The 230,686-nt window shown below is 42.6% G+C and carries 137 protein-coding genes and 3 tRNA genes (2 of these 140 only partly in view); 69 read left to right on the top strand and 71 right to left on the bottom strand.

Annotation, left to right across the window (positions count from 1 at the left end):
* Window positions 1-1,028, bottom strand: the 5' portion of a protein-coding gene (locus DDZ16_RS05640) for a lysylphosphatidylglycerol synthase transmembrane domain-containing protein (protein ID WP_109263457.1). 49 nt of this gene lie to the left of the window's left edge; 1,028 of the gene's 1,077 nt are visible here — the first part of the coding sequence; it begins with the start codon at window positions 1,026-1,028; its stop codon lies beyond the left edge, outside the window.
* Between the two features lie 198 nt (window positions 1,029-1,226).
* Window positions 1,227-1,300: transfer RNA gene (locus tag DDZ16_RS05635), tRNA-Ala, on the bottom strand.
* 309 nt (window positions 1,301-1,609) lie between these two features.
* Here DDZ16_RS05635 and DDZ16_RS05630 point away from each other — a divergent pair.
* Both DDZ16_RS05630 and hflX read left to right on the top strand, forming a co-directional pair.
* Window positions 1,610-2,290, top strand: coding sequence for an energy transducer TonB (locus tag DDZ16_RS05630; protein ID WP_109263456.1), 681 nt, complete (start codon window positions 1,610-1,612; stop codon window positions 2,288-2,290).
* A 212-nt stretch (window positions 2,291-2,502) separates the two neighbouring features.
* Window positions 2,503-3,714: a GTPase HflX gene (gene hflX / locus DDZ16_RS05625; RefSeq protein WP_109263455.1), complete on the top strand. Its 1,212-nt coding sequence runs from the start codon at window positions 2,503-2,505 to the stop codon at window positions 3,712-3,714.
* Between the two features lie 41 nt (window positions 3,715-3,755).
* Here hflX and DDZ16_RS05620 read toward each other — a convergent pair whose 3' ends face one another.
* The 3 genes from DDZ16_RS05620 to sppA form a co-directional block, all read right to left on the bottom strand.
* Window positions 3,756-4,568 carry a purine-nucleoside phosphorylase gene (locus DDZ16_RS05620; RefSeq protein WP_109263454.1) on the bottom strand — a complete coding sequence of 271 codons (813 nt, stop codon included), beginning with the start codon at window positions 4,566-4,568 and terminating at the stop codon, window positions 3,756-3,758.
* Window positions 4,552-5,616, bottom strand: coding sequence for a tetraacyldisaccharide 4'-kinase (gene lpxK / locus DDZ16_RS05615; protein ID WP_109263453.1), 1,065 nt, complete (start codon window positions 5,614-5,616; stop codon window positions 4,552-4,554). The genes DDZ16_RS05620 and lpxK overlap by 17 nt, the downstream gene beginning before the upstream one ends.
* Before the next feature lie 73 nt (window positions 5,617-5,689).
* A complete protein-coding gene (gene sppA / locus DDZ16_RS05610; protein ID WP_109263452.1) occupies window positions 5,690-7,462 on the bottom strand; it encodes a signal peptide peptidase SppA in 1,773 nt (590 codons plus the stop codon).
* 373 nt (window positions 7,463-7,835) lie between these two features.
* On the opposite strand from sppA, the gene folK reads away from it, so the two are divergent.
* Entirely contained in the window at window positions 7,836-8,324 is a 489-nt protein-coding gene (gene folK / locus DDZ16_RS05605) for a 2-amino-4-hydroxy-6-hydroxymethyldihydropteridine diphosphokinase (protein WP_109263451.1), read from the top strand.
* 6 nt (window positions 8,325-8,330) lie between these two features.
* On the opposite strand, the gene upp is transcribed toward folK, so the two are convergent.
* The 7 genes from upp to DDZ16_RS05570 form a co-directional block, all read right to left on the bottom strand.
* Complete coding sequence (gene upp / locus DDZ16_RS05600) at window positions 8,331-8,984, bottom strand: uracil phosphoribosyltransferase (protein WP_109263450.1); 654 nt, start codon at window positions 8,982-8,984, stop codon at window positions 8,331-8,333.
* A 307-nt stretch (window positions 8,985-9,291) separates the two neighbouring features.
* Window positions 9,292-10,302 carry a hypothetical protein gene (locus DDZ16_RS05595; RefSeq protein ID WP_109263449.1) on the bottom strand — a complete coding sequence of 337 codons (1,011 nt, stop codon included), beginning with the start codon at window positions 10,300-10,302 and terminating at the stop codon, window positions 9,292-9,294.
* A 2-nt stretch (window positions 10,303-10,304) separates the two neighbouring features.
* Complete coding sequence (locus tag DDZ16_RS05590; protein ID WP_109263448.1) at window positions 10,305-11,153, bottom strand: hypothetical protein; 849 nt, start codon at window positions 11,151-11,153, stop codon at window positions 10,305-10,307.
* 73 nt (window positions 11,154-11,226) lie between these two features.
* Complete coding sequence (gene radC, locus DDZ16_RS05585; protein WP_109263447.1) at window positions 11,227-11,925, bottom strand: RadC family protein; 699 nt, start codon at window positions 11,923-11,925, stop codon at window positions 11,227-11,229.
* Between the two features lie 131 nt (window positions 11,926-12,056).
* Window positions 12,057-12,128: transfer RNA gene (locus DDZ16_RS05580), tRNA-Glu, on the bottom strand.
* A gap of 18 nt (window positions 12,129-12,146) precedes the next feature.
* Window positions 12,147-12,401, bottom strand: a complete 255-nt coding sequence (gene rpsT / locus DDZ16_RS05575; RefSeq protein WP_109263446.1) for a 30S ribosomal protein S20 — start codon at window positions 12,399-12,401, stop codon at window positions 12,147-12,149.
* Window positions 12,402-12,441: 40 nt separating this feature from the next.
* Window positions 12,442-12,513 (bottom strand) — tRNA-Glu (locus tag DDZ16_RS05570).
* Window positions 12,514-12,934: 421 nt separating this feature from the next.
* Here DDZ16_RS05570 and nagB point away from each other — a divergent pair.
* From nagB to DDZ16_RS05555, 3 genes are all read left to right on the top strand, one after another.
* Window positions 12,935-14,845, top strand: coding sequence for a glucosamine-6-phosphate deaminase (gene nagB / locus DDZ16_RS05565; protein WP_109263586.1), 1,911 nt, complete (start codon window positions 12,935-12,937; stop codon window positions 14,843-14,845).
* 40 nt (window positions 14,846-14,885) lie between these two features.
* The gene (gene gluP / locus DDZ16_RS05560) at window positions 14,886-16,106 is read left to right on the top strand and encodes a glucose/galactose MFS transporter (RefSeq protein WP_109263445.1); all 1,221 of its coding nucleotides are present in this window, start codon (window positions 14,886-14,888) and stop codon (window positions 16,104-16,106) included.
* A 107-nt stretch (window positions 16,107-16,213) separates the two neighbouring features.
* Window positions 16,214-17,266, top strand: a complete 1,053-nt coding sequence (locus tag DDZ16_RS05555; RefSeq protein ID WP_109263444.1) for a LacI family DNA-binding transcriptional regulator — start codon at window positions 16,214-16,216, stop codon at window positions 17,264-17,266.
* A gap of 123 nt (window positions 17,267-17,389) precedes the next feature.
* Here DDZ16_RS05555 and DDZ16_RS05550 read toward each other — a convergent pair whose 3' ends face one another.
* The 20 genes from DDZ16_RS05550 to DDZ16_RS05445 all read right to left on the bottom strand — a co-directional run bounded on the left by DDZ16_RS05550 (window position 17,390) and on the right by DDZ16_RS05445 (window position 54,588).
* On the bottom strand, window positions 17,390-19,726 hold the full coding sequence (locus DDZ16_RS05550; RefSeq protein ID WP_109263585.1) for a family 20 glycosylhydrolase: 2,337 nt from the start codon (window positions 19,724-19,726) through the stop codon (window positions 17,390-17,392).
* Window positions 19,727-20,237: 511 nt separating this feature from the next.
* Window positions 20,238-22,532, bottom strand: a complete 2,295-nt coding sequence (locus DDZ16_RS05545) for a glycoside hydrolase family 95 protein (protein WP_109263443.1) — start codon at window positions 22,530-22,532, stop codon at window positions 20,238-20,240.
* Window positions 22,533-22,614: 82 nt separating this feature from the next.
* Window positions 22,615-24,000: an arylsulfatase gene (locus DDZ16_RS05540; protein ID WP_109263442.1), complete on the bottom strand. Its 1,386-nt coding sequence runs from the start codon at window positions 23,998-24,000 to the stop codon at window positions 22,615-22,617.
* A gap of 300 nt (window positions 24,001-24,300) precedes the next feature.
* The gene (locus DDZ16_RS05535; protein ID WP_109263441.1) at window positions 24,301-27,552 is read right to left on the bottom strand and encodes a glycoside hydrolase family 2 TIM barrel-domain containing protein; all 3,252 of its coding nucleotides are present in this window, start codon (window positions 27,550-27,552) and stop codon (window positions 24,301-24,303) included.
* Window positions 27,553-28,271: 719 nt separating this feature from the next.
* The gene (locus tag DDZ16_RS05525) at window positions 28,272-29,657 is read right to left on the bottom strand and encodes a Gfo/Idh/MocA family protein (protein ID WP_109263439.1); all 1,386 of its coding nucleotides are present in this window, start codon (window positions 29,655-29,657) and stop codon (window positions 28,272-28,274) included.
* A 10-nt stretch (window positions 29,658-29,667) separates the two neighbouring features.
* The gene (locus DDZ16_RS05520; protein ID WP_109263438.1) at window positions 29,668-31,209 is read right to left on the bottom strand and encodes a sulfatase-like hydrolase/transferase; all 1,542 of its coding nucleotides are present in this window, start codon (window positions 31,207-31,209) and stop codon (window positions 29,668-29,670) included.
* 20 nt (window positions 31,210-31,229) lie between these two features.
* Window positions 31,230-31,442: a hypothetical protein gene (locus DDZ16_RS05515; RefSeq protein WP_146192198.1), complete on the bottom strand. Its 213-nt coding sequence runs from the start codon at window positions 31,440-31,442 to the stop codon at window positions 31,230-31,232.
* The gene (locus tag DDZ16_RS05510; RefSeq protein ID WP_109263584.1) at window positions 31,396-34,098 is read right to left on the bottom strand and encodes a glycoside hydrolase family 2 protein; all 2,703 of its coding nucleotides are present in this window, start codon (window positions 34,096-34,098) and stop codon (window positions 31,396-31,398) included. Before DDZ16_RS05510 ends, DDZ16_RS05515 begins: the two co-directional genes overlap by 47 nt.
* A gap of 10 nt (window positions 34,099-34,108) precedes the next feature.
* On the bottom strand, window positions 34,109-34,780 hold the full coding sequence (locus tag DDZ16_RS05505; protein WP_109263436.1) for a GDSL-type esterase/lipase family protein: 672 nt from the start codon (window positions 34,778-34,780) through the stop codon (window positions 34,109-34,111).
* Between the two features lie 436 nt (window positions 34,781-35,216).
* Window positions 35,217-36,464, bottom strand: a complete 1,248-nt coding sequence (locus tag DDZ16_RS05495; protein ID WP_109263434.1) for a glycoside hydrolase family 27 protein — start codon at window positions 36,462-36,464, stop codon at window positions 35,217-35,219.
* A 257-nt stretch (window positions 36,465-36,721) separates the two neighbouring features.
* Entirely contained in the window at window positions 36,722-38,314 is a 1,593-nt protein-coding gene (locus DDZ16_RS05490) for a sulfatase family protein (RefSeq protein WP_109263433.1), read from the bottom strand.
* Window positions 38,315-38,345: 31 nt separating this feature from the next.
* Complete coding sequence (locus tag DDZ16_RS05485; RefSeq protein WP_109263432.1) at window positions 38,346-40,499, bottom strand: alpha-L-fucosidase; 2,154 nt, start codon at window positions 40,497-40,499, stop codon at window positions 38,346-38,348.
* 202 nt (window positions 40,500-40,701) lie between these two features.
* Window positions 40,702-42,264 (bottom strand): sulfatase, encoded by a 1,563-nt coding sequence (locus tag DDZ16_RS05480; protein WP_109263431.1) that lies wholly within the window; start codon window positions 42,262-42,264, stop codon window positions 40,702-40,704.
* A 12-nt stretch (window positions 42,265-42,276) separates the two neighbouring features.
* On the bottom strand, window positions 42,277-43,743 hold the full coding sequence (locus DDZ16_RS05475) for a sulfatase (protein WP_198416676.1): 1,467 nt from the start codon (window positions 43,741-43,743) through the stop codon (window positions 42,277-42,279).
* Window positions 43,744-43,918: 175 nt separating this feature from the next.
* Window positions 43,919-47,086, bottom strand: coding sequence for a glycoside hydrolase family 2 TIM barrel-domain containing protein (locus tag DDZ16_RS05470; protein ID WP_109263430.1), 3,168 nt, complete (start codon window positions 47,084-47,086; stop codon window positions 43,919-43,921).
* 460 nt (window positions 47,087-47,546) lie between these two features.
* Window positions 47,547-48,632, bottom strand: a complete 1,086-nt coding sequence (locus DDZ16_RS05465) for a PHP domain-containing protein (protein WP_158275612.1) — start codon at window positions 48,630-48,632, stop codon at window positions 47,547-47,549.
* 34 nt (window positions 48,633-48,666) lie between these two features.
* A complete protein-coding gene (locus tag DDZ16_RS05460; protein ID WP_109263428.1) occupies window positions 48,667-49,896 on the bottom strand; it encodes a glycoside hydrolase family 88 protein in 1,230 nt (409 codons plus the stop codon).
* Window positions 49,897-49,950: 54 nt separating this feature from the next.
* Window positions 49,951-51,456, bottom strand: a complete 1,506-nt coding sequence (locus tag DDZ16_RS05455; RefSeq protein ID WP_109263427.1) for a sulfatase family protein — start codon at window positions 51,454-51,456, stop codon at window positions 49,951-49,953.
* A 10-nt stretch (window positions 51,457-51,466) separates the two neighbouring features.
* Entirely contained in the window at window positions 51,467-52,759 is a 1,293-nt protein-coding gene (locus DDZ16_RS05450) for a BNR-4 repeat-containing protein (RefSeq protein ID WP_109263426.1), read from the bottom strand.
* A gap of 368 nt (window positions 52,760-53,127) precedes the next feature.
* Window positions 53,128-54,588 (bottom strand): sulfatase, encoded by a 1,461-nt coding sequence (locus tag DDZ16_RS05445; protein ID WP_109263425.1) that lies wholly within the window; start codon window positions 54,586-54,588, stop codon window positions 53,128-53,130.
* A gap of 382 nt (window positions 54,589-54,970) precedes the next feature.
* Here DDZ16_RS05445 and DDZ16_RS05440 point away from each other — a divergent pair, with 382 nt between their 5' ends.
* Window positions 54,971-56,830 (top strand): right-handed parallel beta-helix repeat-containing protein, encoded by a 1,860-nt coding sequence (locus DDZ16_RS05440; RefSeq protein ID WP_109263424.1) that lies wholly within the window; start codon window positions 54,971-54,973, stop codon window positions 56,828-56,830.
* 423 nt (window positions 56,831-57,253) lie between these two features.
* Here the strand turns inward: DDZ16_RS05440 and DDZ16_RS05430 are convergent, their stop codons facing one another.
* The 7 genes from DDZ16_RS05430 to DDZ16_RS05395 form a co-directional block, all read right to left on the bottom strand.
* Entirely contained in the window at window positions 57,254-58,414 is a 1,161-nt protein-coding gene (locus DDZ16_RS05430) for an AGE family epimerase/isomerase (RefSeq protein WP_109263422.1), read from the bottom strand.
* Window positions 58,415-58,690: 276 nt separating this feature from the next.
* A complete protein-coding gene (locus DDZ16_RS05425) occupies window positions 58,691-61,324 on the bottom strand; it encodes a sodium:solute symporter family transporter (protein ID WP_109263421.1) in 2,634 nt (877 codons plus the stop codon).
* 563 nt (window positions 61,325-61,887) lie between these two features.
* Window positions 61,888-62,832, bottom strand: a complete 945-nt coding sequence (locus tag DDZ16_RS05415) for a dihydrodipicolinate synthase family protein (protein ID WP_109263420.1) — start codon at window positions 62,830-62,832, stop codon at window positions 61,888-61,890.
* Window positions 62,833-62,976: 144 nt separating this feature from the next.
* On the bottom strand, window positions 62,977-65,037 hold the full coding sequence (locus tag DDZ16_RS05410; RefSeq protein WP_232526560.1) for a family 20 glycosylhydrolase: 2,061 nt from the start codon (window positions 65,035-65,037) through the stop codon (window positions 62,977-62,979).
* A gap of 45 nt (window positions 65,038-65,082) precedes the next feature.
* Window positions 65,083-66,702, bottom strand: a complete 1,620-nt coding sequence (locus DDZ16_RS05405) for a sialidase family protein (protein ID WP_109263419.1) — start codon at window positions 66,700-66,702, stop codon at window positions 65,083-65,085.
* Between the two features lie 102 nt (window positions 66,703-66,804).
* Window positions 66,805-68,301, bottom strand: a complete 1,497-nt coding sequence (locus DDZ16_RS05400; protein WP_109263418.1) for a RagB/SusD family nutrient uptake outer membrane protein — start codon at window positions 68,299-68,301, stop codon at window positions 66,805-66,807.
* An 18-nt stretch (window positions 68,302-68,319) separates the two neighbouring features.
* Complete coding sequence (locus tag DDZ16_RS05395) at window positions 68,320-71,559, bottom strand: SusC/RagA family TonB-linked outer membrane protein (protein WP_109263417.1); 3,240 nt, start codon at window positions 71,557-71,559, stop codon at window positions 68,320-68,322.
* A 120-nt stretch (window positions 71,560-71,679) separates the two neighbouring features.
* Here DDZ16_RS05395 and DDZ16_RS05390 point away from each other — a divergent pair, with 120 nt between their 5' ends.
* The 10 genes from DDZ16_RS05390 to DDZ16_RS05345 all read left to right on the top strand — a co-directional run bounded on the left by DDZ16_RS05390 (window position 71,680) and on the right by DDZ16_RS05345 (window position 93,882).
* On the top strand, window positions 71,680-72,384 hold the full coding sequence (locus DDZ16_RS05390) for a FadR/GntR family transcriptional regulator (RefSeq protein ID WP_109263416.1): 705 nt from the start codon (window positions 71,680-71,682) through the stop codon (window positions 72,382-72,384).
* A 74-nt stretch (window positions 72,385-72,458) separates the two neighbouring features.
* Window positions 72,459-76,418 carry a hybrid sensor histidine kinase/response regulator transcription factor gene (locus tag DDZ16_RS05385; RefSeq protein WP_109263415.1) on the top strand — a complete coding sequence of 1,320 codons (3,960 nt, stop codon included), beginning with the start codon at window positions 72,459-72,461 and terminating at the stop codon, window positions 76,416-76,418.
* Between the two features lie 633 nt (window positions 76,419-77,051).
* Complete coding sequence (locus DDZ16_RS05380; RefSeq protein ID WP_158275611.1) at window positions 77,052-78,167, top strand: T9SS type A sorting domain-containing protein; 1,116 nt, start codon at window positions 77,052-77,054, stop codon at window positions 78,165-78,167.
* Between the two features lie 75 nt (window positions 78,168-78,242).
* Window positions 78,243-80,759, top strand: a complete 2,517-nt coding sequence (locus DDZ16_RS05375; protein WP_109263413.1) for a LamG-like jellyroll fold domain-containing protein — start codon at window positions 78,243-78,245, stop codon at window positions 80,757-80,759.
* An 11-nt stretch (window positions 80,760-80,770) separates the two neighbouring features.
* On the top strand, window positions 80,771-81,379 hold the full coding sequence (locus DDZ16_RS05370; RefSeq protein WP_109263412.1) for a hypothetical protein: 609 nt from the start codon (window positions 80,771-80,773) through the stop codon (window positions 81,377-81,379).
* Between the two features lie 33 nt (window positions 81,380-81,412).
* Complete coding sequence (locus DDZ16_RS05365; protein WP_109263411.1) at window positions 81,413-84,604, top strand: SusC/RagA family TonB-linked outer membrane protein; 3,192 nt, start codon at window positions 81,413-81,415, stop codon at window positions 84,602-84,604.
* 107 nt (window positions 84,605-84,711) lie between these two features.
* Window positions 84,712-86,634 carry a RagB/SusD family nutrient uptake outer membrane protein gene (locus tag DDZ16_RS05360; RefSeq protein WP_109263410.1) on the top strand — a complete coding sequence of 641 codons (1,923 nt, stop codon included), beginning with the start codon at window positions 84,712-84,714 and terminating at the stop codon, window positions 86,632-86,634.
* An 18-nt stretch (window positions 86,635-86,652) separates the two neighbouring features.
* On the top strand, window positions 86,653-88,233 hold the full coding sequence (locus tag DDZ16_RS05355) for a sulfatase family protein (RefSeq protein WP_109263409.1): 1,581 nt from the start codon (window positions 86,653-86,655) through the stop codon (window positions 88,231-88,233).
* Window positions 88,234-88,321: 88 nt separating this feature from the next.
* A complete protein-coding gene (locus DDZ16_RS05350) occupies window positions 88,322-90,634 on the top strand; it encodes a beta-N-acetylhexosaminidase (RefSeq protein ID WP_109263408.1) in 2,313 nt (770 codons plus the stop codon).
* 98 nt (window positions 90,635-90,732) lie between these two features.
* A complete protein-coding gene (locus DDZ16_RS05345) occupies window positions 90,733-93,882 on the top strand; it encodes a glycoside hydrolase family 2 TIM barrel-domain containing protein (RefSeq protein ID WP_198416675.1) in 3,150 nt (1,049 codons plus the stop codon).
* A gap of 138 nt (window positions 93,883-94,020) precedes the next feature.
* On the opposite strand, the gene DDZ16_RS05340 is transcribed toward DDZ16_RS05345, so the two are convergent.
* Entirely contained in the window at window positions 94,021-94,668 is a 648-nt protein-coding gene (locus DDZ16_RS05340; RefSeq protein ID WP_109263407.1) for a carbohydrate-binding family 9-like protein, read from the bottom strand.
* A gap of 31 nt (window positions 94,669-94,699) precedes the next feature.
* Entirely contained in the window at window positions 94,700-95,791 is a 1,092-nt protein-coding gene (locus DDZ16_RS05335) for a phosphotransferase enzyme family protein (RefSeq protein ID WP_109263406.1), read from the bottom strand.
* A gap of 430 nt (window positions 95,792-96,221) precedes the next feature.
* On the opposite strand from DDZ16_RS05335, the gene metK reads away from it, so the two are divergent.
* On the top strand, window positions 96,222-97,472 hold the full coding sequence (metK, locus tag DDZ16_RS05330) for a methionine adenosyltransferase (protein WP_109263405.1): 1,251 nt from the start codon (window positions 96,222-96,224) through the stop codon (window positions 97,470-97,472).
* 111 nt (window positions 97,473-97,583) lie between these two features.
* On the opposite strand, the gene DDZ16_RS05325 is transcribed toward metK, so the two are convergent.
* Genes DDZ16_RS05325 through DDZ16_RS05315 form a run of 3 tightly spaced genes read right to left on the bottom strand, consistent with a single transcriptional unit; the run spans window position 97,584 to window position 99,204 of the window.
* Window positions 97,584-98,120: a hypothetical protein gene (locus DDZ16_RS05325; RefSeq protein ID WP_109263404.1), complete on the bottom strand. Its 537-nt coding sequence runs from the start codon at window positions 98,118-98,120 to the stop codon at window positions 97,584-97,586.
* 10 nt (window positions 98,121-98,130) lie between these two features.
* A complete protein-coding gene (locus tag DDZ16_RS05320; RefSeq protein WP_109263403.1) occupies window positions 98,131-98,466 on the bottom strand; it encodes a hypothetical protein in 336 nt (111 codons plus the stop codon).
* A 6-nt stretch (window positions 98,467-98,472) separates the two neighbouring features.
* On the bottom strand, window positions 98,473-99,204 hold the full coding sequence (locus DDZ16_RS05315) for a TIGR04255 family protein (protein ID WP_109263402.1): 732 nt from the start codon (window positions 99,202-99,204) through the stop codon (window positions 98,473-98,475).
* Window positions 99,205-99,584: 380 nt separating this feature from the next.
* Here DDZ16_RS05315 and DDZ16_RS05310 point away from each other — a divergent pair, with 380 nt between their 5' ends.
* The 6 genes from DDZ16_RS05310 to DDZ16_RS05285 all read left to right on the top strand — a co-directional run bounded on the left by DDZ16_RS05310 (window position 99,585) and on the right by DDZ16_RS05285 (window position 107,172).
* Entirely contained in the window at window positions 99,585-100,862 is a 1,278-nt protein-coding gene (locus tag DDZ16_RS05310; protein WP_109263401.1) for an ATP-binding protein, read from the top strand.
* Between the two features lie 98 nt (window positions 100,863-100,960).
* Window positions 100,961-101,956 carry an NAD-dependent epimerase/dehydratase family protein gene (locus tag DDZ16_RS05305; RefSeq protein WP_109263400.1) on the top strand — a complete coding sequence of 332 codons (996 nt, stop codon included), beginning with the start codon at window positions 100,961-100,963 and terminating at the stop codon, window positions 101,954-101,956.
* Window positions 101,957-101,970: 14 nt separating this feature from the next.
* Window positions 101,971-103,080, top strand: coding sequence for a sugar transferase (locus tag DDZ16_RS05300; protein WP_109263399.1), 1,110 nt, complete (start codon window positions 101,971-101,973; stop codon window positions 103,078-103,080).
* Window positions 103,081-103,430: 350 nt separating this feature from the next.
* Window positions 103,431-104,885: an oligosaccharide flippase family protein gene (locus DDZ16_RS05295; protein ID WP_109263398.1), complete on the top strand. Its 1,455-nt coding sequence runs from the start codon at window positions 103,431-103,433 to the stop codon at window positions 104,883-104,885.
* Window positions 104,882-106,252, top strand: coding sequence for an O-antigen ligase family protein (locus tag DDZ16_RS05290; RefSeq protein ID WP_109263397.1), 1,371 nt, complete (start codon window positions 104,882-104,884; stop codon window positions 106,250-106,252). The genes DDZ16_RS05295 and DDZ16_RS05290 overlap by 4 nt, the downstream gene beginning before the upstream one ends.
* The gene (locus DDZ16_RS05285; protein WP_109263396.1) at window positions 106,249-107,172 is read left to right on the top strand and encodes a glycosyltransferase family 2 protein; all 924 of its coding nucleotides are present in this window, start codon (window positions 106,249-106,251) and stop codon (window positions 107,170-107,172) included. Before DDZ16_RS05290 ends, DDZ16_RS05285 begins: the two co-directional genes overlap by 4 nt.
* A gap of 231 nt (window positions 107,173-107,403) precedes the next feature.
* Here DDZ16_RS05285 and DDZ16_RS05280 read toward each other — a convergent pair whose 3' ends face one another.
* On the bottom strand, window positions 107,404-107,760 hold the full coding sequence (locus DDZ16_RS05280; protein WP_109263395.1) for a hypothetical protein: 357 nt from the start codon (window positions 107,758-107,760) through the stop codon (window positions 107,404-107,406).
* 77 nt (window positions 107,761-107,837) lie between these two features.
* Between DDZ16_RS05280 and DDZ16_RS05275 the strand changes: the two genes are divergently transcribed.
* A complete protein-coding gene (locus DDZ16_RS05275) occupies window positions 107,838-109,052 on the top strand; it encodes a BaiN/RdsA family NAD(P)/FAD-dependent oxidoreductase (protein WP_109263394.1) in 1,215 nt (404 codons plus the stop codon).
* A gap of 54 nt (window positions 109,053-109,106) precedes the next feature.
* On the opposite strand, the gene DDZ16_RS05270 is transcribed toward DDZ16_RS05275, so the two are convergent.
* The 3 genes from DDZ16_RS05270 to DDZ16_RS05260 all read right to left on the bottom strand — a co-directional run bounded on the left by DDZ16_RS05270 (window position 109,107) and on the right by DDZ16_RS05260 (window position 111,129).
* Window positions 109,107-109,307: a hypothetical protein gene (locus DDZ16_RS05270; RefSeq protein ID WP_109263393.1), complete on the bottom strand. Its 201-nt coding sequence runs from the start codon at window positions 109,305-109,307 to the stop codon at window positions 109,107-109,109.
* A gap of 52 nt (window positions 109,308-109,359) precedes the next feature.
* Window positions 109,360-110,445, bottom strand: coding sequence for a 5-aminoimidazole-4-carboxamide ribonucleotide transformylase (locus DDZ16_RS05265; RefSeq protein ID WP_109263392.1), 1,086 nt, complete (start codon window positions 110,443-110,445; stop codon window positions 109,360-109,362).
* 192 nt (window positions 110,446-110,637) lie between these two features.
* A complete protein-coding gene (locus DDZ16_RS05260) occupies window positions 110,638-111,129 on the bottom strand; it encodes a DUF3592 domain-containing protein (RefSeq protein ID WP_109263391.1) in 492 nt (163 codons plus the stop codon).
* A 190-nt stretch (window positions 111,130-111,319) separates the two neighbouring features.
* Here DDZ16_RS05260 and DDZ16_RS05255 point away from each other — a divergent pair, with 190 nt between their 5' ends.
* A complete protein-coding gene (locus tag DDZ16_RS05255) occupies window positions 111,320-111,937 on the top strand; it encodes a C40 family peptidase (RefSeq protein ID WP_232526559.1) in 618 nt (205 codons plus the stop codon).
* Between the two features lie 88 nt (window positions 111,938-112,025).
* Here the strand turns inward: DDZ16_RS05255 and DDZ16_RS05250 are convergent, their stop codons facing one another.
* Together DDZ16_RS05250 and DDZ16_RS05245 are read right to left on the bottom strand one after the other, a co-directional pair.
* On the bottom strand, window positions 112,026-113,165 hold the full coding sequence (locus DDZ16_RS05250) for a PAS domain-containing sensor histidine kinase (protein ID WP_109263389.1): 1,140 nt from the start codon (window positions 113,163-113,165) through the stop codon (window positions 112,026-112,028).
* Between the two features lie 11 nt (window positions 113,166-113,176).
* Window positions 113,177-114,712 (bottom strand): AbgT family transporter, encoded by a 1,536-nt coding sequence (locus DDZ16_RS05245; RefSeq protein ID WP_109263388.1) that lies wholly within the window; start codon window positions 114,710-114,712, stop codon window positions 113,177-113,179.
* 219 nt (window positions 114,713-114,931) lie between these two features.
* Between DDZ16_RS05245 and DDZ16_RS05240 the strand changes: the two genes are divergently transcribed.
* The 16 genes from DDZ16_RS05240 to DDZ16_RS05160 all read left to right on the top strand — a co-directional run bounded on the left by DDZ16_RS05240 (window position 114,932) and on the right by DDZ16_RS05160 (window position 134,469).
* Window positions 114,932-115,882, top strand: coding sequence for a glycosyltransferase (locus tag DDZ16_RS05240; protein ID WP_232526558.1), 951 nt, complete (start codon window positions 114,932-114,934; stop codon window positions 115,880-115,882).
* A 51-nt stretch (window positions 115,883-115,933) separates the two neighbouring features.
* Window positions 115,934-116,974 (top strand): hypothetical protein, encoded by a 1,041-nt coding sequence (locus tag DDZ16_RS05235; protein WP_109263387.1) that lies wholly within the window; start codon window positions 115,934-115,936, stop codon window positions 116,972-116,974.
* 16 nt (window positions 116,975-116,990) lie between these two features.
* Window positions 116,991-118,025 carry a DUF354 domain-containing protein gene (locus tag DDZ16_RS05230; protein ID WP_109263386.1) on the top strand — a complete coding sequence of 345 codons (1,035 nt, stop codon included), beginning with the start codon at window positions 116,991-116,993 and terminating at the stop codon, window positions 118,023-118,025.
* Window positions 118,022-119,128, top strand: coding sequence for a DegT/DnrJ/EryC1/StrS family aminotransferase (locus tag DDZ16_RS05225; protein WP_109263385.1), 1,107 nt, complete (start codon window positions 118,022-118,024; stop codon window positions 119,126-119,128). The genes DDZ16_RS05230 and DDZ16_RS05225 overlap by 4 nt, the downstream gene beginning before the upstream one ends.
* Window positions 119,116-120,984, top strand: a complete 1,869-nt coding sequence (asnB, locus tag DDZ16_RS05220; protein ID WP_109263384.1) for an asparagine synthase (glutamine-hydrolyzing) — start codon at window positions 119,116-119,118, stop codon at window positions 120,982-120,984. The genes DDZ16_RS05225 and asnB overlap by 13 nt, the downstream gene beginning before the upstream one ends.
* 38 nt (window positions 120,985-121,022) lie before the next feature.
* Window positions 121,023-121,715 carry a polysaccharide deacetylase WbmS family protein gene (locus DDZ16_RS05215; protein ID WP_109263383.1) on the top strand — a complete coding sequence of 231 codons (693 nt, stop codon included), beginning with the start codon at window positions 121,023-121,025 and terminating at the stop codon, window positions 121,713-121,715.
* Complete coding sequence (locus DDZ16_RS05210) at window positions 121,693-122,796, top strand: glycosyltransferase (protein ID WP_109263382.1); 1,104 nt, start codon at window positions 121,693-121,695, stop codon at window positions 122,794-122,796. Before DDZ16_RS05215 ends, DDZ16_RS05210 begins: the two co-directional genes overlap by 23 nt.
* A gap of 205 nt (window positions 122,797-123,001) precedes the next feature.
* A complete protein-coding gene (locus tag DDZ16_RS05205) occupies window positions 123,002-124,666 on the top strand; it encodes a capsule assembly Wzi family protein (RefSeq protein WP_109263381.1) in 1,665 nt (554 codons plus the stop codon).
* 107 nt (window positions 124,667-124,773) lie between these two features.
* Complete coding sequence (locus DDZ16_RS05200; RefSeq protein WP_109263380.1) at window positions 124,774-125,904, top strand: DegT/DnrJ/EryC1/StrS family aminotransferase; 1,131 nt, start codon at window positions 124,774-124,776, stop codon at window positions 125,902-125,904.
* Window positions 125,901-126,482 (top strand): acyltransferase, encoded by a 582-nt coding sequence (locus tag DDZ16_RS05195; RefSeq protein ID WP_109263379.1) that lies wholly within the window; start codon window positions 125,901-125,903, stop codon window positions 126,480-126,482. The genes DDZ16_RS05200 and DDZ16_RS05195 overlap by 4 nt, the downstream gene beginning before the upstream one ends.
* A gap of 5 nt (window positions 126,483-126,487) precedes the next feature.
* The gene (locus DDZ16_RS05190; RefSeq protein WP_109263378.1) at window positions 126,488-127,501 is read left to right on the top strand and encodes a Gfo/Idh/MocA family protein; all 1,014 of its coding nucleotides are present in this window, start codon (window positions 126,488-126,490) and stop codon (window positions 127,499-127,501) included.
* Window positions 127,502-127,525: 24 nt separating this feature from the next.
* Complete coding sequence (locus tag DDZ16_RS05185) at window positions 127,526-128,815, top strand: nucleotide sugar dehydrogenase (RefSeq protein ID WP_109263377.1); 1,290 nt, start codon at window positions 127,526-127,528, stop codon at window positions 128,813-128,815.
* A 522-nt stretch (window positions 128,816-129,337) separates the two neighbouring features.
* A complete protein-coding gene (locus tag DDZ16_RS05175) occupies window positions 129,338-130,564 on the top strand; it encodes a glycosyltransferase (RefSeq protein WP_109263375.1) in 1,227 nt (408 codons plus the stop codon).
* Complete coding sequence (locus DDZ16_RS05170) at window positions 130,554-131,774, top strand: glycosyltransferase (RefSeq protein ID WP_109263374.1); 1,221 nt, start codon at window positions 130,554-130,556, stop codon at window positions 131,772-131,774. Before DDZ16_RS05175 ends, DDZ16_RS05170 begins: the two co-directional genes overlap by 11 nt.
* 196 nt (window positions 131,775-131,970) lie before the next feature.
* Entirely contained in the window at window positions 131,971-133,104 is a 1,134-nt protein-coding gene (locus tag DDZ16_RS05165; RefSeq protein ID WP_109263373.1) for an ATP-binding protein, read from the top strand.
* Window positions 133,105-133,119: 15 nt separating this feature from the next.
* Window positions 133,120-134,469, top strand: a complete 1,350-nt coding sequence (locus tag DDZ16_RS05160) for an MATE family efflux transporter (RefSeq protein WP_109263372.1) — start codon at window positions 133,120-133,122, stop codon at window positions 134,467-134,469.
* On the opposite strand, the gene DDZ16_RS05155 is transcribed toward DDZ16_RS05160, so the two are convergent.
* The 3 genes from DDZ16_RS05155 to DDZ16_RS05145 all read right to left on the bottom strand — a co-directional run bounded on the left by DDZ16_RS05155 (window position 134,466) and on the right by DDZ16_RS05145 (window position 137,435).
* Complete coding sequence (locus DDZ16_RS05155) at window positions 134,466-135,095, bottom strand: NAD(P)H-dependent oxidoreductase (RefSeq protein WP_109263371.1); 630 nt, start codon at window positions 135,093-135,095, stop codon at window positions 134,466-134,468. The two genes, DDZ16_RS05160 and DDZ16_RS05155, sit on opposite strands and share 4 nt — an antisense overlap.
* Window positions 135,096-135,249: 154 nt before the next feature.
* Complete coding sequence (locus tag DDZ16_RS05150) at window positions 135,250-135,945, bottom strand: ABC transporter ATP-binding protein (RefSeq protein WP_109263370.1); 696 nt, start codon at window positions 135,943-135,945, stop codon at window positions 135,250-135,252.
* A gap of 11 nt (window positions 135,946-135,956) precedes the next feature.
* On the bottom strand, window positions 135,957-137,435 hold the full coding sequence (locus DDZ16_RS05145) for a DUF5687 family protein (RefSeq protein WP_109263369.1): 1,479 nt from the start codon (window positions 137,433-137,435) through the stop codon (window positions 135,957-135,959).
* A 979-nt stretch (window positions 137,436-138,414) separates the two neighbouring features.
* On the opposite strand from DDZ16_RS05145, the gene DDZ16_RS05135 reads away from it, so the two are divergent.
* The 27 genes from DDZ16_RS05135 (at window position 138,415) to DDZ16_RS05000 (ending at window position 186,376) form a co-directional block, all read left to right on the top strand.
* Complete coding sequence (locus tag DDZ16_RS05135; RefSeq protein ID WP_109263367.1) at window positions 138,415-142,485, top strand: hybrid sensor histidine kinase/response regulator transcription factor; 4,071 nt, start codon at window positions 138,415-138,417, stop codon at window positions 142,483-142,485.
* Window positions 142,486-142,600: 115 nt separating this feature from the next.
* Window positions 142,601-142,783: a helix-turn-helix domain-containing protein gene (locus DDZ16_RS05130; protein WP_109263366.1), complete on the top strand. Its 183-nt coding sequence runs from the start codon at window positions 142,601-142,603 to the stop codon at window positions 142,781-142,783.
* Between the two features lie 724 nt (window positions 142,784-143,507).
* Window positions 143,508-146,564, top strand: a complete 3,057-nt coding sequence (locus DDZ16_RS05125) for a SusC/RagA family TonB-linked outer membrane protein (protein ID WP_158275610.1) — start codon at window positions 143,508-143,510, stop codon at window positions 146,562-146,564.
* 19 nt (window positions 146,565-146,583) lie between these two features.
* The gene (locus DDZ16_RS05120; RefSeq protein ID WP_109263364.1) at window positions 146,584-148,338 is read left to right on the top strand and encodes a RagB/SusD family nutrient uptake outer membrane protein; all 1,755 of its coding nucleotides are present in this window, start codon (window positions 146,584-146,586) and stop codon (window positions 148,336-148,338) included.
* Between the two features lie 36 nt (window positions 148,339-148,374).
* Window positions 148,375-151,371, top strand: a complete 2,997-nt coding sequence (locus DDZ16_RS05115) for a SusC/RagA family TonB-linked outer membrane protein (RefSeq protein WP_109263363.1) — start codon at window positions 148,375-148,377, stop codon at window positions 151,369-151,371.
* A 19-nt stretch (window positions 151,372-151,390) separates the two neighbouring features.
* Window positions 151,391-153,040, top strand: a complete 1,650-nt coding sequence (locus DDZ16_RS05110; protein WP_198416674.1) for a RagB/SusD family nutrient uptake outer membrane protein — start codon at window positions 151,391-151,393, stop codon at window positions 153,038-153,040.
* Between the two features lie 22 nt (window positions 153,041-153,062).
* On the top strand, window positions 153,063-154,418 hold the full coding sequence (locus tag DDZ16_RS05105) for a glycosyl hydrolase (protein WP_109263362.1): 1,356 nt from the start codon (window positions 153,063-153,065) through the stop codon (window positions 154,416-154,418).
* Between the two features lie 65 nt (window positions 154,419-154,483).
* Complete coding sequence (locus tag DDZ16_RS05100; protein WP_109263361.1) at window positions 154,484-155,218, top strand: T9SS type A sorting domain-containing protein; 735 nt, start codon at window positions 154,484-154,486, stop codon at window positions 155,216-155,218.
* A gap of 443 nt (window positions 155,219-155,661) precedes the next feature.
* Window positions 155,662-156,144, top strand: coding sequence for a sulfatase-like hydrolase/transferase (locus DDZ16_RS05095; protein WP_109263360.1), 483 nt, complete (start codon window positions 155,662-155,664; stop codon window positions 156,142-156,144).
* A gap of 123 nt (window positions 156,145-156,267) precedes the next feature.
* A complete protein-coding gene (locus DDZ16_RS05090) occupies window positions 156,268-156,492 on the top strand; it encodes a hypothetical protein (RefSeq protein ID WP_146192197.1) in 225 nt (74 codons plus the stop codon).
* A complete protein-coding gene (locus tag DDZ16_RS05085) occupies window positions 156,480-156,962 on the top strand; it encodes a sulfatase-like hydrolase/transferase (protein ID WP_232526557.1) in 483 nt (160 codons plus the stop codon). Before DDZ16_RS05090 ends, DDZ16_RS05085 begins: the two co-directional genes overlap by 13 nt.
* Window positions 156,959-157,288, top strand: a complete 330-nt coding sequence (locus DDZ16_RS05080; protein ID WP_109263357.1) for a hypothetical protein — start codon at window positions 156,959-156,961, stop codon at window positions 157,286-157,288. The genes DDZ16_RS05085 and DDZ16_RS05080 overlap by 4 nt, the downstream gene beginning before the upstream one ends.
* 42 nt (window positions 157,289-157,330) lie before the next feature.
* A complete protein-coding gene (locus tag DDZ16_RS20695) occupies window positions 157,331-157,471 on the top strand; it encodes a hypothetical protein (RefSeq protein WP_158275609.1) in 141 nt (46 codons plus the stop codon).
* 13 nt (window positions 157,472-157,484) lie between these two features.
* The gene (locus DDZ16_RS05070; RefSeq protein ID WP_109263355.1) at window positions 157,485-159,266 is read left to right on the top strand and encodes an FAD-dependent oxidoreductase; all 1,782 of its coding nucleotides are present in this window, start codon (window positions 157,485-157,487) and stop codon (window positions 159,264-159,266) included.
* A gap of 10 nt (window positions 159,267-159,276) precedes the next feature.
* A complete protein-coding gene (locus DDZ16_RS05065) occupies window positions 159,277-160,122 on the top strand; it encodes a hypothetical protein (protein ID WP_109263354.1) in 846 nt (281 codons plus the stop codon).
* Between the two features lie 133 nt (window positions 160,123-160,255).
* The gene (locus DDZ16_RS05060; protein ID WP_158275608.1) at window positions 160,256-162,013 is read left to right on the top strand and encodes a sulfatase; all 1,758 of its coding nucleotides are present in this window, start codon (window positions 160,256-160,258) and stop codon (window positions 162,011-162,013) included.
* A gap of 613 nt (window positions 162,014-162,626) precedes the next feature.
* Entirely contained in the window at window positions 162,627-166,265 is a 3,639-nt protein-coding gene (locus tag DDZ16_RS05055) for a CBM96 family carbohydrate-binding protein (protein WP_109263352.1), read from the top strand.
* A 518-nt stretch (window positions 166,266-166,783) separates the two neighbouring features.
* Window positions 166,784-169,912, top strand: coding sequence for a glycoside hydrolase family 2 TIM barrel-domain containing protein (locus DDZ16_RS05045; protein WP_109263350.1), 3,129 nt, complete (start codon window positions 166,784-166,786; stop codon window positions 169,910-169,912).
* A gap of 64 nt (window positions 169,913-169,976) precedes the next feature.
* Window positions 169,977-171,449, top strand: a complete 1,473-nt coding sequence (locus tag DDZ16_RS05040; protein ID WP_109263349.1) for a sulfatase family protein — start codon at window positions 169,977-169,979, stop codon at window positions 171,447-171,449.
* A 114-nt stretch (window positions 171,450-171,563) separates the two neighbouring features.
* The gene (locus DDZ16_RS05035; RefSeq protein WP_109263348.1) at window positions 171,564-173,780 is read left to right on the top strand and encodes a sulfatase-like hydrolase/transferase; all 2,217 of its coding nucleotides are present in this window, start codon (window positions 171,564-171,566) and stop codon (window positions 173,778-173,780) included.
* Between the two features lie 9 nt (window positions 173,781-173,789).
* Window positions 173,790-175,310 carry a sulfatase family protein gene (locus DDZ16_RS05030; protein WP_109263347.1) on the top strand — a complete coding sequence of 507 codons (1,521 nt, stop codon included), beginning with the start codon at window positions 173,790-173,792 and terminating at the stop codon, window positions 175,308-175,310.
* Between the two features lies 1 nt (window position 175,311).
* Window positions 175,312-176,727 carry a sulfatase-like hydrolase/transferase gene (locus DDZ16_RS05025; protein WP_109263346.1) on the top strand — a complete coding sequence of 472 codons (1,416 nt, stop codon included), beginning with the start codon at window positions 175,312-175,314 and terminating at the stop codon, window positions 176,725-176,727.
* A gap of 1 nt (window position 176,728) precedes the next feature.
* On the top strand, window positions 176,729-177,457 hold the full coding sequence (locus DDZ16_RS05020) for a sialate O-acetylesterase (RefSeq protein WP_198416673.1): 729 nt from the start codon (window positions 176,729-176,731) through the stop codon (window positions 177,455-177,457).
* 777 nt (window positions 177,458-178,234) lie between these two features.
* Window positions 178,235-181,018: an FAD-dependent oxidoreductase gene (locus DDZ16_RS05015; protein WP_158275607.1), complete on the top strand. Its 2,784-nt coding sequence runs from the start codon at window positions 178,235-178,237 to the stop codon at window positions 181,016-181,018.
* A 3-nt stretch (window positions 181,019-181,021) separates the two neighbouring features.
* Window positions 181,022-182,011 carry a hypothetical protein gene (locus tag DDZ16_RS05010; protein ID WP_146192196.1) on the top strand — a complete coding sequence of 330 codons (990 nt, stop codon included), beginning with the start codon at window positions 181,022-181,024 and terminating at the stop codon, window positions 182,009-182,011.
* Window positions 182,012-182,231: 220 nt separating this feature from the next.
* Window positions 182,232-183,677 (top strand): carbon starvation CstA family protein, encoded by a 1,446-nt coding sequence (locus DDZ16_RS05005; protein ID WP_109263343.1) that lies wholly within the window; start codon window positions 182,232-182,234, stop codon window positions 183,675-183,677.
* Between the two features lie 365 nt (window positions 183,678-184,042).
* Window positions 184,043-186,376: a T9SS type A sorting domain-containing protein gene (locus DDZ16_RS05000; RefSeq protein ID WP_109263342.1), complete on the top strand. Its 2,334-nt coding sequence runs from the start codon at window positions 184,043-184,045 to the stop codon at window positions 186,374-186,376.
* A 175-nt stretch (window positions 186,377-186,551) separates the two neighbouring features.
* Here the strand turns inward: DDZ16_RS05000 and DDZ16_RS04995 are convergent, their stop codons facing one another.
* From DDZ16_RS04995 to DDZ16_RS04910, 18 genes are all read right to left on the bottom strand, one after another.
* On the bottom strand, window positions 186,552-186,842 hold the full coding sequence (locus tag DDZ16_RS04995; RefSeq protein ID WP_109263341.1) for a GNAT family N-acetyltransferase: 291 nt from the start codon (window positions 186,840-186,842) through the stop codon (window positions 186,552-186,554).
* Window positions 186,843-187,195: 353 nt separating this feature from the next.
* Entirely contained in the window at window positions 187,196-188,590 is a 1,395-nt protein-coding gene (locus tag DDZ16_RS04990; protein WP_109263340.1) for an aminopeptidase P family protein, read from the bottom strand.
* Between the two features lie 14 nt (window positions 188,591-188,604).
* A complete protein-coding gene (locus DDZ16_RS04985) occupies window positions 188,605-189,624 on the bottom strand; it encodes a DUF2157 domain-containing protein (protein ID WP_158275606.1) in 1,020 nt (339 codons plus the stop codon).
* A gap of 198 nt (window positions 189,625-189,822) precedes the next feature.
* On the bottom strand, window positions 189,823-191,706 hold the full coding sequence (locus DDZ16_RS04980; protein ID WP_109263338.1) for a sensor histidine kinase: 1,884 nt from the start codon (window positions 191,704-191,706) through the stop codon (window positions 189,823-189,825).
* 59 nt (window positions 191,707-191,765) lie between these two features.
* On the bottom strand, window positions 191,766-196,007 hold the full coding sequence (gene treY, locus DDZ16_RS04975) for a malto-oligosyltrehalose synthase (protein WP_109263337.1): 4,242 nt from the start codon (window positions 196,005-196,007) through the stop codon (window positions 191,766-191,768).
* A 243-nt stretch (window positions 196,008-196,250) separates the two neighbouring features.
* Window positions 196,251-198,074, bottom strand: coding sequence for a malto-oligosyltrehalose trehalohydrolase (gene treZ / locus DDZ16_RS04970; RefSeq protein ID WP_109263336.1), 1,824 nt, complete (start codon window positions 198,072-198,074; stop codon window positions 196,251-196,253).
* Complete coding sequence (gene glgX, locus DDZ16_RS04965) at window positions 198,071-200,203, bottom strand: glycogen debranching protein GlgX (RefSeq protein ID WP_109263577.1); 2,133 nt, start codon at window positions 200,201-200,203, stop codon at window positions 198,071-198,073. Before glgX ends, treZ begins: the two co-directional genes overlap by 4 nt.
* A gap of 383 nt (window positions 200,204-200,586) precedes the next feature.
* On the bottom strand, window positions 200,587-201,573 hold the full coding sequence (locus DDZ16_RS04960; protein WP_109263335.1) for a PorP/SprF family type IX secretion system membrane protein: 987 nt from the start codon (window positions 201,571-201,573) through the stop codon (window positions 200,587-200,589).
* 24 nt (window positions 201,574-201,597) lie between these two features.
* A complete protein-coding gene (locus DDZ16_RS04955; protein WP_109263334.1) occupies window positions 201,598-202,554 on the bottom strand; it encodes an Ig-like domain-containing protein in 957 nt (318 codons plus the stop codon).
* 89 nt (window positions 202,555-202,643) lie between these two features.
* On the bottom strand, window positions 202,644-203,684 hold the full coding sequence (locus DDZ16_RS04950; protein ID WP_109263333.1) for a PorP/SprF family type IX secretion system membrane protein: 1,041 nt from the start codon (window positions 203,682-203,684) through the stop codon (window positions 202,644-202,646).
* Window positions 203,685-203,761: 77 nt separating this feature from the next.
* Window positions 203,762-209,833 (bottom strand): T9SS type B sorting domain-containing protein, encoded by a 6,072-nt coding sequence (locus DDZ16_RS04945; protein ID WP_158275605.1) that lies wholly within the window; start codon window positions 209,831-209,833, stop codon window positions 203,762-203,764.
* 465 nt (window positions 209,834-210,298) lie between these two features.
* Window positions 210,299-212,215, bottom strand: coding sequence for a DUF3857 domain-containing protein (locus DDZ16_RS04940; protein WP_109263332.1), 1,917 nt, complete (start codon window positions 212,213-212,215; stop codon window positions 210,299-210,301).
* A 23-nt stretch (window positions 212,216-212,238) separates the two neighbouring features.
* Window positions 212,239-214,119 carry a hypothetical protein gene (locus tag DDZ16_RS04935; RefSeq protein ID WP_109263331.1) on the bottom strand — a complete coding sequence of 627 codons (1,881 nt, stop codon included), beginning with the start codon at window positions 214,117-214,119 and terminating at the stop codon, window positions 212,239-212,241.
* 241 nt (window positions 214,120-214,360) lie between these two features.
* Window positions 214,361-215,293 (bottom strand): mechanosensitive ion channel family protein, encoded by a 933-nt coding sequence (locus DDZ16_RS04930; RefSeq protein WP_109263330.1) that lies wholly within the window; start codon window positions 215,291-215,293, stop codon window positions 214,361-214,363.
* 622 nt (window positions 215,294-215,915) lie between these two features.
* On the bottom strand, window positions 215,916-218,135 hold the full coding sequence (locus DDZ16_RS04925) for an OmpA family protein (protein ID WP_109263329.1): 2,220 nt from the start codon (window positions 218,133-218,135) through the stop codon (window positions 215,916-215,918).
* Between the two features lie 32 nt (window positions 218,136-218,167).
* Window positions 218,168-219,121 carry a PorP/SprF family type IX secretion system membrane protein gene (locus DDZ16_RS04920; RefSeq protein ID WP_232526556.1) on the bottom strand — a complete coding sequence of 318 codons (954 nt, stop codon included), beginning with the start codon at window positions 219,119-219,121 and terminating at the stop codon, window positions 218,168-218,170.
* Window positions 219,122-219,165: 44 nt separating this feature from the next.
* On the bottom strand, window positions 219,166-229,077 hold the full coding sequence (locus DDZ16_RS04915) for a Calx-beta domain-containing protein (protein WP_109263327.1): 9,912 nt from the start codon (window positions 229,075-229,077) through the stop codon (window positions 219,166-219,168).
* 227 nt (window positions 229,078-229,304) lie between these two features.
* Window positions 229,305-230,686, bottom strand: partial view of a MutS-related protein gene (locus DDZ16_RS04910; protein ID WP_109263326.1) — the 3' portion only. It continues 436 nt past the right edge of the window; 1,382 of the gene's 1,818 nt are visible here — the last part of the coding sequence; its start codon lies beyond the right edge, outside the window — the gene reads right to left on this strand; the stop codon is at window positions 229,305-229,307.

Genomic DNA, 230,686 nt, shown 5'->3' with positions numbered 1-230,686 from the left:
ATAAAGGTACCAAACAAGAGGTAAGGATAATAGCTTACCATTCGCCAGAAGAAAGCCATGGCAACACCGGTACCAACGGGGATAAAGGCAGCAAGAAACTCTTTGAATACATATTCAGCAAAACCGCTGCCTCCGGGAGTGGGACTGATCAACATCATGATCCACATTACAAGCTGCTTTGCAAATACATGGATATGGTCTTCCCATCCCAGCCATTTAATACCAAGGAAAGTAATGATTAGGGTGTTGACAACCCAGTAGCGGGCTGTCCAGCTGAAGAATGTGGCGCCAAAGGCTTTTAGCCACTTGGAAAAGGGCCAGCCGCTAAATTCTTTTGATGTTTGTATTAGGTCGGTTCCGGACTCATTGGCCTGGGGGCGCCACTTACGTATAATAGGAAGTTTGAAAACCATGAGCAACAGCCACTTTAATCCACGGGGATTTATGAAAAGGCCGTAGCTAAGCACAAGTGTATATAGCAATTTTACAATATAGCCTCCCATTGCCAACAGGAAGAATTCATTCTGGTACCAGGGAACTGAAGCTTCTGCTGCATCCAGAACAAATACATCAGAGCGTCCAAGGAGAAAAAGGATGATCGGAAAAGTAAGAATAAAATATAACTCATCCAGAAATGAGGTAACCATCACTACAGCGGTACTCCGGCCCACCCGCACACCTTCCTTATTTATAAAAAATATGGCAACGCTGGTCCCTCCAATTGCAGAGGGAGTAATTGCTGAGGTAAACTCCCAAAGCATAATGACGTTAAATGCCTTTCGCCAGGTAAGTTCGTTGTTGGTGAGTATTCTGATTCGGAGCATATATCCGAAATCCCGGACACCCATAAGAATAAATGATATGATCAACCAGACAAAAGACCAGGCAGTAAAGGATACAAATTTGAAGCTATCAGGTTCAAATTCCTTATAAAGAAGGTATCCCGTAACAGACAAGCCGATTAATACAGGCAAAATGATTTTGCTGGGACTTATGCTTTTTATGATTTTTCCGGAATTGTCTGTCATTCTTTATTGTAGGTGTTTATCAGGCCTGATTGTTATAAGGCGCTGATGGATTGATTTTTTGAAATGGTTTTATGGGACAAATTTACGTTATAGAATCAATAACTGAAAGAGGGGGTGTTAAACTTTATGAAAATGATATTAATAAAAATGAAAAAACCGGACGTTTGGTCCGGTTTTTCGTATATTAGATTAAACACGTGGAGATGAGGGGAGTCGAACCCCTGACCTCATGACTGCCAGTCATGCGCTCTAGCCAACTGAGCTACACCCCCGATTTTCGAGTTGCAAATATAAAAGAAAATTGGGAATTTGGCCAAAGGAATTCCGAAAAAAAGTGCAGTTTGGTTTGGTTCTTGTTGTAATTAAAGAGTTAATCGTTTGATTTTTAATCAGGGAAAGGGGTGTTTACGCTGTTGTTCTTATTTTGAATTAATAAAAAGAACCTTTAACAATGCTTAGATTTGATTATAAAATCCTATTTTTAGCCTCTCAAATAAAAACGGGCCTTATGTTCGTTTTGAGACGTATTGAAAAAGCGGTTAAAAGTCATTAATTTTAGGCACCAAAATTCGATTTTTATTATGGAAGTAAAAAAGTCGCCAAAAGCAGATTTGGAAAACAAGAAGACGGTCTTTATGCAGATCGGACTTGTTGTGGTGCTTTCTCTGGTTTTTATAGCCTTTGAGTGGACATCCACTGAAACTGATGTTAACCAAGGTTTGAAAATTGACGAAGAGGAAGTAGAAGAGGAGATCATTCCGATCACTCGCCAGGAAGAAGTGAAACCACCACCGCCACCTCCACCACCAAAAGTAACTGATGTATTGAATATCGTAGAAGACGATGTGGAGTTGGATGAAGAGCTGATTATTGAGGATACTGAGGCTACTGAAGATACTGAAGTTGACTTCTCAGATATTCAAACCGACGAAGAAGTTGAAGAGAGCCCTGTTTTCTTTATTGTAGAAGACATGCCGGAATTCCCCGGAGGAGATGCTGCCCTTCATAAGTATCTTGCCACTTCCGTAGATTATCCTGTAATTGCACAGGAAAACGGAATTCAGGGGCGTGTTTATGTAAAATTTGTGATCAACACCGACGGGTCGGTTACTGATGTGCAAATTGCACGCGGGGTAGATCCCAGTCTGGATAAGGAAGCTTTGAGGGTGGTACGTGATATGCCTAAGTGGAAACCCGGTAAACAGAGAGGTAAAGCTGTTCGCGTTTCTTACACGGTACCCATTAACTTTGTGCTTCAATAATAGCACGGTTCCAGAAAATATCGAAGGCCCGGTTTCATCAACCGGGCTTTTGTTTTTTTATCGTTCTTCTTTGATAGAAATCAATTACTTTTGTGCCTGAGAAGAATCCGTCAGTAAAAAGATTACTCTGTTATTAGGAAAGGACTGATTTAAATTGTCACCAACGGTTATTTTAATTAACTGAGGTTGATTATTTTTTTGAAAGGAGATAAATGAACGATTTAATATCTACAAAAAAAGAACTGGAAAAAGTTGTATTAGTAGCTGTTCGCACACCTGAGGTGTCGGAGCAGGAAGTGAATGAATACCTGGATGAGTTGGCCTTTTTGGCTGAAACCGCAGGTGCAGAACCAGTGAAACGTTTTGTTCAATCGCTTCCTTTACCCGATAAGCGATATTTTGTTGGGAGTGGAAAACTAGAGGAGATTATTGAATATGTGAAAGTTCATGAAGATGTTAATGCCATTATTTTTGATGATGAATTAACGCCCTCTCAGTTGCGAAACCTTGAACATGCTTTTAAGCGACGCATCTTAGATCGAACCAACCTTATTCTTGATATTTTTGCCCGCAGAGCCCGTACAGCTCATGCCAAAACACAGGTTGAACTTGCACAGTATCAATATCTCCTGCCGCGGTTGACCCGCATGTGGACACACCTGGAGAGGCAACGTGGAGGCATTGGAATGCGTGGGCCCGGAGAAAAAGAGATTGAAACGGACCGCAGGATTATCCGCGATAAGATTTCCAAGCTCAAGAGTGACCTGAAAAAAATAGACCGGCAAATGGCCACTCAAAGAAAGAATCGGGGAAAATTGGTTCGAGTGGCTTTAGTGGGGTACACCAATGTAGGGAAAAGTACTTTGATGAATACCCTTAGCAAGAGTGAAGTGTTCGCTGAAAACAAGTTGTTTGCGACGCTTGATACCACGGTCCGAAAGGTGGTTGTTGGTAATTTGCCCTTTCTCCTTGCCGATACCGTTGGATTTATACGAAAGTTGCCTCACCATTTGGTGGAGTCTTTTAAGTCGACACTTGACGAGGTGAGGGAGGCAGATATTCTTCTGCATGTGGTAGATATATCACATCCCGGCTTTGAGAAGCAAATAGAAATTGTAAATCAAACTCTTCACGAAATTGATGACCGTGAAAAGCCAATGGTTATGGTGTTTAACAAGGTTGATGCTTTTTCTTATACCGAAAAAGAAGAAGATGATTTAAGTCCTGTAAAACAGGAGAATTATTCGTTGGAAGATTTGAAGAAAAGTTGGATGGCCAAGGATACAAAGAGTATCTTCATTTCTGCCAGGGAAAAGACCAATTTCGAAGAATTTAGAGAATTACTTTATCGGGAAGTGGTGAAGATTCATGTTACCAGGTTTCCTTTTAATGATTTTCTCTATCCGGATATTGAAGTGGAATAAAAAAAGGGCGGGATGAAATTTATTTTTCATCCCGGTTTTTATTATACAGATCCTACTAATTCAGCAATTACCTTAGTCATCTTAGGTTCGGCTTTAGCTGCAACCTCCTGAACTTCTTCATGGGATATTTCTACGATTTGGCCGGGAACGCCGGAATCTGTAATGATGCTGATGCCAAAAACGGTCATGCCTGAATGTCGTGCCACAATAACTTCGGGAACGGTTGACATGCCAACGGTATCACCACCAATAACTCTGAAAAACTTGTATTCAGCCGGAGTTTCGAATGTTGGTCCTGCGGTTCCTACATATACGCCTTTTTGCAGTTTAATATCGTGTTTGGCGGCTATTTCAAATGCTTTTTCTGTCAGCCCTTTGTCATAAGGAGCACTCATGTCGGGGAAACGGGGCCCAAGTTCATTAATATTTTTACCAATGAGAGGGTTATCACCAAACATGTTGATGTGGTCAGTAATCACCATAATATCTCCAACAACGAAGTCGGGGTTAAGGCCTCCGCTTGCGTTGGATACAAAAAGATGGTCAATGCCCAGAGCTTTCATTACCCTAACTGGGAAGGTGACGTCTTTCATGTCATACCCTTCGTAGTAGTGAAACCGTCCCTGCATGGCAACGATTTCTGTTCCCCGGATGTTCCCAAAGATGAGCCGCCCCTCATGACCTTCAACGGTTGAGACGGGGAAGTTGGGGATTTCTCCGTAAGAAATGGTTTTTTCTATTTTTATTTCATTAACCAGACCACCAAGCCCGGTGCCAAGTATGATGCCTACACGTGCCCCGATGTTGTGGTTTTGCTTCAAAAAATCAGCAGTTTCTTTAATTTTTTTTAACATAGTGTTCTACGGTTTTTATAAATGTGTCCTGTTCATTAAATAATATTTCCAACTCAATGGGAATGTACCATGTTTTACCAGATAATTCCAATGGGAGATCTTTATCTTTTAATCTTACTGCATCCTTCTCGGTTGTTAGAACAATGGTCTGAGATCCCATGTTTTTCAGAGTGTGAGCCATTTTTTGGATGTCCCCGGAAGTGAAATCATGATGGTCTCGAAACGAAAGCGTTTCAAGCTGTGAGGCATACTTCCGGGCTTCTTTGAAAAAAGGCACCGGATTTCCAATTCCTGCCACTGCAAGGATTGGTCTTTTTGAAAATTTCCCGGCAGAAAGCGAAGTATCGGGTTCGGTTGTTTTGAAAAGCTTTTTGGGAGGTTGATAATCAATACAACTAAAGAATATTTGTTGATGTGCCAAAGGGCATAGTTTCCGGGTAATTATCTCACTCTCCCTCTTCGTCAAGTCCGCTGGACATTTATTTACAATCATTATATTGGCCCTTTTTCTGCCCGAAAGAGGCTCCCTTAAATTTCCAGCAGGGAGGCAAAAGTCTTTATGCATGGGTCGGAAATAATCAACGACTAGTATTGAAAAACCTGGATTAACGGCGCGATGCTGATAGGCATCATCCATCAGAATGACTTGCGGAGGATCAGTCAGCTTAAGTAATTTACTTATCCCTAAAACACGCTTCTCTGCAACCATTACTTTCAGGGTTGGATATTTTAATTGCATTTGTCGGGGTTCATCCCCAATGCTCAGCGGGGTTGAGCTTTCTGTGGCTAAAACCGGGCCTTTGGTTTTTCTGCCATAGCCTCTGCTTAGCAGTGCACATCGAAACTCAGGAGAAAACGTTCTGATTAATAGTTCTGTAAGCGGAGTTTTTCCTGTGCCTCCAACTGTGATGTTCCCAACGGATATAATGGGGAGGTCGTATGATTTGGATTTAAAAACACCCCTGTTGTATAAGAAGTTTCTGGTTCTTGTTATGAAACAGAACAACCATGAAAATGGAAGAAGTAATAGGCGGGGTGTGAATTCCATTGATTTTATATTAGAACAAAAGGGCGCATAAAGTCATTATTGCTTTATGCGCCCCGGGTAAAGAATAGTTATTTTAGTTAACGCTTATCTCGTAGGGGACACGTGCCTGAATGGGGTACGACTCTTTCAGACTTTCCACAGTATTCAGTATTTCCAAATATTCTGATTGTCCCCAAATTATGTTTTTCATGAAGGCGGAAGCGTTTCCGGTGAGGTCTTTCATCAGCTGTTCAAAAGGAGATAATAGTTTCGGTAGTTCTACCACTCGATAATCGTCTTTAATATCTGCTTTTTCAGCCGCAATTTCCAAAGCTGTGTCAATTCCGCCCAGTACGTCGACAAGATTGATGTCAATGGCATTCTCGCCACTCCAAACACGGCCCTGACCTATTTCATCGATGGCTGCTTTTGTCGTACTGCGGCCTTCTGCACATCTTTGAAGGAAAACATCATAGAAATTCTCAATATATGCCTGCATCAACTCTTTTTCTTCGGGGCGGAAAGGGCGGTCAATGCTTGGAAGATCCGAAAATTTGTTGGTTTTTACCCCATCAGTTGTAATGCCAACCTTGTTGAGGAGTCCTTTTACATTTGGAATCAACCCGAAAACACCAATTGAACCCGTCAGGGTATTGGGATGAGCAACGATGGCATCAGCAGGGGCAGCAATGTAATAACCACCGGAAGCCGCCAGATCACCCATTGAGACAATCAAAGGCTTGGTTTCGGTGGTAAGTTTTACTTCCCTCCAGATGATTTCTGATCCCATTCCTGATCCTCCCGGGGAGTTGATTCTGAGAACAACGGCGTCGATGGATGAGTCCCTTCGTGCTTGTCGAATGGTTCTTGAAAGGTCTTCTGAATTAATGCCTTCTTGCCCACTGTCAATGGCTCCCTGGGCATAAATAACAGCTATTTTGTTTTTGGAGATGCCTCTTTTGTCATCAGGTACGTATGCCTTAGCGTATTTGCTTATATCAATGCTGTTGAGGTCTTTGCTATAATCTATGCTTACCGAGTCTTTGAGTTCTTTTAGCACCTGATCCTTATATTTAAGTTCATCCAGCAGGCCGGCTTCTACCAGGAATTCGTCTGGCTGAAGCCAGGGGGCTTTGTTTGCTGTGGTGTTCAGAGCTTCTGTTGACAGGTTCCGCTCTTTGGCAACTTTTGCCGCGATATGATCCCACATGGATTGAACGTAAGTTTGGGTTTGCAATCGGGCGGCCTCACTCATCTCGGTGCGTGTGAAAGGCTCTACAGCTGATTTGAATTGACCATGTCTGAAAACCTGCATTTCCACGCCAAGCTTTTCAAGGGTTCCTTTGAAAAACGTGCGTTGCGAACTAAGCCCCTGGAATTGAAGCATACCTGCGGGAGGCAGGTAAATTTTATCAGCAGCAGTTGCCAAATAGTAAGATTTTTGGGAATATACCGGGGCAAAACTGATAACGAACTTCCCGCTTTTTTCTTTAAATTCAAGCAGAGCATTTCGAATTTCTTCGATGGTTGCATGGCCTGCCATAATAACTCCGGATTCGAGATATATACCTTTTATTCTCTTATCGCGTGATGCCTTCTTGATGCTCGCAAGTATTTTATTCAGTCCGATAGGTGCCGCTTCACCTGTGAATTCTGACATGATTTGGGCAAAGGGGTCATCCGGGGTTCTTTCAACGATGGGGCCATCCAGCTTGAGGACCAGTAAAGAATTATCTTTAACTGTGACTTCCTCCTGGCCGGCAGCTGCAAATATGCCAACCATAATTATAAAACCAATCATGAGGATGCCTACTGAGACGAGTGAGCCGACAATTACGGCCAGGGTGTACTTTAAAAATTTCTTCATATTAAAATTATTTCAGGGTGTTTGTTGTGGTTCGGGTGTTAAGTATTTATGGTTTCTTGTCTAATTCCTACAAATTTGCGAAAAAAATCTTTAAAAGAAGCTTTAATTTTTAATTGATAACCATAATAGCTTTTTGTTTTATGCAATACCGCTATTTTTGATAAAAAGTAGCTAATTAGTGCCTGTAAGAAAACCCTCTTTTTTTCGAAGGCTTTGATAAGAAAACTTTGAGAACAAGGCTTGCGAGTCTTAATTGTCAGGAGTTTACTTCTGTAAATGACTGGCAAGTAAGATGAGCGTAACGCAGTTATCGGAGTTTTCTTGCAAAGACTAATTATCGTTCGAAGAATCTTAATTTTTAAATTAATATGTGATGCCGAAAGTTGTATTGTTATTGGGAGGCAACCAGGAGAAAACCAGAGAGGTATTTGACATGTCCATTGAAGTCATCAGAAAGGAGGTTGGATCGGTGATCGAACTGTCCGGGGTATACAAAAGCCCACCTTGGGGGTTTGATGATCCCAATTGGTTTTTCAACCAGGTGTTGATTGTTGAAACAACAAGCTCTCCTTTTGAGGTTTTGAGGAAAACTCAACAGATTGAAAAGCAAATGGGACGCAAAAAAAAGACGACCCTCCATTATGAGGGGCGCCTTATTGATATAGATATTTTATTTTTTGGCGATGAAGTAGTTGCAACTTCCGACCTTCAGATTCCACATCCCCGCCTGCATCTGAGGCGCTTTACATTAGAGCCTCTAAATGAATTAATGCCGGACTACTTGCATCCAGTTTTTAAAACCCGGGTGGATGTTCTTTTGGAGCAATGTCCTGACAATAGCAAAGTTTTTGTTGAATCCTGAGGGAGATTATAATTTCGGCCCGTAGGCTAAATCTCCGGCATCTCCCAAACCGGGAACGATGTAGGATTTGGCATTGAGTTCATCATCCACTACGGCTACCCAAAGAGTAACAGGTTCGTCGTTCAGCATATTTTTGATGTATTCAACTCCGGCCTGACTGGCGACAATACTCACTAAATGCACATGTTCAGGATTTCCGTTGGCTTTTATGGCTTTGTAGGCCAATTCGAGAGAAGAACCGGTTGCCAGCATCGGGTCAGCCATGATCACGGTCTTTTTATTTAAGTCCGGGGCTGAAATGTATTCAATGTGAATATCGAATTCTCCATCTTCAGTATATTTTCTGAAAGCAGAGACAAAACCATTCTCCGAACGGTCGAAGTAATTTAGAAGACCGTTGTGCAGTGGCACTCCTGCTCTTAAGATAGAAGTTACTACAATTTTTTCCTCAGGCAGCCATTCGTTGGCAGTGCCCAGGGGTGTGGTTATGTCATGCGATTTGTAGGTGAGGGTTTTGCTGATTTCGTACGCAAATATTTCTCCAATACGTTCAAGATTACGACGAAACCTTAAAGGGTCATGTTGAATGTTTACATCGCGAAGTTCAGCCACAAAAGTGTTCAGGATGCTGTGAGGCTGATTGATAAGTTTAATCTCCATTTGCCGGTTTTTAATGCAAAAATAATGTTTCAGTTCGAAATAAAGACATCAAAATTGGATTTCATGTGATTTTATGCATTAAGGGAAGAGTTACTTTTTCAATACTCTGTTGGACTTTTACAATATATATGTAATCAGTTATCTAAAAACATGTGCCTGCCTGGTGCAATGCGCATAAATTCAGAGTTATACGATTGGTTTTACATCTGGCCTGACTGCCGTCAGTCAGATATTTAATAATCTAACGATCTATTGTTTTAATTGTATATCAGTTTGTTTTAAGTCATTTGAACCGTTTCTTAATATTTTATTTGAATATCAATTTAAAGCGATAGAGCAGGTTTTTTTGTTTGATTATGTTTATTGGCCAGGGCAACCTGTTAATGGTTGTATTAAGGTAGATCTTCTCCATTGCACCAAACCCCTTATTAAATTCTGAAATGCTTGGGATACTGGATCCTGCAAAATCCAGTATTTTTTCTTCTCCGGCATGCTTCCCGATAAAATTGTCTATCAGCCCAAAGGTAGTCTTGAGTTTTCTGCCTGTTTCGTTGGATATGTGAAAAATCACAACTCTTTTATTGCCTTTGAGAAAAAAGCATGATCCAATAATTTCACCTTGGTTTTGAATTTCAAAATTTTCTCCTGAGCCATTTTTCAGAGCTGTTTTTATCATATCTGAAAAACCTCGATTATGGGCTGGTGGAGTATAGAGGGCAGGCTTTTCTTTCGCTTTTTCCTGTTGCAGGAGCTTATAGGTATTTGGATGATTTACAGACTGGATCTCCAGATTGTTTCTTTTAAACCTCCTGATGTTTTTTTTGTGTGATTTGGAGTAGGCGTTTTTTAAAGAATTGTAATCTTTATTTAGATCCAGTTCATAAGTTTTGCGGTAACTTATTGATGGATTTAATTTATGATTGACAGGGAGCTCTGTACCCATAAATCTGTAGTTGATGTACCTGAACTTTTTAAAAACCTGATGGTGGAAGATTACAGGGGAAAGCAGGGTAATAGTATTGTTTGAAGAAAAAATACCCAGGTTTAAAACATCGAATGGCATTTGAATAATTGGCGGTACCCCCTTTCCGGAAAGCGGTAAGGGCATTACACCTTTATAATTGTTGATAACAAGCCCTTTCCAGGCAGGGCATAAGTGATCCAGCACCCAGGTGTATGCCATCGGTGTTTCATTAATGGAATTTGCCACACATTGATCCCAAAGTTTTGTGTCAATTTTGTTTCGAGGCAGAATGTTGATAGCATATGGTTTGAGGGTTTCATTGGCCTCAGCGATTGCCCGTTTTGATGCGTCCATTTTCAGAGTATGCCTTTTTTGTATTTTTGGCAATGGTGATGGTCAAAATTAATCATTTGTTCCAGAGCCTTACATTCAAACGGCAATTCCAATGTTAAATTGCTTTCACTATTGGTTTCAATCAAATGATTAATGGCTCTGAATATGGCGTGTCTTTTATGACCTTCGGGATTTTCAACGCAGTCGAATAGAAAAACCCGATTGTTGGATTTTATCAGGAAAGCTGCACCGATCAGTTCATTTCTGGGGGAATAAACACTGTAGATGCCTGCACTCTTATACCTGATGGCATAATTCATGATTCTTGTCAGCTGCATGTTAAGGATGGTTGAACCTTTTTTCTGACTTCTTTTAAAGAACATGTATTCGTCCGTTCGAACGGATCTCATGACAAAAGTGCCATCATTCTGAGGCAGAATTTCCCTGGCTTTTTCCGAATATTTTGCGATGGTTTTTTCGTAAGGGGGAATAAGGTCCAGTACAGCCACTTTTCGAATGCCTTTAATCCGGAGATTTTGAAGACGGTTTAGGTGGTTGAGGGTGAGATTTACATGTTTGTAAGGAATGGCTTTTATAAATGAAGTCACCTTTTCGGATGGCAGGTGCTTAGAGGAAAAGACACCTAATAGCGGGATTCTTGAAGGTTGCTTTACTGTATTAATGCCCATTGTCTTTTTTAACGGAAGCGGGCACACCGTTTCGTAATCGCCTTCAATTAAAAGATCCCATTCATCACATGCCAGGTCTAAATACCAGGAGTAGGCGAAGACATTGGCATTAAATGATCGTTTTAATGTATTGTCGTAGCGCAACCGGTTTATTTCTTCATTTTTAATGTATTTTATTTCCATAAGGTTTAAGTCTCAAAAATTATGAAGTCCTCCTGGGATCAAAAACGTTAACCTCAGGTTTGAAAAACCTCAGTTACATCATTCCTTCATCCGCAAAGCTAAAATAGTGGTTTTCGGCTACAATGAGATGATCAAGCACCTGAATGTCGAGTATTTTTCCTGCCTCAGTTAATTTTTTTGTGATAGATATGTCTGCCTGACTGGGTTTACGATTTCCTGAAGGATGGTTGTGGCAGAGTATTAGAGAGGAAGCATGTTGATAGAGGGCTTTCTCCATAATTAGCCTGACATCAATAACGGTTCCTGCAATTCCTCCTTTACTTGTGTTGAAGCGGTTGATGACTTTATTGGCCTGATTAAGGATTAAAATCCAAAACTCTTCGTGTGGAAGGTCGGCCAGTGTCGGGTGCATTAGTGCAAAAACATCTTCGCTTTTTCTGATTTGCGGGCGCTCTACGGGTGAACTAAGCTGACGCCTGCGTCCCAGTTCAAGGGCGGCAACAATTGTGATGGCTTTGGCTTCTCCTACACCATGATAGCCTTTTTGAAGGGATTCAATAGTGGCTTTGCCTAATTCATTAAGATTGTTGTGGGCATCATGCAGGATTTTTCTTGACAGGTCAACTGCCGATTCTTTTTGGCTTCCTGATCCGATTAGAATAGCCAGAAGTTCTGCATTGGAAAGCGAGCCAATGCCTTTTTGAATGAGTTTCTCGCGCGGGCGGTCTTCAATGGCCCATTGGCGGATGCTCCTTTTCTGATAATCTTCCATCCTTTAATTTTTGAACCATTCCCGTTGGGCAATCCGAATTGGACTTTTGGGAAGGTTAGGTTACCGGAACGTGAAGATACAAAAAAACAGGAGCAAAAAAAGGTCTTCCCTTAATACAGGAAAGACCTTAGCAGTCCCTAGGAGAATCGAACTCCTGTTTCCAGGATGAAAACCTGGCGTCCTAACCACTAGACGAAGGGACCAAAAAACAGGCTTAATGCTTAAGCCAGCTTACTGATGTGATTTGCCAAACTGGATTTCAGATTGGACGCATTATTTTTGTGAATAATGTTCTTCTTGGCAAGTTTGTCGATCATAGAAGTTACTTGAGGATACATCGATTCTGCTTCCGATTTTTCGGTGGTGGTCCTCAACTTCTTGATAGCATTACGGGCAGTTTTTGCGTAATACTTATTGTGAAGCTTGCGCTTCTCAATTTGACGAACTCTCTTTTTTGCCGACTGATGATTTGCCATCTCTAATCCTTGCTAATTGTTACAAATTTCTCTCTACTTGCAGTCCCTAGGAGAATCGAACTCCTGTTTCCAGGATGAAAACCTGGCGTCCTAACCACTAGACGAAGGGACCAAAATGTGTCACATTTGATGTGTTGTTTTTCAAATGCGGATGCAAAGATAAGTCAAATTTCACTTCTTGCAAATTTCAAGGATGAAAAAAATAAAAAATGTGGGCATTTTATGATTTTTTTTGTGAGACTAAATACCGGGTTGCTTTGCGTGTATTGTAATACAGGGAGTTAAAGGTGGCAGGGGTAAATTACTATCTGGGTTTCTCATTACGGTAGAATGAATTTCATCTTTCATAAACAAGGAAGCTTATTGATCAGCGTGTGTGAAAACGATGTGTGTTAATACACATGTTTGTGTTGAAAGCTTGCTTTTTTTGTGATGTTTAAAGTCTTTCAATTTAAAATAAAGAAACAGGTGTGGGCGTGCACACAAAAATGTGTATATTTGCCCGGGAATATCCAACTTTAAAGCAAATAATTATGACCGAGTCAGTATTGAGGAATCATTTGGAAAAGGTTTCAACACGGGTTTTTGAAGACCGTGATGAAGGGTCAAAGTTTGTTGCCACCGAAATTGCGGCCTTGATTAAAGAGAAAAACAAGCTTGACAAATACACAGTATTGGGACTGGCGACCGGGAGTTCGCCTTTGTTACTCTATAAGGAGCTGATCAGAATCCATAAGGAAGAAGGTTTGAGCTTTAAGAATGTTATTACATTCAATCTGGATGAATACTATCCAATGAATCCGGTTGATGCTCAAAGCTACAACAAGTTTATGCATGAGAATCTGTTTTCTCATATAGATATAAAACCTGAAAATGTAAACATCCCCGACGGAACCATTCCGATGGGCGAAATGGACGCATATTGCCGATCTTACGATAATAAGATAAACTCTTTAGGGGGGCTGGATATTCAGGTTCTGGGAATTGGTCGTACCGGCCATATTGGTTTTAATGAGCCGGGCTCACAGATCTCTGATGGGACACGCATGGTTTATCTGAATGATATTACACGCGAAGATGCGGCCAAAGATTTTGGCGGAAAAGAGAATGTGCCCCGCACTGCTATTACTATGGGCGTGAAAACCATCATGAAAGCCAACAAGGTTTTCCTGATGGGCTGGGGTGAAAACAAGGCCCCTATCGTTAAAGAAGCTACCGAAGGTCTTGTTACCGGGGAGGTGCCTGCCTCATTTCTTCAAAATCATGACGATGTATTATTTGTATTGGACAAAGGTGCAGCGTCACGATTGAGTCGGATAGACACTCCCTGGTTAACGGGTGATTGTGAATGGACCGAACATCTTCAGAAAAAAGCGCTTATCTGGTTGTCTAACCAAACCGGAAAACCCATTTTGAAATTGACCGAAGTTGATTATAAGGAATGGGGTCTGAGATCTTTGTTAGAAACCGCTGGCACGGCCTATGACCTCAATATCGAAATCCATAATCGCTTGCAACGAACCATTACGGGATGGCCCGGAGGTAAGCCTTCTTCAGATGATAAAACCAGACCGGAAAGATCAAATCCGTTTCCTAAAAAGTCAATTATTTTTAGTCCTCATCCCGATGATGATGTGATATCAATGGGAGGAACTTTCTTGAGGTTAGTTGACCAGGGACATGATGTTCATGTGGCTTATCAAACTTCGGGAAACATTGCTGTGTTTGATGACGATGCCTATCGGTTTATGGATTTTCTGAGTGGATTCTCAAAGAAGTTTGATGTTTGCCAGCCTGAAATTAAAAAGATACATGATGAAATCTCCGGTTATTTGAAATCTCATCCGAACAATGGCAATGGTAGTTCTTCCGTATTGAGTGTTAAGGGATTGATCAGGCAAGGTGAGGCAGCTGCCGCCTGTCGCTTCAGCGGTGTAAAAGAAGAAAATGTGCATTTTCTAGATTTGCCGTTTTACGAAACCGGTAGTGTGGAAAAACAACCAGTTTCTTCCAAAGATGTAGATATTATTGTAAACTTGCTAAGGGAAGTAAAGCCTCACCAAATTTATGCTGCAGGTGATTTGCAAGACCCACACGGGACACATGCGGTTTGTCTTCAGGCTATTTTCAGGGCTCTTGAGGAAGTAAAAAATGAGGATTGGACCCAAGACTGTTACGTGTGGTTGTATCGTGGAGCCTGGCAGGAATGGGATGTTGAAGATGTGGAAATGGCAGTGCCCATTAGTCCTGATGAATTGAAAAAGAAAAGAATGGCTATATTTAAGCATCAATCTCAGAAAGATGTGCCGGTATTTCCGGGAACCGACTCCAGAGAGTTTTGGGAACGTGCTGAAGATCGTAACCGGGAAACAGCTAAGTTATACGATCAGTTGGGATTGACCGAATACGAGGCCATTGAAGCTTTTAAAAGATATCATTTTTGATTTAAATCAACCCTTTTTTTAACATAATTAAACAGGAATTATGAGTACTCAGCCGACAACAGGTACCAAGACGAACAGTCAATTTTTGGCTCTGGTCATTTTGGGAACCATGTTTTTTGCCATTGGATTTGCTTTGGGCATAAACAGTTATCTTATTCCATTGCTCAATAAAGCATTGGGCATTTCATCAGGGGAGTCTTATCTGGTATTAGCCGCCACTTTCTCTGCATTCTTAATTTTCGGGTATCCGGCGTCATTTGTAATTAAGCGTATTGGATATAAGCGGACAATGGCTCTGTCGTTTTTATTGTTTTCCATAGGGTTCTATCTTTACATTCCATCTGCCCGTTTGGAGAGTTTGCCTTTGTTCTTGACCGCATCGTTTCTGAGTGGGATGGGTAATACATTTTTGCAGGCTACGGTGAATCCCTATGTTACCATTCTGGGCCCCATGGAAAGTGCCGCACAGCGAATGAGTATCATGGGTATCATGAATAAACTGGCCTGGCCGGTTGCACCGCTTTTTCTGGCTTTGGTAATTGGTAAGAGTGTGGATCACGTGAAATTGTCTGATACAACTTTACCATTTATCATCATCATCGGAGTATTTATCCTTTTAGGTATTATCTCTTTGTTTTCACCACTTCCTGAAGTTAAGGCTGTGGGAGAAGATGAAGAATCGGCAGCGGATTGTCCGTATGCAGCTAATAAAACGTCTATCTGGCAATTTCCTCACCTTTTGCTGGGTGTTTTGGCATTGTTCTTTTATGTAGGAGTGGAAACCATCTCGCTGGGAACACTCGTGGATTATGCCGAAAGTCTGGATCTTCCCAACCCTGAATTGTATGCCTGGATTGCTCCCGTAGGTTTGGTAGTGGGATACATTGCCGGAATTGTATTAATTCCTAAATACCTCAGTCAGTCAAAAGCATTACTAATCAGTTCATGGGTAGCCATAATTGGTTCATTCCTGGTGGTTTTAACACCACCCGAAATATCCATTTTCTTTATCGTTTTCATAGCCCTTGGTTGTGCTTTGATGTGGCCTGCTCTATGGCCGCTGGCGATGACCGATCTTGGTCGTTTCACCAAAGCCGGTAGCTCATTAATGGTGGTGGCCATTGTCGGGGGAGCTTTGATACCTACTATTTACGGATTTTTGAAGGACTTCTTCGGAGCTCAGAATGCATACTGGCTGGCGTTGCCATTGTTTTTGTACATCCTGTTTTATGCTTTAAAAGGGCATAAGATAAGGACGTGAGGTTTAGATAACAGTTTATAGATGGTAGTACAATAGTCATCTGACGTACCGCCTATAGATTGCTTAAGTCTCCGAAATAGGAATTCAAGAACCAATAGAAGATCAATTTGAAGAAGATAGCACGCATAAAAGACATTGCAGAGAGGGCTAATGTGTCGGCCGGAACTGTTGACCGGGTAATTCATAACCGGGGCCGGGTTTCTGAAAATGCGAAAAAAAGAATTCTTAAAGCTATGGAAGAACTAAAGTACGAGCCCAATATGATGGCTCGTGCTCTGGTCTCTTCGGGAGAATTTCGTATTGCAGCTCTGATTCCCGACCCTACCCATGATGAATATTGGGAAGCCCCGTTTCGGGGGGTCGACGAAGCTGAAGCCCAGATGCGTCAATATGGGGTGATCGTGGATAAATTTCTGTTCGAACAGAATGATGTTGAATCTTTTAAGCATGAAGCCCAGCGCCTTTCCGAAATGTCGTACAAAGGCATTTTGGTGGCACCCATATTCTATCGCGAATCTTTGGCATTTTTAAGTAAGTGGAGTCAGGAAGGTATTCCTTTCAATTTGTTTAATACACACATTCCCGATTATGAACCCGTCACTTATGTGGGGCAGGATTCGTATCAAAGTGGTTTGCTGGCCGGTAAATTGCTTCATTACGGAAGCAAAGAACCGGGCACTTTCATTGTGGCCCAACTGGATAAAGAGGTTCTTAATTCGACGCACCTTGTAAAAAAGGAACAGGGTTTTATGGATTATTTTGAAGAAAGCAAAGAAAACGGTTTCAAAATTGTCCGGGCAGAAATCAATAACTGGGATGATGAGAGGAGCTGTCACAAACAGCTGGATGAGCTAGTTAGGAGAAATTCTGATCTGCGGGGCTTTTTCGTCACCAATTCCAGGTCTTTTGTTATTGGAGATTATCTTAAGAAGAATGGATTGGAATATCTGCAATTAGTCGGCTATGATTTGCTGACAAAAAACATTGGTCTTTTAAACGAAGGTGTTGTCGATTTTCTGATCAACCAAAATCCCCGGGGGCAAGGCTATTGGGGAGTCAGACTACTGGTGGATCATCTGGTCTTCAGAAAAGAAGTGGATCAAATCAAGTATCTGCCTCTGGATGTGGTTACAAAAGAAAATCTGCAATATTATATCTGAAGCAATACAGGTTTAGTTTTATAGTTTAATAAGCAAGTTTTGGTTAGTAAAAGAGCAGGACTCCCGCGGGAATCCTGCTCTTTTTGATTATGAAAATTAAGAAAAAAGTATTAACTCTTCAGTTTATTCACCTATCACAAAGTCGGCAGGTGTTAGTTTTCTTTCGGTACCATCCGGAAATCTGGCTTTCAACTCAAGGTTGTAACCGCCACCTCCTTCAGTAAAATAAAGCTTCATTTTGTAGTAACCTTTCTTAAGGGCTGTCGCTTCACTCACCATTTTATTCGAATGAAGGCCATCATTATCAATGAATTTTTCATTATTAAGGAACAACATGCTGCCATCATCAGAAGAGAGATAGAATTGATACAATCCTTCTTTTTCCACCTTAAACAGACCGGTAAAAATAAATCCAAAAGATCCTGCATTGGCAACATCACCGGGAATCATATCTTCCTTCAGCACACCTTCTTTATTTGGCGATTCTTCGTTCATCTCTTTCACGCTTCTGAAAAATCCTTCATAATAGCTGTATGAAAGGCCTTGTTCACCGGCCTTGACGCCCTCGGCTGGAGAGGTGTAACCTACTTTCTCAACCGGTATTTCAAGTACTGAACTGGTTTCACCTGAGCTTTTCTTTACGGTGATGGCTTTCACGGTCCCTGTTTCTGTAACGGTTATAGGTCCCGCATAAAGCTCAGAGTCTTTGGTGGGCTCACTGCCGTCGGTGGTGTACCGGATTTCGCTATTGGGCAGGGGAGTGCTTAAGGTTATTTCTGCCGACTCAAGAAATCCCGCTTTGTCAGTGTTGGATGATGGCTTGGGAAGTGCATAAAAGTAGTTTACATCCAACATGTCGAGACGCTCGTAATGTCTTTCAAGACGGCTCAGAAAGTCTTCATAATTCTTCTTTTCAATAGGAGTCCATACGACTTCAGAAAGAGCCACAGCTCTGGGATAGGCCATGTATTCCACATGGTCGGGGGTTTTCATGTATTCGGTCCATAAATTGCCCTGGGCACCAAGTACATGTTTGGCTTTTTCGTCGCCCAGCTCTTCGGGAACCGGATGATACGAATAAACCTTTTCAAGAGGAAGGAATCCGCCAATCGCTAAAGGCTCTTCTTTGGGATCATTTTGGTAATGATCGAAATACATGTGCGAATTGGGGGTCATTATTACATCGTGGCCCATTTTCGCAGCTTCAATACCGCCGGCTTCACCTCGCCATGACATCACGGTAGCTCCCGGGGCCAGTCCGCCTTCCAGAATTTCATCCCACCCAATGATCTGGCGATCGTGTTCATTCAGGAATTTCTCCATCCGGGTGATGAAGTAGCTCTGAAGTTCGTGTTCATCTTTCAGCCCTTCTTCACGGATACGGGCCTGACATTTTGGACATTCTTCCCAGCGGTCTTTGGGAGCCTCATCGCCACCAATATGGATGTATTTGCTGGGGAAGATGTCCAGAACTTCAAGCATGACATTTTCCAGAAATTCGAAAGTCTTTTCCTGTCCGGCGCAATAAATGTCAGGAAAGACGCCCCATCGGGTAGCTACTTCGTAGGGGCCTCCGGTACATCCCAGTTCTGGATAAGCAGCTAAAGCGGCCTGGGCATGCCCAGGTAATTCAATTTCGGGAATAACGGTGATGAACCTTTTCTGGGCATATTCTACAACTTCACGGGCTTCTTCCTGTGTGTAATAACCTCCATAAGGTTGGCCATCATATTCAAACGGGGTTTCTCCACCGTGGCCAATCAGGGTCTCTTTACGCCGACTTGCAATTTTCTGAAGCTTTGGATACTGCTCGATTTCCAGACGCCACCCCTGGTCTTCGGTCAGGTGCCAGTGGAACTTATTCATTTTGTGAAGGGCCAGCAGATCGATGTACTTCTTAATAAAACTTACAGGGAAAAAATGGCGACCCACATCAAGGTGCAACCCGCGATACTCAAATTGTGGCTCGTCATTGATAACAACAGCCGGGATGGTCCAGTCAATGCCAGCCTGAACCGACTGCGCCTCAATTTCGGCAGGAAGCAGTTGACGAAGTGATTGTACCCCGTAAAACAACCCAATGGCATCGGGCGCTTCAATGAGTACTCCGTCATTGGTGACTTCCATGAGGTAAACGCCTTTGTTGCCCTTCATTTTAGGCTTTAATGCCAGGTGGATGGCGTTTGATTCTGCAGTGGCCGACTTCCCCACGTCAGGTGAAAACCCTGTGGAAGGCGAAATCAGTTCTGACAGATAATTGGTCACACTTTTCACCTCTTCGTTTTCCTGAGAGATGGTGATTTTAGTGTTGGCCGTTAGTTCAAAATGTCCACTGCCTACCTTCATTTCTTTTGGGAGGGGGATGATGGATAATTGATCTTTGCCGGGGGAGCTCTTGCCGCATCCCGTAAACAGGGATAAGCTCATTGCTATTGCCATAGCGAATAGTGTTCGTTTCATTACTGTGAAATTTTTAGTGGTTGTATTTTTGAATACTTGGGTATTTATTGGCTGCTGAAAAAGCAACAACTTCATTTTTATTTCTTTTTTCATTGTTCTTTTTGGCATTGCCCCAAAATGAACCAAAAAGGTCTAGTCCGTTTAAACCTATCACCCCGCAAAAGACAAAATTTCCGGCCCCTGCGCAAGGCCTTAAAAGTCGCCCATTTTGTCTTTTTGAAACCGCCGGCCCGAAAAACGGACGGGCCAGCGCACCGTTTGAATACTAACTTCTTAGCTGATTTGAACCATTCTTATAGAACGAAAAACCACTAAAGAATCGATATGAAAAATTTATGGGCGCAAGGTAATCCCGGGATCAGGCGGAAAAGATTTCTTAATGCCATCTTCACTTTTATTTTTGGCTCGCCGGTCAGGGCCGTCCTTTTCTGAAGGCCTTCTTTTTTGTTGGATTTTAGAGCAAAAGTTTTGTTTTTTCAAATAAACATATCTGCGTCTCAGCGTTTAATATTTATATCTCCAAAAGACTTTTGGAAACCTCCTTATCCAGCGAAACCACGCGGCTCTTTTCGTTGTAAACCACCTCAACGTCGGTATCAACAGGACTGGTGATGATGGCTCTTTTTAGCTTTCCATCTTTCCAGGAAATGTCTACCGTGTAACCACCTCTGGCTTTAAGGCCTGTTACCGATCCGGTACCCCAAGCTTCAGGAAGGGCGGGGAGCAGTTCTATGTATCCCTGATGCGACTGAAGCAGCATTTCTGCGATGCCTGCGGTACCACCAAAGTTGCCATCAATCTGGAATGGGGGATGGTTATCGAATAAGTTGGGGTGGGTCGATTTGATAAGCAACGCTCTCATATTTTCATAGGCTGCCTGCTGGTCTTTCAACCGGGCAAAAAAGTTGACCATCCAGGCCCGGCTCCATCCGGTGTGACCGCCGCCGTGCTTTAGTCGTGCTTCAATTACTTTGCGGGCTGCCTTCATGAGTTCCGGGGTGTCGGACCATGAAAACTGATTGGATGGGTAAAGTCCGTATAAGTGCGACATATGCCGGTGTCCGGGCTCAGCTTCTTCAAGCTCTTCCGACCACTCAAGAATGCGTCCGTCGCTTCCGATTTGTGGGGGCGTTAGATTTTTAAGCTGTTGGCTGATTTTCCGGGTGAAACGATCTTCTGCGTCCAGTACTTTTGCGGCTTTAATTACTGAAGTGAAAAGATGATGTATGATTTGATGATCCATTGAAGGGCCCATGACCACTGAGGCATGGTCCCCACGGGGAGTGATAAAGGTGTTTTCGGGTGACATGGATGGCCCTGAAACCAACAGTCCTGTTTCGGGATTTTTCACCAGAAAACCGGATAAAAACATGGCTGCTTCTTTCATGACATCATATCCGTAATTTTTGAGAAAAGCAGTATCACGGGTAAACAGAAAATGTTCCCATATGTGAGTGGCCGACCAGGCAGCACCCATTGGCCACATACCCCAACGGGGTTCTCCCAGCGGATTGGTAAAAAGCCAGGCATCCGTAGTGTGATGTGCCACAAAACCATCGGCACCATAAAGTGTTTTGGCGGTTTCCCGGCCATTTTCGCGCAACCGGCCAATAAATTTTAAAAATGGTAAATGACACTCCGGAAGATTGGTGACTTCGGCAGGCCAATAATTCATTTGCAGGTTGATGTTGATGTGGTAATCGGCATTCCAGGGCGGGGTTAGGGTACCTTCCCAAAGTCCCTGCAGGTTGGCGGGCATTGTTCCCGGGCGTGATGAGGAGATGAGCAGGTATCGGCCAAACTGATAATAGAGGGCAAAAAGAGCAGGGTCTTTCGATCCTTTATGTAGCGCTTCCAATCTTTCATCGGTAGGGAAAAAACGGGCATCGGTCTCGCCAAGGTCCAGCTTCACCCGGTTAAATAAGGACTGATAATCTGTGATGTGTTCCGCTTTTAAGGCTTCATAGGTTTTACCGTCAAGCGCTTTCAGGTATTTTTCACATTTTAGAGTAGGATCATCGCCCCGGTAGTTGGTAGCCGCCACGTGCATCAGTACCACTTCATCGGCATTTTCGATGCGAACAGATTGGTCATCAGAGGTCATAGTGCCGCCAGTTGGCAAAATTTTCACTCTGGTTTCATAGGTAACACCGTCCTTATCGTCCACCTTTTGATGCATGATGAGGGTGGTATTCTTTACTGAGACTTTTTCACCCTCTCCGGGTCTTGTCAACCGGGCTGTAAATGAGATTTGACCATGCTTGTCTGCACTCAGCTTAATCACGGTGGCATTGGCCGGATGAGAGGAGAAATACTCACGAGAATAGTTGACCCCTTCACCCTGGAAGGAAACTGCAGCAACGGCTTCCCCGATATTTAGCTGACGACGGTAATGGCTCACTTCCTTAGGGATATCGAAATTCAGCGTGAGATCCCCCAACGTTTGATAGGTATTGGTATTGGAAGGCAACCGGTCACTGAGGAGATATTTGCGGGCCAGACTGTCGGCTTCTTTGTATTGCTTTTCGAAGAGCACCTGGCGTATCTTATCAATGTATTTGCGGCCGTCAGGCATGTTTTGGTATTCATCCCTTTTGGTCCATACCGACTCTTCATTGAGCTGAATACGTTCCTCCGATACACCGCCAAAAACCATGGCGCCTTGTCTTCCGTTGCCCAGAGGCAGAGCTTCATCCCACTCGGCGGCGGGTTCGTCGTACCAAAGGTTTAAAGTGCTGGCTGGTGCCTGAGCTTTGAGCCCTAACGAAATTGCCAGAAAAACAATTAAGAAGATTTTTTTTTGCATATCCTAAAAATTTAGTCGGTTTTTTTGCTTTTTCGGTGTTAGTAAGGGCTTCACTTTGAGTGAAACCCTTACTTTTTGTGCATTATTCATTATCTGTAGGAAACTCAAACACAGATGAAGGCTGATGGGCTTCATTCATAAGTCGTCTCATTTTCTCTGCAATTTTTGGATGCTCATTGGCAATATTGTGTTCTTCGCTTATGTCTGTTTCCAGATTGTAGAGTTCAACGTCCCGGTTGCCTTTAGCCAGGTTGTAGCGCACGCCTTTCCATTTTTCCATGCGAACGGCCTGTCGTCCGCCCAATTCGTGAAACTCCCAATACAGATAATCGTGTTGGGGTTGTGGCTCGTTCTTAAGCTCCGGTAACATGGAAATGCCGTCTAGTCCTTCCGGAACCTTCCGGCCTGCCACCTCGCAAAAAGTCGGGTACATGTCCCAGAAGGCGGAGATATGATCCGATTCCCGGCCAGCCTCAATGACTTTGGGCCAGCGAGCCACAAAGGGCACCCGGATACCGCCTTCGTATAGGTCTCTTTTGTGACCACGAAGCGGACCGTTGCTGTCGAAAAACTCCGGATCGTTGCCGCCTTCAACATGCGGACCGTTATCGGAGGTGAATACGACCAGCGTATTTTCATCAATGCCCAGATCTTTGAGCAGCTGCATCAATCGTCCCACGTCACCATCCAGATGGGTGATCATAGCCGCCAGTGCGGCCCGTGGATGTTCTTGTTTGCCGTAATGGCCGCCCGGCCAGGGATTGGGCTCAGGATATTGGCCGATGAATGGTTCCAGATATTTATCGGGAATACGCATTTCGGCATGAGGGATGGTATAAGCCAGATACAAAAAGAAGGTACTGTCGCGGTTGGAGCGGATGAAATCGAATGCCTTTTCTGTTTGCACATCATGGCTGTAAACTTTTTCGGGATACTCCACTTTTTGGTCGTTTTCCCAAAGGTAGTCCACAAAGTAATGGTGGGCATGCCGCTGACAATTATATCCAAAGAAATAGTCAAACCCCATTTTCATCGGGTCACTCACCGATCCCGGATATCCCAGACCCCATTTTCCGATGCAGGCTGTTTTGTATCCTGCATCCTGCAATTCGCGAGCAATGGTGCGTGTGGACGCAGGCATGGGTTGCTGGCCTTCGGGTTTCACTTCCCGGTTGCCGCGGATGGGGGTATGCCCGGTATGCAGCCCGGTTAACAGAGTGCTACGTGATGGTGCGCACACAGTGCTTCCACTGTAATGATTGGTAAAACGGATGCCCTCACTGGCCAGTTGGTCAATGTTTGGGGTCCGGAATTTTTTCTGACCGTAACAACTCAAATCGCCGTAACCCAGGTCATCAGCCAGAATGTAGATGATGTTGGGCTTTTGGAGCTCTTTTTGTTTTTCTCCCTGGCATCCTGTCAGGATCAGGAAAAAAACAAATGGGAGATAGAAAATTCTTGATGGCATGGTGAATGGTTTTAGTTAACAATGGGTGATTTTAAGGGTTGATAAATTCTGCCTCTAATATAGATTAGGCGGGGGTAGCAGCGGGGGTAATGTTACTTATTACCCCGCTGTTTTTTCCATATTAAGTTGTCCGAAAAGTCATGAATTTCGAGTTTTTCTGCAAAGGAAATTTGCATATCAGGTGCGGCGGATTCCGATCCGCCGTTTAATCTCTTGTGGCGGATCGGAATCCGCCAGACCTATGGGGTGACACTCAGAATGACTTCAGATTTTGACCTCTATGACAGCCTCACCATATTATTACAGATAATCCTTGCTGATCTCTGAAAGCTCTTCCACTGAAACCTCTTTCAGCGGAACCAGAGTAAATTCATACTCATAATCCACTGATGGATCGAGTAAATATTTATCCATGGGTGAGGCTCCCCAGCTGTTGATGCCGCCCAAACCTCTCTGACCGTAATCGATGTTCCAGCGCACAAAGTCGCGTTCCTTAACATGTTCAATATGCTTGTTTTCTTCGTGAACAGGACCGTATTCGTAACCTTCGCGGGCATCAAAGTCCTCAGACAAATAAGGCATAGCCGTTGTCTCAAGGTTTTTGTCCTGTGTATTGTTAACCATTAATAAGCCAGTGCCTTTGTCATTGGTAAGAGCTGCCCAGCGGATGCCTGTTTTGTTACCGTTTTCCTGTGGACGAGCATAAGGTACCATCTGTTCACTTACATCTGACGAATAAATTCCCACGAACGATGAGGTATTCCGGTCCACATAGTTCTCCCACGGACCGCGCCCATACCAATTGAATTTCTCGAATTCGCGTGGCAGTGTCATTAATATTCCCACTCTCGGGATATCACTTTCTTCAGTTTCAGAGCCTTTTAGTTGGTTGGCCACCTTCACACTTCCGTTGCTGTATATGGTATAGACGGTGGTGAATTGGGTATTCACTTCAGGCAGATTCCATGTGGCTGTTACCTTGTACGCGCTGTTGTCTGTTTTTTTGGCCTCAATACTGATCAGCTTCTGCGAATGCGTGGCTTTTTTCCAGTTGATGTTTTTCTGTGGCATGCCTGCTCCAAAATCATTGTCGTTGGGTGCACGCCATAAGTCCGGTTTGGGGCCACCATCGGGCTGAATCAAATCGGTGTTTTTGTGTTGATAGCCGTTAATGTATCCGGTGCTTTTATCGATCCTTAGCGAAACATCACCCATACGGAAGTTATAGAAATCAGAGCCTTCATTCATCTCTACCTTTCCATTTGGCATCTGCTTCTCCTGCTTCAATTCGCTTTCCCATGGAAGCATGATTTGTTCGCGCGCCACCACATGTCCTTCGGGAATAACACCCTGTTGCGCCTTACGTGTCGTTACTTCCATCTCCAGGAAATACTCGGTGGCGGGCTGAACTTCAATTCCGGAGATGTCAAAATTCACTACACCTCCCAGGTGGGGATTGATTTCTGTAACGGGCAACTCAACGGTTTTTAGTGTCTGTCCGTCGGCTTTAATGTAAGCCTTGATTTGATATTCCCTCAGATTGGTGAAGTCGTAATAGTTTTCCACCAGCAAACGGGCTTCGTTCTGGTTGAGGCGCAATGGCTTGAATTTTACCCACTCATGGGCTTTCTTCACCTCATGCAAAGCCGGCTGGGGCGAGCGGTCTGCGTTGACAATGCCGTTGAGCAGGAAGTTGCCGTCGCTGGGCATGTTTTCGCCAAAGTCGCCACCATAAGCCCGGATGCGCTGTCCGTTTTCATCTTCCTTCCAGATACTCTGGTTCACCCAGTCCCAGATAAAACCTCCCTGAAGTTGCGGGTACATATTGATGTAGTCCCAGTAATCCTGGAAGTTTCCGGTACTGTTGCCCATGGCATGGGCGTACTCAGAAGGTATGAAGGGGCGGTCCAGCAATTTTTGTCCGAACCACTCAAAAGTCTTTGGTCCCGGATACTGAGGAACGATGATATCGGTATTCCAGTCAAAGTCGAGTGCAAAACGGCTACCGATTTCGGTACGTTCGTACTGTACTGGGCGTAAACTTCGGTCCAGAGCCTTTATGGCTTTGTACCCCTCTTTGAAGTTGATGCCGTTGCCACCTTCATTTCCCATCGACCAAATGATAACCGACGGGTGGTTTTTATCGCGTTCCACCATCCGGGTCATGCGTTCCACATGGGCTTTCTGCCAAAGAGGGTCTTTGGCCAGCGAACGCTCTCCGTAGCCCAGTCCGTGCGATTCGATGTTGGCTTCATCCACAATGTAGATGCCATATTCATCGCAGAGTTCGTACCACCCCTCAGGCTGGGGGTAGTGAGCCAGTCGCACCGCGTTGAGATTGTTTTGCTTCATCAGTTCAATGTCGCGCATCATCATCTCTTCATCCATCACATGCCCGGTTTCGGGGTGGTGCTCATGAAGATTGGCGCCTTTGAGAGTAACAGCTACCCCGTTGATAAGCAACTGACCTCTTTTTATCTCCACCGACCTGAAGCCAATTTTTCGGGCAGTGCTTTCCAGAACGGTCCCGTCTTCATTGCGCAAGGTGACCAGCAGTGTGTACAAATTTGGCTTCTCAGCACTCCATGGTCGGATGCCCGGCAATGTGGTTTTGAATTCTGAGGTTAACTCGCTGGCTTTTGGCAGAAACAGCTCATTTTGCTGAGTTAAAACGGGAGTGTCCTGGTCAAGCAACGTCATTTCTACCACCAGGTTCCGGTTTTGCGAGATGTGATTTTTGACATCCACAAACAGAGATAGTTCGCCGTTGCGGTAAGCTTCATCGAGGGTTGAAACCACTTCGAAGTCACGTATGCGGGTGTGAGGCTGACTGTAAATTTCAACATTCCTTTCGATGCCTGACAGGCGCCAGAAATCCTGGCATTCCAGGTAGCTGGCGTCGCTCCACCGGTAAACTTCCAATGCAACGGTGTTGGTCTGGCCGGGAAGGGCATAGTCGGTGATGTCGAACTCAGCAGGCAATTTGCTGCCTTCGCTGTATCCTACTTTTTCGCCATTTATCCAGATGTAGAAAGCCGATTTTACAGCTCCAAACTGAATGAGAATGCGACGTCCATCCCAATTGGTGGAGATGTTAAAACTGTGCCTGTAGGAACCAACCGGATTATAATCGCGGGGAACCCTGGGTGGTTCCGGCCCGTTTTTCAGCTCTGTAATGGGGGTGCGCTCATCGGCAAAAGGGTAAGGAATGTTGACATAAATGGGAACGTCAAAACCTTCCACTTCCCAGTTCCCGGGCACTTTTATGTCATCCCACTTGCTTACGTCAAAGTTGGGGTCAAAAAAGTTATCGGGCTTTTCAGAGGGTTTCTTTGCCAAATGAAATTTCCAGGTTCCGTTAAGGGATTGTCTGAATTCCGGCTCTTCACCCTCTAACGCCTTATCGGGTGATTGGAACGATGTGAAAGTCGCTCTTGCCGGTTCCTTGTTGATTTGAGTGACCAGGGGATTTTCCCATTCGGGTTTATCCTGGCTTTGTGCTCCTGAAGCTCCGAAGGCAAGCAGGAATAAAGAGATGAATAGCTTTTTCATGATTATTTGTAATATTAAACATGAATATCCGGTTATTTACCTACTTCACAATAATATTGAGGGGCTTTGCCCCTTGAACCCCAATTCCTTTTTTGTCTTGACACAAAAAAGGAATCAAAAAAATTATTTCATGATTATTGCTACACTCAGCATTGTTCAAGCGAGCATGACACTGCTTTCGCTAATCGCAATAATCCAAGGCTGTGATCGCTTCACTCAAAAAAACAGCGTTTGATGGCTAAAATCTTTTAAACTCTCCCGATTTAAGTTTTGTAAGGTTTTTGGTGCCCCAAAAACCAACAAAAACTAATTTCGGGATCAAACAGAAAAGATTTTTTAACCCCATCTTCACTTGTTTTTTTGGCTCACCGATCAAGGCCGTCCTTTCCTGCGGGTCTGCTTTTAAATTGGGTATAAGAACGGATACTCATAATATTAAAAATCGGGCGGAGGCAATGAATCAGGCATCCGCCCGGGTTATGTTTTAGAGATTTTTAGATGGTTTTCCAAAAACGATTAGGATTATCAATGAAAGATTAGGTCTGGTTGTCTCAAGAGTATAATACTTCAAAGGGGTGTCATGTTGAGCGCAGTCGAAACATCTGTTTATTAAAGGAAAAGATTCTTCGACAAGCTCAGAATGACTTCAAATTTGGACTTTTCGGATAGGGGCATTCCTCTTGATATACTCTTTATCTAACATCTAATACTCTAAAAATCTAATTCCTATAATACGTTACTTTATCCAGTTTCTTCCAGGCGCCACGGGTAAAGTCAGGTACTTTAACCGGCATACCATGATTTTTCACTGATGCTTCAGAAAGGGCTACAATACAGGACCATTCGGCAGCATCGTAAACGTCCTGATCAAGAGGCAAACCATTCCGAAGGCAGTAAATCAGGCGATAGTCCATAATGAAATCCATACCGCCATGTCCCCCTACTTCGCGGGCTTTTTCCCCCACTTCTTTAGTTATGGGATGTTCATATTTTTCAAGCATCTCTTTCATTTCCTCATCCGAAAGGAAACTATGTGCATTGGGTTCCAGGGCTATACCGCGCTTAGGCCATTTACGAACAAAGCCTTTTGTGCCGCTCAGCATATGGATGCGGCTATATGGTCGCGGACTGGTGACATCATGTTGCAGCATAATGGTTTTACCTTTGGCTGTTTTGATGATGGATGTGTTCATGTCGCCTTTTTTGTACTCTTGTTTGGCGTATTCAGAGTCTTCTCCAAATTTTTCTTTGGCATATTCGGTCATTCCAAACTGGCCGCTGGATACAGAAACCAAATAATTCATCTTATCCCCGCGGTGCAGGTTCATGGCATGAGCAATGGGGCCAAAACCGTGAGTGGGATAGAGGTTGGCATCCCGGTTTTTCATGTGATCCAGACGCCACATGTTCCAATAACCGTTTTCCTCCCTGAAGTTCAGAAAACGGAGATCATGGATGTAAGCACCTTCAGCATGCACAATTTCGCCCAATACCCCTTGCTGAGCCATGTTCAGTGTGGCCATTTCAAAAAAGTCGTAGTTGCAGTTTTCGAGCATCATGCAGTGGCGACGGGTTTTCTCAGCGGTGTTGACCAGTTGCCAGCACTCTTCCATGGTGAGGGCGGCAGGCACTTCGGTCGCCACATGTTTTCCGTTTTCCATGGCATAAACAGCAATGGGGGTGTGAAGCGCCCAATTGGTAACGATGTAAACCAGGTCGATGTCGTCGCGTTCACAGATTTCCTTCCAGCCTTCTTCGCTGGTATAGGCATCTGCTTTGGGGCGACCGTTGTCCTGAAGGATTTTCTGGGCCCGCTCAACTTTTTCAGGCACCACATCGGCAATGGCAGCCACTCTTGCCCCATCCAGAAATGTATAACGGTATACTGCTCCCGAGCCCCGCATGCCAAGGCCAATGATCGCAACATTTACAGTATCGATAGGATCAGCCCTTAGTTCCAGCACATCGGTTTGACCGGCAGGGCGTTCAGGAGTAGTATATACCTCTTTGGGATCAAATGTTTGATTTTGGGTAGGACGTGGCTGACAGGCATAAGATCCTGTTATAGCCAAAAGGAATAATAATAAGTAATTAATGTTCTTCATGACTTGTCATTTATTGCTTGTTGATTATTTTATTGAGTTCTTTTTCTAATTGTGAAACCAACTCAGGATGTTTTTCAGCAATATTCCTGATTTCCTGAGGGTCTTCATTGAGATTATAAAGCTGAGGGGCAGGGGCGAAGCCGGTTTCGATGTTTACGCCCCAGGAGATCAGTGGTCCGCGGTTGCTGGGTGAGATGTATTTATACCCATCTTTGGTAACGTAAGATAAGGTGCGGCCAATGGCTTCCTGCACAATGGCGGCTCTGCCCTGAGTGGTTTTTCCCATCAGTACATCCCAGTGATTCTGGCTGTCCATGGCTTCTGAGGCATCAAATCCGGTTTTGTTAAAAGCAGCAAAAGAGGCCAGAAGATCTACCTGGGAAAAGAGGGCTTCACTTGTTTGCCCTGGTGGGATTTCAGCAGGCCAGGAGATAATAAACGGCACTTTGGTACCTGCCTCAAATGCGCTGTATTTGCCACCCCTTAAGTTGCTGAAAGGATCGTGCAGCCCGAGTTTTTCGGCAGCTTCGTCGGCATACCCATCGTCCAGAACCGGGCCGTTATCGGATGAGAATATCACAATGGTGTTGTCCCGCAAATCTTCTTGTTCCAGATAATCCATCAATGCGCCAACTGTCCAGTCGAGTTGTGCAATAACGTCACCGCGTGGTCCGTGTCCGGTAGTGCCGGCAAAGCGTTCATGAGGCACACGTGGCACATGAATGTCATGAGTGGAGAAGAAGAGGAAGAAAGGATCTTTTGCATCCCGGTTTTGAATGAAGCTTTGGGCTTTTTTTACAAATGTGCCCGCAAAATCTTCATCCTTCCAAAGAGCCGATTCGCCTCCTTTCATGTAACCGATGCGACTGATGCCGTTGATGATGGAGTGGTTATGTCCCTGGGTCCACATCATCTTCAGTTGTTCCGGGTGTTCTTTCCCGGTGGGGCGGTCGCCGATTTTTTCGCTGAAACTGACCTCAATCGGATCATCAGGGTCGAGCCCCACAATATGATGGTTTTCCACAAATACGGTGGGTACACGGTCGCCGGTGGCGGGGATAATAAAAGAATAATCGAAACCGATTTCCAGAGGACCGGGGGTGATTTTACCATTCCAGTCAGGCCCTTCATCGCCACCCAGCCCGAGGTGCCATTTGCCAATGACTCCTGTGCGATAGCCGGCACGCTTCATGACTGAAGGTAATGTCTCTTTTCCAGGCTGAATAAGGGCCGGGGCATCTCCCGGAGCGACACCACGACCGGGCTTTCGCCAGGAGTATTCCCCGGTTAGCAGCGAAAATCTTGAGGGTGTACATGTAGCCGATGATGCATAGGCATTGGTGAACTGAATGCCACTTTCAGCCAGTGCATCAATATTTGGGGTTGGGATTTCACCTCCGTAAATACCAATATCTCCGTACCCCACATCATCGGTGTAGATCAGGAGGACATTAGGACGTTTGGTCTGTTGGTCAATGTTACTTCCGTTTTTGGCTGAGCAGACCTGAAGAAAAGGTACAATAACAATAAAAATGAATAAGATTTTTTTCATGATTGAAGTTGAGTTGTTAATTATTTTTCCAGGAATTCTTTCCAATTTTTACCATCGATAAGCCATGGTAAATTGAACACGGAGACTTTCCCTTGGCCGTCACTTTCGTAAAAGAGATATATCAACCCTTCGCTGGGAGTATTCTCTCTTCCTGCAGCCAGAGCGGAATAGGCAAAACTTCCTTTTTCAATTTCTTTTTTCACCAAAAGCTTCCTGCTGATCTTCCACTTCACGCAATTTGTATTTATTCAGCTTTTTTTGAAGCTTATCTACTTTATTTTTGAGTTCTTTTAAATCCTGGCTTTGAGAAGGCGTCTTTTTATGCTCCGGGGTGAGTACGGTCTTTATAAGAGAAGCCTCCTGTGGGCTGAATATTTGCTCAATTTCCGGCTTTTGAGTGTTGATTGTCAACTCTGCACTTGTCGGCTTTTGTTGTCCTTCGAATAGTACGGATGCGCGAATGGTAAATTGTCCGGGATTATGAGTCGATTCCACAATAACCGGTGCTGATCCCCATCTGACGGGGCTGGGATTGGTAAGTGTTTCCTCACTGGCAACCAGACGCCCTTCTCCTTCAATTTCAAAACTTATATGGTAATTATTGAGGTGCTTTACCCTTCCGTTATTGTCTGTGACTTCTGCAACAATCACCATTTTATCACTGCCATTGGCAATCAGAGGCACCTCTTCGCTGTCTGCTCTGAGAATGATTTTTTCGGGACGCCGGGCCGGAGCTACTTTGTGAGTAGCGACTACCTCTCCGTCCACAATGCCTTCTGCCAGCATCCATACTTCATGGCCTTTCCGGTCTCTCGACAGGGCTTTATCTGCCATGAAATCATAGACATTTTCGAAGGTGATGATGGGGGAGGGCATGCCCGGACGATCCGGGTCTTTTTGCCATGAGTACTGCTTACCGCCTTCGAAAACGGTCAGGCGTACCTCTTCGCAATTGGAGTAAACCGTTACATCGGAGGGTGAAAAAGGTGTCATTTCATGAGCAATATGGACCATAGGTCCTGTTTCAGCTGGTATTCCGGATTGTTTTTCTGTCGGTCTTTGAGCCTGAAACATCAAATAAGAATATTTGGGCTGGCGAAAGGCATCCATTAATCCTCCGTAAAAAGGATCTGGGTGATATCCCCGTTGATGATCGAAAGAATGCCAAAGGCAGCCACCTATGTGCTGGCGGGAAGTCTTGTAAAGAGTATTATAGCTGGTGTATTGATAATCAGGGTTGGCATAGTGTTGAGCCTGAATCAGCATAGGTACTTCGCCCCAATTGCGACTCACCCTGCTGGGCGAATTGTGTGAGCTCCAGTCATCCACGTTGTCTCCCCATTCGCGGGTGAAATAGTTTTTATTGGGATCGGTATGCTCAATGGCCCAATTTTTATCCCCAATGCCGGGGTGGGAAAACAAAACATCAAAGTGTTCGCTGCCTCGGGCTTCGGCATCACAAGCTGATGTGCTGTTGGGATATGGGAATTCTTCCCAAACAATGTTTTTGGTGTTGAGGGCAAAATCAGCCGGATACCATGTTTCGTTGAGAATGGGCTCCCACAGAAAAATGGAGGCATGGTTGCGATCCCGTCGAACCATGTTTCGAATGTCTGAGTAAACCCGCTCTTCAAAGACAGGCTCTTCATTCCAGAACTGCCATCCGGGCGTGTTGACAATAACAAAAAGACCAAGTTCATCGCAGGCATTCATAAAGGCCGGATCCTGCGGATAATGGGCATTGCGGATGACTTTCAGCCCTGCATCTTTCAGTTTTTTGGCATCGCGCCAGTGCAAACTATTAGGAACCGCATTTCCAATCACTGCGAAGTCCTGATGGCGGTTGGCACCTATTAGGGGTTTGTTATATGGTTTGCCATTAATCCAAAGGCCTTTTTCTCCTTTGAATTCAATACTCCTGATACCAATTCGCTGGCGATATCCATCTAACACCTCGTTGTTTTGGTTTTTAATCCTGATCTCTAAATTGCACAAGTTTGGATGATCGGGACTCCAGAGAGCGGGGGACTGAACATTAAAAAAATCCGTGGTTGTCCCGCTTTTTCCGGGTCTCAGCTTTAATAGGTCTGATTGCAACGATGTTTTTTTACCATCAGGGGAGGTTAACACATATTCAACGTAGCCTCTGAATGTTTGATCCTGTTCATTTTTTACATTCAGCTGAAGATGAACGGTTGCTGATTGCTCCGATACATCTTTGTAGCTTACCAGCAACCCGCCTCCGGCCACAATATTTTCGTGATTAGGGTGGGTAATGTGCACTTTATTGTGTGAAACCAACCAGCAATCCCTATAGATACCGCCCAGATAGGCAAAGTCAAGCATGTTCTGTGGTTTTCCCGGAGGATAAGAGGGATCATCACTGTTGTCGGCCCATACCGCAATAACATTCTCCCCGCGGTGATTCACATGTTCCGAAATATCTGCAATTACAGGTAGATAACCTCCAAAATGGTTCTTAACCAAATGTCCGTTGATCCAGATTTTGGATTTCCCCATGATTCCCTCAAAGTGAAGGAAGAGTTTTTTACTATCCAGATTTTCCGGAACTTTAAAATGCTTACGATACCACACTTCGCCCTGGTAATTAACGCAACCACTGGCTTCAGGAGGTAATAGTTCGATACCATGAGGAACTGACACTATGGGCCAGTCTTTGTCGTTAAAGTCTTTTTTCCAGGCATCCCCGACATCCCCTTTGAAAAATCGCCAGGCAATATTCATGGAGTATACTTCGCGACCGGTCTCCTCAAGTTGATAAAATCCGGCTGTGGAAAACTCCGGTTTTTGAGCTTTGATCTGAGATGGTATGAGAATCCATAGCAGAAAGTAGGTATAAATCAGGTAATGTTTGTGAGTTGGTTTCATTGCATAAAGTTTATTGGTTGGAAATCCAGGGTTCAACAATTTTTCTCCAAAGCAGATAACCTTCACCCGTCAGATGAAGACCGTCGTTGGTATATTTTGCATCCATCTTTATGCCTGATTCATTAACAAAGTGGGAGAACAGATCGATATAGGTGACATTCTTTCCTTTTGCGAGTTTCTTTAGCTGATCGTTGATCTCTGGCACCATTTTGTATCGGGAGGTGTGTCCGTGAAATTTGTCAAAACTGTCGTTTACAGGGAGTACACTTTGGAGGAATAAATGGGTGTCCGGAGACTTTGTCATAATGGTTTCGGTTATTAACCGGATGTTCTGAACGATAGAATCTGCAGAGGTTCCCCGGGCCACATCATTGATCCCGATGAGCAGAAATATTTTGGCGGGTTGGCCCTTAAGAATGGCATCTAACCGATCGTAAACACCCATTGTTATATCCCCACTGATGCCCCGGTTTTTGACGTTGGGATTGTTGAATAATTCGGCCCATTCGGCACCATCGGTAATGCTGTTGCCCAGAAAGATGATGTCGTTATCATCTACCGGCAGCTTCTCAAACAGGGATGCTTTTTGATAATAGTAGGTGGAATACTTGCGTTCCTGTGCCTGGGATTCAATTAGAGGCAAGATGATGAGGAGAAGGAGAATGTATTGGAATGTTTTCATATAACTATTTGTTTAATAATGATTATCCATTTATTTACCTAACCGGACTGAATTGAAAATCGACGAAGTCAAAGCCCAGATTAAACCAGCCCAGGGCAAAGCTGAGCGTCGCCTGGGGAAAGAATTGGGCAGTATTTGTTTTTCGCCCTGTAAGGGAAACTAAAAGTTAAGCTGAGCTGGGCTTTCAGCCCGACAATCAATATCATCAACCTAATCCCAAGGCGCTGCCATTGGGCTAAGATTGGCTGTCCTTTCAGGACGATAAAAAATTCGGAATAAATACGGATATTCATTTTTATATTTTCTTGTTCAGGGTAACACTTAGCTGGGGGATAACCGCTCAACTTCTGTCAGAAATGGGTTAGTGTGTGCTTAAGGGTTTTTCACACCTTTCGAAATACAATCTTTGCGTCATAGCGTTTTAGCGTTTAAAATATTACTCAGGTTTACCTCCCTTTTCAAACTGGAAAATATTAAATGGAGGATTGGTGCCGGTGATTTTCAGTACCACAACGCCATGTGCCGGTATTTCATAAGTCTTGGTTGGTTGTGTAGATTTTGAGGATGTTTCATGTTTCCAGCAATCGCGGATAACATATCCTTCAGATGAATCTATGGCCACTTTTCTTAAATCCAGTTCCATGATTTGCGGTTGATCGGATCGGTTAAGCAGAGCCACCGCCACTTTGCCGCTCATGGTTGAGGTCAATGGACGGGCCCACAGTTCCAGATCCCCGAGATCCTCCAGTCTTCTTGCCTGATAAACCAATGGGTCCTGATTGATGGCAATGAGTTCTTTATTAGTCAGGATTGAAAGTGTTTCGTCCGACATCTTCGTCAGGTCGTTCCCTGCCAGCAACGGAGAGTTCAGCATGCACCACATGGAGAAGTGAGTTTTATCCTCTTCGTAAGTCATACCCCGGCCAACCTGCAGCATATCCATATCGTTCACATGCCCGGGGCCGGAACATCGCCACAGGTCTGCGTTTAAATCCACAATGTGCATCACCGACTCAAATGTGTTGCTGATATCCCCGGAGATGCGCCAGGAGTCTGCCACTTGAATGGCCCATTTGCCGGGAAACTCCCATCTGCAAATATTGTAAACCACATCCGGGCGGATATTACGGATCATATTTCCCAAAAGTGTATAGCGGGTCTCTTCATCCAGTCCCATCCAATCTCCTCCACACCAGTCTATTTTGATAAAGTCGTAGTTCCACTCTTTCAGCATAAGGTTCAGGTCTGACCATTCATGGCCGTAAAGTCCCATGCCTGACCCGATGGTGTCGTTGTCCCAGTAAGACGCACAGGTGTTGATGCCTGCATCCGAATAAATACCTGCTTTAAGGCCTTTGGAATGGATGTAATCCGATAGGGCTTTCATGCCATTGGGAAATCTTCCGGGGTGACTCAGAAGGAGTCCGTTTTCATCTCTTCCGCCAAAAAAACCATCGTCAATATTGATATGGGTGTATCCGGCTTCATGCATCCCTGTTGCCACCATTGCATCAGCCTGAGCTTTGATGATTTCTTCGCTGATGTTTGCCCTGAAGTTGTTCCAGCTCGACCACCCCATGATGGGCGTTCGTGGGCGCGGGGTTTCCGGGGTTCCGGTGTCTTGTCCCGCTGAGAATAAGGGGAACAGGGTGATGAGGAATATGGTGGTGAAATTGCGAATCATGATGTTATATATTTCTAATAAATTTTACTATTGAAATCTTTTTGTAATAAGCCAATTACCAGTGAGTTAATGGTTGGCCCCCATTCGGGGACCAGCTTGGAGCTGATGCCCAATCCCCGGGCTGTACCCGGGGTTATCAAAGTAGAACCCTTTCAGGGCCCTGTAATTGATATCAACAGATTTTCTATCCCTGTAGAAACGTGCCACTCTTTTTGAGTGTGGTTTTCACTTCAAGGTGAAGCCCTCACTATTGGAGGCTATTCAGTAACCTCCATCTCTCCTTCAAAGATTTTAAGGGCCTTGTGGTCGTTGTATTTAATAATTAATTCTTTGAGCTCTTTTTTCAGTCTTTTTATTTCATCCTGATATTCCGGATCATCGATGAGGTTCTGCATTTCATGCGGGTCATTTTTAAGATCATACAATTCCCACTGATCGATGTCGTAATAGAAATGAATGAGCTTGTAACGATGGGTGCGAATGCCGTAATGCCTTTTCACCATATGCTCATTGGGAAATTCGTAGTAATGGTAATAGATGGCATCGCGCCAGTTTTCCGGATTGTTGTTGCCGAACAGGGGCACCAGTGAACGGCCGTGCATGTCACCCGGGATTTCAATACCTGCCATATCCAGAAAAGTAGGTGCATAGTCGATGTTTTGTACCAGTTGCGGGATTTGGCCTTTGTCGGAATATCCTTTTGGGAAATGCATCAACAAAGGGGTGCGCAAAGATTCTTCGTAGATAAAACGCTTGTCGAACCATCCATGCTCACCCATGTAAAAGCCCTGATCGGAGGTGTAAACCACCAGAGTGTTTTCGAGCAAACCTTCTTGTTCCAGATAATCCATCAGGCGTCCCACATTATTGTCGAGTGAACGCACGCAAGCCAGATAATCTCTCATATACCGCTGATACTTCCATTCGCTCAGGTTTTTGCCTGAAAGATTGGCCTTTTTGAAATCCTCGATAATTGGATCGAAATGGGCATCCCATTTGGCTTTTTGCTCCGGGTTCAGTCTTGCATAGGCTCCGTTGCGGTAGGCATTGGATAATCTGGTCTCGATGTCTCCTTCCTGGTCGGCCATTTTCAGGTCGTAAACCACATCCATATCTTCGGTGCGGATACTTAAGTGCTGTTCAGCAGCTGCTTTTCTACCCTCATAGTCATCATAAAAATTATCGGGAAGCGGATAGGTCTTGTCTGCAAATTCATCCAGATGGGCGGTATCGGGCATCCATACACGATGAACAGCTTTGTGGTGAACTAAAAGACAAAACGGGTCTTCCTGGTTGTGTTGATCCAGCCAGTCTATACTGAAATCGGTAATCAGGTCTGTGACATACCCTTTGTACTGTTGAGTACCATCTTTGCCAATGAAATCAGGGTTGTAATAGGATCCCTGACCAGGCAGGATATTCCAGTAATCGAACCCCGTAGGCTCGCTTTTCAGATGCCATTTGCCAATGAGGGCCGTTTGGTAACCGTTTTGTCGCAGCAGTTTTGGGAAAGTCTGCTGACTGCCATCAAAGCTTGTGGAGTTGTCTATTTGTCCGTTGGCGTGACTATGTTTGCCAGTAAGCATGACAGCCCTGCTGGGCGCACAGATGGAATTGGCCACAAAGCTGTTGGTGAAAATTGCTCCGTGTTCAGCTATGCGATCCAGGTTGGGTGTGTTGATGTACCGGTCATCATAGGCGCTCAGGGTTTGAAAAGCATGATCATCCGTCATGATGAAGATTATGTTGGGCTTAGCCGGTTTTTCCTTTTCTGTTGGAGAACAAGCATACCCCAGAGCCAGCAATGACCCTGCTGCTAAAATGATGAGACTTTTTTCGAAATGGTTCATGGAAATATTTTCAGGGGTGATTTTTAATTGGTTATCTCACATTCATTACACCTATCTCGCCCATTGAAATCCAGTCTTCGGCAAAAGCTCCTTCATGGCTGACAAACTTGAAATAACGAGCCTTGTATGGCTTAATGAATTCCACGTTTTGTTTGATGGGGTTGTTGGCAATATTGGAGAATTCACCATGGTCCACCACCTTGTGCCACTTATTGCCGTTCTTGCTCACGAAGAAAGAGTATTTGGCTGTTGTCCCGCTTTTGTTTTCACCAGCGCGTGGTGCATAATAAAACCCGTTGATTTTTAGTTTTTCACCCATGTCAACCGAGATGTAGTGGGGATGCGAAGTAACATCGCCTTGCCAGGGTGTATGCCACATGGTTCCGGTGTTGCCATCGATGGCTTTGTCTGCTGAGTATCCGCCATACTCATCGCTTTGGTCAATAACTTTCCATTTCGATTTATTAATGAAAAATTCTTCGGTTACCACCCCGCTTTCCTCTTCGTAGTTATTGATGAAAGAGCGCGCTTTTACCGTTCCGCCGTCCTTAAGCAGGAACGGTCCTTTATATTCGATGGAGGAAGCTGTGGGTTCAGAGCTGTTTAAAGTGTATCGGATTGCCGGATGAGACGTTTCCGTTGCAATGGTTACCTCTCCGTGTTTGTTTCTTCTGATCACCGGGTCGGTAAGAATCTCAGGTGCTTTGAATAATCCAAAATTGGAAATAATGGCATTGTCACGTGCCTCTTCAATGATTAACCTAACGCCTGAGGCACTGGTTTCGGGGATACGAAGCAACTTTTTATATCCGATAGTGGTGGATGAGGCTATTGATTTCCACTGATTGTTAATATAAGCCTCAACTCTGAATTTTTCAACACGCTGTCCTTTGGTGATGTCTTCCTGAAGCAGGATGACATTGAAGGTCTTTGTCCCCACTAAATCAGCTTCAGCAGTAGCGGGAATCTGGTTGGTCTTCCAGGCAGCACCAAAAGTATTGTCTGCAGGGACGGTTTGTGACTGAATAGCCTGTGAAAAGGCAGCTCCAGCCATTAGATTTCGAGAAAAGGTTTTGTCCAGGTAGCTTTTTAGCTCTTTGAGGCGAGCCACATCATTTTCGTGAATAAGTCCACGTTTATCGGGTGGGATATTGAGCAGCAATACAGAGTTTAATCCCACCGAGTTGAAATAGATATCCACCATTTTGGCCAGAGACTTCACACGGTTGTCCTCCTCTTCATGATAAAACCATCCCGGACGAATGGAAACATCCACTTCAGCCGGATACCAGAACAAATGGTCGGCTTTCTCAATTACATCGCGACTTCCCAGGTCTTCCGATTGGGCATTGAGTCCCCTTTCTTCTTTGATTTTAGTCATCTCGGGTCGTGCTCCGGGTGCCAAGGCAGTCACACTCCACTCTGTTTCACGTCCGTAGCCGGTTTCGGTGCCTACCCACCGCACATCTTCACCAACAACAGCCACTACTGCGTTGGGCTGAAGCTCTTCGATTTTATTGTAATAGGCATCCCAGTCGTAAATCTGCTTTTTCCCATTGGGGCCTTCTCCGTTGGCGCCGTCAAACCAGACCTCGTCTACTTTGCCGTACCAGGTTAGCAACTCAGTAAGCTGATTGAGGAAAAACTCATTGTAAGCCGGAGAGTCGCCATAATATTCTGCATTCCTATCCCAGGGAGAGAGGTAAACACCAAACTTCATGTCAAATTCGTGGCAGGCTTCCCTGAGTTCTTTAACCACATCGCCCTTGCCTTTTTTCCATGGGGAGGAAGCCACTGAATGGTCTGTAGTTTTGGTCGGCCACAGACAAAACCCGTCGTGATGTTTGGCCGTAATGATGACCATTTTCATTCCGGCCTCTTTAAGATTCTTTACCCACTGGCGGGCATCAAGTTGTGTGGGGTTGAATATCTCAGGCGATTCGGTGCCATCCCCCCATTCCCGGCCGGTGAATGTATTGATGCCGAAATGGATAAAAGCCGTCATTTCGAGTTTTTGCCATTCGTATTGTTCCTGGGTTGGAACAACTCTGGCCGCCTTATGAATTTTACTCTCTAAAGATTCACCGGGTTCGAAGTCCACTCGCTTGACAAATGTGTTTTGGGAGTAAGCACTTCCTGAAATTATCAGAAATAAGATGACTGAAAATAAAAATCTGGCAATCATTATGGTTATGTTTTAAATAAGTTTTGATAATAATAGTTCGTTAAATTTTTGCAATAATCTTTGAATTGATTGTTTATAGATTAATGGAATTTTAAGTTAATGTTCATATTATTAGTCGATTATGATTTGTCTTGCCTGTCTGCCGACAGGCAGGAATCTTAAATCTAAAAATCTAACGATCTATTGGATAATTAAAGGGCCTTTACTTTGCCTCAACTTCATCAGGCCAGGGGACCAGCTCTCCGCTATCCTTGAATCGTGGTCGCTGAGCTTCCACGCTTCTGAGATACTCTCCCAGTGCCCTGGATAGCTCACCCACCTTTTGAGGGTTTTTTTCACTCAGATCATGGTATTCCCCTATGTCGTTTTTGAGGTTATAAAGCTCTTTAGATTGATCCTTGTACCAGTAAATCAGCTTCCAGTAGCCTTTTCGGATGGTGCTGGTAGTACCGATCCCGGGGCCATGTCCGCCCCAGCGGTTGGGGTAATGCCAAATAAGTTCTCTGGTAGTGTCACGGGCAGCCTTTTTACCTTTGAGAAACGGGACAAAGCTTTCTCCATCGACGTGTTGAACCGTTTCGGGATTTTTGACACCAGCCATCTGTAGAATAGAGGGGAAGAAATCTTCAATGATGACGTACTGATCACAGATTGAAGATGGTTCAGTGACACCGGGCCACTTAACCATCATGGGTTCCCTGATGCCCCCTTCGTAAGCCGATCCTTTGCCGCTGGCCAGAGGGCGATTGTGCGTATGAGGTTCTCCTCCCCGGGCATGCGCACTTAATCCGCCGTTATCAGACATAAACAATATGATGGTGTTGTCGGCCAAATCTTTTTCTTCAACAAATTTCATAAGATCGCCCAGACTTTTATCCATCCCTTCTATCATTGAAGCATATGCGGCCTCGGTTTTGTCCAATCCCATGTCCAGATATTTTTGAATAAATCTTTTATCTGCTTCGATGGGCACGTGAACTGCATAATGGGCCATATACAAGAAAAAGGGTTGTCCTTCCTCAACTGGGTTCTTTAAAGCATCAAGGGCCTCGAGAGTAAGTGCTTCGGTAAGATAAGTGTCCGTTCCATGGTATTCCTCAAGGTCTGGGACATCCCATGCGTTTCCACCATTGCGCCAGGCAGCACTGTAGTTTTTTTCTCCCAGGAAACAGCCTGGAGCTCCTGCGGCATGTCCGGCAATGTTGACATCAAATCCGAGGTTTTCAGGATCGGCCCCGGGAGTTCCGATGGCGCCGAAATGGGCTTTTCCGGTATGAATGGTGTAATATCCGTTATTTTTGAGAATTTGGGGAAGTGGCGTGACATGAACCGCATTTTCAATGCTGTCTGTTGGCTGCATGCCGTTGACATTCCATTTTGGAAGCTTTAACGTTGGGTGTGGCCTGTCGTTGCTCGCGTTTCGCCGTAGGGTCCAGTTGGTAACCCGGTGCCGGGCAGCATTCATTCCCGACATTAAACTGACTCGTGTGGGCGAACACACCGACGAAGCATAAGCATTGGTGAACTTCATACCCTGATCGGCCAGTTTTTCCATATTGGGGGTGTGATACCTTTTGTTGAATTCAGTGGTATCAGTCCAGAAAGGTTCGGAAGTATCCTGCCAGCCCATATCGTCAACTAAAAACAATATGATATTCTGTTGTTGGTCCTTTTTGGAGCATGCAGAAAAAAGGAATGTGCTTAAAAAACACAAAGCAAGGAAAGATAAAATCCTGAATTCTCCCGGAGCAGATGATTGGTTCATAGATTTCTTGATTTAGTTATGTGTTATTTTTTGAATTTGGCTTACCTCATATTCCGCATCATAATGTGGGTTTTTGCGTTGCGGTATTGGAGCCTCTAAATCCTCCAGTTGCTGATTCAATAATTGAAGCAGTTCTGTTGTCTTGTTTGAATGTTCACTGACAAGATTGTGTTGTTCTCCCGGATCCTGCTTTAGGTTGTAAAGTTCTGTTTGGTTATCTTCATAATACTTGTGAAGCTTCCATTTTTCAAGGCGGATGACACTTCCCGGGCGGGTACGGAACAGTGGATCACGGGACTGGTCTTTCAGTCCGCCATAAGACTGCAGGTAGATCGGGAAATGCCATATTAACGGTCTTTTAGGGAGTGACTCATTTTCCAGAACCGGTCTCAGATCTTCTCCATCCAGATTTTTATTCACATCCGTTACTCCTAAAATATTTTGGATGGTAGGGAACAGATCATAGTTGACGACCGGAACATCCGTTTTCCCCGGTTTTATTTTTCCATCCCATTTTATAATCATGGGCACCCGGATGCCTCCTTCATAGTAAGATCCCTTGCCAGCTCTTAAAGGCGTTTGATGAGATATTTTGCGAATCCCTCCGTTGTCGGAGATGAATATTATGATGGTTTCTTTGTTGGTTTTCAGTTGATCAATTTCATCCAATAATTTGCCCACATTTGTATCCAGTGTTTCAACCATTGCCGCATAAACCGGATGATTTTGTCCTTCAGATCCTTTTTTCTTTTTATATTTTTCAACAAGGGCCGGCTTACCTTGAATGGGGGTGTGAACCGAATAATATGAGAGATAGAGGAAAAAGTTTTTACTGGGGTTTTGCCTGATAAACTGCATAGCTTCAGAGGTTAACCTGTCTGTAAGATGTTCTCCCCTGGGGCCTTGTGACAGGTTGGCTATGTTATAGGGGGCAAAATATCCGTCATGTCCGGGATTGCCCCTCATATCTCCGCCAATGTTAATGTCGAATCCATTGTTTTCAGGTGTTGAACTCAGGTGCCATTTGCCGATGGCGCATGTCCGGTAATTCCTCTTTTTAAACAGATGAGCCAGTGTTAAATTATTGGGATTGATGCTGTCGGTATTTGCAACGGGAATTAGTTTCCGGGTTCTTTTATCACCCCGGGCCGAGGGAGTGACGGTGTAAATTCCGTGTCTGGGCGTGTTTTGTCCGGTCATCAGGCAGGCCCTGCTTGGGGCACAATTGGCAGCTGCTGCATAGGCATTAGTGAAGATAAGACCTTCAGAGGCCAGCTTGTCAATGTTAGGCGTCTCGTAGAAGTTGCTGCCCATATATCCCAGATCTTTCCAACCCAAATCATCTGCATGAATAATGACCACGTTGGGAAGGTCATCTTTTGAATCTATCTGTTGACAAGCATTAAAGAACAGACCTGCCATTGCCATTGATAGCAAGCAAGATTTGATGGGAGTCAATATTTCGTTAAGATCCGGCATTTTAGCTTTTTTACGATGCTTTAATAAACGAGGGTGTCTCAAAAGGCCAAATTAAGTTGTCATTCTGAGCTTGTCGAAGAATCTGATTGTTTGATAAACAGATGTTTCGACTACGCTCAACATGACAAGCTTTTAGGCTTCTTACTATTGAGACAGCCTCGTTATTAGCAATTTGCTACTTTTCAAAAAACAATTCAAATGAAAAGCTGTATTCATTATCTGATAATCGGTATTCAGGATGAGCCGCAGCCTGTGCAGACCAGGAATCGTCACCACCCAGTCCTACCTGACGATAATCAATGTTCAGGGTGTAGCCGTTTTGTTTTTTCAGCTCGTTGATGTGGGTGGCCGCTTCCAGGTTCTCCATGCTCCAGGGCCATGCGGAGAAATCGAAAACCCGATTTCCTTTTACTTTGAGGTCTGTTCCGGCCGCCTGAAGGGAGAGCCATCTGACATCACTGCGATTGCCGTTTTCCTGAGGCAAAACATAAAGATAAGGCAGCTGATTGATTGGCATTTCAAATAATCCGAGTCTTGCACCTTCTTTTCTATCCCAGTAAGACTCATGAGGGCCTTTGCCATAAAATTCTACCTGATCAAAATCCGACAAAATGGTGGTTTGCATCCCCAGCCTTGGGAGAGGTGGGGTGTCCTCGCCCTTTTGAATGTGCAGGGCGACCTTTACCTTTCCTTCTCCGTTTATGTGCCAGGTAATGTCCAGTTTGCTATTCTCCACAGGCAGTTCATATCCGGCTTCGATTGTAAGTAGTCCCTCTTTTTGACTGGCATTCCATGACGATAATTTCATGTTTTGGGCAGCTTCTTTCCATAGTTTCATCGATTTGAACAAATGGTTTCCACCAGCCATATCGTTATCAGTGGGCACCCTCCAGAAATTTGGTTTTAAAGGCGCCTTCAGCATTTCTTCGCCCCGGTATTTCCAGGAAGTAATGCTGCCTTCTTCTTTGTTTAAACTGATGGAAAATCTTTTACCCGAAACCGTATAGATGTCTGATTGCTCATTGATATTCAGGCTTCCTTCAGCTTTCAATTGATTCTCAACCTCAGGATTGGCAATGATGAACTGGTTCCATCCGGTTTCGTACCCTTTGTCAGCATATTTGGTGTTGCGGTTGAGCAGGTAATTCAGTTCAAGAACGTATTCTTTATCTTTTTCCTGCTCAAATTTCTTTACAGGTAATTTTACAATGACACTTTCGCCTGGTAGACAGGAAGGAATTGCCCGGCTGCCTGATTGCAACGTTTCGCCGTTTTCAAGAATTTGCCACTTAAGGTCATATCCCGAAAGATCGCTGTGTGAATGGCGGTTGAAAATGGTTACTTCATAGCGGCTCAAATCATGAGCTGTAGCCGTGATGTCCTGAAATACCTTTTTAACCTCCCACATGGATGGCTGGGGCGTTTGATCTGCCGAAATGACTCCGTTGATGCAGAAATTACCGGAGTTGGGTTTGTCGCCATAGTCACCACCGTATGCCCAGTATTCTTTTCCATCTTCATCGGTTTCCAGGATTCCCTGGTCCATCCAGTCCCAAATGTAGGCCCCCACCAGGTTTTTATGAGACCGTATGATGTCCCAGTACTCTTTGAGGTTGCCAAGAGAGTTCCCCATTGCGTGTGCATATTCGCAAGCGATGATGGGCCTTTTTACGTATGGGCTGTTGGCCAGTTCCTCCAGTAAATCGGGAGAAGGGTACATGCGGCTCAGGACATCTACATAATCGGGATCGGTAGGGTTGGCCATGTAAGGAACATGCTTTCCTGAGCCCGGTTTGACAAATGCCGGATGCTCGTGGTTGCCCTGAGCGCCTTCATAATGGATGAATCGTGTCGGGTCGTATTCACGTATCCAACCCGCTGCAGCAGCATGATTAGGTCCTGAACCTGACTCGTTACCCAGGGACCAGCTAATGATCGAGGGATGATTTTTGTCCCGTTCTACCATGCGTACCACCCGATCCAGAAAGGCGTAACTCCATTCTGTTTTGTTGGAAAGCCATGAGCCTACCCCGTGTGTTTCGATGTTGGCCTCATCCATTACATAGATACCATACTCATCACACAAATCATAGAAGAAAGGATCGTTTGGATAATGGGATGTTCTCACCGAATTAATGTTGAAAAGCTTCATCAGTTCCACATCTCTGCGCATTTCTTCCCGGGTTACGGTCTTGCCTCCTGTTTCGCTATGGTCGTGGCGGTTAACGCCTTTTAGCTTAACCGATCTGCCATTGACAAGCAGCTCTCCGTCTTTTATTTCAATTTCACGAAAACCCACTTTTACCGGAAGGGCCTCCACTAGGTTGCCTTCTTTGTCCTTAAGTGATACCACCAGCTTGTAGAGGTAAGGATCTTCCGCTGACCATTTGCGGGGCGCTTCAATCATTCTCTCCATGATACCGAAATAGGCTTTATCACGTTGAGGATGGTATTCATTGATGACACGTCCGGCAGAAATGGTCATGGGTTCCTCCAAGACAGTCCGCCCTTCAGCATCTACCAACATTGCTTCAATGCTCCAGTCTTTGGCTTCTGCCGGTGCAGGGCGACTAATTTCAGGGCGGATCTGCAACCCGGCATTGTGGTAGTTTTCATCAAAGCGTGTCCGAACAGCAATATCACGCAAGTGTACTTTGGGGCGGGCCATTAGGAAAACTTCACGGTGAATACCACTCATGCGCCAGTGATCCTGATCTTCCAGATAACTGCCGTCACTCCAGCGATATACTTTTAGTGTGATACGGTTGGAGCCATTCTTAAGGTATTCAGTGATATTGAATTCGGCTGGTAACCGGCTGCCCTGACTGTAGCCCGCTTCTTCGCCGTTTACCCAAAGATGGAAAGCCGAGCTGACCCCACCAAAATGGAGAATGACATCTTTGTCATCCCAGTTTTCAGGAATTTCAAATTCTTTGGCATAGATGCCCACCGGGTTATCGCGCTCGATAAAGGGGGGATTGACCGGGAATGGATACACGGTATTGGTGTAAATAGGGGTTCCATAGTCATGCATTTCCCAGCAGGAGGGAACAGGTATTTTATCCCAGTTTGTCAGGTCTTCCGATGTTGAGTGAAAGTTGTTCGGGACTTGTTTGTCCGTTTCCGAAAATTGGAAAAACCATTCTCCATTAAGCATTTTTAAGTTCGACTCCAGGCGGTTCCCTTCTAATGCTTTATTTAAAGAAGGATAGGAGTAAAAAGTACTACGTGGCTCCAGTTTATTCTTGGAAATCATTCTGGGTGCTTCCATAAAATGGCTTTGAGCCATTAGTGAAATGGCAAAAAAACAAAGGAGCAAGGATGATAAAGCAGGTTTGTTCATACGTGTTGATTTATGTTTTAGATATTAAAAAACTATCAGCATTGGCTTCTTTTCTCTCTCTTGGCAGTGTTCCAACAAACTGAAACTCTTTTTAAGGGGCCATATGTCATACATAAGACGCCAAATAAACGAAAATTCTTCCAATATGCCAATAGTTGATCCCAAAACAGGAATTAGGAAATAACAAAAATTTAAGAAAATAATTTCACTTAAACACAAAAATAGTAAAAGTTGTGGTCAAAGGTAGTTTTAACCTTTAAATTTTTTTTGAAGAGGTGTCTGAAATTTTTATGGAAATGTCATAGAATATATTGAATGATGGATCTTGAGTTTTTGGGTTGATGGGCTGGCAACAGTTGTTTGGTTCAAGCAAACAACTGTTGCCATTTTTTGAAGTTTCTGGCTAAAACAATGCATATTTGATTTAGCCTTAATGTTTATTGTTGTTCTTTACCAAGCCCTACCTGGTCAGTTCTTTCAGGTCTATTGTCAAACATTGAGTCGATTGCGTGTAGAGGTTGCGGATATTAACCTTTTCAATTTTATCCGGAACCGTAATGTACACTTCGCCCAAAGCAGGGATGGTAAAGTTAAATTGAGAACCGGCTGATAATTCAAAGGGCATATCGGCAATGTTTTTGATCTTAAGTTTGTTGCTGTCTTTAAATTGCTGAATGTCTAAAGAAGCTTTAAATAAAGCCTTTAGCAGCTTTTCGGGACCTGCCATTTTCCCATCAAACCATGCCACCGTGCGGTTTGCAAACATGGCTTCTTTGAGAGATTCCTTTGTTCTTTCTTTGGCAAATACCAAAGTCATGGGGCGGTGAGAATCATTCAAATGGTATTGATGGGCAGTAACTTTATGAATGTCTGAGTTGCCCATCACCGCCAGGTTTTTATTCAGGCACCAATCCAGCGCAACGGGATACCACTCGGTATGATTAAACACTTCAACTCCATGAATCAAACCCTCTTCAAAAAGCTGCTGATGCATCTCCATCCATATACAAGTGTCAGGTTGCTGCGCTTTCCATCCCGGATGGTTCCATTGGATAAAACCGCCCTGGCGATCGACTTCACGTATGGCGTCAAAAGGATCCTCTTTATCCAAAGCATTGACATCTTCTAAAAACAATCCATTAAGATGGCCCGGAGGCATGCCACGGGTGATTTCTCCTCCCCGGACGAGAATGAGATCTTTTGCCTCTGCCAATGGTCGTGCAATTTCATAGGAGGAGTTATGATCTCCTTTTACATATTTGCCATGGGGTTTGTATTCCAGGTGATCGGTTATGGCAATGGCATCCAAACCCTCTTCCCAGGCTTCGGTAATCCTAACGGTTGGCCATACAAGTCCATCGGAGAAAACTGTATGGATGTGAAAATCACACTTTAGAGTTTTGTATCCCGGAATGTCAGGCAGTTGAATTTCTTTCCGGAATGATTCTTTATCTATCCCTGGGATAGGAGTATTATTGAGATCTTGTGCAATTGCCGGTCCTATTAAAAGTGTCCAGAATATTGTAAACAAAGCAGTTTTTTTCATGAGAAAATAGTTTTTATTGAGATGATACTGATATTTACTTCTGTTTTGTCTGTGCATTGCCCATCTGGAGCAACTCCCTGAACCTCAGCAAGGCTTCCAGAAAATAGTAATCTGCATAGGTGAGAGGTACATCGACTTCTGAATTGTGAGGTTTTGAACCAACGCTGTGTTTTAGAATAAAATTTCCATTGGTGCCGGGTTCTGCCAAATATTTGGGTGACGCAAGTGTGCGTAACTGCTTTTCTGCTACATCCAGATATTGGGTTGCGGCAGGTTTATTGGAGAACTGACTTAATTCAATGAGTGAAGAGGCCATTACTGCTGCTGCAGAAGCATCCCTTGGCTCATCGGGGATGTTGGGAGCAGAAAAGTCCCAGTAAGGAATTTTATCCTCAGGCAGGTTGGGGTGGTTGATTAACAGATCGGCGATGTTCTGCGCCTGCTCTAAATAGCGTTCTTTCCCTGTCTCCCGGTACATCATGGTGAAACCATAGAGGCCCCATGCCTGGCCTCTGGCCCATAGCGAGGAGTCACTGGCGCCCTGGTGGGTCATTTTAATATGGGGGTGGCCTGTAAGGGTATCATAAGAAACTACATGATAGCTGCTGAAATCGTTTCTGAAATGGTTTTTTAGTGTTTTGTCGGCGTGAGAAACAGCAATATTGTAAAAAGTCGAATCCCCGGTATGTTTGAAGGTCCACATCAGCAGTTCCAGATTCATCATATTATCAATGATTACCGGGTACTGCCATTGTTCTTTGTTGAAATCCCAGGAGCGGATTAAACCAACATTCTCGTCGAATCTGGTGGAAAGGGATTTACTGCCTGTGATCAGGACTTCCGGATATTGGTCATAGTTGGTTAATCTCAATCCATTTCCAAAGCTGCAATAAAGCATAAAGCCAACATCGTGGTTGTTGGTGGTGAACTTTTCACGTTCAACGCGTTGAGTGTATACTTCAGCAAGTTCTTTGATGGAATCATTGTTGGTATATTCATAGACGTACCAAAGCGTTCCGGGGAAAAAACCACTGGTCCACCAACGGGAATCGGATGTTATGAGTTCCCCTGTTTCCCTGTTTATTGTACGAGGTAAATGTTGATCTCTTTCAAGCAGTGATTCAGCCATTGCGCGGGATTGCTGTTGGGCAACCTTCATAGACCTTTTGATGACCTGTTCCATTGGTTCTTGCTGTGGTGCCTGATGGCAACTTAATAAGCCTGTAAATAAGGCAAGAGCAAATGTTTTACTGATTAATTTCATGACTGATAAACTTTTGAAATGATTTGATTTTTGCTGATTTTTTAACTGATTAATTTATTCCCTTGCTTCAGTTTTATATTCCTCCAAAATCTTTTTCATCCTGGCAGCAACTTCAGGTTCTTCAGCAATTAGATTATTCTGTTCCAGCGAATCCTTACTCATATCGTAGAGTTGGGCTGCCGGGGCATCTCCCGGAACCTGCTTCTCGGGTAAAGACCAGCCTCCCGATCCCTTGGCATCAATGTACTTCCATTTTCCTGAACGAATGGCAAAGGTTCCGTTGACCGAATGGTGAATGATGGTGCGTTCTTCAACGGGTTTGGGTTCCTCACCTTTTAGGGCAGATAAGAACGAAAAACTGTCTTCCCCCTCTCCGGCGTCCAGCTTTTGATTGGTTATTTCGGCAAGGGTAGCCAGCAGGTCTGTGGTACAAATCACAGTTGGGGAAGTTCTTCCCCCTTTTACCTGCTCAGGCCAGCGCACAATAAATGGCACACGGTGGCCCCCTTCCCATACATCCGATTTCATACCTTTAAAGGCGTCATTGGCTCTGTGACTGAATTTTTTTATGTCGGTATCCAGCCAGTGAGAACCATTATCCGAAGTGAATATCACCAAAGTGTTTTTCGTGATGCCTTTTTGGTCTAAAGCTTTCATAACCTTACCCACCATGCCGTCTGTCATGGCCACAAAATCTCCGTATACACCGGCTTCAGAGATTCCCTTATATTTTTCTGAAGGAAACCATGGGGTGTGTGGAGACGTAAATGGCAGGTAAATCATAAAAGGTTTATCTTCCCGGGCTTTCTGATTGATAAAATCAACAGCGTTTTGGGTTATGGTTTGTAAAACAGTCTTGTGATCGAAATCTTCTGCCACGTCACCATGGCGATACCATATGCCCCTGGCTGTGGTGTCTTTATAAAATGGAACATGGTCATTAACAGGGGCCGTAACATAACCATCCTCAATGTAAGTATATGGCGCAATGTCGAGGGATGCCGGAATGATGAAGGAATAGTCAAATCCCCGGTCGGCAGGTCCTCCTCCCACTCTGGCAGCGTAATCCACATTGCTGGTGTTTTGCATGTCCCAGGCATTACCGCCATGCCATAGTGGCTGAGTCGAATCTTTTTTGGCCCAGTCAAGTCCCAGGTGCCACTTACCAACACAGGCTGTAGTGTAACCTGCTTTCTGCAAGAGTGAGCCGATGGTGGTTCTGTCTGGTGCAATCAGGGCCGGATCATGTCCAACCAACACCCCACTCTTCAGACGTGTGCGAAAAGCATACCGTCCTGTAAGTAAGCCATACCGGGTAGGGGTGCAGACGGCCGAGTTGGTATGAGCATCTGTAAATGAAAGGCCTTCTTTGGCCAGTCTGTCGAGATTAGGTGTGGGGATTTGGGATTCAGAATTATATGCTTTGATGTCTCCGTAGCCCAGATCATCGGCTAGAATTACTACAATATTGGGCGTTTTATTGTCGCTTTTTTTATTAGAGCATCCGGTGGTGAGCATGAATATCACAAGGACGGAGCAGATGAGGTTTATAACTTTCATAGCGGATGATTTATTTTTTGATATTCATTTTTATCCGGGAGAAATAATTGGTGTAATGCTGATAGAAAATATTGGACATCCACAGCAGGCGGGGAGTTACATTTTCAGGAGAATTGCGGACGACAAATGGTCTTACATTATCCCGCCGGGAATTTTGGGTCACCTGAGTTTTGGCCCATTCACCTTCACTGAGTGTGGCCCTGAATATTTCGAACGTATCTCCCACGGGGGCTGAATAATAGACCACATCGGTGTTTTCGTGGTCGATGATGATGCCTCCTGAGTAATGAGGTTCGGGATTTCGTTGCGACTTGGTTCTTTCAGCCCTGGGGAAATCTTTGCCTGCTTCGGCTACAAAAGAATGCAGCCATTTCTGTCCGTCCCACCGGGCATAAAAATAACGGTGTTGGGTTTCTTCTTTCAAGCGTGTGTAAACAATAACTGGTTTGCCTTTTTCATCTAGTGCAATATCCCAGATCCATGAGCGAACTCTTGTTTCCGCTCCATCGTAGGCTTTGGCAATCCTGGTTTGGTCAAATGGCATATCGGTCATTTTCCCTATCAGACTACCATCAGGTTTATAATACTTTCCTTTTTCATAATAGAAAACATAAATGGAGTTGAGGGGCTCGTCTCTGGGATGCCCGTCAGTAATGGCGAACCAGATCCGGTTTTTACCATCGCTAAGGACTTTGGTGTAGGGACGATTGTCAATGTTAGCCTCCGGTTTATTGACAAAGCTTTGAGACTTGCTCCAGGTTTTTCCGAAATCATCCGAGTAGATGAAAGACGGTTTCCAGTCGAAGCCACTGCGGGAGAACACATAAATGCGGTTGTCTTCGCCTGAAAGCATCACAGGATTGGTGTAACACAAACGATCGCCCAGATCTAGTTTGGTAATCTTCTCCCATTCTGAAATGTTCTCAGGCTCTTTGGTTTTGGCATAATAAAACCCTCCGTTATGACCGGTAAAAAATGCCATTAAGCGGCCATCAGGCAGGAACAAAAGAGAGGGGTTCACATGGTCGTCAATCTGAAAATCCGGATAAATTATCTTTTCAAAAGTATTTCCAGATTCATGATCGAAATATCCAATTTTGATATCTCCATCTGAAGTCACTGACCCGATGTAACTGCGTTTGAAGTTGTTTTCGAAATATATTGCTCTGGGATCCGAGAACCAGCACCAGGCTCCGTCTTTTGTGTATGTCTTGTAATCATTGGAGGCTATCTGCCCTTGAATTACAGAAGTGATTAGCAGAACGAATAAGAGTATTGTACTTTTTAATGACAGTGACTTCATTGGGGATGATTTATATGACTACGAATTATTCTTGCTTTGTGTTTGAGTTTTTACTTAGGGCCCGCTGAAAAAGTCAAAAGGGCATAATTTACAAGCCGACAAATCGAAGATGTATTGGAATACTTCGAGATTTTGTCGGTGAAGTAAATTTTGTCGTTTTGACTAGCAAATTTTTCTGTCTTAAGTGCAAGGTTTTTTGTATGTTGCGTCAAAAAGCCTTGCATCTGAATGATTTTTTATTGCTGTAATGAATTAGTATTCAATATTATTTGCGTTTTTCAGCAGGCTCTAATTATGGGGAAAGGCTTTCTTTAATTATTGAGGGTTTCCGGTTAACAATCTTTTGTGTCTTTATGTGTTTGCCTTCCTCATTCATTGAAAGGTTTAAGTAGGAGCTTCATTTCCTGAACGATTTCGGGATGAGAATCTGCAATGTTGGTAGTCTCATAGGGATCATTTTGGTGATTAAACAATGCAAATTCATTTTCTTTTTCCTTTGGGAAATACATTAACCGGAAATTTTCGTTGCGAACAGTATATCCGTTGTGCCAAAATCCTAAAGCTGCTTTTTTCTCTTTAGCAGTGCTTCCGTTTAACAGCGGTACCAGACTACTTCCATCCAGATCCTCTGGAGGATTAATATTACAAAGTTCGCAGAGGGTTGGATATATATCAATGCTTTCAACCAGTCCGTCTGCAATTTTTCCTGACTTACTGGTTCCCGGCATTTTAATGATCAGCGCACTTTTCAATGCTCTTTCGAAAAGCGTGTGCTTCCCCCAGATTGAGTGATCCCCCAAATGCCAGCCATGATCTCCCCATACTATAATTATAGTGTTTTCTGTTAGGTTTAAACGATCCAGTTCGCTGATGACTTTACCTATTTGAGCATCGATGTAACTTATGGCTGCAAAATAGGCGTGTCTTAACCTTCGGGCATATTCTTTGCTTACCGGATGTTCCGCAGAGGGATGTTCTTCCGCCTTTTGGTAGCCATTGTTGAATTCACCACTATTGGTTAAGGCTGTTGAATTCACATTTTCCGGTGCTTCTGGGTTGGGAGATAGGGGGATGTTATTTTTTTGATATAAATTCCAATATTGGGATGGGGCATTAAAAGGCAGGTGAGGCTTAAGAAATCCGACACCCAGAAAAAAGGGCCTGTTGAGTTTTTTTAACCGGGTTAGTTCTTTGATGGATAAATTGGCCGTTAATCCGTCCGGATATCCCGAATCAGGAACAGAAGCCATTTCGTATGGTTTTACTTTCTTTTGCAAGGTGGTTCTGCTTTGACCGCCTGAATAGGCAAAGAATGCGTCCCAACCTGTTTCCCAGGGGCCTGTGTCAAACTGCAAAGTGTCCCAGCTCAGAGGTAATTCACGTTGTTTGGAAACGGGTTCATTGTAGCCATATACATATCCGTCTGCACTGTGACTTATTTTGCCAATACCCGAGGTGTAGTAGCCATTTTTCTTAAGTAAATGTATGAATGTTTCAGGCTGATTTGAGCTTTTTTGATTGGTTATCTTTTCAACGATGACATTGTTTCGGAGCTCTGACGGGTGCGTGGGGTATTTCCCCGTTAGCATTGAGTAACGTGAGGCACCGCAAGTAGGGACCTGTGTGAAATGGTTTTTAAACACTGTGCTTTGGCTGGCCAATTTATCCAGGTTCGGTGTATTCATGTAATCAAAACCATAACAACCAAGCTGAGGACGTAAGTCGTCCACACTTATAAAAACGATATTGGGTTGTTGGGCCGTTTGTCCTGAGCAGGACCAAGCGGTTAAGAACAAAACAGCAGCATACAGTATTTTGACGTATTGCATTGTCAGTGTTTATTCATTAAAGGTGGTTTCTCAATCAAAACAGCCAGAAAGAGAAATGCTCTTGTTTAGAGAATAAAATTACAAAAAAATATTTAAAGACACAGGACTTTTATTAAAAAATGGGAAAAGAGTGGGGTGCGGTTTATAATAACCATAAACCTGAAAATCCATCAGACCTCTATGGCTCATTTGAAGTAATGCATCTTCTTGATAGGCGGGATATTATGAGTTGGTGAGCCTCTCACACGCGTTAGAAAACCTGGCTGGAGCCGGGTAAGTCAATTATCTTTTATTTCTGTTGTTTTTATTAGAGTTGATCTGTTTTTATTAGTATCTTTGACTTTAAATTCATGGAAGTCTTATTTGATAAAGTGAAAAATTCATGAAAGCAATTCATCTTCTTTTTGTCCTCCTGTTTGCTGCAGCTGGATCAGGTTGTCGTCAAAAACAGTCAACCATCTCTTTTGATAAGTTCTACAACCATTCGGAACAAAATGGAAATGCCTCAGTTGCTGTCAGGAAGCTTATCGATTACCTTAAGACCAAAAATAGTGAAGAGAGGGTCACCATTACGTTTTCTGAAGAAAGATATGATTTTTATGTAGACAGTGCCTTTGTTCGGGAATATTATATTTCTAACCATGACCAGGTGAACCCCAAAAAAGTTGCCTTTGCTCTGGAAGATCTAAAGAATGTGACAATTGACGGGCAGGGCTCTGCATTTGTCTTTCACGGGAGGATGATTCCTTTTGCTTTATCGGATTGCGAAAACATTACGTTGAGGAACTTTTCAGTTGACTTTGAAATACCAGCATTAAGACAGCTCGAGATACTGGAGGTAAATCAGGAGAATGATGAGATTAAGGCTTCTATTTATCCCGGAGGAAATTACCGGGTGGATAACCATAAGCTAGTGGTGCTGGGAGAAGGCTATGAATATCATCCATTCACTTCGATGGCTTTCAGAGAGGACAAGCGATTGACTTATATGCGTGGAGACGTAAGCTTTAATCCAGAATCGGTGACGGAACTAGCTCCTGATACTTTTATGTTAAAGGGATGGGGACAAGTAAAATATACAACTCCCGGAGAAAGATTTGTATTGCGCACCTATGAGCGTCCTACACCGGGAATATTTCTGAATGAGAGTAAAAACAGTGTTCTTGAAAATGTGACGGTCCATTACGCAGAAGGGATGGGGCTGCTGGCACAGATGAGTGAAAACATCACACTGGATGGGTTTAATGTTTGTCTGAAAGGAGAAGATGATCCGAGATATTTCACGACTCAGGCCGATGCCACTCATTTTTCAGCATGCAAAGGAACCATCGTTTCAAAAAACGGACTTTATGAAGGCATGGCAGATGATGCGATAAATGTACACGGTACATATTTAAAGGTATTAAAGAGATTGGGAGATAAAAAGCTGCATGTCCGTTATATGCATCCCCAGGCCTGGGGTTTTAAATGGGGAGAGCCGGGTGACAGCGTTCAGTTTGTGGAATCCGAAAAGATGGAGTTGGTGGCCCACCATATAAATACTATTAAAGCAATTAAGGCCCTTGATCGCCCTACTTATTTTGGAGCCAAAAAATTTGAGATAGAATTTAATGATGTTTTACCCCGGGAGATTTCCGGAGAAGGTGAATTTGGGGTTGAGAATCTTACCTGGACTCCGGAGGTCGTGTTTTCCGATAATACGATACGTAATAACCGGGCAAGGGGCACTTTATTCAGTACGCCCAAAAAGGTCGTGTGCGAAAACAATCTTTTTGACCATACACATGGTACAGCCATTTTGCTTTGTGGCGATTGCAATGGTTGGTACGAGACCGGGGCCTGCACTGAAGTTGTAATCAGGAACAACAGATTTGTAAATTCTCTCACTGCCAATTATCAGTTTACGAATGCGGTAATTTCTATTTATCCTGAAATTCCCAATCTTAAGGATCAGGAAAAGTTCTTTCACTCTGGCATTGTCATAGAAAATAACACTTTTGAAATGTTTGACAGGCCCGTGTTGTATGCCAAATCTACCGATGGACTGGAGTTTAGGAACAACACCATTACCTATAACAACGACTTTGAGCCTTTTCACTGGAATGAACACCTGTTCTTTTTCGAGAAAGTCAATAATGTCCTTATTGAAGGTAATGAGTTTGAAGAGGGGCTCAATCCTGAAGAAGATATCCGGGTAGAGTTGTCAGGAGAAGAAGCGCTTCGCCTGACGGGCAATGAGTAGCTTTGACTCTAAATTATCCAAACCTGGTTCGTACCTGATTCGTGACAGAGTCGTGGCACCCTCACTACAAAGTCAATTTAAAGTCATAGTAAAGTCGTATTAAAGTCTAATTAAATTCGATTATAATTGAATTTAAGCAGACTTTAGAATGGGTTTGTTGTGTCTGGAAAACAAATCAGACGCGACCCTGGTACGGAGCTGTTACGAATCAGGTATGACGGGGAGGGGAGCATACTGAAAAGTGGGGAGTGTTCAGAAAACGTGATCAATGGTGCTTTAATATTGATGATTGCCCTCAGCTGGCGGGATTTTGAATTACTTGTCCTGTCATTACTAAAGTTTAGGGGAAGAAAAAAGGGGGCTTTTGATGTTTTGAACCAAAGCCCCCGGCAAAGGTAAACCTATAGTGCGGTTTTTATATTTCTAAAACTTTTCCAACTCCTTCCAACATTGATATAACCCCCTTGGCACATGAAAGCATCCTTTCCATTTTCCTCCTTTCAGGTTCAGGGAAACTTCTCCCTGACGGTTGAGGTAGCCAAACCACTCCGGGAATTGGGCATCTTTAAAATGCGTCCAGGTGTATTGGTGGACTTTCTCAAACCAATCCAGACTTTCCTGTGAACCTGTCAGACGGTAACTCTTCAGCAGTGAGATGAGCGTTTCCAGATGCACCCACCAGAGTTTTTGGTCCCATTCCAACTGCTGGGGAGGGTGGTTTTTTGCATCCATAAAGTAGAAGATACCGCCATGTTCCTTATCCCACCCTTGCTCGAGAGTTTGAAGCGTGATTTGATGAGCCTTCTGAATAATGTCTTTTTTGTTCATTCTTTCAGCCAGATCCATGATAAACCACATGGCCTCTATGGCATGTCCCGGATTGAGCAGCCGTCCGTCAAAGGTGTCTGAGAAGCTGCCATCTGCATTGACATTTTCTACTATAAGCCCCAGTTCAGGCCTGTAAAAAGTATTCATTACCTCATTGATGAGTTTGGTGCCCGATTGCTCCACATATTCATGACCCAGAATATGCTCCATCTCAAGGTTGAGGTTGCACATGATCATGGGCAGTGCAAAGTTTTTGAGCTCTCGTGTTCCAGGAACTGCCTTGTTGTATCGACCTTTGGGATTGTCCTGTTTCTCAATTATACGGTCGTAGGTGTGTTTGGCAATGGCCGAATACTCATCATTACCGGTGGCCAGACCCAGTTGGGCAAAGGCCATGGCAGCAAAAGTGTACGAAAAGATGTTGTAGGGCTGAATAAGTGGTTGACCTTCGCGGGTAAAGCTGAAATACCAGTTGTAATTTCCGTCGTGTCCGTATTCTTTTAGGAATTCTCCTCCCTGACGGGCACACTCAAGCCACTCTTTTTTCTGCTCCACTTTGTTGTAAAGCATTGAAAAAAGCCATACTTCCCGTGCCTGAAGCCAGATGAATTTGTCGGTGTCATAGACTTTCCCTTCCCGGTCGAGACAGGTGAAATAGCCCCCAAATTCATGATCCTGAGATTGGCTTAACCAAAAGGGAACGACATTCTCTAACAACTCGTTTTTATATTGTTTGCTTAATTGTTTAAAATCCATTTTTTAACGGTTTTGGTTGTAACTGATTTCTTTTATTATTTTCATAAATCAGAAGAATCCGCCCTGTAAGGGCACTTGAGACTAGCCCAATGGCAACGCCTTGGGGGGAAGGAATCACTATGGGGTCAGTTTCGCCCTGAAAGGGCAAATAACCAGGGGATTATCTTTTCCAATTTATTCGAAGTGCCCTGATAAGTTTCGTCCCGATGAATGCGGGACTAGCGATGATTAAAATCTTCTGTACCTTATGTGGTTTATTTGTCACGTTTATTGATCCTATTTTATCAGTGTATGATACGTCAGCCGGTTAATGTCTTTTTTATTTGGGAATATAAAGCTCAACAAAAATGCAATGGCCAGACTTGCCAAGAGTCCAATGGCTCCATAGAGAAGGAATGACACATCGGTCATTTGTTTTACCAATAACGTTGTGACCAAGCCTCCTATTAAACCACCAAGTGCTGCCCGGGGTGATATTCGTTTGGAAAAAATACCCATCAGGAACAGGGCGCCAATTCCGCTTGTGAGCAAGCCCAGAAAGGTATTAAACTGATCCCACAATGACTCTATGCTCCAGGTGGCCAGTACCAGGGCCATGCCTATCCCCAGAATTCCGATCACAATGCTGGAAACTCTGGCTACCATCATATTCTTCTTCTGGGTGGCTTTTTTAGCAATAGACATGTAAAAGTCGGATGTAAATACCGACGCCACAGAGTTGATATTGGAGGAAAGGGTAGACATCGCTGCAGCAAAGATCGCTGAGATCAGCAAGCCTGCCATACCAGCTGGCAACTCTCCAACAATGAATTGTGGAAATACCGAGTCAATATTGGGATTCGTAGCAGCCAGTTTCTCCGGATTGGAGTAATAGAAGGCAAAAAGTCCTGTTCCCAAAAGAAAAAAGGTAATAGAAACAGGGATGCTGATGATCCCGTTGAGCCAGATACTTCTGCCTGTGGATTTCTCATCTTTGGTGGTCATGTAGCGTTGGACAACGGATTGGTCACTGGTATAAAGAATGAGAGTGTTGGCCAGGCCGCCAATCAATACAACCCAAAAGACAGGCTTTGAGATGTCCAGACTGAAATCGAAGATGTGCATTTTTTCATGACTGATGACAATTTCGGTAAAACCCGAGATGCCTCCGTCTATGCCGGTGATCATAAATATGAAAGCCACAACTGCTCCTCCCATCAGAATTATACCCTGAATAACATCTCCCCATACAACGGCTTCAATACCGCCTGAAGTGCAGTAGATGATTGTTACAACCCCCATCAAAATGATGGACAGGTAGATATCAAATCCAGTGACAGCATTGAGGGCCAGTGAGGGAAGATAAAGCACTACCGCAATTCTTGTCACCATGAACAGAATGAAAAGGGCAGAGGCCAGCCATTTCAATGTGCTGTTGAAGCGCAGTTCCAGATACTGATAGGCCGTTGACAAATTGAAACGCCTGAAAAATGGCAGAAAATAACGGATGACAAACGGAGCAATCAGAATAATGCAAAACTGAAATACCAGCATGTGCCAGTCGGTAGCATAGGCTTTGGCCGGAATGGAAATAAATGTGATGGCACTCAGCGTTGTGGCAAAAATACTTATGCCTGCAGCCCACCAGGGAATCCGGCCTCCTGCTTTGAAGTAGTCATCCACATCCCCGTCTTTCTTTACGAAATAGAATCCCAGGTAAAGCATGCCTGCAAAATAGAGACCTAAAACCAGATAGTTGATCCAACCAAACACCGGATCGGAAGCGATTTCCAGCGACTTGATTTCCGCGGTGCGGATGCCGGGACTTACCTCACCCATGGGTATGATGTAGCGGTTGTTCCAGGGAATCATTTTGGCCATGACTGGTGCCGGACCTTCCCATTGATCAGTGGCAAACCATTTGTCGGTAATGGTATTGTAAACCAGAATGTGGCTGTTGAAACCCGGATGGTTGATCCAAAGACTGTCTCTTTGAATTTTAGCATCAGGGTTTTGAGCCATTTTGTTGATGGCTTCTTCTATTTTGTTGTACTGAGTGCCGGGATCGCCTCCCACTACAATGATGTGCGAGGCTCCGGCGGGTGCTCCTGCAGCCACGGCAAGATTTAGAGGGTGTTCAAATCCTTTGGGACGGATTTTCCCTTTTTCAGTCCACGTATTGTGAGTGGGAGAGTAGACCAATACTGAGTTCTTGAAAGAAGTGACCGAATCTTCAGGCATTCTTAATCTCCCCCCAATGGCAAATAACGCTGTTTCTTTGCCGTTGCTTTGTGCCTCCAAAACCATTCCTGTAATAGCTTCCGGCATGTCTGCCAATTGTAGCCAGCCTTCTGATTTGTTGGTGAGGTTCAGTGAAAGTGTATTCCGTGAAGGACCATGGGGAGCTTCGCCTCCTGTGAGGTACACCGTGTTGCCAATTAATGCCATATCATGGCCTTTAACCGGAAAAGGCAACGATGGCAGATTTTGGATGGTGATCTCATTCTGAGAGAAATTCAGCAGGAATGCTTTATCAGAAATTCCTTCCGGTCCGGTACCGCCCGAACAAACAACGCCTTCAGGAGTAGTGACAGAGGCGCCATCGGTCAACTTAGCCGGTAGCTTTGTCGGGCTTATCTGCCAGTCGACCGAATTCTCAGAAACAGTACCGGTAATTATGTGGTTGTAGATCTGCTTTTCTCCGTTTTCCCAGGGCTTTCCATTGGCAAAATTACTACCCCCGGCAATGATGAGCCGGTTGTTGTGAATGCCGCCGAAATATCCGGATAAGCCTTCTTCCAGAGGTGTATGATTCTTAAGATTCAGAGCACCGATGTTCTCTTGCCTGGTAATGTTCACATTTTGTGAATTAACCGGCAGGAGAGCGGACAGGAGGATCAGGAGAATTATTGATATTTTTTTTATGGTCATAATTTGAGCTTTTTGTGTAACGCTATTTCGGGACTAGATATTCAAGATAATATTTAGGGCCTTCTGTAAAGGTCAATAGTCCTTAAAGTTTTTGCAATATTCAGTGATTCAGTTGTTTGTGTTTTAAAAGGATTTTGTGTTAATGTGCAGGTTTTCATTATTATAAGATTTATCTTAAATCTGATATCTATCCCGAAGCATCGAGACTAACGATCTGTTGTAAAGGTCAATAGCCTCTTTTTCTTCAATGTTCTTTTTGGCATTGCCCCAAAACGAAAAAAGTCTAGTCCGTTTAAACCTATCACCCCGCAAAAGTCAAAAATTCCGGCCCTTGCGCAAGGCCTTAAAAGTCCCCCATTTTGACTTTTCGCAAGCCGCCGGCCCGGAAAACGGACTGGCCAGCGCACCATTTGAATACTAATATTTGTAGCCTTTTGGAATCATTCTTTTAGACAAAACATTAAAATTTTTTGGTTTCAAGGCTGTTAGGTTAGATTATATAATATTCTTATACTTTTTGCCGTTGCTCATTGATGTATTCAATAAGCACTTTTTAGTAACTTCTATTTAGAGGTTGCTAATGGGCTGCTTTTAGAAAAGAGTTCTTCCATTTGCAGCGATTTTACTTCTAGGGTGAATTTCCGGAAATCGGCGTCACTCATATTGGCAACCGGGGGTCTGAATTCTCCGCAATTCAATCCAATGTATTTCATATAAGCCTTGCCTGTGGCAATACCTCCGTATTTGCCCAGCAGCTCAATCATATGGATGGCTTTCTGTTGAAGTTCTCCGGCCTTTTGAAGATTCCCCTCCTGAAACTTGCCGATAAGAGCATGATAAAGTGGTGCGGCATAATTGTAGGTGCTTCCAACGCCTCCTTTGGCGCCGAGAGACAAAGCTGCCAGGAAGTTTTCATCACGGCCCCACAGCAAATCGTAATGGCCGTTGCGGTGATTCAGGCAGCTTAAGAAGTCCATGAAATCCACATGTGTGTATTTGATGCCTGCAAAGTTCGGGACTTTCTCATCCATCTCTGTCAGGAGTTCTTTCATTGGAAAGTTAACGCCTGTAAGAACAGGGATATGGTAGAAGTAGACAGGCATTTCCGGAACCTCTTTGGCTATACCGGCAATAAATTCAGCCAATTGTATGACCGATGGCGGCTTAAAATAGAAAGGTGCCAGAACGGCAATGGCATCCACTTTTTGCTCCTGTGAGAACTGGGCCAACTCAATACAATCTTTGAGACAGGTACCACCCACCAGATTGATGATGCGAACACCCGGACTTTTTGCAGCCTGTTCTGCCCAGGCTTTGGTAACGGCCTTTTTTTCGGCCATGGTTGTTGAAACGCCCTCGCCAGTGCTCCCGTTGATGAAAGCTCCGGAAATTTGGTTGTTTTTGAGTAAGGTGTAGTAGTCTTCAATTAATTCAAGATTCAATTCACCGTCAGGGTGCATGGGTGTAAAAGGTGCTGCCACCAGGCCTTCAAATTTCTTTGGATTCATATCGGTTCTGTTATATCAGTTTCTAAAATATTTTAATTCTTCTGGTTAATGTTGTCTTTACATTGGATTACGAGTTTAAAGGTGGATACGGGTATTCCGTTCTCATTTACAATATTGCCTTTTGAAAAGGGATGCGTTTATGCCTCAACGTTTCAGTTTTTTGTCCGGAGAATAAATGATGCCCTCCAATGCTTCACCTCCGTCAGGGGTAACAAGTACAGCATTGAACATCCACTTTACCAGTCTTACCTCATCGGAGGTAAATTCGCCTACAGGCAATTTTAGCAATAATTTATTCCAGCCTTTTTGCAGAGTGACCGGGATGGGAGCGTTACCCTCCCAGTTCTCGTTGCGCAGGGAGATTTCTGACGTTCTTTCCCGGTGTTGGTTCTCCCAGTTGGGTGGAGATATTTCGTTGCCATTCAGCCAGGCTTTGCTCTCGTTGAAATCCCATTTGCCCTGTGGTGGGGGAATGTCTTTCTCTGAGCGGCTGTAGTTCTGAAACCGCAAATGTAACCCGGCTTCCTGTTGTTCCGGTGAGTAAATCCAGGTATAGGCATAGGCGGTATGATTGGGTTGCGGATTTTCATAAAAAGAAGGGACCAGTGTTCCCCAGACATGTCTCAGGTAAATGCCTGCACCTGTTGCAAGGGAGGTTTCGTAAATGTCTTTTTTCCAACGGTATTTTTTTTTGATTTTCTTCTCTGGCGGGAAAGTTTTTGTAAGATCGCCTCCGTTGGGGAATGGCTCGGTTATCCGCCATTTTACATTGGATTGTTTGACGTAAGCGAAAGGCTCGGCTGCAAATGCCTCTTGCTTAAAATGAAGCATCCGGGTTTCAAAGTTGGTAAACGACGGATAATCAGTTTTCTCATCAGGCTTTATCAAGGTGCCACGTTCGTAAAAGTATTTTTCCCTTCCGCCTTTCCATGTTGATTCTGCAAGTGTGAGCATGGAAGGATAAAACCCGTTTTGAGAAAGAATGTCTTCTGTTGATTCCACATGTCTGTCGTTCCAAAGCGCAATAATTGCTCCGGCCACATCAGGGGTTCCTTCTTTTACCCCGGCGACATTGCTGTGGTAAAGGGCGACTATGTCGGCAAAAGAGTCAAAATGGTTGATGTAATGTAGTCGGGAATCGATGGCAGGGGTACCGGGCAGTAGCTCTCCCCGTGAACTCCACATCTGAATCATGTCAATTTCGTCAGATTGGTAATGCCATCCGGGATTCCAACTGATTACTTTTTTCCCTTTGTCTCGGATGTAGCTGACCATTTCAGGAACAAAGTCCGGATTGGTGAAGCGTACCTCGTCGGTACCAATGTGAATGTATGGTAATTCGGCAAATACCTCGCAGATTTCATCCATCAGCACCTTGAGCTTTTCCATCCCTTTTTCAGACTGCATGTCATGCCCAATGGCACGTGTAAAGGCAGCACTATGGCCGGGCATGTCTATTTCCGGAATTAACAGAACGTGGTGTTTTTTACAGAAATCGACCAGTTCCCGGGCCTGGTCAATGGTGTAGTATTTTCCGGGTAATCTTTCAAAGTTAGAGCTGTCGGTAAGTTGAGGAAATACCTTGCTTTCCAGACGCCAGCCAATATCTTCGGTCAGGTGCCAGTGAAATACATTGATCTTGAAGCGGGCCAAAAGTTCAATTTGTTTTTTCAGCTCATCAAAAGGGATAAAACCTCTGCCGGTGTCGTGCATAAAACCTCTGATGCGGAACGCAGGCCAGTCGGTTATAGTAGATGCTTTTATTACAGGTTGCTGATGATCAGAGACGATAAGTTGACGCAGCGTTTGAATGGCGCGGTAGATGCCTTGATTTGTTACAGCATCAATGGTTATTGAATTATCCTGGATGTTGAGCCGGTAGGCTTCATTCTTGTTTACGGTGGCCTCTCTAATGTCACCAACCTTGTTAATAAGGATGGTGACAGGAGAAGCCTCTTTCTGTTTCAGTCCAATGGCATCCAACCATTCCACCACCAGGCCCGTTTCATCATCTCCTGAAACCGAGCGGAAAGATGCCGGACAATTTCCCGAATGCCATTCAACTTGTTGTGGCATGGGCAGAAGATGTGGGACGTTTTCTTTTTGTGCTGTCGTCGTGATGGTAAATCCCAGTATCAGGAGTAAAATTAACCCCCACTTTATTTGAGATGTCTTTTTCATTGGAGCCTGAAGTCTTACGTGCATGATTGCGAAATTCAATCGTTTTTATGAAAAGCTTAAACGTTGAGATTATGGATTTAGAATCTCATCCACAGGAATCTTTTGAAAATAAAGGTTTTTGACTCCCTCATACAAGATGCCTACATGTTGGTCATCAATCATGGTCATACATGAATAGCCGAAGCCTTGTTGCTCATTCAGTAAAACCTGGTTTTCTTTAGGCCAGCTCTTTCCTTCATCCAGACTTGCCTTTATGGTCATATCCACTCTTTTGTATTTGTTGGCGGGGTTGGAAAAGAACAGGACTTTTTGTTGGTGTCCGTCGACTGGAATATCGTCACCAATAATGCTGGCCATGCAATTAGGTTCTATCAATGCAGAGTTGGAGGTTGGGTGTTGGGTCCATGTTTGCCCAAGGTCATTGGTAACGGCTACAGCACGTCCGTTGGTTTCATCTTTGATTTTACGGTTGCGGTCGTCCCGCATGTTCAGCATCAGGGAGCCATCACTTAACTCCACCACCTGAGCCTCAGTAGTATTGGGTTTAGCACCGGTGCCTATTTGCCAGGTTTTTCCTTCATCTTTACTGAAAATGATCGTTGAATGGCTGGTGAACGGTCCCCCGTCCATGGCTTTTTTGCCAATATCAGCTTTAAACTGAGCGGGGAATACCAGTGTGCCATCACTCATGGTGATGCCTCGCCCGGGGCCCTGAAGCAATAACTGCCAGTCGGGATTTTTAATTTGCCGGGTAATGTTGATAGGCTCCGACCAGGTTTGGCCGTCATCGGTGCTTTTCACCAATAAAAATTGTCCCGTTTGAGATGGTTCCATGCCTGGTTGCGACACCCACCAGCCCATTTGATCGCGGTCAAATCCATGCATCCACAGTGCTGCCACCCAAATGGTATGGGTGTTGGGATCGTACAACACTGCCGGGTCGCCAACGCCATTGAGGTATTCGGGTTTTCCGCCCCATTCGCCCCGATCCATTATTACTTGCATAGGCTCCCAGGTTTCGCCGCCATCCGTGCTGCGGCTCATGCCCACATCGATGTGTTCCTGAAGGTCTTTGCTTCGGGTATAGCGATTGTCGTAAACGGCAATCAGAGTACCTTCGTTGGTGGTTACCATTCCCGGAATGCGGTAAGTGTCGCAATTGTCTTGTCCGGCCGCACGTACCTCAATGGCCGGGCGGAAGGTGGCATTTATTTTTTCCTGGTAATTCTCTTTGTTATCGAAAGTGACTTTTATTTCCTCAAGAGTAATGGTTGAAGAAAGATCTATTGCATTGGATACTTTGAGGTTTAGGTGAAGAGTAGTTGTGTCCTTGATGGAAAGGTTAGGAATTGAAATTCTGAGTTTTTCCGGACTGAATGTTTCAGTCGTGGCTATTTCGACTGGTTGGTCAGTATTTGGGGTGCTTCTTGAAATGGAAGCCATTTCCAGGATTTCTGAAAGATCCTGATCAAAGTGAAATTCAACTGTAGAGATCGCTTTTGTGGTTCCTGCATCAGGAATAATGGTAATGTTGACCAGGTTATTGGTAGCTTTTTCTTCCACCAAAGGGATATTCCGGGTTTGTACCTGTATGTTGTTAACACCTTTAGGTACTGATTCGTAAGTTGCATCTTTGGAATTGCATCCGCTCAAAAGGAAAAGGCTTGCAGCTATCAAATTTTTAAACATGGCATTTCGTTTTGGTGAAAGTATTTTATTAATGAGTAATACAGGTCAGCTCTCATGTTTGAGAGCCGACCTGTATGGTTAAATTTAATGAAAATTCAGGTGTTATTGGCCATAGCCTTCTGTTTGCTCCAGCTCCGGATCATTCGCAAGCATACTTTCGGAAATGGAATAGTAAATTTTATAAGCTTCGGAAGCATCGAGGAAGGCGATTTCATCAAATACAATGCCTTCACCAGCCCTCACAAGATCCCACCATCTTTTGCCTTCACCGATAAACTCTTTGTATCGTTCATCCAGAATGGCGATTCTGTTTTGGCTTTGGGTGCCATTTATATATCCGTGAACATTGGCATCATAGTTCTCACCATAAGCTCTTGCCCTTACCTGGTTGATCTCGTCAGAGGGATCTTCTCCCAGGTTGTTTTTAGCTTCGGCGAGTAAAAGAAGTACATCAGCGTAACGGTACATTGGTATGTTGTTATAGTTCTTTCTGGAGCCATCATCACCAATAATTCCTAAAAACTTGTTGAGTAGCGATCCTTTGTAACTTTGCTCTTCCGGCTCAAATGGGATATGGTTTTCTCCATCGTCATATAATCGAACAAAGGTGTTATTCCTTTGATCCTGCTGATCGTTTAGCAAAAGGAGGGTCTTGTCGGAAGGACCAAAACGGCTGGCTCCGTTAACCACAATTTCTCCTGCCGGGGCTCCGGTTTCTGTGTATAGTCCGGCAAAATCAACAGCACGTCCCGTAAAGGAATTGTAAAAGTTTCCTGCCTGATCCTGCTGGTAATCGAAGGCAAAAATGAATTCATTGTTAAATTCGTTGTCTTGCCCCCAGAGTGCCTGATAATCGACCAGGTTAAAGCCGGAAATTTGTTGAAGAGCGTTTTTTGCTTCAGTAAAATCAGCGTTTCCGCCTCCCAATACTTTTCCTGACCAGATATAAACATCTCCTTTTAGAGCTAATGTGGCAGCCTTTGACCAATAAACATTTTTAGCTTGCCACATGCTGTTGTCATCTCCAAAGTATTCGAGTGATTTCTCAATGTCACTTTTGATCTGAACCATGACTTCTGCTTTGGGTGCACGTGGTTTTTTGAGCTCTTCCAGATTAACTTCCAAAAGAGGCTCTGTTGAAACAGGTACTTCTCCCCATGCTTTTAACATGGTGTAGTACACCTGGGCCCGTAGCCCATATACCTGACCAAGCATGTGGTTTTTGTCTTCCTCATATTGAAACGGAACATTGGGCGCATTTTTGATAAAATCATTAATATAATGCAAAAGTCCATAGAAATTGGCCCAATTACCAAAGTACACCATTGTTGAGCTGATGTTATTTTGAATGAGGTCAATTCCAAATGGCGATTCTATCGTATTTCCACCCCATATATCTGAACGGAGTTCACCCATTTGCCAAAACGTGTAGGCATAGTTCCGGTAACTTGAATAGATTCCTACGTGGGCAGCTCTTGCTGCTTCTTCTGAATCCCAGAAACCATTGTAGGTGAGGTCGCTTTCAGGCTGCATGTCCAGCTCGCATGAACTGATGACCATGGCTGCAATGAATATTGCTATATATTTTAATTTCTTCATTTCTAATTGGTTTTTTTGTTAGAAAGTTGCGTTAATACCCAGAGTGTAAGTACGAGGCAGTGGGAATCGTCCCATGTCCATTCCATTCCCTGCTTCTTCCGGACTACTACCTGAAAAACTGTTGAAGTATTTGAGATTGGCACCGGTTACATAAATCCTGATGTTTTGGAAAAAGTCATTAACGATTTGCCCGTCGAGGTTGTAGCTAAGGGTTACTTCACGAAGCGCAAAATAATCTCCTTTTTCCCACATACGTGAGCTACTGCTGCTGATAGATCCCTGGTCACCGCCGGCTGCAAGGTGGTTTCTCTGCCGGTCAACCAATGTGAAAATCGGAATGTTGGAGTCCGGATTTTCAGGGCTCCAGGTGTCAGCTATTTCAGCTGGTCCGTTCTGGTTTCCCTGGGTCTGAGAAATACCTTTTACACGGCGGCCATTTATGAGGTGGTGCCCAACAGCAAAGTCGGTTTTCACGAAAAGATTGAAGTTTTTGTAAGAGAGATCAGATGTAATGCCGCCGACAAAATCGGGTGTGGTTCTTCCAATAACTACCCGGTCCAGGTTATTGATAACATTATCTCCGTTCAGGTCTTTCCATCGGGTGTCTCCCAGGAAACGTGTGTCAGGTTTGGTGGCAAACTCTACTGTTCGATCAGCATGTTCATCAATGTCGGCCTGTGTTTTGTAAACGCCGTCAAAAACATATGCAGTGATCACATCATAGCCTACTCTTTCACCTTCCTGTAATCCACCAACATACTTAGATTCGCCTGTGGCAGGGTCATATATTTCTGTACCTCCCTGACGGTTTTTCTCTACACCATTTTCAGGTAATTTATGGGCGTAGTTACGCACGGAGTAATAGGTAAGCCCCATATTCCAGTTCCAGTCATTGTTTTTGATGATGTCTCCGTTCACCTGAAGCTCCAGACCTTTGTTGCGCAAAGTTCCGTTGTTGGTGGTGATGGATGAGAAACCTGTCCAAAGCGGCAAGGTCAAACCGGCCAGTTTGTCTTTTACATCTCTTACGAAATAGTCTCCGATCAATGTCAGGCGGTCGCTGAATAATCCCAGGTCCAACCCAACATTGAAGGTTGTTGAGCGTTCCCACTTCAGATCAAGAAGGGGTAATTGGTTGTTAACATATCCTGATTGTGTATCGTAAACCGATGTTGAAGCATAAGTTCCAAAGACACCAAAATTGGAAAGCACTTCGATGTTACCATTTACACCATAGCTCAATCGGGGTTTGATCTTGCTCACATATTCCGAAACTTTTGAATCACTATAGAATTCTTCATTGTGGATGTTCCAACCAACGGATACTCCCGGGAAGAAATCATATTTATTATTGCCCAGGCGTGAGGTGCCATCTCTCCGGAAGGTAAATCCAAACAGGTATTTGTAGTCATAGTCATAATTCACCTGTCCAAAAACGGAGCTTATTTCATATCCCGTTTTATAGGATGAAGGTGTTCCCGAAGCTTCTGATCCCACATTCATGGTGTATATCAAATCGGTAGGGGAGAGGCGGGTGGCAGCACTGAAACTGAAAGCATTTTCTTTAAAGTATTCGGTTCCAAGCAAAGCACTCATGTTATGGTTTTCACCAAAGGTATTTGTGTACTTCAACATCCCGGTGAATTGATTTCTGAGCGTTCTTTGATGAGATGCAGACGCTGTTCGGTCTGTGTTTAGGCGACCTGAATTCATGTAAGCTTTATTGAAAGCTTCATTGGAGTTGTTGATGGTGAAATGACTTCCCCTGAGAGTTAGTTTAAAATTTGTCAGGAATGTATAGTCTGCCTGAACAGAGGCCGTTAACCGTTGTTCCAGGTTCGTTCTGATAAATTTATCCTTGTAATAGAGCGGGTTTCCGAACCCGAGATAGGTTCCGGGCTGGTATTCTTCAGACAGACTTCCATCAGGATTATTGTTGTAGATTCTCGAAGTAGGCGCCAGACCGGACGTCCTTTGGAATAGGTTGTAGTCGCTGTCGTAAGGCCGATCCAGATTGGAATGTGCATAAATGATATTGGAACTAATCTTCAGATTGTCGGTTATTTTATAGGATCCGTTGAAACTTCCTGAATAGCGCTTGAATCCACTGCCTATTACCAATCCTTTGTCATCCAGGTATCCAAGGCCCAGGTAGTAAGTGCCCTGGTCGTTACCTCCGTCTATCGACACACTGTAGTCCTGTGAATAACTATCCTGATAGATCAATTCATTCATCTGGTTTTCCTGAAAAATGAGCATGGTTCCCGGATTTACAGGGTCCTCCATCGTTTGCCAACCTTCGTAATCCAATAGATATCGGTTCTCATCAGATAAAATCATGGTTGTATAGATGGAATTTGTGGTGTTGTTTCCGGTACCTGCAGCATGTGCTCCGGTCAGGAACTGGTTCAGCCATGGATACCCCATTACATCCTGAGCCTGTTTAACCCCCAATCTGTTATACTTTACATACTCAGCTGCGTTCAGGTATTCCATAGGGTCTTCACGTCGTTCGTTGGTGGTCAGTTTAGAACGAAAAGTAATGTTGGTTTTACCGGCTTTTCCTTTTTTAGTGGTCACCAGAATAACGCCGTTGGCCGCACGTGCTCCGTAAATGGCCGTTGAGGCTGCATCTTTCAATACTTCCATCGACTCAATGTCGTCCGGGTTAAGCGCATAGAATGATCCGGGGACTCCATCAATTAGAACCAAAGGAGTACCACCTCCACTAAAGCTCGTTCCACCGCGAAGTGTAATGCTTGGGGTAGACCCAGGTTGACCGGTGTTTTGTGTAACTTTCAAGCCTGCAACTGTACCCTGCAGTGCCGTTGCAGCATTGGACCGTGGAGCACTTTCCAAAACTTTGGTATCCAGTTTCGAAACAGAGGTGGTCATCTGACTTCTGGTCTGGGTGCCATAACCCACTACCACTACTTCGTCAAGTTTTCTGACTTCCGGTACCAGCTGAACATCAAGGCTGGTTTGGCCGGTAACCGTAATCTCTTTGGTGAGGTATCCGATAAAAGAAAATACGAGTACCTCTCCTTCCGCGGCGGAGATTTCATAACTCCCCTCCATATCGGTAATGGTTCCGGTAGTTGTTCCTTTTACTGTAACCGTTGCACCGGGGAGGGTTTCTCCGGTTTCACTGTCGCGCACTGTCCCACTAATGCTGGTTTGCGCGTTTAATGTCCCTGCTGTCAGCAGTAACAGCGAGAGACAGTAGACAAATCTTAGTCTCAATTTAAATGTTTTCATAGACTTCCTTTTTATTATGTCATACATAAGAATTGTCAAAAGTATTTAATTTATGGTGTTAATTCCAAATATTTTTTAAAAATTTGTAGAGAAAATTTCTTAAGTATTACATAAAAAGGCATGGAAGACTTTAAAAATGAGCTTGCTACGATCGATACACGCAGTTTGGTCGACAAAGTGGAGATGACCCTGATAAACCTGTTGATCAGGAAAGAGTTAAAACCCGGAGATAAAATTCCGAAAGAAATTGAACTGGTAGAAGCGCTGGGAGTGAGTCGAACGGTTGTGAGAGAGTCACTTACAAGATTGAAAACCATCGGGCTGATAGAGTCTGTTAAGCACAGAGGGGCTATAATAAAAAGCCCCGATTTGTTAGAAACCTTTAAAAAAGCAATGATTCCCGGGGTGATGGATCAGACCACTCTTCGCGACATTTTTGAAATGCGCCTGGTGCTTGAGATTGGCATGGCCGATTTAATTTTCCAGCGGAAGACAGATGAAGATGTGAAGGAGCTTTCAGAAATTGTAGCCAATGAGCCGGAATCCAGTGAAGGAATCCTTTTTGAGGTTGACCACGAGGTGAAATTTCATGGAAAACTCTATAAGATGACCGGCAACCAGACTATGATGAATTTTCAGAATCTGTTGTTGCCCGTTTTTAGTTATGTATATGATTCAAAATTGATAGAGAGGCCAATAAAAAAGCGGAGTTATGTTTCCCATCGTGAACTGGTTGATTTGTTGAAACGGGGTACCGCAGAGTCATTCCGGGAAGGCATGAGAAAGCATCTTGAGAATCATTTCCAGAGGATGTTTGGAGAGTGAGGATGAATTCTAAGGTTATGTGAGAGGCGCTCTTTCCCGGCAGGTTTAGTAGGTGGATTTTTGATAAAAAAGATATGATACGATTTTTGGGATGCTGTTTTTTGCTTTTTTGGTCTTTAACAACGTTAGGACAAATCAGTTATTCGTATGAGCAAATATCCGTTTTTCAGGGTTTATCTCAAACCAGTGTTGGCAGTGTATTGAGGGATAAAATAGGGTTGCTGTGGATCGGGACAAGGGAAGGCTTAAACCGATACGATGGCAGTCAAATGAAAACTTATTTTCATGATCCCGAAGATCCGGAAAGCCTGCCGGGAGATTTTATTCATTTCGTAACTCAGGATTTGGAGGGTCAAATTTGGGTAGGAACAAATGAGGGATTGGCAAGATATCTACCACGTAAGGATGCCTTTGAAAGAGTGAATCCTCAACCCGAAGGCAATGCAGGTATTTATAGTAATTATTTGTCGTTAGGAAGCCGCATTGTTTTTGGTGCCGGAGATCATTTTGCCATATATAATATTCAGAGTCGCCAATTTTCAAGAATTCGCTTTAAAGGAGAAAGAAAAGGACTGCCGTTGATGTATAAAATACTTCCCTGGCATGGAGAAAGCGTGTTAATTGCTTCCCGATGGCATGGTCTTTTTGTTTGTGATTTGAATACAGGACAAATTAAAAAGGCCGGATTTTGTCAAGAAAGGGAGATTATGGATGCCTGTTTTGACAGTTACAGGAATTTGTGGTTGGGTACTTACTCAAATGGTGTTTTGAAATATAACTGGAAAGGAAAACAGCTGGCTCATTATGTTGAAGATGACAGTGGAAATCGGTTGAATTCGGTGCTCTCCATTCAGGAAGTAAATGAAAAGATCTGGTTTGGCACAGATGGTGGAGGTGTAATGACTCTATCCCCCGAAAACGAAGAGATTGAACATGTGGAGACCGTTCCGTATGACCGTTCATTGAATCAGTTGAATACTGTTTCAACCATTTATGAAGATGAGTTTTCCAATGTTTGGATAGGAACCCTGAAGGGCGGACTGTTTGGGCTTAAGCTTAGCAGCATATTTTTTCACAGTGAAAGTATTCCAAATTCAAACTATGGAATGAGTAATCCAACGATGTTGAGTTTGGTTGAGGACCATGAGGGGATTATTTGGTTTGGCACAGATGGGGGCGGATTGAATGCCTTTGATCCTGAAACCAGTCAGTTCACTCATTATCCCGGTTCTTTTAAGAAAAAAGTAAATGCCATTACTCCCATTGATAAATCTCGTTTTCTACTAAACTATTATAGTGTGGGATTGGTGATTTTTGATAAGAAATCATCATCCTTTTCTTCGGTAAAGCCTGATTTTGATGGTAATGGTAATTTGCCGGGGAAAGGGAAGATAGGTGTGGGGCTTTATCGGCATAGTTCTCGAAAAGTTTTTATTTTTGAAAATGGTATTTATGCCTATTATCCCCTCGAAAACAGAATAAAAGAACTTACTCTCCCGGGTATGGGAAGTGCAGAAGGCGAACTGAAGAAAGGGGGCGAAATAGATTCTGAACGCTGGATAATTTACGGAAATGAACATCTTTATATCTTCCACACGCTCTCTGAATCTCTGGAAGTATTAGTTAGTAAAAATGACTTGGATGGGGGAAATATTCTTTCTGCCTGTGTTGATTTTGATAAAGAAATCTGGATTGGAACTACAGATGGTCTTTTCCAAAAAAAACTGGAAGGGGAAATACAAAAGTTTGAATCAGGTCTTTTCCGTAGAGTGACAAGTCTGGTAGCAGATAAAAAAGGCAGAATCTGGTTTGGAGCAGGAGGTAGTTTATTTAGTTACTACAAACCGGATAGTGTTTTTAAAAATTACGGACTCTCCGATGGTGTTTCCCCCAATGAATATTTGCCTAAGGCTACGCTTCGCTCAAGAAAGGGAGATGTGTATCTGGGAGGAGTTGCCGGTTTCGTTCGCATTGATCATGAATATCAGATCGTTGCCAGGGAGCCATCTTTCCCGCGGATTATTAGTATTCTTATAGATGGACATTTAGCCGATGAAAAGGATTATGAAAACTTTCAAAAAGCCGGGGAGATTGTCCTGCCTAATAGTTTTAAGTCTTTTAAGATTCGTTTCTTCGTCAATTCAAGTGATTTTTTTAATAAAAAATACATTCGATATTCAATTGATGGGTTTTCAGAAAATGCCGTAGAAACTTCGGATATGAACCTTGATTTATCCAATTTGCCTTCCGGTAATTATTCTTTAAAAGTGACATCCAAAGCATCGGACGGAAGTTGGGGCGAAATGCGTGAACTTATGGTCATCCGGGTTTTGCCTCCCTGGTGGTTGAGTTGGTGGTTTTTAATGATTTTGGGTGTTTTTACATTCGGACTTCTTTTTTTGGTCCGGTATTCCATTTATCGACGTGCCCATAATAAAATGCAGATTGAAATTGCTCAAAAAGAGAATCAACTGAATGAGCAAAGGGTTAAATTTTTGGTTAATATTTCTCATGAGCTACGAACACCAGTCAGTTTAGTTTATGGTCCTTTGGAAAGACTATTGCAGGGACGCGTAAATTCGGATGCTGAAAGGACGGATTTGTTGCAACTTATGTTCAGACATGTCAATTATGTGCGTGAGTTAATTGATCAATTGCTTGAATTCAGGCAGATAGAGGAGTCTTCGGTTAAGCTGAAATTGCAAAAAATCCATTTGAATAAATGGCTCAAAGAGACTGTTGATGGGTTTGGTGAGAATTTTAAAGAAATAAATGCTTCTCTTATATTCCGGTTGGATGAAAAAATCACTTATGTTCCTTTTGATCAGGATAAAATCCGGAAGGTAATTTACAATTTGTTGATTAATGTTATTAAACATGCTCCAACAACTTCAATTATTGAGATAATCACTGAGGCTGTCGAAGAAAACAAAGTGCGGATTTCCATTGCCGATGATGGGCCAGGTATTCCTGAAGAAGCGTTATCAAAAGTTTTTGAGAGATTTTATATGGTCAACCAAAAACAGGGAGGAACGGGAATAGGTCTGGCTTTTAGCAGGATGCTTATAGAGCTTCACGGGGGAACTCTGCAGGTTCGAAACCGTGAGTCGCATGGCGCTGTTTTTTATTTCGACTTGCCATTAAATGCTAAAATATCAGCAGAAATGAGTTGCGCCGAACCTCTCCAATCTGGAAAGGCCGAAAAGTCTTTTGAGGTGAATGATACAACAGGTGATGAGAATGATGACGAAATAATCCGTGATTTGGGTGAAATGGTAATTTTGTTGGTTGAAGATGATCCTGAACTGTTGAAATTCCTGAAAGGTTCATTAAATGATTATTTTAAAAAGGTCTTAACGGCTAAGAATGGCAAAGAAGCTCTTATTGTGATTCGGGATCATAACCCGGATCTTGTTGTAAGCGATGTAATGATGCCTGAAATGGATGGATGGGAACTTTGTAAATCCATTAAATCTGATATTGATATCAGTCATATTCCTGTCGTCCTGCTTACGGCGCGAAATAATGAGAATGACTCCGTTAAAGGTTATAAACTGGGGGCAGATCAATATCTTGGCAAACCTGTTCGATTTGATTTATTACTTTCAGTGATAAGGAATCTAATTGTAAATCGTCAGCAAATTAAGAAGAAATATAAAGAAGGTCGGAGCCTGTCTGGGATGGATGATCTTACTTTTAGCAATGCCGACGAGGAGTTTATGAGGCGTTTAAATGCTATTCTTGAGGAAGAGATGAGTAATCCCGAATTAGATGTTGAGTTGCTGGTTGATAAGCTGGCAATGAGCCGTGCTACGCTTTATTCCAAAACAAAAGCAATTTTAGGAATAGGTGTGAATACTTATATAAATAATTGCAGGATAAAATATGCCTGCACACTCCTGAAAGAATCTGATTGGCCCATTGGGGATGTTGCCTTCAAAACAGGATTTTCCGCTCAAGGTTATTTCAGTACTCTTTTTAAGCAAATAACCGGAACTACCCCTAAAAAATACCGGCAAGAGCATAAAAAGTGAATTAATTAACTGAATGATATTTCTGATTTTAATTTTGATGAATTTCTGCTAAGAAATTTAATTTCAAGGTTAATTAAAGGAGTTTCTTATTAGAATTTTCAGATGATCGCTGCCATTTTAATATTTTCTCTCGTTAATTAGTGCGTGTCCATAAAGTCCCAGTTACCGCGTTACGCTTGCCCGAAAATTACTCATCCCGAAGGATCAGGACTGCGTATTTTCGGGCTTCGCTCCCGAAGCATCAATATAAAAAGCCCTCTTTTTATCGGGGGTTTGTGACGTTTTTTTTGCAAACTGATTTAAAGGATTTTTGCGGTAAAAAGAGGAGCTGGAACTCATTCTTCAATTGATATTGATTGTTATTGAGTAATCCACAAGTCTGTTCTCAAAAAAAGTTATAAAAATAATTTATTGCTATCCTACGTTTTTTCGATTTTGTCTGATGTTTTTTAAATTTTGTTTGAGATTTAAATAAGGACGTTCCCATTTGTATTGCTTGACAGTAAATTGAATGATTTCAAAAATAAAACATTCAATTGTGAAAAAATATGAATTCATAGTACCCCAATTTTGAAAATGAAAAAGGGAGCCGATGCTTACCCTCTTTTATGTTTAATTAAAAATTTAAGTACTATGAAAAGGATTTTTACAACCTTATTGCTTTCGGGAATGATTTTATTCCCCGGTTTAACCAATGCCCAAACCGACATCACACCATCGAGGTATGATTTTTCTGCCCAGCCTTTGGGCGCTTTCTCTTTAGACAAGCAGGTAGCAGGTGCAAATCCTCCTGCATCTGATCCTGATGTGATTGATCACTGGAATAATGGGTTTATCTCAGTTGGTAATCCCAATATGCTTAATTCAACAGAATTTACAGATGGAGGTCAGGGAGCCATCCTCAACTCGTTCTTTCAAATTTATGATATGGGGGGAGATGTTGGAAAAGTATTGATGATGAAAGGAAATGGCTCCGAATATGAATATGGTACTCCAGGAGACCCCGGCTTTTGGTTGGGATGGTGGAATATGAGTATTTATACAGACAAAGATCTTACAACGAGTGTGGCTGAGCAGATTGATCTGGGAAATGACGAAGCAACAGCGGAAGAACTGGCAACGGTTAGGCTGAGAATCGTTTTCCATATTCATCAAAATGAAATAAGTACCACTAATAAGTTGTTTGATATTTTAGGTTATACTTACACCAATAATCACAAGCAGGATGAAAGTGGTACACTCGATGCTACCGTTGAATTCAAAAGTGGTGACTTTACTGAAACAACTTTGGATCCAATAACCTTTGAACCTGTTAGTACATATGCTCCGGATAAATGGATTGCCTGCGAGTATGATTTTGTAGCACCTGAAGAACCTGGGACTCCATTAAGATTTACCCTTAGATTTGGAGGAAATGCCAACAATACAACGCTCATGATCAAAGAGATAACTATGACCGCTAATCCAACAGGCGAGCCTATGGAAACTGAGGAACTTACGCTGGCAGCTGACCCTGTAGCCACTTCCGTTAATCCTGTTGAGTCTGAGAATTCTTTTACAGCTTATTCAGCTCAGGGGCGTCTTACTTTGGAGAATGTTAAGGTTGGTTCAGAAGTGACGATTTATTCCATGACCGGAAGCATCGTTGAAATGGCGACTGCCCATGTGCCATCTCTTTCATTTTCTCTTCCAAACGGCATGTATATCGTAAAAGCAGGAACTGAAACTCAAAAAGTAGTGGTCCAATAAACATCTGTTGTAATTAGCGCATCTGTGAATTTTAGCTTCCCGGGTGCGCTTTTTTTAACCAAAAAATTTTTGAATATGGTGCGGATTTTGATGAGTCTGTTTTTTTTAATGCCTGCTTTAGCTTTTGCTCAGGTTAATAATTATGCTTTAAAGCTGCAGGCTGAGGGGACTGCCAATTTTTATGGTATACCGGAAATTAATGAACAGAGTAGCTATACACTTCAGTTCTGGGTTAATCCTTCAGAATGGACCAGTGGAGCCTCTGTTTTTTCAAGGGGAGCCGACAGTGAAAAATTTGCTGCTGAACTGGGGACTCTTAATGAGATTGTTTTTACTGCCGGGAATCAGCAATTAAATGTTTCCTCCAATTCTTTAGATGCTAATCAATGGAGTCAGGTTACTCTTGTAAATAATGCAGGAAATATTGATATATATATTAATAATGAGTTGGTAACCTCTTTGGTAAATGATTTTGTCATACCTCAAAGCAACTCCGATTTTGTATTAGGGAATAATGGTTTTTCAGGAAGAATTGATGAATTCCGAATTTGGACAGTAGCTGTTGAAAATCCCTTTTTTCATCTTTGGCGCAATACCGTCAATAAACATCATCCCAATTGGGGTCAACTTTTGGTTTATTATAAGTTTGACCAGAATCAGTGCGATAATATTGTTGATTACAAGTTCCACCATCATGGTGTTTTTTCTGGCATTTATACTGAAAGAGAAGAGGTTACTGACAACCCTGATTTTAAATATCGTAAATCCGTTGCTTATTCCAATTTTTCACGCTGGGCCGACAGGCAGATTGATGCGGATAAATACCTTCTTGCCAATGATCTCATATTGTTAGACATATCGGTAACTCCCGACGGAACAGCATCGCTTCCCCATCCTTACAGCCAGGGAACTGTTAATAAGGCCGGTTATATGGATGAATATCTCGGGCATACCGGTGTTCTCTCATTGAATGGCGCAGGAGCAGGCATGGAAATAGGAACCGAGGTACTTAATCCCAGTGACCGTTATTCCTTTTCTACCTGGATATATTTGGAAGAGTGGACAGAAGGAGCATTCATTTTCAGGAAGGAGAAATCCATTGATCAGGGATTCTCCATCAGGCTTGGGGATGTTGAACGCAATACAATAATTATTCGCGTGAATGGAGTGGAGTATATCCGACCATTCAATATGAAACTAAAGGAATGGATCCATTTGGGTATTGCCGCCTATTCTACTACTAACTACCAGGTTTTTCAGACCTCTTTTAACGGAGAAACTACCTATGCTGTTAATCCTGATGTGGATGTTCACGATTATCAGTTGACGGGTCTTGAAAATACCACTGCATATATAGGAGAAAATCTCAATGCCAAGTTAGATGAGACGGTCATCTGGAAGGACTTCCGGTCATCGGCGCAAATGGCTGCGGCGATGATACATACCCCAATGCCCTCGACCACCGAGAAGGTTGAAGCTGTAACGCTTCGAACTACTGATGCCTATTACAGTTATGATGACCCGGCTAATGTCGGACATGACTTATATTCCAACCTCCATTTTATCGATCTGATGAGGCAACATTATGAAGGGCACCGTGGATTTATGATACGTGGAGCTGTTCATAGTTTTGACGGATGGGAAAGTCGTTTTGCAGATCCTGCTTTTCGAACTCAGTTTGCCTCCACGCTTGCCGATGTTTCGCAGGTTTTTGACGGTGTTGATCTGGACTTTGAATGGTGTTACAGTGGCACCTGTTGGGATAATTACGGAAAAGTAATTCAGGAAGTTGAAGCAGCGCTGCCTGCGGATAAAATATTGACCGTAACGCCACATTATGTTTCTTATTCCCTGCCTTTGCAATACATGGAGCATGTGGATTATTTCCCGTTCCAAATTTATGGTCCCAGTAAAACGGTTTTTCAATGGGATACATATGTAGATGGATATAACAGATTTGTGAATCATGGTTATCCGACAGAGAAGATCGTTTTATCCTATGCAACAACGACCTCGGTAGCCTATGATGTCAATACAGATGAGCGCCTGAGTGTGCCCCCGATTGGTGTCCGGAATGATCTGCTCGAAAACGGATACACTCCTGAAATGAATAGTGCCATCGATGGGAATGGCTACCGGAGATACATTACCGGTTACAATCAGGTTATTGATCGCTGCGAGTTTATTCAGGATTATGACCTTGGTGGTATTATGTATTGGGATATGGGGAATGATGTGAAAACATCTCATCCCTTCAGCCTGGTTAAAGCTGCCAGCTATGCTCTCAATAGTAATGTTGATACCTTGGTAACACAGGTGGATGTTTTCCCCACTTCTATAAACAATACGCCTGTTCCCACCGGATCTGTAAAGGTTTTTCCAAACCCTGCCAAAGATACGGTTCATATTTCTATCCCGTCTTCATTTTCACTTTCTACCGTCCGGTTTTTTAATTCAGAAGGCCGGCTGGTGAAGGTTTTTAATCAGCCCCTGAATGAATTGAATGTCCGGGATTTAACCCCCGGAATCTATTATCTCCAAGCGGATTCTGAGAAGGGAGAAAGTTATACATCAAAAGTAATAATTCATTAAAGAAAGTTTTTATGAAACGCATAGGCTGGGGGGCATGGATGTCCCTGATTGTTATCCTGGCTGTAACAGGATGTGAAGATGAGGTGCCCGATACATTTGGGAATCCATCTCTGGAATCGATGTTTGAAATAATAAACATTACCGATTCTGTGGGAGGAAAGGACTATGATTTTCAAATGCCGGAGCCTGAAGATACAACATATATCTATTATTATCTGGAGCGGGATACATTGTTGGCTGAAGATGGCTCGATAGAAGATGTGCTAGTGGATACGATCTTTTATGAAGGAAAGACAGCCCGGTTGTATAAAATTCCAACCATATCGCTTCCCGCTTATAAAAATCGGCTTTACTTAGAAATTAAATCGAATGCCAGGTGGAATGCTCCCGTAATCCCTTTTCCCCCCAACCAGGATTGGATAAGAAATTCAAAAGTCTCGGGAATTGGTGATGCTGTAATCGAATATGATGTTGGTTCCAGAACCTATGGGTTTCCTCCCGAGTATGCTGATATGTTTGTTCCGGTCGGAAGAAAGCCGGTTACTCAGTACATCACCACTCAGGATAGTACGGTGATGTTCCGGTTGACATTTGAGCAGGAAGGAATGAAGGAAGAATAAGTAATACCATTAAAAAAACAGAAACCAGGAATAATGAGAAATAGTCTATTAATATCAATTGTGCTTTTATTTCTCCTGAATATTCAGGTCTATTCTCAAAGCATTGATGTATCAGGGGTGGTAAAAGATGAAACCGGGACAACCATGCCGGGTGCCACCGTTGCTATAAAAGGAACCAGTCAGGGAACCATTACCGATATGGATGGTCGATTTGCCTTAAGCGTGCCGGGATCTGAAAGTGTTTTAAGGATTTCATTTGTGGGGTATGAACCCAAAGAGATTCGTGTAGGAGATCAGCGTTCTTTCGAGATTAACATGGATAATACCATGAGCCTGGATGAGGTGGTAGTAGTGGGTTTTGGAACCCAAAAAAGAGCCAATGCTACCGGAGCTGTAAATACCATTGATACAGAGGCTCTCGAATCCAGACCTATAACCAATGTTGCTGATGGATTGCAGGGGGTTATTGCCGGTCTTAATATTACCAATGATATGGGTGGAGCTCCCGGTCAGGAAATGAATATAAATATTCGCGGCTTGGGAACCATTGATGAAGGATCAAGTTCCAGTCCGCTGGTTTTAATCGATGGGATGGAAGGTAGTCTTTCATCTGTAAACCCCAATGATATTGAAAGTATATCAGTCCTTAAAGATGCAGCTTCGGCCGCCATTTATGGTTCCCGGGCACCCTTCGGAGTTATTCTTATTACCACCAAAAGCGGGGATAAAAAGGAAGAACTAAACTACTCTTCCAATGTGCGCTTTGAAAGTCCGATAAATGTACCCGATCCGGTAGATTCATACACATATGCACTCATGATCAATGATGCGTTTATTAATTCAGGACAAAGTGCACAGTTCGGACAGGCTCAGTTAAGCAAAATTCTGGCGTATCAGAACGGAGAGCTTGATTATGCTACAGAGCCGCATCCCACACAGAATATTTGGTTATCCGGACAACAGGCTTATGGCAACACCAACTGGTACGATATTCACCTTAAAGATGTGGTTACTTCTCAGGAACACAACCTGAGCCTTTCAGGAGGAAAAGAAAACATTTCGTATTATTTTTCTGCCAATTATTTGAAGGAAAACGGGATGTTTACCTATGCTGATGACTATTTCAGGCGGTTATCTGTGAATGGAAAAGTAAACCTGACCCTTCTTGAAAAGTTGACATTAAACTGGAATACCCGTTTGGTGAATACTGAAAATGATAAGCCCTCGGCATTAAATGCCCTGTTTTTTCATAATCTCGGACGCCGTGCTCCATTGACTCCCCTTTATTTACCTAATGGGGAATACAGTCCGGGATCATTAATCCCCGCTTTGACGAACGGAGGGCGTAATGTCCTAGATAATCAGATTGTTTACAACCAGGCAAAGCTAACCTTTGAGCCGGTCACTGATTGGAAAATTTATGCTGAAATTGGCAGCCGCTTGGAAAATCCAAGAGAATCCCGGCAATTTAAGAAGTTAAGTCAGACCTTGCCTGATGGTTCTCAGGAGTATTTTCAGGTGTTGGAAGGAGTGATTGATCGTACCGAAGTTCGTTCAAATGGAACCTTCAGACGGCAACCTCCCGCGGGAACTAATTATTATGAAAAAGCAAATGGCTATATCAACTATTTAAGTAGCAATTTCAGAACCGACTATGAGTTGGAATCAGGTGACCACTTTTTCAAAGTTTTGGCCGGGGTTCAGTCTGAATATTTTTATACCGAAAAAACAAGGGTTTCGTCTGACGACATTCTGATCGATGAAAAACCATTTCTGCCCTCTTCTTCGGGAACCAATCCTTTGATGTCTGAGAAAAAGGGGGAGTGGTCCAATCTGGGTATTTTCTCCAGACTGAATTATGTTTATGCTAATAAGTACATGGCTGAATTAAACTTCAGGGCTGATGGTGCATCCCGTTTCCCTGAGGATCAAAGATGGGGAACTTTTCCATCCTTCTCCATGGGATGGAATATTGCCGAAGAACCATTCTTTGAGACTATTGCTATGAGAGGGTTTGAGATGTTTAAGTTCAGAGCTTCTTATGGTGTTTTGGGAAATCAGAATACCACAAGTTTTTACCCCTATTATCAGGTGATGAACCCCTCTGTAAGTGGCATTATCATTGGGGGTGATAATTCTACTATGTTGCCTGCACCTGCTCCATTCACAACGGCTCTTACCTGGGAGAAGATTGAAAATACCGGAGTTGGAGTTGATTTTAGTTTTTGGGGAAACCGTATGAGGGGATCTTTCGACTGGTATAAGCGGGTAACCAAAGATATGGTGGGACCAGCAGAATCTCTTCCTAATATTTACGGTGCTACTCCTCCAAAAACCAATAATGCAGAACTGGAAACTGAGGGGTGGGAAATGGAACTGACTTACAGAGACCGTATTGGAACCGATTTTAGTTATAGTATAACCATGTCATTGAGTGACTATCAGAGTGAGGTAACCAAATATGATAGTCCGGATGGGGCCATTGATGGATTTTTTAAAGGAAAGAAGTTAGGTGATATATGGGGTTACCGTGTTGAGGACATAGCCAAATCTGATCTGGAAATGAGCAACTGGTTAGATAATTACTCCCAGTCAAGTCTTGGCTCCAACTGGGGAGCCGGTGATTTTATGTACAAAGATCTGGATGGCTCCGGAAGTGTAAACCTGGGTGGAAATTCAATATATGATCCTGGTGACCGGGAGGTGATAGGTAACAATACCCCGAGATATATGTACAGCACCCGGGTAAGCGGGAAATATAAGTTCCTTGATTTTGCGGTATTTCTGCAAGGTGTAGGAAAACGGGATGTCTTTTTTGAAAACAGTGCTACCTTCTTTGGGGTTGCGGCTCCCTGGCAAAGATCTCTCTTTAAAGAGCACTTAGATTATTTCCGTCCTGCCGGTGACCCGCTTGGAGCTAACCTGGATCCCTATTACGCAAGGTTGCGGACATCAGGTAATAACCGCCACATAAATGATTATTATTTACAAGATGCTTCTTATCTGCGACTTAAAAATGTTCAGATCGGGTTCAGTCTGCCTGAGAAAAACTTTCTTTCTCAATATGTGGATAAAGCAAGAATTTATTTTTCAGGAGAAAACTTGCTGACCTGGACCGATTTAATGATTGTGGATCCCGAAGCCGTTGGTGGATCTGCTTATGGACCCGGGAAAGCCTATCCGATGTATTCAACTTATTCGGTAGGATTGTCTGTGACTTTTTAAACAATATTTCCTGGGTGAAAACTTTTGAAGATTGACTCTCTCTTTTTGGAAAAAGAACCCGGAGGAAATTTATTAAGAGAGAAGGTTAAAATATTAAAATTATTGCAATGAACAGATTAAAATATATCATAGCACTGATTCTTATCCCACTGGCTTATGGCTGTGAGGACTTTTTGGAGCGGGAACCTATGGATTTTGGATCCGATGAGGTTTACTTTAATGACGTCGGGGACCTTGCGATGTTTAATAACTCATTTTACCGACTTTTTCCGGGGATGAGTTCCTGGCATGGAGGTGTTTATGTGGTTGATAATAATAGTGATAATCAAGCATCACACACACCTAATGAGAATTTTTATCCCGGTGATAAGCAAACCCCGTTATTGAGGAATTCGGAGTGGAAATTTGATGTCATTCGAGATATAAATTATTTTCTTGGAAAGGTAGAGGAGAAAAAAGATGCTGGTCAGATTGCCGGCTCTGAAATTCTAATTGATCACTATATCGGAGAAGCATATTTTTTCAGGGCTTACGATTATTTCCGGTTATTATCCAATATTGGCGATGTGCCTGTAATCCAGGAAACATTGCCCGATGATTTTGAAGCATTGGTAAAAGCCAGTAAACGAACACCTCGCAATGAGGTCGCCCGCTTTATCCTAAGTGACCTAGACAAAGCTGCCAGTCTGATGTTGACTGATGCCCCGGAAACTGGGCGATTATCCAAAGATGCAGCATTATTAATGAAAGGTCGCGTAGCACTTTTTGAAGCAACCTGGCTAAAATATCATCAGGGTACAGCAATGGTCCCGGGAGATGAAAAATGGCCAGGAAAGGATGTTTATCCTGATTTTGAGTATGTCGCAGGGTCTGTTGAGGCTGAGTACAACTGGTTTTTTGAACAGGCTTATGAAGCTGCCCAGGAAGTAGCACAGTCACGTCCTCTATACAGTAATTATCCGGAAATGTTTAATAGAATAACAGGAATTGAGGATATTCCTGAGGTGATATTGGCGCGTTATTATGATGAAGGCGTTTCTTCTCACAGCGCGACGCATTACTTGTCAAGAACAGGAGCAGGAACTGGTTTGACCCGGTCTTTTGTTGAGACTTTTCTGTTGACCAATGGAATGCCCATTTATGCGGACTCAGAAGAGCTTTATAAAGGGGATGAAATGGTGCACTATGCCTTACAAAACCGGGATGAAAGATTGGTCTCATCTGTGAAAGATGCAGGTTTCATCGTTGAGGAAAAGATGTTTGAAGGAGAGTTGGTTAAAGATACCATTGTTAATTATCTGCCTACAATTTATATTGTTGGAAACCAGGGAACTGCTACAGGGTATGAAATAAAGAAATGGATGAGTAACGAGGAAGGACAAGATGAGGCCGGAGCCGGGACTACCGATGTTCCTGTATTCAGAGCTGCCGAAGCCTATCTGATTTACCTGGAAGCTTACTATGAAAGACACGGAACTTTAGATGGTAATTGTGACCTCTATTGGCGCGCCTTGAGAGAACGGGCAGGTATTGACACGGATTATCAGACTACGATATCAGGAACTGATCTGACCATGGAACATGACCTGGCTACAAAATCTGCTGGCCAGTATGTGGACCCCACCTTGTACAATATTCGCCGTGAAAGGAGATGTGAATTTGTGGCTGAGGGTATGCGCTATGACGATCTTAAGCGTTGGCGTGCCCTGGATCATATGGTCAATTGTAATATTGAGGGAATCAATTTATGGGAAACCTTTTACCAGTATTATGACTCGAGGGATATTGGCCCCAATGTTGTATCTCAGAGTGGCATGGGGGATTATGTTCAGCCATTGAAGCTAAACCCTTCTTCCGAAGCTTACAACGGATATACATTTCCGGTTGCACATTATCTGGAACCAATCCCCGTAAGTGAGATAATTATGACCTCGGGAGGTGGTGACGTTTCGAACTCCACCATTTATCAGAATCCGGGTTGGCCTTCCAAAATAGCCGGCACAGCAGACTATTCCGTTGATTTGAATTAACACCGAAAGAATTTTGATATGAATTTTTTGAAATATTTGTCTGGTGCTACTCTGGCTGTTGTTTTTTTTGTGATTCTGGGGGGATGCTCTGCCAACGAACCTTTTGAGGATGATCGGTTGAATATCATTTATATTATGACGGACGATCATGCCGTAAAGATGATTAGTACTATTGATTCGACCTATGCCAACACTCCGAATATTGACCGGTTGGCAAGTGAAGGTGTTATCTTTTCTAACAGTTTTGTGACCAATTCGATCTGTGCCCCAAGCCGGGCGTCAATGCTTACAGGAAAGCACAGTCACAAAAATGGGAAGGTAACAAACTCCGATCATTTTGACGGCACACAGCGGACGGTTCCTAAACTTTTGCAGAAAGCCGGTTATCAAACCGCCATGATCGGAAAATGGCATTTGGAGAGCTTGCCAACCGGGTTCGATTATTGGGAAATCCTACCCGGACAGGGCGACTATTACAATCCTGATTTTATTACCGATTCGGGAGTTGAGAGGAAACCAGGCTATGTGACAGATATCATTACCCAAACAAGTATTGATTGGTTGGAAACGCATAGCAAAGAAAAACCCTTTTGTCTTTTTCTTCATCATAAAGCGCCTCATCGCAACTGGATGCCCAAATTGTCTGATTTGAGTGCTTACGAAGACAGTGTTTTTGAATTGCCCCAAACCTTTTTTGATAATTACGAAGGCCGGAAAGCTGCCAAAGAAGCAGAAATGAGAATTTCAAGCCCTCATGATATGGATTTATTATACGATTTGAAAGTCTATGATGGATCTCAGGACAGCCGGCTTTTGTCAATGTATGACACAGGGGATTCTTTAGGTCAATATGGGCGTATGACGCCTGAGCAAAAGGAGGAGTGGGACAGTTTTTATGCCGGCATAATAAATGATTTTAACAGTCAGGAACGCTCGCCCAAAGAACTTGCTCAATGGAAATTTCAAAGATACCTGAAAGATTACCTCAAAACCATAAAGTCGGTTGACGATAATATTGGGGTATTGATGGATTATCTTAAAAAAGAGGGGCTACTGGAGAATACGTTGATTGTTTATACTTCTGATCAGGGCTTTTACATGGGAGAACACGGTTGGTTTGATAAAAGGTTCATGTACGAGGAGTCCTTATCAACTCCATTAATCGTAAGAATTCCCGAGAAGTTTAGTGATTTCAGAGGACGTGTTGAAGCAATGGTGCAAAACATTGATCATGCCCCTACTTTTCTGGAGATTGCTCATGCAAATATTCCCCGGGATATCCAGGGAAAATCCTACCTGCCATGGCTAAAAGGAAATGAACCTGACAACTGGAGAAAAGGAATCTATTATCATTATCAGGAGTTTCCGGCAGAACATATGGTAAAGCGACATTATGGAATCAGGGGGGAGCGTTACAAGTTGATTCATTTTTATTTTGACATCAATAATTGGGAGTTCTACGATCTAAAGTCTGATCCCTATGAAATGCGAAACCTTATAGACGAACCTCAATATCAGAGTCGGATTGATAGCATGAAGCAGGAATTGCGAAAATTACAAATACACTATGATGATCCGGTTCGGAATAAATTTGACTGATTTTTTTTGACTGGTTCCGGGCCTGAGGCACAAAAGTGTCTCTGGTCCGGTTTTTTAAGAATATTATTCTCTGATATATTTTTTATATATGATTAAGCTGAAGTATTTTCTGACTCTCTTTTTGTTGGGGTATTCTTTATTAGCACAACCCAACCCAATTGATATTAGTGTAGTGCCAAATCCAGCATATGTAAGGAGTGGCAAAGGTGTTTTTGAATTTAATTCTGATACAAAATGGGTTGTTGAATCGGAAAGTCAGAAAGAGATTTTGTTGCCTTTGTTGAATCGTTTTCGCATTGCCGCTAATTTTCAATTCATTCCTGATTCCGTCCAGGCCGGATTGGGAAATAAGGTTGTGTTTAAAAGCAACAAAGCTTTGCCTGCCGAAGCCTATAACTTGTCGATAAATAAAGAAAGCATCATTCTGGAGGCTTCCGGTGAATCAGGATTTTATTATGGCATTACAACGCTCATGCAACTTTTGCCTTCAGATATTTTCTCTCATCAACTGATTTCTGATGTTAACTGGCAGGTGCCTTGTTTGAAGATAGAGGACACCCCCAGGTTTGAATATCGTGGTTTTATGCTTGATGTATCACGTTATTTTATGCCTAAGGAAGATCTCCTTGATATTATAGATTATCTTGCCTTGCACAAAATAAACTATCTGCATCTGCACCTGGTGGATGATAACGGTTGGAGGCTGGAGATAAAAAAGTATCCCGAATTAACGGATATAGGTGCCTGGCGTGCAGACCGCTATAATTATTTTTCGGCACGTCAAAACCCCGTTGAAGGGGAACCGAAAACAGTTGGGGGCTTCTATTCGCAGGAAGATATTAAAGAAATTGTGAGTTATGCGGCGCACAGGCAGATTGAGGTTGTTCCTGAAATTGAGATGCCCGCACATACTATTTCTTCGCTTGCTGCATTGCCGCATCTGACTTGTCCTGTGGTTGAAGAACCGGTTAATGTATTACCGGGTATTGGCGGTTCCCAAAGTTCAGTGATATACTGTGCCGGAAATGATTCTGTTTTTACTTTCCTTGAGGATGTCATTGATGAGGTGATCGAAATGTTTCCCTCAGAATATATTCATATTGGCGGAGATGAGGCCTGGAAAGACAATTGGGAGAAATGTCCGCGCTGTCAGGCCACAATTAAAGAAGAAGGGTTGCATGATGAAGAAGAACTTCAGGCTTGGTTTGTCAATAAAATGAGCAATTACATTCGTCAGAACGGGAAGAAAGTGATGGGCTGGGATGAGCTTACCAACGGGGAAATACCTGAAGGAGCTACCATCTTTGGCTGGAGAGGAATGGGGGAGCATGCCCTTAAAGCTGCAGATCAGGGGCACCCTTTTATTATGACCCCGGCCAGAGCGCTTTATTTTATCCGCTATCAGGGGCCTCAGTGGTTTGAGCCGTTTACATATTTTGGAGACAATACACTCAGGGATGTTTATGAATATGAACCTTCTGGTGAGATGACCGGAGCCCAATATCAGTACCTAAAAGGAATTCAGGCCTGTTTGTGGAGTGAATTTGTCTCAAGTCCTGAGGAAGCCCAGTATCTGGTTTTTCCTCGATTAGCAGCTTTCTCAGAAATTGCCTGGAGCCCAGAGGATGCAAAAGACTGGAAAGGTTTTCTGACTCGTCTGGATCATTTAACCGGGATTTATGAGAAGAAGGGAATTGGATATTCTAAATATTCGATGTTTAACCTTTATCACACAGTCAGCCCTCAAGATGGTGATCTTAAAGTGGAGCTAAGCTGCATCAGACCGGATGTAGAGATTCGATATAATATTGGGCATGCAAGGCCTACCGGGGAATCGCAGTTATATCAGGGGCCATTTACCATCCGGGAAGGACAGGTGGTGTCTGCAGCTACTTTTCAAAATGGAAAGCTAAAAGGCAGGGTATTGAGATTGAATCCACGGTTTAACAAGGCCACAGGTCATAAAGTGGTTTCATCTGAGCCCAACTCAAATGTGATAACCAATGGGCTGTTGGGCAGTGAAAAAATGACCGATGGTGAGTATGTTGATTTGTATGATTGCGGAGGAGAATTTGTAATTGATTTGGAACAAATACAATCTTTTAAAAAAGTAGGACTAAGCTTTCTCAATAATTATGGACGTTCTGTTCATTTGCCATCGTCGGCCACCATTTTTGTCAGTAAAAATGGGAATATATACCAAGAAGTTGCCAGCAGAGAACTCGCCTTTAGAGAGCGTATCTCGGAAGGCATAAAACACCATGTCCTTTGGTTTAACTTTAATGAAACAGATGGACGGTTTTTGAAGATAAAGCTTGGGGCTACCGGGATTATGCCAGATGGTCACGTGTTGGAACACAAACCCGGGCGAATTGCTTTTGATGAAGTTTTTGTGGAGTGAAATTAATCATTTTGGTTCGGCCATTTTAGCGTTAGTGGAGGTTTGTTGAGGTTTAAGATGTTGATAGTAAGTTTTAAAGGATAAAAAATATTAGTTCAATGATAAGGGGTTTAGAAATGAAGAATCAGTTGCTAAGAGGACTTTTGATTCTTTTGATGATGGGTTGTGCTTCGACTGTTGTGGCAGAAGTGAAACAACCTGAATGGCAAAGTCAATATGCCATGGGAAAAAATAAACTTAAGCCACATGCTTACGTGCTGCCATATGCAGATGAAGCAGCGGTAAGAAATCTGGATTATAAGAATTCACCATGGTACAAAGATTTAAATGGTACGTGGAAATTTAATTGGGTTAGAAATCCAGATAAGCGAACGCAGGACTTTTATGAAAAAGACTTTTTTGACGGGCATTGGGCCAATATTGAAGTTCCCGGGAATTGGGAGCGGCAGGGATTTGGCTTGCCCATTTATGTCAATGTTAGATATGAGTTTGCCAACGAAATGTTTGGTTTTAATAATGGGCCTCAACCTCCTGTTGTTCCTTACGAATACAATGAAGTAGGATCTTACAGGAGGACGTTTGAGGTGCCCGAAAGTTGGGAGGGACGGAGAACAGTTCTTGCTCTGGAAGGGGTCAATTCCTTTTATTATTTGTGGATAAACGGAGAGTTTGTCGGTTACAATATGGGCTCCAAAACTCCTGCTGAATGGGATATTACTTCATTACTTTCTGAAGGAGAAAATGTCATTGCCATTGAAGTCTATCGCTGGAGTGCCGGAAGTTATTTAGAGTGTCAGGATTATTGGAGGTTGAGTGGAATAGAGCGGGATGTCTACTTGTATAGCACTCCTGTGTCTCATATTTCAGATTATGAGGTAACCTCTTCTCTTGATGAAAAGCACTACCGGCATGGTTTGTTTGGACTATCGGTTAAGGTAAATAATCCCTTTTCAGAGCATGCTGAATTAGTTTATGAACTTAAAGATAGTTCCGGTAAACTGATTTTATCCGATCGTGCAGAGATTAAACCTTCTAATATTAGTCAATGGGTTGAGTTTGCATCCCGGAAAATAAAAAAGGTTCAAAAATGGAGTGCAGAAAAGCCTAATCTGTACAACCTTACTGTTCGTTTGGAAAATGAGGCCTCAGAAACTGCTCACATAACCGGCGGGCATATCGGGTTTCGCACTTCAGAAGTGAAAGACGGACAGTTTCTGGTCAATGGGAAGGCAATATTGGTAAAAGGAGTAAACAGGCATGAACATACGCAGAAAGGACGTACAGTTTCTGAAGAGTCAATGCTGGAAGATATACGGTTGATGAAGGAGCATAATATCAACACCGTAAGATCGTCACATTATCCCAATGACCGGCGTTGGTACGAGCTCTGCAATATTTATGGTTTGTATGTTATTGATGAAGCCAATGTTGAATCTCACGGGATGAAATATGGCCCGGAATCTCTGGCAAAGGATACAACTTGGTATCAACAGCACCTGCTCAGAAATCAACGGATGTATCATCGGTCTAAAAACCACCCCTCTGTCGTAATTTGGTCGATGGGCAATGAGGCTGGTGACGGGATCAATTTTGCCAGGGTTTATGATTGGTTTAAGAGTGTGGAAAAAAGTCGCCCTGTTCAGTATGAAATGGCCAGGGAAACTCCACATAGCGACATTTATGCAAGAATGTACCGGAGTGTTGAGTTTTTGAAGGAATATGCAAACAGTGATGCCGAGAGGCCATATATTATGAATGAATATGTCCATTCCATGGGCAATAGTGTTGGCGGACTAAAAGATTATATGGAGGTATTTGAACAGGAGCCCAAGGTGCAGGGTGGTTGCATATGGGACTGGGTGGACCAGACTTTTGCGGAGGTTGATGCCAATGGTCGTCCTTATATGGCTTATGGCGGTGATTATGGACCTGAAGGGGTTCCTTCTTTTTCTAATTTTTGCGCCAACGGGTTGGTGTCGGCAAACCGTAAACCGTATCCTCAGTTGAAAGAGGTAAAAAAGGTTTACCAGTATATTAAATCCGAACTTATTGATACTTCAAGTCTGGGGATAAGTGTAAAGAACTGGTACGACTTTACTAACCTGGGGAATTTTGAATTGGTCTGGACCTTGAAAAACAATCAGGGTGAAATTGTTAAGAAAGGAAATAAAACTCTGGATGTAGAACCCGGGAGAACTGCTGTCTTTACAATTGATTCTGATCCAGAGCAATGGGTGAACGAGCCCGGAGAGATGTTTTTAGATCTTTCCTGGCGGGCCAAAAAAGGGTATGGATTTATAAATAATGGCTTTGAAGTGGCTTATGACCAATTTGTGATCGAAGGAAACGCCTATCATAAAATTCCGGAAAACCCTGCTGAAGTAGGAGCTTTAAAGGTTGAAGGCAATACTGGATACAACGATATTATTCGTCTGAAATTCTCTGAAAAGACAGGCGATATCACCTCGCTAATGTTGGAAGGAGAAGAGATGCTTGTAGCTCCTTTAAGAGTGGCAGTATCGCGGGCCTTGACAGATAATGATGAGCGTGACGGAAATACCGGAAGACATTGGAGGAATGCGGGAATTATGGATATATCGCCGAAAAGTGCAGCTTTTGAATTGGAGGTTAAGAATTCAAATCTGACTGCCACAGTGAAGCAATTATGGTATAATGCCAAAGACGAATTGCTGATGGAGACAGTGATGAATTATGAGGTTTCCCCCGATGGTCAGATTGAGATAGAAGGTCATTTAAAACCTGATACATCAAAACTTGTTACTTTGCCCGGAGTCGGAGTAGAGTTAGGACTTTCTCCAATGTTTGAGGATGTTCATTATCTGGGACGTGGTCCTCATGATACCTATGCCGATAGAAATTCAAGTGGAACTATTGATGTTTATTCTACTACTCCTTCACGAATGTATGTTAACTATCCCAATCCTCAGGCATCGGGAAACAGAACTGATGTCCGTTGGGCCAGGTTTATGGCTTCGGATGATCTTGGAATACACGTAACCTCTGACGTAAGGTTCCAGTTTTCCGCATTGCCCTATTCTGACAAAGAATTACTGAATGCCACTCATTTTAATGAGTTGCCAGCAATGCCCAATGGTGTTTATCTTCATTTGGATGTGGAGCAGGCCGGTATTGGAACTGCTACTTGTGGACCAGGGGTTAGGCCGGAATATCTTATCCCCGCCCGAGAGAAAAGTTTTAAGTTTAAACTTACCCCCGTAATTCAATAAGTTATACAAAAAGCCCGGAGCCAGCCGCCCCGGGCTTTTTCTAACAATGTTTTACTTCCTTCAGTTTGTTTATATTAAGTTGTGGTTGGTTGTTGGTGTTGACATCAACTATTCACTATAACTATCCACTATAACTTCTCACCCCAACTCAACCTCACCAAAAAAGTCGGGTCGGTGAAAATTAGGTTGTTCAATTTCTATGGGATTCCACGAAACGAAATGTGGCTCGGGGGTTTTATCACCACATTTATAGAAATTGGCTTTGAAAGTCATGCCTTTCGTGAAAGTGAGATTGGGATGTTCGCGATAGGCGCTGGCAGGAATGATCATGGTTAACTGGTAATCAAAATTACCCCTTTGAGGTTCGAAGGTTTCGCGGCCTAAAGTAGATGTCTTTTCAATGGAATGAATGACTTCTGCGGAGAATCTTTCGCGCGACTCCTTGCTGGGACCAAAGCCTAACAGCTGTGTGCCAATGCAATTGGTTTCAAGGTTGTAGTATCCCTTTTCGTCGAAAGCACAAAAGAACTCGCAGCAACTGTCTTCCCATACATTCCCATTGGGTTGGGTTTCCATAGCCCTGATGTACTGTTCTTTTACATAGAACTTTAGGAAAATATGGGTTTCATCGTATCCCATGGCGAAGGTAACATCCGGTTGGTAAGGGAATTCGTTCCAGTTAACGGTTTCAATGCTGGTTTTTGTTCCTTCCTGATCCAGAAAGTCTGAAACCCTCTCCAATGAAGGAGAGGGAATATCTAATTTTGCAATGGTTAATTTCTTCATGATGATTGATTTCTGTTAAAGAAATTGTCGATTATTGTTCATCTACAATCCTTTGCATTTTGTCCCAGTTTTGCTCCATGCTCTGTAATAGCTTGATTTGGGCTCTGGCACGTACCCGGTTGTGATCGGGATATTCCGTTTTGTAGTAGTTGTCACCGTCGATGTAATCGTCCAGGAAACGGACAGCCTGTTCGTAAGTCAATAATTTGGCTCCAAAGGCGAGCGTGTCTTTTTCTGCCGGTGTTAATATCTCTTTGGTCTCCTTTAGAAAGCCTTCAATAAAGCCTTCGTATAAGTCCATGTTGATGGTGACATTATCAAGATTTGGATCATCTTCTTTTCCGGTATTGGCACCGTTTCGTATGGCATCGCCAATATCGTAACAAACGTATCCCGGCATAACCGTATCCAGGTCGATGACACACAATACATCATCATTCTCGTCCAGCAGCACATTGTTGAATTTGGTATCCTGATGAACAATGCGCTCGGGAAGAACTCCATCACGGCCCATTTGAACGATTTTTTTGTACTCATCAGCCCTTTCCATCAGGAAATCAACCTCAGGAGTAACCTCTTTCAGCCGGCCAGCGGGATCTGCTTTAACTCTTTCAATGAAATTATTGATGCGCATTTCAGTATTGTGGAAACCGGGAATCACAGGAAATAACGGATCGCCGGGTAAGTCTGATACCATATTCTGAAATTGCCCGAAAGCCTTCCCGCCTGCTATTGCTTGTTGACGATTGGTTAACTGATCGTATGAACGGGCACCATCGATGAAAAGAAACATGCGCCAGTATTTTCCTTCATTGTCTTTATAGTAACCCTCGCCATTCCGGGTCTCTATTGGAGTGAGCACTTTTCTGTTAATGTCCGTTACCCCTTTTTCTTCAAGTTTTTTGCGTATGTGAGAAGTTACCCGCTTTATGTTTCGGGTCAGTTCCGGCACATTCCGGAAAATTTGATGATTAATAATTTGCAACAGATAATTGGGGGTGTCTTTATCACTTGTGGTCACTTTGTAAGTTGTGTTGATAAGCCCTTGCCCAAATGGCTTTACCGATTCGATGCTTCCTTTGGTCTGGAATTGGTCAATAATGTTTTGAATTTCTTTTGACATAGATTTGTAATTTAAATGTTTAAAAACAATAAAAAGCCGGGCTGCCTTTTAAAAAAAATCGATACTTAAATAAAGAAAAGTTCTTAGAAATCTCTGGTAAAGATAATCGGCAAAACAATATGATCACTGCTTTTTGGATGTTTTATCCTGCCTGTGTTTGGGGCTTTTTCGAAATGTGTGTAATTAGAATTTAGAAAACCCTTAAGTTTATTAACGAAGTAAAAAACAAGTGTTTCTTTTTTGAATAATTCTAAATAACCTTTATATTTGCGAGATCGAAGTGGATGGATTTGGCTGCTTGCAACCACTATAAAACAATGCTAAAATGCGGTTTTAGCCTGCCAATTAATATTCCATCCGTTCTTATTTGTTTAATCTTTTTCGTCTCCCGGTTGTTTTCCGTGGTAGCGAATTATTGAATTGTAATATTATGGGATATTTATTTACTTCAGAATCTGTGTCAGAGGGGCATCCCGACAAGGTGGCCGATCAGATATCAGATGCAGTTCTGGACGAATTACTTCGTCAGGATGCCAACTCAAAAGTAGCTTGCGAAACATTGGTAACTACCGGTTTGGTGGTTGTTAGCGGGGAGATTCGTACATCGGGTTATGTACCGGTTCAGAAAGTGGCACGTGATACCATTAAGCGTATTGGTTATACCCAGGCCGATTATATGTTTGACTCCGGATCCTGCGGCGTAATTTCTGCTTTGCATGAGCAGAGCGATGATATTAATATGGGGGTGGATCGTGATGGAGAAGATTCTCAGGGAGCCGGAGACCAGGGTATGATGTTTGGTTATGCCTGCCGCGATACTGAGAATTTTATGCCGCTTCCTCTTTATCTTTCACATTTCTTGCTTCAGGAACTGGCCGAAATCCGTCGTGAAGGAAAAGAGATGACCTATCTGCGTCCCGATTCCAAGTCTCAGGTTACCATCGAATACGACGACGATAACAACCCGGTACATGTCAACACCATTGTTATCTCCACACAGCACGATCCTTTTGACAAGGATGATAAGGTGATGCATGATGTTATCGAAAAGGATGTTGACAATATTCTGATTCCACGATTAAAAGCTAAATTGAAAGATGAAGTTAAGGATCTTTTCAAGAATTATAAACTCCATGTCAACCCTACCGGTCGTTTTGTAATTGGAGGGCCTCATGGTGATACAGGACTTACCGGCCGAAAGATTATTGTGGATACCTACGGTGGTAAAGGAGCCCACGGTGGAGGAGCCTTTTCCGGGAAAGACGCTACCAAAGTTGACCGTTCAGCTGCTTACGCTGCACGCCACATTGCCAAAAATATGGTGGCTGCCGGTTTGGCCGATGAGGTTGAAGTTCAGGTGGCTTATGCAATAGGTGTAGCTGACCCTGTCGGTCTCTACATTAACACCAACGGAACCTCTCATGTGGATATGAAGGATGGCGATATTGCTAAAAAGATCAATGAACTCTTTGATATGCGACCCGGTAAAATAATCCGTCGCCTCGGTTTAAAGAATCCTATCTTTACACCAACTGCTGCTTACGGCCACATGGGACGTGACCCTTATGTGGAAAAAGTGACCTTTATTGAAAACGGTCAGGAAGTTGAAAAAGAAGTGGAATTCTTTACCTGGGAGAAACTTGATTACGTGGATAAAATTAAAGAAGCGTTTGGACTGTAAGCTGTAACGAATAGAAATACCATCAAAAGGGACTATTGCCAGTTAAAATGGGGGTAGTCCTTTTTTTTAGAGCACTGTTTTTTTATTCTGTGCGTTATTCTGTTGAATAGTTTAATAACCGTCCACTATGATATCCTGAGGGAGACCAACTCTCATAAAATAACGAGCAAATGCTTGAGACAAATGTTCTCGGTAGGGAGGTAGTAATCTTTGACGAGACTCAAGATTCTTTGCTAATTCTCTTAAACTTTCAATCTGAATTCCATAAACATTGCGAAAGTCAATAACAATATAATCTTCGATATTATTTTCCTCAGATTTATTTAAAAGATGATAACCAGGGAGAAAACCTTTCCTTAAGTTCTCAATATTTCTTTTTATGGCCTTTTTGCTTTGCTCATTTTCCGGTAAACTTTCAATAAAAGTTTTCAATGAAAAATAAGGGCAAACAAGTACTATCTGAATTTTATTATTTGCCAGATCACATGATTGCGATAAAATTATTGAATCAATTAGTTTTATTTCAATTTCAGGCTCATCCCCCACATTTATTTTAGATGGAGGTATTACAATCGGACAGTCAGGAATCATGTCTCCTTGTTCAATTTCATCTGAATTATTAATTTCACTATACCAAGTAAATACCATGCCAATTCTCTTAATCTATAATTATATTAGGCTTATATTTTGTCACAGACTTAATTCTACTATTTACTTTAATTGTTTTACTAAAACGAGCATTTGCAACCAAATCAAATTCACTAAGGGAATCTTCTTCCCATGTTGAATTGTTTTGCTCCTCCAAATTGTCTAAACTTAAATTAGTAGAAAATACATTCTCCTTTTTCCAGATAGATAAATCAAAAGCCTCTGGCATAGGGAAATATGTTTTATTTAGACATGTACTTGTCATGCTTTGCTCAGAAAACACTTCTTGATTAACTAGTGTTGCAGTGTTGTCAATATCTATCGTTGGAGGAATTAGAAAAAGCATAGTTTTTTATTTAAAAGATTCGTATAATTTGCCAGCAGTTAATGATTTAAACATATTACTGCTTAAGTTGTGAGCACTCTCTAACCATTCTTTTAACTTCTGTGCGTCATATTTTTCTTTTTTGCCAATAACTTTGGTTTGTAAAACTATCCCGTTCTTATCATTATTAATTTTACCATTTCTTAAATTTAAAGAAACAATCTTTTGCTCAACCTCATAGTTAAATGTGAAATTAACATCATGCATTTTTGAATCAGTGTCTTTCATAAAATCATCATTCAAACTTAATTGAAAATTGGAATTTATAAAATCCAAAGGAGTTTCTCTACTTTTATCATAATTAAAGAAGTCAAGATACGTTAATGCCGGAGATAAATTAAAATTCGAATATTTCGGATAAATATCATTTAATATGTTCAGGATCTTGTTTGATTCATCTCTGAATTGGTTCCAAAAATATTTATCGTCAATTGTGTTTAAGGAAATTAATCCAGGGCCTACTTGGACCAGAGGATAACTTCCTTGCTTTTCTCTAAACCTAAAAACAGGGCTCCCTTTTATTATGTCTAATGGGACTTCAGGGGGCAATAAATTTTCCCGATGAGAGTATTTTGATTTTAGGTTTGAATATAAATCACCGTGTAAATATTGGAAATCAACGATGTCTGTTTTGCTTGTAATGTCCCATTTTATTTCAAAAATCACCTCCAATAAAGGTGCTTTCGGTAATTTACTCATAATCCAAGTTCATTATTAAAATACAAATATATTTATTAATTAGACAAATGGTTTCCTTTTTAGTTTTATGTTTCCTTTGATTTTATTTTTGTCTTTTACTCTTATTTCTTTAGTGACAACGTCCCCCGCAGGTGTCGTGCCCAATCTCTCCCGGAAATCAAATTAATAGCCAACTCTGATTAAATGAAGGATGATCAACAAAACATCCACTCCGAACGCTTATAGTTCTGATATGGTTCAATTACCAACTACTGTCTACTTCCTTCATCCTCTTTTCTTACCTCTTAATACCAGTTCCTTTGTTGTTTGCCAAATTGTATTTGATAAAGCCGGCAGAGCTGCGTATTTTACTGGTGAATTAGAATTCAATTTGAACGTTTATGCTAACATCGCCATATCCTTTTTTTCAGTCCTTGTCCAGGGAAATTAACCAAATGCAGGCAGATTACAGGAACATGGAGCCAATTCATGGTGAGCGGTTAAAAGAAATCGTCGGAGGCCTTCGGCAGAAATATGTGCCATTGCTTACCGATGGTGCTTTTGCGAACCAGTTGGCCACTGTTCGCGGACATGGTAAAGAAGGCTTTATGACAGTGGTGCTGGATCCCAATCCCAAAGCATTGGCGTTTTATTCCAGATTTTCTATTCCGGTTGTTTCTCCCAATTACATTGATGAGCCCGGGGAATACTGGGCATTCGTGTTGAAAGCCGGGCAGATAATTCGTGAAAACGGGAAAGTCCCAATATTGACAGTTGGAGATTCCGAATGGCTATTGGATTCAATGGTTCATTTTGGTCTGGAAAAGCTGGCAACTGTTTTTGCCATTAATCAGGACTATGAGTTGCAATGGGAGCTACAAGATAAATACTTTCAATATCAAAAGGCTGCAGAGGCAGGAATAATTATGCCCCGCACCTGGTTGGGCGATGATGCGTTTTTTAAATCTTCAATAGATCTTCCTTATCCTATCCTGGTAAAGGAAAGACGTGGTAAAAAAGTCTTTCGTGAAACAGGCAAGCAAGCCTTTGAGGCTGAATCATGGGAACAACTGTTAAAAATAAAAGAACAATTGGGAGCTGGTTCCGAAATACTCATTCAGGAGAAAATTTCGGATAATGGCAGTGAGAATATGTTCAGCGTTGGTGCTTTTTGTCGTGAAGGGGGTGCTGCTGAGGCTTTTTTTACCTCCCGGAGGGTGCGTTCCACCAGGGAGTTTGGAAGCACAGCTTTATCAGTCAGCGAGCCATGTCCCGATGGGGTTGATGCGGCCAGAACATTTCTGAAGTATCTTAAATATCACGGAAGTTGTGAGCTGGAGTTTATATACGACAGTAAAAGGCAGCAACTGATATTACTTGAGCTCAATAGCCGACTTTATAAAACCCAGTCGCTGGCTACCCATTGTGGTATAAACTTTAATTATCTGGCTTTACTGGATGCTATGAAAAAACCTGCCGTGGCAGAGTTGAAACAAATTTACGGCCCCGGATGGTGGCTGGCCTGGGGCGACTTGGCAGCAGGAGTCAGAAAAATGCAGAAGGGTGAAATGACCTTTCGGGATTTTATGGCCCCCTTGTCCTTTGATTTTGTAAATGGCATTGATGATCTGGACGATCCACTGCCGGGATTTGTAAATTTATTTAATGGGAAATATTAGTATAATAATCGTAAGTGATTTTCCTGGTTTTTTCATTAAAAATGGTGATTTACACTAATCACTATCAACTATAACTAAACACTAACTATCTGATATAAATGATAAATATAAACCAGAAACTAACCGGAAAAAAAGTGCTGGTAATCGGCGGTGGCGGATTCATCGGTAGCTTCGTTGTCGAAGAGTTGTTGAAGTATCCGGTGGAAGAAGTAGTGGTATACGACAATTTTGTACGGAGCAGTGAAGATAATATCGGTAAAAGTTTGCGGGACTCCCGTTGTCGGATTTTTGAATTTGGTGGAGATATCCGTGATTTGGATATTCTTGATCGTGCGGTAGAAGGTACAGATTATGTGGTTCATCTGGCAGCCATGTGGTTATTGCATTGCCGCGATTTCCCCCGCACAGCTTTTGATGTGAATATAGCAGGTACATTCAATGTTTTGGAGGCTTGTGCCAGGCATAGCGTTAAAAGATTGGTTTATTCTTCTTCAGCTTCTGTATACGGAGACGCAGTTAGTGTTCCTATGGGGGAAGACCATCCCTTTAACAACCGTAACTTTTATGGTGCTACAAAAATATCGGGCGAAGCTATGTGCCGGGCTTTTTACGATCGTTTCGGATTGAATTATGTCGGGTTGAGGTACATGAATGTGTTTGGACCCCGGCAGGACCAAAATGCGGTTTATTCGGGAGTGGTACCCATTATGCTCAATAAAATTGCAGCTGGTGAGGCGCCTGTGATAAACGGAGATGGTACCCAGGCCTATGATTTTGTTTATGTTCGTGATGTTGCACGCGCCAATGTGTTGGCTCTGGTAGCCGAGACGTCGGATGAATTTTTCAATGTGGGAACAGGTGTTCAGACTTCTGTGGCTGAGTTGTGCGATACAATTCTTAAGCTAAAAGAATCTGATCTTCAGGTTGAGTTCAGGCCTTATTCTGATGATGACAGCCGGCAGCTGGTGAAAAACAGAATTGGAGATACCCGAAAATCTTCAGAGTTATTGGATTTTTCTGCTGAATACACCCTGGAAGAGGGATTGGAGGAATTGGTTCTGTGGAGATTGGAAGAGGGAATTGACAAAAAATAGTCGGAGGATTCTTTATGTTTCAAATTTATAAGCAATCAACGGTTTCTGTAAGTGAATCCTGCATCATGGAAAAGGATGCCGGGAGGAATGTGCGTGCCGTTGTTTCTGAAAATTTGGGACAAGAGGTAGTCCGTTTTATCGATCGATTTGGAGATGCAAATAAAAAAAGTGCCCTTGTTACTTCTACTTCAAATGCCTTAAATATAAGGATGCATCCCAGGCATCAGATTCCATTTTTTGTCAATCTGGAGCAATTGAACAACGCAAAGCGGGTATGTGGCTTCTTGAAAGAAATCAATCTTAAAATGTCAGAAGGTGGCCTTTTTATTGGTTGCCTGGAAACGACTCATTTAAGACGTAAGCGTATATATGCCAAATACTCGGGCTTTTCAGGGCGAATTTATTATTTTTTCGATTACCTGATTAAACGGGTAGCCCCTTCTTTGCGCTCAACCCGCTGGATATACCGGATGTCTGCAGCTGGGCGTAACCATGCAATGTCTTATTACGAAATGGTGGGCCGCCTCTCTTATTGTGGCCTTCAAATAGAATCGGACCGGGTAATTGGGGGAATGCATTATTTTGCTGCACGAAAGGTGGCAAGTCCTCCTGTAAGTCCAAGAGAGAACTACAACCTGACGCTGTGTCTTTCCCGTGTGGGAAAAGGCAGGCAACGAATCAGGGTCTATAAATTCCGGACCATGGTGCCCTTCAGCGAATATGTTCAGGAACATATTTACAAACGGAATAAATTGAGAGAAGGGGGGAAATTTAAGAATGACCGGAGGGTAACCATCCTTGGGGGCATCCTTCGTAAATTCTGGCTCGATGAGTTGCCAATGGTCGTTAATATCCTGAAAGGGGATATAAAATTGGTGGGTGTCAGACCCATTAGTGACCAGTATTTGTCGCTTTATAAGCCTGAAGTAATACGTCTCAGAACTTCTGTAAAACCTGGTCTAGTTCCTCCCTATTATGTGGACCTGCCTTCCTCTCTTGATGAAATTCAGGAATCCGAGGTCAGATACATTGAGCGTTGGAAAAAAGCCCCTTTTAAAACAGACCTGATCTATTTTCTAAAAGCTTTGTGGAACATTATATGCTGCGGGGCCCGAAGCAAATAATTTTTTATGGGGAACCGCTCTTTTACTTAAATTGGAAACAGGCCTTGAGTTAAAGGACGGCCTTGGGCGGTGAGCCGAAAAAGCAAGTGAAGATGGCGTTTAAAAATCTTTTCTGTTTGATCCCGAAATTAGTTTTTGTTGGTTTTTGGGGCACCAAAAACCTTACAAAACTTAAATCGGGAGAGTTTAAAGATTTTAGCCATCAAATGCTGTTTTTTCGAGCGAAGCGGCCACAGCCTTGACTTTTTTTGATTCCTTTTTTGTGTCAAGACAAAAAAGGAATTGGGGTTTAGGGGCAAAGCCCCCAGAATTTGGAGTTGGGTATACACAAGGATATTCATTAATTTTTTATGGGTGAAAGAAAAGCATTTATTAAAGATACGTTTGTTTACGGACTCGGAAACGGGTTAAAGAAATTCATTGGTCTTTTTTTATTGCCATTTTATACCCGGGCTCTGACAGTTGGGGAATTCGGAATGTTGGAAACCCTTGGTACTGCTGCCGCGTTGCTTGGTGGATTCTTGTCTGTTGGACTCGATTCTGCTTGTGGTTATTACTATTTCAAGGCTTCTGACCGGCAGAAGGCAGATGTTTTATCCACAACCTTTTATCTGCGATTATTGTCTTTTCTGATAATTGTACCCCTGCTTTTTTTCCAGAAGCCATTAGCCCGTTTGGTTTTTGGGGATTCTGATCAAAGTTTTTTGATTGTTCTTCTGTTACTTCTGGTTCCTGTTAATTTGATGATGAGTGAACAGTCTCATTTGTTTCGGTATTTTCGTCAGCCCTGGCGCTACAATATTATCACCGTCGTCAAATCGCTGGCCAATATCGGCATTGGTATCACTTTGGTTATTGTGTTAAAACAAGGCGTACAAGGAGCCATGTGGGCGCGAATTGGCAGCAGTTTACTGGTCGTGGTTCTGGCTTTTGGAGTATTTAATTTCCGCAAATACAGTTTCCGGTTTTCCCTTGGGTGGGCCCGGCAGCTTCTCAAGTATGGCTTTCCGCTGATTTGGGCAGGAATAGCAGCCTGGATTTACAACAGCAGTGACCGCTTTTTCCTGTTGCACTATCACGATTTGCGTGAAGTGGGCTTATACTCTATCGGTGCTGTTTTTTCGCAGCCGGTACTTTTGATTAACATGGCTGTACAGATGAGTTTCAGCGTTTTGTTTTTTAAGTTGTACCATAAAGAAGAAAATCCTAATAAACCGGCCACCCGGAAAATGGCCGTGGACATTTACAGTTTGTATCTTTCAGGCAGTGTGATTTTGGCCACCACATTGTCGGTCTTTTCTGATGTTTTGATTCCTGTTGTGGCTACTCCCGATTATGCCGGAGGAGCAAGGGTGGTCCCTATGTTGGTTTTCTCTTATATTGCCGCCCAATCCTTTCAAACGATGGGGCCCGGTATCTCATTGTCAGAAAAAACCTGGCACTTTGCATGGATAACCGGCTTTACCGCTATTCTGAATATTGGACTCAACTTCCTTTTGGTGCCACGAATGGGCTTTATAGGAGCGGGTATCGCCACCCTTATCTCCTTTGTGATTTATTGGATTGTCAAAGTTTATGTGGCTTCAAAGTACTTCCCCATCAAATACCCATTTTTTAGCATATTGATGTTTTACGTATTTGGGGTTGGCGTTTCGCTGCTGATAACTACGTTTGAATTTCACGCTTCCGGTTGGATGAAGTTTTTGGCAATTTTGCTGGTGACGAGCTGCGCATTTTTGTTTAAATTGCTGAAGTGGGAAGATGTTAGGATGGTCTGGAGTAAAATTTCGCGGAGAGAAACATGAGCACATTATTATTATTCATACTTCTTTTTTCAATAGCAATTGCCGGTTTTTTGGTCATTCAAAGGTGGCCCGATTATGCTTTCTGGATCATCATTCTTTTGCTGTTCGACCCCACCGGGCACTTGTCGGTATATTTTGGAAAAGAGAGTTTAGGCGGATTTTATTACCGGGATTTTCTTTTTGCCATGTCCTTTCTTCCTTTAATGTCCTCACAGGTTTCAAAACGAGGGTTACTCAGCCATAAACCGTTTCTGATAATATTGGGCGTTCAGATTTTGTTTTTGCTGTATCATATTTTCGTCTTTGGCTACTGGCAGCCAGGCAAGGGTTGGGGGTACGTGTTTCGCTATGTTGTTGTACGTGAGCGGATGACAGTATTTGGATTTTTACTGATCATTCCTGTTTTTGTAATGGCTCGCCGCAACCTGCGCGTGTTTGTAGATGTTCTTGTTTGGTCTTCACTGGTGGTTTACCTTATGTATTTCTTTACCATCCTTACCAATGTTGACCTTATGCCCGTATGGCAGGCCGAGAGATACCGTGGCTCCGGCATTATGCGGTATCTTATGTTCAGTTCGGGTTTGACCGATATGCTCATTCCGTTGGCATTTTTAATGTTTGTCAGAAATGTTACTTACCGCTACAGTAAAGTGCTTTACTTATCGGTGATGCTTGTGGTTATTGCAATACTTTTGTCTTTAACCAAAAGCAGTTACATCAATATCGCCGGGTTGGTGGTGGCATGTCTGTTTTTGTATTACCGTTTTTACAGGGCATCAGTTGCTGGTTTAGTGGGAATGCTTATTGGCCCCGGTTTATTAATGCTATTGCTGATGTTTTTAGTATTCCCCGATTATCCACAACTGGTTTGGCGTCAGGTTGAAGACTTGTGGCTGTTTATTGCCGGAAGTTCCTATACCGGGGGCCAGGTAGAAGGGCGTTTGCTCAATCAGTGGCCTGCTCATTTGGCACTGATCAGTCAGCGGCCTTTTTTCGGCACGGGAGCTGGATTTTCAGAATTCTTTTCTCTCAGATTTCGTCCCTCAGACTATGAGGTCACTGATCTCCCCATTACCGGACACCTGGCTATGTACGGAGCTGTTGGTCTGTTGGTTTACAGTTTGTTGTATATTCAAATGTGGCGATATGTTGTAGTTGGCTATAGAATACTGAAGAATAAATTGCAGCATATTAACGAACTGGATGTGGCATTCTTTTTTGTCGTTTTTGCATGGATGGTGAAGACCTTCTTCTTTAAACCAAATTATCTGTTCAATGAATTGACTACCGGTACTCTATTGATCAATTTGTATGCAGGGATTTTAGTGGCCATCCTTTTTAGACAAAAAGCAGCCTTGGAAAAATGAGGACAGAGATTATCATACAATTGGTTTTATACCACGATGCGCATTACCTGGAAGGCCTTCTCAGTTCGTTGAAAGCCCAGACCTTTAAATATTTCAGGGTTTTTGCGTGGGATAATAGTAGTGATGATCAATCTGCCCAAAGGTTTAAGGAATTGTATCCTGACGGACATTTGATTAAATCAGATAAGAACCTGGGATTTAGCGGTGGCCACAATGCATTGTTAAAACAAACTCTTGAAGAAGGAGCTGACTATGTCTTAATACTAAATACAGATGTGCAAATCCATAAGGATTTTCTCAAACAACTTCACAATCAGATGACTCGTTTTCGGGGCGTTGATGCTTGTGGCCCTTTGATTTATGAAGGATTAGCCGGCAAAAGAACCAGTAAAGTTCAGTATTTTCGGTTGTATATGGATTTTATAAAGGCCCGGAAAAGTTCTCCCGACTCGGGGAAAGTCTTAAATACAAGTAAAGAATTACCCGTAAGTGCTGATGTTGATTATTTGGCCGGGGTGGCTCTCATGGTTCGAACGGAAGTTTTTAATGAAATGTTCCTATGGGATGAAGACTTGTTTCTTTATGGGGAGGAGCGGGACTTTTTTTATCGCTTTCGGAAGCAAAGACGGTTGGCCATGGTTACCAGAAAAGCAATTTGCTGGCATTTTCATGATTGGTCTGTCGGTAATTCCAAAAGCTATCAACGGGAATATTATTATTTGAGACGCAACAAAATCTTGTATTTTAAGAAATACCGACTAAAGCGGGGAATGGTTTGTTTTCTGCTGAGTGAGATTTTCAAATTACCCGTATCTGCAGTATGGACCATCCGAAAAGGCGGAATTCGAATGTTCTATCTATACTGGCTTGGTATTTGGCACGGAATAAGAGGGATAAAAGGTCGAAATGACCATTTGTAAAAAAATGCAGACTCTAAAAATAATAGTCCGTTATCCCGATGGCTTGGGATTGCAATGAGCTCTGAATTAACTGTTTATATGTTAATAGCTTTTTGGGGTTAACGGTCCGAACGTCAATTGGTTATGATTCATCTTAAATCTAACCTGCCTGCCGTCAGGCAGGTATCTGAAAATCTAACGATCTATTGTAAAAAGGTCTGCATTTCTTTTTTTAACCCCGGAAACTTACCCCTACTGGGGTTTGTTTTTTATTCTGTCGTTGATGAATCTTTTCAAAAAGAATATAAATGAAATGAGTGATACCACCATCATCGTAAGAACTCTGAGTAATGCCGGGGTGTCGCCTCGTTCAATGGAGCCTTTGAGAGGGAAAATCAATCCCAGTAATATCATAAATGTAATCACCATTACCGCATTGGAAATACCTTTGCGGTAATTTCTCACGCCTTTGTTTAAAAGCAGTATTGCAACTCCAAAAACAACTGGTATCAAGGCGGTTGGCGATGGTGAATCCGGCCATAAATGAGACCAGATACCTAATATAATTAATACAATGCCATTGATTAAACTTAAAGCGTATAATTTCATAGTAAATACTTTTTTGAATAACGCTTAAAATTGATGAATGTTTAGCCTTAACTTTGTTGATAAAATCCTTAGGAATTATGAATGTTGCTATCATAGGAGGGGGAGCTGCCGGATTTTTCTCGGCCATAACTGCAAAGGAGACGCATCCGGAAGCCAAAGTGGTCATCTTTGAAAAATCGGGCAGACTATTATCTAAAGTGAAAATATCAGGGGGTGGACGGTGCAATGTAACCAACGCCTGCAATGATGTTAGTGATCTGATAAAAGCGTATCCACGTGGGGGTAACAGTCTTAAAAAGCTGTTTCATAGCTTTGACAATAAAGATGCCATGCAATGGTTTGAAACCCGGGGAGTGCCGTTGGTCGTTCAGGAAGATCAATGTGTTTTTCCTGCTGCACAGGACTCTCAGATGATTATTAACTGCTTTCTGAATGAAGCTAAAAAACTGGGTGTTCAGATAGAAACGTATTCCGGAGTCAGGGAAATTGAAAAGTGTGATAATCGATGGGAACTACACTTCCTGAGCGAGGCTCGTCCCACACAGCAGTTTGACAAAGTAATTGTTACAACTGGTGGAAGTCCCCGGGAAGAAGGTTTGGACTGGCTGAAAAAAATTGGACATAAGATTGTCGCGCCTGTACCTTCTTTATTCTCTGTCAATATGGCCGACAATAAAATTACCCGGCTTACCGGATTGGTGGTAGATGATGTTTGGACAAGTGTTGCGGGTTCAAAATTTAAGACCGACGGACCACTTTTGATAACCCATTGGGGAATGAGTGGTCCGGCCATTTTGAAACTTTCTTCTCTTTCTGCCAGGCATCTGCGTGATTGCGGGTATCAGTTTACATTGCAGGTTAATTGGCTGGCGGTGAAAGATCTCCAATGGGTAACTTCCCGTCTTCAGGAAATAGCAGAGAATCACCCCAAAAAGATGATGGCCAATTACCGGCCATTTTCAATCCCCGAAAGGCTCTGGATCTTTCTTTTGGAAAAGATTGGGGTGCCGGGAGATAAAAAATGGGGAGAAACAGGAAAAAAAATTATCAATAAACTAGTGGAAGTATTAACCAATGATTCCTATCCCGTTTCTGGCAAGGCAACTCATAAAGAAGAATTTGTTACCTGCGGAGGAGTGAGTCTCAAAAGCGTGGATATGAAAACCATGCAAAGTAAAGCAGCCAAAAACCTGTATTTTGCCGGAGAGGTGTTGGATATTGATGCCATTACCGGTGGCTTTAACTTTCAGTCTGCCTGGACTACCGGGTTTGTGGCGGGGCAGTTAAGATAAAAATGCCCTTTTCAATGCTTGTATCATTGAAAAGGGCAATAAATGTGTTAGCTTCTATTTTATGGGATAAACGCCTTCATTGTCTCCGTTCAGAAACTCTTCGATTGAAGCCAACTCTTTCTGTGCTTCTTCCATGGTTGGAAATTCTCCCAGGACTATTTGGTTGCTTTGAAAAAAGGAAGAACTGGCAAACTGCCCGACCAGAGCAGCTTTGTTTTTACCACCGATGTTCCGGTTAAGAGAGAGTCTTATCACGTTTACAAGTTCCTTTTTATTCTGTGATTTTATTCACATAAAAGGATGAATTTTAATGGTGAAACAGTCTCACGCCAATATTAACGAAGGTGATGCCATATTTTTTAGCGGTGGCCATAATTTCTTCATCACGAATGGAGCCTACCGGCGAACCTATGTACTTGATCCCGTATTTTGCCGCCAGTTCAATGTTGTCTTTTTGAGGGAAGAAACCATCCGATATCAGGCATGAGCCATCCAATTCACTCAGCATTACTTTGTCTCCGAACGCTTCTTCTCTTTTCTGCTCAATAAGTTGATCCAGTTCTGTGCGCTTAAGGCCTTCCTGTTCTTTCAGAAAGGAATAATCAAGTTGCGTTTTCTGATACCAGATATTGGCTTTGTTGAGAGCCAGTCCGGAGCAAAGAATTCTTGATTGCTGACCTGATCCAATGCCGATCACTTGTCCATTGTTAACAACGCAAATGGAGTTAGACATGGTATATTTCAAAGTGAGAATGCCAAGTTTTAAGTCAGAAACAATTTGAGGCGTAAGTGCCCCGCTTTCGGTTTTGACATCTTTGAGTAACTCATCGGTAACTTTCAGTTCATTTCTTTTCTGACGAATCGTTATTCCATAAACCTGTCGTTCTTCCACTTCGTCCGGCTCATAATCTTTATCAATGCTGAAAACAACATACCCTCCCTTTTTCTTTGACTTCAGAATTTCAAGAGCCTCCGGGGTGTAATCCGGGGCAATAACGCCATCCGAAACTTCCGATTTAATCATTCGGGCAGTCGCTTCATCCACGGTTTCGCTTAAAGCTACAAAATCGCCAAAAGAGGCCAGCCTGTCGGCCCCCCTGGCTCTGGCATAGGCCGATGAGAGTGGAGACGTTTCTTTTTTGATAAGATAAGCCTGTTTTTCTTGCTCTGTGAGCTCAGTTTCCAAAGCAACGCCGGAAGGGGTAACATGCTTAAAAGAAGTGGCGGCCGCTTTTCCCAAAGTTTGCGATGCTTCTTTTACCAGTTGCCATGAGTTGAGTGCGTCCAGAACATTGATAACACTGGCTTTTCCATTCAGTAATTTAAAAGCATTGTTATCATCAATAACCTCTGCATAATCCTGATAGGGATTCATCCCGTACTTTAATTTCATCAGTTTGTGGTTTTATGGTTTGTAATGACGTAAGTTTTCTTTGAATCAGTTTAGAATGAAGTATTTAGGTGAAGATGCATTGCTCTGTTGATCTTTTTCCTCATTGAATTCTGATTGAAACAGCTACGAAGTTACAAACTAAATTGGGAACGTAATTGAATTTTTTATTCTCATCAGGCAATAAGAATTTTGTTACGTTGAAAGAAAGTTTAATAGTTCTTTTAACACCAGAGGAGTTAAAAGGGAATAACAGATGATGCAAATTATCATTCTTGTAATAAGATTTGAGATTATTCCCTTGTTAATGCCTGGTTCCAAAACGCTTAAAGACGGATATGTGGGGTTGTAATACACTTTTGTCTCAAGGCCTTTGGGGTATTGGGTTACCATATTCCGTGAGAAGTCTTCAGTGTACGTTTTTATGAAATGTCCAATGAACAGGATTCTTGAGAGAAAGCTCTTTCTGTTGACCTGGTATTCGTATTTTATTCTTGGAAAAAATTTTGTTTTACGTGAAATCTGATGTACTTCAGATATCACAATAGTACCTGTTGTTTGTAGCCAGCTTCGGGAGGCATTGCCGATCCATGCTACAATAAAAGCTGCCAAAGCAAAACCAACTGCCAGTGCCGCAAAAAGATTCTGGAACCAAAAAACTGGCTCGGGGATTGTAACTGTGTCCATGATTTTGAAATAAATAATGTGAAATGTTTGCTTTATTGGTGGCTTTTAGGACCGGAAATTGAAACTATTCCTGAAAGAAAAATATTTTTGGAGATAGAACGTTTTGGCTTTTGACCGCAAGATAACTCATGTTTCTCATCGTTTAGAAAGATGGAACTCAAACAGGCATAGTTTCGTAATATGAATTCTTATGAAGAAGAATTTCCACATAGCAAGAATCCGATCTCGGTTTATTCAATTATTGGAGTTGAAAAACAATTGGATGTTTTTTCTGTTCCTGATTTTTATGGTGCAGATAAATGGTTCTTCATGTTCCAGAAAAGTTTTGCCGGGAATATCATATACGAAGCTGGAGAATAAGACCGGTAAAGGAATGTTGAACAGGTTTCTGGAAGATGGGACCGGAAAGCGTTTGCCGATGGGAACGGTGAGTGAAGAGGATCTTATATCCACAGCCAAAGAATACATTGGTGTTCCTCATAGAATGGGAGGATGCTCTTCCCGGGGCATGGACTGTTCTGGTTTGCTGATGCGGGTCTTTGCTATCCATGGAATAACCTTACCTCATAATTCAGAGGAACAGGCCAGATATGGTGATATTATTGAAAGTAAAAGCCAGTTAAAGAAAGGGGATTTGGTCTTTTTTGTTAATACTTATCGTACACAGAGATTTATTACCCATTCCGGGATTTATGCAGGTAATAATCGGTTTGTTCATACATCTTCAAGTCAGGGTGTCACCATTACCTCTCTGGACAATGTTTGGTGGCGCGATAAGTTTATATTTGGTACCCGCATTTTTAATTGAAAGATGTTTGCTGAATTTTTTGAGCCATATTCTCTGCTGAAAAACATCTTTCAAAAACAAAATTTAAACAGTTTCTAACCACTTCTCTCTATGCCAGCGGTAAAGTAAAGAAAAAAGTACTTCCTTTACCTTCTTCACTTTCTGCCCATATTTGCCCCTTGTGCATTTTAACAAAATCTTTACACAGCAGGAGTCCAAGTCCGGTTCCGGTTTCATTTTTAGTTCCTCTGGTGGAATGTGGTTGTTCTATTTTGAATAATTTACCCAGATCTTCCTTTTTCATGCCAACACCTTTATCTGCCACAGATACCAGAGCTTTGTTCTCCAGGCCCCTGGCCGAAATGGTAATTACGCTTTCCGGAGGACTGAATTTAAGACTGTTCGAAATCAGGTTTCTTAAAACAGATTCAACCATGTGTTTATCTGCCCAAATGGGAAGGAAATTCTTTGATTTATTGAGAACTTTTATAGATTTCCGGGTAGCTGTATTTTTAAATAAGTCAATGGTTTGACGAATCATTTTTCCTAATTCGAGGTATTCAGGAACAAAATCAATCCTTCCGGATTGAGCTCTTGACCACTCCAGTAAATTGGAGAGCAAATCCATGGCCTGTTGTGATGATTTTTGTATGATCCGGGCATAGTCTTCGATACCACCGTAGTCCTTCTCCCGAATCTGAGCGATTAAAAGATCGGTGAATCCGACAATGCTACTGAACGGACTGCGAAGATCATGGCCAATAATGGAAAAGAACCGGTCTTTAGTGGCATTCAGTTCCTTTAAACTCGCCTCACTCTTTCTTAATGCCTCTTCGGCTTTTTTCCTTTCTGAAATGTCTCTTACGTTAAGAACAATTGACTTGATCTGCGGATTATCCAGCTGGTTGGTTCCAAAGGCTTCCAGGTAGACCCAACCGCCATTTTTGTGTTTGTGACGGTATTGGGTACCTCCATTGTTGTTGTTATAAATGATATCCTGAAGTCCCTCAATAGCTTTTTGTTGATCATCGGGATGGAGAAAGCCTTCAATTACCGGAATGTTGGTTAATTCTTCGGGTTTGTATCCGAGAATTTTTTCGCAGGAATCGCTGACATAAATCTGATTTCCTTTGGTATCCAGCAAAACCAATAAATCAAAAGAATTTTTAATTAGATGATGGAAGATTCCATCATCTATTTTGAGAATGTCATTGATATTTGTTTTTTTATTTCCCGGGGCTTCGTCCATATTTTAAATATTTAAAGGAAAATGCCTTCGCCAACTCCAATAGGCAGATCCAGCCAGAACCAAACAAAAAGCAATATCAACCACATTAGGAACAGAACGACAGCGTACGGTACTAAAAGTGAAACAACTGTCCCAATTCCTACTTTTTTGTCATATTGGCGAATCCATCCGATAAGCAGGGGGAAGTATACATATAATGGGCTTACGCAATTAGTAATGCTGTCTCCCACCCGGTACATAAGTTGCACAAAGGCGGGTGTGAATCCCAACTGGGCAAGCATGGGAATAAACACTGGTGCAAAGATGGCCCATTTGGCCGAGCCACTCCCGATAAAAATATTGATGAAAGCCACCAGCATCATGTAAAGAGTAAACATAAACGGCCCTGTTAGTCCCGTGGATTGAAGGAAATCGGCGCCGTTAATAGCCAAAATGGCATCTAGCCGGCTCCAGTTGAACAGATTTATGAACTGGGCTACTACCAGCATCAGCACAATATACCCCGACAGATCTTTCATGCCTTGTCCCATGTATTTTATCACATCATCAGCGTGCTTGATGCTGCCGGTGGTTTTGCCAAAGAAATACCCCGGAATGGCAAATAAAAAGAAAAGTATAGGTACCAGGCCACGTAAAAATGGTGAAGGAACAATGCCTCCTGTTTCCTGATTTCTTAAGGGCCCCCACGAGGGGATGGTGAGCAATGCCACAACGGCAATAATTACCAGGGCCGCATAACCGGCTTTTCGCAATCCTTTGCGTTCATCATCGGTAACTTTATGGGTGTCCGGAGTGGCAAGTTCCTGATGGTTTCCCATGGCAAACCGCCTGGTTCGAGGTATGGTGTAGCGGGTTACCACAAAAGCTCCTCCCAGTCCCAACAAGATGGTAGATATAATCATGAAATACCAGTTGGCTGTGGCACTTACTTCGCCAACGCCCTGTATCTTTGAGGTGACCTCGGTACTGATTCCGGCTAATAAAACATCCGTTCCTGCAATAAAGAAATTGGCCGTAAACCCTGCTGTTGCACCTGCATATCCGGCTACCAGTCCTGCCACAGGGTGAAGCCCCATTTGACTGAATATGAGGGCCGCGATAGGTGGAACTATAACTACACCTGCGTCAGATCCAATGTTTCCGCAAGCCCCGATGACAAATATTACAGGCAGTACAATTTTTCGTGGAACAGAGAAAGCCAGGTTCCTCATCACCAGGGATAAAAGGCCGCTTTTCTCGGCTACCGAAACCCCCATCAGCATGACTAAAACTAATCCCAGCGGTGCAAAATGGGCGAAATTGGTGACCATTTCCTGCAAAAACCTGCGAAGCCCGTCTCCAGACAATAGGTTTTGTGCCTTTACTACTTCTCCTGTTGCCGGGTCGGTGGCTTGAACTCCAAGAAATGAGCTGATAAAGCTGATTAAAACAACAAAAATGGTTATCCAAACAAACATCCAAAAGGGATGTGGCAGTTTATTTCCCATTTTTTCAATCCAATCCAATACGGCGTTGCCTTTGGGAGACGTATTTTCTGCTTTGGTCATGAGGTTTTGAATTTTATAGGTTTACCTTGCCTTTTTAAAAGTTACCCGGAGTGTTAAAAAAATAAAAATACCATTTCCCAAATATGCAAAAAATGTATTACAATTCCATTTTAGGTTTAGCTCTTATATACAAATATCTTTAATTGGTCAAATACTGCCCGACACTGACCAGTCTTCTTAGCTTTTAGCTCTCTAATTCCTTAAATTTAATGGGTATTTATGTTGGAAATGGAAAATTATCCGAATGTTTTTTCCGGACGTGTTCTGTTTGTATGCAGTGGAAATAAAAATGGTTTATGTACACCTGCGGTGAATGAGCAAGCCAGGGCCCTGAAGAAAAGGGGAGTTAAAATATCATTTTTCAGAGTTGAAAGAAAGGGAGTTGCAGGCTATCTTAGAGGGGCGTTGACGTTGAAACGACACTTAAAAGAGAATAAATATGACGTGATACATGCCCATTATGGATTAAGTGCCATAATGGCCACCCTCTCCGGAGCCCGGCCGTTGGTTGTTTCGTTGATGGGCAGCGATGTTTTTGGTCCCCGGTGGATTTTAACTCTGGTTAAATTTTTCACCAGATTTTTTTGGCCGGTTACAATAGTGAAAAGTTGGTCAATGGCTCAAAAGATAGATGTCCCAAAAGTTTTGGTAATACCCAACGGGGTGGATATGGAACTGTTTAGAGAAATTCCCAGAAAAGAAGCCCGGCAAAAATGTGGTTTTTCAAAACCCAAAGTGGTAATGTGGCCGGCAGACCCCGGTCGTAAAGTGAAAAACTTCGACCTGGCTGCAGCTGTTATGAAGGTTTTGAATCGAAGTGATGTTGAGTTGAAACCGGTATATGGAATTGACACCATGTTGATGCCTTATTTCTATAATGCTTCGGATGTGGTTTTGTTGACATCTCTTTGGGAAGGATCTCCCAATGTGGTAAAGGAAGCACTGGCTTGTAATGTTCCGGTCGTCTCAACCCGCGTAGGAGATGTGGAAGAAAGAATCAACGGACTTAAGAACTGTTCTACTTGTGATCCTTATCCTGAAATCCTTGCAAAAGCATTGCAGCAATCCCTGGAAAATGAAAATAAGCCGGATGGAAGAAACAGAATTAAAGAACTGGACAATAATATCGTGGTGAGAAAACTTCTGACCCTTTACAGCCAATGTATTTAGCCGCCTCATCCAAAACCTTCTCATCATTAAATAAGGAGTCAGAGCAGAGATATGGCATTAAAAATTATTTCAGATCCCAAACGGGTAGATCGCGAGAAATGGGAAGCGTTTGTGCTTGACCATCCCGATGGCAGTGTTTTTCAATTGCCCGGAATGTTTGATGTGCACGAGCATGCCAAATACCAGCGACCGGCAGGTTGGTTCGCCTTCGAAGGTGATAACCTGGTCGGGCTTATGGTTTCTGTGAATTTTTGGAATGCAATTTTTCCGATGTCTCTTTTTACTCGACGTCAGGTGGTTTTTGGAGGCCCCCTGGTGGCTGAAAATGATATGGGGGTTTTGCTGGCGCTTTTGGAAGCATTAGTGAAAGAGACGGGGCGTAAAGCAGTATTCAGTGAAATCAGGAATTTAAAACTTGGATTGTCGCTCAAGCCGCTGTATGAAGAAGCAGGTTTTTATTATGAATCTCATCTGAGTGTGGGTATTGATATGAGTCGCAAATCAAATGATCTTTGGGCTTCTTTGTCCCCAAGCCGTCGTGACAATATTCAGAAAATGGGGACAACCAATCATACCATCAGAAATCTGCACGGTTCGGAAGACGTCTATAAGATTTGGGATATTTTGCGTTGTTATATAGGCCGAAAAGGGCGTCCAATCCCGGATTTATCCTTATTTCAGTCCCTTGATCAATCCCCGCTTTTAAATACCCATCTCCGGATTAAAGGTATGGAGATTAATCATGAACTTAAGGCTGTTATTCTCATTATGATTATTAAAAACCGGTCCGTTATCTGGTTCGACGGTCATTGCCTTTCCGACAAAGAATTCTGGAAGTATGATGGGTTTTTGTGGGGTGTCATTCAGGAATTGCAGAGCGAAGGTATCCGCTATCTTGATTTGGGAACTGGGGGCAGGCCCGGGAAGGATTATTTTGCACGTCAATATAAAAAGTCATACGGAGGGATGGTAAAAGAGACCGGGCGATATATTTATGTACATAACTGGTTGCTTTGGGGATTAGGAAAAGTATTTTACCGTTGGTACAAAAGAATCAGGCGATTTATTTTTCGTAATTATTGTTATTCCTGATTAAAGCAATGTTTGTATGAAAATATTTATCGATATAGGCCATCCTGCTCATGTTCATTATTTCAGGCATTTTATACGGATAATGACTGAACATGGGCATCAGTTTTTTGTAACGGCACGCAAACGTGAGCATATTCACGAACTTTTGGATTTTTATAATGTCTCTTTTCGAAGCCGTGGACGAGGAGGCCGTTCTTTTATTGGGAAGATTTTTTATTTACTGATCACTGTTTTTTGTCAATATCTGAGGGCCCGGAAATTTAAACCGGATCTCTTCCTTGACTTCAGTACCATTTACTCAGGTCCTGCTGCTTATTTGCTTGGTAAACCTTATATAACTTTTACTGATACTGAAAACACAGGGGTATATCGGAAACTTATCAAGCCTTTTTGCAGGGAGGTTTATACGCCAAAATATTTCACCAGTGACCTGGGATCCAATCACCATCGATTTAACGGATTGATGGAACTGTCCTACTTGCACCCCAACTACTTTGAACCCGATCTTTCCGTTCCTGAGTCCCTGGGTTTAAAAGCCAATGAACCTTTTGCAGTTGTCCGCTTTGTGGGGTGGGGGGCCGTGCACGACCGGGGAAAGCAAGGTTTTTCAAATAAAAAGAAAATAGAACTGGTTAGATCGCTCGAGAGATTTGGACGGGTTTTTATCAGTGCAGAGGGCCCATTGCCCGAGTTGTTAGAGCCTTTACGTTTAAAACTGGCCTCCCATAAAATACATGATCTGCTTTTTTATGCTACACTATTGGTAACTGAAGGGGCCACTATGGCTACCGAAGCCGCAATCCTGGGTACGCCTGCCATTTTTGTGTCGGACTTCAAATTAGGAAATCTTCAGTATTTAGAAGATAATTATGGAATGGTACTGAATTTCGGCACTTCGGAGAGAGAACAGAATCTGGCGTTAAAAAGTGCAGGCATGCTGCTCGGGCGCCCCGGAACCAAGACTAACAGTGCCCGCCAGGCAGAAAAGATTCTGGAAGACCACATTGATGTTACTAAATTTATGGTTGAAACAATAACGAGTATGTCATGAGCTATCGCATTCCACTTATTCGCCCTTATATCAGCAAACGGGTTAAAACAATGATCAATGAAGTTCTGGACAGTGGTTACCTTACCGAAGGACCGGTTACCAGACAATTCGAATCTGCTGTGGCCGGTTATACCGGAGCCGGACATGCTGTGGCGTTTACTTCCTGTACCACCGGACTGGAAACTGCTCTGCGAGTACTGGGAGTGGGACCGGGTGATGAGGTAATTGTTCCCGATTTCACTTATCCGGCAACAGCCGGTGCGGTTCAAATTGTGGGAGCTACCCCTGTAATTGTAGATGTGGATCCCGATACCATGTTGATGACTCCGGAACTTGCAGAGGAAGCCATTTCTGCTTCTACTAAAGTTATTATTCCTGTATCTCTGTTCGGGCTTCCTTTTGACCACGATGGTTTTACAGAGTTGAAGAAAAAATACGAAGTATGGATACTTGAAGATGCGGCCTGTGCTCTCGGAAGTGTCTACAAAGGAAAACGAACCGGTACTTTGGCAGATATCTCAGTGTTTAGTTTTCATCCCCGGAAATTTATTACCACCGGAGAAGGAGGAATGGTTACCACCGATAATGGAAAATGGGCTGAGGCAATGAACCGGTATAAACATTTTGGAATGGGAAAACCGGGAGATCGGGGAGAGTTGGTCTTTCTCACTCCCGGTACTAATTATAAAATGAGTAATGTGCAGGCGGCAATTGGATTGGCTCAGATGGAAGATATTGATAATCTGCTGGCTGAACGCATGAATCTGGCCGAAAAATACACTCGTCTTTTGGAGCCGGTGAAAAGCATACAATGTCCGGTTGAGCCCGAATATATTAGTCACTCATGGCAGAGCTATACGGTCTTTGTCAAAGGAAGGGATGACATAATGAGAAAAATGAGGAATCAGGGTATAGAGGTGCAGATTGGTACTTATGCGCTTCATATGCACCCTGCTTTTCAGGATGGCAATGCCAAACTCAGGGGGCAATTTCACGGAAGCATCCGGGCTTTTGAAGAAGCGCTGGTTTTGCCCATGTACCATGGCATGACCAGTCAGGAACAAACAGAAGTAGTGGAAAAATTAAGTGAATGTGTGGAATAACTGGAATCATAAATCACACGGCTGAGCCTGCTGATGAAGCACTATGCAGGAAAATGGCCGGGACACTCGCTCACCGCGGGCCCGACGGGGAAGGAGTGTATGCATCCGGTCCCGTTGCCCTTGGGCATCGGCGGCTCGCTATTCTTGATTTGACAGAAACGGGGCAGCAGCCGATGATCTCGTCTGATGGTAACCTGATTCTGGTATACAACGGGGAGGTATACAATTTTCCCGAATTGAAGCAGGAACTCATCCGTAAAGGGTATCACTTTAGAGGGCATTCCGATACGGAGGTGATTGTGAATGCGCTTCACTGTTGGGGAAATGATGCCATTAAACGGTTCAACGGGATGTTTGCTTTGGCAGCCTGGTTCGTAAATGAAGGGCGGTTATTGCTGGCTCGCGACAGGTACGGCATCAAACCTTTATATTACTACCATTCGGCTGATTCCTTTTTGTTTGCATCTGAGGTCAAAGCGTTGCGGCAACATCCGGCTTTCCGGTTTGGGGTATCCAATGATGCCTTGATTGAGTACTTTTCTTTTCAGAATGTATTCAGTGATGTTACCCTTTTTGAGGGAGTAAAATTACTGCCTGCGGGGCATTATATGGAAGTCTTCCCGGGCAAAAAGGTTAATGAACCTGTCTGTTATTGGGATTTTGATTTTCAGTCAGTTCCTATGCAAAAGGAGGAAGCGCTTGAAGAATTGCAGCGTTTATTTGAGAAAGCTGTTGAGCGGCAGTTGATTTCCGATGTGGAAGTGGGTGCCTACCTTAGCGGGGGCATGGATAGCGGAGGTATTACCTGTGTGGCCTCCCGGCAGTTTAAAAATTTGAAATCTTTTACTGCAGGTTTCGATCTTTCTTCAGCTTCAGGGTTGGAACTGAACTTTGATGAACGGGAGCGATCAGAGTTTCTGTCTAACCTTTATAAAACGGAACATTACGAGGTCGTTCTTAAAGCAGGCGATATGGAGCGGGTAATGCCGGAGCTGACCACTCATTTAGAGGATTTAAGGGTGGGGCAGTCTTACCCCAATTACTATATATCCCGATTGGCCGGCCGCTTTGTGAAAGTTTGTTTGTCGGGAGCCGGCGGAGACGAACTTTTTGCAGGTTATCCATGGCGGTATTATCATAATACAGCAGAAGGCTACAACAATGGATTTGCCGATGGCTATTTTAAATATTGGCAGCGATTGGTTCCCGATCATTTAAGGGAATCCTTTTTTCGACCCTGGCTGAGAGAGAAAATAGATTTTGATCGGCCGGCCACTGTTTTCCGGCATTTATTAAACAATGGGCTTCCCGATACCGCCGATCCAAAAGCGTTTATCAATAACTCCCTGTATTTCGAGAGCAAAACCTTTTTGCACGGACTTTTGCTGGTGGAAGATAAGCTGAGTATGGCGCACGGTCTGGAAACCCGGTTGCCTTTTTTGGACAATGATTTGGTGGACTTTGCTATGAAGCTCCCTGTTGAACTAAAGCTTCGGGATTGGGAGAAAATGGTGAATGTTAATGAAAATGACCTGTTCAGCAAAGCAAAGCAGTTTAAGTCTCCCTCTACGGATGGGAAAATTCTGTTGCGTGAAATGCTTCAAAAATATGTGCCTGAGAATTATTGCAACGGGCACAAGCAAGGGTTCTCAGCTCCCGATGCCAGCTGGTTTAAAGGAGAGAGCATGGATTACATTAAAAAGTTTCTTTACCGGAAGGATGCACGAATTTACGATTTTATAGAGCCATCAATCGCCTTTAAATTAATGGATGAGCATATGGCCGGGCAAATGAACAGGAGATTGCTGATTTGGTCGTTGCTGAGTTTTGAATGGTGGCTGCGGGTGTTTGAATGATAGTCCTTATCAGTGTTAACAAAAAGAAAGGTGTTTATATGAAGGTTGCAATTACCATAGATGTGGATTGGGCTCCGGATAAAGTGCTGGAGCACACGCTTAAGCTGTTTTCAAAAGCAGGGGTGCCTTGTACCATATTTGCAACGCACAGAACCTCATTATTGAGCGGCCTGGATCAAAAGCAATTTGAAATTGGGGTGCACCCAAATTTTAACCCTTTGTTTGATGGTGATAAAAGACATCCCGTTGATGTTGTAGCTCCCCTGCGTGAGGCATTTCCGGGAGCAATGGGCATCAGGTCTCACTCCTCCCTTGTGAGTAATGTGCTGGTTGAAATGTTTGGTGAAATGGGCTTTCAGTACGAGAGCAATATTTGTCTGCCTTACAGTAAAAAACTGGAAGTACTTCCTTTATGGAATGGAATGATGCGCATCCCCTTTAACTGGGAAGACTATCTTCACTTTTCATTTGGTAAATCCTTCCGGGATGCCGATCTGGATTTTTCGGAAGGCTTACACATACTCAACTTCCATCCGGTACATATATTTTTGAATACCGAAACACGTGAACGTTACGAAGGGGCACGTCCTTTTTATCAGGATCCTGAACACTTGTATGGTTACCGAAATTTAGGCAGAGGGACTGCAACACTTTTAGAAGGACTTCTGATGAAGAATTACCCCTTTGTGAAACTTGAAGATATTTTTCATGAGCAAAAGGTTGAAATCTAAAAAGTTTAGAGTATTTGTAGGTCCCGGAAATACAGCCGGTAATGCCCATTATATTGCCCGTTCTTTACGAAGAGTGGGTGTCTTTGCACGCAGTTATGTTTACCGTGCCCACGAATTTGGCTATCCTGTTGATCATGAAATTACCCAGTTTCGGTCTGTAGGGCGAAAGGGGATCATAAAAATTGTGAATAACCGATTTGTGCTGCGCCCTTTGAATGCAATGATTCGTTTCGTCTTTTTTATTTCCGTCTTGTTTCGATACGACATTTTTTATTTCATCTCTCCATATACTTTCTTCCACAGTCACCGGGATTTGGCTATATTGAAATTTTTTGGCAAAAGGATCGCGTTTTTCTTTCCCGGTTGTGCAGAAAAGGATCCCCATGATGAGTTCAATGCAATGAGATACAGCGATTGCTGGTATTGTAATGATGAAAAGAAACAAACCTTTTGCCTTTGTTTCGAACCCGATAAGAAAAAGAAACGCATTCAAAAGTTTGAGAAGTATGCGGACTATGTTTTTTCCAGACCTAATACCTCAGGATATTTGAAGAATCCTCAGATGGCTTATCCCATGTGGCTGATGACCGACCCGCCCGAATCATCCCTGAACCTTGAAAAATTTGATCACCCCTCCTCCTATAAGATCATGCATTTCCCGTCTCATAGCGAGTTGAAGGGGACCAAATATGTGGAATCTGCTCTAGCAATTTTGGGGAAGCATTACAATATTGATTATTTGTCTAAGCGAATGAAAAACCGCGAAGTATTGGAGAATCTGGAGAAAGCGCATCTTCTGATAGATCAGTTTACCCACACATTTGGTTTGTTGGCCATAGAAGGTATGTCGAGAGGCTGTGTGGTTATTTGCAGAATGGAAAAATGGGCCAGGGAGAGCTATCCGGACATCCCTCTGGTGAGCTGCAATCCCGAAGATCTTGAGTCTACGATAAAGGAATTGCTGGATAATCCGGAAAAAATGAAAGAAATTGCGAAAAAATCCGTTGAATGGTATCAGGAGCATGCCACTTTGGAGAGGGTAGGGGAAAAGATGGTGAAAATTTTTCGCGGGGGAAAATGATAATCGCAAGCTCCTGTCTGGTTTCATACCGATCGGATACTTTGATGTTATAAAACCATTTTGTTGAGTTGGGGAAAATGGAAATCCCTGACATTTTTTTTTAATAAAGCGAACGCCGGTATTTTTTTGATCAAAGCTTTTGTTTTGAATACTTGTGGGCGGGTTAGGTGATGATTTTTATACTATATTTAATGCTAAAATTCATATGAGTAAACTCTATCCGGGATTCTTCTCTTTTGTATTCTTCCTGTTTTTCTCAACGGGGCATTTTGGTTTTGTTAGTTCCGTGAAGGCTCAAAGTGTACCTGTCCATATAGACAATACCGGCATTTATACCTTCATTGATGAACTGGCCAACATTGGTGTAATTGAGGTTAATTCGCTTGTAAAACCTTATAGCAGAAAAGACATTGCTGAATGGCTGGTAACTGCTTCGGCAACAGAAGGGCTGACGACAAGACAACGAGAAGAAATTGAATTTTACCTCCGGGATTTTGGAAAGGAGTTAAGCAACGAATGGCCTGTGAACAAGCGTTTCGATATTTTTTATTATTCCGATTCTGTTTTCAGATTGACCGCCAATCCCATTTTGGGACTTGAACTTTTTTCCTCGGGCGGTGAAATGGCTTATCATAGATTCAATGGAGGCGAAATTCACGGTACCATCGGGGAGCACTTTGGGTTTTACGGCAGTTTAAGAGACAATTACGAGTCTGAAATACTTGGAGGACCTGCTTATTTAATTGACAGACGCGGGGCAGTCTATAAAGGGGATGAGGTTGAACAAGACTACAGTGAAGCCCGGGGGGGAATCTCCTGGACCTGGGATTGGGGCGAAATAGGTCTTCATAAAGATCATTATACCTGGGGGCACGGCTACAATGGAGCCAATATTCTTTCCGGAAATACCCCTTCGCATGCATTCTTGTCCTTGAATATTAAGCCGGTATCATGGTTTGAACTCAATTACATGCATGGATGGCTGGTGTCTGAAGTCGTAGACAGTTTGAGGTCGTTTGGCTATTACGATGGTACACGCGAGGTCTTTGCTGATAAATATTTGGCGGCCAACTTTATGACGGTTCGTCCCCTTAAGGGATTGAATGTGTCTTTCGGCAACAGTATTATTTATGCTGATACAAAAATCAACCCGGCTTTTCTGGTGCCGTTTATATTCTTTAAATCAGTGGATCACACCTATAACGGAGCCTCCAATGAGGTGGGCCAGAATGCTCAGATGTTTTTTGATATAAGCAGCCGGCAAATCAACCACTTGCATCTCTATTCTACTTTCTTTGTGGATGAAATCTCATTCAACCGGATGTTTGATTCTAAGCAGAACTCCAATTATGTAAGTGCAAAACTGGGAGCCAGGTTAAGTGAATTACCTGCCGGATTTGCCTTTACCATGGAGTACACCCGTACCAATCCAATGGTTTATCAGCATAAAATCCCTACAACTCCCTGGACAAGTAACCAGTACAGTATGGGTCATTATTTGAAAGACAATAGCGACGAAGTGTTTTTAGAAGTTCAATACAAGCCCATTCGCGGAGTTAAACTGCAACTTTCCTATACAAAAATCCGAAAGGGGGAGGATTATCAGGCCATATTGGTTGAAGGAAACGAAGAATCGTATCCCGAAGTTAACATGGAAGAACCAAGATGGGGGCTTCCGTTTATGGATGCAGTAAGGTTTGAAATGCAAAAAATTGAATTTAAAGGCTCCTGGCAGGTTATTAACGATGGTTATGTGTTTTTGTCACTGGCCAATAAGGATATCAGTGGTCCCGACCGTGAAAAGTATTATCCTCCCTATTTTCTGGAGGGTGATTTTACCGGTCGTTTTGGTGTGAATTTTGGATTTTGAATCGTGGAAAAATAAACGCAAAGCCGCGATGACGCAAAGGTTTTATTGATAAGAGTTGAGATGAAGGCAGGCGAATGTTAAATGGTAACGCCAAAAAAAAAGATTATATGTCTGAAACACCGGAAATTCAAATGGTTGATCTTACCGGTCAATACCAGCGGTTAAAGTCTCCAATTGATGAGGCTATGGCCCGGGTGTTAATGAGTGGACGGTACATAAACGGTCCCGAAGTCCGTTCCTTTTCAGAGGCCCTCTCAGAATACCTGGGGGTGAAACATGTTATACCTTGCGGAAACGGGACAGACGCACTTCAGGCAGCCTTGATGGCGCTTAATTTGAATCCGGGTGATGAGGTGATTACTACGTCATTCTCCTTCATAGCCACGGTTGAGGTGATTGCGCTTTTGGGCTTGAAACCGGTCCTGGTGGATGTGGATCCGGACACCTACAATATTGACCCCGAGTTGGTCAGGGAAGCTGTAACTCCACGCACAAAAGCTGTTATTCCGGTACATTTGTTTGGTCAGAGCGCTGCTATGGAAGATATTATGCTTATCGCTCGTGAATACGGGTTAAATGTAATAGAAGATGCTGCTCAAAGTTTGGGGGCCGACTATAAATTGAATGGTTCGCGCCAAATGCTGGGAACTATTGGTGATATTGGCTGTACCAGTTTTTTTCCAACCAAAAATTTGGGTTGTTTTGGAGATGGCGGGGCTTGTTTTACTGATGATGATGCCCTGGCCGAAAAACTTAGAATGATTGTCAACCATGGCGCCAAAAAGAAATACATGAATGAAATAGTAGGCGTTAACTCCCGTCTGGATACACTGCAGGCGGCAGTATTAAATGAAAAGATTAAACATCTGGATGATTTTGTGACACGCCGGAGACAAGCTGCAGCCTACTATTACGAGGCTCTGAAAGATTTGTCTTTTTTGCAGTTGCCCTTACAAATCAGTCAGGGGGAGCATTCTTTTAACCAGTTTACCATTCGTGTGCCCGACGACCGCCGTGATGAATTGAAGCAATATTTGTCAGATTCGGGTATCCCTGGTATGGTTTATTATCCTTCACCTTTGCACAAGCAACCGGTTTTTGAAGATCATGGGATTACGAACCAGTCATTGCCGGTGAGTGAAATGCTTTGCGAACAGGTGTTGTCATTGCCTTTGCACACAGAAATGACAGAAGAGCAACTTGAATTTATTACCACTAAAATACGTCAGTTTTCATGAATGATATTTCTCTACCAAAAGTACACCCTTCAGCGGTTGTTGACGATCGTTGTGAAATAGGCCCCGGTACCCGGGTCTGGCACTTCTGCCATATTATGAGTGGATGCCGCATTGGGGCCAATTGTAATCTGGGCCAAAATGTGGTGGTCTCTCCGGATGTGATTTTGGGAAACAATGTAAAAGTTCAGAACAATGTCTCTATTTACACGGGGGTGGTTTGTGAGGACGATGTTTTCCTGGGCCCGTCGTGTGTGTTTACCAATGTTACCAATCCCCGGAGTGCCGTGCCCCGCCGCAATCAGTATGAACAAACACTTGTAAGGAAAGGGGCTACAATCGGAGCCAATGCCACCATTGTTTGCGGCCATACCATTGGTAAGTACGCCTTTATTGGTGCCGGCGCTGTGGTGACCCGCGATGTTCCGGATTATGCCCTGGTGGTGGGCAATCCTGCCAGGCATACCGGTTGGATGAGCGAATACGGTCATCCTTTGGAGTTCAATGAAGACCGGAAAGCCCTGTGTCCGGAAAGCAATGAGGAATATATAATTAAAGATGGTCGAGTAGAAAAACTGTAAACTGAATGATAACCGGAAAAGTAAAATTTGTTGTTGTAGGTCTGGGGCACATTGGGAAACGCCATGCCCAAATGATTATGGACAATCCTGATGCAGAACTGTGTGCAGTATGTGACACACGATCACCTGAAGAAACCGGTTGGAGCAATAAGAATGTGCCCTATTTTTATGAGTTTAAGGAGATGTTGGACCATCTTCATGATTGTCATGTGGTCAATATTTGCACACCCAACGGATTGCATGCCGAACAAGCAACTGAAGCTCTTGACAGAAAAAAACATGTGGTTGTGGAAAAACCAATGGCACTCAGCAGGTCGCAGGGTGAAAAGATCATTTATAAGGCACTTCAGGTTTCGAGGCATGTTTTTACGGTGATGCAGAACCGGTATTCCCCTCCTTCGGTATGGCTGAAAGAGGTGATGGAGGAGAAGTTGCTTGGACACATCTTCTTCGTTCAGCTGAACTGTTTCTGGAACAGAGATGACCGGTATTATCTCAATAAGGGGTGGCATGGTACCCGGGAACTGGATGGGGGAACTTTATTTACGCAATTCTCTCACTTTATAGATATGCTTTACTGGTTGTTTGGCGATATCGATGATATCAAAGCCGGTTTTAATGATTTTGCCCATCAACATTCCACCGATTTTGAAGACAGTGGCGCAGTGTTGTTCAATTTTGTTAACGGTGGCATGGGAAATATCAATTTCTCCACAGCGGTATGGGACAAAAATCTTGAAAGTACCATGACCATTATCGGTGAGAAAGGGACCATTAAAGTATCGGGCCAGTATATGAATGATGTGGTGGAATGCCACATCAAAGATTATGAGATGCCTGACCTCCCTGCGTCTAATCCCCCAAATGATTACGGTAGCTATAAAGGATCGGCCGCTAATCATCATTTTGTGATCGATAATGTAATTCAGACCCTTCGTGAGCGAACTTATGTTAGCACCAATGCGTTAGAAGGGTTGAAAGTAGTGGATATAATTGAACGAATTTATCAACACAGATAATATTAATCATAAAACCTGAACAAAATGTTTCAGCAACTCATCAACAAAGAAGCCAGGCTATCAGTGGTTGGCCTGGGCTATGTAGGATTGCCCATTGCACTCGAATTTGCAAGAAAAATGAAAGTCATCGGCTTCGATATTAAACCAGACCGGGTGGAGAAGATGAAAAATAATATTGACCCGAGTGATGAACTGGAAGCCTCCGATTTTGAGGGGTGTGATATTGATTTCACCAGTAATCCTGAAGATTTGAAGGATGCTACTTTTCATGTGGTTGCAGTGCCTACACCTATCAATAATCATAATCTTCCGGATCTGAACCCTCTTTTGGGAGCTACCCGTACAGTGGGGAAGGCTCTTAAAAAAGGCGACTATGTGGTTTTTGAATCCACGGTTTATCCCGGTTGTACCGAGGATGATTGCGTTCCTATTCTTGAGCAGGAATCGGGTCTGAAAATGGGTGAAGACTTTAAAGTGGGGTACAGTCCGGAGCGTATAAACCCGGGAGATAAGGAGCATACGCTGACTAAGATTCTGAAGATTGTTTCGGGATGTGATGAAGAAGCATTGGAGGTCATTGCGGCTGTTTATGGGTCCATTATCAAAGCCGGGATTCATCAGGCCAGCTCTATTAAAGTGGCAGAAGCGGCCAAGATTATTGAAAATACTCAGCGCGATGTGAACATTGCGCTTATGAATGAGCTTTCTCTGATATTCAATCGTTTGAATATTAATACCTATGAAGTGCTTGAAGCGGCCGGCACGAAGTGGAACTTCCTGAAGTTCTTCCCGGGACTGGTTGGCGGACACTGTATTGGTGTCGATCCTTATTACCTCACTTACAAAGCCAACGAACTGGGGTATCACTCAAAAATCATTACCGGCGGAAGAGTGATCAACGATGCCATGGGTCCATATGTTGCCAAGCAGGTGGTGAAACGTCTGATCTCCAAGGGGCATAAGATTAATGGTGCCAACGTACTGATTATGGGAGCTACCTTTAAGGAAAATGTGAGCGATATCCGCAATTCAAAAGTAGCTGATGTTTACCACGAGCTTCGATCCTTTAGTGTGGATGTGGATGTTCATGATCCATACGCTTCATCTGAGGAACTGATGCGGGAATATGGCTACGGCTTGATTGAGAAAATTGAGAAGAAATATGATGCTGTAATTCTGGCTGTAAATCATAATGAATATATGAAGCTGGATGAGTCATACTTCAATTCCATTACGGTAGACAATCCACTTATTGTCGATGTAAAAGGCTCTTTCAGAGACAAGATTAAAGAATTACCTTACTGGAGTTTGTAACCCATAGTGCGTTAAAAAAATAAAACACAAAGGCGCAATGACGCAAAGTTTTTTTAACTGACAGGAGGTTGTCTTAAAAGTCCAAATTTGATATCATTCGGAGTGCCTACCCCAAATAATCCTGGAAAATAATGCGGATATAACAAGGGGAATGGCTCGTCCCCCGGAGGGGCAAATTTGGATAACCCTCCCGATTAAAATGCGGGACAGGCAGGGTTAAAAGCCCGGGGCGCGGTGTCCCCAAAAGTATCAGGTCCCCGTATGCCTGCCTGCCGGCAGGCAGGGGGGCCAACTTTTAATTTGCTGATATTTGTGTTTTTGCATAGATCTGTCATTGGTAGCTTGTTGAAAAATCTGTTCGTGTGATAAACAGATGTTTCGGTTACCCTCAACATGACAGGTTTTTGGAGTTTTATACATTTGAGACAACCTCGTGCTTTTCCAAAATAGTGAATAGGTTATTAAACATCCTCTAATTTCTTATATGCCTTATATGGTTTAATCATTTGTAGACAAGCCCCCATGTCCAGCCAACCTTCCATTCTTTTTTTGTTGCCTGTAGCATTTCTGCAAAAGCCCGATGAGCCGGGATTTCAGGTGCAAACACAAAACTTTCGTACCACTTTCGAGTTTGTCTTACCCGAATTGGTCAGACAAGGGATGGATGTTGTACTGGTATCCCTCAGTAATACCGAAACACAGTTGGGGAATGGCCGGCAATACATGCAACAATCGGGGCTGGATCAACAATGCCGGTATTGGTTTTTTAAAAGAAGCATGGGACGTGGAAAACTTTTTCCGCAACTCATTCAGTTTTTGCTCAATCTGAAACAGCTTTCCCGGATTTTGCACCATTCAAACGTTAAATTGCTTTACGGATACAATGATGTGGGGACTCTTTATGGTGTTATTCTAAAAACTTTTTTCCGCTTCAAACTGGCTTACGATATGCGGGGCAACCGCGTCAATGAAATGGCGGTTCAGGGGGCTCCACAGTGGCGGGTCAGTTTCTACCGGAAAATCAGAAACCTGTGTCTCAGAAAGAGTGATGTGGTATTAACTGTTTCCAAAGATTGTTATGATCTGCCGAACGAGAAACATCACCTGCGTAAGTACAATTTTTTCGATGAAAAGAAGTTTTGGTATGACACCGGTATCGCCCGGGCGATGAGGTCCGAAATGGGACTGGACAATCGATTTGTGTTTGTTTACAGTGGAACGGATAAGTATTATCAGATGGTTCCGCACATGGTGGAATTCTTTGCTGAATTTTTAAAGGTCAGGCCTGATGCTTATTTCATGATTAACCTTCCGGTAAAATCTCAGAGATTTATTGATGAGCTGAAAAAACGGAAAGTCCCCGATTCTGCCTGGGGGATGAATTATCTTGATCAGCAAACTTTGAATGAGTATCAAATGATTGCTGATGTAGCCTTTCTCATTCGTGAGGACTTGCCGCTAAACCATGAAGCCTTTCCTACCAAGTTCTCTGAATACCTGGCGAGTGGTGTTCCGGTACTCATTACCCCTCATGTTCACACCTTAAAGGATTTGGTTGATGAACATCAGTTAGGAGAAATATGGCAGGAGAGTGAACCCATCGATTCTATTCAGAAGCGCTTGTTGAAATATCAGGAAAACCAGGAGGTTAAAGAGCGATGCGCCAGGTTTGCCAGAAAAGAACTTTCGTGGCAACGCAAAGCTGCCTGGTTGGCCGAAAATCTAATTGCTGTCACTCATGAAGCATGATCAGGGAAATAAAGCTTTATGTGTGCTCAACTTTTCGGGACGATACGGGGGTGCCGAAAAACGCTATCTTACCCTTTTTCGCAGTCTCATGAATTCGGACAAAGACTACTACCTGATCGTCAATACCAAACTTTACAGACTTTTTCTTAACAATGGCATTCTGCAGCCTCACGATCGCATTATTCTTTTCAGTGACGGGGGAGACGGGATCCCAAAAGAAAAGAAAGGAGGGAAGGAGCTTCCGACCCGTAACAGGGATCGATGCCGTTCCATAAAACAGTTCCTGGGGGGATGGAAGTATTTTCTCAAAACGCTGGTTCTTTGGTTGAGATTCTCATGGTTCTTTATTCGTCAGATCAGGAGAAACAGGATCTCCCGGATTTATGGTGTCTGGCAGGGAGGCATCTGGACCTGGATGTTGTGTCGTTTACTCAATGTGGAGTTGTTCTACAGTGTGAATGCAACAGGCAAACTGCTGGTGAAGAAGACGATCAGAAAGTTTTTCGACAGTCAGTATTATGTGCTCAGGCATGCCCAGCTGCTTGATTTTTTATCTCCTTCATTGCCTGATGAATATTTTCAGGCACTGGGCGAAAAGCATTTCCGTGGGCAACTTGTGGTCACCCCAAACAGTTTCATCGATTATACCCGTTACTATTCTGCTCCTCAAAAACAGCCCTGGGTAGTATTCCTGGGGAGGCTGGAGCCTGTGAAAAATCCCATGCTGTTTTTGAAAGCAGTCAAAATTTTTCAGGATAAGTATCCCAAAGTTCAGGCTCGTTTCTTTGTAATGGGGACAGGCGCTATGCTGTCTGAAATGCAGCAATATGTGGAGAAGTATCAATTGCGGGATGTTGAATTTACCGGGTTACACCAGCGTCCATGGGACGTTCTTCAGAAATCCTCCGTTTTTGCCTCTCTCCAGAAAGGGGAAAATTATCCAAGTCAATCATTAATTGAAGCCATGGCCTGTGAAAACGGGATTGTAGCCACCGATGTGGGCAACACCCGCCGGCTGGTCACTGAAAAAGATGGTTTTCTGATCACTGAAACTCCTGAAATCATTGCCGATGTTTTTTATACTTTGCTTTCGAAACCAACCATTCGAAAAGAATTTGGAACTAATGCCCGCAAAAAAGTTATGGCAGAACATACCCTGGAGCGATTTGTGGAATGGTTTGATGCTTTGATGGAGAGACCGAATCACTGAAAGTTGCTTATCTCCTCTGCTATTTTCTTATATACCTGATATGGTTCAATATCTCTTTTAACTGTCTTTGACAAAAGTAATTTATCATTTGACTTTTTCAGTATATCCGGAATCAGTAATAAATAGTGGCTGTTAAAGCATAAACTTGTTCATTAGACGGAAATATCGTAAATTGCGTCAAATAAATGACTGTATTATGAGATATTTAGTCAGGGAATTATCTGAAACTATATTTAAAAAATTGCAATCCAATAAGGTTGTGATCGTTTTTGGGGCCCGCAGGGTGGGCAAAACGGTCCTTGTGAAAGAGATTCTGAAGCAGGTAAACGAACCTGCATTAATACTAAATGGAGAGGATATAAACGTTCATGACAAACTAGCCATTCGAAGTGTCGAAAACTATAAGCAGATTTTAGGGTCATATAAATTACTGTACATTGATGAAGCCCAGAAAATCCCGGAGATTGGATTGAAGTTGAAACTTATGGTTGATGAAATTGAAGGTCTGAAAGTTATTATTTCGGGTTCTTCTGCTTTTGATATCTATAAAGACGCCGGAGAGCCATTAACAGGACGAAAATATTCGTTTAATTTGTTTGCGTTATCGGAAAATGAGTATAGCCAGATTGAAAACAGTATTACTAAAGTTGACAAAGTCCGGGAAAGATTGGTTTTTGGAAACTATCCCGAGCTATTACAACTGCCGGATAGAAACGATAAGATTGATTACTTAAACGAAATGGTTAGTTCATATCTTCTGAAGGATATTTTGGTTTATGAAAACATTAAGAATTCACAGAAAATATTCAATTTATTACGTCTCATAGCCTTTCAAATTGGCGGAGAAGTATCTCTGCAAGAACTGGGAAATCAATTAGGAATAAGTAAGAATACTGTTGAAAAGTATCTGGATTTGTTAAGTAAAGTTTTAATACTTCACAAAGTCGTAGGATTCAGCAGGAATTTGCGAAAAGAAATAACTAAAAACTCAAGGTGGTATTTTCTGGACAATGGCATCAGAAATGCTGTGATTGCTAATTTCAATCCGATTGAATCAAGAAATGATATTGGAGCCTTATGGGAAAACTATATGATTGCCGAAAGGTTAAAGTACCAGGAGAATCAAAGGCTCATGTCTAACAATTATTTTTGGAGAACATACGAGCAACAGGAAGTTGATTGGGTAGAAGAGAGAGAAGGCTCTTTATTTGGGTATGAATTTAAATGGACCGACAGCAAAGTTAAAATACCCACACAATGGAAAAGGGCCTATCCTAATGCCTCTTTCGAAGTGATTAACAAAGATAATTTTAACGAATGGTTGAAATAACTGCAAAAACCAATCATGCAAGATAAAAAACTGTTTGAACTGGAGAACCATCCCGTGGGGGCGTTGATGTGGCGTTATTTCTGGCCTGCCTTTATCGGGGTGATGGCCAATTCACTTTATAATATCATCGACCGGGTTTTTATTGGTCAGTACGTGGGGCCGGAGGCATTAAGCGGGGTTACAGCTGTTTTTCCGGTGATGGTCATCATGATGGCTTTCGGGATGCTGATCGGGATAGGGGCCAGTGTGCGGTTGTCCCTTAACCTGGGCCGTAAAGACTTTGAAAAGGCCCGTAAAGTGGTGGGCAACACCGTTGTGCTGATTGTTGTAGTTTCTGCCCTGGTTACCACTTTGGGTTTTATTATCAAAGATCCTATGTTGCGGTTATTCGGGGCCACCGATACAACCATTGATTATGCCAACGATTATCTGAACTATATTTTGTGGGGCGTCGTGCTGCATGAGTTTGGCTTCTCCATGAATGCACTCATACGCGCCGAAGGCAATGCACGTATTGCCATGTACAGCATGCTCATCAGCGCCGGCATCAATATTCCGCTTGATGCTTTATTCATTATTCATTTGGGGATGGGGGTGAAAGGAGCTGCCCTTGCCACCATTATTTCCATGGCCTGTTTGTCGGTTTGGGTATTGATACATTTTCGCAGTAAACGCTGTGTGGTCAGACTCAGAAAACGTTACATCGGTCTCGATATGAGTATTATTGTTTCCATCGTGTCGGTAGGACTCGCCCCTTTTGCCATGCAGATCGCCAATAGCGTGGTTCAGGCTCTACTCAACATCAACCTCATAAAATACGGAAGCGACCTGGCAGTGGGGGCCATGGGTATTATCATGAGTGTCGTGATCATCATCATCATGAGCATTGTTGCGTTGAACATGGCCGGACAACCCATTATTGGATACAATTACGGAGCCCGGAACTACGAACGGGTTCGACACACCCTGAAGATCGGTCTGCTCATTGCATCTGCCATTTCTCTTGGGGCCTGGGTGTTTATCCAGGTTTTTCCCCGGCCGGTAATCAGTCTTTTTATTGACGACAGTCCTGAAATCATGGAGTATGGTGTGGAAGGCATGCGGACCTACCTGTTGGCACTTCCCATAGTTGGCTTTCAGGTGGTGGTGGGGAATTATCTGCAATCGGTTGGAAAAGCCGGAAAGGCCATTTTTCTCACGTTGCTGCGACAGGTGCTGGTTTTAATCCCCATGCTTCTGATATTGCCAAAAATAATGGGGCTGACCGGTGTTTGGAACTCAGCCCCAATATCTGATTCTGCTTCAGCTATCGTATGTGCGATATTTCTGGTTTCGGAATGGAAGAAGTTGAAGGTTCAGAATTAAAATTTAATCACAAACTCATCCAGCGATTTCCGAACTTTTTTGTCCTGTGCGGTTGTATCTTCGGCCGACCGGTATCCGGCTGCAGCCATGGCAATAGATGAAAATCCCCGTTCCGTAAGCCCCAGTATTTCATCAAACTTTTGCTTGTTAAAACCTTCCATCGGACAAACATCAATGTCCTGTGTTGCACCTGCAGCCAACAGAAAACCCAGGGAAATGTAAGCCTGCCGGGAAGCCCAGTTGAAGCGTGAGTCTGGTGATCGTTTATTGATGGAACCTTTCATGACAGCTTCATATTCTGCGACCTCTTCCTTCGGGATATTCCTGGTTTTTACGATCCTTTCCACAAATTCATCCACATCTTTTTCAGAGACGTCGGTGCGTGCGGCAAAAACAAAAAGATGTGACGCTTCGGTGACCTGGGGCTGATTGTATGCTGCAGGGCTGAGTTTCTCCTTCATGCCATAATCTTCAATCATGGCCACAGCAAAAGGTTGAATGCCAAAGGATGATGGTGCCAGGTTGGCTGCCTTTAATAAGTAACTGACCTGCTCGGGGCTCAGTTTTCTGCCGGAGTCAAAGCGCTTGGTGGCATATCGCCATTCGAATTTATCGAGTAATTCCATGTTGATTTGTTTAATTCGTGTGTTTGAAAATTAAACAGAAATATGAGGAAATTGTTTTAGGCCCATGGAAACCAAAGGTTTAATTGGACTTAGTTTTCCGAATTTCAAGTAAGTATGTTGATGAGGAAACGTTTATCCCTCTGGACAAGATAAATCAGATGGCAAAATAATTCTCCAATCTCATCATGGTTTCTTCACTTGTTTTTACGTCATCCACGACCTTTCCTTTCTCAAGAATAACAATACGGCTGCATGCTTCGGCAACATGATTCAAATCGTGACTTGAGATAAGAAAGGTACAATTGTTTTTTTGCTGAAAATCCTTAATGATTTGACGCAGCCTGTATTGTGAAGTTGGATCTAAGTTGCTAAAAGGCTCATCTAATAGAATAATCTGAGGATTACCAATTAAAGCGGCTATGACTCCTATTTTTTGTTGATTTCCTTTCGACAGACTTCGAATGTATTTTCTTTTATTTTCCAATTCTCCATTAAAAAAATCACTAAAGCCTTTAATAAATTCCTGAACTTCCTTAGATGAATATCCTTTTAAGCTTCCAACCAGATTAAAGTATTCATCGGGTGTTAAATAATCAATCAGAAATTTTTCATCCAGATAGGAGCTTGTGAATTTTTTCCAGTCTTCGGATTGACTCACGGAAATTTGATTGTTCTCAATTTGGCCTACGGAAAGTTGTATTAAATCCAGAATCGCAGAAAAGAGGGTTGTTTTACCTGCACCATTATTTCCTACGATGCCTGTAATTTCTCCTTGTGAAAAAGTGAGTTGGTCAATATTTAAGACGGTATTGTCATTGTATTTCTTAACTACGTTTTTTAAAGTGATCATATGCAATAAGGTTAAGTTGATTGTCTGTAACTATATAGCATCCTGTGCTTATTTTTTTTATATCGTAAAAGAATCCTGTTCATAATTGATTCGTGAAAAACGATTCCGCCAACACCTGTTAGTCCAAAAACAAGATAACACCAAACATCTTTAAGCAGCATGCTTAACAGCCCATAATAAAGCATTGGCCCAAGCATAATGATTAAAGACATAATCCAAACAGATGCCCCGGTGCCTTTGTAATAAAAAAAGGAACTTTCAGATAAATCAATGGGTTTAATACTGAACGATCCCATCCACAGTATAATATGACTGGTAACTCCGATGTTAAAGATGGCGCTAAGAAAATTAAAGAATAGCACTTCTGTACCATAAATTAAGTACACAGTTGAAAAAATAAAGGCAATCAGAGTAGAGGCCATAAACAAAAAGTACTGGGTGTTTAGCATGTTTTTTAAGCCAAAATCCCGGGTCATTAAAAAGGGAAAATACTTTGAATGCCAGGCAGGGGTAAATTGACCGTAACTAATACTAAAACTGCCTGTAATTAGAATGCCGATAAATACCAGGGAAAAATCGTGGTTCGCCATACTTGAATTGCCGTACAAAATAAAGCCGTAAAACAACAGGAAAATTACACTTAAAAAAGCGGTTCTTGTTCTTTTGTTACGTGTAATCATCTTTAATTCAAGAGAAATATATTTCCCGATTGCTCCGAATTTATCCGTCCAGGAAAAAGAGTGAATATTCACCTCCTTTTCAGCAGGGATTAACTTGCTATCCAAATACATCCCCCTGGCAATTTCATTTAGATTAAAACGGTATAATAAAATGATAAGAAAAAAGGGAGCCAGGGAGAGGGCCGGATAATTCAATACAGCATGGAAATATTGAGCAATCCAGCTGGATAGGGGGATAATCTTAAAAAATGACAATAGAAAGAGCCCGATACCCAACCCCAAAATTATTGCCGACGTTTTTTCTTTGTAGAAAGAGAATCTTTTGAGCCAGATTCCGACCAGGTGATTTACCAGGATAAGTCCCACCAGGTTAATTAACCATCCAAGAGTATTTATTAGTTCATATTCCTCTAATACGGTATTAAATGCGAATGGGACTAAAAATAGAAGAGGAAGAAAATTAATGATGTGAAAGAACGATTTATTGACCAGGTGTTGTGCTATTTTCCTTTTCTTAAAAGGAAGAACAAGAAGGGGGAGGCTGTTTACAATTGGGATCTCCTGAAAAAGCTGCCTGAGTATGGCGCTAAAAATAAAGTAAAACAATAAGTTTTCGTTGAAGGCTTTGATTACATTTTGGCCCGGGAAATATTCCTGAAGTATTGCAGGTATGTTGAATCCCAATATTAATAAACTTATTGATAAGTAAAAGACAAAGAAAACTACCAATATCTTAATGCCAATACTCTTTTTCCAGTAAGTTGAGCGGTAAAAAGATTTTCGATTTAATGAACTAATAATGTGACTCATAGGTTAGATTTGCTTACAAAAGTATAAAAACTAATTTATTAAGCAAATGGTTTTTGATGACCTTCCCCGTTTTTGTTAAATATTGCCTGTTGTTTTTATGTTTGATGTTTCCAGAAGAGTGCTTAGGGGCAATTGCAAACTATCGGTTCTATTCGATGTTGATGCAAACTTTCTCTGGCTGGAGTGTTATACTGCACTAATCCTGTTTATATGCAGTTATTTACAACGTCTTCAAGTATTTGTTTTGTACATAGGTATTTATTATCGATAAACTTAGATTTGAACGGTGCTAAATAATAGAGGTCTTCAAGCCATTTGAAATCTATTTCTTCCGGATTGTGAAAAGTATGGGCACAGTGGTATTCATTATCCCATTTAACCTCTTTCATGTGCGCAAGCACACTTTTGCTGTTGGTTGTGAAAATTTCCGGGTTGGAATCCAATTCAAACTTTTCGACGAGGGATTGTTGGTTATGCCTTTCCAGATAGTCAATTATGCTTTTTTTAAAACTATGCTTTCAACTCTTTAATCAAATATTATATTAATGAAAATAAAAAACTAAAAGATGATGACCTTCGAAAAAGACACCTCAAAGCAGCCAGGAATGTAATTTTGGAGGTAGCTGGTCGGATTGATACAGTTTTAATTGTTTGTGGGAGTGAGGAAATGATAGAGATGAAAACTAATATTATCAATGGGGATTTTAAGTTAGCATTGGCTAGTATAGCGTCCTTTAAAAGAAAAACATATAACTAATATACAAAAAATGTAATCATCAGTCATGTTAAAAAAGCTTGCACATTTTATTTGGGGAGTCTTTAAATTAACTGAAGAAGATTGGCTGCGCGACAGGCTGGGAATCCGACAAAAATACAAATAGAGCAATACAAATATGGACATTTTTTTAAGAAAGCTTTTATGATGAGTTATACATTTTTAGTTGTTTTTATTACTTTTGGGTCATACCATTTATAAGCTATGTTTAAGGAAATAATTTTATCAATATTCTTTTTGTCAGGATTTTACATCCTTAATATCAGTGCAGGAAATAGGTATTCAATTCAACATATTGATACTAATAATGGACTTTCTCAAAATGAAGTAACTACTATAATACAGGATAAGTATGGTTTTATGTGGTTTGGTACACGCGGAGGGCTGAACCGCTATGACGGATATAATTTTAAGCTATTTAAACCTGGTAGAGACAAACAAAACAGTATAAACAACCCTTCTGTTGAACGACTATATCAAGATAGAAAAGGAAATATATGGATTGGAACAAAATCTGGTGGATTAAGTATTTATGATATAGAAAAAGCAAGCTTTACTGTTCCGGATATTAATCAACAGTTGCCAAACCGAATAATTGCGTTTGCTTCTCAAGATGATTCGAGCATGTTGATTGGAGGAGGAGATGGTGGTTTGAATAACCTTAATATTAAAACGGATTCAGTTCAGCACTGGCTAGGTAATCGAAGGGTTAGCTCAATAGCTCAAACTCCAGATAGTATTATTTGGTGTGCCGCTTTCGATGGACTGATTTATGCAAAGTTGGGCGAAACCTTCACAACGATTAAATTACAAAATGGCTCCAATGAGGTTACAGAAATTATTGTCGGTAATCAGGGCGAGCCTTTTTTGTGGTTGGTTGGATGGGATTTAGGCCTCATTCGGTTTAACTATCAAGACTTCACCTTCGAACAATATCAATTGCCATTGAATAAGTCAACCCTTTCTCCCAAAGCTTATTCTTTAATGCAAGACGATCTGGGTGACTTATGGGTTGGCACCTGGGGAAATGGTATTTATAAATTTGACCGGCAGCAAAAAGGTTTTGAACAAATAGATATTGAACCTAAGAGAAATACAGGAGCTTCAATAGATTATGATGTTATTCTGGACATTTTTCAGGATCGGGAAGGCGATATCTGGATAGGAACGGATGGAGGAGGTATTGTTCGTCTTTCGGATAAAAGCCAGTTTAATACATTGGGATTGGAATTAACTGGAGAGCCACTTAATCTTCATGTTAATGCAATTTTCAAAGATGCCAATCAAAATATATTGATTGGAACTAAAGGACAAGGTTTGTTTGTTTCTGATGATGGGAAAAGGCTTTTAAAAGTTGGCTTTCAGAAAAACGATCGCCTATTTAACAAAGACGAACTCGTAGTTAGAGGTTTTTTTGAGGACGACAACAATAACATATGGGTTGGTTCTAATGAAGGATTATATATATTAAGTAAAAATCCTAAAGGTTCTTTTGAATTAATACCTGCAGCACTTTTCTTTAACAGTCCTCAACTATGGGAGGTTAGGAAAGTGCACCAGATATTGTTGAACAATGATGATTTGTGGGTGGGTACTCAACAAAGAGGGCTCTATCACTATAAATTTAAAGATTCAACTTTTCAGTTGATAAAGAACTATGTTGCGAAAAGGAAGGAAGGTTACCTGCCAACAAATCGGGTTACTTCGGTGTTTGTTGATCATGAAGAAAAACTTTGGTTAGGTACCTATAAAGGACTTTTTCAGTTCCAGCCAGAAGATTCAACCTTCTTACCGGTTGAAAAACAGATAAGTAATAAGCGGCAACCATTGAGCAAAATTATATTGTGCACATGGATTGATAACGATGGTACTATCTGGTTTGGAACACCTTGTAGTTTGAATAAACTTACAAAATCTGAGCATGGAGAAGCATATGATCTTACTGATTACAGCCGTTCCAATGGCCTTTCAGATGATTATATAAATGCACTGTTAAGTGATGAGAAAGGGAATGTGTGGATCAGCACCAATGCTGGTATTTCTATGTTACATTTAGAAGATAATGTTTTCCGTAATTACGATGTGTCTGACGGCCTAGGCGGATCTAACTTCTCCGAATCAGCCTGTTTTAAAGCTAGTGATGGTGTGCTTTATTTTGGTGGTTCTTCTGATGTTACTTTTTTTCATCCCAATCAGATCAAAGAAAACTTAACTATGCCATCGGTAGTGATTACTGAATTTAAAATCTTAAACAAGGAAGTGCCGATTGAGCAAGATGGGATATTATCAAAGTCAATCAATGAGGTTGATCATCTTGAGCTGACTTATAAGGAATCAGAGTTTTCATTTGAAATTGCCGCCCTGGATTATAAAGCACCAAACCGAAATCAATATGCATACTGGTTGGAGGGAAGTGGCGAAGAGAGAGTAAATATTGGGACACGCAGGCATATTTCGTTTAGCAACTTAAAACCGGGCGATTACACATTACATCTTTATGGAACAAATAGCAATGGTGTTTGGAGTGAAAAGGCACGAACACTTGAACTTGGGGTGTTGCCGGCACCTTGGCGCACATGGTATGCGGTTATTATATACTTTATGCTGATATTGTTTATTGTTGCATCAATTACCATTGTAACCCGTAAGCAGGAACGCCTTGTGAATGCTGTTAATTTGCAGAGGATTCTACGTGAAAAGGAACAAAGTGTTAATGAGTACAAACTTACGTTCTTTACAGATATTTCCCATGAGCTCAGAACGCCATTAACCCTCATTCTGGCGCCGATAATTGAGTTGTTGAAAAAAGATCTGGCTTCTGTTCCACCTGCAGTTGCCTCAAAAAAAATACAGCTGGTATACCAGCATGCTACACGCCTATATAACCTGGTGAATCAATTGCTTGAGTTTAGAAAGATTGAAGCCGGTAAAATCAAGTTGCAGGTCGGAAATCACAATATTGTTAGTTTTGTTGCAGATATTTGCGAGGCCTTTGAAGAACTGGCGGAAACCAGGAATATCACTTTTAAAAAACAGTTAAAGCTTAAAGAGCCGGAATTATATTTCGACATCGAACGCTTAAGTGTTGTCGTTAATAACTTACTATCCAATGCTTTTAAGTTTGTTGGGACGCCAGGACAAGTTGAAGTCTTACTTTCAGAAACAAAAGCGGAAGTAAACATCCTGATTAAAAACAACGGTAAAGGCATTTCCGATGAGGATATAAAACATTTGTTCGAACGCTTTTACCAGGCAACAGAAAAACGCTCTGTTGGTAGCTCAGGCATAGGACTGGCACTTGTAAAGAACTATGTTGAACTTCATAAAGGACGGGTAGAGGTGGAAAGTAAGCCTGGACAATTCACCACTTTTAGTGTGATATTGCCAAAAGGCCGTCAGCATTTTTCTGATGATGAACTCTTGCAAAGTGAAAATAATATAGATCAGGTAGTTGCCATTCAACCGTTACCGGTTATGAAAAAATCACGCTCTGTTAATACCGGCACCAAAGGGGCAAAGCTAATGCTTGTGGAAGATAACAGGGAAGTAAGATCATATTTGAAAGATTTACTGGCTGATGAGTTTGAAATATTGGAGGCGGAAGATGGAATTGAAGCATTTGATTTGATTATTGAGCACAAGCCCCAAATCATTATTTCAGATGTAATGATGCCAGGGATGGATGGTTTTGAGCTTTGCCAGAAGATAAAATCCAATGATACAATTGCTCATATACCTGTAGTGTTATTAACAGCTAAAGGGACTCCTCAAGATCAACTGTTTGGTGCCCGAAGAGGAGCAGACCTGTATTTGACAAAGCCATTTGAACCTGAACTCATAATAGAGAAGGTGAAGCAATTAGTTGCAAGCCGTAAACTTTTATCAGAGAAATTTTCTAAACAAGTAAAATTGGAGCCTACGGATGCTATTATAAAGTCTGAAGAAGCTGAGATTCTTGAGAAGGCCATAAAAATAATTGAGAAAAACATTGGTGATGCCGGCTTTGATCCTGATAAACTCGCTGGTGAATTAGCGATGAGTACCTCCACTTTTTATAGAAAGATCAAGAAGCTGACAGGAAAAACACCTGGGGAGTTTATTAAAAGCATTCGGTTGAAAAGAGCAGCTCAGTTATTGAGAGAAACCAACCTTACTGTTTCTGAAATAATTGAAAGTGTAGGTTACCAGGATATTAAAAACTTCCGTTACAACTTTAAACAATCATTTGAGTTAACTCCCACCGATTACAGAAAGAAGTTTGATATGAATGTCTAATAGATTTGCCAGCTTCTTAAATTTATAGGCGGTCATGATGCTGACAATTTTACCTAATTTATATTCCTATAGGGAGTCATAATTTAGGTTTATATTCCCTAAATTATAAGGTTCTTTGAGTACCTCTGCTTTTTATAGAAAGATCAAGAAACTGACAGGAAAAACACCTGGGGAGTTTATTAAAAGCATTCGCTTGAATAGAGCAGCCCAGTTATTGAGAGAAACCAACCTTACTGTTTCTGAAATAATTGAAAGTGTAGGTTACCAGGATATTAAAAACTTCCATTACAACTTTTAACCATCATTCGAGTTAACTCCCACCGATTACAGAAAGAAGTTTGATATGGATGTCTAATAGATATGCCGGCTTCTTAAATTTACAGACGGTCATTATCCTGACAATTTCACCGAAATTATATGGGTCTATGGAGTCATAATTTAGGTTTATTTTTCCTGGATTATTTGGTTCTTTTATTTGTCATTTCTGCGTACTTTTTCTAACAAAACCTTATGAGAATAATACTCTACTGTCTTTTCATTAAAACATACCAAGATTTGTTTTCAAATGTTAAAGGACCGTAAAATCAGTTGGTTGTGTAAGGGTGTCGCCATTGTGCCCCCCCTCTTTTGAAAATGATATTGCACTGCTTTTGAATGATATCACCTTTTTGAATGATGGTATGATCCTATGCCTTCCTGTCTTAAATGATCAATTTGCACAATGAAAAATTCTTTCAATTCAAGGAGTATTCAGAAGGAAAAATAAATAACGGAGAAATTACAAATGGAAGTTAAAGAACTGGAGAGGCAAATTAAAAGTGTGAAAAAAAGCAAGGTGTTGCTATATATAGTTTTAGCAGTATTAGTGGTGGTAGTGTTAGTCACATTAATCATATAACACTTGCTGGTACTGTTAGAAGAAATGTTTTTATTAATAATAGACTAAATCAAGAAGTATGAAAAAAAATCCAGAAAAACTAAGGCGACTTCTCACATTGTTGGGTTTCGTTATGTTTTGTGGTATGTTCACATGGTCACAAGAACCCTCGGTGTCCGGGAAGGTTACAGATGAAGAGGGATATCCTTTACCAGGAGTTACTGTCGTCGTGAAGGGTACAGTAAAAGGAACAATTACAAACATTGATGGGGCTTATGATATTTCAGTAGCCTCCAATGACGTGCTGGTATTCTCGTTTATCGGAATGAAAACAAAGGAACTGCCTGTTTCTGGAAGAAGTATCAATGTTGTTTTAGAAGATGATGTTACGGATATTGCAGAGGTGCAGGTGGTGGCTTATGGTGCACAAAAAAAGGTGTCCATTACAGGTGCAATTAGCTCGGTTGACTCTGATGAGCTGCTGAAGTCACCTAATGCCAGTGTTGCCAATACCTTAACAGGTAAAGTTACCGGACTATCTTCAATTCAGGTATCAGGCCAGCCGGGAGCAGATGATCCTGAGCTATTTATTCGTGGCCAAGGTACATTCGTGGATGCCAGTCCTATTTATATTGTAGATGGGGTGGAACGCTCTTTCTTTGATCTAGATCCAAATGAAATTGAGAGTATTTCAGTCTTAAAAGATGCATCTGCAACAGCAGTGTATGGTATCAGAGGAGCTAATGGTGTTATCATTGTAACTACCAAACGAGGCACAAAAGGCAAGGCCAGCTTTTCTGCATCAGTATCAACTGGTATCCAGCAACCAACGCGTTTGCTTAAATTTGCCGACAGTTATACTTATGCGTTGCGTTTTAATGAGGCACAGGCCAATGATGGATTATCTGAATCAGAATATAGGTTTCAACCGCATGTTGTTGAAGCCTTTCGTACAGGATCCGATCCGATTATGTATCCAAACACCGATTGGATGGATTATATGCTCAAACCACATGCCTATCAGCATCAGGGTAATCTTAATGTAAGCGGTGGTAGTGATAAGGTAAAATATTTTGTGTCAGTGGGTATACTTAGCCAGGATGGTTTGTTTAATACCTTTGATAGTGATTATGACTACAATTTTTCATTCAAGCGTTATAACTATCGTTCAAATATTGATATTCAGGCCACTAATACGACTAATGTAGGTGTTACAATTGGTGGGCGTGTTGGGGTTAAAAATGAACCTAATACTCAGAATGGTATGAACCATTTGTTCCGAAATATCTACTGGTCAGTTCCTTTTGCAGGGCCTGGTATAGTTGACGGCAAATGGATCAAGAATAACGATGTTTATATTCCGGGTAATAAAAAGGAAGGATTAACACCTTTCTACGGCCGTGGATACAGCAATGCTTTAAATCATACACTTAACTTTGATATTGATATAAAGCAGGATTTGAAAAAGCTTACTAAAGGCTTAAAATTTAGGTTAAAGTTTGCTTATAATACGACATATGGTCACACCAAAACACGTAGTACTTCAAAAGCACATTACGAACCTTTCTATCAGGCACACATCGATCCCCAAAGTGATTTATTTAATCAATATGGTGTTGTTCCGGAGGATAAAACCATTGCCCTCCGTCGTAATAGTCAAGATGGAACTCTCAGCTATAACGAAAATTACTCTAAGGCACGTAACTGGTACACTGATTTTGGTTTTAACTATAATCGAAAGTTTGGATCGCACAATTTAGGTGGATTACTACTGTATAACCAGCGTAAGACTTACTATCCTAAATCATCAAATGGTGGTTATATGAATTACCATGATATACCAACAGGTGTTGTTGGTCTAGTTGGCCGCGTAACCTATGATTACAACACCAAGTACCTGGTTGAATTTAATATGGGGTATAACGGTTCTGAGAATTTTGCCAAGGAGAGCCGTTACGGTTGGTTCCCGGCAGGGTCAATTGGCTGGATCTTGACAGAAGAAGGTTTTATGCAGAATGTCAGTTTTATCAATTACCTGAAAATACGTGGTTCATACGGTCTGGTTGGTAATGATAAGTTTAATACAGCTCGATTCCTTTACGCTGAAGGGCCCTATAACTTAGCAGGTGGAGGATATAACTATGGTATAGATAATCCTAATGACCAGATTGTAGCAAGGGAGGGCGTCGTTGGTTATCCCGGAGTAACATGGGAAACTGCTCACAAACGGAACATCGGTATTGATACTTACTTTCTTAATTCCCGACTGGCTGTTAATGTAGATTTATTCTGGGAAGACCGCTCAGATATTTTAACGGTTGACCAGAGAATTCCAGAGTTTGTTGCTTATCAAGTTGTTCCAACCAATATTGGTAAAATGAAGAACAAAGGTTATGAAGTTGAGTTAAAATGGAAAGACCAGCTAGGTAGCTTCGATTACTGGATTAATGCTAACATGTCTCATGCCAAAAATAAAGTTATTGAAAAAGGATTAGTAGACCAGCCTGAGCCATACATGAATGTTACCGGGCATCCTAATGAGACACCCTTCGGGTATGTGTTCGATGGTTTCTTTACTCAGGATGATATAGATGCGGGTAACTACCCAGAACATGTAACTTTACCAATGCCGAGTCCTGGAGATATGAAGTACAAGGACTTAAACAATGACGGGATTGTCAATGGAAATGATATAAAAGCATTAGGTTATTCACGATTCCCTGAATATATCTTTGGTTTGAATATGGGAGCTCAATTTAAAGGCTTCGATCTCTCCATGTCATGGGCTGGTGCTACAAATGTGACACGTACTCTTGGTGAAGGCTATCGCCAGGCATTTGGAACAACGCAAGACAAGTCTTTAATGCAGTACATGGCAGATGGACGATGGACGCCCGAAAATGCTGAATCTGCAACTTATCCAAGGTTAAGCTTATCCAGTAGCAGTCACAATAGCGCAGATTCTGATTTCTGGGTGAAAGACGCTTCATATATGCGATTGAAAAACATCGAGATAGGTTATAATTTCAAAGGTAACTTCTTATCCGGCATTGGTATTAAAAAACTTAGAGCTTACGTTAACGGTGCTAATCTGCTGACTTTCGATAAGCTTGAAATAGCGGATCCTGAAGCCAACACGGCAAATGATTCAAAATACCCGCTGGTAAAGATTTATAATATTGGGGTAAAAGCTAATTTTTAAAGGATTAATTCTGCAAGCAATGAAAGCACTAAAATATATCAAATTATTAGTATTAGGCGGCCTTATCTTTACGGCATGTGAAGAGTTGGAATTAGGAGATGCCGCCCTGGATACTCCTCCTGAATTGGATGTCACCGTTGATACAGTATTTACCCGCCTCGAATATGCTGAGCGCTATCTGTATGGCGCTTACACAACTTTACCTTATGGTTTAAATACCAATTGGTCAGATAAAGGGGATAAGTTGGGCATGGATATATTGGAATCATTAACGGATCTAGCTCATAGTTATCTGGCTTGGGGTGGTTCTAATCAATTATATTATTCCGGGCAATATGCTGCTGTTACAGAGAATTCAAGCTCAAAAACAAAGTTTCATTTTTCAAAAGAACAGACTTGGGAGGGAATCAGAAATGGATGGATTTTTATCGAGAATGCCGATAAAATTCCTGATGTGGAAGATGATTATCGTGAGCAGCTTAAGGCAGAAGCAAAAATGGTCATCGCCCTGCATTATACCGATATGTTCAGGCATTATGGTGGATTACCCTGGGTAAACAGATCTTATGTGCCTGGAAATAACAATGAACTACCACGTTTAACAGCCCGGGCAACTGTAGATTCCATCAGTAAAGTAATTGATGAAGCAGTACCTCACCTGCTATGGCAGATAGAAGATGCCAGCAACTGGGATGGCCGTTTTACAAAGGCTGGTGCCCTTGGCTTAAAAGCCCGTTTGCTATTATTTGCTGCCAGTCCCTTGTTTAACGATGATGTGCCATATCTTGACGGGGAAGCTGCACAGCAGAAAATGGTTTGGTATGGTGGAAAAGACCAGTCACTATGGAGCCAAGCTGCAGCTGTGGCTGAGAACCTGATTGAAGAAGCGGAAAGAAATGGTTATGCCCTGGTTAATACAGGTAACCCTCGTCAGGACTTTCAGGATGCATATTATAAAAGAGGTAATGGTGAGATTCTTATCTCCACAAGGGTGCGATATGAATCACCTGGATGGTGGAGTGGAGCATATTATTTCTATCAGAGTGCCGGTAATTATGGTACAGCATGTCCTACTCAGGAATATGTTGACATGTTTGGTATGGCCAATGGTTTACCCATTGATGATCCGGCATCAGGTTTTGATCCTTCTGACCCATTCGAAAACCGTGATCCGCGTTTGTACGAGACGGTATTGGTTAACGGAGATACTTACCAGGGGCGTACTGCTGAGTTGTGGATTGGCGGCCGTGATCGTAAAAATGCCAATTTCAAAGGGACAAAAACAGGTTACGGCTTACGCAAATTTCTCTTGGAACGTAATACCGCTACGTCTGTTAATTCTGTGATACACTGGCCTTACCTGCGTTTGGCAGAGATATACCTTACTGCCGCCGAAGCATTGAATGAAGCCAATGGCGGGCCAACAGCTAAAGCTTATTCATATGTCAATAAAGTAAGAGAAAGAGTTGGGTTAGGAAATCTACAGGAAGGATTATCGCAGATTGAATTCCGTGAAGCAGTGTTGGAAGAACGAGCAAAGGAGTTTGGTTATGAGGAAGTACGTTGGTTTGACCTTGTTCGATGGAAGAGCGGAGCTGACTTTACTAAAACACTACATGGTACAGACCTGAATAAAAACCTGGTAGCTACTGTGAAGGAATTACCGGACAGGTACTGGCAATTAAGCTGGTCGCCCAAATGGTACCTGAGCGCCTTCCCGACAGATGAAGTAATTAAGGGATATGGAATAGTACAAAACCCTGGTTGGGAGTAATTCAACTGTTGTATTTTACAATTAACATCGATACAAATGAAACGAAAAATATATATCAAATACATTGCTCTGTTTCTGATGACTTGCTTGTTTGGTCAGTATGCACTGGCACAATCAAAGGTCTATAAAGGACGGATTATCAGTAGTAACGGCAATTACATTAAAGATGCTGAAGTAACGCTGGTAGGTACTGATAATAAAGTCCGGGCCAATGAAAAAGGCGAATTTAGCCTTGAAGCAGAAGGAGAAGCACTAATTCAGATTGATGCCGGTTTGGTATCAAGGGTTTTTAAATTGGAAGATAATAAGGATTATACTCTTAGTGCTTATGCCGAAAATATTGATATGGGGCTGGGTTACAATAAAAAACCTGCCGGTATTACCGCTGCTGTAAGTACAGTAAATGCCGGGGCATTAAATAAGATGAGTGTGGTGAATCCTGAAAATGCACTTTATGGTCAACTCGCGGGCTTAACTGTACTTCAGAACGATGGAACACCCTGGAGTCGCAGGCCGGATTTGATGGTAAGAGGCATTGGAACGCTGAATAATAACTCTGTTTTGGTATTAGTAGATGGTATTGAAAGACCAATGTCTTCACTCATAATTGATGATATCGAAAGCATCTCGGTATTGAAAGATGCAGGTGCCTTAGCCATTTACGGCCAGAGAGGTGCTAATGGAGCCATCATTGTTACTACTAAGAGAGGTGAATATGATTCTTTTAAGGTGGATGCCACCTATCAGTACGGACTAAACACTGCTTTCCGTACGCCTGAATTCCTGGATGCCTACCAATATGCAGCGGCTGTGAATGAAGCCAGTGCGATGGATGGTAATCCGTTTGTATATTCACAATGGGATTTACAGGATTTTAAAAATGGTACCAATCCTCTTTTTTCCCCAAATGTTGACTGGGAGGATGAGGCAATGAATGACTTTGGAATTTCAACTAACTTCAATACCAGCTTTAAAGGAGGTCGTGAAAATGTCAGGTACTTTTCATCTATTAACTACCAGACGGAGAAAGGGCTTTTTAACCACACGGATCTTGATTCACGTTATGATAGCCAGTTAAAGTATACGAGGTTTAATGTCAGGGCCAATATTGATGCAGATATTACTTCAACAACTTTACTGGCAGTTAACCTTAGTGCGTCTATGGGTGATAGAAAATACCCTGGTGGAATTAACGGGATAATGAAAGCGATTTATAATACTCCTTCGGCTGCTTATCCGGTTCGCTCACTTAATGACTATTGGGGAGGAACGGAGTACTATGACAATAATCCAGTTGCTAAGATCTCTTCAACAGGCTATCGTCAGGATTTTCAACGAGAACTTTTGGGTGATATGACCATTAAGCAGGATTTGAGTAAAATGCTAGATGGACTCTCGGCGGAAGTAACCGCTGCTTTTGATAATTCGGCAGTTTTTCAGGAAGGAAGAACCAAAACATATGAGTACGAAAGTGTGAATGTACTTAGGGATGAGCAAACCGGGGCCATAACTGATACCATTGCTAACCTTTATGGCCAGGAGTCTCCTCTTACCGATATTGATGGTAATCACAATGCCATAACACAATGGCGTCATGCAACTTTTAGAGCAAAGGCCAATTATGATAAGTCATGGGGAGATAATCACTTGTTTGCTTCAATGATGTATAGCCAGGATAAAATGGTAGATAATGGTCAATACAATACTATTCTTCATCAGAATATAGCGGGTGCAGTTCAATACGCATACAAGGAGAAGTATTTTGCCGATGTTAATGTTGCTTACAGTGGCAGCAGTACTCTTCCTGTAAGTGGTCGTTTTGGCTTGTTCCCTTCCTTGTCAGGAGCGTGGATTGTATCACGAGAAGATTTTATGAATAACAGCTCAGCAATTAACCTTTTAAAGCTCCGTGCATCATGGGGTATGACTGGTAATGACCTGATGTCTCCAAACTTATATGATCAGAAGTTCTCCAACGGAGGAAAGTATTTTTATACCGATAACTTTTCCGGATTGAGAGGCTATCAACAGGGACGCCTGGCAAGTACCGGCTTGACTTATGAAACTGCTACCATGACAAATGTGGGACTGGATATGCGTTTCTTCAACAAGCTTGATCTTACCGTAGATGCTTTCTATGAAAAACGTACCGATATTCTGGTTGATTCGGAAGGCACTGTGTCAAATGTAGTTGGTGTTAAAACTGCTTTTGTGAATAGCGGAGAGGTTGAAAACAAAGGAATTGAAGCAGACCTGTTGTGGAAGGATAATATAGGTAGCCTTAATTACTACCTTGGCGGTAACTTCTCTTTTGTTCAGAACAAAGTGCTTAATAGAAATGAAGCTTACCGTCCGCATGACTATATGAAGCGTACCGGACAAGCAGTAGGTCAGATGTATGGACTCGAAGCAGTTGGTTTCTTTGAAGATGAGAATGATATTGTCAACAGCCCGGCTCAATTATTCTCAGATGTGCGTCCGGGCGACATCAAATATAAAGATCAGAATGATGATGGCGTAATTAATGATTTTGATGAAGTTGCCATCGGTCATTCGTCGTTATATCCTGAGATTTATTATTCGGCAAAGCTGGGATTTGAAATAAAAGGATTTGGTGTTGATGCCTTGCTTCAGGGTATGGCTAATCAAACGATTTACCTGAATACAAGTAGCGTATTCTGGCCATTGAGAAACAATACTAACATTTCAGATTTTTCGGCTGACAGATGGACGCCTCAAACAAAGAATACAGCAACCTTACCACGTTTATCCCTGGATGATAATGCCAATAACTACCAGAAAAATACAATCTGGCTGGCAGATGGTGACTATTTGAAACTACGTTCATTAGACCTTTATTATAACCTGCCGGAAAAGCTGGTTAAATCTGTAAAACTAGCCAATGCCCGTGTGTTCGTTCGTGGTATGAATCTGTTCTCGATTGACAAAATAGAGGTAGTCGATCCGGAAGCCATTGATATCAGTTATCCTACGCTGGCATCCTATCACCTTGGAGTAAACATTGGTTTTTAATTTAAAAGAGTATTTGAAAATGAAACGATATAAAATCATAATGTTGGCAATTACCTGGGCATTTATGCTGGGGGGATGTGATTACCTTGACTATGACGAATCATCTTATTTACTAAAGGAAGATGTTTTTAATGAGTACTCAAGAACAAAGAAGTTTTTGGCTGGTATTTATTCTCAGCTTCCTGATGATTTCAGCACTATTGATGGTGCAATGCGTTCTTCGGGTACGGATGAAGCTATTCACGTCAACAATCTTTCTAATGTAAGACTTTTCACGGACGGTAACTGGAGTGCATCCCAAACGTTAGATACCAAATGGGAAAGTATGTATTCAGCAATTCGTGATGTGAATACTTTTCTTAAAGAAATTAAAGGTAAGACATGGGATGAAATAAAATGGAATGAAGATTACGATGAAATAATGGAACAGTTTAATCTGTATCCTTATGAAGCAAGATTTCTAAGAGCCTATTTCTATTTTGAATTATTAAAAAGGTATGGTGGTGTACCAATTGTGGAAACAGAACTTACCGAGAAAGAGGCGAATACTGTATCAAGAGCTTCATTCCAGGAGGTAGTTGATTACATTGTAAAAGAATGTGACGAGGTGAGTAAGGTACTGCCGGCATCATTTTACGATGTGACTGCTGAAGAAACAGGGCGGGCAACAAAGGGTGCCGCCATGGCCTTAAAAGCCCGCACCCTTCTTTATGCTGCCAGTCCGTTGAACAATAGTGCAAATGCTATAGATAAGTGGGAATCTGCTGCTCTTGCTTCAAAGGCAATTATTGATTCCGCGTGGTATACCCTTGAAGGTAATTACAAAGATGTTGTTAATAATGCATTGAGCCCGGAGCTGATTTTTGGTATTCGTCAGGCTGAGTCAGCATCTTTTGAGAAGGCTAATTTCCCAATAGGTTACGAAGGTGGTAATACCGGTACTTGTCCCACTCAAAACCTGGTTAACGCATATGAAATGGTTGCAACAGGTTTACCAATTGATGATCCATCTTCAGGATATAATCCTGTTTTCCCTTACTCAGGAAGGGATCCCCGATTGAATGAAACAGTTATTGTTAATGGTTCATCCTGGAAGGGTAAGACTGTAGAAGTATGGTATGGTGGTGCTAATGCAGAGCCTAAGCCTAATGCTACTTTAACAGGTTACTACCTTAAAAAATATGTTATTGAGAGTGTGAACCTTGAGCAGGGTAATGTAATAACCAAACGACACAACTGGGTTTTATTCCGTTTTGCAGAAGTGCTGCTAAACTATGCCGAAGCGATGAATGAAGCCTATGGTCCGGAAAACGCCGCTACCCTTGGAAAAACTGCTCTCGAATCCATTAATGAAGTGCGGTTAAGAGCCGGAATGCCTGAATTCCCTGCTGGTTTAACCCAGAGCGAATTCAGAACGAAGCTCAGAAATGAGCGCCGTGTTGAACTGGCTTTCGAAGACCACCGCTTCTGGGATGTCAGAAGGTGGATGATTGGTTCTGAAACAACCGAAATTAAGGGTGTTACAGCGGCGCTTAATCCCTTTGGTGGTTATGTTTATGAAGAGAAGCATGTTGAAAGTCGTATCTGGGATGAGCGAATGAACATGTATCCAATACCGCAATCCGAACTCTATAAAAATCCGAATCTAACACAAAATTCGGGTTGGTAGTTAACTGCTAAAAGATAACGTTATGCAAAAAATAATAATTTCCATATTCATGATAATGGCTGCCCTAACCGGTTGCGAAGGCATCTATAGTGGCCAGGAGTTTAAGATATATGAGCATGAGGAACCTGAAGGGTCTCAACTGCCTGAGATACCTGAAATTGGCAAAAAGGGTATTGGTAAAACAACCAAAGATTCTGACTGGTCGTCTAAAGTGTCAAAATTAAAAATACACTGGCATTATACATGGGGAAACAATCTTAGTATCAAAGAGCCGGATAATGTCGATTACGTCCCTATGATATGGGGAAAAAACAGTATTGATGAAGCAAAGGTTGACGATTTAAAAACACTAAGAGACGAAGGAAAGATTAACTTCTTGTTAGGTTTTAACGAACCTGATGGAGAGAAGCAATCCAACATGACCGTTGCAGAAGCAATCGAAATATGGCCATTGCTTGAAGAAGTTGGCGTCCCTCTTGGTAGTCCTGCTGTTGTAGGAATTGATAATGAATGGTTAACGGAGTTTATGGCTCAGGTAGATGCCAACGGATTAAGGGTGGACTTTATCTGTGTACATAAGTATGGCGGACCAAATGCGCAGGGCTTTCTTAATAAGCTTGATGAGGTTTATGCCAAGTATGGCCTACCGATTTGGATCACTGAGTTTGGAGTAGGCGACTGGAAGGCTACCACTCTTGAAGAACATAAATACACTCCTGAACAGGTTCTTGCTTTTATGCAAGAGCTTCTGCCTGAGTTGGAAGATCGATCGTATATTCACCGTTATGCATGGTTTCCGGCTGAACAGGATCATATAGCATTGAAAACATCCGCGTTGTGGGATGCCGAAGGGGTATTAACTCCCCTTGGAGAGTTCTATGCCAATTTCGAGCCTAACGACCTTATCGGACCTGGTAAAGATGACCTGGTGGGTCCCGATGAGCTAAATCCCAATAGCATAGTTGTGAATGGAGGTTTTGAATCGGGTGTGCTTGATCCCTGGCAAGGATTTAAAAATGGAGTGAGTGAAATAGAACCATATGCCGGATTGTATTGTGGTAATATCCGAAAGAAAGATGGATCGTTATATCAGGTTGTAGAAGTTGAGCCGGGTGCAACGTATGAGATAACCTTCTATGGACAATGGGCTGAATATTCTGAAAATACCTTTAACGTTGTAGTTAAGGAGGAAACAGGTGATAAAGCTATATTATTAAAAGAACCGATAGAAGCCAATGAAAATGGTTGGACTAAAAACCAGGTGACATTTACGGCTTCACAGGAAACGCAGGTGCGTTTAGTGTGGTACAAAGGTAAATTAAAACCAGCATTCCCTCCATTTTATCTGGATAATGTAGAATGTGTTAAAGTAGAATAAAACAATAAACCGGAAGGTTATTTAACCTTCCGGTAATTTCTAATGTTAATTTAAATCAATAAGTTATGAAAAAGTTTTTACTTTTTACGGCCATTGCTATGGCTTTTAGTTTAGGGCTTAATGCCCAGGTTACTAATGGTGGATTTGAAACGTTCGATGCTGATTTAATTGCTTTTGACGGCTGGGATGGATACAATTTTATGCAAGAAACAACCGATGTAAACTCGGGTGTAAAGTCAGGAAGACTTAAAGGTGGTAATTCTGCTTTAAGCCAGGTGATTACGGTGGAGGCTGGTGAAACTTATGATGTTAGTTTTTCGGCCAAATGGATTGACTCTGCCGGTAATATCAAAATGGCTTTTAAGGATGAAAGCAACAATAAGCTTGGTAATACTAGCGTGATAAGCACCACTACATGGTCGACGATTAATGAGCAATTTGTTGTTCCGGCAGGTATTACATCAGTTAAGATAACACTCTGGAAAGGTAATGGCACTTCTGCGTGCTTACTTGATGATGTCTCTTTTACAAAGGCAACAACCACTTCCATTAATGATGCGGAACAGCTTGATTTGCTTGTGAGTCCAAATCCATCAAACGGAATCTTTAAACTGAAAGGTGATAAAGCAATAGCAGCCTATTCGGTTTATAATTCCACAGGACAAGTGGTTAAGAAAGAAATGGGACTGGATCAGATGAATGTAGCTGTTGATCTAAGTACTCAAACAAATGGACTGTACCTGGTAAAGGTTAGGTTTTCAGACGGCGACGAATCCGTTTCAAAGGTATTTGTGAAATAATTTTAAGAAGGGCAGCATTGATCGTAAGTCTTTGTTGCCCTTTTAGTCATAAGCTTATTCAACCTGTAGCAGCAGCAAATGGAAAACTATCTGAGATGAGAATAAAAAAATAAAGCTAACGATGTTGTTTGATCTTCGTGATGGGATTACCAATCTTAATTAGCCTGCAAGAAAACCCTCTTTTTTTCGAAGGCTTTGATAAGAAAACTTCGAGAACAAGGCTTGCGAGTCTTAATTGTCAGGAGTTTACTTCTGTAAATGACTGGCAAGTAAGATGAGCGTAACGCAGTTATCGGAGTTTTCTTGCAAAGACAAATTAAAAGACATTTTTCATTTGAGATATCGGATCGTTGATAGCACACTAATTTTTGGGAAAATGGGAAAGAGGTTTAATTTTCTTAAAAACAGGGGATAATTCAACAACCTTTTTAAAACAATAAATCATGCATGAAAAGTCTATACTCAGAATCCTAACTTATCTCTTGTATGGATTGGTTTATACTTCAGGACAAGCTTCTAACAATGAAAATCCCAACGTTGTTTTGATCATGATGGATGACCTTAACGATTGCGTTGGCTTTTTGGGTGGTCATCCTCAGACATTAACTCCCAATATGGATGCTTTAGCAGAGAAAGGCGTGATTTTTACCAATGCTCATTCCAACGCCCCGGTGTGTGCACCTTCGCGATCAAGCATGTTCACCGGTATCTATCCTCATGTTTCGGAAAATTATGGATTTGCTAAATGGTACCATAACGATGTTTTGTCCAATTGCAAATCATTAGCATATTACATGAGAGAGAATGGTTACTCAACTTATGGTACAGGGAAGTTGATGCATCATAAAGTAAAAACAGAATGGACACAGTACGGTATCTCCAACTATTTTGGGCCATTGGCATATAATGGCGTTAAAGCTGTCTGACACCCTTCAGTTCCTGAATCATATCGAAATATAGGGCCACTCGACGGTACTTTTGCATCTTTAGCAGATGTTCCATCGGTGCCTGCAGAGAATGATAATCCAGGTTACACGGGATGGTACAATATGCAAAAAAAACCCTTCCGTTATGTAAGTGATGATGACAGTGATCTGTTGAATGATGAAAAATGTGCCAATTGGGCAATAGATAAATTAAATGAGCTAGCAGTGTCGGGGACAAGTGAACCATTTCTTTTAGCTGTGGGCTTTACACGTCCACACACACCTTTGGTTGTGCCCAAAAATACTTCGACAAGTTTTCGCTTGAAACTATTCAATTGCCGGATATAAAAAATAACGACATAAGCGATTGTTTCTATAAGACAGTATTCGATGGCAGCAATTCAAAAGGTATTCGCCATTACGAGGCGATGGTTGAATCATATGCTAGTTTTGAGGAAGGTTTAAAGAGGTATGTTCAAGCCTATCTGGCATGTGTTAACTTTGTGGATGAGCAGGTGGGGTTGGTTTTAGATGCGCTTAATAATAGTCGGCTAAGAGACAACACCATTGTGATCTTAACCAGCGACCATGGCTACAATCAGGGAGAAAAAGATTATCTGTTTAAAAACTCACTTTGGGATGAAAGTCCCCGCGTGCCTTTGATTATTAAAGATCCGTCTGTACCTGGCAATGGCGGGAAAAAGGTCGCTCAACCGGTGTCGCTTGTTGATGTTTATCCAACTGTTTTAGATTATTGCGGATTAACAGCCAGCAATATGAAGAATGATGGTGGGGCGCCTTTAAGCGGTTTTATATGAAGCCCTTTGTAGATGATCCTGAAAACGGTTCATGGGAAGGCCCGGATGTGGCACTTACCGTTGTAAAATCACCTACAGGTGAGTTAACCCCTATAGGGCAAAATTACTCAATCAAATCCGAAAACTGGCGATATGTGCGCTATGAGAACGGTAAGGAGGAACTTTATAACCATCAGGATGATCCCTACGAATGGACTAATCTTGCTTATGACCCAATACATGCCGGTAAAAAAGCTGAAATGAAGCAGCAATTAATTGATATGGTTGGTGATGTTGATGCTTATAAAAACATAATTGTTCTTCCAGCAAGTGCAAAGAGAAATTAGATGGGTAATTCGGAATCTGGCAACACACATAAAAACTTAAGCATGCAAAAGATCTTATTAGTTATGGCTTTTACGCTTCTGGTATATACTGCACACTCAACAAACTATTACGTACATCCCGTTATCGGGAAAGATGCCAATACCGGAATGCCAGATATGGGTGCCATTGAAATAGAAAAATAATCGTAGATATAAAATGAAAAAGATACTCATTGGATTGCTGTCAATTGTATTATTCTCTTGTCAATCAGGAGAAGAAATAAAATCATTGCTCATTGAAGCAGAGAGTTTTGACGAAAAAGGGGGATGGAGTGTTGATCCTCAATTTGTAGAACAAATGGGTTCTCCCTACCTGATAGCACATGGCATGGGTTCTCAGGTTGAAGATGCGAGCACTTCTTTTATGATTGAGGAAAAAGGAACTTACCATGTCTGGGTTAGAACAAAAGACTGGGCACCTGGAAATTGGGAAGCTCCCGGTCAGTTTAAGGTTTCTGTTAACCATATGGAATTATCAACAATATTGGGAACTCGTGAAGAATGGGGTTGGCAGTATGCCGGGAATATTAAATTAGAAAAAGGGACAAATACTTTAGGCTTGATCGATTTGACCGGTTTTAACGGGCGTTGCGATGCCATTTACTTATCCCAACATAAAAAGGAGCCGGAGCAAGATAATGCAAAGATGGTTCAGTGGCGTCAAAAATTGCGTAATGAATCGTCAAATTCGTCAGACAAAAAGGAATACGACCTCGTAATTACCGGGGGAGGCCTGGCAGGATGCGCCGCTGCCATTGCTGCAGCAGAGCAAGGGCTTAAAACGGCTTTAATACATGATCGTCCTGTTTTAGGAGGTAACGCAAGCAATGAAATCAGGGTGCACACTCTGGGAATTTACGGTCATTTCGAGCGGATTCTAAAAATGATAGATACCGAACATTATCCCAATGGTTCACCTAAAGCGGCTCAGGAGGATGAGAAACGCCTGAAAAATATACAGAAGTATAAAAATATAGACTTATACCTCGATTGGAGGGCCCATAATGCTAATTCTAATGATAATTATATTAGTCATGTGGATGCAAGACATAACCAGACCGGGGAGCGTATAAGGTTTAAAGCACCATATTTTGTTGATTGTACCGGTGATGGCTGGATAGGTTATTGGGCCGGTGCCGAACGCATGTATGGAAGAGAAAGTTCAGATACCTATGATGAACATTGGGAGCAACATGGAGAACTGTGGAGCCCGGAGAAGGCTGATAATTTTGTTATGGGGTCTTCTTTATTATGGAGAAGTCACAAAGTGGATTCCACTTATGTTTTTCCTGAAGTGCCATGGGCTATGGATGTTGTTGGTGGTTATGCTGCCAAAGAAGGAAGCTGGAAGTGGGAGTACTCTGATAATGACCTGCATCAGGTCGATGATGCTGAACAAATCAGGGATCATATGTTAAAAGCCATATATGGTTCATTTTACAACGAAAAACAAAAGGCCGGTAACGACAGCCTGTCACTTGAGTGGGTTGGTTTCCTTTTGGGTAAAAGGGAATCGTACCGATTGGTTGGAGACCATGTGTACAACTTTAATGATGTAAAAAACAATGTGGCATTTCGGGATTCGGTAGTTGTTGAAGAAAGGGCTGTAGATGTACATTTTCAACAGTATTTAGAAAAAGCACATAAGCCTGATTTCCTGTCCGAAGCTCTTTTTTATCGTTCAGGAAGGTATTACGTACCATATCGTAGTTTGTATTCCAAAAATATTAACAACCTGTTTATGGCTGGCAGGTGTTTTAGTTGTACCCACCTTGGCCTGGGAGGCCCACGCGTGATGCTTACCACCGGACAAATGGGTGCGGCAGTAGGGTATGCTGCGTCTATATGTAAAAAGTACAATGTTAAGCCCCGGGAGGTTTATGAGAAATATCTGGACGAATATATGGCTTTAGTACTTTCTTCTGATAAACACAAGTAATTTTTTAAGGATGGGCGTTTATAAGGAATATATCTGTCTTTTTTTGTGGATATCCGGAGGTTTACTTATCCCCGGTATGTCTCAAAACAGGGAGGATAAAGACTTGGTATTAGGTATTCCGGAAGAGAAATTTGCCCATCCTTTATACTTAGTTGGCCAAAAAACGGACTCTGCTTTTTATTATTCAAGAATATTTACACCTGTGTGCGACGATTCGGTTTGTAACCTGGTAAAGCTTGATGTTTATTGGAATTTGGCTGGCAAGTATTTGAGTTTTGATACAGTTCCCGGTTTTCCATTGACAAAGAACGACCATCAATTGTTTGTCACCAGAGATTATGAAAAACTCCATTCAATATTGCAGGATGAATACTCGGTGTTGAGCAGGATTGAAAAAAATGAATTGGTACAGACCAACAAACCTGAAAAACAGGATGGTGTTGACGGGTATAGCGGAGCAACGGCAAAGGAACTAAAACAAGATGTAGTTGAAGGCGCTTCGTTTTCATCATTTACCTTATGGAACCTGGTAAACGGAGATGTTAGGGAAATTATCAGGAAGAACACAATAAAACAATATTTGCCAAAAATTGAGCAGCAGTTGTTAAAATCTCACGATTCGGACATGGTGCTTTTGGCATTGAAAAATTGGAACAAGGAGGATTATTGTAGTCGCTTTGATGTGATTCTTGAACTCATAAAAAGAGGGGATGCACTTGTTAATTTTTACATCCTGAAAAACTTACAGGGTGATATTCTGAGAGATAAAAGTAATCAACAATCTATCAAAAATATCATGCCCCAATTGGATGAATATACCAGAGCGTTTATCAAAAAATATGTCGACACAAAATAAGGTGTTGTCCCATTTGTCAAAATTATTTTACAGGGACTTACAAGTTGTAAGTTTCGGGAGTCTATCTTCTTTTTTATAGGGGGGTACATGCAAAAGCTTGAAAAGAATTAATTAAACTATAAAAATGAATATTATGATGAATTTGTTAAAATTGAAAATACTGTTGCTTGGATGTATCATTTTGTTAGTGGATATCCAGATGGTTGGTCAGAATGGTGAGAAGCCAAATGTTGTTTTCATCATTGCCGATGATTTAATGAAGCAAACAGAGCTTTATGGTTATCCGGAGATAAAAACACCAAGGCTGTCAAAATTGGCGGATGAGGCTGTTCTTTTTAATCGCGCCTATTGTCAATACCCCCTTTGTGGACCTTCAAGAGCTGTTATCCAGGCGAGTTTGTATCCGTCAAAAACCGGAATTACCTGGAATAAGCCAGGAAAAGATGAAGCTACGCAAACCAAAGCGGCTTCCTTTAATGTAAAAACAATGCCACATTACTTCAGAGACAATGGTTATACAACCGTAGGAGGAGGAAAAATATATCATAACACCACTGTAGGAGGAAAACCAGGTGCTATTTATGATTTTGATGATGTATTAAGTAATGCAGGTGTAGATGGTGTTAAAGGTACAATGCCTGATGGTAAAAAGGTTACATATATTACAGACAATTCAACGAGGACTATAACAGAACATAGGGATGGGGCTTTAATTGAAAACGCCAAAGCATGGCTGGACACCTATGATGCTGCCAGTAATAATCCATTTTTTATGTGTTTGGGAATAAAGAAACCTCATTCGCCTTTTTCTGCCCCTTCTCAGTTTTGGGATATGTACAACAGGGATGAGATTAAAGTAAGTGATATTCTTCTACCTGAAGGGGTAAATGCCGACTTATCCCTTAACGGGATTGACGGATTATTTAGTGGCCACGTAGATACTTACATGTATACCGGAGAAAATATCCCCGTCGATAAGCAAAAGGAAATCATACATGGATACAGTGCATGTGTTTCTTTCGCTGATTACCTGGTAGGAGATATTATTGATAAACTTAAAGCAAAGAATCTTTACGATAACACCATCATTGTTTTTGTATCGGATCATGGATACAAGTTGGGTGAATATCAGAGATGGGCTAAATCGACCGTACATGAAAAAGACGCAGTTGTGCCCTTATTAATCAGAGATCCAAGAAAAACTTCTGAGCATGGTAAAATATCACAAGCGATTGTTGGATTAATTGATATCTATCCAACATTATCAGAGCTTTGTGGTATTCCGCTCCCAGAAAATATTGATGGAATCAGTTTTGCAGATGTACTTTTTAACACATCAGTAAGCGGAAGAACCCATATTAGTACAATAAGAGTCAGGTCACTATCTGAAATAGGAATAGAAAGAGCTATTAGTCTGAGTATTATAAATCCAGACGGTTATCGATATACACAACATTGGGGCGGTGAATATGATGTTTTTCCTATGAAGGAAGACATTATTGCCTATGAGTTATACGACCATTATAAATATCGTAATACACCAATTTCTGTTGAGAACCTGGTAAATACTGAAACCGAATTACTGGAAGAAATGAGACAACTTGTATTGTCTAGTAGTGAAGAAATTACAGGTTCAGCAACTTCAGTAAAGAATGTAGAATTAAAAGACCTGAATTATTATTACAATCGGTCAACAGAAAAAATACATATCTCAAGTTCTGACTTAATTGAACAAGTTGCGATTTACGATATCGTTGGCTATAAGGTTATTGACCTGGAAAAGAACACAAACAAACTTGAGATAGACCTTTCTGGTTTAAAAAAGAATAATGTGTTCCTGGCGAGAATCAGTGCAAAAGGAAAAACATCTGTTATTAAAGTATTGAAATGATATTAGCATATATCAAGAATTATTAAAACAATGCCATTATTTAGCAGCCATGGCATTGGCGTGTTTTGGTAGTTTGGATCCCCCCCCCAACTTTATAAATAAAAAAAAGACGAGTATGCCACAAGGCACCCATCTCACTTTAAATGGCCAAGCCTATAGTGGGGATTTAGGGCTTGTATTCTTAATTTGACAAATGTCAAGCAGATGATAATTAAGCAGTTATGTACATGTAAGTTAGTTGTGGCATTTCTGTTGCTTAACCTCTTTTTATTGCCAAATGCATCAGCCTCATTATTTTTTGGTAATGAGGCTGATGCTTGGGCTACTGCAAATGTTGTCAAAATTAGGCATTAGAATATATACAATAAAACTTAAGTTATAAAAATCAGGACTTTTTCAAAAGAAAAAATGGAAAAACAGTAGCGTTCTTAACGCATAGGTTTGTTGTGTCATCAGGTTGTGAAGACAGTTGATAGTCTGGAAGTTTTTGAGGGGTGTTGCATTAAAATAATCCAGGTTCACGAGCATCTTTAATGTGGGGGTGCGTTGCCTTTTATTACCTTATTCGTAAGGGATTTCTTCATTTATTATCACTTGTTAATTAAAACGAATTATGGAATTACAATTTACACTCTTGAATTCTGAAGTTAGAAAGCAGAACTTATTAATTAATACCAAAATTAGAGTCGTCGTTCTAATGTTTTTATCGGTGATTTGTTTAGCCGGTAAAATGAAAGCACAAACCAATCCTAATATTCCCAATTCAGATGATTTTCAACTCGTTTTTCAGGATGAATTTAATGGAAGCAGCATGGATTGGACAGTATGGGATTCGGAGGATGGAGTAAAGACTTCGGCTTCTGGCGAAGTTGTGCATCGTGACAAGCAAAATATAGTAGTGGAAGATGGACTGATGAAAATACTGGTTAAACAAGAAAGTGTTAATGGTTCTGATTGGACAGCTGGGTTTGTTTGGCTAAGAGAAGTGTATGGTGCCAACAGCTATTATGAAGCCAGAATTAGTAATACTGATGCGACTGGTGTCAATAATGCTTTCTGGATGTCAGCTGCAACTAATAAAGCAGAAGGAACCAAAAGTTATCAAAATCGTTACGAGATAGATTGTCCTGAAAATAGATTGCTAAATGATGGTACCATACATGCCCATTACGCCTGGCACGACTGGAAAACCTATAGCACTTACGGTGGAGCTATTGCACAGGGTGGATCCTATAATCTTCCTGACGATGATTATCAGGTGTGGGGTCTATGGGTAGGAGAAAACGGGTTTAAAATTTATCTGAATGGTGTTGAGAAATGGGACGGAACAACCGACGATAACTATCCCAACCAATGGGAAACCGGAGTAGGCAAATTCCCTGTCTGGTTAGACAATGAAGAGCAGCGTGCTTATGGTAAATATAATCAGGACGACTGGAAGTATTTTGGTGGTATGAATGGAGATTTGTTAAATGTTTGTTTTAGTACTTTGCCCTGGAGCACTTCAAATAGCCCACTTGATAGTTCTGCACACAACAGCTATATGGGAGTGGATTATATTCGTGTTTACAAAAGAAAAAATGATTTTATCACGATTCCAACTCAAACTGTTGATGTTATACAGTCTGATTCTACTCACTTGTTGACCCAGCTCATTGATATGGGTCGAGATAGTATAATGTATCTCAGTTTTTTGGCTAAAAAAGAGCAAATTGATGAATTTTCTGTTGAGCTTAATGCCGATAATGGCAAGGTATCTACTATGACTATTACTACAGATAATCATATCAAGCTTAGTTCGGGAGCAGAATTAGCTTCAACACATGACTCGTATCCGGCAACCATCCGATCAAAGAAATATTTTACGGAAGGGAAAGATTACTTAGTTGTGTGTCGTATCACTGCATCTGCTCAGGAAAAAGATATCATTAGCTATATCACATATCCATTAAAGGATGGTATACCTGACTCAGAACCTTTTTTATATCGAAATATTGATGCTAATGGAAATACCAATATCACAACTGGGTGGGACTTATCGCATAAAATTGAGCAGGCAGCAGATTTAACGAGCATTACTTTTAGATCTAAAAGCAGGAATAGTTCTTTTTCTAATTTAAAAGTGGCATCCAACTTTAAAGCGGTAGTGGTAGATTATCAGTATTATACATCTTGTTCGTTGGCGTCGGGAAGTACTATGGTAAATATTGGAGAAGTGGTTGATGTGTTAGTTGACCTAAAGGGAACAGGTCCGTGGGATTTAAGCTATGCTGTAAATGGCCAGGAAACAACTGTTACTGATATTACTGTCTCTCCGTATATTTTTCAAGATACCATAAATGAGCAGACAAATATTGAGATTTTGTCAGTTTCAGATGTCGATGGCAACGGAATGGCCGGACATAAATTTAATATATATATAGCCGATGGCGAAATAAGTACTTTATGTGATGGTACAGTTAGGGAGCGCCAGGGTGATGGCCTTTATTCGGAAAATTTACTTGAGGTGAAAAATGCTTCAGGGTGGACAAGGAAAGCTTTTATCAGTTTCGATATTAGTGCATTAAATAATTATGTTTCAGTCGGTGAGTTTAAGGTTTTTCTAAATTCAAGTTCGTCAAGTGAATTTTCATCAGTAATCAATGTTTTTGGCGTTAAGGAAACGGAATTTGCATGTAACCAATTGGATTGGGTAGGAGCCAGCTCCATTAATTACCTCAGTGCATATATGTCTGCTAACATTGATGCCGGTGATCTGGGGAGTTATTTGAATATTGATATCAAAGACTACTTGAATACCTGCATACAAGATGGCGATTCAATCATGGTTCTTTGTTTAGATGCAGAGCCGGGTAGCGATTTATTTTACTTTAATGCTTCAGAGTTAAGTCAGAATCCTGCTGGATTGAGTTATGTATTAGATTCATCTACTGGCTTGCTAAACCCTATTGCAGATTCCTATGTAAGAGAAGGTGATAAGGGAGATTTAAATTATGGAACTGAGAAAGAATTAGGTGTCAAAGAATCTGAGACAGATATATATGACAGAAAGGGCTTCTTGAAATTTGACGTGAGTAGAATTGCTGGAAAGGTGGCAGGTGCAAAAATCATGTTGAAAGTAAAGAGGGAAGATCCAGGTGCTGAGCAAAATCTTTATTTAATCAATGATAATAGTTGGACGGAAACGGGTATTACAGGTAATAATCAACCCGGAGCTTCAGGTTTTATATCAAAGCAAACTGTACCTCTAGTAGATGAATGGATTGAGTTTGATGTCACTTCGTTAGTTAATGATGAAACCAATGATACGTTGTCGGTACGCATTTCCGATGCCAATGCGGCAGAAGATTACATACTATATCATAGTAAGGAGGCAGATAATCCAAATGATTGGCCGAAGTTGGTATATATATTTGGAGAGCCTAATGCAGAAGAGACAATGGCTACTGTGGCCGATGCATATGTGCGTAATGGTATTGCTCATGCTGATAATAATTTTGGTTCAGATTCAAAAATAATTGTAAAAGAGTCTGCAGATGATATCTATGACCGGGCTGGCTTTTTGAGATTTGATTTAAGTCAGATCACAGGTGATGTATTCTACGCAAAGGTAAGATTAAAAGTATATTCTGAAGACGCCGGTGCCATTCATAATTTATCAATGGTAGCAGACGATAGTTGGACTGAAACAGGTCTTACCTGGAATAATCAGCCTCAAAATACAAGTCTTATCACCAATCAGGCTGTACCTGCTACAAATGAATGGATTGAGTTTGATGTTACTACAGAGGTTAACAATGAAAATGATGGCTTTTTATCAGTTCTCATTTCTGATGCCTATCAGGCTGAGAATTACGTGCTTTATCATAGTAAGGAAGCAACAAATGTGAGTGATCGACCTGAACTGGTTTATAAACTTGATCCGTTTAGTGCTGCATCTAATGATACGTTAGCTTTGAAAAATGGTTTTGTAGAGGAAATAGTAACACGTAATGAAAAAGTTTTACAAGATAGTAGTATAAAAGTATATCCAAATCCTGCTAGTTCAGATATATATATATCAGGAGCTGATATTGAAGGAGTTGAAATAGAAGTTTATAGTTTAACGGGTAGAATAGTTAAGCAAAAAAGGATTAATCAGCAGAATCAAACAAGTATAAGCGTTAGAGAGATAGAAGCGGGAATTTATATTTTAAGAATGCAAAGAAACGGTAGAATTCTAAAAAATCAAAAACTGGTAATTACTAAGTAAATCATAATAATGCTATTAACCTGGGGTCAACCTCAGGTTAATAGCATATTCAAATTTTGATTTAATTACAACAGTTTGTTGAGGTGTGCGGATTCAGGATGATAACCCGCTTTGCAAGAATCCAGAGTCTGACAAAGCAGGAGGACTGCAGCTGAAGGATTATCTGCCAACGAACATAAGACCGGCACACAACAAAGGTATCGACATTAATCCGCTGCCTAACCATAGTATTGGACTTTTAATCGGCTTTAAGGTTGAAACCGGTATACAAGGGAATAAGATTGAAGACTTGTCCGACTTACGTGCTTATAAAGTTAAATAGATATTAAGTAGTAATTGAAAGAAAAATAGGTAGATAGGGTTTTGGAATGATTGAATAAGCCCTTGGTTGCGATAAACAATGACCCATAAGAATGACAAGGATTTAGTACCATAATGAATAAAACAAAAGGATGAAGCTTAATAAAAATTTGAAACTTGCTGCTTGAAAAAAAAGAATAAACGAATAAGACATAAAGATGAAAAAATTACTTTTTATTAGCATTTTAGTGCTGATGCATTTAGAGGTTTATGGCAGTAAAAGTCCTGAGTGGGATAATGTAAAAATATTGCATATAAATAAGGAGAAGCCACATACAACCATGATGGTTTATAGTTCTGCAAAGTCGGCTTTACAATTTGATAAATCAGCATCTGATTACTATCAATGCCTAAATGGTGATTGGCGTTTTAACTGGTCGAAGAATCCAAAAAGCCGGCCTGATAAATTCTATCAAACCGGTTTTGATGATTCACAATGGTCCACCATTCCGGTTCCTTCTAACTGGGAACTTCACGGACATGGAATTCCTATCTATACAAATATTACGTATCCATTTGAAAAAGATAACCTGAGGGCTCCGAAAGAATGGAATCCGGTGGGTTCATATCGTCGCACCTTTGAGGTGCCCGAAAATTGGGATGGAAGAGAAGTGTACATTAATTTCGATGGAGTACAATCGGCCTACTATGTTTGGGTGAATGGCAAGAAAGTTGGTTACTGCCAGGGAAGTCGTACGCCGGGTGAATTTAATATCACCAAATACCTGCAAAAAGGAATCAATCAGCTGGCCGTTGAAGTATACCGCTGGAGTGATGGATCATATCTGGAGGATCAGGACTTTTGGAGATTGAGTGGTATCTTCCGCGATGTGTACTTATGGTCGACACCAAAAACTCATATCCGGGATTTTGTATACTCAGCATCGCTGGGCGATTCGTATACCGATGGGATGTTTCATTTGAAAGGTGAAGTTGTTTCAAAAGCAAAAAAGGCAGTTTCAGTTAAGTATCAGTTGTTAGATGCGGCTGGAAAAGAACAAATCTCAGGATCTGTGCCTGTTGAAGCCGGCAAAGGATTGGTCAGTTTTAATTCGGATGAGCACACTCTTAAAAATGTGCAAGCCTGGAGTGCAGAATCACCTTATTTATATCAGCTTCTAATTTCGCTTGAAGATAAGAATGGGAAGGTGCTTGAGGTGATTCCTCAGAAAGTGGGTTTCCGCAATGTGGAGATTAAAAACGGACGTCTGTTAATCAATGGTGTGGCAGTACTGTTTAAAGGGACTAATCGTCACGAGCATCATCCTCAAACAGGACATTATGTGACGACTGCTGATATGATGCGTGATATTATACTGATGAAACAAAATAATATTAATGCAGTCAGAACCAGTCACTATCCTAATACACCAGAATGGTATGCGCTGTGCGACGAGTATGGTATCTACCTGATTGATGAAGGAAATATTGAAACACATGGATTCGGCAATAAGGGCGATAACCGTCTGACCTGCTCTCCCGAATGGGAAGAGGCTTATTTGGATCGAGTTCAACGCATGGTTTACCGCGATCGAAATCATGCTTCTGTAGTAATTTGGTCGATGGGTAATGAAAGTGGTGATGGTCCTAATGCGAAAAAGGCATATGAGTGGGTAAATGAAACAGACACTTCTCGTCCGTATTTGTATGAAGGAACCACGCGTAAAGGGGGTAGAAATTATGCAGATATATACTCACGCATGTATGCAACACCAGAAGAGTGTACCCAAATTATCAAAGACTATGCTCACATGCCATATATTTTATGCGAATACACTCATGCCATGGGCAATAGCAATGGTAACCTAAAGGAGTATTGGGATTTGGTTTATGCCGATAATAACTTCCAGGGTGGATTTGTTTGGGACTGGATGGATCAGGGATTGAAGCAGCCGGTTCCTGAAAAATATCAGAAGAATTCAAAAGAAGATCACTTCTATGCCTATGGTGGATGGTGGGAAAATGGCAGAGGCGTTCATCACGATGGTAATTTCTGTATGAATGGCTTGCTGGCTTCCGACTGGACTCCTCACCCGGGATTAAATACTATCAAGTACTTTTACCGAAACATTCACTTAGAAGCTGTTGATGTTGAGCAACTAGAGTTTAAGTTGACTAACTGGTATGATTTCTCCAATGCAGCTGAGTGGGTAAATGGCGAATGGGAGTTATTGGAGGATGGTTTGCCGGTGGAATCAGGAACTATAGCAAATCTGGATTTACCGGCACGTTCGAGTAAGAATATTCAATTAAATGTGGACTATCAGTACAAAGAGGGGAAAGAGTATTTTATTACTTTCAGCTTCAAACTGAATAGAAATACTTTCTTTGCTAAAGCCGGACATGAACTAGCCTGGGATCAATTTCAATTAAGCGACAACTTTATTCATGTATTAAATACGGTTCAAACAGAGACTGCTCCTAACTGGAGAACAGAAGGCCGAACTGTTCATGTCTGGGGCGAAGAATTCTCAATCCAATTTGATAAGCTTAATGGTCTATTGGATAAGTACTTTCTGGGCGATGAATTAGTAATTAAGAAAGGGCCTGACCCGGACTTCTGGCGCGTACCAACCGATAATGATCGCGGCGCTGTTAAAGGAGGGAACAAGAAACTACCTCAGTTAGGAGTTTGGGAGAATGCCAACGGCTGGATTATTGATGAGGTTTCAACTAAGGAAGAGAACAATGCGCTTGTAATAGAAGCAAAAGGACACTTGCCAATGGTGGGGGCCAAGTATATGCAAACCTATACTGTATATGGTAACGGAGAAGTAGATGTTCATTGCCAGTATTTTGCAGGAGAAAAGAAATTACCAATGGTGCCACGCATGGGAACGGAGATGGTGATTGAGCCAGGCTTTGATCAGCTTCAGTGGTATGGCCCCGGAAAACTACCAACTTACCAGGATAGAAATGTTGAAAAGATGGGCATTTATTCGTCCACAGTTACCGATGAGTGGGTTGAGTATTCAAAGCCTCAGGAGAATGGTTATAAATGTGATACGCGCTGGTTTACATTAACTAATATAGAAGGAAAAGGCCTGCGCATTACCGGAGAACAACCTATCGGATTCGGGACAACTCACTTTAGTAAGCAGGCTGTTCAGCAAAGCGATTACTCTTTTGAGTTGACAAAGCAACCTGAGATTTACCTGAATGTGGATTATAAGCAGATGGGTATTGGGGGAACAACCAGCTGGTTGATGAATGCATTCCCAAGAAAAGACTACCGCTTAGAAAATGGAGACTATACCTTTAAATACAGGATAGCTCCCATACGGTAACAGAAGATAAACTCCACTGCAATCGCTTAAAAAATGTTGCATTAGAATAAACATTAATTATATTATGAACAAGATTCATTTGCTAATTGCAGCTTTCTTTATATTACTGATTGGCTGCAACCCGGTTAATCAGAAAAAAGAAACTGTAACAAAACCAAATATACTTTGGATTGTTTGCGATGATCTGGGGACAGATCTGGGATGCTATGGAACACCACTTATTCAAACGCCAATTCTTGATGAATTTGCTGGTCAGTCCATTCGGTTTGAGAATTGCCATACCGTAACAGCTGTTTGCTCATCCAGCCGCTCTTCCATGGTAACAGGTATGTACCCTGTTAGTATCAACTGTCATCAGCACCGTACAAGGCCAGAGTCCATGCTGCCACTGCCTGATAGTGTGAAGGTAATTACCGAGTATTTTGAAGAAGCAGGCTATTTTACCTTTAATAACCGCTTTGGTTCAAAAGACAAATCGGGAAAAACAGACTATAACTTCACAACCGATTACGAAATCTATGACGGTACGCATTGGAGTCAACGTCAGGAGGAGCAGCCATTCTTCGGGCAGGTTCAAATTCATTTTCCCCACCGTCCGTTTACTCAGGATACCATTAATCCCATCGACGAAAGTAAGGTGGAATTACCTCCATATTTACCCGACCACTGGGTAGCCCGTCAGGATTGGGCTTTTTACCTGGAGACCATTCAGGTGGTTGATCAGGAGATAGGTCAGCTTCTGGCTGCATTGGAGCAAGATGGCTTGATGGATAATACCTATATTTTTATTGTAGGTGACCAGGGAAGACCAATGGTTCGTAACAAACAGTTTTTATACGATGGAGGCACAAATACTCCATTATTGATCAGATATCCAAACAACCAATTTGCAGGTGAAGTCAGAGACGAGCTGGTAAGTAATATTGATCTTTCAGCAACTTCTTTAAAGTTAGCTGGAATCGAGGTGCCTGAACACATTAGAGGAAACAATATTTTAGGAGAACACACTCCGCGAGCCGAACTGTATACCATGCGAGACAGACGCGACGAAACGGTGGATCGCATCCGGGCAATCAGAACTAAAAAGTATAAATACATACGTAATTTTTATACGGACCGGCCCTATACTCAGTATAATGCATATAAGCGTAATAAGTATCCAACCCTTGTATTGATGGAAGTGCTAAAGTCGCAAGACAAGCTGCGTCCTGAGCAATTATCGTTTATGAGTGATTTTCGTCCGGCTGAAGAGTTGTATGATCTTGAAAATGATCCTTATGAGTTAAATAATTTGGCTGCAAGTGAGGATAATATTCAGATTAAGAAGGAGTTAGGCTTCAAGTTGGATGAGTGGTTAAAGCATGAAGATGTGGCCACCTATCCGGAAGATGGTAAGGAAATAGAATACTGGACGAAGCAGATGGCTAAGAGGGATAAGGTTTGGAAAAGGAAGCGTAACCTACCGGTTGATGTTTCAGATGAAGATTATTTGGCATGGTGGGAGAAGCACCTGAAAAGTCGTCAGGTAAAAAAATAATTTATTAAAGTATATTATTTTATGAAACGAACATGATTGCAGGAAAACACAAACACCCATGAATTTAGCAATCATGAAGTTCCATACGACCTTTAAAAAACAAATTATTTACGTATGAAAAGTATATTCTCAAAAGTACTTGTGCTATTGGCAGTGTCGCTTTATGCACTTTTGCCGGTAAAAGCGCAAAACAATAAAGTAGATTTACCCAATGTTATTATCATATTAGCCGATGATCTGGGGTATGGCGATGTTGGCTTTAATGGATGTAAGGATATTCCAACACCTAATATTGACCGCATAGCTGATAATGGAGTGAAATTTACGAATGGCTATGTAACTTATTCAGTATGCGGTCCCAGTCGCGCCGGAATAATAACCGGGCGTTATCAGGATCGTTTTGGTTTTGGACGTAATCCGCTTCTGGCACCCAACGATACCTTGCAAGGTTTACCATCAACAGAAGAAACATTGGCCACTGTGCTGGGGCGCAGCGGTTACTCGAGTATGGCATTGGGCAAATGGCATTTGGGATCACATAAAAGTCAATATCCGTTGAGAAGAGGATTCGATGAGTTCTTCGGTTTTTTAAGTGGCGGTCATCAGTACTTCCCTGAAGAATGGACTTTAAATGATGTTTCAGAAATTAAAAGACAGTACGATGGTTATTTTACGAAGTTAATGCGCAACAATGGTAGAGTGGATGAGAAGGAATATATTACAGATGCACTTAGTCGTGAAGCTGTTTCATTTGTTGACCGAAAGGCCAATAGTCCCTTTTTTATGTATTTGGCGTACAATGCACCACACGGGCCACTGCAGGCTACAGAAAAATATTTAAGTAGATTTAAGCATATCAAAGATAAAAAAAGGAAAACTTATGCTGCCATGGTAAGTGCTGTGGATGATGGTGTTGGACTTTTGTTAGATAAACTTGAGGAGCTTGGAATATCAGATAAAACGATGGTGTTTTTCTTGTCGGATAATGGAGGGCCTGAGGAAAAAAATGCTTCTGATAATGGTGTGTTACGAGATGGAAAAAGCAGTTTATACGAAGGTGGTATACATGTGCCTTTTGCTATGCAGTGGCCGGGTACTATTCCTAAAGGTATGATCTATGAAAAGCCAGTTCTGTCTTTAGACATGTTTGCAACTGCGGTACATTATGCATCAGCAAAATCAAAAAATGAATTAGATGGAGTAAATGTTTTACCTTATTTAACAGGAGAAAAAACAGATGAACCGCATAAATACTTATACTGGCGTATGTATGATTATGATGATTATGCTATCGTAAGTGGAGATGATAAAGTTGTGAAGTATAGATCTGAGGTTGATGAATTTTATAACCTGAAAGAGGATATCAGTGAAAACAATTCGTTACCTCTTGAAGGAGGAAGATATCAATTATTGAAGGATACTTATATGTTATGGAATAAGGAGATGAAAGATCCTTTGTTTTTGGGTTTAACGCAGGGGAAAGAATACAATCAATTAAATCCTGATCGATTTGTAATGGTAAATCCTTATAAGCCAGATAACTTAAGTCCTGAAATTCCGGACGGATATCAACTGATTTGGTCTGATGAATTTGACAAAGATGGAAAACCGGATGAAAGCTTTTGGTCGTACGAAAATGGATTTGTACGTAATGAAGAACTGCAATGGTATCAGGAAGATAATGCCAATATAAGTGAAGGTGTTTTAGTTATAGAGGGTAGAAGAGAGCAGGTTAAAAACGATGCTTATAAAAAGAAAAGTCAACGTTGGAAAGAGAATAGAAAATATGCAGAATACACCTCGGCCTGTATTAAAACAAAGGATAAATTTTCTTTTAAATATGGAATCCTCGAAGTTCGGGCACGTATTGATACAAGCATGGGAATGTGGCCTGCTATCTGGACTTTGGGTATAGATAAACGTTGGCCTGCTAATGGTGAAGTAGATCAGATGGAGTATTACCGTCATAAGGGAGAAGCAAAACTATTGGCCAATGCGGCTTGGGCAAACGGCAAGATGAAACCAGTTTGGGATTCAGAAAAGATTCCATTAAGCTATTTTATAGAAAAACAACCTGATTGGGCACAGAGATTCCATATTTGGAAAATGGAGTGGACTGAGGAATATATCAGGTTATACCTGGATGATGAATTGTTAAATGAAATAGATTTGAGTAAAACCATTAATGCTGATGGTTCTAACCCATTTCATCAACCACAATATATTCTTTTAAACCTGGCTATTGGAGCTAATGGAGGAAATCCTTCACAAACCACATTCCCCCGAACCTACGAAGTAGATTATGTGAGGGTTTATCAAACCAAAAAATAAACGAAATTGATGAAAAATATTTTAACTACTATACTGGCTGTGCTTTTAACATGGAGTGCAGTCGATGCACAGGAAAAGAATACAAATCCCAATATTGTCATCATCTATGTTGATGATCTTGGCTATGGCGATTTAAGTTGTTATGGGGCTACCGAAGTGCAAACGCCTAATGTTGATAAACTGGCTGCAGGAGGTATGAGGTTTACTGATGGACATTGTTCTGCTGCCACCTGCACTCCATCGCGGTTTTCGTTATTAACCGGACGTTATGCTTTTCGCGACAAAGCGGCTATTTTACCAGGTGATGCACCTATGCTGATTAAAACAGATATGCCAACGTTACCAGGTATGCTAAAAGAAATCGGTTACGCAACCGCTGTAGTTGGTAAATGGCATTTGGGATTGGGCGATGGCGATGTGGACTGGAATGGAAAGGTATCTCCGGGGCCTCTGGAAATCGGATTTGACTACAGTTACCTGATTCCGGCTACTGGTGACCGAGTGCCTTGTGTTCTTGTCGAAAATCACCATGTGGTAGGTTTGGATAAAAAAGACCCCATTGAAGTTAATTATAAGAATAAAGTGGGCAATGATCCTACTGGTCTTGATAATTATGATCTGCTTAGATATGGTGCAGACCGGGAGCATTCTAAAACCATAGTTAACGGTGTGAGCCGAATTGGTTACATGTCGGGTGGGAATGCTGCCCGGTGGCGCGATGAAACAGTACCTTACCAAATGTTGGAGAAAGCGCGCGCGTTTATAGATAAAAATCAGGATAAGCCGTTCTTCCTGTATTTTGCCTTTCACGATATTCATGTTCCCCGATTACCAGATCACCGTTTCGATGGAGCCACAGACATGGGAGTGCGTGGCGATGCCATTGTGCAGATGGACTGGGTTACCGGTCAATTGATAGACCATTTGGAAGAATTGGGAATAGATGATAATACACTGATTGTTTTCTCAAGCGACAATGGCCCCGTCCTGGATGATGGTTATGCCGATCAGGCAAGGGAGAGAATAGGAAATCATAAACCGGCCGGCCCATTCCGGGGAGGAAAATACAGTGCCTATGAAGCCGGCACACGTGTGCCCACCATTACTTATTGGCCGGGCACCATTCAGCCAGGTACCAGTGATGCGCTAATGAATCACATTGACTTATATGCGTCGATTGCTGCCTTGTTGAATCATCCTTTAAAGGAGAAAGAAGCTGTGGACAGTGAAAACCATCTGGAAGCATTTTTAGGCCGAAATCATGACGGACGTGAAGTAATGCTGGAAGAGGCCTTTTCATATGGACTTCGGATGGGTAATTACAAATACATTCATCCTTCTAAGGCAAGCGCAAAAAACTGGATAAACTTTGTTAAAGGTATTGATTCAGGCATTGTTGATTATCCTGAATTGTACGATTTATCAAAAGATAAGCGTGAACGAAAGAATCTGGCTTCAGAAAATAAGAAGCAACTAAAAAAGATGCAGGCTGAATTAGAACGAATATTTAATAGTGAAAAAACAAGATAAAATGAAGAGCTTAAGTTTCGTATTGGGATTTATTGTATTGTTTTTTTCATCAGTAGGTTGTCAACAGTCTAAGCAAGAAAAAACTGATGTACCCAATGTTATTGTTTTATTGATAGATGACGCCGGTTATTCTGACTTTGGTTTTGCAGGGAGTGAAGATTTAAAAACTCCTAATATTGATGAGTTGGCCAACAATGGGATTGTTTTTACTGATGCGCATGTTACAGCATCGGTATGCGGGCCAAGTAGAGCAGGATTAATGACAGGTCGGTATCAGCAACGATTTGGTTTTGAATGTAACCCTTCACATGATTTTTCAGGTGTAGATTTAAATGAGACTACCATCGCAGAAGCAATGAAGCAGGCAGGTTATAAAACTGCAGCATTTGGAAAATGGCATTTAGGTGATGGAGAAGCATATAAACCCAATGCCAGAGGTTTTGATTATTATTGGGGATTTCTATCAGGTGGGCGTCATTATTTTTCAAATAGTGAACAAGATAAACCAGGGCATTCACATTCTATCCGTGAAAATGACCAGTTTACTAATTTTGAAGGATATCTTACAGATCGGCTTGGAGATAAGGCTGTAGAGTTTATTGACCGGAATAAAGAAAATCCATTCTTTATGTACTGGGCTCCTAATGCTGTTCATACTCCAATGGAAGCAACCCAGGAGGATTTAGACCTTTTTGAAGGACATCCCCGTCAAAAATTGGCAGCTATGACATGGGCCTTAGATCGGGCAGTGGGACAAATTACAGATAAACTGAAGAGGGAGGGATTATTGGATAATACATTAATATTTTTCTTAAGCGATAATGGAGGAGCTCACAATAATGAATCAATTAACTATCCGCTTAAAGGATTCAAAGGAAATAAGTATGAAGGAGGAATTAGGGTTAACTTTTTTATGCATTGGCCTAAAGAACTGAAGAAAGGAAAGTACAATGGTTTGACTTCTTCTCTTGACATATTTGCCACATCAGTAGCGGTTGCAGGAAGTAAGATTGTGACGAATAAGCCTTTAGATGGTGTAAATCTACTTCCTTTTCTAAAAAAGAAAGTAGAAGGGAATCCCCATGATGAATTATTTTGGCGAAAGGATAAGATGGCAGCTATGCGATACGCTGATTATAAGATGATACGTGTTGAAGGGCTTGGATATAGATTATATAATCTGAAAACAAATCTCTCCGAAGATCAGGATTTAACTCAGGCAAAGCCAGAAGTGTTAAATGTTATGCAGCAAAAAGTTTCTAACTGGGAGGAACAAATAATGAGGCCTCTTTGGACAGAGGGACATACATGGGATACAATTACCTGGATGATTCATGAAGATTTGTACTTAAATAGGGAAGTAAGAGTTGCTAATTCAAAAGCATTAAAATCATGGAAAAAAGAAAGTAAAGAATAGTATGACTAGATTTATTTTTTATGTTTTAACGCTGTTGTTAAGCGTCTCGTGTAATGTAATAACAAAATTAGATAAATCAGTTTGTGAAGAGAAGCACTTATTTATTTTATCTGGTCAATCTAATATGGCTAGGTTAAATGAAAAAGAATCTTTTGAACCAATTCTAAAACAAAAATTGGGTAATGAAAGTGTGAGTGTTGTAAAGTACGCCATGGGAAGTCAATCTATTAGGCGCTGGTATAGAAACTGGAAACCAGCACAAGGAGATTTACCCAAAGCCGATCCATGTTTATATGATTCTTTAATGCTGAAGGTTTATCCGGAAGTAGAGAAAGAAAATTTTGCTACTGTTAGTTTTATCTGGATGCAAGGAGAAAGAGATGCAAGGGAAAAGCATGGAGGGGTGTATGAAGAAAGTTTATTGGGACTTTATAATCAGCTATGTCAGGATTTAGATAGAAAGGATGTCAACTTTATTATCGGAAGGTTAAGTGATTTTGATATGCTGAATGAAAAATACATTCATTGGACTATGATACGAGATATTCAGGTAAAAGTAGCTGAATCTAATCCCCGCTTTGATTGGATTAATACTGATGATCTTAACGATGGAGTAAATAGAAGAGGAAAAGAAATAAAGAATGATTTGCACATGTCGGCAGAAGGGTATATTAAAATGGGTGAGCGCTTTGCTCAAAAATCAATTAAGTTAATTGAGAGTACTAAATAGGGACTGCTGAAAAAGTCAAAAGGGCAAAATTTACAAGTCGACCAATCGAAGGAGTATAGAAATACTTCGAGATTTGGGCGTTGAAGTAAATTTTGTTCTTTTGATTAGCGATTTTCATATGGTTATGTGCAAAGAAATCTGATTGTAATGCAAAATAACCGTGCACCTAAGTGTTTGTTTTGTTTAAAAGTTTAATATTTAATAAAATATGCGTTTTTCAGCGCTCCCTAAATATCAAAGCCATCCTTAAGTCATAAAGGTAATTGCAGAATAGACATTATCCAGGCCAACTTATTTCTGGAGGTTTCATCTCTTTTGGGCATTGAGTTTCTCTGAATTGGCAGGTTGTTGTGCGCTAAAATTGAAAAGTTTATAATGAAATATTGTAGTGGAATAAAGGTGGTTGGCTAAGTTGTAGTGAATGAAGAGAATGTATGATTTGCTGATGGAAAATGCCTGTGTTAATGATAATGTCTGATAGTGAAAATGACAATTACAGCGTGCTATTATGACTAGAGCATAATTTCATAATCCAACGATAATATGGACCTTGCAAATAGAGAAGATGAAATAAAACAATTTAAAATATATGAAGAATGCACAAAACAGGAAGAAAGTCAATATTTACAAAATGTTGTTTTCCCCTTTTTTAATCTTTCTCGAAGTAACGTTGCAAAATATTAGCAATCAAAGCGGAAAATAACTATTGAAAAATTAATAGCTTTCTAAATATAAATCAATGCACAGTTTCTGTACAGGTTAAAAATTATGTCAAAAATGAATAAGATAATTGTAATAATAGCAGGATTGCTATTGTCTGTTGCAATGTTTGCACAGTATCCAGATGCCCATGTAAAAGAAGGATTAAAAAAGACGAGCCGACCGGAAATACGCGACGTGGTGTCCGGTACACTTTGGGTCGATGCCGAAGACTTTGCCGATTACGGCGGATGGTATCACGATACGCAATTTATTTATCTGATGGGGTCAGGTTATCTGTTGGCTCCAGGTATGGGTACACCGGTGGCGGATGCAGTAACCAACGTAACATTGTCAGAAGGCGGCAAATATACGCTGTGGATTCGTTCCCGTAACTGGCATCCGGAAAAAACACCCGGCACATTCAAAGTGAAAGTTGGTGATAAAATGAGTGCCTTATGCGGAAATGATGAAAGCGATAAATGGACATGGCAAAAGGCTGGTGTATTTAGGTTAAAGGCTGGAAATGTTGAACTGCGTTTGATTGATGAAACCGGTTATTACGGTCGTTGTGATGTGCTGGTATTGACCAAAGATGCCAGCTTTGTTCCTCCGAAGCAGGACGAAATGGTAGCTGCACGTGCCAAATACACAGAACTTGAACTTAAACCGGTGAAGCATGATGGATTTGATGTAATTGTTGTTGGAGGTGGGCCGGCCGGTACATCTGCCGCAATCGCTGCTGCCCGTCAGGGGGCCCGGACTGCATTGATTCAGGACCGTCCGGTACTTGGTGGCAATAGCAGCGACGAGTTCAGTGTGAACATGAATGGTGCCGGCAATAAAAATGCCTTCAGTGTTGAGGGTGGTATCATTAACGAGGCAATGCTTATTACCTCACGTGATAATAAAAAAGGTAGTTTTAGTGCCGCCTACATGCAGCTTGCCGAAGCAGAACCCAACCTGAGTCTTTTTCTGAACACGCGTGTAGATGGCGTTATCATGGAGAATGATGAAAAGATCAAAGGAGTAAAGGCTTTACATACCCTTGATGGTACAAGGGCAGAATTTTTCGGTGGCACATTCATCGATTGTACTGGCGATGGGTGGCTTGGCTATTATGCAGGTGCGGAATTCAGGGTTGGTCGAGAGGCTCGTAGCGAGTTTAACGAAAAACCGGCCCCTGAAGTAGCTGACAAAATCACCATGAGTGCCAGTTTGAACAGCGAGGGCGGACCATTTATGGTTCAAACGGATAAAAAAGTAGCGTACACAGCTCCCAATTGGGCGGTTAATTTGCCGATTCCTCTTCATCGTAATATTATCGGTTACAATATTCGTCCGTGGTGGGTGGAGTATCCCGGCACGGTCGATGATGTTTGGGAGGGTGAATTTGCGCGCGACTATCAGCTCCGCATTACCTATGCCTATGCTGATTACCTAAAGAACCACTGGAAGAAAAAGGACGATACCGAAAATGTAAAACTGAACAATGTAGGTATCTTTCTTGGCAGACGCGAGTCGCGCCGTCTGATAGGCGACTACATACTAACCTGGAATGATGTGGCCATAGAAGGTCGCTGGTTCGATGATATTATTACTCACTATGGCTGGCCTACAGACATCCATCACCCCAAAGGTATCTTTTCGGGCAAGGAAGGACCGTTTGACTGTAATTATAGTGTACGCATGGGAGGCGGTATTCCGTATCGCTGCATTTACTCGAAAAACATTTCCAATCTGCTAATGGCCGGACGCAATGTAAGTGTGAGCCATTATGCACTGGGTACCACACGTATCATGATGACTTGTGCCACCTTAGGGCAGGCAGCCGGAACAGCAGCGGCAATGTGTGCTGAATACGATCTTACTCCGCGTGGCGTAGGTCAGAAAAAAATTAAAGAGTTACAGCAGCGACTGCTTAAAGAAGACCAGTTCATCCCGCGAATAAAAAATGAAGACGCAGCAGACCTGGCACTAAAAGCAACGGCCACGGCATCAAGCAAAATGGATCCTGTCGACTACAATTGCGAATATGCTTTGACGAAGGACTCGAAACATGTTAAGCTTACTACAACTACAGTTAAATGTGCCAACGGACAATTGCAGGCCCTGGGCACACTACATTTTATGCTAGATAATCAGCAGGGTAAGGATGTCGATGTGATATTAACTATCGCTACATCTTCGGAAAACGAGAGTATTGAAAACTTAAGCCCTGTAGTAAAAATACCTGTTACCATTCCGGCAGGCTTCAAGGGCGCATTGCCGGTAAAGGTAAACCGTGAAATAAAAAGAGAGTTCTTCGTGATAAGATTTGAGGGAAATGCGCCTAGGGTGTTTTGGAAAACCAAACGACAAATCTTGCCAAATATTCGCAGTTATAAGGTAGAGGAAGGTATGGAAATTGAACATACTATGTATGTTCCCAATTTCTATGCAATTCCATCGTTAGACGACCGCTTCGATTTTGGGGCAAGTAATGTAATCAATGGAAAAACCAGGTATTGGCTCAACGATGGTTCTGTAAATATGTGGATGTCCAACCCTGAAGAAACCTTGCCGCAATGGGTACAGTTAGCATGGGACAAAACACAAACGATTAGCGAGGTACGCCTGGTGTTTGACACCAATATGAACCGTACATGGTTTAAGGAGTTGAACGTACCGGAGCGTGTGAGTGATTACGAAATTCAGGCACTGATTGACGGAGCATGGAAAACCATTGCGAAAGAGACCGGCAATATCCAGCGGCTCCGTATTCATAAAATGGATCCTGTAAAGGCGAACAAAATTCGTGTACTTGTAACGAAAACCTGGGGGGACAAAGCTGCAAGAATATTTGAGGTAAGAGTCTATTAAGGCATGAAATTTCAACCGAAACTCCTTCAATCAAGAACGGTACAAAAGGTGCTCAAAAGGGCATCTTTGTACATCTTTTGTGTCTTTTGGGTACTGCCTTGCAGTAGCGTTCTGCCTCAGAATGAAGAAATGTTTACTGTCTGGTTAAAGGACCCGCTTCATCCCGATTTGGATGCTCAGGCATATACCGTTCAGGTTTATTGTGATGAGCATGGAGTACCGATTCGATACCGCTTGCCACTGGTTGCCCAAACCTGCTACGACAATACCTGTAAGCCAATGGATGTGGTACTATACTGGAACGGCTTAGGAGACTTTGTCAATTTAGAGCCAGTACCAGGAAGGCCGTTGACAAAAACAGAAAAGGAGACCAGGTTTTCCGAAGAGGACTACAAACTGCTGGGAGCAATCTTGCAAGATAAAAGATCCGTATTAAAGCATTACCAACTTAAAACTATCGGAGCTGAAAAAGATGAGGCTGTTGATGCCTTAAGTGGTGCAACGCAGCCCTTTTTGCAAGGGGCTGTGATACCCGGAGCTGTCTATACCACCTGGGTACTTTGGTACTGGGCCAATGGAGATGTCGTGGAGCAATTGAAAGCTAAGACCAGACAAAAAATAACGAAGACCGATGTGGTTCGTTTTCTGGCTTCTGAGGATTTGGGAAAAGTACGCTTTGCATTACATATGGCTATAGAGAGTGATGTAACGTCCGAAAGTATTTTTCAGACTCTGAAAGTAGCCGACCATAATACGGCAAAACTGGCTCTGCATACTCTGGAACAAATGAATGTTGAAGTCCCTGAGATGAAGCTTGTTGAACTATTAGGAAGCACTAGCGAAGCAGCAGAATGGGGGATTATTGACTTTATCGGAAATCGGAATCCCGGACCTGTTCTGCTTTTAGCACTGAAAAAGTGCATGCCAGACCTGACGTTTATTGGTAAGCATAAAGTGAAGATGATTTTGAAGGATAATCTCTTCGATGGGTAGTCTAGGCAATGGTATCGGGAGGGTTTTTGAAGATTCCTTTTACGGTTCCGACTGTACATTCATCCGTGAACAGTCCTTGCCCTTGGGTGGAAAAAGCAATTTAACCAATTAATATACATTCTAATTTGCCCTGCTGACTTTTTAAGCAGGCCCAAAGTAGAACCAGCCTTAGCACCAGGAAAGATTCGTGTCGTTTGAAATAAACTAAAAAACAATAAATATGATTACTTTTTTTATTTCGTTGGCAGTTTTACTGCTTGGTTATTTTACTTACTCCCGGTTTATAGAAAAAGTTGTTCAGGTAAATTCAACCCGGCAAACTCCGGCTTATTCCATGAACGATGGAGTGGATTATATGCCGCTGTCATGGTGGCGGATCTTTTTAATTCAGTTCTTAAATATTGCCGGACTGGGGCCTATTTTTGGGGCAGTTGCCGGTGCCATGTGGGGGCCTGTTGCTTTCATTTGGATTGTATTGGGATCTGTTTTTGCAGGAGCTGTGCACGATTACTTGTCCGGAATGCTTTCGTTAAAACACGGAGGGCTCAGTATTACCGAAATTGTAGGAAAATACCTAGGCAAAGGAACCAAACAGTTTATGCGAGCTTTTACGGTTGTGCTGATGCTGATGGTAGGAACTGTTTTTATCCTGGGGCCGGCAAAAATTCTGTCCGGATTCACAGCGGGTTTTGCATCCATCAATATTTGGATTTGGGTGATTTTTGGTTACTACCTGCTTGCCACTATGCTACCCATCGATAAAGTAATCGGGAAAATATATCCTGTTTTTGGATTTGCTTTGGTTTTTATGGCAGTCGGACTGATTGTGGCACTTTTCTACAAGGGCTACCATATTCCCGAGCTCAATATCTTGGAAATAAAAAATCATCATATCAATTCTGATAAATTTCCGATTTTCCCAATGTTGTTTATTACCATTGCCTGCGGTGCCATTTCGGGTTTTCATGCTACCCAGTCGCCATTAATGGCGCGGTGTATAACCAACGAGAAATACGGACGAAGGGTATTTTACGGGGCAATGATAACCGAAGGAGTTGTGGCACTGATTTGGGCAGCTATCAGCATGAGTTTTTTTGGTGGAATCAGAGAATTGAGCGATATGATGACCACCAATAACGGAAATGCAGCTTTTATCGTGAACGAAATATCGAATTCTCTATTGGGGAAGTTTGGAGGACTGCTTGCATTGCTGGGAGTTGTTGCAGCGCCAATAACATCCGGCGATACAGCTTTCCGCAGTGCCCGTTTAATTGTAGCCGATTTTTTGAATTACAAACAAGGCCCGATCAGAAATCGTTTGTTGGTGAGTATTCCGTTGTTTGTTGCCGGATTTCTGCTGACACAAATCGATTTTAGCATCATCTGGCGGTTTTTTGCCTGGTCGAATCAAACCCTGGCAACCGTGGTTTTATGGGCTATTACGGTTTATCTAGCCAGCGAAAATAAATTGTTCTGGATTACACTAATTCCGGCAGTATTTATGACCAGCGTAATCACTTCTTACCTTTTGTTTGCACCGGAAGGATTTGGGCTGAGTTATTCCATATCAATACTAAGCGGCGTAAGTATTGCCGTCCTTAGTTTTATAGCGTTCTGGGGCTACAAACTAAGAACACGCGCGACTGCGCTGGCCGGGCAATTATAAACGGATTTATTTTTATAGTTATGAAACGAACATGATGGCGGAGAAACACAAACACGCATGAATATAGCCATCATGGAGTTCCATACGACCTTATAAAAACAAAAAATATACGTTTGAAAATAAGTGTTACGCAGGTTCTTCAGAAAATTCATTTAAGATATTGGTGAGTAAATGATTCGCTTCACCAGTTCTCAACATAAAGTATCCATAACGATTAGCAATGATGACTCAAAATATTCAACAATTAGATGCTGATACGTATGAGGGTTATTATTCAGGGAAACTGGTAAAAGAATCTTTCTTTATTCATTTCATTGATGTTGAGCCGTAAAAAAATATAATGTTTCCTGTTAAATATTAAAACGATGAAAAAGTTTACACTAATTTACTTAATAGCATTGACTTGTTTAGGATTACAAGCCCAAACGCATGAGGATAGAATTAAAGTCTTTGAAAACTTTACAATAAAAGGTGCCGGAGGTGAAGAATTTCTGGAACTAGCCGCTTCATACGGCGCAAATACCATTCGCACCTGGTCATCAAGAACTGATGGAAGTACAAAGGCCCTCCTTGACAGTGCACATGCGCTTGGACTGAAAGTAGAGCTTGGCTTTTGGATGCCCTATCAGGGCGACAATGGCGGCTGGATCGTAGACTACAATGATCCTGATGATTATCAAAAATATGAGGATAAACTTCAGGAATTACTTGACTCGCTAGATTACCACCCTGCTATACTATGTTGGGAGCTTGGGAATGAAGTCAATGGAGGTGCTTCCAATATTGAGTACATGAAGGCAGCAAACAAACTGTCGAAGGTCATTCATGCGCACAATCCCAATCGCCTGACAAGTCTTGTGACTAATGCCAGTAAAGCGGAAACTATTCAGGATTTTGCTACCTACTGTACAGACCTGGATATTATTGGAAAAAATGGGTATGGTGCGAACTTGCCCAATTTAATTAGTAGGTTCGATACTCACTGGGGAAAACCATGGTATATCTCGGAATATAATACTAGGGGACAGTGGGACAATAGTTTGGATAAAACATCTTGGGGGGGTGACGCTATTGATATTCCCCCTTCGGTAAAAGTGCAGGATGTAGTAGCCATACATAACGGCTTCAATAATACTAATTCTACCTTATTTAAGGGGGCGACAGCATTCACATGGACTGTACACGAAAACCACAATTATGTATGGCATTCCCTTTTACTGTCAGACGATTTGCAAATTCAAAGTGCTGATCAAGGAATGGTTCCTTTGTTGACTCCCATGGCAGATGAAGTGGTCAAATACTGGAGAGGTTCCTATCCTGAAAATAGGGCACCTGTAATTAGTAACCTTAAATTAGCCTCCTCAAATGCCAAAGAGTTAATTATTGATACGGGTGAGGAATTTACAATGGAAGTAACTGCATCAGATCCAGATGCTGATGAAATCACCTATAAGTGGTGGATTTATTCTTATGAGCGTGGCACACAATCTTTTAATGGAAGTACGCGACGCAAGAGTCTTGCCAGCGGACCTTTCGAAACTGGATCAACCAATTCTATAAAACTAACAGCACCTAATAATTATACCGCTGAAGATTTTCACGTCTATTGTGTCGCCTTAGATGGGAATGGTAGTGCATCTGCTCACACTTTCCCGATAAAAGTAACCGGAACACCTGAACCACCTGCTGTTGACTCTGACAATCTGATTGTTGACGGAAATTTTGAAGCTGGTGATTTGGAAATTGGCTGGGCCGACAGGTGGAACGGAAAACTGGAAGAAGCGGATACCTATGAGGGCAATTTTGCCGGCAGGCTGTCAACAGAATCTTCCTTTATTCAATTCATTGATGTTGAGCCGGGGAGCCTCTTAAATTTGTCATTTGCTGCAAAATGGGTGGAAGAGATCACCACAGATTACGAGGGACTAAAAATGACTTTAAGAAATGGCCCAGACAATGAATTGTTATATAAATCAAAAACCACCAAGGCCACTGAGTGGACAGTAGTTGAAGATAAGTATAAGGTGCCCGATACAGTTACCCAGCTTAAAGTGGTCTTATATATTCCGAAAGATTTACCGGTATGTCTGGTCGATAATGTTGTCGTAGAAAGGTATAATCCTTCTATTTCGATTACAGACGATGGAGAAATCATCGCTGGTTCGGAAGATGGTGAAGTAATCATTGTAAGCTTAACTGACGATAGTTTTGTTGATAATCTGATCTCCGAAAACTGGACAGTAACAAACCTGCCCGAAGGAGTTAGTGTTGGTTCAATTAATCGTATTGATGATTCTACCGCTGAAATAGTACTTACGGGTAATGCTACATCAAACTACGGTAACATTTCGAACACCACAGTAACAATTGCAGCGGCAGACCTAACACTTTCCAACACAGATTTAACTGTTGATAACGGTGTGGTATTTGGCAATCTGGACACTGCAATTGATGATTGTATTTCCGACATGATAACTATTTATCCAAATCCGGCATCCGATGTATTTAATATCAAGACTACAAATGAGATTAATCGTATCAGTGTATTTAATGTGTTCGGCAAAAAGATTCTGGACTTACCGCATATTAACAGTAGTAAGGCAATTGTGAACATATCGGAATTAAAGAAGGGTTTCTACTTTGTTGAAATCAAGAATAGAATGGGAAACCGGATAATTACCCGATTGATTAAGGAATAAACTAAGTATAATATAATTTAGTATGAGAAAGAGGCTTTCCTGCCGGGGCATCACCCTCTCCTGCCGGGCAGGACCATAAAAAATATTGACAGGGGCAGGTGTTTTCTGCCAGGCGATGATGTCAAAAACAAAAGGGAGTGATTTTCTTAAATCCCTTTTGGGACTGCGATACAATTCATCCCTGTTCAAACAGCACATCCTTCATCTCAGGGTGCCTGTCCATGTATTTTACAATAAAGGGGCACTCAGGAATTACCCGGATATGATTATTCCGGCAATACTGCACCGTTTGTTTTACCAGCGATGAACCAACGCCCTGGCCTTTCAGGTCGCCTGGTACCTGGGTTGAAGTCAGGCGCCATACCGATGGTTCGTAAGCTTCGTAGTAGAGTTTCGCGGTATGATGGTCTACCTGTAGTTCGAACCGCTTTTTGTCTTTGTTGATTGAGATTTCCGGTAGTTCCATGATGATAAGTTTTTTCGTTTAGGGAACGCAGATAGGAAAGATTTTCGTAAATATTATCCGATTTAATCTCTCACATCTGTATTCTCCGCGTTCTATTTTGGTGTTCAATTTAAAATCATGTGCTGGAAATAGCCCCATTTCCATTCCACGTGAATGCTGCCCGGCTATGCCGCTTTGTCTGCAAAGAATCTACGCCGGGCCGGGCCTGTCCCAAAAGTCCGGATTTGATGACATTCTGAGCTTGTCCAAGAATCTGTTCGTTGAATAAACAGATGTTTCGACTTCGCTCAACATGACAGACTTTGGGGGTGTTCCAGCCCTTTTAATATTGACCTCCTGTCGGGGCTTAGGTCCTAAAGCTCCTTGCCGGCTATTTTTTCCACTTCATCAACAGTGATAGGAATGCGCTCGCCCATGATGCGGGACCCGTTTTCGGTCACAAGGATGTCATCTTCCAGCCGGATACCGCCAAAGCCTTTGAAGGCTTCCAGCTTGTCGTAATTGATAAAGTTGGTGAATTTCTTTTCGGCTTTCCAGTTATCAATGAGTGCAGGAATAAAATAGATGCCCGGTTCGTTGGTGATGGTGAAGCCTGCCTGAAGCCTGCGTCCGAGCCTTAAGGCTGCCAGTCCAAACAGGGATGAGCGCTGAATCTCCTCATCATATCCCACAAGCGTATCATCGTAATCCTCCATGTCGTGCACGTCGAGACCTATCATGTGTCCAAGGCCGTGCGGCATAAAAAGGGCGTGAGCTCCCTGATTAACGGCTTCATCCACGTCCCCTTTCATTAATCCCAGGTCTTTGAGACCGGAGGCAATTACGCGGCAGGCCAGAAGGTGAACATCCCGATAGGGGACTCCCGGTTTGGTGGCTTCACGCGCCAGGTCATTGGCATTCAGTACAATTTGGTAGACTGATTTCTGAATATCCGAGAATTTACCGGAAACGGGGGTAGTACGGGTGTGGTCGGTGGCATAATGCATCGGAGACTCGCTACCCGCATCGACCAGGAGCAGGTCACCATCTTTTAATGTATTGCCATGGTAGTGGTTGTGGAGTGTTTCGCCCCTTACCGAGCAGATGACCGGAAAGGATACCATTCCGCCTCCCGATATGGAGATGCCTTCAATGGCTCCTGTGACTTCCTGCTCTGTAATGCCCGGACGTGCCAGTTTCATGGCAGTGGTGTGCATATTGCAGGCAGTGGCCATATGACGTTCCATTTCTTCAATTTCGCAGGCTTCTTTTACGCTGCGTAAATCAATGCAGGCTTTGGTCAGCTCAAGTGATGAGCGATTGCTTACCTCGCCATGTGGAATGTTTAACAAATCGGCCAGGAGCATAATATTCTCGCCTCTGTAGGGTGGAGTGAAGTGGATGGTTCGGTTTTGTTTCAATGCTTCTGCAATGGTTTGCTGAAGCGCTGAAAACGGCTTTGTTTCTGTGATTCCCACTCTTGCTGCTTGCTCTTTCAGAGAAGATTGCGGTCCCATCCAGATGATGTCGTCAATAGTATAATCATCTCCGAAGAGGATTTCTTTATCATTGTCAAGATCGATGACACCTGCAAGGCCTTGCAAGTCAATGCCGAAAAAATACAGAAATGTACTGTCCTGCCTGAAATGGTATACGTTCGAAGGGTAATTCATGGGCGAATCGTTGTTCCCCAATATGAGAATCAGTCCGCTCTTTACATTTTTTTTGAGACGGACTCTGCGATGTACGTAAGTTTCTTTTGAAAACATGGTGTTATTTTTTATTAGCGTTTAATCATTTCAGCTCTTCGTCCCAACAACCAGAAAGATAGCCCCATAATGGCAAAAAACAATGCCGGGTGCAGGGGGTCCCACAAAAACAGGAAAAACTGGGTGTAGGCATCAGCAATTAATGCCAGTCCGCCCATCCACATCCATTCTTTGTTGTCACGCTGCTTTCCCAAATACCAGAGTGTACCTGCTGCTGCAGCCATAAAAAGTCCCCAGGGAAGCAGGGATAAGGAAGTAGCTTCGTTCCAGGTGTTCAGATTAAGGTGATTGCCAAAGAGGGCCAGCCCCCATAGAGATAACCACAAAAACAACCATCCGGTTCGTTCGGAGAGCATCGCAAAATGAATGAGCTTGCCCGTTTTTTTAAGTAAAAGTCCTGTTCCCAAAGGAATGAGGGAGAAGAAAAGGTAGCGCAATGCAAGGTTCATTCCCATCCAGGAACCACTCCATTCACTGGGGCGCCCACTTTCAATCCCCAGCCACAGCAAAATGCCAAACCAACCAATCCCTGCCATTAGCAAAGAATTGAAAAATTTGGCCACCGGAAAACAATGAATGGCAAAGACCAAAACCAGCAGCGTTTCAACAAACCCCTCCAATCCAAACATCCTTCCAAAGTAATTGAGCCCGCCACCAAATGAGATGCCGCCCAGAAGCAGCAGCGTTTCAAGCGAGAGTTTGAATCGTCCTGGTTTGGATTGTATACGCCAGGCGGCGAAATAGAAAAATCCGGAAAGCACCATCAGCAATAAAAAGATGGCCAAATCGGAGATTTCAAACAAGCGCTCGAACATCTCCAGAATCCAATCGTCAGCCACGAGAGTAAGAAAGGCGACCACTATGCTGAGAATGGCCAGTCCCATCAGGTATTCAGCAACTTTTTTCCAGTTGATGGTTTTTAATTCAATGCTCTCCTTCAGTGTGGATCTTTGGCCTTCGTGAAGAAGGCCCTGATCCTCCCACCAATCAATGAGTTTTGAGGTTGTTTCCTTTTGTTTACGGTTCAGCTTCATTGCACAGTAATTGAATAAATCAATAGTTGACTGGTACATTCCGTCTTATCAAATGCAAGGAATTTAAGGCCTTCTTGATAAGGATGCGAAGATGAGTGGGATGGCTGACACTAGACGACTAACGATAACTACCCACTATAAACCATTCACTATAACTGTCCACTATTGAAATGTTGAACCTTAAAAGTAAGGAAATTATCAGGAACGTGGTAAGGAAAAGAAGAAACTTGTGCCTTGATCTTCTTCCGACTCAAGCCAGATTTCTCCCTCCAGGGCGTTTATCAACCCAAGGCAAATGGCAAGTCCCAGACCAACACCATCATGATGCAGCATCCTGGGATCATCGGACCGGTAGAAACGGTCGAAGACTTTTCCCTGCTGTTTTTTTGAGATCCCCGGTCCGGTATCTTTTACGTAAAACAAAATGCTCTCATCAACGGGTTTGAAGCCAATGTTGACAACTCCCTCATCGGTGTATTTAATGGCATTGTTGATAAGGTTATTGAATATCTGATCCAGCCTGGTACTATCGGTGTTGATTACCAGCTGCTCTTTGGGAGAATTATCTATCATCAGTTTTAAGCCTTTGGCCTCTGCCAGTGGCTCAAAAAAGGAATGAAGGTTCTTAAGAAAGTCATAGGCCGGTATGATTGACCGGTTTATGGTTATGTCGCCGGTTTCAATTCGCGAGAGTTCCAGGACATTGTTGAGGATGCCAAGGAGTTTGTGGCCTCCGCTTTCAATTATGTTAATGTACTCTTTGCGCTCTGCCGGTTCTATATCAGGATTTTTGATGAGCTCGGAGAACCCCAGAATGGCATTGAGAGGCGTTCGGATTTCGTGAGAAACATTCTGAAGAAAAGCTGTTTTTAAGCGGTCATTTTCTTTGAGTTTTTTCTCCAGCTCTTTATACCCTGTTACATCATTAATAAAGCCTTCTATAATGATGGTTTCGCTGTCCGGAAACAAGAAGGATTCCCCCTTTTCCCATACCCATTTTTCCTTTTTTTCTTTGGTGGTAATACGATATTCAATTTCATAAGGTGCTTGTTCTGCAATGGCTTTCTGCACGCTGTCCCACACATTTGTTCTGTCATCGGGGTGAATCAAATCTCCGAATGATATGCATTTTCCCGAAGCGAGTTCTTCAGGTGTGTAACCGGTAAGATTGAGGCATCCCTGGCTGACATAATCCATGTCCCAGTTAAGATTGTTATTACATCGAAAGGCCATTCCCGGAAGGTTGTTCAGAAAAGAGGTCAGAAATTTATGATCGTTTTCAAGTTGTTGTTGGTAGAAACGTTCTTTTGAGGCGTCGCGAAATACCAGCACAGCACCAATGATCTCTCCTCCGTCGGAGAAGATCGGAGCCCCGCTGTCTGCAATGGGAATTTCTCTGTGATCTTTTGAGATGAGCAGGGTGTGGTTGGCCAGACCAATGATCCGTCCCTGCTTCAGAACTTTTTCAACAGGGTTGGGAACCGGTTTTCTGGTTTTTTCATTGATGATCCGGAAAACCTGCTCAATTGGCCTGCTATGGGCTTCCGCTTCAGTCCATCCGGTCAGGTTTTCGGCCACTTTGTTGAGTTGGCGTATTTTATGATCCCTGGAGCAGGTGATAACTGCATCTCCGATGCTGTAAAGTGTGGTTCTGAAAAGTTCCTCGCTTTCACCGAGAGCTTCTTCAAACTGCTTTCTTTTCGAAATGTTTTTTGCAAAAGAGAAGGATATCTGTTGGCCCTGGTACTCCAGATATGTAACCGTTACTTCCACAGGCATTAAACTGCCATCCTTTCTCCTGTGGGACGTTTCAATGGTGCCGGTTCCCTTTTCCCTGACTCTCTTTCGGTGTAGTCTCCATTTTTGCTTGCCAGGATCAGAAAAGTTGGGATCTAAATCAAATATGCTCATGTTGAGTAACTCCGCTTCACTGTAACCAAGGTCAAGGCATGCCTGCCTGTTGACGCTAAGTATTTGTCCACTCTCATCGGAAATACGATAAATGCCAACTCCTGCATGGTCTATGCAGAAGCGGTCTAGCTCTGACTGAGTATTAATATCTCTTTCACCGGAGTTATTCATAAATAGGACGATTGTTTAGGCCACAGTTGTTTAACGGATATACTTAACAAAAGTTTCTTTTATCGTGAAAAAAGTCCCAATAGCTCACGGGTTTCCCCGGCTATTTGTTTCAGTTCGTCCATTGTTTTTAATCTCCATGTCCAGTTCCCTTTGGCAATGGATGGTTTGTTCATTTGTGCTTCAGGGCCTTTTCCTATCAAGTCCTGCAGGGGGATAACTACCAGTCTGGCCTGTGATGCCCATGCCAGACGTGTAAGGATACGGTGGACATTTTTGCTCTTAACCTTGTTTCCGGTATATAGTTTCAAGCGGTTTTTGGCGGCTTTATCCAGTTCGAAGCGGAACCATCCCTGGGCTGTATTGTTATCGTGGGTACCTGTATAAGCTACGCTGTTAAAGTTGTAATTATGAGGAATGTGAACCGAATCGGGCAGGTTATCGCCAAATGCAAACTGCAATACATTCATGCCGGGAAGCTGAAACATATCCCTTAATTTATATACCTCATCATCAATTTCTCCAAGATCTTCGGCAATGAATGGCATGGCAGGGAACTTCTTCTTAAGCGTCTTGAAAAACGACTTTCCCGGAGCTTTTACCCAGATCCCGTTTTCGGCTGTTTCTTCATTGGCGGGTACTTCCCAATATGCCTCAAACCCGCGGAAGTGATCAAGCCGCACCAGGTCAAATAGTTCAAGGTTTTTCGCTATTCGGTTAATCCACCATTTAAAATTCTCTTTTTCCAGATTTTTCCAGTTGAATACCGGCATGTTCCATAGCTGTCCGGTTTCGCTGAAATAATCGGGAGGAACCCCGGCAACGGCGTTCATACTTTTGTCAGCATTGAGCTTAAACAAGTGAGGGTGGCTCCAGACATCGGCGTTGTCGTAGCTTACGTAAATCGGGATGTCTCCGATGATACGAATGCCATGGTGATTGGCATACCTTTTTAACTCATTCCATTGCTGCCGGAAGAGATATTGCCGGTATTTTTCCAATTCTATTTTTCGCTGATTTTCATGGATGGCAATTTTAAGAGTTGCGGGTTTTCTGTTGCGGTAATCGGCTGGCCATTCATTCCATGGTTTATCATCAAATTGCCGTTTAAAAAGCAGGAATAAAGCATAATCATCCAGCCAGTAAGACTCTTTTTGGCAAAAATCAAAGAAGTCCTGCTTGGCAGGGGCGCTGCAATGGGTAGTGAAATTCTCGTAAGCAGAGCGGGTCAGTTCCTTCCGCATAGTCAAGGCTTTTGCAAAATCAGCCTTGTCAGAAAATGCCGATTCATAATCCTTCAATTCTTTTTTGCTGATGAGCGATTCTTCTGCCAGTTTGCGCGGACTTATCATCAGAATGTTGCCTGCAAAGGCTGAAGGGGCGCTGTAAGGCGACCATTCGCCCGAAGCGGTAGTTTGAGTAAAGGGCAGTACCTGCCATGAGGAATGGCCCGACTCCTTCAGGAAATCCACAAAACGATAGGCATTGGGCCCAAAATCGCCGGTAGCAAACTTGCCCGGGAGAGAGGTTACATGCATTAAAACACCGGCTGTACGCGCTTTTCGTCCGGTATCGGCATGAAATATACCTACAGGGCCTGCATCAAAAACTTCAGAAACTGCAATTTCGGTACCTGTGGAATAAGGCCTGCCGGTAAAAACATTGACCCAGTCAGTTGGTGCATTTTCGGGCAGAATTACTCTGGTGTTTTTCCAGTCGATTTCGAAAGGTAAAACGGGCTTTCCGTGTTCCTCAAATGAGGAGAGATAAAGCGGGATGATGGTGACATGCCACACATCGTTGTAATGACGTGCAAAGGCCAGGATGTTCTTTTTGTGAATCCCTTTTGTTTTGAGGGGAATGTATTCCCCCGATGCAAAAATGGACGGGTTTTCTTTTCTGTATCTTAACAAACGGTGCGTTAGCCAGAGTTTTATGTGCCCGTTTTCCGGATTCTTGATGAGTGAGGGGAACAATTTGGCCGGACGAAGGGTGTAATGCTCTTTCAGGTTTTTCAGGGTTCTGTGCAATGACTCAAAGTCTACAGGGCGGCGGTTATCCGGATCAACCAGGGTGAAATCCCAAACTTCATTGCCTCTGTAAATATCGGGGATACCGGGACAGGTACATTTAAGGGTGAGTTGTGAAAGACTGTTGAAAATGCCGTAGTGGCTTACTTTACGCTGAAAATCGAGGAAATCTTTGGCGAAAATGTGAGATGGTTGCAAAATGTTACGGATAAAGCTTTTAACGGCCTCTTCCCATGCGGGGACTGCCTGGCTCCAGGAGCTGTTTTCCTTGGCTTCTTTTAAAGCTTTTTCCAGATATTCCTCCAAACGTTTTATAAGGCTTTCATCGATGACCCCTTCAACAGGTGTAATCCCTGTCAGTGTTTGATAAATAAGATACTCTTCACTTGCAGAGGGAGCCGGGTTACCGCTTATCTGTTTCTTAAAGGGTTTGTTCATTTCAATCCAGCGCGAAACAGCTTCTTCCCATTCTTCCGGGATTTCGGTCAGAATATTGAGCCGGGCCCTTACATCTTCACCTCTTTTTGTATCGTGCGTGGAGGTGGTATTCAGTGTTAAAGGAGACTGCTCCTGGCGTTTTGCCATGTGGTCATGAAATTCATCTGCCTTCATGCCTTCTGAAGCAATGGCATCTCCCACTTCGTTGTGACCGATGAAGCAATTGTAACGGTACATAGCGGTGTCTTCAATTCCCTTGGCCATAAGGGGACCTGCCAGCTGCATCATGCGGCTGAAAAAATGTAAAATCCTGTGGTCGCGGTCTCCTCTGCTGCGCTTTTCCGAAAAAAACAGTTCTTCAAAGGTCGTAAGCACCGGTTCAATGTCCTTGTTTCGCTGCAACGCATCCACAAATACCTTTTTCAAAATTCTCAAATCGTCCTCTTCCAGTGGCAGCGACTCCGGGTAGAGCCTGTAAACCGGCATGGCCAGAAGAATTTCGCCTATCGTTTCTTTAATCTGATCACGGTTGTATTTCTGGGCCGATTCCCCCTCCAACAAACGCAACTGATGAAACAGTGTGATGAGGTTTTCCCATTCCCCGTGCATGCGTTCGGTTAAGATTAATTTTTTGGTTTGGTAGACAACCTCTTCGGCAGGAAGCTCGTGACGTGTGATCTTGTAATAGAGAGCCTGTAAGTCAGACATCCCGGATCGCCGGGTAAACAGGTTGTTAACCTGACCCAGAAAATCATAACCGGTGGTGCCCTGAACAGGCCATGAAGAGGGCATTTTTTCTCCCTTCTCAAGGATTTTTTCCACGGAGAGATGCCTTTTTGGACCGACAAGCTTTCTTAACCGTGATAAGTATTCCCCGGGATATCTGAGGCCGTCAACATGGTCTATTCTTAATCCGTCAAACAGGTGATTGTTAAGCCATCTGCGAAGTTCACGATGGTAAAGGTCGAAAACCTCTTCGTCTTCCATGCGAAGACAAATCAGGTCGTTGACGGTAAAAAAACGCCGGTAATTGATTCGTTGTTCTGTCTCTTTCCAGTATACAGGGGCATAATGCTGACTTTCAACAAGGGCTTTTACAGAATCGTTGTTTTGGGATATTTCTTTGGCCAGGCTTAGACAATAATCTTCCACCTTTTTTTGAGTGTGGCACAGGTGAAAAAGCTCTTCTTTGAAACGCTCCCATTCTCCATTCAGAAACAGATAGTCCGGCGATTTTTCATCCAACTGATGCTGGTCGAGTAATAAATTAAGAGAAGAAGGCAGAGACTGGCTTGATTGTTCCAGCATCCAAAGAAACGATTCGAAACGAAGCGGCCACAGATGGTCGAAGTATTTGAGAAAGAAGGCACCTTGTTGGAATGCTAATGTGATGTCCCCGTTTTCCAGTACCTTTTCCGGAACATCGCCCAGGAAGGGAAGCATAAGTTTGCTTCGGAACTGAGGATGCTGCCGGTTGATGTCAAAAACGGCGGCATATTCTGAATCTTTGCCCTTTTCAAGGACATCCATAAGCCATGGATTATGACTGTTGAAGGCCATATGGTTGGGAACAAGGTCCTGAATCCATCCAATTCTCCGGTTTTTAAGACTCTTGGTGAGTTTTTTGAGCTCATCTTCCGTTCCGATTTCAGGATTTATCATATGAGGATTGGTGACGTCGTACCCATGATTGCTTCCCGGAGACGCTGCAAAAACAGGGCTGGCGTAGATGGTGCCTGCACCCAGAGTGTGAAAGTAATCCAGCTGTTGCCGGGCATCGGCAAAGCTAAAATCTTTATTGAATTGAAGTCGGTATGTTGATACAGGGTTGTACATATTTAATAGTCTGTTATCCCGATGGTTCGGGATTGTAATGAGCTTTTAATCAATTGTTTGTATCTTGACAGTTTTCTGGAAAAACGCTCGGATTATCAATTGGTTATGATTTGTCTTAAATCTAATATCTATCCCGAAGCATCGGGACTAACGATCTATTGACATATTAGAATCGGCCTTTTTTATTGACTAATTTTTCAATATAACAAATTCAGGGCGTTTTGATCACTGCGGGGTTGTGATTTATTTTGTTTTCAGGAAAATAAAACATTCTCCGGGGAGTTCCAGAATATTTCCTTTTTTGAGGTCATGCACATGATTTACGGGACCTGACCATTCATCTGTTGCAGAACAGAGCATGGGCTCCACAGCTTCGAGGTCAAGATGTATCTTTTCCGGTCCAAAATTCATCAACATAAAAAAGACATCTTGTTTGTGCCGGATGGCTACCCTCAGTATCTTTTCGTTTAAGGCTTCTGCTTCGAAATATTCCCGGGGATTTTCTGCCCAAAACGGCTGCTCTTTCCGGAACCGGATAAGGGTTTTGTACCATTTAAAAAGTGCTTGCTGTGTTGAATCCCATTTTTCACGAAGGGTTAAAACAGATTTTTTAAAGGTTTCTGCAGCCTGAGGGTCCGGAGGATTCAGGTTCCCCATAAAGTCTTTGAACTCATTTTTCCTTCCTTTGCGCACATTTTTGATGAGGTCTTTGTCGGAATGACTTGTAAAGTATAGAAACGGGCTTTTTTCACCAAATTCTTCACCCATAAACAGGAAAGGGGTGAAGGGCGATAACAAATAAGTTGCTGCTACCACCTTTTGCAGCTCGAAGCTGATGTTTGTTCCCAGGCGGTCACCCATCATGCGGTTTCCCACCTGATCGTGATTTTGGGCAAAGACAACAAACTTATGTCCAAACTGGCCATCGGTACTACTCCCAAAAGTCTTTTTACGGTGGGGAGAGTATATACCATCGTAAACAAAGCCATGGTTGAGGGATTTAACCAGGGGACCGATTCCCCCAAAATCGGAATAATAACCCCTTTCTTCTCCGGTGACCATTACATGCAGCGAATGGTGAAATTCATCACACCACTGTGCATCCATATTGTATCCACCTTTGTCGGGAGTGTTAATATAGCGCACATCATTCAGGTCACACTCTGCCATCAGAAAATGCTTTTTACCCCTTTCTGCATTGAATTCGTTGGTAGCTTCCTTTAATTGAGCAAGAAAATGGCGGGCACCAAAATCTTTGATGGCATGTGCGGCATCTAGCCGCAATCCGTCAATGTGGAAGTCACCAAACCACATTAATGCATTCTCAATAAAAAAATGCCGAACGGCATCAGACCATTCGTCGTCAAAATTGACTGCCCGGCCCCATGGTGTCTGATATTTGTTGGTGAAATAGGGCCCAAACTGACTTAGATAATTCCCTTCAGGGCCCAAGTGGTTGTATACCACATCAAGAATAACTGCCAGCCCCTGTTGGTGGCATTGGTCAACAAGTTTCTGGAGCTCCCCGGCACCTCCGTAAGAGTCCTGCACTGCATAAGGATAAACGCCATCGTATCCCCAGTTACGATTCCCGGGAAACTGAGTTGCCGGCATCAGCTCAATAGTGTTTATGCCCAGCTCCCTGAGGTAGGGTAGCTGGTCGATGATGCCATGAAAAGTACCCTCTTTTGAAAAAGTGCCGGTGTGTAACTCATAAATGATGGGTTTTTGGATGTCAAGCCCATTCCAGTCATCGTCATTCCAGGAGTAAGAAGCCAAATCAGTAACCATAGAGGGACCGTGTACTCCCCGGGGCTGAGAAAGAGAGGCGGGGTCGGGAAATGTTTTGTCGTCATTGAGGCAAACTTCATAAGTGTCTCCCTCAACCAACGGAAGATCGTTAGCTTCCCAGTAGCCATAAGCCGACTGATTTAAATAATGCTTCTCATTGAACCGGCTTACAATTGAAACAGTCTGTGCACCCGGAGCCCACACCAGGGCATTGCAACTTTTCTTTTCCGGGTTTAATATAAGCCCGGGTCTTTGGTGAAAATGTTTTGGATTCATGTCTTTACCTCCTTGAAAAGTACAACCGATCTGCCTTTTACCTCCGTTTCTTCCCCCGGATTTTTTATTTCTCCCTGACCCTCGTCATTAAAAGTAGCATCAGAACTGTCCATTACTTTCTGCCATTTTTTGCCCCACTTGGGATCCGGAAGTTTAAAAGGCAACGGTTCGTGGTATGAGTTAAACATGATGTAAAAGCTGTCATCCACAATGAGATCCCCAGTCTCGGAAACGGTGCGGATTCCCTGTCCATAAAGAAAAATACCCAGCGATTTGGCAAAGGATGAACTCCAGTGTTCATCGCTCATTTCTTCACCTTCCATTGTGAACCACTCAATATCGGTAACCCCTTTGCCTTTGATGGGTTGGTACTTGAACCATTTTTTGCGGCAAAATACGGGATGGTTTTTGCGGAAGTGAATCAGCTTTGAAGTGAATTCCAAAAGCTCATTGTCTTTATTCTCCCAGTCAATCCAGGAAATTTCATTGTCCTGGCAATAAGCGTTGTTGTTGCCTTGCTGGGTGCGCCCCAGCTCATCGCCTGCCACCAGCATGGGAACCCCCTGGGAAAGGAACAGGGTTGAGAGGAAATTCCGGATTTGCCGTTTTCTTATTTGGTTGATGTTCTCGTCATCTGTGGGGCCTTCCACTCCGTAATTGTAGGAACGGTTGTGGTCCTCACCATCGTTATTGTCTTCTCCGTTTGCTTTGTTGTGTTTATTGTTGTAAGAGACCAGATCACGGAGGGTGAAACCATCGTGGGCAGTAATGAAATTAATGCTTGCAGAAGGTGTTCGCCAGTTGTCGAAATACAAATCGGAGCTTCCGGTAAGGCGATTGGCAAATTCGGGCAACATTTCATCTTCTCCTTTCCAGAAATCGCGCATGCAATCACGGTATTTGGCATTCCATTCCATCCATCCGGCGGGGAAGTTTCCAACCTGGTATCCGTTTTCTCCCAGATCCCAGGGCTCCGCAATTAGTTTGACCTGCGAAAGCACCGGGTCCTGATGAAGCACATCGAAGAAAGAGCCCCATTTGTCTACGTCGTCAAATTCTCGCGCCAATACAGGGGCCAGATCAAACCTGAACCCGTCCACATGCATTTCTGTAACCCAGTAACGCAGGCTGTCCATGATCAGACGCAGGATGGTAGGGTTAACGGTATTGAGAGTGTTGCCGGTACCTGTGTAATCGACATAAAATCTTGGGTCTTCCTCTGAAAGACGGTAGTAGGAGGTGTTGTCAATTCCCCTAAAACTTAGGGTTGGGCCCATTTCATTTCCTTCGGCAGTGTGGTTGTAGACAACGTCCAGAATTACCTCAAAACCTTCCTTGTGCAGATCTTTAACCATCTGTTTGAATTCCCACACCTGTTCGCCACTCGAGCCTGAAGAGGAGTAGCGCACATCGGGGGCAAAGAAGCCCAGGGTGTTGTAGCCCCAGTAATTGGTCAGTCCCATTTCTACCAAACGGTGATCAGCTACGAACTGATGGACAGGCATCAGCTCGATGGTGTTAACTCCAAGTTTTTTAAGGTATTCAATGCTTTTGGGATGGGAGAGCGCTGCATATGTGCCTCTTATTTTTTCAGGTATTTCGGGGGCAAGTTTTGTAAACCCTTTGACATGTGTTTCATAAATGATTGTCTCGTGGTGCGGAATATCGGGACTTTTATCATCTTCCCAATTGAAAGCGTCATTGATGATCACGCCTTTTGGCACAAAAGGGGCATTGTCGGTTTCATTAAAAGACAAATCCAATTCTTCATTTTCGGGTTGATAGCCATAGGATGCTTCGTTCCATTCAATGGTTCCTTCAATGGCTTTGGCGTAGGGATCAAGAAGTAGTTTGTTTGGATTGAAACGGATGCCATTTTCAGGCTCATAGGGACCGTGAATTCTGTAACCATAGCGCTGTCCGGGCTTTACTCCGGGAAGGTAGGCGTGCCAGTTGTTGTGCGTTCGTTCTTTAACTTTAATTCGGGTTTCATTTCCGGCGGCATCAAAAAGGCACAATTCAACGCCATGAGCGTTGTCGGCAAAAAGGGCGAAATTGACACCTTTACCGTCGTAAGTGGCACCCAGAGGATAAGGCCGGCCGGGCCAAGTTTTTACAGGTTCAGACATATAAGTTGTTTTTTGTATAAACAGCATAAAAACCGGATGGTTTGGCATTTTGCTGAAAACAATTGTTTATTGTTTTAATCTGTTTGGATTATGAACTTAACAGATTCGGATTTGGTATTTAAGCTGCAGTATTTCATTCTTTACAATCCTGTAAGATCTTTCAATAGGCCGTTAGATTTTTAGATACCTGCCTGACGGCAGTCAGGTAAGACTTAAGATGAATCGTATGACATTGAAGATCTGTATTTTTACACAAAACATCTTTTGGCTTTTAATAATTGATTAAAAGCTTTTGTAAAATTTTATCAGAGTATTAATCTTTAAATTTCAAGATCTTTTGAGAATACCATATTACATCAAAATTTAACCAATATCAATGAGAATTAGAAATATCTGATGGAATTCATTTGCTCTTCAGTGTCTTCTTTCTTCTTACGGTGCAGGAAGCGGCGGTCACGATTGGGTTTGATGTACCGGGTGAAGTCGAAAGTAAGTGTCAGTTCATGACTGCCGCGCTGAACGATTGGATTTGGATGGGTAGGAAATTCAAATGAATAGAGAATTCCAATTTCGTTGTTGATTTGTAGCCCAAGCAGGAGTCCGGCAGCGAGATTGAGCCTGTGGGTCAGACCGCCTTTGAGACCCTCTGAATGACGAATCATAATGCTAATATCGGTTGATGAGATGCCGGATTGCACCATTCTGTGAATACCGGAAAATTTGAGGTTAAGCTCTCTTGTTATGTTGAAATTCGCCCCTCCGGTAAGGTTGATTTGTTGATCAGTTTGGAACTGACTTGCAGATCCGGAGGACCATGGCATCTCCGAAAATGAGTAATGCGGCATGGAAGCCGAGAAGTACCACCTTGGCGTAAAATAGACCATGCCCAGCCCCAAAGATGGACGGAATTCGTTTTCAATGCTGTTGGCAAACTCGGGATCATTGTAGTCAATCACTTCCAGGTTTTGCAAGTCCAGATTAAAATGATCAACTCCGGCTCTCAATCCAACAGAGAGAAAGGATCTCCTGGAAATCCGTAATAAGTAGGCATAGTCGAATGAAAGGGAGTTATACATTAAAGGTCCGGCACTATTGGAGAACAGCTCTGCTCCCAGAGAAACTTTAGACTGATTAAGAGGTGCATGTATGCCGGCGTAATAGGTGGAAGGGGCTCCCTCTATGCCGATCCATTGGCGGCGTGTAAATAAATCTACTGCAACAGAATTTCGGTTTCCGGCAAAGGCAGGATTCAGAAGAATGGGGTTGGTCATATACTGGGTATATGCAGGGGACTGTTGGGCTTGGACTGTAAGTGACAGTCCGCTCATGAAAAAGAAAACGATTATTGTATAGACTTTTTTTCGGCCCATTCTTTTTTCCGGTATTGTCTGGTTTTAATGGCTGATGAATAAATTGCCTTTAAACTGTTGTTCGCTTCCACCTGGTTTTAAAATATAGAAATATACACCTTTGGGCACTATCTGTCCTTTAATGGGGCCTGTATTTGCTATCCCGTCCCAGTTATTCCGGTAATCGGAAGATTCAAATACAAGGATGCCATTACGGTTAAATACTGTAAGCGACATATTGGTATAGTAATCAAAGTCCGGAATCCTGAATACATCGTTGAAGCCATCTTTGTTGGGTGAAAACCCCTCAGGTATTAAAATGTCTGATGACGCATCGTGATGGCGGTTGATAAACAAGGTGGCTTCTCCACAATCACCTTCATTATCGCAAACCCGGTAGGTTAATGAATCTTTCCCAAGAAAATAACTCGTGAAATGGATTTTTATTTCCTGATTATTGGTGATCTCTGAAAACCCGAAATTAAGGTCCCGGGCAATGGTAAGTTTAAGCGGCAAGTCATATAAGTCTGCATCGTTTACCAAAACCTTAAAAACCGAACTGCTGTCGCTGAAATAGGTGACGGTGTCATTTAGGGGGCCTGGCATGAAATCAAAGTCTTCGACTGTTACCGAAACGGTAGCTTCATCACAGTTTCCGTTGGTATTGCAAACTTTATAGGTGAAATTATCCTTCCCCTTAAAATAGAGGTTTGGGGTATAAATAATACTGTAATCATTCAGTATTTTAGCGGTTCCATGGGCGGGATTACCGGGAAGAGCTAAGCTGCTGATGCCTTTGCTCAGCCCATAATCGTTATTGGTTACAGATATAATCCATGAGCCGTTTTCATACATGGATATGTAATCGTGGTTGGCAGTTACCTCCGAAGATGAGGTTGTTGCCTTCTCTGCGGAATGAAGGGATGCACTGTTTAGCCCTCCACTTGCTGTGAAGAGCATTAAGAGTCCGATTAAGGTGATTTTTTGAAGAAAATTCTTCATTTGAATATATCTGATTCCGGGATCAAAGCTTTTTTAAAAATAGTGTTTTCCTACTTTGTAAACTATTGTAAATACAAAGAAAAACATTTTCAATGGTTATGTGCATCTTTTACGCCTTTCAGGCCTCTTTTTTTACTCCTTTGTGCCGCTTTGATGATAGCATCTTTCTGAGTACATGGCATGGCCCCCTTGTTTTTTCCGGCACAGATGCGGTAGCTTGCAACCAGTATGAAAGCACTGCCAAACCTTTTTTGGGCAGGGGTCATTCCCAATTGATGTTCGATACCAAATGAGAAGTTCTGATAGTCTATTCCAATGGTAGTCCCCAGTCCCAGATCTTTTCCCAGGCGGTCGTCCATGCTTCGGCGGTAGGCAAGAATACCCCAAAAGGCAAATTTAGGATCCAGGGTCGGCATATACAGTTTTAGGTTGGCATCGAAGCGGGTGTCTCTATCAGAGCTGCGCCGGTAATAAACCAGGGGATCAATATAAATATCCCGGTCAGGAATTTTATAGGAAGTTCCTGCATGAATGTGAATGTCCGCACCGTTTGAAGGTTCCCATTCCGACTTGTACATCGGATTGTTCTGGCCCAAAAGATTGGAGGCTGCAATGCCAATGTGGTGATTGTTGATTTCAAGCATCACACCCGTATTGATGTTAAAGCCCGATCCGTTTTCGCTGCCTGCGGTAATAATTGGGTCTAACCCCACACCTCCATCGATGTTGCTGTAATTGATTGAGCTTTGTTCCAAAAATGCAGAGATGCCAAAATGAAGAGAAGTAAAACCATGGCGGTTTTCGCGCAATATAACCTCTGCCGAAAGGGATTGTTGTAAGCCCATGCGCTTGAAGTTACCGTTCCGGTCATTAAATACATAGGTGCCCGATCCCAGATTTTGGACAACCGGGGTTTGGAATGAAAACAGCTGGGTTGTGGGGGCCAGGTCTACACCAAACCATTGTTTTTGGTAAAATCCATTAAAGGTAATGCAGTTATTGTTATTACCGGCATCTGCAGGATTTACCAAAAACAGATCATATACATATTGATTAGTAATAAAATATTTCTGTCCAAAAGCCGGGAGTACAAATGTCCACAGGAACAGCATCAGAATTAGTTTTCTCATTAATACAGGGTTTTTAAGGAGTGTTGGGCTTTAGCTTGTTGAGGGGAATTTGGTTGTTTCTCCTTCAATGTGTTTTTTTATCTTTTAATGGTTACATGTCCTTTTATTAATTTATCAATTGGTTTTAGGTGAATAACATACCAGTAATCATCCGAGGGCACTGGTTTATTCAGGTATTCACCATCCCATGAAATGGTCTCCGCAGCATTGAATTCCCTTAATAATTTTCCATATCTGTCGAATATGGATACAATGGACTCAGGAAGTCTTTCCAGTCCGTCAATCTCCCAGGTGTCATTAAATCCATCGCTGTTGGGCGTGAAAAAATCCGGAATATCAATGTCATATTGAGAATCTAAATTGAAAACCGTGAGGGCAGTACATCCGTTTTGATCTTCAACATAGGCAGTATGCTCTCCGTTTTCTACATTTTTAAAAGTCTTCCCGGGCTGAAGGTTGGTTTCATTGTCCAGTCCATAGTAGTAGGGCTCCGATCCGTTTTCAGCCATTACGCTTACCTGGGCATAATAGGTGGTGTCAAGGGCGGTGATTTCCGGAGCAGGGTAAAACTCAATATCAATGGAATCTCTCAGATAAAAGCAACCATCGAAAACTTCTACCCACATGGTTCCGGATTGGTCCACGGTGTCGGTCTGCTGAGTTGTCCCGCTGCTCCATGAGTAACTCCGGATAAACGAAACCTGCTCTTCTCCTGCATATGTTGATCGAATTTCATTTCCTGCATTTAAAACTATCTCATCCGGTTCGCAGGCCGAGGTGTCATTGCCTAAAGTGTAACCGGGCGTTGCAAAGGTTGAAACCACTTTGGTATCCCATCCTTTACAACCACGTTGATCAGTTACAGTAACCTTGTTGAGTGTATCCAACAGATTGGCGGTTATGGACCTGTTTGTTTGACCATTGTGCCATTTATAATTTTGAAAGCCTGAGGGAGCTTCAATATCCAAAGGGTATTCAACCGGACAAATGAAAAGGTCGGGGCCCAGGTCAACAGAAGGAACAGGATACCAGGTTAAATTCATGGAATCTTTAGCAGAGCAACCGTTGTTGTCAACCACCCTTACTGTATGTTTCCCTCTTTCAACTTTTACTGAGGTCACACCTTGTTCTCCGTTCGACCAATAAATTTCCGGATAGGGAGGGGTATTAAGAGTTGCAGTTTCTCCGGCACATCCTTCAATGTCAGGTCCAAGGTCTAAAGCTGGTAACGGGTTTACGGCAATGTCCACCTGTTCTGTTGAAGAACAACCGTTGTCTCCCCATATTTGAAGGCTGTATGTGCCTGTGAAGGTGGTTGCCATAAAGTTAGTTTGACCATCAGTGTGGTTGCCGTTCCATTCATATCTTTCAAAAAGCGGATCGATATTTATCATAATAGTATCCCCGGCACATTTGTTTCTATCTGTACCTAAGCTGAAAGAAGGCGAGTCCAGGTGGGTGAGTGAAAGTGAATCAGCGCTGGTACATCCGTTGTTGTCTGTCAGTGTCAATGTATAATCCCCCGGTTGACTGACACTCCAATTGCTGTCAACCGGGCCGACATCAGAAGTTCCGTTTCGCGACCAACGAAAGGTATTGGTAACAGGCACTAACGTGGGGGGGATTTCCAATAGTCGGGATTCATTGTCGCAGGTTTCTGCATCCCTGAGTCGGATGTCGGGTAATGTATAGTAGGATATGTTGACACTGTCTGTATGGTTGCATTTTGCATCAGCAGCAGTCAGGTAGTATTTTCCGGCCCGGGGATTTTCAATGGTTGGTTGAGTTGAAATAGTATCCCCCCGGCTTGCTTCAATCCAATTGAAGGAGACGGGGCTTGATGGAGCTCCGTTGGCCGGTTGCCAGTTCTCCAAACCAATAGAAACAGTCTCGTTGGGGCATCCTGTAACATCTGTCAGGTCAAAATCAGGAGTGTTAAGGATATTGACACTGGCAGTGGTTGTTTCAAAACAGCCGTTATCCTGCCAGGCCGTTAAAACATAGTTGCCACTTTGAGAAACTTCTAATGAACCTGATTTGCTGATGGTATCGGTGGGATTGCTTTGCAAAGTCCAGGCAAATTTTGTGAAAGCAGAGTTGTCAGGCTCCAGAATTGTTGTATCTCCAGAACAGATGTCATCGGCAGGAACGTTTAAACCTGCTACAGACAGGATATTTAGGAAAAGACTATCCTGTAAAGAACACCCATTGTTATCTGTGATGTTGAGGGAATAATATCCGGTTTGGGCCACATCCCAGTTTCTGTTTGCTGGCCCTTGATCAGGCGTGCCATTTCGGGACCAATGGTATGATGTCGTGGAGGGAGCCAAAGCCGCTGGAATTTCCAGAGTGTAAGGATCGTTCAGGCAGGTCTCCGCATCAGAAAGTTGAATATCCGGAACCGAATGGTATACTATCTCCACACTGTCAGTCTTTGAGCATCTGTCGTCGAACGCTGTGAGGTAATACTTGCCGGCAGGAGGGTTGTCAATTGATGGGTTTGTTGAATAGGGGGTTCTTGGACTGGGCGTACTCCATTCATAAGAAACAGGAGAGGAGGGCGTTCCGTTGGCTGGTTGCCAGTTTTCCACTGCAATGGAAACGTTAGCGTTAGGGCAACTGACGACATCCGTGAGGTTAAAATCGGGAGCGTCCAAAAATCCTACAGTTGTAGATGCCGTTGCGGAGCACCCATTGTCCTGTGTGGCTTGAAGCTCATATGTTCCGGCCTGGATTACGCGTGCAAAACGTAAAGCACTGATTATATTTCCCGGATCGCTTTGAAGTGTCCATTCAAAGCTGGTGAAACTGTGATTGGGGGTTTCTATTCTGATGGTATCTCCCTCGCAAACATCGTCCGCTTCTATGTTCAGGGTGGGTACATTTAACCGGGTAAGATAAAAACCATCGGAAATATTACATCCGTTATTATCTGTAATGCTCAATGTGTAATCTCCTTCCTGAGAAACGGCCCAGCTGCTATTGGGAGGTCCCTGGTCAGAAGTCCCGTCGCGTGACCACCAGTAGGAGGCAGTCTGAGAGGAAAGTCCGGCTGGCAATTCAAGTCTAAAGTCCACGTTATCGCAAGACTCAGTATCATTGAGTTCTAATGTTGGCAATGTATAGTAAGCGATTTCCACGCTATCTGTTTTTGTACACCGGCCGTCAGAAGCTGTGAGGTAATATTTCCCTTCCGGAGGATTGTTAAGGGTTGGATTGGTTGAGTAAGGCGTTTTGGGACCAGCGGTGCTCCAGATGTAATTTGCGGGGGATGAGACACTGCTGTTGGCAGGCTGCCAGTTTTCCACACCAATTGTTACGGTTTCGTTGGGGCAGGCATTTACATCTGTCAGATCAAAATCTGGAGCATCCAAAAAGCCAATGGTGGTGGATGCATCAGCAAAACAGCTATTGTCCTGCCATGCTTTTAGATCATATGTGCCTGCCTGGGCGACTCTGGCAAACCTGAGTTTACTGATTGTGTCGTTAGGGTTACTTTCCACGGTCCAGGCAAAACTGGTGAAACTGGGGTCGGGGGTTTGAATCCTTATTGTGTCGCCCCGGCAAATGTCATCGGCCTGGATATTAAGGTCGGGAACATCCAATATGGTCAGGTAAAGATCACCCTGAACCTCGCACCCATTCAGATCCTGAGCTGTTAAGGAGTATTGCCCTTCGTTGAAGGTGGCAGCTGATGTTATTGAATGCGTGCTGGTGTTGGTGCTCAGAAGCTGCCCGGCCCCTGTTCCGTTCTGATAAAATGTCCACTGATAATTGAAATAGCCCGCATCTGCCTGAAGTTGCAGGTCCCCGTTTTCGCAGGAGGTGGTATCATTGAAAAGGGTGAAGGCGTTCTGATCATAGATGCCGAAATAAGCAGAATCAGTGGAAATACAGCCATAATTATCGGCTACCGTTACTGCCACCGAGTCGGCAACATTGGTAGTCATGGAAGATGAGGTGGAACCATCGCTCCACAAGTAGGAGTTAAAGCCGGAGAGCGTGAACGTCCCGTTTTCTCCCGGACATGCCCATTCATCGGAGAGATTTATAACCGGAAGGTCATGAACCGTGAGATCCAGACTTTGAGTTTCGGAGCAGAGATTGTCCGTCCATACTGTCAGTTCATAGGTGCCATCTACATTTGCTTCAATGTAACTCAACGTATCTGCAGGATCAGCAACACCATTAACCGTCCATTGATACCGGGCCATGTTTTCGGTAGTCTGAATAGTATCTCCCAGACAAACATCATTGCCGGATATATTCCAGTTTATAGATGGAGCCGAATACCCGGAAACAGTTACGTCATCGGTTGAAGAACAGCCCATATCATCGGTTACAGTAAGGGCTATGTCCAGGTCTTCGCCCGGATTGGGGGAAACGGAAATGTCTCTTGTCGTTTCGCCTCCCGGTGACCACAGGAAACTATCTCCGGGATTGGTGGCCTGAATATCGTATGTTACGGTTTCTCCCGGACAAACCACTGTATCATTGCCCAAGGTAAACTCTGGTGTTCTGAATTCAACATCAATTGTATCGGTTAAAAAACAACCACCGGATTCAATTTCAGCATTCACCCAATATTGACCGGACTCAGTGATTTCCACTGAGCGATCCTCCGAAAAATGGTTGTAGGGATCTGCACTTGAAAACCAGTAATATGAAAGCATGGGATCTTCAGTTTCCAATGTCACGGTTTGTCCCATGCATTCCATGGTTAATCCGTTGATGCGAAGTGTGCTGTAGTCGGAGAAGTAACCGAAACTCATACTTACGCTGTTCTCATCCAGGATGCTCATATGGAAAAGACCTCTGTTCTCTATTGTGTAAGGGTTACCCGTGGCAATACCCACTCCGTTGTCCCAACCCATTTGGATAACGGCTGAGTACCAGGCTTCTTCACCGTTGAGACCGGTTCCCGGCACCTGGACCCAGTTTGGATTATTGAGGTAACCGGTAGGTGGCGCATTGTTAGAATCATTGGGGCCTGAGATTGAAAAAGAGTTCCGATCACTTTCTTTTGTCATCAGCTGGACAAAGAAGCGATCCCCCAGTACCCTGGTAAAAGAAACACTTGAGGATCCGGTACAAGTGATATTTGGAAGGATGGCACTTCCCAGTTCAGTCCCTCTTGTGGCATTGTCATTGTCACTTGGTGGTATTCCGGTTACCTGATAGGCATAAGCAGGTTTGTCTGTTTCAATATAGACCGCATTATTGCCTATTGTGAGCTCATGTAGTTCACCCTTGGAAAGAGTAGCCTTGTAAACTCCGTCCACTGCCAGGTAGGTGTCATCTTCGGTAGCCAGGATGAATACTTTTTGATCTGTCTTTATGGACTCTCCATATAAGGTATGCATGGCTATGTACTCCGTTCCCAGCAGATCTGTAGGGATAAGCTGGTCCCCAATAAGATCCCAGTGGCCCGGATCGGTGGGCCGCTCAATCGAATCATCAGAAATGGTGACTGCAATGGGATTATTCGATTGAATCTCAGTTCCACCCAGGTGGCGATCCGCCCTTTCACCGTCATTCGTGGCAACCAGCCCGTATGTTTCACCCCTGTTAAGAGTTATTCTGATGGTGTCTCCTGCATTGTGCCCCATAACATCGTCGGCAGGGATGATTTCGATTTCAGTGTTGTTCTCTGTAGCGACAATATCTATGTGTTCACGCGCAGGATGGTTGCTGTAATTATGATTGTCAAAAGCTTTCTGGGAAGGTACAAAGAATTCTGTTCCAAGGGCATTATCTGCCTTAAGGGTAAATTTATCAGGGTTGTGATTGTCGGCTACATCATAGTAAATGGAGATATCTTCGTCGGATGTGATTAAAATGCCTTTGTCCAGGACCTGGTTGGCAGGCCTGTTCTCTATAAGGTTCAGATTGCTGAGCCCTTCGTAGTTCACCTGAGAATTGGCCGGAACTGTTATTTGGTCGGAGAACCCATTGGCCGGCATTGAAATTTCAACTGATGAAGGTTGGTCAAAGGCAGTAATTCTGAAGGAAACAGGGTCGTCTCCATGCTCCCGGGATACTTCCGGGGCTACGAACCAGAAAGAGGTACCTACCTGGGAGAAAGATTTACCCAGGGATAACAAAATGAGAATTAAAAGAAGTAAAGATCTTTTGGAAAAGGCATTCATTGTTGGGGCGTTTGGTTAAATTCTTAAGCTAATGGGGTTGAAAACGGGTTTTTGTGTATTGAGCTGATTGTTACAAATATACGAAAAAATGTAAAATTACATCGGGTTTTGTGTGCGTATTATTGTTTTGATGTACAGGTTTATACGAAATCATTTGATGAAAGTCTAATAAATTAGATAAACTTACTGTTTTTGTTTATAGGTTACTGAAATTTAGTGTTAAATGTATTGATTTTGTGAGCCTTAATATTGAAATAACCGGAAGAGTAAAACACTTTCCGGCTTTTTTTTAGGCTAAACTACTTTAATACAATAGATCGTTAGTCCAGAACCATCGGAATGGATAAGCCATATGATGCTGTTGGCCTGGGTTATAATGCAAATGTGTCTTTAATAGCCTGTTTTAAAAGCTTACCGTAGTATTGTTAATATGTTTTATGAACTTTCCAAAATATGATTAATTCCTTACTTCTTAGACAATAAACATTTTTGTTGATCAAACCGGGCTACTTTAGCCAGGAACTCGCGAAACTCATTGTACTTTTCAGGGGGATACTCTCCTTTTCTGACGATGAACTCCCTGGTATAAAAGAGGTGTTCCTCTTTTTTTTCTACTGATGTGCGGTAAAGGCCAAAAGGTGTTTGAATGGCTATGCTCTCAGGCTTTGCTTGTACCGTTGTGTTCTCCGGAATGGCAATGGTCCACGAATCTGTCTCATGCCATCCGCGTTGAATAAATACTGGCCATCTCCGATTCTCCAGCTTTATCGGGACATCCGTGAACCTGTTAAAAGTGTTGACTGGAAGAAATGTTCTGGATCCCATAGATGTTGCATAGTTGTCTACCGAGAAATCTACGGTTCTTTCAATGGAAGGAGTAACCTCTTTCTGTTGTTTCAGGGAAAAACCTTTTAAAGAAAAACCGCGCATATGTAATGATTTTGTTATGGCTTTTTTGCGGTCCTTTTCATCCATATAGTCAACCAGTGGTGACACATCATCATAATAGGTTCCTTTGTAAACGGTTTTTGAGGTTACCTGTGCATTGCCTCCTGCATCGAGCGTTATTTCACCATGGGTTTTACGGATGTTACTTTGCTCTGTGTAAACAGGAGTAGTGGTTAGTTTGCCCTTTCCGTTCTCAATCATTAGTACTTTTCGACCATCGGTAAAAGAGCCCAGAAAGTCAAAAGGCTGATACTGAGACGTGCATTCCAGCCAAATGGTGTCTTGTGGGAGAGGTACCGAAAGAATTGCATGATTGAAATTATTACAGGGGAAACCGGGATCTAGAGGAACGGGGCGTGAGCCTGCTCTTACCAAAGTGTAGTTGGACTCAATATCGGCAGCCAGTAGCAGTGCTCTCATGTAGTTTGATAAAGCTTTACAATCCCCATACTCCATCTCGTCCACCACCTCGGCCTCAAAAGGCTGCCATCCGCCAATGCCCATTTGTATGCTTACATACCGGGTTCTTCCTTGCATGTATTCGTAGAGAACTTTTACTTTTTCTCTTTTGCTCTCCAGGTTGGCGGTTAACTTTTTAACCTCTGCAATGGTTTTTTCAGGCAATTCCTGACGATCGCTGTTTAATCCGGCAATAAACCGTCCAAAAGAATCCCATGATTCCATACTCCCTGCTTTTCCGTCGAGCTCAAAAATGCCGGGGGCTAAATAAACAGTCGGAAGAGTTTGAGGAAAGAGGGGAGCGTATGGTTCTGAATCTTCCGGAATATAATTTTTGAAGGTCCATTCGAGGGTTTTTGTGTCATCCGTTATGGCTTCTTCTTTTATATCAGTTATATTGTATTCTTTGAATCGCAGATTGTAATCTTTTGGATAAATAACCTTTAAAGAATTTTTCAGGACTGGCACATCCTCTCCATAATGAGGTGTCCACCAGGGAAGAAAGAATGTCGATTTTCTTTTTACCTGGTAGGAGCTTACAATGGTGAAAGGATACTCCTTGTAGTCCGGCTTATAGGCTTTTACACGCGCTTCACTAAAGATGGTCCCATTGTCGATGGCACTAAAATCCCGAATATCTGAATTTCGGACTTTCCGAACTCTCTCGCCACTGGCATCAAAGATTTCAATATCAATGTCGGAGATGTTTATAAAGTCGCTGTAGAATGCCGTAAAATAGGCCTTTCTAAAGGCGGATTCATTAAAAATGGTCAGCACCTCCTTGTGGTGTTCAATAACTTTATCAGGTCCCTCGATTTCTAATGTCAAGGAAGCTTCTCGAACTACCGCTTTTGATCCGCTTTGAAATTTATCCGGCAAATCTGAAATAGGAAATTCCGGATTTTTGGAAAAAAGGGCAGTGTGTGCCGAAAAAACGGACAGTAAAATTATTAAGGTATTTTTTAGATGTTTCATTTTGGGAATTCAAGGTTAAGATGTTAATAATTAAATGTTAAGACCACAGGTTCTTCCTGTTTCTTAATGATTTCATCATAAAACTTCTGCAGATAAGGATATTCTTCAGGCAAAAACATGGTTTTGTTGATCTGCATTTGATATTGCACGGTTAATATATTACCTGCTCCCTGGTACAATATAGTGGCAGCAGCTGAATTGCCCGGAAGAATAATTTTTTGTGGTTGCGGGATTTCGGAGATGCTGGCATTTTCAGGAAGTTGAATTCTTACTACCACACTTTTCGAACGTTTATAGGCAAAATCAACCGGATATTTTCTGTCTTTAACCTTAAAAGGGTTATCTGCTATTTTTTCAAGACAAAATGGATTTAAGAAACCAAGTGTGTCCATCACGGTAACTTGATTCTTTAAATTGATTTCGTAGTTGGCCTTCAGGCTTTTATCTGTCTCTTTTAAATTGGAGATGTCCATGGAATCCACTTCCAGATTGGGATAGTCTTCTTTAAGACTCTTTTTGATGTCGTCCTCATTGTTGTGTCTTCTGAATCGTTTCCTGAATTTGTACGCAGCGTATTCAGTTCCTTGAAAACCTCTGGTTCCTTTGAGATGGCCTTCCGGTGTCATTTTCAGATTATAGACCACAACGGATTTTTCTTTGCCACCGGGATTCAAATTTACGCTAATAGTTTTTTCTTCATTGACAAGTCTTCCTTTTCCGTTGATACATCTGTTGGGTAACATGCCAAAAGGCATTAACTCATCACTTGGATCCATCAGGTGATTTTTACCATCAATGTTGGCACAAACAATTACGTAGTTCAATTTGTCAAGAGATGGGAAAAAGGGATTTAAAATGCCATGGCTCCGGGTGCTCATAACAACCGGACTGGCTTTAATATCCAGTCTTTCCAAAAGGTGAAGCAGCATGAAGTTGATTTCGGCAGAATTGCCCGTGCCGTCTTTGAAAACCGAACCAAGCATGTTATGGTTAGGAGTGAGACTTATGTCGCCATTCCACTTTACTTTTTTGATGGCCTCGTAAGCAGCCTTGGTTTTTTCCAGGTCAGGTGCATCTTCTCCCAGTTCTTTGCTTATTTTTTCTTCCAAATCACTTAGGTAGCCATTGCTGCGTCTTAGAATCTGGCCAAAGTATTCAGCCTCCATTAGTCTTTTTCTAAGTGCTTTCCAATCGGTTGTGAATGACTCGTAATGACCCGGGAATGAAATTTTAAGCAGGTCAAGCTCCATTTTGGTGATGTAATTCTCACGGGAAGTAATATAGGGTTCCTCCTTGAATGCCGGCATATTTTTGGCAACAAAATGGTTAGGTTCACTTGTTTCAAGGGGTTCGAAGCCTACAAAATTTTGACGGAAATCTACATATTGAGATGGGTAGATCATCAGCTCACTGTGCATGACCGGTATATCTTCCTGGAAATAGAAATTTGAAGGCAATCCATTGTACCGGATTTCCACATCAACCACTGAGCCTTTCTTTACATTGGGCATTGCAATCCTGTACCTGTAGCGGTGGGAAGTAACTCTTTCCCTGAATACAGATTTGTTTTTTAACCGGGTTTTTTCAACCTTCCCATCGACAAGGTTAAAAGTAAAACCTCTGACATTGGCATTATCGGCACCGTAAACAAAAATGTTTCCACGGTTAGTTCCATCCTTTTTTAGGATCTTCAGGCGCCTCGTTTGAACGAAAGAAAAGTCATCACCGCGAAATTCACCATAGTTGCATAGAACCATAGCCTCAGCGGAGGAGTCGATGGGACAAACATCCTGTTTTAATTCTTCTTTTGAAACGTTTCCGAATCTAATGGGGTCTTTTGCAGCGAATAGAGAGACGGCAAGAGCGGAGAGCAAGGTTAGGGTAATTAAAAAATGTTTTGACATGGGGTTAGTTTTTTAATGTTTCACTTTTCCCTTAGGGCGGGATGAATAATTGTAAATTTTAATATTAATTATCAAAAGTATGAAAAATTACTTTTTATAGTTAATAGAATATGGAAATTGTTCTTATTTAGATTCAAACTAATTGAATGAAAGGGTCCGGATCACAGACTCTTAAAAGAGTTTGAAGTCCGGACCTGGAAAAATGCAGATAAATGGTTTTCAAATATTGTTAAATACTTATTTATTGGTTTTCTTGTTCTGAGTGTTGGCTCATGCTCAGTTTTAAAGGATCAATCTCTTCTCCCCAATAAACAGTAGTGTGTGGGAATGGTATTTCAATGTTTTGCCTGTCAAAGGCAATTTTAAGGCGCCTGCGATATTCCCTGCCTACATTCCATTGCTTAATTGGTTTGGTTTTCAGGCGGGCTTTTATAACCAAAGCACTATCTCCAAACTTATCAAGTCCGAATACTTCAATTGGTTCAATAATGTCAGGCCCAATTTCCGGATCTTTCTGTAATTCATCGCCCGTTTCTTTCATTATTTGCATTACCTGATCTACATCTTCTTTGTAAGCAACACCTATGTCGAAGACCATGGCCGACCATTCCTTGGTCATATTTGAAAGAGTGTTAATTTTTCCATTCTGAAATATGTGTATTGTACCGTTGAAGTCACGTAAAGTGATGGTTCGCATCTCTATTTTCTCTACCAGGCCACCAGTTCCGTTTATTATCGCCACGTCTCCTGTTCTTATTTGGTTTTCCAGAAGCATAAAAAAACCGGTGATATAATCTCTAACCAGCTCTTGTGCGCCAAAGCCAATGGCTAAACCAAGTATACCGGCACTTGCCAGTAGCGGGCCTATGTTGAGACCAAATTTGCTCAAAACCATTATTATAAATATGGTCATTAATGTAATCTGGGTCCCTCCCAGAATGATTCCTGAAAGCGTATTTATGCGTTTTTCAGCTTCCGTTACATCTATGTTTTCGTCTTTTTCTGCTCTTTTAAGAAATAACCGCTTAAAACGGGTTACTGAGTATTTTGCAGCTTTAAGCAGGATGAAAAGAGCCAGAATAAGAATGATGATCCCAGGTAACTCATTTATTCCCCAATCAAGGGCTTTTTGTGATATTCCTGACCAGAAGTCAGTTGTAAGAAGATTTTTCATGGTAATAATGTTTTTTTAATCAGAATAAAGACAATTCTTTGTTGTTGTTTTTGCAATATGATTAAATTCAGTTGTTTGAGTGGGGTTTTTTGTGTTGTGGGTCGGAATTTCAAGAAATATAATTTGTCTTAGATATTACCTGACTGCCGTCAGTCAGGTGTCTTGAAATCTACCGATCTATTATAAATAGTGCGTGTTCATACAGTCCCATTTACCGCGTTACGCTTGCCCGAAAATTACTCATCCCTAAGGATAGGGACTGCGTATTTTCGGGCTTCGCAAGCCACCGAAGATAAATCGGGGCAGGCTTTGCAACTGGCACTTTCTGACCAGACACATGACTTTTTACAAACTTTCCCGACTTTATAGACGGGCACTAATTAAAGATTTGTTAATCATAATACTTTGTTGAACTTTTACAATGCATTTGAAATCAATTGTTTATAGGTATATTTTGATTTGGGCTAATGTGCAGGTTTTCAATTTTATAATATTTATCTTACATCTAATATCTATCCCGAAGCATTCGGGACTAACGATCTATTGTAATTAGTTCCTGCTTTCTTTTCCCGGTTTTTAATGGACATTGTTTCATGTTAAAAACACCCGGCCTTTGATTAATCTACATCTCCAAAATTTTAATTTCTGTTCTTTCATTTTCCTTATGTTCAGATTCTGAACATGGAACACCATCTTTGCAGTTGTTCTTCAGCTGGGTTTCGCCATAACCTTTTGGGGCAATTCGAATAGGAGCTATGCCTTTATTTGTAAGATAATCGGTTGCCGACTGAGCTCTTTTTCTTGAACGCTTCAGATTGTCTAAAGCGTCACCTTGGGAGTCAGTGTGGGCGCCTAATTCAATTCTGATTCCGGGATTTTCTTTCAGAAACAGGTACAAGTCATCCAGTCCCGGATTCTTTTCAGACATTAATTCGATTCCATTATAGTCAACCCCTATTTGAACGGTATCACCAATTTTCGCCCTTTCCAGAGTCAGATTAACGGATTGATCTAGATTTACATAACCAGGGTCCAACCCGGTTGTTGAATAGGACAATTTTTTCGGAAAATAATTTCGCCTCAAAATGGTGATGTTGTAGGTCGAATAGGGATTTAACCTGGCGCGGAATTTTCCCTCGTTGTTGGTGAAAACGGTATCAGTTTCATATCCGGGGGAGACAATTCGAAGCTCGGCATTGTAAAGAGCCCGGTTTTTCTCACTATCATAGATGGTACCTGTAATGCCATAAACCGGCTTTGGGCGCATGGCTAAGGTTATGGTATCTGTGAGGCTTTTTAGTGAAAAAGTTTCTTCATATGGGTAATAGTGTTCAACGGCGGCAATAGCGGTGATCTTCCCGGAAATGGAGTCCGGAATTTGAAAAAGGCCTGCCCTGTTCGTTGTAACCTCCTTTATATAAGTGCCAGTGCTGTCAAGAATACCAACAATGGCCCCCGGAATCCGGGTTTTTTTCTCCTGATCGATTACCAGGCCGTTGTAATGAATTGCTTTTGGGGGCTTTATGAATGTGATGGGGTTTTCAATTTTAAAACGATAGATGTCATCACTCCCTTTTCCCCCCGGACGGTTTGATGCAAAGAAGCCGTGAATTGTATCAGCTTCCAGAAAAAAAGAGAAGTCGTCTTTTTCAGAGTTGACAGGGTATCCGACATTTTTTACTTTTAAGATGCCATCTACAATTTCAGCTGCAAAAATGTCGAGGCCACCCAGGCCAAGATGCCCATTGGATGCAAAATAGAAACGTCCGTTTTCATCAATATAAGGAAACATCTCATCACCCTTTGTGTTGATTTTAGCCCCGGCATTTATGGGGTTACTCCATCCGTCTTTGGTCCTGTTAACAAAAAAGATGTCTGAACCACCATACCCTTCAGGATTGTCTGATGTGAAAAACAAGCGTTTCCCGTCCCTTGTTAGAAAAGGATGGGCGCAATTGTAATCAGGGGAATTAAAGGGAAGCTGGGTAGGCGTGCTCCAGCTGCCGTCGTTTTTTCTAAGGGCACGAAGGATGTAAAGCGGGTTATTGCCGTCTTTTCCTTCTTTTTTGAATACAGAATGGAACCGGTTTCGGGTTATAAATATTTCAGTTCCTGTGGTATTAAAGCAGATTGGGCCGTCGTGGTAAATCGTCCGTAAATCGGAGGAGTACAACTCAGGGCTAACAAAGTGGTCGCCTTGTTTATCTGCACGGAAAATATTCAAAAAAGGCGACCTGGTTTGAGGGGTTCTTCTTTTTATAATCGGATTGACCTCACGGGCAGAGGTAAAAAACAGGATTCCGTTCTGAATGAGTGGTGCGAAGTCTGATTCCTCGCTATTAAAACCAACTTCTTCGATGGTATATCTTGAATTGGACCTTATCTCCATAATTTCCGCACTTGAGTTCTGAAACTCCTTAGCCTCTGTGTCGTTGGGGCGTTTTTCAAGATACCTGGATATAACCCTGTCGGCCTTTTCATATTTGCCGTTGTAACGAAGAGCCCGTGCATAATTAAAAAGATGTTCAGTGCTCAGGAATTTGAGGCCGATGGAAAAATATAAATCCTCTGCTTTTTCCGGGTTGTTGGTTTTTAGATAAGTAAGTGCCAGTTCCTCTTTTCCGGAGTCCGAAAGGTTTCCTTTTTGCCGGAGTTTTTCGAAAATCTGAATGGCTTCCTGATATGCCATATTTTTAATGGCTTCCTGTGCTTTTTGAAGTTTTCGGTTTTCGGAGGGAGTATTGGCCTCACGGGAAGACTGGCTAAAACCCTGTCCGGCAAAGCAAATGATAATGATAAAGAAGGTAAAAAGTGTTTTATTTGTTTGAGTTGTTATCTTCATAATGAGGAAATTGAAAGCCTGTTACCGTCAAATTAGAAAAATCTGGGGGATGCCAGTTTATCTTTTACAAATTGGTCAAAATCATAACTTATAACAATTTCATGGCTCCCGTTGTTAAAAGGTTGAAGATCAGATATTGGAATGTCATATGAATAGCCTACCATCAATTGATTGTTGATCTGAAAGCCGGCCAGTATTGCTACCGCATCCTCCAATCTGTAACTGCCTCCTGCCCAAAACCTCTCTTTGAAAAGAAATTGGGCCGCTGCATCGGCTGAGAATGGGGCGCCTTCTACCATTCGGGTAATGACAGAGGGCTTAAATCTGACTTCGGGCCCCAGGTCAAACACAGCTCCGGTCATTAGATAGAAGTGGCGTTTTAAATCTCCAACGGTACTTGTGGTGGTTTGATCTCCATTTAATTTTGTCTCAATTAACTTGGGAGCGGATGCTCCAAAATAAAAATCATCAGTATATAAATAGATGCCAAAACCTGCATTGGGTTTAAAACTTTGTTCTATGTCTTTGCTGAATGCCGGATCTGCTTCAGCAATCCCGGTGTAAAGGTCTGCCAGTCCTACGTGATAATTGTAGACTCCTCCTTTTATCCCCATCGACAACATCATACTTTCGGAAATATTTACCCGGTAGGAATAGCTGACATTGATGTACAGATTTTTTACCGGTCCGTAATTATCGGAAATTACGGACAAACCCAGCCCCATTTTGTAATTGTTTAGAGGGGTATGAACTGTGAAATCATAAGTACGTGGTGCACCTTCCATGCCCGACCACTGCAGGCGGGAGAGGAACAGCATGTTCAAAGCATTTCTGGTGCCGGCATAAGCCGGGTTTACCGATACGGGATTGAACATATACTGCGTGTACTGAGGTTCTTGCTGGGCTTTTGTTTCTGAGGGGAACAGAAACACCAGTGCAGCTGCAAAAAAAGCCATTATCGGTATTTGTTTTTTTATCTGACTCATAATGTTAGTCTTTAACCCTTTGAGAGAATTTGCTTCATGCTATCTTATCTGTTGAGATAAAAATAGCCACTTATTCTTTTGTTAATGTCGTGTATGGTCACTACGTAATAGTAAGTTCCAACCGGCAATCCCTTGCCTTTGCTTATGCCTGAGGAGGCCTCCCCTGTCCAGTCATTCTGGTAATTGTCTGAAGAGAATACTATGCTGCCCCATCGGTTAAAGATGACAAGACTGACTTTGTCGTACTGGCTGGTCCATGGAATAACAAACCCATCGTTAATTCCATCATTATTGGGAGAAAAGGCTTCTTTAACTTTGAAACATGGATCGGGATCTAACCGGTCTGTTACACCATCGTTATCGCAGTCGAAATCAGGTTCCTCTGCATCAGGGATGCCGTCATTGTCTGAATCGGGGTCCAGATAATTGGGAATGCCATCGTTGTCGGCATCTCCATCACCTTCTTTGTCAGTTGGAATGCCATCATTGTCAGGATCGGGATCAACTTCCAGCACTGTTATGGTAACGGTTGCTGTAGCACAGATCTGCGATGAGCGGCTGTCACAAATTTCATATTCGAAACTGTCACTTCCTGTAAATCCGTCGTCAGGCTGATAGGTAAAGGTACCATCGCTAAAAATATCCAAACTACCATGAGTAGGTGCAATGACAGGTGAGAGGTTTATGTTGATCTCATCCCCGTCGGGATCGGAGTCGTTAGCCAGAAGAGAGCTTCCCTGAAGAATGGTTCCTTCATCCATGGAGAATTCATCGGCAACAGGTGTTGGGGACTGATTTTCGGTTTCATTATCTGTGTTGATTATCTCAACCGATTCTGTAATGCCGTCATAAGTGTCATCAGAATTATCATAATCCACAGAAAGATTAAGCGTATAGCTAATGTCTCCATCCATAATCTCATCATCAACTCCTGTTACTGTGACTGTTTGAACCTGGTTCCAGTTGGCAGGGGAGAAAATGAGTTCATTAGACTCCAGGCTTCCTTCAGAGCTGTCTAAGCCAATGATGTCGATAACCACGTATGATTCAGGGTGGCTGGTCAGTGATACGTCAAATGAATCGGAACTGCCATCTTCACTGGTTACGGTGTTTCCTTCACTCTCACTGATGGCAATGCCTGCCACATCGTTATCTGTATTGGTCGAGGTAATACTAACAGATTGGCCACTGTATCCGGGGTCGGAAAGGGCATCATCTACTGCTAATGTAAGGGTATAGCTAATATTGCCATCTACCATATCGTCGTCGATACCTGTCAGGCTAATTGATTGCGGTTGACTCCAGTTTTCAGGAGTGAAGGTCAGTTGGGTTGAGCTCAGCACTGCTTCGCTGACATCCAGTCCTGAAAGTCCGATAACCACATCAGATTCAGGCTGACTATCTAAGACTACTTCGAAGCTGTCCGTTGTCCCATCTTCAGAGGTTTGAGTATTATCTCCGGAAGTGGACACTGAAATACCTGCCGAATCATCATCCCCATTGACCACCTCAAGCGTTTGACTTTGCCCATGGTAAGTGGCGTCCGATTGTGCATCATTTACCAAAACGGTTAGGGTATAAGTTATGTCACCATCTACAAGGTCATCGTCAACGCCTGTTATAGTGATATTTTGAAGTTGGTTCCAATTGGCTGATGTGAAAACAACTTCATCAGTGCTCAGGGTGCCCTCCGTGGTGTCCAGACCTGAAATGATAAATACCACATCAGAAGTGGGCTGGCTGTTGAGAACCAGTGAAAACACATCTGAATCTCCGCTTTCAGTGGTGTGCGTGCCGGAGTTTGTGATACCCAGAGTGAACCCGGCTGCATCGTTGTCTGTGTTGGTGACGCCAACGGTTGTGCTAACATTGCGGTAAGCCTGATCAGAACTGTTGTTGACAACTTCAAGAGTAAGTGAGTAAGAAATATCGCCATCCACTTCATTGTCGTCCACTCCGGTGACCGTAACGATTTGGTTTTCGTTCCAGTTATCGGGCGTAAACGTCAGGGTGGAAGGACTTATTGTACCTTCGGAATTGTCAACCCCGGTTATGTCAATGACCACATCAGAGGCCGGCTGGGTATTGAGCATGACGTTAAAATTGTCGAATGTGCCAGCCTCAGAAGTGATTGTGCTGCCTCCCGTGATCGCAGGTTTTATGCCAACTACATCGTCATCAAGAATGGTGGCATTTACAGCTTGGTTTCCATCTTCAACGCCATTGGTAACCGATTCAATTGAAACCAGGATGGATTCTTCACCTTCGGCTTCCTGATCGTCGACACCTGTCAAAGAGATAGTAGTTTCAGTACTAAATGCCGGAATTTCAACCGAGGAGGTGGCCCCTGAATAATCACTTGTGGAGGCTGTTCCATCAAAAAGCAGTTCGATCTGCACATTTTCAACGGAGGCATGGTTCAATCTTACAATCAGATTTGCTGTCCCTGCATCTTCCGAAAATGGAGATCCGGTCAGTTCCAGACTTGCTAAGGGGATCGTCTGTGCGTCTTCAATTGATATGGAGGCCGATTGTGTGCCATCTTCCGTGGCAGAACCTCCGCCCACGGCTGTTATTTCAATGCTGACATCTTCGTTCCCCTCATAAAGAGCATCGGGCAACCCGTCCAACCTTGCAGTGGCAGAAATATTGCCTGCCGGGATTGTCACAGAGCCGGAAGTCAGGTTAAAATCATTCACTCCTGCTGACCCACCTGTCACATTAAGGTTTACGAGCACGTCCTCAAAGGTAGGGTTACTTAGTGAAATGGTCAGCACACTGCTTCCATCCTCAGGTATTGAGAGCGGAGAGGCTGAAAGGGTTACAGCGGGGGGCAACTCATCATCGTCCAGGATGATGGTTACCGATTGATCACCGTCCTCAGTGCTTCCTCCCCCTGAAGTGGTCGTGATTTCAATATCGAATGTTTCATTGCCTTCAAAAATGTTGTCTGAAACTCCCTGGATCGTTAATTCTCCGGATGGTTCTCCTGCGGGAATAACAATGGTGTTTGAACTGAGGTAAAGATCCTCGTTTTCAATACTCCCATTTGACAGTGCTACAGTAACTGTTACATCTTGATCCGTTAGGGTGGTTAATATGGCTGTCAGAGTGCTGGTGCCATCTTCCGGGATGTTGAGGGGGGAAGCACTCAATGAGACCACTGGAGCAGTTTCGTTGTCCTCAATTGAAATAGAGACTGATTGATCGCCATCTTCAGTGGCACTTCCTCCGGTCACATCTGTTATTTCCAAACTCAGTGATTCGTTGCCTTCAAAAATAGCATCATCTGCCGCGTCAAGAGTTGATGAAGCATTCAGGTTGCCTGCTAAAATTGTGATCGTGTTGGCGTTTAACGTGTAATCATTGCTGGCCGCTGTTGAATTAACAGCACCTAGTGAAACCGAAACGTCTTGATCGGTGGCTGTTGAGAGTATAACTGAAATTGTTGTTGAGGTACCTTCTCCGATGGTCTGCGGATCTGCACTAATTGTCACAAGGGGAGCAGCCTCATCGTCGTTGATGGTCAATGTTACAGATGTTGATGCCCCTAAAGTGGCTGATCCTCCGTCAACTCCAGAGATGGCGAGGGACAACGATTCATTACCCTCATAGATTTCATCCGCAACTGTTGATAAGGTTACACTGCTTTCGATGCTGCCCGACGGCACTACAATCGTTGTAGAACTTAGCGAATAGTCTTCCGAACTGGTATCGATATCTGTTACAGAGAGAGTAACCGTAACATCTTCAGCTGCGGCCGTATTTAAAGTGGCAGTGATGGTGCTGCTTAGTCCCTCGTTGAACTCAACAGGAGAAGCACTTAATGTTACAGTCGGTGCAGTCTGATCATCCGAAATGGTGATGGTTACGCTTTGTGGGTCACCTATCTGTGCCGATTCCTCATCAAGAGCTGTGATGGAAATGCTTACCTCTTCATCCCCTTCGTAAGTTTCATCTGAAACCCCTTCCAGTGTTGTTGAGCCTTCTGTTTCCTCTGCAGAAATTGCTATTGAGGTAGAGGTAAGGTCGTAGTCCTGATTATCTGTTGATACATTGACGGCTTCAATTGTAACCGAAATACCTTCTTCTGTTGCAACGTCAGCCCGGGCTGTAATGGTACTGGTGCCATCCTCACCGATTGTGAGCGGATTAGCCTCCAGGGTAACAGTGGGTGGTGACTGCAGATCGGTAATAGTAAGTGAAACGGAATTGTTCGTTCCTTCAGAAACTGATCCACCTGAGATATCGGATATGGCCACATCAAAAGTTTCATCCCCTTCGTAGAGATTATCTGTTGCACCATTTATAGTGGTGGTTCCGGAAAGCTGACCTCCGGTAATTGTGATGGTAGATGAACTCAGTGAATAATCTCCTGTTTCGGTTGAATTATCTGTAGTCAGAAGCGTTACTGTTACATTGTCTTCTGTAGGATTGGTAAGTTCTGCTGTAATGATGGTGTTGCTGCCTTCATCAAAAGGATTTGTACCCGCAGAAAGGGAAACTGTTGGGGCAGGATCATTATTAATAATGGTTATGGTTTGGGAAGAAGGTGTACCAAATGAAGCTGATCCTCCGGAAACATTCGAAATAGAGACATCCAGTGATTCATCTGCTTCAAACATGTCATCATTAGTAGAAGATAAGACTGCATCTTCAGACAAGCTCCCTGCAGGAATGTTGATAGTTGTGGGTTCCAGGGAATAATCAGTGGTTTCAGTTTCGTTATCTGTAACTGAGAGCGTAATAATTACTTCTTCGGATGCTGCAGTGCTTAAAGTAGCAGTGATAGTGGTGCTTGCACCTTCGTTGATTGAGTTGGGGGAGGCTGTTAGTGAAACTGTGGGAGTGCCTTCATCATCCGTGATGGTCAGTAGCTGAGATTGTGTGCCATCTTCGATAGCTCCGGCCGAAACGGCGGTAATGTGAATGGAAAGCGTTTCACTGCCTTCGGAAATGCCATCATCCGATCCTGAAATGGAAGTAGTGCCTGTCAGCTCTCCCGCAGCAATAGTAATTTCCGTGCTGGTCAGATCATAATCGGCATCAGAAGCGGTTCCATTGACAGCCTCAATGGTAACGGTAATGGGCTGTGAAGCAACTCCCGATAGCGTAGCGGTAATGGTAGACGACCCACTGTTCTCGGAGAAAGAAGTCGGATTGGCGGAAATGGCAACGGTAGGAATGCCATCATCATCCGTGATGGTCAGTGGCTGAGATTGCGTTCCGTCTTCCGATGCTCCGGCAGAGACGCCGGTAATGTCGATGGAAAGCGTTTCGCTGCCTTCGGAAATCTCATCATTCACCCCGGAAATGGAAGTAGTGCCTGTCAGCTCTCCCGCAGCAATAGTAATTTCCGTGCTGGTAAGGTCATAATCGGCATCAGAAGCGGTTCCGTTGACAGCCTCGATGGTAACGGTTATTGGCTGAGAAGTTTCACCCGAAAGCGTAGCGGTAATGATAGACGCCCCCCCGTTCTCAGAAAAAGAAGTGGGACTGGCAGAAATGGCAACGGTAGGAGTGCCTTCATCATCGGTGATGGTGAGCGATTGAGACTGCTCCCCGTCTTCAGTGGCTCCTGCCGAAATGCCGGTAATGTCAATGGAAAGCGTTTCGCTGCCTTCAGAAATACCATCATCCGATCCTGAAATGGAAGTAGTGCCTGTCAGCTCTCCCGCAGCAATAGTAATTTCCGTGCTGGTAAGGTCATAATCGGCATTCGAAGCCGTTCCGTTGACAGCCTCGATGGTAACGGTTATGGGTTGAGAAGTTTCACCCGATAGCGTAGCGGTAATGGTAGACGCCCCACCGTTCTCAGAGAAAGAAGTGGGACTGGCTGAAATGGCAACGGTAGGAATGCCATCATCATCCGTGATGGTCAGTGGCTGAGATTGCGTTCCGTCTTCCGATGCTCCGGCAGAGACGCCGGTAATGTCGATGGAAAGCGTTTCGCTGCCTTCGGAAATCTCATCATTCACCCCGGAAATGGAAGTAGTGCCTGTCAGCTCTCCCGCAGCAATAGTAATTTCCGTGCTGGTAAGGTCATAATCGGCATCAGAAGCGGTTCCGTTGACAGCCTCGATGGTAACGGTTATTGGCTGAGAAGTTTCACCCGAAAGCGTAGCGGTAATGATAGACGCCCCCCCGTTCTCAGAAAAAGAAGTGGGACTGGCAGAAATGGCAACGGTAGGAGTGCCTTCATCATCGGTGATGGTGAGCGATTGAGACTGCTCCCCGTCTTCAGTGGCTCCTGCCGAAATGCCGGTAATGTCAATGGAAAGCGTTTCGCTGCCTTCAGAAATACCATCATCCGACCCTGAAATGGAAGTCGTCCCGGTAGTCGCCCCTGCTGCAATGGTAATTTCTGTGCTGGTAAGGTCATAATCGGCATTTGAAGCCGTTCCGTTCACTGCTTCGATGGTAACCGTAATGGGCTGGGAAGCTACACCCGATAGCGTAGCGGTAATGGTAGACGACCCCCCGTTCTCAGAGAAAGAAGTCGGATTGGCGGAAATGGCAACGGTAGGAGTGCCTTCATCATCCGTGATGGTCAGTGGCTGAGATTGCGTGCCATCTTCGGTAGCTCCGGCCGAAACGGCAGTAATGTCAATGGAAAGGGTCTCGCTGCCTTCAGAAATGCCATCATCCGATCCTGAAATGGAAGTAGTGCCTGTCAGCTCTCCCGCAGCAATAGTAATTTCCGTGCTGGTAAGGTCATAATCGGCATCAGAAGCGGTTCCGTTGACAGCCTCAATGGTAACGGTAATGGGCTGAGAAGTTTCACCCGATAGCGTAGCGGTAATGATAGACGACCCCCCGTTCTCAGAAAAAGAAGTGGGACTGGCGGAAATGGCAACGGTAGGAATGCCATCATCATCGGTGATGGTCAGTGGCTGAGATTGCGTGCCATCTTCGGTAGCTCCGGCCGAAACGGCAGTAATGTCAATGGAAAGCGTTTCACTGCCTTCGGAAATGCCATCATCCGATCCTGAAATGGAAGTAGTGCCTGTCAGCTCTCCCGCAGCAATAGTAATTTCCGTGCTGGTAAGGTCATAATCGGCATCAGAAGCGGTTCCGTTGACAGCCTCAATGGTAACGGTAATGGGTTGAGAAGTTTCACCCGATAGCGTAGCGGTAATGATAGACGACCCCCCGTTCTCGGAGAAAGAAGTTGGATTGGCGGAAATGGCAACGGTAGGAATGCCATCATCATCGGTGATGGTCAGTGGCTGAGATTGCGTTCCATCTTCGGTAGCTCCGGCAGAGACGCCGGTAATGTCGATGGAAAGCGTTTCACTGCCTTCGGAAATGCCATCATCCGACCCTGAAATGGAAGTCGTCCCGGTAGTCGCCCCTGCTGCAATGGTAATTTCCGTGCTGGTCAGATCATAATCGGCACCAGAAGCGGTTCCGTTGACAGCCTCGATGGTAACGGTTATTGGCTGAGAAGTTTCACCCGAAAGCGTAGCGGTAATGGTAGACGACCCCCCGTTCTCAGAAAAAGAAGTGGGACTGGCAGAAATGGCAACGGTAGGAGTGCCTTCATCATCCGTGATGGTCAGTGGCTGAGATTGCGTTCCATCTTCGGTAGCTCCGGCCGAAACGGCAGTAATGTCAATGGACAGGGTCTCGCTGCCTTCAGAAATACCATCATCCGACCCTGAAATGGAAGTCGTCCCGGTAGTCGCCCCTGCAGCAATGGTAATTTCCGTGCTGGTCAGATTATAATCGGCATCAGAAGCCGTTCCGTTCACTGCTTCGATGGTAACCGTAATGGGCTGAGAAGTTTCACCCGATAGCGTAGCGGTAATGATAGACGACGCCCCGTTCTCAGAGAAAGAAGCAGGACTGGCGGAAATGGCAACGGTAGGAGTGCCTTCATCATCGGTGATGGTCAGTGGCTGAGATTGTGTGCCATCTTCGGTAGCTCCGGCCGAAACGGCAGTAATGTCAATGGAAAGCGTTTCACTGCCTTCGGAAATGCCATCATCCGATCCTGAAATGGAAGTAGTGCCTGTCAGCTCTCCCGCAGCAATAGTAATTTCTGTGCTGGTAAGGTCATAATCGGCATTCGAAGCCGTTCCGTTGACAGCCTCGATGGTAACGGTTATGGGTTGGGAAGCTACTCCCGATAGCGTAGCGGTAATGATAGACGACCCACCGTTCTCGGAGAAAGAAGTGGGACTGGCGGAAATGGCAACGGTAGGAATGCCATCATCATCGGTGATGGTCAGTGGCTGAGTTTGCGTGCCATCTTCGGTAGCTCCGGCAGAGACGCCGGTAATGTCGATGGAAAGCGTTTCACTGCCTTCGGAAATGCCATCATCCGACCCTGAAATGGAAGTCGTCCCGGTAGTCGCCCCTGCAGCAATGGTAATTTCCGTGCTGGTCAGATCATAATCGGCACCAGAAGCGGTTCCGTTGACAGCCTCGATGGTAACGGTTATGGGTTGGGAAGCTACTCCCGAAAGCGTAGCGGTAATGGTAGACGACCCCCCGTTCTCGGAGAAAGAAGTGGGACTGGCAGAAATGGCAACGGTAGGAATGCCATCATCATCGGTGATGGTCAGTGGCTGAGATTGCGTACCATCTTCGGTAGCTCCGGCCGAAACGGCAGTAATGTCAATGGACAGGGTCTCGCTGCCTTCAGAAATACCATCATCCGACCCTGAAATGGAAGTCGTCCCGGTAGTCGCCCCTGCTGCAATGGTAATTTCTGTGCTGGTAAGGTCATAATCGGCATCAGAAGCGGTTCCGTTGACAGCCTCGATGGTAACGGTTATTGGCTGAGAAGTTTCACCCGATAGCGTAGCGGTAATGGTAGACGACCCCCCGTTCTCAGAGAAAGAAGTGGGACTGGCGGAAATGGCAACGGTAGGAATGCCATCATCATCGGTGATGGTCAGTGGCTGAGTTTGCGTGCCATCTTCGGTAGCTCCGGCAGAGACGCCGGTAATGTCGATGGAAAGCGTTTCACTGCCTTCGGAAATGCCATCATCCGATCCTGAAATGGAAGTCGTCCCGGTAGTCGCCCCTGCAGCAATGGTAATTTCCGTGCTGGTCAGATCATAATCGGCATCAGAAGCGGTTCCGTTGACAGCCTCGATGGTAACGGTTATGGGTTGGGAAGCTACTCCCGATAGCGTAGCGGTAATGATAGACGACCCACCGTTCTCGGAGAAAGAAGTGGGACTGGCGGAAATTGCAACGGTAGGAATGCCATCATCATCGGTGATGGTCAGTGGCTGAGTTTGCGTACCATCTTCGGTAGCTCCGGCCGAAACGGCGGTAATGTCAATGGAAAGCGTTTCGCTGCCTTCAGAAATGCCATCATCCGATCCTGAAATGGAAGTAGTGCCTGTCAGCTCTCCCGCAGCAATAGTAATTTCCGTGCTGGTAAGGTCATAATCGGCATCAGAAGCGGTTCCGTTGACAGCCTCAATGGTAACGGTAATGGGTTGGTAGGTTGAATTGGATAAAGTTGCGGTGATTGTGGAAGAGTCTCCATTTTCGCCAAAAGAAACAGGATTCGCAGAAATGGAAACAGTCGGTTCCGGATCGTTATCAGTAATGACCGTTGATGCTTGCTGGGTTCCATTTTCGGTTCCGTTTACAACAGAAGAAATATCAATGATTATGGATTCTTCCAATTCATTCTGGGTGTCTTCCTGGGCCGTTATATCTGTTGTGCCGTTATTGGCTCCGGCGGGGATAATTATTGTGTTATCAGAAGTATAGTCGGTTCCGTTGGTGGCAGTTCCTGAAAAAGAGAGATTCACTGTAATGTCAGACAAGCTAATGATGTCAGAAGTAGCTGTTAAGGTCGCAACCCCTCCTGCTTCAAGGATTGAAGCATCTGAAATGCTTAATGAAACATTCTGAGCATTGGTCAATAAACCCGATAGGGACACTAGGATTCCAAAAAGAAGCCGTTTGAAAGCAGTATATGATTGCATAGAATTTTGACTTTAAAAGTATGGCACTTGATGACAGATTGTGAACAACCTGAAAAGTAAAATTAAGCCAAAACGCAACCAATGTAAACCTATTCTTGACGGGTGGCTGTTGGGAGAGGATAAGAGTAACAAACAATCGGGCAGAAGGGAGAAGCAGAGTTGAGTTTTAATCCACGATTGTAGGTTTAAGCTTTTAAAACGGGCCTTTTGAGTTGTTGAAGATCTTTTTAGTCACTGGATGTTAAACCCATTTTTTTCATCAGGAATGAGGCATTCTGCTTTTGGCTGATACCCGGTTTTAATTTGTAATCAAAAGCAAGTTTATCCTGGACCAATTCCACTTCAAAGCAATAATTGGTGGCGATCCCTGGATATTCATTCTCCAACTCTCCAATGCCTAAATCGTGGGTGGCAATTAAAACAACTGCATTCAGGCTGATCAGTTTTTTTAGCAGGCCGTAGGAGCCGTTGTGCTTGTCAAGGCTATTGGTGCCCCGCAATATCTCGTCCATGATAACAAGAGTTTTAGGATTCTTCTTCACATACTCTGCGATGCTTTTAAGCCGTTGCAATTCGGCATAGAAGTAGGATTCATGCTTGGCCAGAGAATCGCGAATGTTGATGCTGGAGCGGACATCGGATGGGGTAAAACTCATTTGGCGGGCACAAACCGGAGCCCCATTCATCCCCAAAATCATATTGACAGCCAGGGTTCTTAAAAAGGTACTTTTTCCGGCCATGTTGGCCCCTGTGATGACCAGTATATTGGGTTGCCCCGAAAAACTTAGGTCATTTCCTACAACTTCTGATAATGGAATCAGTGGATGCCTGAGGTCTTTGCCCTCGAAAGTAAATTCTCCGTTTCTGATTTCAGGGAAGATGGTATGGCTGCTATTATTAAATGCAAATGTGGCCATACTAATTAGGGCGTCCATTTCAGAAAGGCTAGAGGACCACTTCCTGGCGTTATCTTTGTGTTGGGATTTCCATCTGTCTAATGCCATTATCATATGGAAATCGAAAAGGAAAAGCACGTTAAGAACAAACCCCATGATCATATTCAGGCGGTAATCAAACTTTTCCAGAAGCAAAAATAACTTCTTCAATATCTCACTGGATCTCTTTTCAGAACTGTTGACTGTTTTTTGTAAACTGACCAAGAACGAAGAGGTAACCTTAAATTTCTCTATTAGAGCCAACAATTGGCTGTATTTTCGCAGGGTTTTAGCACTTTTACCCAATTGGTCGTGAGCTTGTTGGGTGGCTTTGCTTTTTCTGCCTGTCAGAAAGAAGGCTCCAAAAATTGGAACGATTAGCAGTGAGGAATTCAGGTAGTCAAAGATGGTTCCAATAATCAAGGCGGTCAGAAAACCCGGCCACAGCCAACCTGCCCATTTGATCCATAAACTATGATCGACGGGGGTGTCCAACCATTCTTCCAGGCGCTCTGCTTCGTTGGTTTCAATTCCTGCAAGCGCGCCATAAGCTCTGAAGTCTTCACGAAAAGTGTTTTTTTCTGAAAGTTCACGAATGGCTTCCTGCCTTGCTTCAATGATCTCTGCTGATTTTTCCGGTTGAGAGAGCTGACTGGCCAGCAGATTCCGTCCCG

It is taken from the genome of Marinilabilia rubra (assembly GCF_003121985.1).
Taxonomy (GTDB): Bacteria; Bacteroidota; Bacteroidia; order Bacteroidales; family Marinilabiliaceae; genus Marinilabilia; species Marinilabilia rubra.
This window is presented reverse-complemented; position numbering and strand designations above follow the sequence as displayed.

What these genes read in the sequence shown, in the direction of transcription:
- DDZ16_RS05630 (WP_109263456.1), top strand. Translation starts at nt 1,610, where the DNA reads ATGGAAGTAAAAAAGTCGCCAAAAGCAGATTTGGAAAACAAGAAGACG.
- hflX (WP_109263455.1), top strand. Translation starts at nt 2,503, where the DNA reads ATGAACGATTTAATATCTACAAAAAAAGAACTGGAAAAAGTTGTATTA.
- DDZ16_RS05620 (WP_109263454.1), bottom strand. Translation starts at nt 4,568, where the DNA reads ATGTTAAAAAAAATTAAAGAAACTGCTGATTTTTTGAAGCAAAACCAC.
- lpxK (WP_109263453.1), bottom strand. Translation starts at nt 5,616, where the DNA reads ATGGAATTCACACCCCGCCTATTACTTCTTCCATTTTCATGGTTGTTC.
- sppA (WP_109263452.1), bottom strand. Translation starts at nt 7,462, where the DNA reads ATGAAGAAATTTTTAAAGTACACCCTGGCCGTAATTGTCGGCTCACTC.
- folK (WP_109263451.1), top strand. Translation starts at nt 7,836, where the DNA reads ATGCCGAAAGTTGTATTGTTATTGGGAGGCAACCAGGAGAAAACCAGA.
- upp (WP_109263450.1), bottom strand. Translation starts at nt 8,984, where the DNA reads ATGGAGATTAAACTTATCAATCAGCCTCACAGCATCCTGAACACTTTT.
- DDZ16_RS05595 (WP_109263449.1), bottom strand. Translation starts at nt 10,302, where the DNA reads ATGGACGCATCAAAACGGGCAATCGCTGAGGCCAATGAAACCCTCAAA.
- DDZ16_RS05590 (WP_109263448.1), bottom strand. Translation starts at nt 11,153, where the DNA reads ATGGAAATAAAATACATTAAAAATGAAGAAATAAACCGGTTGCGCTAC.
- radC (WP_109263447.1), bottom strand. Translation starts at nt 11,925, where the DNA reads ATGGAAGATTATCAGAAAAGGAGCATCCGCCAATGGGCCATTGAAGAC.
- rpsT (WP_109263446.1), bottom strand. Translation starts at nt 12,401, where the DNA reads ATGGCAAATCATCAGTCGGCAAAAAAGAGAGTTCGTCAAATTGAGAAG.
- nagB (WP_109263586.1), top strand. Translation starts at nt 12,935, where the DNA reads ATGACCGAGTCAGTATTGAGGAATCATTTGGAAAAGGTTTCAACACGG.
- gluP (WP_109263445.1), top strand. Translation starts at nt 14,886, where the DNA reads ATGAGTACTCAGCCGACAACAGGTACCAAGACGAACAGTCAATTTTTG.
- DDZ16_RS05550 (WP_109263585.1), bottom strand. Translation starts at nt 19,726, where the DNA reads ATGAAACGAACACTATTCGCTATGGCAATAGCAATGAGCTTATCCCTG.
- DDZ16_RS05545 (WP_109263443.1), bottom strand. Translation starts at nt 22,532, where the DNA reads ATGCAAAAAAAAATCTTCTTAATTGTTTTTCTGGCAATTTCGTTAGGG.
- DDZ16_RS05540 (WP_109263442.1), bottom strand. Translation starts at nt 24,000, where the DNA reads ATGCCATCAAGAATTTTCTATCTCCCATTTGTTTTTTTCCTGATCCTG.
- DDZ16_RS05535 (WP_109263441.1), bottom strand. Translation starts at nt 27,552, where the DNA reads ATGAAAAAGCTATTCATCTCTTTATTCCTGCTTGCCTTCGGAGCTTCA.
- DDZ16_RS05525 (WP_109263439.1), bottom strand. Translation starts at nt 29,657, where the DNA reads ATGAAGAACATTAATTACTTATTATTATTCCTTTTGGCTATAACAGGA.
- DDZ16_RS05520 (WP_109263438.1), bottom strand. Translation starts at nt 31,209, where the DNA reads ATGAAAAAAATCTTATTCATTTTTATTGTTATTGTACCTTTTCTTCAG.
- DDZ16_RS05510 (WP_109263584.1), bottom strand. Translation starts at nt 34,098, where the DNA reads ATGAAACCAACTCACAAACATTACCTGATTTATACCTACTTTCTGCTA.
- DDZ16_RS05505 (WP_109263436.1), bottom strand. Translation starts at nt 34,780, where the DNA reads ATGAAAACATTCCAATACATTCTCCTTCTCCTCATCATCTTGCCTCTA.
- DDZ16_RS05495 (WP_109263434.1), bottom strand. Translation starts at nt 36,464, where the DNA reads ATGATTCGCAATTTCACCACCATATTCCTCATCACCCTGTTCCCCTTA.
- DDZ16_RS05490 (WP_109263433.1), bottom strand. Translation starts at nt 38,314, where the DNA reads ATGAACCATTTCGAAAAAAGTCTCATCATTTTAGCAGCAGGGTCATTG.
- DDZ16_RS05485 (WP_109263432.1), bottom strand. Translation starts at nt 40,499, where the DNA reads ATGATTGCCAGATTTTTATTTTCAGTCATCTTATTTCTGATAATTTCA.
- DDZ16_RS05480 (WP_109263431.1), bottom strand. Translation starts at nt 42,264, where the DNA reads ATGAACCAATCATCTGCTCCGGGAGAATTCAGGATTTTATCTTTCCTT.
- DDZ16_RS05475 (WP_198416676.1), bottom strand. Translation starts at nt 43,743, where the DNA reads ATGCCGGATCTTAACGAAATATTGACTCCCATCAAATCTTGCTTGCTA.
- DDZ16_RS05470 (WP_109263430.1), bottom strand. Translation starts at nt 47,086, where the DNA reads ATGAACAAACCTGCTTTATCATCCTTGCTCCTTTGTTTTTTTGCCATT.
- DDZ16_RS05465 (WP_158275612.1), bottom strand. Translation starts at nt 48,632, where the DNA reads ATGAAAAAAACTGCTTTGTTTACAATATTCTGGACACTTTTAATAGGA.
- DDZ16_RS05460 (WP_109263428.1), bottom strand. Translation starts at nt 49,896, where the DNA reads ATGAAATTAATCAGTAAAACATTTGCTCTTGCCTTATTTACAGGCTTA.
- DDZ16_RS05455 (WP_109263427.1), bottom strand. Translation starts at nt 51,456, where the DNA reads ATGAAAGTTATAAACCTCATCTGCTCCGTCCTTGTGATATTCATGCTC.
- DDZ16_RS05450 (WP_109263426.1), bottom strand. Translation starts at nt 52,759, where the DNA reads ATGAAGTCACTGTCATTAAAAAGTACAATACTCTTATTCGTTCTGCTA.
- DDZ16_RS05445 (WP_109263425.1), bottom strand. Translation starts at nt 54,588, where the DNA reads ATGCAATACGTCAAAATACTGTATGCTGCTGTTTTGTTCTTAACCGCT.
- DDZ16_RS05440 (WP_109263424.1), top strand. Translation starts at nt 54,971, where the DNA reads ATGAAAGCAATTCATCTTCTTTTTGTCCTCCTGTTTGCTGCAGCTGGA.
- DDZ16_RS05430 (WP_109263422.1), bottom strand. Translation starts at nt 58,414, where the DNA reads ATGGATTTTAAACAATTAAGCAAACAATATAAAAACGAGTTGTTAGAG.
- DDZ16_RS05425 (WP_109263421.1), bottom strand. Translation starts at nt 61,324, where the DNA reads ATGACCATAAAAAAAATATCAATAATTCTCCTGATCCTCCTGTCCGCT.
- DDZ16_RS05415 (WP_109263420.1), bottom strand. Translation starts at nt 62,832, where the DNA reads ATGAATCCAAAGAAATTTGAAGGCCTGGTGGCAGCACCTTTTACACCC.
- DDZ16_RS05410 (WP_232526560.1), bottom strand. Translation starts at nt 65,037, where the DNA reads ATGCACGTAAGACTTCAGGCTCCAATGAAAAAGACATCTCAAATAAAG.
- DDZ16_RS05405 (WP_109263419.1), bottom strand. Translation starts at nt 66,702, where the DNA reads ATGTTTAAAAATTTGATAGCTGCAAGCCTTTTCCTTTTGAGCGGATGC.
- DDZ16_RS05400 (WP_109263418.1), bottom strand. Translation starts at nt 68,301, where the DNA reads ATGAAGAAATTAAAATATATAGCAATATTCATTGCAGCCATGGTCATC.
- DDZ16_RS05395 (WP_109263417.1), bottom strand. Translation starts at nt 71,559, where the DNA reads ATGAAAACATTTAAATTGAGACTAAGATTTGTCTACTGTCTCTCGCTG.
- DDZ16_RS05390 (WP_109263416.1), top strand. Translation starts at nt 71,680, where the DNA reads ATGGAAGACTTTAAAAATGAGCTTGCTACGATCGATACACGCAGTTTG.
- DDZ16_RS05385 (WP_109263415.1), top strand. Translation starts at nt 72,459, where the DNA reads ATGATACGATTTTTGGGATGCTGTTTTTTGCTTTTTTGGTCTTTAACA.
- DDZ16_RS05380 (WP_158275611.1), top strand. Translation starts at nt 77,052, where the DNA reads ATGAAAAGGATTTTTACAACCTTATTGCTTTCGGGAATGATTTTATTC.
- DDZ16_RS05375 (WP_109263413.1), top strand. Translation starts at nt 78,243, where the DNA reads ATGGTGCGGATTTTGATGAGTCTGTTTTTTTTAATGCCTGCTTTAGCT.
- DDZ16_RS05370 (WP_109263412.1), top strand. Translation starts at nt 80,771, where the DNA reads ATGAAACGCATAGGCTGGGGGGCATGGATGTCCCTGATTGTTATCCTG.
- DDZ16_RS05365 (WP_109263411.1), top strand. Translation starts at nt 81,413, where the DNA reads ATGAGAAATAGTCTATTAATATCAATTGTGCTTTTATTTCTCCTGAAT.
- DDZ16_RS05360 (WP_109263410.1), top strand. Translation starts at nt 84,712, where the DNA reads ATGAACAGATTAAAATATATCATAGCACTGATTCTTATCCCACTGGCT.
- DDZ16_RS05355 (WP_109263409.1), top strand. Translation starts at nt 86,653, where the DNA reads ATGAATTTTTTGAAATATTTGTCTGGTGCTACTCTGGCTGTTGTTTTT.
- DDZ16_RS05350 (WP_109263408.1), top strand. Translation starts at nt 88,322, where the DNA reads ATGATTAAGCTGAAGTATTTTCTGACTCTCTTTTTGTTGGGGTATTCT.
- DDZ16_RS05345 (WP_198416675.1), top strand. Translation starts at nt 90,733, where the DNA reads ATGATAAGGGGTTTAGAAATGAAGAATCAGTTGCTAAGAGGACTTTTG.
- DDZ16_RS05340 (WP_109263407.1), bottom strand. Translation starts at nt 94,668, where the DNA reads ATGAAGAAATTAACCATTGCAAAATTAGATATTCCCTCTCCTTCATTG.
- DDZ16_RS05335 (WP_109263406.1), bottom strand. Translation starts at nt 95,791, where the DNA reads ATGTCAAAAGAAATTCAAAACATTATTGACCAATTCCAGACCAAAGGA.
- metK (WP_109263405.1), top strand. Translation starts at nt 96,222, where the DNA reads ATGGGATATTTATTTACTTCAGAATCTGTGTCAGAGGGGCATCCCGAC.
- DDZ16_RS05325 (WP_109263404.1), bottom strand. Translation starts at nt 98,120, where the DNA reads ATGGTATTTACTTGGTATAGTGAAATTAATAATTCAGATGAAATTGAA.
- DDZ16_RS05320 (WP_109263403.1), bottom strand. Translation starts at nt 98,466, where the DNA reads ATGCTTTTTCTAATTCCTCCAACGATAGATATTGACAACACTGCAACA.
- DDZ16_RS05315 (WP_109263402.1), bottom strand. Translation starts at nt 99,204, where the DNA reads ATGAGTAAATTACCGAAAGCACCTTTATTGGAGGTGATTTTTGAAATA.
- DDZ16_RS05310 (WP_109263401.1), top strand. Translation starts at nt 99,585, where the DNA reads ATGCTAACATCGCCATATCCTTTTTTTCAGTCCTTGTCCAGGGAAATT.
- DDZ16_RS05305 (WP_109263400.1), top strand. Translation starts at nt 100,961, where the DNA reads ATGATAAATATAAACCAGAAACTAACCGGAAAAAAAGTGCTGGTAATC.
- DDZ16_RS05300 (WP_109263399.1), top strand. Translation starts at nt 101,971, where the DNA reads ATGTTTCAAATTTATAAGCAATCAACGGTTTCTGTAAGTGAATCCTGC.
- DDZ16_RS05295 (WP_109263398.1), top strand. Translation starts at nt 103,431, where the DNA reads ATGGGTGAAAGAAAAGCATTTATTAAAGATACGTTTGTTTACGGACTC.
- DDZ16_RS05290 (WP_109263397.1), top strand. Translation starts at nt 104,882, where the DNA reads ATGAGCACATTATTATTATTCATACTTCTTTTTTCAATAGCAATTGCC.
- DDZ16_RS05285 (WP_109263396.1), top strand. Translation starts at nt 106,249, where the DNA reads ATGAGGACAGAGATTATCATACAATTGGTTTTATACCACGATGCGCAT.
- DDZ16_RS05280 (WP_109263395.1), bottom strand. Translation starts at nt 107,760, where the DNA reads ATGAAATTATACGCTTTAAGTTTAATCAATGGCATTGTATTAATTATA.
- DDZ16_RS05275 (WP_109263394.1), top strand. Translation starts at nt 107,838, where the DNA reads ATGAATGTTGCTATCATAGGAGGGGGAGCTGCCGGATTTTTCTCGGCC.
- DDZ16_RS05265 (WP_109263392.1), bottom strand. Translation starts at nt 110,445, where the DNA reads ATGAAATTAAAGTACGGGATGAATCCCTATCAGGATTATGCAGAGGTT.
- DDZ16_RS05260 (WP_109263391.1), bottom strand. Translation starts at nt 111,129, where the DNA reads ATGGACACAGTTACAATCCCCGAGCCAGTTTTTTGGTTCCAGAATCTT.
- DDZ16_RS05255 (WP_232526559.1), top strand. Translation starts at nt 111,320, where the DNA reads ATGAAGAAGAATTTCCACATAGCAAGAATCCGATCTCGGTTTATTCAA.
- DDZ16_RS05250 (WP_109263389.1), bottom strand. Translation starts at nt 113,165, where the DNA reads ATGGACGAAGCCCCGGGAAATAAAAAAACAAATATCAATGACATTCTC.
- DDZ16_RS05245 (WP_109263388.1), bottom strand. Translation starts at nt 114,712, where the DNA reads ATGACCAAAGCAGAAAATACGTCTCCCAAAGGCAACGCCGTATTGGAT.
- DDZ16_RS05240 (WP_232526558.1), top strand. Translation starts at nt 114,932, where the DNA reads ATGTTGGAAATGGAAAATTATCCGAATGTTTTTTCCGGACGTGTTCTG.
- DDZ16_RS05235 (WP_109263387.1), top strand. Translation starts at nt 115,934, where the DNA reads ATGGCATTAAAAATTATTTCAGATCCCAAACGGGTAGATCGCGAGAAA.
- DDZ16_RS05230 (WP_109263386.1), top strand. Translation starts at nt 116,991, where the DNA reads ATGAAAATATTTATCGATATAGGCCATCCTGCTCATGTTCATTATTTC.
- DDZ16_RS05225 (WP_109263385.1), top strand. Translation starts at nt 118,022, where the DNA reads ATGAGCTATCGCATTCCACTTATTCGCCCTTATATCAGCAAACGGGTT.
- asnB (WP_109263384.1), top strand. Translation starts at nt 119,116, where the DNA reads ATGTGTGGAATAACTGGAATCATAAATCACACGGCTGAGCCTGCTGAT.
- DDZ16_RS05215 (WP_109263383.1), top strand. Translation starts at nt 121,023, where the DNA reads ATGAAGGTTGCAATTACCATAGATGTGGATTGGGCTCCGGATAAAGTG.
- DDZ16_RS05210 (WP_109263382.1), top strand. Translation starts at nt 121,693, where the DNA reads ATGAGCAAAAGGTTGAAATCTAAAAAGTTTAGAGTATTTGTAGGTCCC.
- DDZ16_RS05205 (WP_109263381.1), top strand. Translation starts at nt 123,002, where the DNA reads ATGAGTAAACTCTATCCGGGATTCTTCTCTTTTGTATTCTTCCTGTTT.
- DDZ16_RS05200 (WP_109263380.1), top strand. Translation starts at nt 124,774, where the DNA reads ATGTCTGAAACACCGGAAATTCAAATGGTTGATCTTACCGGTCAATAC.
- DDZ16_RS05195 (WP_109263379.1), top strand. Translation starts at nt 125,901, where the DNA reads ATGAATGATATTTCTCTACCAAAAGTACACCCTTCAGCGGTTGTTGAC.
- DDZ16_RS05190 (WP_109263378.1), top strand. Translation starts at nt 126,488, where the DNA reads ATGATAACCGGAAAAGTAAAATTTGTTGTTGTAGGTCTGGGGCACATT.
- DDZ16_RS05185 (WP_109263377.1), top strand. Translation starts at nt 127,526, where the DNA reads ATGTTTCAGCAACTCATCAACAAAGAAGCCAGGCTATCAGTGGTTGGC.
- DDZ16_RS05175 (WP_109263375.1), top strand. Translation starts at nt 129,338, where the DNA reads ATGTCCAGCCAACCTTCCATTCTTTTTTTGTTGCCTGTAGCATTTCTG.
- DDZ16_RS05170 (WP_109263374.1), top strand. Translation starts at nt 130,554, where the DNA reads ATGAAGCATGATCAGGGAAATAAAGCTTTATGTGTGCTCAACTTTTCG.
- DDZ16_RS05165 (WP_109263373.1), top strand. Translation starts at nt 131,971, where the DNA reads ATGAGATATTTAGTCAGGGAATTATCTGAAACTATATTTAAAAAATTG.
- DDZ16_RS05160 (WP_109263372.1), top strand. Translation starts at nt 133,120, where the DNA reads ATGCAAGATAAAAAACTGTTTGAACTGGAGAACCATCCCGTGGGGGCG.
- DDZ16_RS05155 (WP_109263371.1), bottom strand. Translation starts at nt 135,095, where the DNA reads ATGGAATTACTCGATAAATTCGAATGGCGATATGCCACCAAGCGCTTT.
- DDZ16_RS05150 (WP_109263370.1), bottom strand. Translation starts at nt 135,945, where the DNA reads ATGATCACTTTAAAAAACGTAGTTAAGAAATACAATGACAATACCGTC.
- DDZ16_RS05145 (WP_109263369.1), bottom strand. Translation starts at nt 137,435, where the DNA reads ATGAGTCACATTATTAGTTCATTAAATCGAAAATCTTTTTACCGCTCA.
- DDZ16_RS05135 (WP_109263367.1), top strand. Translation starts at nt 138,415, where the DNA reads ATGTTTAAGGAAATAATTTTATCAATATTCTTTTTGTCAGGATTTTAC.
- DDZ16_RS05125 (WP_158275610.1), top strand. Translation starts at nt 143,508, where the DNA reads ATGTTCACATGGTCACAAGAACCCTCGGTGTCCGGGAAGGTTACAGAT.
- DDZ16_RS05120 (WP_109263364.1), top strand. Translation starts at nt 146,584, where the DNA reads ATGAAAGCACTAAAATATATCAAATTATTAGTATTAGGCGGCCTTATC.
- DDZ16_RS05115 (WP_109263363.1), top strand. Translation starts at nt 148,375, where the DNA reads ATGAAACGAAAAATATATATCAAATACATTGCTCTGTTTCTGATGACT.
- DDZ16_RS05110 (WP_198416674.1), top strand. Translation starts at nt 151,391, where the DNA reads ATGAAACGATATAAAATCATAATGTTGGCAATTACCTGGGCATTTATG.
- DDZ16_RS05105 (WP_109263362.1), top strand. Translation starts at nt 153,063, where the DNA reads ATGCAAAAAATAATAATTTCCATATTCATGATAATGGCTGCCCTAACC.
- DDZ16_RS05100 (WP_109263361.1), top strand. Translation starts at nt 154,484, where the DNA reads ATGAAAAAGTTTTTACTTTTTACGGCCATTGCTATGGCTTTTAGTTTA.
- DDZ16_RS05095 (WP_109263360.1), top strand. Translation starts at nt 155,662, where the DNA reads ATGCATGAAAAGTCTATACTCAGAATCCTAACTTATCTCTTGTATGGA.
- DDZ16_RS05090 (WP_146192197.1), top strand. Translation starts at nt 156,268, where the DNA reads ATGCAAAAAAAACCCTTCCGTTATGTAAGTGATGATGACAGTGATCTG.
- DDZ16_RS05080 (WP_109263357.1), top strand. Translation starts at nt 156,959, where the DNA reads ATGAAGCCCTTTGTAGATGATCCTGAAAACGGTTCATGGGAAGGCCCG.
- DDZ16_RS20695 (WP_158275609.1), top strand. Translation starts at nt 157,331, where the DNA reads ATGCAAAAGATCTTATTAGTTATGGCTTTTACGCTTCTGGTATATACT.
- DDZ16_RS05070 (WP_109263355.1), top strand. Translation starts at nt 157,485, where the DNA reads ATGAAAAAGATACTCATTGGATTGCTGTCAATTGTATTATTCTCTTGT.
- DDZ16_RS05065 (WP_109263354.1), top strand. Translation starts at nt 159,277, where the DNA reads ATGGGCGTTTATAAGGAATATATCTGTCTTTTTTTGTGGATATCCGGA.
- DDZ16_RS05060 (WP_158275608.1), top strand. Translation starts at nt 160,256, where the DNA reads ATGATGAATTTGTTAAAATTGAAAATACTGTTGCTTGGATGTATCATT.
- DDZ16_RS05055 (WP_109263352.1), top strand. Translation starts at nt 162,627, where the DNA reads ATGGAATTACAATTTACACTCTTGAATTCTGAAGTTAGAAAGCAGAAC.
- DDZ16_RS05045 (WP_109263350.1), top strand. Translation starts at nt 166,784, where the DNA reads ATGAAAAAATTACTTTTTATTAGCATTTTAGTGCTGATGCATTTAGAG.
- DDZ16_RS05040 (WP_109263349.1), top strand. Translation starts at nt 169,977, where the DNA reads ATGAACAAGATTCATTTGCTAATTGCAGCTTTCTTTATATTACTGATT.
- DDZ16_RS05035 (WP_109263348.1), top strand. Translation starts at nt 171,564, where the DNA reads ATGAAAAGTATATTCTCAAAAGTACTTGTGCTATTGGCAGTGTCGCTT.
- DDZ16_RS05030 (WP_109263347.1), top strand. Translation starts at nt 173,790, where the DNA reads ATGAAAAATATTTTAACTACTATACTGGCTGTGCTTTTAACATGGAGT.
- DDZ16_RS05025 (WP_109263346.1), top strand. Translation starts at nt 175,312, where the DNA reads ATGAAGAGCTTAAGTTTCGTATTGGGATTTATTGTATTGTTTTTTTCA.
- DDZ16_RS05020 (WP_198416673.1), top strand. Translation starts at nt 176,729, where the DNA reads ATGACTAGATTTATTTTTTATGTTTTAACGCTGTTGTTAAGCGTCTCG.
- DDZ16_RS05015 (WP_158275607.1), top strand. Translation starts at nt 178,235, where the DNA reads ATGAATAAGATAATTGTAATAATAGCAGGATTGCTATTGTCTGTTGCA.
- DDZ16_RS05010 (WP_146192196.1), top strand. Translation starts at nt 181,022, where the DNA reads ATGAAATTTCAACCGAAACTCCTTCAATCAAGAACGGTACAAAAGGTG.
- DDZ16_RS05005 (WP_109263343.1), top strand. Translation starts at nt 182,232, where the DNA reads ATGATTACTTTTTTTATTTCGTTGGCAGTTTTACTGCTTGGTTATTTT.
- DDZ16_RS05000 (WP_109263342.1), top strand. Translation starts at nt 184,043, where the DNA reads ATGAAAAAGTTTACACTAATTTACTTAATAGCATTGACTTGTTTAGGA.
- DDZ16_RS04995 (WP_109263341.1), bottom strand. Translation starts at nt 186,842, where the DNA reads ATGGAACTACCGGAAATCTCAATCAACAAAGACAAAAAGCGGTTCGAA.
- DDZ16_RS04990 (WP_109263340.1), bottom strand. Translation starts at nt 188,590, where the DNA reads ATGTTTTCAAAAGAAACTTACGTACATCGCAGAGTCCGTCTCAAAAAA.
- DDZ16_RS04985 (WP_158275606.1), bottom strand. Translation starts at nt 189,624, where the DNA reads ATGAAGCTGAACCGTAAACAAAAGGAAACAACCTCAAAACTCATTGAT.
- DDZ16_RS04980 (WP_109263338.1), bottom strand. Translation starts at nt 191,706, where the DNA reads ATGAATAACTCCGGTGAAAGAGATATTAATACTCAGTCAGAGCTAGAC.
- treY (WP_109263337.1), bottom strand. Translation starts at nt 196,007, where the DNA reads ATGTACAACCCTGTATCAACATACCGACTTCAATTCAATAAAGATTTT.
- treZ (WP_109263336.1), bottom strand. Translation starts at nt 198,074, where the DNA reads ATGAATCCAAAACATTTTCACCAAAGACCCGGGCTTATATTAAACCCG.
- glgX (WP_109263577.1), bottom strand. Translation starts at nt 200,203, where the DNA reads ATGTCTGAACCTGTAAAAACTTGGCCCGGCCGGCCTTATCCTCTGGGT.
- DDZ16_RS04960 (WP_109263335.1), bottom strand. Translation starts at nt 201,573, where the DNA reads ATGGGCCGAAAAAAAGTCTATACAATAATCGTTTTCTTTTTCATGAGC.
- DDZ16_RS04955 (WP_109263334.1), bottom strand. Translation starts at nt 202,554, where the DNA reads ATGAAGAATTTTCTTCAAAAAATCACCTTAATCGGACTCTTAATGCTC.
- DDZ16_RS04950 (WP_109263333.1), bottom strand. Translation starts at nt 203,684, where the DNA reads ATGAGAAAACTAATTCTGATGCTGTTCCTGTGGACATTTGTACTCCCG.
- DDZ16_RS04945 (WP_158275605.1), bottom strand. Translation starts at nt 209,833, where the DNA reads ATGAATGCCTTTTCCAAAAGATCTTTACTTCTTTTAATTCTCATTTTG.
- DDZ16_RS04940 (WP_109263332.1), bottom strand. Translation starts at nt 212,215, where the DNA reads ATGAAACATCTAAAAAATACCTTAATAATTTTACTGTCCGTTTTTTCG.
- DDZ16_RS04935 (WP_109263331.1), bottom strand. Translation starts at nt 214,119, where the DNA reads ATGTCAAAACATTTTTTAATTACCCTAACCTTGCTCTCCGCTCTTGCC.
- DDZ16_RS04930 (WP_109263330.1), bottom strand. Translation starts at nt 215,293, where the DNA reads ATGAAAAATCTTCTTACAACTGACTTCTGGTCAGGAATATCACAAAAA.
- DDZ16_RS04925 (WP_109263329.1), bottom strand. Translation starts at nt 218,135, where the DNA reads ATGAAGATAACAACTCAAACAAATAAAACACTTTTTACCTTCTTTATC.
- DDZ16_RS04920 (WP_232526556.1), bottom strand. Translation starts at nt 219,121, where the DNA reads ATGAGTCAGATAAAAAAACAAATACCGATAATGGCTTTTTTTGCAGCT.
- DDZ16_RS04915 (WP_109263327.1), bottom strand. Translation starts at nt 229,077, where the DNA reads ATGCAATCATATACTGCTTTCAAACGGCTTCTTTTTGGAATCCTAGTG.